Origin of the sequence: Mangrovibacter yixingensis (genome assembly GCF_020523985.1) — a bacterium.
Lineage (GTDB): Bacteria > Pseudomonadota > Gammaproteobacteria > Enterobacterales > Enterobacteriaceae > Mangrovibacter > Mangrovibacter yixingensis.
In genome coordinates, this window is sequence record NZ_JAIVKM010000002.1 from 342,560 (window position 1) to 573,245 (window position 230,686).

Here is a 230,686-nt window from a genome sequence, read left to right on the forward strand (position 1 = left end):
GCAGGGTTGCAGTACAGAATCTCTCCACGGGCATCCACAGGCACCCAGGCACTGTGTGGTATTTCTGCCGGGATCCACCCTATAGCCCCGGGTGTTACCGCCCACTGCATGTGTTCAGACTCAATCATGATAATACCCCTTGTAACCCAGTACAGTTGCCCGGTTGAATGCCGGTGGCTGGGGGTATGGTGTTTCGCTGTATGGTTCAGGGGCTCTGTGCTTTCTATCATGTTGGCCGATTTGCGTTATTGATTGTCACCTTGGGGTTACCCTGGCTGAACAGGCCTGGCATACCCTTCGGTAACAGTAAAACACATGAGGTAGCGCATATGACAAATCATATCCCATTAATAACTCAGGCACTTGAAGCGGTAATTTGCAGCCCTGAGCATAACGCAAAGACAATTGAGTCTTTTTTTGCCCCAAACTACCAACAGAAAGTGAACGGAATTGAGCTTGATTACCCTTTGTTTGTTGCACATATGGCTCAGCTAAAGCAACTCGGCAAAACCATGGAACTCCACATTCTGGCCATTGCACAACAAGGGAATAAGGTGCTGACTCACCATATTGTCGGGGTTTCAAAAAAAAGTGGTGGGCATGCCATAACAGAAGTATTTGCCTGTTTCACGGTGGATAACGGGCGAATTAGTGGTTGCCAGGAACTCACCCGGCTTATTGAAGGGCAGGAAGAAGATAAGCATTTGGGAAGTGTACACTGAGCAACTCTGGTACCTGAATGTGTATAGGTTTTTGAGCGTTAAGCACAACCACACCAGCAGCGAGTCAATCAGAGCGGGGTGTAGCAACCAGACAATAACAACCGCGACGGGCCAAAACAGATGCCAATACGAAGGGGGTTTATCTCCAAGGGACTCAAAGGCCGTTAAAGCAATACCGGGCAGGCAAGCCGCCAATACTGGCTGTAGGTAATGTACCCAGGCAAAGCCTTCGCTCCATCTCAACCCAATCAGCCCCGCCTGGACCGCGCATGCTCCAACAAAGAGCAAAAACCACAAGCCTCCCTGATTTCTCAGGAGATGAACAAACAGAAGGGCAAGAACACCTGCAATAATGAATGGGAGTGGGACAGATAGCATCATCAGAGAAACCTTTTACCGGTCTATTCCATGCAATTGAGCCAATCGGGAGTATTTTTCTTTTTAATAGGATAGCGGCAACAATGGCATATTCCTGGCGAATTTAAAATGATAGGTAAACAGAGGTTAGCGTCATCTGCTTTTATTCTCAGGCCCTTTATTTTGTAAGTTGGCGCTTCCCCCCATCGATTTTTGCTTTCCAGTTGTAGCTCAACATTCTTTATCGTGCGCCAGTGTTTGGCAGGAACAACCCGAGCGCTGTTTGAAAAACGAATGGCGATGCAGTGGATGTGATGCAGTGGATGTATTGTTGCAGAGGCGCAATCACGAGGTAAAAGCTGGATGAGTAATAGTTGCGAAGTTTAACTGGCAGTAGAAATTCTTGGAGCGGGCGAAGGGAATCGAACCCTCGTATAGAGCTTGGGAAGCTCTCGTTCTACCATTGAACTACGCCCGCATCTGAAGTGCGTAACGCATTATAGACATTTGAAATTGATTAACAAGAGCCGCACGAACTGAGTGCTGGCATTTTAAGCAACCGCCCTGCTTAGCAGGACGGTGATTTCCCTTGAGGGGGCAAGTAACGCAGTGGATCCAGTGCTGTCGCTTTGTAGCGTATCTGGAAATGCAGTTTTACTGAGTTGGTACCTGTGCTGCCCATAGTGGCTATCTTCTGCCCGGCCTTCACCTGCTGGCCATTGGTAACCAGCATGCTCTGATTATGACCATAAGCAGTAATGTAGTTTTCATCATGCTTAATCAGAATCAGGTTGCCGTAACCCCGCAACTGGTCGCCGGCATAGACCACACGCCCAGCCGCCGCCGCATAGATTGGTTGCCCACGAGTACCTGCGATATCAATGCCTTTATTGCCGCCATCTTTACTGGACCAGCCATCAACCACTTTACCCTGTGTAGGCCAGCGCCAGCATTTATTACCGGGGGAAGGCCAGTTGGCAGGGGCCAGTCTTTCCGGTTGCGACGCGCTGCTGTTACGTGCAGTTGTGGTGGCTTTGGTTGATGCCTTCGGCGTCACCGTTTTACTGGATGATGAGCCGCTCAGGCGCAAACGTTGCCCAACCTGGATGGTATAAGGCGATGAAATGCCATTAAGACGGGCAAGCGTACCCACTGAATTGCCTGAACGCAGTGCGATGCGATACAGCGTATCACCACGCTGGACGGTGTAAGTTGAACCAGAAATTGGCGTATTGTTGCGGGATGCACTCCCGGAACAGGCAGCCAGAGACAGGGCTAAAAACAGACAGATAATTGGCCGGAGCCAATGTGAAAAAGTTATTCCCGAACTCACGCACTCTCCTCTGGATCTATTCAGATAGCTTCCGATGCTGATGGCAAGACGGTAAACCAGGCCGAACGATAGCGAGAAAACGCTCCCCAAATGGGGAGCGTTAGCGGATTATTTCACCGGGCGCATAGCCGGGAACAGGATAACGTCACGAATGGTATGGCTGTTGGTGAACAGCATAACCATACGGTCAATCCCGATACCCAAACCTGCAGTTGGTGGCAGACCATGTTCCAGCGCAGTGACATAGTCTTCATCGTAGAACATGGCTTCGTCATCACCGGCGTCTTTCGCAGCAACCTGCTGAGCAAAACGATCAGCCTGATCTTCAGCATCATTTAACTCGGAGAAGCCATTACCAATTTCGCGACCGCCAATAAAGAATTCAAAACGATCGGTAATTTCCGGGTTTTGATCGTTACGACGCGCCAGTGGCGAAACTTCTGCCGGGTATTCGGTAATAAACGTTGGCTGGATCAAATGGCTTTCTGCCACTTCTTCGAAGATCTCGGTCACTACGCGGCCCAGACCCCAGCTTTTCTCAACTTTAACACCGACAGACTCAGCAATTGCCACCGCTTTCGCCATATCGTCCAGATCCGCCATATCAGTTTCCGGGCGATATTTTTTGATAGCTTCACGCATGGTGAGTTTTTCAAAAGGTTTGCCGAAATCAAAGGTTTCATCACCATAAGGCACCTGAGTCTGGCCCAGAACTTCTTGCGCCATGGTGCGGAACAGGGATTCGGTCAGTTCAATCAGGTCTTTATAGTCCGCATACGCCATATAGAGTTCCATCATGGTGAACTCAGGGTTATGGCGCACAGAGATACCTTCGTTACGGAAGTTACGGTTGATTTCGAACACCCGTTCAAAACCACCCACAACCAAACGTTTCAGGTACAGTTCAGGCGCAATACGCAGATACATGTCGATATCCAGCGCATTGTGGTGAGTCACGAACGGGCGCGCAGAAGCCCCACCCGGAATCACCTGCATCATCGGCGTTTCGACTTCCATAAACCCGCGGCCTACCATGAATTTACGGATACCAGCCAGAATACGTGAACGCACCTGGAAAGTATGGCGGGATTCTTCGTTGGCGATCAGGTCAAGATAACGCTGGCGATAACGCATTTCCTGGTCAGAAAGACCGTGGAATTTATCTGGCAATGGGCGCAGCGCTTTGGTCAGCAGGCGCATTTCGGTGCAATGAATGGTCAATTCACCGGTTTTGGTTTTGAACAGTTTACCGCGAGCGCCGAGGATATCGCCCAGGTCCCACTTTTTGAACTGTTCGTTATAAATGCCTTCCGCTAAGTCGTCACGGGAAACGTACAGCTGAATACGGCCGCCCATATCCTGTAACGTAACAAAAGAGGCTTTACCCATGATACGGCGGGTCATCATGCGCCCAGCTACGCTGACTTCAATGCCCAGCGCTTCCAGTTCTTCATTTTCTTTGCCATCAAATTCAGCGTGCAGTTTGTCAGCAGTGTTATCACGTCGGAAGTCGTTCGGGAAAGCCACGCCCTGCTTACGCAGCGCGGAAAGCTTTTCACGGCGGTTTTTCATTTCATTATTAAGATCGACTTCAGTGCCCTGTGATTGTTGTTCAGACATGTTGGTTCCTCATAACCCTGCTTTCAAACTTGCTTCGATGAATTTATCCAGACTGCCGTCCAGTACCGCTTGCGTGTTACGTGTTTCCACGCCAGTACGCAAATCTTTGATACGGGAATCATCCAGTACATAAGAACGAATCTGGCTACCCCAACCAATATCAGACTTGGTTTCTTCCACTGCCTGTTTCTCAGCATTTTTCTTCTGCATTTCAAGCTCGTACAGCTTCGCCTTCAACTGCTTCATTGCCTGATCTTTGTTCTTATGCTGAGAACGGTCATTCTGGCACTGAGTAACCAGCCCGGTAGGAACGTGCGTAATACGAACCGCCGATTCTGTCCGGTTTACGTGCTGGCCACCCGCCCCGGATGCACGATATACGTCAATACGTAAATCAGCCGGGTTAATTTCAATATCAATGTCGTCATCTACTTCCGGGTACACAAACGCGGAACTGAATGACGTATGGCGACGGCCACCTGAGTCAAATGGGCTCTTACGCACCAGGCGGTGAACGCCGGTTTCAGTGCGCAGCCAGCCATAGGCATAATCACCCATCACTTTCACTGTGGCGGATTTCAGGCCAGCGACTTCACCTTCAGACTCTTCAATAATTTCGGTTTTAAAACCTTTGTCTTCCGCCCAACGCAGATACATACGCAGCAACATGCTCGCCCAGTCCTGCGCTTCAGTACCACCGGAACCGGCCTGAATATCGATATAACAATCTGCGCTGTCGTATTCGCCAGAGAACATACGGCGGAACTCAAGCTGACCCAGTTTCGCGTCCAGTTGATCCAGCTCGACGATCGTTTCGTTGAACGTTTCTTCGTCGTCAGCTTCCACCGCCAGCTCTAACAGGCCATTGACATCGTCCAGGCCTTGCTGCATTTGGTCCAGCGTGCCAACAATGGCTTCCAGTGAAGAACGTTCTTTACCCAGCGCCTGCGCGCGTTCAGGTTCGTTCCACACATCGGGCTGTTCCAGCTCGGCGTTTACTTCTTCAAGACGCTCTTTCTTCGCATCATAGTCAAAGATACCCCCTAAGAACGTCAGTGCGCTCGGTGAGGTCCTGGATGCGGTTTTTTACCGGGTTAATTTCAAACATGGTTGCGAATCTTACGTTGAATTAAGAGAAGACATATGCGGTTACAGACCGGGAAGTCTACCGGATTTACTGAACATTTTATACCTTAAAAATTTACGCCCCTGGCGGTTATTTCACCTGGGGCGTTATACGGGATAACGGGTGGGAAATTTTGGGGTAATTATACAGGCCAGAGGTTTTCGATAATTAACTGCAAATTGCGGTTACCTCGAAACTCATTAATATCAAGCCGGTAAGCCAGTTCGACTTCTTTGACGCCCATATCGGGCCAGCATTGTGTGTCCACATTAAAAGCGATGCCATCCAGCAACGGGCCGCCACCAACAGGCTCCAGCATCACTTTCAAATGGCGTTCGCCCACCAGCCGTTGCTGCAACAAGCGAAAACGCCCGTCAAACTGTGGTTCCGGGAACATCTGCCCCCAGGGGCCTGCATCACGCAGCATTTCGGCGACGTTCAGCGTCATGTCCTGGGGTTCCAGCAAGCCATCCGACCAAATTTCACCTTGCAGCATGGCAGGATCCAGCCATTCATCCACCAGCGCGGCAAAACGCTCACGGAATGTTTCAAACTGTGCTTCTTCTAAAGACAGCCCGGCAGCCATAGCGTGCCCGCCAAACTTCAGCATTAGCCCGGGGAAACGCGTATCCAGGCGCTCCAGGGCATCACGCATATGGAAGCCCTGAACAGAACGCCCGGAACCTTTCAGGCTGCCATCGCCAGCAGGCGCGAAAGCAATTACCGGGCGATGGAAACGCTCTTTCATGCGCGAGGCCAGTATACCAACCACGCCCTGATGCCACTCCGGGTGGTACATTGCCAGCCCGGAAGGCAATGTTTCACTGCTGCGCTCCAGTTTGTCGCACAATACCAGCGCTTCCTGCTGCATGCCCTGTTCTATCTCCTTGCGGGTCTGGTTCAAGGCATCCAGTTCACTGGCTAACATGCGCGCTTCGCCTGGGTTATTGCACATAAGCAACGCCACGCCGACAGACATATCATCCAGCCGCCCGGCGGCATTCAGGCGTGGGCCAATGGCAAACCCTAAATCAGTTGCTACCAGGCGTGATGCATCACGGTTAGCCACTTCTAACAGTGCGCGAATTCCGGGCCGACAACGCCCGGCGCGAATACGGCTTAACCCCTGCCAGACCAGGATCCGGTTATTGGTATCCAGCGCCACCACATCAGCCACTGTGCCCAGTGCCACCAGATCCAGAAACTCCGCAAGGTTAGGTTCTGCCCTGCCCGTTTCAGTGAACCAGCCAACAGCGCGCAAATGGCTGCGCAGCGCCATCATTAAATAGAACGCTACGCCCACACCAGCCAGTGATTTGGAAGGAAAATCGCAACCATGTAAGTTGGGGTTCACCATGGCATCTGCCGCAGGTAATGTCTCGCCTGGCAGATGATGATCGGTAACCAGCACCGGGATCCCCAGCGCATGAGCCCTGTCCACCCCCGCATGGGACGAGACACCGTTATCAACCGTCATGATAACCTGGGCACCACGCTGGTGTGCCTGCTCCACGACTTCCGGGCTCAGGCCATAGCCATCTTCAAAACGGTTAGGCACCAGGTAATCCACGTTGGCACCGAACTGCTTCAGTGCCAGCACACTGAGTGCGGTGCTGGTTGCACCATCGGCATCAAAATCCCCGACGACCACAATCCGCTGTTGCTTAACCAGAGCCTGGTGTAAAAAGGCCACTGCGCCATCCATACCGCTCAGTTGCTGCCAGGGCAGCAACCCTTTGACGCTGCGTGCTAAATCCTCTTCCCCCTGAACCCCACGGCTGGCATAAATACGCCGCAATAACGGCGGGAGAGACTCTGGAAGTACCGCCTTGTCATCAACGACCCGACGGCGGAGTTGTAACTGTTTTTTCACCCGAAACTGACCACGCTTTGCTGAACTTTAACTGTCATGTTGATCCAGGAAGTTTTTCATTTCTTCAGGCCCCTGGTAACCTGGGATCACGCTGCCATTTTGCAGCACCACGGCCGGTGTGCCCTGAATACCAAACTGCAGCCCAAGGTTGTAGTGTTTTGCGATATCAACCTTGCAATTCGCCGCAGGCGCTTGCGTGCCAGCCATGGCGGTATCGAAAGCCTTTTTAGGGTCTTTGGCACACCAGATATTTTTCATGGCAACCGCCGTTTCACTTTGCATGCCCTGGCGAGGGAATGCCAGGTAACGCACGGTGATACCCAGGCTGTTGTAGTCTTTCATTTGCTCATGGAGTTTGTGGCAATAACCGCAGGTGATATCCGTAAACACAGTAATCACGTGTTTTTCCTGAGCGGCTTTGTATTCAATCATTTCACCTTTCAGCGCCTCCATCGAACTGACGAGCAGCGCGTTAGTCACGTTAACCGGGCGCGCGCCACTGACATCATACAACGGCCCCTGAATGACATGTTTGCCATCTTCGGTGACATACAACACACCGGCAGGTGTTAGCACTGTTTTCATGCCCGGCACTGGTGAAGGTTTGATGGTCATCTGGCTGACACCCAGCTTACCCAGCGACGTTTTGATGGCGTTATCATCTGCATGCACAAGGCCTGGCAACATCCCCGCCATTAAAGAGAGCAATACAAACCCTTTTTTCATAAAACATCCTTTTGCTTCGGCACTCACGCGCGAGGGTGGTGCTGTTGATGAAGTTGGCGCAGTCGTTCCGTGGCCACATGTGTATAAATTTGCGTTGTAGAGAGCGAGCTATGCCCCAGCAGCATTTGCACCACACGCAAGTCAGCGCCATGGTTTAACAAATGCGTGGCAAATGCGTGTCGCAAAACGTGAGGTGAAAGCTTCTCACTGTCGATGCCCGCCAGCGTAGCGTAATGTTTAATACGATGCCAGAAAGTCTGGCGAGTCATCTGCCTTGCCCGCTGGCTGGGGAAAAGCACATCAGATGCCACACCATTGAGTAACCATGGGCGACTGTGAGTCAGGTACTGTTCGAGCCAGTAAACAGCCTCTTCACCTAGTGGTACCAGGCGCTCTTTATCACCTTTACCAATCACGCGAACCACTCCCTGGCGCAGGCTGACATCGCTCATACTCAAACCCACCAGTTCAGACACACGCAACCCGGTCGCATAGAGGACTTCGAGCATGGCTTTATCGCGCAATTCAAGAGGGATATCTACAACGGGAGCCTGCAACAGGTGCTCAACCTGAATTTCGCTCAAGTCTTTGGGTAAACGCTGGGGGAGTTTGGGCGATGCAAGCCTGGCGCAAGGGTCATCGGTGCGCATTTTCTCATTGTACAAATACTGGAAAAAACGCCGCAGGGCACTCAACAAACGTGCGGAACTGGTCGCCTTATATCCACCTTCAACCCGTTCTGCCAGCAGTGCCTGTAAATCGTCACCGGTTGCGGATAACACCGTTTTTTGCCGGTGGTGGAGCCATTCCACTACCATGTGTAAATCACGCCGGTACGCACTGAGCGTATTTTCCGCCAGGTTACGCTCCAGCCACAACGTATCGAGGAATTGCTCAATCAGTGCAAGATTGTCGTCCATTTTCACCTCGTATTTGTCCAGATATGCGCATTATGCCTTAACCCGTGAGGGATCTGGTACACTATGCCGGTTGGTATAAGAAATGAATGGTTAACATAATGAAAATCGGCCTTTTTTATGGCTCCAGCACCTGCTACACCGAAATGGCTGCGGAAAAAATTCGCGACATCATTGGGCCGGACCTGGTGGAGCTGCACAACCTGAAAGATGACTCCCCCGCATTAATGGAAAGCTATGATGTGCTAATCATGGGGATACCGACCTGGGATTTTGGTGAACTCCAGGAAGACTGGGAAGCCATATGGGACAAACTGGGTGACCTTAACCTTAAAGGGAAAATTGTCGCATTGTACGGCATGGGTGACCAGGAAGGGTACAGTGAGTGGTTCCTTGATGCGCTGGGTATGCTGCACGACAAATTACAACCACTGGGTGTTCACTTTATTGGTTACTGGCCAACTGAAGGCTACACCTTTACCAGCCAGAAACCCGTAACAGCAGATGGGAAACTGTTTGTTGGCCTGGCTCTGGATGAAACCAGCCAGTATGACCTGAGTGACGAACGCCTGGAAAATTGGTGCGAACAAATTCTTGGTGAAATGGCGCAGGCATTTGGCTGACCAGCCCGGCAATACTCATGTCCCGGCGTGTTGGCTCAGTAAGCGGTGCAAATCGCGCCAGGCCTTTTTATCCATGCTGTCTGCCGCCAGCCATAAATGGTGTTTGCGCCCACCTGAAGTGCGGCGCAAACTCAGCAAAACCCCATATTTCAGCATCCAGGGCTGGCCTGCCAGGAACCACTCAGCATCTTGCCATTTAACCCGGTTTTCGGTTAACAGCTGCAATTCACCATGGCGGGAGTTGATACGCCGCTGGCTTCTTACACAGTCGAAAACCACCAGCGAAACCAGCAATAACCATACCGGTGTCCATGCCAGTGGCCAGGGCAAAAACAACACTGCCGCAGCGACTAAACCGTGCAGCAGCAGTGAAAGCCATTGCGTTTGCCAGGAAACCCGCAGGTCAGAGTGCCACAGGACCACGAGCCATATTCCGTGACTGAATAAGTGCAACCATTCGGGCCAAATCAGGGTCCTCTGGCGAACCATGGTTCATAAGCCAGTTAAAGAGATCAGGGTCATCACAGGTAAGCAACCGAACAAACGCTTGTTTGTCTGCGTCACTCAATGTGTCATATTCATGCTCAAAAAAAGGCATGATGGAAATGTCTAACTCGCGCATACCGCGGCGGCATGCCCAATGAATACGAGCTTTATTATTGATATCCATACATTCTTTCCTGTAATACACAAGCGGGTACCGGGCTAGTTTACCTTGTTTTATCGCCACTCTTCATCGGAATATGCGATTTTCCTTTATCCTTCTAACTTTACTCTTAATGTTGCAGGCCATTACATTAGCGTGCAGCCTTGTGCGCAAAGGCACAAAAGGTATGGTGAAAGCCCTTGCAATGGCTTGCGTCTCTTTTACCATAGTTGGCATATCGCACTCATTTAAACGGGACTAAAACTATGTCTTTCAATCCGTTTGCGCCTCGCCAGGCGGTTAACGCAGCCCGCCTTCCCTTGACATTAATGACACTGGATGACTGGGCCGTAGCCTCTATCAGCGGTCCTGACAGTAAAACATATCTTCAGGGGCAACTTACTGCAGATATTGCTCAGTTGACGGAACATGACCATGTTCTGACCGCGCATTGCGACGCCAAAGGGAAAATGTGGAGTGACCTGCGGTTATTTTCCACTGAGCAGGGTTTCAGTTGGTTGCTGCGCCGCAGTGTGTGTGAAGGACAGTTGAGTGAACTGAAAAAGTACGCTGTTTTTTCCAAAGTCACCATCGCGCCAGATGACGGCGCTGTACTGCTCGGTCTGGCTGGTTTTCAGGCTCGTGCTGCACTGGCTTCGGTTTTTTCCACTCTGCCAGATTCCAGCCAGCCAGTTGTCCGGAAGGGCAACACCACACTGCTCTGGCTGCCTTTGCCTGCTGAGCGTTTTTTACTGGTCACTGACGCAGATCAGGCTCAGTTAGTTGCCGATAAACTCAAAGGTGAAGCTCAACGCAATAACAGCCAACAATGGCTGGCGTTGGATATTGAAGCAGGCTACCCCGTTATTGATTTAGCCAACACCAATGAGTTCATCCCACAGGCGGCAAATTTGCAGGCACTGGGGGGGATCAGCTTTAAAAAAGGCTGTTATACCGGGCAAGAGATGGTGGCGAGGGCTAAATTCAGGGGTGCCAATAAGCGCGCAATGTGGTTGTTATCTGGTAAAGCCGGGCATATCCCCGCCCCGGCAGATGCACTGGAAATGAAAATGGGTGACAACTGGCGGCGTACCGGGCGTGTTCTGGCTTCAGTATCGCTGGAAGATGGCAGAATACTGGTTCAGGCTGTAATGAATAACGACATCGAACCAGGCACCGTATTCCGTGTTTTGGGCGACGAAAGCAGCGAACTCGGTATTGAGCCACTGCCCTATTCACTTGAAGAAGAAGCCTGATCCCCATAGTTCTTCAGCGCCAGGCCAGGATAAACATGTTCTGCCTGGCGCAGTTAGGTAAATGAGTGCGTTAACCTGCCCGTTTTTTCTGCCTGCTTTACCCTACATAAAAGTAAATCGCCAGGAAGTGGCACACGCTCCCACCCAGCACAAAACCGTGCCAAATAGCGTGGTTAAAAGGGATACGGCGGCAGACATAAAAAATAACCCCCAGAGAATACACTACCCCGCCAGCAGCCAGTAAAGTAACCCCACCTGGAGCGATACGCATTGCCAGTTGGTACACCACCAGTAATGAAAGCCAGCCCATAGCAAGGTAGGTTACCAGTGAGAGCACTTTAAACCGGTGGGCAATGGTGAGCTTAAACAGGATCCCCGCCAGTGCCAGGCTCCAGATAATAACCATTAAAGTATGCGCCAGTGGCGAACCCAACCCCACCAGCAAAAATGGAGTATAAGTACCAGCAATCAGCAGGTAGATAGCACAGTGGTCAAATTTCTTCAGCAGCGGTTTAACACGCTCATGGGGAATGGCGTGGTACAACGTGGACGCAAGGAACAGCAATATCATGCTGCCGCCATACAGGCTGTAACTGGTTATGGCTGTCGCACCCGCCCGTGTATCCACGGCCTGAATCAATAATAACACCAGCCCAACGATGCCAAACACCAGGCCTATCCCATGGCTGATACTGTTGGCTATCTCCTCTGCCAGCGAATATCCCTGTGCAAAACGTTTTGTTCGAGCCATAAGGTCAACTCCTGGGAATAAATAAGGTCACTGCATGTATAGCCTAACTGAGAATGATTTCAGTGAACACATGTTCACTGAAATTTAATATGTGTACAGGTATTTCCTGGCTGATCGCAGGTACACAGAATTTGTTTTACAATTTGCGCGGGCACATAACCACAGGGTAGTAACGATGACTTGTAGCACACCCACTTTTGGTAAATTCGCCGATATCATTAATTTTCTTATGGAAATTGATAAGCTCAAGCGAGTTGAGCGCCGAACCCGGTTGTTAGGTGGAGGGCGCCCCGAGAACAGTGCTGAGCACAGCTGGCATTTTGCCGTAGCCGCAATGAGCATGGCACCTTTTGCAGGCAGCAAGGTGGATATTGACCGGGTAATAAAAATGGCGCTGCTGCATGATATTGTCGAAATAGACACCGGTGATGTACTGGTGTACGACCTGGAAGCCCGCGCTGCCATAGCCAACCAGGAAGCCCAGGCGGCTGAGCGCCTGTTTGGCCTGTTGCCCACCCCACAAAACAGCCAGTTTTTGGCACTCTGGCAGGAATATGAAGAGGGCATCACCCCAGACGCCCAATTTGCTGGCGCGCTGGACAGAGTGTTACCGGTGCTGCAAAACCTGCATAATGAAGGGCAGAGCTGGCAGGAGAACCAGGTCAGACTTGAGCAAGTTCTCAGCCGTAATACCTGTGTTGGCGAGGTTTGGCCTGACTTATGGGAATATGTCAAAACACAGTTATATGCCGCTCAGGAAAAAGGCTGGTTACGCTAACGACTATAGGCTTGATGACTCAGGATACCCGCAGTGACCTTATTTAACCATGCGGCAATCGCCGGACTGAACAACCTGGAATTACTGGTCTACAACTACGCCATCAAGAACCACGATGCTGTAATGTATATGACCATTCGGGAACTGGCAGAAGCTGCCGGGGTTTCCACAACCACGGTATTACGCTTCTGCCGCAAGCTGGGTTGTGATGGTTATTCTGAGTTTCGTGTGCGTTTCAAGCTCTATTTATCTCAGGCTGAACCACTGCCCGCCAATTTTGGTACCGGTGAAATCATCAGTTTCTTTAACAGTGTGAATAACCCGGAGTTTGATGCGCTACTGAACCAGGCGGTTGATATTATCTGCCATTCAGAGCGTATTATTTTTGTTGGCGCCAGCACATCAGGCTCTATGGCGAAATACGGCGCACGTTTTTTTTCCAACATGGGAAAATTCAGTAACCACATTGATGACCCTTATTTTCCGGTCAATAACGACATGGCGAAAAATGCGCTGGCGATTGTGCTTTCCGTTTCCGGGGAGACGCCAGAAATTTTGCGGTTTGCCAGCCAGTTCAGCCTGCATCACTGCAAAGTGATGTCAATCACCAGCAACGACAACTCGTCACTTGCACGCATGGCGGATTTTAATATCTCCTGGCATATTCCCCAGATGCGTATTTCCGGCAATCACGATATTACCAGCCAGTTACCTGTCGTCTATATTCTGGAAACATTAGGCCGGAAACTCGCCCGAAAACTGGCCTAAAAAACGCCCTGTTTTTTTCATGTAACTAGTCACAACTTACTGATTTTGTTATATCGTGACATTTTCGCCTGCTTTTGCCAGACTCTGAAGTATGACATTTAACTGCTGAATATCCGTTCTGTTTTGCGCCCAATTTCCGGGCGGTAAAACCAGGATATCGCGTGCACACTCAGAGGACGTTATGAAAAAACTCACACTGCCAAAGGATTTTTTGTGGGGTGGTGCTGTTGCAGCGCACCAGGTTGAAGGCGGCTGGGATAAAGGCGGAAAAGGCTCCAGCATTTGTGATGTGCTGACCGGTGGCGCTCACGGTGTGCCACGCGTGATTACCCAGCAACCAGAAGCAGGTAAATACTACCCTAACCATGAAGCTGTCGACTTCTATGGTCACTACAAAGAAGACATTAAGCTGTTTGCTGAAATGGGCTTCAAATGCTTCCGTACATCCATTGCCTGGACCCGTATCTTCCCCAAAGGGGACGAGACCCAGCCAAATGAAGAAGGCCTGAAATTTTACGACGAGATGTTTGATGAAATGCTCAAATACAATATTGAGCCGGTCATTACCCTGTCGCATTTTGAAATGCCTTTACACCTGGTGCAGGAATACGGCGGCTGGGCTAACCGTAAAGTTGTCGATTTCTTCGTTCGCTTCGCCGAAGTGGTGTTTGAGCGTTATAAATCCAAGGTGAAATACTGGATGACGTTCAACGAAATCAATAACCAGCGTAACTGGCGCGCGCCGTTATTTGGTTATTGCTGCTCGGGTGTGGTGTATACCGACCATGAGAACCCTGAAGAAACCATGTACCAGGTGCTGCATCACCAGTTTGTTGCCAGCGCAATGGCGGTTAAAGCAGGCCACCAAATTAACCCGGAAATGAAAATTGGCTGCATGCTTGCCATGGTGCCTTTGTATCCGTTTACCTGTAACCCGGATGATGTGATGTATGCGCAGGAATCCATGCGTGAACGTTATGTCTTTACCGATGTGCAATTGCGCGGCTACTACCCGGCTTATGTACTCAACGAATGGGAACGCCGCGGGTTTACCATCCACATGGAAGAAGGTGACGAGCAAATTCTGCGTGAAGGGTGCTGTGATTACCTGGGCTTCAGCTATTACATGACCAATGCGGTAAAAGCTGAAGGTGGTAGTGGCGATGCCATTTCCGGTTTTGAAGGCAGCGTACCGAACCCACATGTTAAAGCGTCTGACTGGGGCTGGCAGATTGACCCAGTGGGCCTGCGTTATGCGCTGTGTGAATTGTATGAACGCTATCAGAAACCGCTGTTTATTGTTGAAAATGGCTTTGGCGCTTACGACAAAGTTGAAGACGATGGCAGTATCAATGATGACTACCGCATTGAGTACCTGCGCGCACATGTCGAACAAATGGTGAAAGCGGTCACTTATGATGGTGTGGATCTGATGGGCTATACACCATGGGGCTGCATTGACTGCGTCTCTTTCACTACCGGGCAATACAGCAAGCGCTACGGGTTTATTTATGTGAATAAACACGATGATGGCACAGGCGATATGTCCCGCTCACGGAAGAAAAGCTTCTGGTGGTATCAGGGTGTAATTGCCAGCAATGGTGAAGAACTCTGATAACCAAACCAGCCGGTTTCTCAGGCCCCGCGTAACTGCGGGGTTTTTTCTTTTACCGGCTTCACCAGTCACCAGTGCTATTTTCATCCTTTGCTTTACTCCAAAATAAAAAGGGTGCTGAAGCACCCTTAACATCAAATTAACTAAAAGCAAAATCTGACTAGTCGTATTCGCTCATCGGAACGCAGGAGCAGAACAGGTTGCGGTCACCATACACATCATCCAGGCGTTTAACAGTCGGCCAGTATTTATTACCGTAGCCTGCCGGGAACGCGGCAAGTTCACGGGTGTAGCTGTGCGGCCAGTCAGCCTGAGCCAGTTCTTGCTGTGTATGAGGTGCATTCACCAGTGGATTATCGCCAAGAGCCCATTCACCTGCACCAACTTTGGCAATTTCACCACGAATAGCCAGCATGGCATCAATAAAGCGATCCAGTTCCACTTTGCTTTCCGATTCCGTTGGTTCAACCATCAGAGTACCTGCAACCGGGAAAGACATGGTTGGAGCATGGAACCCGTAATCAATCAGGCGTTTTGCGATATCAAGTTCGCTGATACCGGTTTGCTCTTTAAGCGGGCGAATATCCAGAATACATTCGTGAGCCACGCGGCCATCCCGGCCGGTATACAACACCGGATAGGCATCTTTAAGGCGTGTGGCAATATAGTTGGCATTCAGAATTGCCGTCTGGCTTGCCTGTTTCAGGCCTTGTGAACCCATCATGCGGATATACATCCAGCTAATAGGCAGAATGGAAGCACTGCCAAATGGTGCGGCAGACACAGCGCCCTGCTGGGTCAGCATTTCTTCAATTTGCACCACGCTGTGGCCAGGAACAAACGGAGCCAGATGTGCTTTCACACCAATCGGCCCCATGCCCGGGCCGCCACCGCCGTGAGGAATACAGAAGGTTTTGTGCAGGTTAAGATGCGACACATCCGAACCAATAAACCCTGGCGAAGTAATACCAACCTGGGCATTCATGTTCGCGCCATCCAGGTAAACCTGGCCACCCGCCTGATGGACAATGTCACACACGGAGCGAATAGTTTCTTCATACACACCATGGGTTGACGGGTATGTCACCATGATGCAGGAGAGCTTGTCACCTGCTGCTTCTGCTTTGGCACGCAAGTCATTGAGGTCGATATTGCCTTGCTTATCACAGGCAACCACGACTACCTGCATGCCCGCCATTTGCGCAGACGCCGGGTTGGTACCGTGTGCTGAACTTGGGATAAGGCAGATATCGCGCTGCCCCTGGTTGCAGCTTTCGTGGTAACGGCGAATCGCCAGCAGACCAGCATATTCCCCTTGGGCACCGGAGTTAGGCTGCATACACAATGCATCATAGCCGGTCAGTTTCACCAGCCACTCAGACAATTGGTTAATCATGTAGTGATAACCTTCAGCCTGATCAACCGGGCAGAACGGGTGCAGTTCAGCAAATTCGGGCCAGGTGATGGGGATCATTTCTGCCGCAGCATTGAGCTTCATTGTGCAAGACCCCAGTGGGATCATAGCCTGGTTCAGTGCCAGGTCTTTACGCTCCAGGCTGTGCATATAACGCATCATCTCAGTTTCACTGTGATAACGGTTGAAAACCGGATGCGTCAGAATGGCGTCATCACGCAGCATTTCAGCCTGAATGGAGCGGCTGTCCAGTGCAGTTTCTTGATCCAGCTGGGCGATATCCAGACCATGGTCGTCCCCCACCAGCACACTAAACAGGTTGAGAACATCTTCACGAGTCGTGGTTTCATCCAGGGTAATACCCACTGCATTATGAATATCGCTACGCAGGTTGATACCTTGTGCCTGAGCACGCGCCAGAACACTGGCTTTGTCGCTGACTTCCACACAAAGCGTATCAAACCAGTGCTGGTGACGCAGTGAAAACCCTTTTTGCTTCAGGCCGCAAGCCAGAATATCGGTAAAGCGATGGATACGCCCAGCAATACGTTTCAGGCCAACCGGGCCGTGCCATACAGCATACAGGCTGGCAATATTGGCCAGTAACACCTGGGAAGTACAAATATTGGAGTTCGCCTTTTCACGGCGGATATGTTGTTCGCGGGTTTGCATTGCCATACGCAATGCTATGTTACCGGCTGCATCGCGGGATACACCAATCAGCCGCCCTGGCATCGCACGTTTATGTGCGTCGCGTGCAGCAAAGAAAGCGGCGTGCGGGCCGCCATAGCCCATCGGCACCCCAAAACGTTGTGCGGAACCGAAGACAATATCAGCCCCTTGTTTACCTGGTGCCGTCAGCATGACCAGCGCCATAATATCCGCAGCAACACTCACCACGATATTACGCTGTTTCAGTTGCGCGATTAAATCGCCGTAATTATGTACTTCACCGGTTGTCCCTACCTGCTGTAACAACACGCCAAAGATATCCGGTAATTCCAGCACTTTTTCGGCGTCATCGACCACAACCTCAAAACCAAAGGTTTCGGCGCGAGTACGAACAACATCCAGAGTCTGTGGATGAACGTCATTTGCTACAAAAAAGCGGTTCGCATTTTTGAGCTTACTAACACGTTTGGCCATCGCCATGGCTTCTGCAGCCGCTGTCGCTTCATCCAGCAGAGAAGCAGACGCCATGTCCATCCCGGTGAGGTCCAGAGTCACTTGCTGGAAATTCAGCAATGCTTCCAGGCGCCCCTGAGAAACTTCTGGCTGATACGGAGTGTATGCCGTATACCAGCCTGGGTTTTCCAGCATGTTACGTAAAATAACAGGTGGCGTGTGAACCGCCGTATACCCCATACCGATAAACGAACGGAAACGCTTGTTGCGGCTTGCAATCGCTTTTAATTCAGCCAGCGCCTGCGCTTCGGTAGCCGCTTCACCAATATAAGGTGGTTGTGCCAGTTGAATATCTTTGGGCACAATCTGCCCGGTCAGCGCATCCAGTGAATCGGCACCAACTGCAGCGAGCATGGCCTGCTGTTGATCAGGCGACGGGCCAATATGGCGACCGATAAACGCTTCATTGTTTTCCAGTTGGCTTAAAGTCTGGGTCATGGGCGGTATTTCCTGAAACGAAACTTACGATAAGTAGATAGCTACAGGGCTGGCAGGTTACCAGCCCACAGGGTTTTATTCGTCTTCTAGCAGCGCTTCATAGGCTTCTGCATCCAGCAACGCATCAATCTCGGAGGCATCGCTGGCTTTGATTTTGAAAATCCAGCCATTGCCATAAGGCTCGCTGTTAACCTGTTCCGGGCTGTCATTCAGTTCTTCATTAACAGCAACAATCTCACCGCTTACCGGTGCGTAGATATCTGAAGCAGCTTTAACAGATTCCGCAACAGCGCAATCATCACCGGCACCAACAGTGGCACCGACTTCCGGCAGGTCAACAAACACCATATCGCCCAGCAGTTCTTGCGCGTGTTCGGTAATACCTACAGTGTAAGTACCATCGTCTTCTTTACGCAGCCACTCATGCTCTTTGGTGTATTTCAGCTCGTTAGGCACATTGCTCATGGTTCTCTCCTGATAAAAATTTACTGCGCCACCGGTTTGCCGGCGCGAACAAAAATCGGTTTAGTAACATGCACTGGCATTTCCCGGTTACGAATCTGAACAACCGCTGTACTGCCAATACCTGCTGGCACACGCGCCAGTGCAATACTGTAGCCCAGGGTTGGAGAAAAAGATCCGCTGGTGATAACACCCTCGCGAGCTGTGCCTTCGGTGTCGGTGAAACGAACAGGCAGACCACCGCGGAGTACACCTTTCTCGGTCATCACCAGGCCAACCAATTGTTCGGTTCCGTGCAGGCGTTGTGCTTCAAGAGCATCGCGCCCAATAAAGTCACGCTCTTCCGGTTGCCAGGCAATAGTCCAGCCCATATTTGCAGCCAGGGGAGACACACTTTCGTCCATCTCCTGACCGTATAAATTCATTCCGGCTTCAAGGCGCAGAGTATCCCTGGCTCCCAGACCGCAAGGTTTCACCCCAGCCTTAACCAGTTGAGCCCAAAAATCTGCTGCCTGCCCGGCTGGCAGTGCGATTTCGTAACCGGCTTCTCCGGTATACCCGGTCGTAGCAATGAAAAAATCCCCGGACTGAACGCCAAAGAAAGGTTTCATACCCTCAACAGCCTGTTGCTGCTGCGCAGTAAACAAGGTTGCCGCTTTTTGCTGTGCATTAGGGCCTTGTACTGCAATCAGTGACAAGTCATCACGCACACTGATATCAATGTGGTAGGCGCTGGCTTGTTGATTGATCCAGGCAAGATCTTTTTCACGGGTTGCAGAATTGACGACCAGGCGGAACCAGGTGTCGGAGAGAAAGTAAACTATCAGATCGTCGATAACACCAGCCGAAGCATTAAGCATACCGGTGTAGAGTGCTTTACCCGGCAGAGTTAACTTCGCAACATCATTTGCCAGCAAATAGCGCAGGAATTCGCGAGTACGTTCGCCATGAAGATCAACAATCGTCATATGCGACACATCAAACATACCGGCGTCCGTGCGTACGGCGTGGTGTTCATCAATTTGCGAGCCATAATGCAACGGCATCATCCAGCCATGGAAATCTACCATGCGCGCGCCGCACTGCTTATGCTGCTCAAACAACGGAGTTTGCTGAGTCATGCTTTCCTCTTCAGTAATAGCCCGCAATTTGCGGAACGTTCCAGTCTGGCGACGGAAAAAAACATTCCGGCTTACCACGACGCAAACGTTATCTTTTGCCTGAACTTACCACCGAAAAGCCTGCTTAACCATAAGGTAAAATGAGTCATCACTTTATCTTATGGCTGTTTTTAGCAACAACATCACTAGTTAATTAAACTGGATTAACCACAAAAACATAAAATTTTCTCCAGCTTTTGCATCCCCGTTTCCGATTTAAATGATATTAATCTCCAAATACTCAGGGAAACTCGAAAACCAGAAAAAAATTCGGATAAATAAAACTAATCTGAAAAAAGTAGTGAAATTAGAATATTTCAAATGAACGGTGCGCCGGTTTACAAACCGTAAACACGACGCAGGAGATCAGTCACGCAGCCATTGGGGTAAATTATCAAGCCCCATGGCCTGGCGAATAATGCGGGGTTTAACGCCGGGTAATGTGTCGGCGAGTTTCAGGCCAACATCACGCACCAGCTTCAGTGCCGGGTTAGTGCCTGCGAATAATTCCCTGAAGGATTGCATGCCAGCCAGCATCAGTGCGGCATTATGCTTACGCCGGCGCTCATAGCGGCGCAGATACAGGTACTGACCAATATCTTTGCACTGCTGGTGCAAGCGCCGTAATTCGCCCACCAGCTCAGCCGCATCCATAAAGCCCAGGTTCACGCCCTGCCCTGCAAGTGGGTGAATGGTGTGCGCAGCATCGCCCACCAAAGCCAGCCGTTGAGCGGCAAACTGCCGCGCATAACGCCCTGTCAGAGGAAAACACTGGCGCTCACTGACTAGCTCACAGCGGCCCAGACGTAAATCAAATGCAATACTCAGTTCCCTGTTAAACACTTCAGGGGCCACATCCTGCATTTCACGGGCTTTATCGGGCGGTAATGACCAAACAATAGAACACAAGTGAGGATCGTTAAGCGGTAGAAAAGCCAGGATACCATCACCATGAAACACCTGACGGGCAACAGCCTGGTGAGGATTTTGGGTTCGAATAGTGGCGACCAGGGCATGATGCTGGTAGTCCCAGAAAGTCAGCGGGATATTCGCCTGGTTACGCAACCAGGAGTGTGCGCCATCAGCACCAACAACCAGACGTGCAGTGAGCATCTCGCCATCTTTGAGCGTGATGAATGCTTCATTTTCACCCCAGGCAACGGAATTCACTTCCGCTGGCGCATAGAGCGACACATCTGCTGATTGCTCAGCTTGTTGCCACAAGGCCTGGTTTATCACGTTATTTTCAATGATATAACCCAGTGCATTTTCACCCGCCGTTCGGTCATCAAAGGCAATACGACCAAAGCTGTCTTTTTCCCATACTTCCATGCCATGCCATTCACTGGTGCGCTGCGGTGCCATTCGCTCCCAGGCCCCCAAACGGCGCAGTAATTTTTCACTGGCCGCATTGATTGCCGAAACGCGCAGCGCAGGAGGCGCAGACGTATCAACTGGCTGGCATGGCTGGTTTTCCACTACAGCAACCCGTAACCCGCTGCCCTGAAGGCCACAAGCCACAGCCAGCCCCACCATTCCGCCGCCAATAATGGCGACATCCACACTCTGAACCATAATATTCCTTACCGAATCACCCAGCCCAGGGTGCGTTTTGCCAGTGCCTCACGCACTGGCGCCAGGATATCCATCGCCATTAAACCTATGTTGCGCCCAACAACCAGCGGCCCCCATTGGTTGGCAAACAAGTGAACCAATCCGTCAGTGACACCAATTGTCGCTGCCCGGTCAGGAGAACGGCGCGCATTATAGCGTGCCAGTACCGCATATGAGCCAGGATCCTGCTGCTGATTAAACGCACTGGCGAATTCTTCGGCCAGTGACATCACATCGCGTATGCCAAGATTAAAACCCTGCCCGGCAATGGGATGCATAGTTTGCGCTGCGTTGCCCACTGCTACGACTCGGTGTGAAGTCGCGGTAACTGCGGTTGTTAACCGAAGTGGGTATGCGCTGCGTGCGCCCACATGGCAAATACGCCCCAGCCGCCAGCCAAATGCTTGCTGAAGTTGTGCGCAAAACTTTTCATCATTCCAGTTCATAACATCCGCATGTTGTGATAACGGATGGCACCAAACCAGCGAGCTACGCCCACCAGACATCGGCAGCATCGCCAGTGGCCCATTGTCAGTGAAGCGCTCAAACGCCCGGCCATCTGGTGAACAAGCGGTTGTTACGTTGGCGATAACTGCCACCTGTTGGTAGTCAGCTTGTTGCCAGGCAAGGCCACAAGCCTGGCCAACGGCTGACAATGTGCCATCTGCTGCAACCAGTGCTTTGCCCACAACAGTTGTTTGGTTATCCAGTACCACTGTCACGTTGTCAGTGCTGCGGGTGACAGACTCAACTCGTGCCGGGCAATGCAACGTAACGCCCGGTGCATTGCGTAACAGCCCAAACAGGCGAACCCCGGCATCATGCAGTTCAACAACATGGCCCAGGGCATTAATGCCATAATCTTCTGCCTGTAGTGTTACAAACCCTGCATGACCACGGTCACTAACCTGAACTTGTGTTAGTGGCGTTGCGCAGTCTTGCAGTGCCTGCCACACCCCAAGTTTTTCTAACTGAGTAGACGTCCCTTTTGCCAGGGCGATAGCCCTGGCATCAAACCCCGGGTGGTGAGTGGCATCCGGGGAGCGGGCCTCTATCAGATGAACCGGCAACTTGCCCTTAGTCAGAGTGGAGATAGCCAGCGCGAGTGTAGCACCGGTCATTCCCCCCCCTGCGATCACAATGCTCATGAGTGTGATGCCGCCATCAACGCTTCAATATCATCAGCAGATTTCACCACGCTGGCAGTCAGGTTCTCGTTCCCGTTGGCAGTAATCACAATGTCATCTTCGATACGAATACCAATGCCGCGGTAGATTTCCGGTACATCTGCATCCGGGGCGATATATAAGCCAGGCTCTACTGTCAGCACCATGCCGGGTTCAAGCGGGCGTGAGCGATCCGGCCCATATTCCCCAACATCATGGACATCAAGCCCCAACCAGTGGCTCAGACCATGCATGAAAAATTGCCGGTGAGCATTCTGAGTTATCAGGGTGTCAATATCGCCTTGCAGAATATCCAGACGCACAAGGCCAGTGACCATCACACGGACAATGGCTTCGGTCACTTCCTGCATAGTTTTGCCTGGGCCGTACAGCGAAAGCGCTGTTTCCAACGATTCCAGTACGATGTCATAAATCGCCCGCTGGGCCGGAGTAAAGCGCCCATTGACGGGGAAAGTACGGGTAATATCCCCTGCATATCCTTCTAACTCGCACCCGGCATCAATTAATACCAGGTCGCCGTCACGCAGCAGGCTCTCATTTTCGGTGTAATGAAGAATACAGCCATTTTCGCCCCCACCAACAATCGTGTTGTAAGAGGGGTAACGTGCACCATGGTGGTTAAATTCGTGGAGGATTTCGCCTTCCAGTTGGTATTCATACATCCCAGGACGACACTGCATCATTGCCCGTGTGTGACCCAATGCTGTTATCTCCCCAGCACGGCGCAACACTGCAATTTCCTCTGGTGATTTAAACAGGCGCATATCATGCACCCAGGGCCGCCAGTCAGTCAGTGTGGAAGGCGCTTTCAGGTTTTGGCGACTGCCTTTGCGTAATTTATCCAGCGCGCCAAAAACAATGCTGTCTGCATAGCCATAGAGGCCTTGTGCGTGGTAAACGCAGTCGAGCCCATTGAGCAGTTGAGCGAGGTTGTCATTCACCTCGTCAAAAGCCAGAGCCCTGTCCACCCCTAACTTTTCCGGTGCGGCTTCCTGGCCCAGGCGGCGTCCAAACCAAATCTCTGCCGTTTTATCCCGCACTCGGTTAAACAACACACTGTGATTGTGCTTGTCATCGCTCTTGATTAATACCAGCAATGCTTCCGGCTCGTTAAAACCCGTGAAGTACCAGAAATCACTATTTTGCCGATAGGGATACTCACTGTCTGCACTACGCGGCGCTTCGGGGGCCGCAAAAAACAGTGCCGCACTGGCTGGTGCCATTTTTGCCAGCATTGCCTGGCGGCGGCGAAGAAATTCCTGTTGAATCATCACCCCTCCTTCCGTTACTGAACCCAGTTTGCTTAATGCAGTGTGGGTTTTTGTTGTACTTCTGGCGCTGTTGGTTGCTGCCGGTTGAATGTTTCGTAGCACAGCAATGCAGCAACACGCACATACTCAACAATTTCTTCCAAAGACATTTCCAGCTCTTCGATGTCTTCGTCTTCGTCGTAACCCAGTTGGGCGATATTGCGTAAATCAGCAATTGCTTCACCAAGGTCACCTTTCACTTTATCCAGACGAGGCTGTGTCACCCCCAAGCCCAGCAGGAAGTGATTCACCCAGCCAGAAAGAGCATCTGCGCGGTCAAAAACCGACACATCTTCACCTTCTGGCATGAAAAGCTGGAACTGAAAGCCTTCATCCTCCAGTGCATCACTGGTGGCACTGTGCATTTGGCGCAGGCTATCAGCAAGGTTCTGGCTGAACGCCAGGCCTTCGTTAGTCAAATCGTGGACAAGCGGTTGCCAGGAACTGTCATTGTTCCCGCCACATAAGATTCCGCTAATCAATCCGTGCATTTCCGACGGCGTTAAACCAACATTTTGTTGGTTTAGTAACTGGTTTATGCTGGCATAGCCAGGCATCTCATTTTGTATAGACATACGCATTCTTCGTCGTTGGGAAGCTAAGTTCGTGTTATGCTACCACTTCGGCCCCAGGAGATACCAGAAAAGGGCTTGTATCTTCATATAAGGGTAGCTATAGTAGCGCCCCTTCGCCGCCCCAGGGCTGCGATAAGGCAGGCGAGTAAACAGCAGGAAGGTGTCATGTCTGCAGAACCAGTCGACATTCAAATTTTTGGTCGTTCACTGCGCGTGAATTGTCCGCCTGAACAACGTGATGCGCTGAATCTGGCCGCTGATGAGTTAAATCAACGGTTGCAAGATCTTAAAGTTCGCACTAGAGTCACCAATACAGAGCAACTGGTTTTCATTGCGGCGCTCAATATCTGTTACGAGCTGTCACAAGAAAAATCGAAAACCCGTGACTATGCTGCCAGTATGGAGCAACGAATCCGGATGTTACAGCAGACCATCGAACAAGCATTACTTGAGCAAGGTCGCATAACTGAAAAGCCGGAAACGAAGTTTGAATAACAATTCAGGGTTGGCTGTGATACAGTAACCATGAATTAAAAATTTCTCTGAGATGTTCGCAAGCGGGCCAGTCCCCTGAGCCGATATTTCAAACAAACAGAATGTGACGCTCCACGACCGGTGAGCATGCCCGGTCAGTCCGGGAAGCCTTAAGGTCGTGACGACACATTCACCTTGAACCACGGGTTCAAGGGTTACAGCCTGCGGCGGCATCTCGGAGATTCCCTCTTTCTTTTCATCAGCCATTGTCTATGTCGCACTCTCCGGATGTATCAGCTTCCCGGCAACATATTCGTCAGCACATTCGCCAGGTTCGGCGGGCTCTAACTCCTCACCAACAGCAAATCTCTGCCAATGAAGCGGCTGAACGCTTTCTGGCCTGGGAACCTGCAGCTAACGCACAGCATATTGGGTTATTTCTCTCGGTAGATGGCGAGCTTGACACACGTCCACTGATTGAACGATTGTGGGCGATGAACCGAGCGGTTTACCTTCCCGTACTACACCCGTTCAGCACGGGCGGGCTAATTATGGTGCGCTATTCGCCAGATACAGAACTGGTAGTCAACCGTCTGAGAATTCCCGAGCCTCGCCTGGATGTACGCCATATTCTGCCCTTGCAGCACCTGGATATTCTGGTAACACCTTTGGTGGCTTTTGATAGCACCGGGCAACGCCTGGGAATGGGTGGTGGGTTTTATGACCGGACCCTACAAAACTGGCGCGAACATGGCTTTATACCCGTAGGTTATGCTCATGACTGCCAGCAAGTGGAGAGACTCCCTGCCGAGCGCTGGGATATTCCATTACCCGCTATTGTCACACCATCAAAACGTTGGGTCTGGAACACTCCGGGCTAACAGCTACTCTGCCTGGCGCATAAAAAAGCCTTCCCAAGGGAAGGCTTTTTACGGGCAAAACATCTTTGCCCGGGTGTATTACCACCAATCAGTAAAGCAGACGTGCACGAACTGTCCCAGGAATGGCTTTCATGCTTTGTAGTGCTGCATCAGCCACATCTTCCGCCGCATTGATATCAATAACCACATAGCCCATATGCGGAGAAGTTTGCAGGTACTGAGCTGCAATGTTGATCCCCTGGTCTGCAAAAATATGGTTAATTGCAGTCAGGATGCCTGGGCGGTTTTCATGGATATGCAACAAACGGCTGGTGCTGCTGGTGTGCTGAGGCAGCGACACTTCAGGGAAATTCACCGCAGAGAGTGTTGAACCGTTATCAGAATATTTCACCAACTTCCCGGCAACTTCAATACCAATATTTTCCTGCGCTTCTTGCGTGGAGCCACCAATATGAGGTGTCAGTAGCACGTTATCAAACTCACACAGAGGCGAAGTGAAAGGATCGCTATTGGTGGCAGGTTCTGTTGGGTAGACGTCGATGGCTGCGCCAGCCAGATGTTGGCTTGCCAGTGCATCACACAACGCTTCAATATCAACAACAGTACCGCGGGAAGCGTTAATAAGCAGGGAGCCAGGCTTCATCATGGCAATCTGCTCTGCACCCATCATATCTTTGGTAGATGCATTTTCAGGAACATGCAGGCTGACAACATCACTCATATTCAGTAAGTCTGATAAATGCTGAACCTGTGTAGCGTTACCCAACGGCAATTTGCTTTCAATATCATAGAAATAAACGTGCATCCCCAGAGATTCCGCCAGAATCCCCAACTGAGTACCGATATGGCCGTAACCAATGATCCCCAGTTTTTTACCACGCGCTTCAAAACTACCCACGGCCTGTTTGTGCCAGATACCACGGTGCGCTTTCGCATTCGATGCCGGAACGCCACGCAACAATAACAACAGTTCGCCAATAACCAGTTCTGCAACAGAACGGGTATTTGAGAACGGCGCGTTAAATACCGGAATGCCACGTTTACCTGCTGCATCGAGGTCAACCTGGTTTGTGCCAATACAGAAACACCCTACCGCAACCAATTTTTCAGCCGCAGCAAAAACGTCTTCGGTCAGATGGGTACGGGATCGTAAACCGATAAAATGAGCATCACGGATGGACTCTTTAAGAGATTCAGTGTCCAGTGCGCCTTTATGATATTCAATATTGTTGTAGCCTGCTGCGCGAAGGTTATCGATTGCTTTTTGATGCACCCCTTCCACCAGCAGGAATTTAATCTTGTCTTTCTCCAGTGATACTTTTGCCATTTCCCGACCCTGTGTTATCTGAAAGAATACGCTGCGTGAAATAAGCCAGCCTTCTGTCAACATATCAAAAATTACGCCTCCGGCAATAACGATGTTTTGTCACTTATGCTGAGCAAAACGCAAGTCAGGAGGGATGCTGGGCGTTCCATCCAGAAAACCAAGAAATGGCAGCAATAAAAACCACAATAGAAATTAAATGTGAACATTATCACTGAATTTAAAATTTCTTAAAATTTTTCAGTAAAACGACTTCAGGAGGGCAGTTCAGCCCTCCAGCCAGATCATTTCACAATAGTTTTGACGCCGTCAGCCGTACCAATAAGCGCGATATCCGCACCACGGTTGGCAAACAACCCAACCGTAACCACACCTGGAATGGCGTTGATAGCATTTTCTGTGGCAACGGGGTCGATGATGGATAAACCATAAACATCCAAAATCACGTTACCGTTATCAGTCAATACGCCCTGGCGATATTCCGGGCGTCCGCCTAATTTAACCAGGCTACGCGCAACGCAACTGCGGGCCATAGGGATAACTTCAACAGGCAAAGGGAAGTTACCCAAAATATCAACCTGTTTGGAGGCATCGGCAATACAGATAAATTTTTCCGCTACAGAGGCAATGATTTTTTCACGGGTTAAAGCAGCACCACCACCTTTGATCATTTGCATCTGCCCGTTGATTTCATCTGCACCATCAACGTAGATGCCCAGAGAGTCAACATTGTTAAGGTCAAACACGGGGATGCCCAACGCTTTGAGCTTGGCGGTCGATGCATCGGAACTGGATACCGCACCTTCGATTTGATGCTTAACGGTGCCCAGGGCATCAATAAAATGTGCAGCAGTGGACCCAGTGCCCACACCAACGATAGTTCCGGGTTGCACATACTGTAAAGCGGCCCATCCCACTGCTTTCTTCAGTTCATCCTGCGTCATGGTGTTTTTTGCCTGTGATAGAAAAGATGAAAAAACCGGGGACGCATTATAGAACAGCACGACTAAAAATACCGTGTCTGAGGCAAAAATACGCTGAATGAAAAGGCAAATTACGTGCCATATGTAAGGATTTTCGCTGGATCATGTCTGGTTTTATGTCATAGTGCCAAAAGCCAAAAAAACAGGAGCACATCGAAATAATGAAACGCCCGGACTACAAAACACTACAGGCGCTGGACTCAGTTATCCGCGAACGCGGGTTTGAACGAGCAGCACAAAAGCTTTGTATCACCCAGTCTGCGGTGTCTCAACGAATCAAACAGTTGGAAAATTTATTCGGCCAGCCATTGTTGGTAAGAACCGTACCACCCCGCCCTACAGAGCAAGGGCAAAAACTTCTCGCCCTACTCCGCCAGGTAGAATTGCTTGAAGAAGAGTGGTTGGGCGATGAGCAAACCGGGTCAACACCGCTGTTATTATCGTTAGCTGTCAACGCCGACAGCCTGGCAACCTGGTTGCTTCCTGCACTCGCTCCAGTACTGGCTGATTCGCCAATTCGTCTCAACCTGCAAGTGGAAGACGAAACCCGTACCCAGGAACGTTTGCGCCGTGGTGAAGTGGTTGGGGCCGTCAGTATACAGGCTCAGGCACTGCCCAGTTGCCTGGTTAATAAGCTCGGTGCACTGGACTACTTGTTTGTCGGTTCCAAAGCGTTTGCCGATCGCTATTTCCCTAATGGCGTAAACCGCACTTCATTGCTTAAAGCCCCTGCAGTTGCGTTTGACCACCTTGATGATATGCATCAGGCATTCTTACAGCAGAACTTCGATCTTTCTCCTGGCAGCGTGCCTTGCCATATCGTGAACTCGTCTGAGGCTTTTGTTCAACTTGCACGCCAGGGAACAACCTGCTGTATGATTCCACACCTGCAAATTGAAAAAGAGTTAGACAGCGGTGAGCTTATTGATTTGACGCCAGGGCTGTTCCAGCGCCGTATGCTTTATTGGCACAGATTTGCGCCAGAAAGCCGCATGATGCGTAAAGTGACGGATGCACTTCTGGCTTATGGTCATAAAGTATTACGCCAGGAATAACGGTCTTTTTTGCCTGTTTATCGCGCGAACCCAAGCGAGTGTTCTCTGTAAGATTTAATAACAAATAGATAAAACTGGTTATTATCCGTCGGCATCAGAATGTTAGACAATGCGTCGGTTAATTCGCACAGGCGGGTGTTACAGACTGGCATGAAAACGTTATTTATCACGATTTTTTCTCTCGGGCTGTTTGGCTTATTAGGTTACAGCCTCTATCTTCCGGCCGCGGTGATGTACTTTCACGGACAGACACTATTTATTTCCAGCGTCGCGGCAACAGCTGAATGCCAGATGTGGCACACCCTGGTATTCGCGATTTCCGGTACACTCGGCACCATCATTCTGCAGCGTATATTCGCAATGGCATCTTTACTGAAAGCGCTGGCTTGCACATTAGGGCTGGCAACCAGTAACCTGCTGGTGCTCATGGCATTACTGCAAGTGAAGAGTACATTTTTCGAACCACTCAATGCCAACCGATTAAGCCATGTACCACTAAGTGATTTTTCTGTTTATGGCTATGTTGTAGCTGCGGCGATTATTGCGCTGATTATCACTGGTGCGGTAAATTTATTCCCTCGTCGGCAGCCCATTTGGTACTGACCCAATCACGCATTTATGAAAAAGGCTTCCATCAGGAAGCCTTTTTTGCTTGTGTTAACCGCAACAGCTATCACTGAGCGGAAGCAGCCTGTGGGCTCATTTCGAATACCACATCTACCTGGTCACTAAACTGAATCGTTTGCTGGTCGTAGGTATCTTCAGCGGAAACCGGAGCCGCATCGGCTTTCATCATTCGCACCATAGGTGAAGGCTGATAATTAGCAACGTGGTAACGCACACTGTATACCGGGCCCAGTTTGGCGTGGAAACCTTGCGCAAGCGATTTTGCCTGTGCAATGGCGTCATTGATTGCCGCTTCACGAGCCTGTTCTTTATACGCGTTCGGGCTGGAGACCCCCAGTGACACTGAGCGAATCTCATTTAACCCGGCCTTAAGCGCGCCATCAAGCAACCCGCTAAGTGCATCGAGTTTGCGCACGGTAACAGCAACGTTGCGCACCGCACGGTAGCCTTTGAGTTCGCGCTTCCCTTCTTTCAGGTATTCATATTCAGGCTGGGTGCGCAAATTCGCCGCATCAATATCCTTTTTATCGACACCTTTTTCCTGCAGGAAAGAGAAGTAACGCGCAACACGCTCATCAGCCTGTTTTTTGGCGCTGGCTGCATCCTTCGCAGTAACACTCACCTCGATGGATAGCGTCGCAATATCCGGCACTGCGTCTACACTGGCACTTCCTGATGTGACAATATGAGGACCATTTGGCAACTCATTAGCAACACCAGAAAAAGAGACCAATCCTAAAACACCAGCCAATAACAACACGTTAAACTTCATTTATTATCCTCCATGCAATTTTAAACCTAACAGGAAGTACTTCTCGTTACATCCTGCCAGCAAGAGTAACGATTAATCACCAGATGTCTATAGGATAATTACGCCCACCTGTTAATCAAAACAACACTTGAAGATGATGAACGCCTTCCTGTGCCAGCCTTAGTGCAATAACCCACATCACGCTGCCAACTATAAAATTGATCACTCGTTGCGCACGTTGAGTGCGCAGACGCGGGGCAAACCAGGCGGCGAGCAGTGCCAGGCCAAAAAACCACATGAACGAGGCGCTTACCGTACCCAACGCAAACCAGCGTTTGGGTTCTGTTGCCAGTTGCCCTCCCAGGCTGCCCAATACCACAAAGGTATCCAGATACACATGAGGATTGAGCCAGGTCACAGCCAGCATTGTTGTAATAATACGCCAACGCCCCTGTCCTGATATCTGCGCTTCATCCAGTTCTATGTTGCTGCTGAACGCTGTTTTGAGCGCCCCCCATCCATACCACAATAAAAATGCCACACCGCCCCAGGTAACAAGACCCAGAAGCCAGGGGGAGCGCATTAACAATGCACTACCACCAAAGATCCCACCACAAATCAGCACTAAATCACTGAAGGAACACAGTGCTGCAATCATCAGGTGATACTGGCGACGAACCCCCTGGTTCATCACAAACGCATTCTGTGGCCCAAGGGGTAAGATCATCGCTGCGCCCAACATCAACCCTTGTAGATACCAGCTAAACATAGTTCATCCTTTTCTTTTGGGAATGGCGCGCAGTCTACGTAGTTTGTGTTATTAGTGGAAATTGATATTTTTAATTATTAATAAGAATATCTAATGATGGTGGATAAAATAATGGCCAGTCTGTGCTGGCCATTAAAACCGATGACAACTATCGCCACTGGCTCATTTCACGCATTCAGGAAATACTCATTTACCCTCAGCAATACAACAACCTCGAAACAACAAGGTTATTTCTCTTGCTCGCGAATCATATGAACATCCATTTGCGGGTAAGGAATACCGATACCATTGGCATCCAGTGTCTTCTTAATTTTCTCCAGTGTATCCCAGTACACTTCAAAGAGATCCGCGCTGTTGCTCCAGGCTCGTACTACAAAGTTTAGCGATGAGTCTCCCAGAGCATTCAGCCTTACGGTGATCCCTTTATCTTTAATGACACGATCATCTGCCATCAGAATATCCGTAATGAGCTGCTTAACCAGATCGATATCCGCATCGTAGGAGACACCAATAATGAACTCGTTACGACGCATAGGTTCACGTGAATAGTTAATAATATCGCCTGAGATAATTTTGCCGTTCGGGACTACGATAATTTTGCCGTCCACACTGCGCAAGGTGGTAGAGAAGATCTGTACATTCAGAACAGTACCCGCGGCACCACCCAGATCAACATATTCACCACTACGGAATGGGCGGAATGTCACCAGTAATACGCCTGCCGCAAGGTTAGACAACGACCCTTGCAACGCAAGACCAACAGCTAAACCAGCTGCACCCAATACGGCAATAACAGAGGCTGTTTGCACTCCAACCCTGCCTAACGCAGCAATCAGAGTGAACGCGATAATGCCATAGCGAACCAGCGCAGAAAGAAAATCTGCTACGGTGGCATCAATTTTTCGGGCCTGCATAACACGGTTGAGCGCATTCGAAATTAATCGGGCAACCACAAAGCCGATAATAATAATGACTACGGCCGAGACAATATTAACGGCGTAATCAACCAGCAAAGCCTGATTGCGCATCAACCAGGTGCCTGCATCATTTATGCTGTCCACAACATGTATGTCTTCCATCTGGGTTCCTTGTCTCCGTTAGTAAAAAGCAAATTTACACCGCAAAGATGTTTCTAAAGGGTAAACAAAAAGTTTGCCTTATGCCAGACAGCTCACATTTTTATGCTTTAAACCAAGAAAAAGGCGTAAAAAAACCCGCCTCAGAGGCGGGTTTTTAGTGGAAACAGAAACGAACTACTTACAGAACGTTAATTGCGTTCAGTTCAGTGAACGCCTGCTCCAGACGAGCTACCATTGACTGCTGACCAGCACGCAGCCATACACGCGGGTCATAGTATTTTTTGTTCGGCTGGTCGTCGCCTTTCGGGTTACCCAACTGGCCTTGCAGGTAAGCTTCGTTTTCTTTGTAGTAGTTCAGGATACCTTCCCAGGTTGCCCACTGGGTATCGGTATCGATGTTCATTTTAATCACACCGTAGCTTACGGAGTCTTTGATTTCCTGGGCAGTTGAACCAGAACCACCGTGGAATACGAAGTTCAGGCTGTTGTGCGGCAGGTTGTGTTTTTTGCACACATATTCTTGAGAATCGCGCAGAATAGTCGGGGTCAGTTTAACGTTACCTGGTTTGTAAACACCATGTACGTTACCGAAAGAAGCTGCGATGGTGAAACGCGGGCTGATTGCGTTCAGTTTGGTGTATGCATAATCAACGTCTTCTGGCTGAGTGTACAGAGCAGAAGCGTCCATGTGGCTGTTATCCACACCATCTTCTTCACCACCAGTACAACCCAGCTCGATTTCCAGGGTCATATCCATTTTGGACATACGAGCCAGGTATTTAGAGCAAAGCTCGATGTTTTCTTCCAGAGACTCTTCAGACAGGTCGATCATGTGGGAAGAGAACAGCGGTTTACCAGTGGCAGCAAAGTGTTTTTCACCAGCGTCCAGCAGGCCATCAATCCACGGCAGCAGTTTTTTAGCGCAGTGGTCAGTATGCAGAATAACCGGAACACCATAATGTTCAGCCATATGATGAACGTGAAGCGCACCAGAGATAGCACCCAGAATTGCTGCCTGTTGGCCTTCGCCTTTGTAGCCTTTACCAGCGATAAATGCAGCACCACCGTTAGAGAACTGAACGATTACTGGCGCTTTAACTTTGGCAGCAGTTTCCAGAACAGCGTTAATAGAATCAGTACCGACGCAGTTAACTGCCGGTAAAGCAAAGTTATTTTCTTTTGCTACCTGGAAAACTTTCTGAACATCATCACCAGTGATAACGCCAGGTTTCACGAAATCAAAAATTTTAGACATATTACGTTGTCCTGTATCTTCGGCCTTGGAAAAGGGGATGTGGCCTGGTTAACCAGGCACACAGAAAACGATGGGCAGGAATCCCTGCCCGAATGTATTACTTCTTAGCACGCTCTTCGAGCATAGCAACAGCTGGCAGAACTTTACCTTCTACGAATTCAAGGAAAGCGCCACCACCGGTGGAGATGTAAGAGATTTTGTCTGAGATACCGAACAGATCGATTGCCGCCAGAGTATCACCACCGCCTGCGATAGAGAACGCATCGCTTTCAGCAATAGCTTTAGCAACAATTTCGGTGCCTTTACGGAAGTTCGGGAACTCAAACACACCAACCGGGCCATTCCACAGAATAGTTTTAGCGTTTTTCAGGATTTCAGCCAGTTTCTCAGCAGAAACATCGCCCATATCCAGGATTTGCTCTTCGTCTTTCACTTCAGTTACAGACTTCAGTGTAGCCGGTGCAGTTTCAGAGAACTCAGTCGCTACGCGAACATCAGTCGGTACCGGGATGTCGCAAATAGTCAGCAGACGTTTTGCTTCTTCAACCAAGTCTGGTTCATACAGAGATTTGCCCACTTTGTTGCCTTGTGCAGCAACGAAGGTGTTAGCAATACCGCCACCAACGATCAGCTGGTCAGCGATTTTAGACAGGGAGTCAAGAACTGTCAGTTTAGTGGAAACTTTAGAACCACCAACGATAGCAACCATCGGGCGAGCAGGTTCTTTCAGTGCTTTACCCAGAGCGTCCAGTTCAGCTGCCAGCAGCGGGCCTGCGCAAGCGATTTCAGCAAATTTTCCAACACCGTGAGTTGATGCCTGAGCACGGTGAGCAGTACCGAAAGCGTCCATAACGAAAACATCACACAGTGCTGCGTATTTTTTGGACAGTGCTTCGTCGTCTTTCTTCTCGCCTTTGTTAAAGCGAACGTTTTCCAGAACAACCAGTTCACCAGCCGCCACTTCAACGCCATCCAGGTAGTCTTTTGCTAAACGAACTGGCGCAGAGAGTTTGTCTTTCAGGTAATTCACAACTGGCAGCAGAGAGAATTCTTCGTTGTACTCGCCTTCAGTCGGACGACCCAGATGGGAAGTCACCATCACTTTCGCACCTTGTTTCAGGGCAATTTCAATGGTCGGCAGAGATGCACGGATACGCGCATCAGAAGTCACTTTCCCTTCTTTAACCGGTACGTTCAGATCCGCACGGATAAGAACGCGTTTACCAGCCAGATCCAGATCGGACATCTTAATTACAGACATGGTGAATCCTCTCGTTGATTCTAAAAGTTTTGCAGGCGCAAATTACGCCTTACCTGATATCTGTGTTGCAGACATCGCCAACGTGGTATCCAGCATTCGGTTGGCGAAGCCCCACTCATTATCACACCAGACCAACGTTTTGATCAGGTGCCCACCACTTACCCGGGTTTGGGTGCCATCCACAATAGCGCTATGCGGATCGTGGTTGAAATCTGTCGAGACTAACGGTAATTCCGTATAGTCAACTATACCATGAAATGCCCCCTGTGCCGCTTTTTGCAGCAACAGGTTAACCTCTTGCGCTGTTACCTTGTGTGACACAGTGACGCTCAAATCAATGGCAGTCACATTAATTACTGGTACACGTACAGCGATAGCTTCAAAGCGGTCACAAAATTTCGGAAAAATACGGGTGATGCCTGCAGCCAGCCGGGTATCAACCGGGATAATAGACTGGCTGGCTGCCCGGGTGCGGCGCAGGTCCGGGTGGTAAGCATCGATCACTTGCTGGTCATGCATCGCAGAGTGAATAGTTGTGACCGTTCCTGATTCAATTTCCCATGCTTCATCAAGCAGCTTAATCACGGGAATAATACAGTTCGTGGTGCAGGATGCGTTGGAAACAATGCGGTCTGTGGGGCGAAGTTGTTCATGATTGACACCGTAAACAACGGTGGCATCCAGCGTGTTGCCACCAGGATGTGAAAACAGCACTTTTTTGGCCCCAGCCTCAATGTGAGCAAGGCCATCCTCACGGCTACCATAGACCCCAGTACAATCCAGCACGATATCTACATCCAGTGCCTGCCACGGCAATGAGGCAATATCCCGTTGATGCAAAATGCGGACAGTGTCATCGCCAATAAAGAGCTGTTCGCGGTCATGGCGAACTTCCCAGGCAAAACGGCCATGGCTGGTATCGTATTTAAGCAAATGCGCCATACCAGCGGCATCAGCCAGTTCGTTGATTGCCACAACGGTGATTTCCGCACGGCGACCGGATTCGTAAAGTGCCCGAACCACGTTCCGCCCGATGCGACCAAAGCCATTTATCGCGATGCGTACGGTCATATCTCTCCTGCCAGGATTCTGTGCAATGTTGTGGCAAACAGGGTAATGCAGCCACCGCCTCAGGGGAATCCTCGCCAGCCATAAATCACGACTGTTTGATTAAATGTCGAACATTTAAAACTACTGAAACGCTTCAGCCAGCATATTAGAAATAAGGAATAAAGGGAATATTCCCTCCACGTTATCACTCATTCTTCTGACATGCGTCACACTTTTTTGCCATTTCAGACGCCAGACAATAATCCAGATAAGAATAACCACCAGGAATAATGGAATAATTTATTGCCTGAGGTGAAACCACGTGCGTAAAAAAGCCGGGCATGTGCCCGGCTGATATAAATGAACGCTAATAATACGATTACAGCAAAGATTTCGCCTGTTTCACTACGTTTTCTACAGTGAAACCGAACTCTTTAAACAGCAGTTCTGCTGGTGCAGATTCACCGAAAGAAGTCATGCCTACAATGGCACCATTCAGGCCGGTGTATTTGTACCAGTAGTCAGCAATGCCAGCTTCGATTGCCACACGGGCAGCAACTGCTTTAGGCAATACCGCTTCACGGTAAGCGGCGTCCTGTTTCTCAAACACATCAGTTGACGGCATAGAAACTACACGCGCTTTGACGCCTTCGCCAGACAGTTGTTCCCAGGCAGCAACAGCCAGTTCCACTTCAGAACCGGTAGCAATGAAGATCACTTGTGGCTGGCCTTCACAGTCTTTCAGCACATAACCACCGCGAGCGGCATCGGCCAATTGCTGTGCACTACGCTCCTGCTGTGCCAAGTTCTGACGAGACAAAATTAACGCGGTAGGGCCATCATGACGTTCAACTGCTGCTTTCCAGGCAATCGCACTTTCTACCTGGTCACAAGGGCGCCAGGTGCTCATGTTTGGCGTCACACGCAGAGAAGCCAACTGCTCTACAGGCTGGTGAGTCGGGCCATCTTCGCCCAGACCGATGGAGTCATGGGTATACACCATCACCTGGCGCTGTTTCATCAGTGCAGCCATACGCACCGCGTTACGAGCATATTCCACAAACATCAGGAAAGTGGAGGTATATGGCAGAAAACCGCCGTGCAGCGCGATACCGTTGGCAATCGCTGTCATCCCGAATTCACGCACACCGTAATGAATGTAGTTACCAGCGGTGTCTTCGTTAATGGATTTGGAGCCAGACCAGATAGTCAGGTTACTTGGTGCCAGGTCAGCAGAGCCGCCAAGGAATTCCGGTAACCACGGCCCGAAGGCTTCAATGGCATTCTGAGATGCTTTACGGCTGGCGATTTTCGCCGGGTTGGCCTGCAATTTTTCAATAAAGGCCTGTGAGTTTGCTGCAAAATCAGCGGGCATTTCACCGTTCATACGACGGGTGAATTCAGCCGCTTCCTGCGGGAAGGCTTTGCTATAGGCCGCAAATTTTTCATCCCAGGCAGATTCTTTTGCTTTGCCCGCTTCAGAGGCATCCCACTGACCATAAATATCCTGTGGAATAACAAAAGGTTCGTATTTCCAGCCCAACTGCTCACGGGTAGCTGCGACTTCGGCATCACCCAACGGTGCACCATGGGAGTCGTGGGTACCGGCTTTGTTCGGCGAACCGAAACCAATGATGGTTTTGCACATCAGCAGCGACGGTTTGTCTGTTACGCTGCGCGCTTCGTCGATGGCGCGTTTGATAGAATCCGCATCATGGCCGTCAACAGCACGCACCACATGCCAGCCATAGGCTTCAAAGCGTTTGGCGGTGTCATCAGTGAACCAGCCATCTACGTGACCATCGATGGAAATACCGTTGTCGTCATAAAACGCAACCAGTTTACCCAGTTTCAGGGTACCCGCCAGCGAGCAGACTTCATGAGAAATCCCTTCCATCATGCAGCCATCGCCCATAAAGGCATAGGTGTGGTGGTCAACGATTTCATGGCCCGGACGGTTAAACTGCGCAGCCATTGTTTTCTCAGCAATCGCCATACCTACGGCGTTAGCAATCCCTTGCCCCAGCGGGCCAGTGGTGGTTTCAACACCTGCGGTGTACCCCACTTCCGGGTGACCAGGAGTTTTGGAGTGCAGTTGGCGGAAGTTTTTCAGTTCTTCAATCGGCAGGTCGTAGCCGGAAAGGTGCAACAGGCTGTAAAGCAGCATGGAGCCATGGCCGTTAGACAGAACAAAGCGGTCACGGTCAGCCCAGTGCGGGTTCTTCGGGTTATGATTCAGGTAATCACGCCACAGGACCTCAGCAATGTCAGCCATCCCCATAGGGGCTCCGGGGTGACCGGATTTGGCTTTTTGTACTGCGTCCATGCTGAGCGCACGAATGGCGTTGGCAAGCTCTTTACGAGAAGACATTTTGACTCCAGATCGGATAGTTGAAGACCAGGCCTTAATAACGGTTTCAAGTTAGTGCCCTTATGGCGTATAACCCAAAGAAAAACATCCCACTACAGTAAACTGTATTCAGGTAGTGTTATTTTCAGGCTATTGATTCACCAAAATAAGTGGGCACATATCTCTGGCCGTTAGGGCTCCAAAAAGTTGTCCATCAATTTAACCTAAGCGGCCTGTCATGTACATGGAACATCCTTTTGTCCACAGATAAATATGCGCAACAGCCCTTAGGTTCCAGGCTTGAGTATCGCACAGGCTGGGCGTGACAATTTATACTTATGCGCCCTGGAAACGGATTTTAAGACTTTTTGCTTACAGGTTTGTAGTAAATGAGCAATAAAAAAAACGGCACGCTGACAACCAGCGCACCGTTTTCCAGGCTACGAACGATAAGTTATTCGTCTTCGAGATAAGTATAACCGTAAAGGCCCGCTTCGAACTCTTCCATAAATTGCTGCTGCAATACAGGGTCCAGGCCAGTTTGCTTAACCTGGTCGCGGAAATGTGTCAGCAATGTGTTGGGGTCCAACTGAACATACTGCAGCATATCAGCAACGGTATCGCCCTCATCGGAGAGTTCTACTTCCACCGTTCCGTCCGGGAAGACAAACACATCCACAGCTTCAGTATCACCAAACAGGTTATGCATGTTGCCCAAAATTTCCTGGTATGCACCCACCATAAAGAAACCGAGTAACGGTGGGTTTTCAGGATCATATTCCGGCATTGGCATTGTGGTCGCGATACCGTCGCCATCTACATAATGGTCAATAGCACCATCTGAGTCACAGGTGATATCCAGCAATACAGCACGGCGTTCCGGCGCATGATTCAGCCCTTCAAGTGGCAGAACCGGGAACAACTGATCTATCCCCCAGGCATCAGGCATGGATTGGAACAGCGAGAAGTTGACGTACAGTTTATCGGCCATACGTTCTTGCAGTTCATCAATAATTGGCCGGTGAGCACGGTTTTGCGGATCAAGTTGCTTTTGCACCTCATGGCACATACTCAAATAGAGTTGCTCCGCCCAGGCGCGTTCCTGAAGATTGAACGTACCGGATGAATAACCGACATGAATATCATGCAAATCCATCTGGCTGTCGTGCAACCATTCACGCAAAGACCGGCGGTTACCAGGCTCATGCATTTCTTCCCATGTCTCCCACATGCTCTGCAATGCGCGGGAGGCACCTTCTGCCGGGGGCGTTGGGTTGGAGAATTCGTTGCGCTCTACCCCAATAATATTGGAAACCAGAACCGTGTGGTGCGCGGTTACTGCGCGGCCAGATTCAGTGATAACCGTCGGGTGCGGCAACCCATGTTCCTCACAAGCATCACCAATGGCCCAGATTATGTTGTTGGCATATTCGTTCAGGCCGTAGTTCACCGAGCAGTCAGACTGAGAGCGTGTTCCTTCATAATCCACACCAAGACCGCCGCCTACATCGAAGCACTGAATATTCACACCCAGTTTATGCAGTTCGACATAGAAACGTGCCGACTCACGAACACCGGTTGCGATATCGCGGATATTCGCCATCTGCGAACCCAGGTGGAAGTGCAGCAGTTGCAGGCTTTCCAGGCGGTTAGCCTCACGCAACATTTCAACCAGTTGCAATACCTGAGTTGCGGCAAGGCCAAATTTTGATTTTTCACCACCGGAAGACTGCCATTTGCCTGAGCCTTGTGAAGCCAGGCGAGCGCGAACGCCCAAACGTGGCACAACATTCAGGCGCGCAGCCTCTTCCAGGACGATATTAATTTCCGTCATTTTTTCGATGACCAGATAGACTTTGTGGCCCATCTTTTCACCAATCATCGCCAGGCGAATGTATTCACGGTCTTTGTAGCCATTACACACAATCACGGAACGGGTCATGCCAGCATGAGCCAGTACCGCCATCAACTCGGCCTTAGAACCAGCTTCAAGCCCCAGCGGCTCACCGGAGTGAATCAGTGACTCAATCACGCGGCGATGCTGGTTTACCTTGATAGGGTAAACCAGGAAATAGTCACCGTTATAGCCGTAAGATTCACGGGCGCGCTTGAATGCACCATTAATAGAGCGCAGGCGGTGCTGGAGAATTTGTGGGAAACAAAACAGCGCAGGAAGGCGTTGACCTTGAGCTTCACGCTCCTTTACCAGTTTTGCCAGATCAACCCGGGCTTGCGGTACGTCCGGATCCGGGCAAACACTGATGTGCCCCAGTTCATTGACGTCATAATAGTTATTGCCCCACCAGGCAATATTGTATGTACGCAGCATCTTGCTGGCTTCCTGGGAGTTCATTGCAACCTCCTGCATGGAACGGAGTACACCCTGTTCGCCTGCTGACGAACCCGGAACAAAAGAAATGTCGTCAGACATTGCGAACCTCAATTTTTGTCGAAAGAGTAAAACAGTTGACTACTATCGCAGGGCATACCTGAGATAACAACCCATAAGCAACACACGGAGTTAGCAGAACATACGGGGTTGCTAACCGCGTGACCGGTTTCATTTTCATAACATTGTAAGACACGATTCCGAACGCCACATGACAGTTCGGCGAAACCTGGAAAAATCCTTCTGGAAACCAGAAGAGCCCTTGCTCAGTTCAGGTGGCGAAAACCCGCTCGAGAATCCTGAGACGTGCCGAAATGGGTATGACATCGGCTGGAAAACAGAAGTGAAAAACAGGTGGAGAGGCGCGTAGATACACCTGAGAAATGGCGTAACAACGGAATTAGTTGAAAATGGCGATTCATTGTCATTGCTTGCTATCACCTCCACACATACACATGTATGCGATAAGTAAAGCCCGCGGCCAGGTCACAGGGACGAAAACCACGCTACTGAGAATTTGCTCAACCCGGCTGGAAGTGAGTAACACAGTGCAAAACCGGTTACCTGACGATATAAGCCGCGCGCGCCGTTTTATACCCACATCACCACCAAAAAGCAAAACAAAAATGTGCTATTTAGCCTGTCCTTTCTTCAAGTGTTTTGTAACAAAACGACAGCATCGTGAACCCGATCAAAAAACCACTGGAAATCTGCTTAAGGTATAACCTAGAATAGCCATCCAGAAGTTAATCCATCTATACTGATTAACACTAAGACTGCTGGTGTTGATTACCGCCCAAATGACGTTTGTCAGCATAATCCTTGATAAAGGATGTGGGTTATCAGCAGTCCCTGATAATCGATTTACTCCAGGGTGAAGATAATATGGCAAAACACCTTTTTACGTCCGAGTCAGTATCCGAAGGGCATCCCGATAAAATCGCAGACCAGATTTCAGACGCCGTTCTTGACGCAATTCTGGAACAAGACCCTAAAGCACGTGTTGCCTGTGAGACTTACGTAAAAACGGGCATGGTTCTGGTTGGTGGTGAAATCACGACCAGCGCTTGGGTTGATATTGAAGAAATTACTCGCAATACCGTACGCGATATTGGTTACATTCATTCCGATATGGGCTTTGACGCAAACTCTTGCGCCGTTCTCAGCGCTATCGGCAAACAGTCTCCGGATATCAACCAGGGTGTTGACCGCGCAGATCCACTGGAACAAGGTGCTGGCGACCAGGGTTTAATGTTTGGTTATGCAACCAATGAAACCGATGTACTGATGCCTGCGCCAATCACTTATGCTCATCGTCTGGTTCAGCGCCAGTCTGAAGTGCGTAAAAATGGCACACTGCCATGGTTGCGCCCGGATGCGAAAAGCCAGGTAACCTTCCAGTATGATGACGGTAAAATTGTCGGCATCGATGCGGTAGTGCTGTCTACTCAGCATTCAGAATCAGTCGCGCAAAAAGATCTGCAAGAAGGCGTAATGGAAGAAATCATCAAGCCTGTTCTGCCTGCAGAATGGCTGAGTGCTTCCACCAAGTTCTTTATTAACCCAACAGGCCGTTTTGTTATTGGTGGCCCAATGGGCGATTGCGGCCTGACCGGGCGTAAAATTATCGTGGATACCTACGGCGGTATGGCTCGCCATGGCGGTGGGGCATTCTCTGGTAAAGATCCTTCTAAAGTTGACCGCTCTGCAGCTTATGCCGCCCGCTATGTGGCGAAAAACATCGTTGCTGCAGGCCTGGCAGACCGCTGTGAAATCCAGGTGTCCTATGCCATTGGTGTGGCTGAACCCACCTCCATCATGGTAGAAACCTTTGGTACAGAAAAGGTTGCTCCTGAATTGCTGACTGCACTGGTTCGCGAACATTTTGACCTTCGCCCTTATGGCCTTATCAAAATGCTGGATCTGTTACATCCGATCTACCGCGAAACAGCGGCTTATGGCCACTTCGGCCGTGACCACTTCCCGTGGGAAAAAACGGACAAAGCTGCCGACCTGCGCGCAGCTGCCGGCCTGTAATAAACTGTCTCAGGGCCAGTATTTGCTGGCCCTCAGATTGGTGAAAAAGAAGGAAAAATCGTGGTTTTTCCTTCTTTTTAGTTAGTAGCCGAAAATCAATAAATTGATTTTGCTGTTTTTTTATTGGATGACATCCTCTCGTTCTCTGCGAACATGAGGTTAGTCATCGGACTCAGGGCCAGTATTTGCTGGCCCTCTTTATAGACTTTCCCTGTGGTTTACTGGCTAACTTTTTCTCTCTGCGAGACCACGCCACTCCCCAGGCACCTGCAACCAACACGTTTTTGTACAACGCTCAATCATTCTGTGCCGCCCCCCGAATAGCCGCTTTCTGTCCATTTCTTGCAACCTTTGGAAAGGGTGGAAACGATTACACTTCACTATGCAACATACTTTTTCAGAATCCACTTTAAAAAACACAAATTTGATATTTTTGTTACATAAACTATCAGATTCATCTAATAACCCAACATAAAATAAGATGAGATAGTTAGTAACTTAATGATTTAAATAGTTAAATTTTATAATTGCAAATCAGAAGCATTGTAACCGATTACATTAGCGTGATAAGGGTCACACTTAACAACCTAAACACAACCTATTATTAACATTTGCATAATTAATAACCCAAATGGAGGGCATCATGCCTGACACTAAAAAAACGGGGCTTTCCAATAAAGCAATGACATTCTTTGTCTGCTTTCTGGCTGCACTGGCAGGATTACTGTTTGGCCTTGATATCGGCGTAATTGCTGGAGCACTACCCTTTATTGCTCATGAGTTCCAAATTACGCCACACCAACAAGAGTGGGTGGTAAGCTCCATGATGTTCGGTGCCGCAGTTGGGGCTGTAGGTAGTGGCTGGCTCTCTTTCCGGCTGGGGCGAAAATACAGCCTGATGATTGGTGCGATACTTTTCGTTGCCGGGTCACTGTGCTCAGCCCTGGCGCCCAATGCCGAAATTCTGATTATTTCCCGCGTATTGTTAGGGTTGGCGGTGGGGGTAGCCTCCTACACTGCACCATTGTACCTTTCAGAAATCGCGCCGGAAAAAATTCGCGGCAGTATGATCTCCATGTATCAGTTGATGATAACTATCGGTATTCTCGGTGCCTACTTATCAGATACAGCCTTCAGTTACAGTGGTGAATGGCGCTGGATGCTGGGTGTTATCACCATCCCGGCCGCCCTGCTGCTAATTGGTGTATTCTTTCTACCAGACAGCCCACGCTGGTTTGCTGCCAAACGCCGCTTCCATGACGCTGAACGTGTGCTGATGTACCTGCGTGACTCCAGTGAAGAAGCTAAACGTGAACTGGAAGAAATCCGTGACAGCCTGAAGGTGAAACAGAGTGGCTGGTCACTGTTCCGTGAAAACAGCAATTTCCGTCGGGCCGTATTCCTGGGTGTACTGCTACAAGTAATGCAGCAATTCACCGGGATGAACGTCATCATGTATTACGCACCAAAAATTTTCGAAATAGCCGGTTTTACCAATACCACGGAACAAATGTGGGGAACGGTTATCGTCGGTCTCACCAACGTGCTGGCAACGTTTATTGCAATTGGTCTGGTTGACCGTTGGGGACGTAAACCAACGCTGATCCTTGGCTTCCTCGTTATGGCAGCAGGTATGGGAGTTTTGGGCACGATGCTGCATGTGGGCATTCACTCTAGCAACGCACAATACTTTGCTGTTGCGATGTTACTGATGTTTATTGTTGGTTTTGCAATGAGTGCCGGCCCGTTGATCTGGGTGCTGTGCTCTGAAATTCAGCCGCTTAAAGGGCGTGATTTTGGCATAACCTGCTCAACAGCTACCAACTGGATTGCCAACATGATTGTTGGCGCAACATTCCTGACCATGCTCAACAGTTTGGGGAATGCGAATACCTTCTGGGTTTATGCCGGGCTGAATGTGTTCTTTATTATCCTGACGTTAGTTCTGATACCGGAAACCAAGCACGTCTCCCTTGAGCACATTGAACGCAATCTTATGAAAGGCCGACCCTTGCGTGAGATTGGTGCTCAGTAATTTGCCCACACCTTTCGGGGGGCAGTTATAGCTCCCCGACACATACTTGCAGTAAACAATTTCTGGCTCTATGCTGCCAGCTTATGAATACACGCCGCATCCCCATTGCAATACAACAAGCTATTATGCGCAGCCTGCGCACTAACCTGGTTCGGGCTAATCAGTACCTGAATACGCAGTACGCTGAGCCTAAAGTCACCTGGCAACAGCGCGGTACATCGGCAGGGACCGCCTGGTTAGAATCCTATGAAATCCGGCTTAACCCATTATTATTGATGGAAAACCAGCAAGCATTTACCGAGCAAGTCGTGCCACACGAACTGGCTCATCTATTGGTCTGGAAGCATTTTGGCCGGGTTGCCCCCCATGGCAAAGAATGGAAATGGATGATGGAAACTGTGTTGGGTGTTCCGGCTAAGCGCACTCATCAATTCGAACTCAGCACCGTGCGTTCCAATACCTTCCCTTATTACTGCCGTTGCCAGCAACATCAGCTAACGGTGCGCCGCCATAACAGGGTATTACGTAAACAGGCGGAGTATCGCTGTATTCATTGTGGCGAAATACTGAAACCCGGCACTTCTCCCCTGTAATCACAACAAGTTAACTGGAAACTTTAGAATCCAACTGATTGAAACTGGATAAATGATCAGTTAGTGTGCGGGCATACTTTGTCAGAGAACTTCGATATGTCCCGCAAATTATCTTCTGCAGCTATTGCCCTGGCTGCCCTTGTTATAAGTGCTGGTGTACAAGCCGCCGGTATTAACAGTTTTTCTCAAGCCAAAACGGCTGGTGTAAAAGTGAATGCCGATGCGCCCGGCAGTTTTTATTGTGGTTGTAAAATCACATGGGAAGGGAAAAAGGGTATTCCAGACTTAAACTCATGCGGTTACCACGTCAGAAAAAATACAGTCCGCGCTAATCGAATCGAATGGGAACATGTTATGCCTGCCTGGCAATTCGGCCACTTGCGCCAGTGCTGGCAAGACGGTGGACGTAAAAACTGCGCAAAAGATCCGGTGTACCGCAAAATTGAAAGCGATATGCACAACCTGGAACCCGCGGTGGGGGAAGTCAACGCCGACCGAGGCAACTTTATGTACAGCCAGTGGAATGGTGGAGAAAGCAAATATGGGCAGTGTTCGATGAAAGTCGATTTTGCCAATAAGCGTGCTGAGCCACCAGCCCGCGCCCGTGGTGCGATTGCCCGCACATATTTTTATATGCGCGACCAGTATCAACTGCCTCTTTCTCGCCAGCAAACCCAGCTATTTGAAGCCTGGGATAAAACGTATCCGGTTACTCAATGGGAATGTACTCGTGATGAACGTATAGCCAAAATACAGGGAAATCATAACCCTTATGTACAGCGGGCTTGCATGGCGCAAAAAGGCTAACCTACACTACCCAACAACAATTAACACTGTGATGTGCCGGTGCCCCATTTACGGGGCACACTAATGACGGCAACTTCTGCACTCTGCTCTTAGCGAAGAATTTGTTATAACCACCATCACACCTTTTTATGGATGATATAAACGATGCGTATTCCTCGCATTTATCACCCCTCGCCACTTACTGCTGGCCAGACTATTGCGCTAAGTGATGACGCCGCAGGGCATGTTGGCCGCGTATTGCGCATGTCTGCCGGGCAAGCGCTGGAGTTATTCGATGGCTCCAACCAGGTTTTTTCTGCAGAAATCGTTCAGGCAGATAAAAAACAGGTTCAGGTCAGGTTGCTGGGTTGTCAAACAGATAACCGCGAGTCACCACTGTTCTTACACCTGGGCCAGGTAATGTCCCGTGGTGAAAAAATGGAATTTACGATACAGAAATCCATAGAACTGGGCGTCAATGTTATTACACCTTTGTTCTCGGAACGTTGTGGCGTAAAACTAGACGCTGAACGCCTGAATAAAAAACTGCTTCAATGGCAAAAAATTGCCATTGGAGCCTGTGAACAGTGTGGCCGCAACCAGGTTCCTGAAATACGCCCCGCAATGAACCTCGAAGCCTGGTGTCAGGAACAAGATGATGCACTTAGGCTCAACCTGCACCCGCGCGCCAGTGCCAGTATCAATACGCTTCCCTTACCTGTTGAACGGGTGCGGTTGCTTATTGGCCCTGAAGGCGGATTATCGGCAGAAGAGATTGCCATGACTGCGCGTTATCAGTTTACTGATATTCTGTTAGGACCCCGTGTGCTGCGTACAGAAACCACCGCCCTCACTGCTATAACAGCGCTTCAAGTGCGATTTGGTGATTTGGGCTAAAGGAGACAAGAATGATCAAGCTCGGCATCGTGATGGACCCCATCGCGTCAATTAATCTTAAAAAAGACACCAGCTTTGCAATGTTACTGGAAGCACAGAAACGTGGTTACCAGATACATTATATGGAAATGGCGGATTTGTACCTGATAAATGGTGAAGCACGTGCGCGCACGCGTACCGTCAGTGTCGAGTATAACTATGAAAAATGGTACACCTTTGGCAGTGAACAGGATATTCCGCTGTCGGAACTTGATGTCATTTTAATGCGCAAAGACCCGCCGTTTGATACAGAATTTATCTATGCCACCTATATTCTGGAACGGGCTGAAGAACAAGGCACATTAATTGTTAACAAACCCCAAAGCCTGCGTGATTGTAACGAAAAACTCTTCACTGCCTGGTTCGCCGATTTAACGCCAGATACGCTGGTAACGCGTAACAAAGCCCAGTTGAAAGCGTTTTGGGAAAAACATGGTGACATCATCATGAAACCGCTGGACGGGATGGGCGGCACCTCAATCTTCCGCGTAAAAGCAGGTGATCCAAACTTATCTGTAATTACAGAAACACTCACGGAATTGGGCAACCGCTACTGCATGGCACAAAACTATCTGCCTGAAATTAAAGATGGTGATAAACGTGTACTGGTGGTAGACGGTGAACCAGTGCCTTATTGCCTTGCGCGTATTCCTCCGAATGGTGAAACTCGCGGTAACCTGGCTGCGGGTGGACGGGGTGAACCTCGCCCATTAACTGAAAGTGACTGGGCTATTGCCCGCCGTATTGCACCGACATTAAAAGAAAAAGGCCTGATCTTTGTTGGGCTGGATATTATTGGTGATAAGCTCACTGAAATTAATGTCACCAGTCCAACTTGTGTGCGTGAAATTGAAGCACAGTTCCCGATATCAATTACGGGAATGTTAATGGACGCCATTGAGAAGCGTCTGGCAAAATAACGACCATGGCGGGAAGGATCCCGCCAGCCTCTCGGGAATGCCGGTAGAATACATTCCTTATCAGGCAGGTTATAACAACTGCCAAAGACTCAACCGGGAACAGACCTCTGACAATGAATTTACAGCATCACTTTCTTATTGCCATGCCAGGGTTACAGGATCCGCTGTTCAGGCGTTCTGTCGTGTATATCTGCGAGCACAACGACGAAGGCGCAATGGGGATTATTATTAATAAACCTCTTGATAACCTGAAAGTTGCCGAAGTGCTTGAGAAGCTCAAGATTACCCCAGAACCACGTGATCCGGCGATTCGCCTGGATAAGCCGGTGTTTGTCGGCGGGCCACTCGCGGAAGACAGGGGTTTTATTTTGCATACTCCCCCAGAGATGTTCAGCTCCAGTATTCGTATTGCTGACAACACAATTATTACTACTTCCAAAGATGTACTGGAAACATTAGGTACGCCAAACCAACCACCGGATGTGCTGGTTGCTCTGGGTTATTCCTCTTGGGATAAAGGCCAACTGGAACAAGAGATCCTGGACAATGCATGGCTTACAGCACCAGCCAATAATCAGATTCTGTTCCACACTTTAATTAGTGAACGCTGGCGCGAAGCTGCAAGATTAATTGGCATTGATATTCACAATCTGCCTAGTGAAGCAGGGCATGCATGATGGCAACAGGAACAATACTGTCTTTTGACTTTGGTACTCGCAGCATTGGTGTCGCCATTGGGCAAAAAATTACCGGAACAGCCCGCCCTTTAGCTGCGCTGAAAGCAAAAGATGGCGTTCCTGATTGGGAACAAATCGGCCGTCTTCTCAAAGAGTGGCAACCCGATTTTTTAGTTGTTGGTTTGCCGCTGAATATGGACGGCACGGAGCAACCCCTGACCACCAGAGCGAAAAAATTCGCTAACCGCCTGCATGGCAGGTTTGGCATTACTGTAGAACTCCATGATGAGCGGCTGAGTACAGTTGAAGCCCGTGCGGGTTTATTTGAACAAGGTGGTTTCAAAGCACTGGATAAAGGCAGCGTAGATTCAGCTTCCGCTGTTGTTATTCTGGAAAGCTGGTTTGAGCAACACTTCTGATTCCAACTCTGGCTGTGCTACACAGCCAGCCATCCTTCTTTCTGAGCCTGCCAATTTCCAGTTCCCTTGTTATGCAACATCTTTTGCTAGCACCATTTGCCTGCATAAAAACACACTTCACCTGAACTACTGGCGGAACAAAATTTAGCTTTTCGTGCCAAAAATAATCAACCAGCCAGTGATTAACACCTGATACTAGCCAACAAATAACATATTAGAATTTCAATAAGTTAACTAAAAACCGGCTTTCCTGAATGCCATTTCTCCAGACATCCTCACCGAATAACGTGATCCAGATCGCACTTTTTGTTACCTAGGATATAATTTCATGCGTTACTATAACTCACATCAAAGGCATACACCTTTAAATATAACGAATTGAATTAATTAAGGAAAAGACCATGAAAAACGTAAAAACTCTGTTCGCTGCTGCTGCTCTCTCTCTGGTTTCTTTTGCAAGCTTCGCTCAAACTGTAACCGCTACCGCCAGCACTCTGGATGGTGCAGAAGCACAGATAGCAACTCAGGCTAAACAAGCAGGTGCTGCTTCATACCAAATCACTGAAGCATACTCTGGCAACCAGGTTCACATGACTGCTGAACTGAATAAATAAGAGTAAATGTTCTGGAACCGGAGTGCTTTTATCCCCCAGTTTCCGGTACTGAACAATCATATTGAGCCCAGTCACTGTACTGGGCTCAATCATATCTACAATGCTGTAAACAATATCACTTCTGCGATAGCACTCTTCTGAATCACTACTAACGATAATCCAGCGCAAGAAATAAGGTAAAACTTCATAATAATTATTTAGATAATAAATTTCCTTCCCACTTATTGATTACCTACAAACATCCGGAAATTAGCCCCAGTAGAAGCACGTTCAGTGCCAGCAATTCATGTATATTTTTGTATGGTGCCTCTTATGCTGCTCCACACAAAATGGCAGCCGAAACCACTTATGCAAGCACCCCCGCAGCAACGCGCTCAGCCCGGCTTTGCTCAAAAGTTTGCATGCCAAACTGTTTCCCCGTTTGTAACACCCCTGGTAACTGGTGTGTTTTCCCTTCCCTAATCAGGCTAGAAACTGCTGGCGTGGCTACCAACAGTTCAAACAGAGCCACCCGCCCACTCTCTTTACATGTAACCAATTGTTGGGCTAAAACACCTTTCAGGCTGCCTGCCAGTTGGGTCCGAACCATACTTTTCTCTTCCGCCGGGAAGACATCCACCAGCCGCTCTACAGCCTGAGCAGCCCCACGGGTATGCAGTGTTGCCAGTACCAGGTGCCCTGTTTCAGCTGCGGTAAGGGCAAGGCGAATAGTTTCGCTGTCCCGCAACTCACCCAGCAGGATAACATCCGGGTCCTGGCGTAAAGCGCCCTTCAGCCCGGCAGCAAAAGAATCACAATGCAGCCCAACTTCACGCTGCTGGATAACCCCCTGAGGAGGTTTGTGAACAAACTCAACCGGGTCTTCAAGGGTAATAATATGTGCCTGGGTTTGCCGGTTCAGCTCCCCAACCATAGCCGCCAGAGTAGTGGACTTGCCGCTGCCCGTAGCACCACACACTAATACCAACCCAGACTGTTCCTGCAACAATGTCATTAAGGCATCAGGAACCTGTAATGCGGTTAACGCTGGGCACACCTGCGGTAAAATACGTAACGCCACAGACACCCCTTCTACCTGAAGAAATGCATTGGCTCTTAAACGCTGGCCACTTGCCAGCTCTACCGCAAAATCCAGTTGGCCATGGTGTTTAAACTGGCCGTGCTGCTCTGGTGTTAGCCACAAATCCAACAATGCAGATATATCGGGTGAAGCACATGGGGCCGGTTCCAGCACGCCATCTTTACGCCAGTAAAAATGCCCACTGCTACACAGGTGTAGATCAGAGACATTATGCTTTACACTAAGGGCCACGATTTCTTCCATTTTGGCTTATCCTGAAACTCATGAACGACATTGCCCACAACTTAGCGCAGGTTCAGCAGAGAATCTCAGCAGCTGCAGAACGTTGCGGCCGTGCTCCAGAAGAAGTTTCCCTTCTTGCCGTAAGTAAAACCAAACCTGCGAGTGATATCGCACAAGCCATTGCCGCCGGGCAACGGGAGTTTGGTGAGAACTATGTTCAGGAAGGCGCCGATAAAATAGCCCTGTTCCGTGAGCAAGGTGTTACCGGCCTGACATGGCACTTTATTGGCCCGTTACAGTCCAATAAAAGCCGTCTGGTTGCCGAAAATTTTGACTGGTGCCATACCATTGACCGGCAGAAAATCGCCACGCGTCTCAGTGAGCAACGCCCTGGCGAATTAGCGCCGCTGAATGTGCTGATTCAAGTTAATATCAGCGATGAGACCAGCAAATCTGGTATCGCTTTATCTGAGGTGGACACACTGGCAGACCTGATAAGCAGCCTGCCAGGGTTACGCTTACGCGGGCTGATGGCAATTCCTGCGCCAGAACAGGATTACGACAAGCAATTTGCTGTCTGCCAACAAATGGCTGTAGCATTTAGCGCGCTACAACGCCGCTATTCTGGTATTGATACACTTTCGCTGGGCATGACGGATGATATGGAAGCAGCCATTGCCGCAGGTTCCACCATGGTTCGAATTGGTACAGCAATTTTTGGCGCACGGGATTACTCTGCGCGCCAGGGACAATAACTACAGAGGAACGCCATGCTGACGTTGACTTTCCTGGCCAAAACCATCATTGAATTGTATGTGATGGTGTTACTGCTCCGTATCTGGATGCAGTGGTCACGTTGTGATTTTTATAACCCGCTCTCACAATTTATTGTGAAGATTACCCAGCCCATCATTGGCCCACTGCGCCGGATCATTCCGTCAATTGGCCCGGTGGATACCGCTTCTTTGCTGGTCGCGTTTATTCTTACCACGCTGAAATTCCCACTGCTGCTACTCATTCAGGCAGGTGTGCTGGCAATTGGCCCGGTTAACCTGTTGGTTGGCCTGTTGTCGTTACTTAAAAGTGCTGGCTCACTGGTATTTTGGGTCATCATTGTGCGTTCTATTATGAGCTGGGTAAGCCAGGGGCGTAGCCCGATGGAGTTTGTACTGATGCAGCTCACTGAACCCTTGATGGCACCAATTCGCCGTTTTATCCCTGCTATGGGCGGCATTGATTTTTCTGCCATGGGTGTAATTATTATTCTGTACCTGCTCAATTACCTGGGTATGGACCTGTTCCCGGGGCTGTGGTACCAGCTTTGAGTGCAGTAACCCTGACTGAATCCGGGCTGGCGCTGAACCTGTTTATTCAGCCCAAAGCCAGCCGGGATGCCATTGTTGGCCTGCATGGCGATGAGCTAAAAATCGCCATCACCGCGCCGCCGGTTGACGGCCAGGCCAACGCTCACCTGGTTAAATTTCTGGCAAAACAATTTCGGGTTGCCAAAAGCCAGGTGTCACTCACCAAAGGTGAACTTGGCCGCCATAAATCAGTGCTAATCAGTTCACCGAAAACTATTCCGCCGGTTGTTGCGGCCTGTCTTAATTAATCTGTGGTATTCGTTATGCAAAAAGTCGTACTGGCGACCGGTAATGCGGGGAAAGTTCGCGAACTGGCTGACTTGCTGGAAAATTTTGGTCTGGATATTGTTGCGCAAACCGAGCTGGGCGTTGATTCAGCGGAAGAAACAGGCAGTACCTTTATCGAGAATGCGATTCTTAAAGCTCGCCATGCTTCACAGATAACCGGCCTGCCTGCCATTGCCGATGATTCAGGGCTGGCTGTCGATGCGCTGGGCGGTGCGCCAGGTATTTATTCCGCACGCTATGCGGGCGAAGAGGCAACAGACCAACAGAACCTGGAAAAGTTATTGCACTCCATGGAAGATGTGCCAGATAACCTGCGTAAAGCACGTTTCCATTGCGTACTGGTGTATTTGCGCCATGCTGAAGACCCAACACCACTGGTGTGCCATGGCTCATGGGAAGGGGAAATCACTCGCGCTCCCGCAGGCCAGGGCGGTTTTGGTTATGATCCCATTTTCTATGTTGCTTCTGAAGGTAAAACTGCAGCGGAGTTAACCAAAGAAGAGAAACGCGCTATTTCACACCGCGGCCAGGCACTGGCATTACTACTGGAAGCAATGCGCAATGGCTGATTTGCCGCCACTGAGTCTGTACATCCATATTCCGTGGTGTGTGCAGAAATGCCCATACTGCGACTTTAACTCTCATGCACTGAAAGGCGATGTGCCTCATGATGAATATGTCAGCCACCTGCTGAGAGATTTAGACAACGAAGTACCTGCCGCTCAGGGCCGGGCCGTCAGCACAATATTTATCGGTGGTGGGACACCAAGCCTGCTTTCTGGCGAAGCGATGCAAAAGCTACTCGATGGTGTACGCACACGTTTACCGCTGGCAGCCGGTGCAGAAATCACCATGGAAGCGAACCCGGGTACCGTTGAAGCTGGCCGTTTTGCCGCTTACCAGGCAGCCGGTGTTAACCGGATTTCCATTGGTGTCCAAAGTTTTAGCCAGAAAAAGCTACAACGTCTGGGGCGTATTCATGGCCCGGATGAAGCAAAACGCGCCGCGCAACTGGCGTCTTCACTTGGCTTGCGGAGTTTTAACCTGGACCTGATGCACGGATTGCCTGACCAATCGCTGGAAGAAGCACTGGGCGATTTGCGCCAGGCGATAGCACTGAATCCACCGCATTTATCCTGGTACCAGCTCACTATCGAACCCAATACGCTATTTGGCTCGCGCCCACCAGTACTGCCCGATGACGATACCTTATGGGATATTTTCGAACAGGGCGACAAACTGCTAAGCGCTGCCGGTTACCAGCAATACGAAACATCCGCTTATGCCAAGCCGGGCTACCAGTGCCAGCATAATCTCAATTACTGGCGCTTTGGGGACTACCTGGGGATTGGTTGCGGTGCGCACGGCAAAATCACCTGGCCGGATAACCGGATTGTTCGCCGGGCAAAAACTCGCCACCCGCGCGGTTACATGGCAGGAAAGTACCTGGACCGAGAGCATGAAGTGGCTGTGGCAGACAAGCCATTTGAATTTTTCATGAACCGCTTCCGGCTGTTAGAACCCGTTCCCCGGAACGACTTTCTGCAATTAACCGGTCTTAGCGAAACTGTGGTGCGCCCGCAACTGGATGAAGCCATTGCCCAAGGCTACCTCACCGAAACAGCATCGGAGTGGCAAATCACGCAACACGGGAAACTGTTTCTGAACTCGCTACTGGGGCTGTTTCTGGTGGATGATTGAATAAAGCTCCCTTGTAGCAAAAAGGGGAGCCTCAGATTGATGAAAAAGAAGGAAAAAGCGTGGTTTTTCCTTCTTTTTAGTTAGCAGACGAAAATCAATGGATTGATTTTCCTGGTTTTTTCTTGGGTGACATCCTCTCGTTCTGTGCAGACATGAGGTTTGTCATCAGACTCGAGCCTGTTATTCTTTTGCGTAACTGACTTACTTCAGGCCTTTTACCAGTGCCTTGCGCTGGTCTTCCAGGGAAATAACACGGGAACAAACATCTTTGCCAAACTGTTTGAAATCAGCCTGTTGGTTATTCCACTCTTGCTGAATGGCATTTTGCATCCCACCAAGGTTACCCAGAATCCCTTGTAAACCGCCTTTGCTGTTTCCGCCAGTGAGCGCTTTAGCCCCCATCTCATTGATGCTGTCTTGCAGAATGCCGCCCATGGCCTGGTTAACCAGTTGCTGGCCATCTGCCCGCACCTGATCAATGGCTTTGTAGTGAAAAGCCAGGCCATCACTACGGTGTTCTATAATGCGGTTCATCTGTGCTTTCAACTGTGCATCAAGCTTTTCCAACCGCCCGTGCATGCTGCTGCTTTCTCCCACTTGCTCGGTGATGATTTTGTCCAGTGCCGCGCGGCCTTTTTCAACCCGTGCCCTGGCGCCGTTATCAATCCACGGCAGGTCGTTACGCAGTGCCTGTTGGTAATTTACAGCCTGTTGTTGCTGGCTGGCAGAAAGCGATTGCGCTTTACCATTAAACTGAACTGCGCCCTGAGGTGAAATAACCAGGTCGCCATGTTGCCCAACTACCTGCACTTGTTGAGGGTTGATAACCACATCATCTTTGGGGCTGACACTGCACTGGTAATCAGCTTTCGCCGCCGTGCTGACAGCCAGTAACGCAGCCAGCGCAAGGGATAACTTCTGCATTTGCTACTCCATAAAGAAAAAACGGGCCGGTAAAAACCGACCCGTTGAACATCCTGCGCTTAATCCCACCAAACGTCGAACAAGTCGCTGGTGCGAATTTCAGACAACTGGCGTGCTTCCAGCCAGTTTTTTACCAGCGCCTGATGTTCTTCGGTACATTTGCCAATCTGCTGCATGCAAATCAGCCCTTCCCAGGCAAGGTAACCACTACCATCAAAGGCCAGGCCATTTGGCTCAATCACTTCATTAATTAAGTCATCAACGGTTTTATCAATCTGTTCTTCCGGGGTACCTTCCGGGAAACGCCATGCCACCGAAAAACCTACTTCCTGAAACTCCTCGATATGCATTTTTTTGCGTAAACGACGGCTGCGGTTTGTTGCCATTACTTGTTCCTCTCGAACATTAAGTCCCATACACCGTGGCCAAGACGCTGGCCGCGTTGTTCAAATTTGGTGACCGGACGGGATTGCGGGCGTGGTACGTAATCGCCGTTCTCCGACAAGTTTTGATAACCGTCCACCGATGACATTACTTCGAGCATATGTTCTGCATAAGGTTCCCAGTCTGTCGCCATATGGAAAACACCGCCCAATTTTAGTTTGCCTTTTACCTTTTCAGCAAACGGCACCTGAACAATTCGGCGCTTATTATGGCGCGCTTTATGCCAGGGATCCGGGAAGAAAAGTTGCACCATGGTCAGGCTATTTTCCGGGATCATCATATCCAGCACTTCAATGGCATCATGGCACATTACGCGCAGATTAGTCAGGCCAGCTTCATGAGCTGAACTCAGACACGCCCCAACGCCCGGAGCATGCACCTCAATTCCCAGAAAATTCTGGTGTGGATTAGCTGCGGCCATCGCGACCAGTGATGCCCCCATCCCAAAACCAATTTCCAGAGTAACAGGCGCTTCCCGCCCAAACAGCGCAGCAAAATCGATGGGCTGACCATCAAATTCAACGCCCATCACCGGCCAGTAGTGGTCCAGCGCATGTTGTTGCCCTTTTGTCAGGCGGCCCTGGCGGCGGACAAAACTACGAATGCGGCGTAGTGCGCGACCATTCTCATCAAATTCCGGTGAAATCACGTCGTTAATCATGGGTAGAAACTCTGCTTGAGTTATTAATGTTCAGGAAACGGGCATTATCCAAAGTTACTCCGCCGATGCAAGCACCGGATACCAGCTGTTTACAGCGGGCCTGTGCTGTGCTGGAATCTGACACCTAATTTGACAGAGTCGGATACTGTGCGTAAATGATACAAGCGCTTCAATTCTCTCGCCAGGTGCTCGACTGGTATGAAAAGTATGGCCGAAAAACCTTACCCTGGCAGCAAGCAAAAACGCCGTATAAAGTGTGGCTGTCTGAGGTGATGTTACAACAAACCCAGGTGGCAACGGTTATCCCTTATTTCCAGCGTTTTATGGAAAAGTACCCGGACATCCGTGACCTGGCGGCTGCACCACTGGATGAAGTGCTGCACTTATGGACTGGCCTTGGCTATTACGCCCGCGCCCGTAACTTACATAAAGCCGCACAAACCGTTGTGCAGCAGCATGGCGGTAAATTCCCTGAACGTTTCGATGATGTTGCCGCTCTACCTGGTGTGGGGCGCTCTACCGCTGGTGCAGTGCTGTCTCTTGCCTGTGGCCAGCACTACCCTATTCTGGATGGCAATGTAAAACGGGTGCTGGCGCGGTGTTATGCCGTTGACGGCTGGCCGGGCAAAAAAGAGGTCGAAAAACGCTTATGGAGCCTGAGCGAACAAGTCACGCCAGAAAATGGTGTCAGCCAGTTCAACCAGGCCATGATGGATTTGGGAGCCATGGTTTGTACTCGTTCACGGCCCAAATGTGAGATTTGCCCCCTCAGCAAGGGTTGCCTTGCGAAACAGTCTGGCAACTGGTCCAGCTTTCCGGGGAAAAAACCGAAGCAAACACTCCCTGAACGCACAAGCTGGTTTGCGCTGATACAACATGGTGACGACGTTTACCTCAGCCAGCGCCCGCCAGTTGGTTTGTGGGGTGGGCTTTATTGTTTCCCACAATTTGAAACGCAAAACGCCTTGCATCAGTGGCTGGAAGAAAAACAAATTCCAGCAGATAATTGCCAACAACTTACGGCTTTTCGCCATACATTCAGCCATTTCCATCTGGATATTGTGCCAGTATTAGTCCGGGCAGAAACATGGCCTCTTCGCATGGAGGAAGATACCGGTCTCTGGTATAACTTACCGCAGCCACCTGCTGTCGGTTTAGCGGCGCCGGTAGAGCGCCTGTTGCAGCAATTGCGTGCAGGGTCGGTTGTTTAAGGCCCGCCAAATAATGAGGATGAGACATGAGCAGAACGATTTTTTGTACTTACCTGCAGCGTGATGCTGAAGGCCAGGATTTCCAGCTGTACCCCGGTGAGCTGGGTAAACGTATCTATAATGAAATTTCTAAAGAAGCCTGGGCGCTGTGGCAAGCCAAACAGACCATGTTGATCAATGAAAAGAAACTCAACATGATGAACCAGGAACACCGTAAATTACTGGAACAGGAAATGGTGAACTTCCTGTTTGAAGGTAAAGATGTACACATTGAAGGTTTTACACCCGAAGAAAAACAATAAGGGCTTGTGCCCTTCGATGGATAAAACTGCACACATCAATGAAGAAGAGACTTATTGCGCTGGCCCTTGTTGCACCACTTTTGGTGTCCTGCTCCAGTAAAAAGGATTCGGCGTATCACGAAGAGTGGGTAAAAGACACCAACGGTTTCGATATTTTAATGGGGCAGTTTGCCAATAATATTGAGAACCTGTGGGGTTATAACGAGGTATTGATTGCCGGGCCGAAAGACTATGTTAAGTATACGGACCAATATCAGACCCGTAGCCACATCAACTTTGATGACGGGACAATTACCGTAGAAACCATCTCCGGTACAGACCCGGCGGCTCACTTGCGCCGGGCGATTGTCACAACCCTGTTGATGGGTGACAACCCAGGCTCGATTGATCTCTACTCTGACAGCGATGATATTGCACTGTCCAAACAACCTTTCTTATATGGGCAGGTAGTCGATAACCGTGGACAGCCCATCCGCTGGAAATGGCGTGCGGAAGAGTTTGCTGACTACCTGCTGCAAACCCGCCTGCAAAGCCGTAGCAATGGGCTGCACATCATCTACAGTGTGACCATTAACCTGGTGGCAAACCACCTTGATAAGCGTGCGCATAAATATCTTGGCATGGTGCGCAGCGCATCGCATAAATACGGGGTGGATGAATCGCTGATTCTGGCAATCATGCAAACAGAATCCAGTTTTAACCCTTATGCGGTGAGTAATGCCGATGCACTGGGGTTAATGCAGGTGGTGCAGCACAGTGCGGGGAAAGATGTGTTCCGTTCCCAAGGGCGCAGTGGCATTCCCAGCAGAAACTATCTCTTCGACCCAAGAAACAATATTGATACCGGCACAGCCTACCTGGCGATGCTGAACAATGTTTACCTTGCTGGCATTGATAACCCAACATCGCGGCGTTATGCCGTTATTACCGCGTATAACGGCGGTGCAGGCAGTGTGCTGCGTGTTTTCTCCAGTGACAAAGACCAGGCGGTTTCGATTATCAACAGCCTGTCGCCTGATGATGTTTATGAAACACTAACCACCCGGCACCCGTCTTCAGAATCTCGCCGCTATTTATATAAAGTAAATACGGCGCAAAGAGGCTACCGGCGGGTACATTAAGTTTTAAACCCGCACCAAACAAGCGATACAAAAAAGGGAAAAGCACGCTTTTCCCTTTTTTTAGTTAGCAACCGAAAGTCAATAAATTGATTTTACTGGTTTTTTATTGAGTTGCATCCTCTTGCTCTGTGCGCAGATGAGGTTTGTCATCAGGCCGGATGAGTATTAATCACATAGCCATACAGGCGTTTAATGCCATCCGGGTCTGTCTCGCTGTAAACCCCCTGGAGTTCCGGCGAAAACCCCGGTAACAGGTTGACACCTTCTTCCAGCGCCAGGAAGTAACGCAATGCAGCACCACCCCAGATTTCACCAGGTACAACACACAGCACACCTGGTGGGTACGGTAATGCACCTTCAGCAGCAATACGCCCCTGAGCTTCACTCAGGCGCACCAGTTCCACGTCACCACGAATAAATGCACTGTTGGCATCCTGTGGGTTCATTACCACTTCAGGGAAGCAGTCTCTACGGAACATCGCTTTTTGCAGGTCTTTCACATCAAAGCTGACATAAAGATCGTGCATTTCCTGGCAGAGTTGGCGCAGTGTATAGCCTTTGTAGCGCACCGGGTATTTCTGGTAGATGGTAGGTAACACATCTGCCAGCGGTGTATTGTCTTCAATATGGTGTTCAAACTGAGCAAGCATAGCCACCAGTTGAGCCAGCTTCTCCGGGCTTTCGGCCGGTGTGAGCAGGAACAGAATCGAATTGAGATCTGATTTTTCCGGCACAATGCCATTTTCGCGCAAATAGTGCGCCAGGATCGCAGCAGGGACACCGAACTCACTGTATTTCCCTGTTGCTGCATTAATTCCTGGCGTGGTCAGCAATAATTTGCACGGGTCCACCAGGTATTCATCTTTGGCGTACCCTTCAAAACCGTGCCAGTTTGCTCCTGGCTCAAAGCTGAAGAAGCGCCGGTCATGGGCAATGGTGTCTGTGGGGTAATCCTGCCACTGGCGTCCATCGATTTCTGGTGGAATAAACGGGCGGATCATTTTGCACTGCGCAAGGATCTGTTTGCGCGCTTCAATCCCCATATCCACACACTCAGCCCATAAGCGGCGGCCACTTTCCCCTTCATGAATTTTGGCATTCACATCCAGTGCCGCAAACAGCGGGTAAAACGGGCTGGTTGATGCATGCAACATAAATGCATTGTTCAGGCGTTTATGCGGGCAGAAACGCGACTGGCCACGGATATGATCGTCTTTTTTATGGATTTGCGAGGTTTGAGAAAACCCGGCCTGTTGTTTGTGGACAGACTGCGTGACAAAAATACCCGGGTCTTCCGGTTTGAGTTCCAGCCGCAATGGCGAGCAATCTGCCATCATCGGCAGGAACTGCTCATAGCCAACCCAGGCTGAGTCAAACAGAATGTAATCACACAGGTGGCCGATAGTGTCTACTACATGGCGGGCGTTATATACCGTGCCATCGTAAGTACCTAACTGGATAATCGCCAGGCGGAATGGGCGCGGCGAGTCTGCGCGTTCTGGGGCCACTTCACGAATAGATTCACGCAGGTACGCTTCGTTAAAGCAGTGAGCATCCACCCCGCCAATAAACCCAAACGGGTTACGTGCCGCCTCCAGGTAAACCGGGGTCGCCCCTGCCTGAATTAACGCACCATGGTGGTTGGATTTATGGTTATTGCGGTCAAACAGCACCAGGTCTCCCCTGGTCAGCAGCGCATTTGTTACCACTTTATTTGCCGCAGAAGTTCCATTCAGGACAAAGTAGGTTTTATCTGCGTGGAACACTTTAGCGGCGAATTTCTGCGCATCTTTCGCCGAGCCTTCATGGATAAGCAAGTCACCCAATTTGACATCGGCATTGCACATATCCGCACGAAAAACGTTTTCGCCGAAGAAATCATAAAACTGGCGCCCAGCCGGATGCTTACGGAAAAACGCACCATGCTGATGCCCCGGACAAGCAAACGTGCTGTTGCCCATTTCAACGTACTGGCTCAGCGTGTCGAAAAACGGGGGTAACAGATTTTCTTCATAGCGGCATGCAGCCGCTTCAAGCTCAAGAAAATCTTGTGCTTTTCCCGTAATCACACCTTCAGTACCCGGAAGCGGTGCAACCAGTTCAGGGCTGAAAAGGAACACCGGTAAATTAAACCCGGTACGTTTAAGCAAAGTCAGAATACCGCTACGGCTGTCGGCAACCGAAACCACCACAACGGCCACATCAGTAAAATCAGTGTTATCCAGTGTCACAACTTCACGGTGCGTGGACAAACAGGCGACAACATCATGGCTTGCGGCAATTTTCAACGCTTTCATAAGCACAAATCCCCAGGGGTCAAGGATGAGTGAGTGCCAGAGGCACAACAAAAGGGAGTGTTCTCCCGGCGAAAATGATAAGGGGCCTGAACTGATAACCAGCTGCGACCACCAGACATCAGTAAAACCAGGGCCTGCCTGAGTTTACTGATGCTCCGGTGCGAGCCTGCACTGCCCTCACCGCATGGTGAAAGTTTGAATGTCTTGAATAGATAAATAGCGGACATAACGAGAACACGCCATTAAGCAATGGCTGTGATGTGCCAGAAATGTCGATGAGAATCCGAACATTGCAGCGACCTCGTTAAGGTAGTCGTGGAAAAAATCCGCGCAATTCTGGCACCTTTCTGGCAGGGGTGCAAGCGGTTGCCTGTAACAGAATGCACACAAATCAGGCAAACACACCATAGGGCATAACAAACTATTTGACGACAGCAGGCCTTTACGGTTTAATGCGCCCCGTTGCCCGGATAGCTCAGTCGGTAGAGCAGGGGATTGAAAATCCCCGTGTCCTTGGTTCGATTCCGAGTCCGGGCACCACTTATTCAGAGAACCCAGCCTATGGCTGGGTTTTTGCTTTTCTGAGACAGGACTCTCCATCGAACTCCGTTCGATTATTCGCCGTAAACGGCTCACCCCTTCGGGGCCAGCGCGACAAGCGCACTGTTCAACGCCTAAAGGCGTTAGTCCGAGTCCGGGCACCACTTATTCAGAGAACCCAGCCTATGGCTGGTTTTTTGCTTTTCTGAAGCCGGACTCTCCATCGAACTCCGTTTGTGACAAAAACGTAGTATCTGCGTAATCCTTTTTTAAATAACAACTTCTTTGATTACCAATAGTTATTGGCTGGTGCTAAGCCAATAAATCATATTCACCAACACCACCAGCCACAATAAAACCAGTGAGACGATTGCCCGGTAAAATAGCCTTGTGGCACCCTGCCAACGTTGGGCTATATTCCGCGTTACACCAGTACGTTTTCCCCATATGCACGCCATCCCAGCGTCAAATGACACAAGATTTTCATCACGTTCAATTAACTGAAATAGCCGCTCATCAAGCCACAACCGCCAACAGTAATAGTGGGTGGTAATAAACAGCACCAACGAAACCAAGCTTCCCCATGAAGCCGAATGCAGAAATCCCACCACTAGTGGCGGCAACGTCAATGCGGCAAAATAACGCCATGAAGACAAATGAATGCGCATAATTCGGTGAGTTAGCATGATGTCCGGCATGGTGTTTCCCTGAGTTGAGTTTCCCTGAATTGCTCCAGTAACGCGGTATGTGCCGGGGTAAAAACCACTTGTGGGCGCTGGCACTTAATCAAATTAATAGCCTGCTCCACTGAAGACACATGAGCTTTTGTGAGCAACCAGGCAGCAACAACTGTTGCGCTGCGCGATAACCCTAATGCACAGCACACCAGCACATTGCCATGTGCCTGGCGCAACTGTTCAAGGCAGATCACTGCATGGTGCAGAGCGGGTTCTTCTGGTGCGACCAAGTCCATCAAAGGATAAGACAGCCAGTGTTGTGGCTGCCTGCAGCACTTGTGAAATTCAGCAGTAAGGTCTAACACAGCGGTCTGCGAAACCTCCCTGCCCCTGGCAGGGAAACCACCCAATACCACCCCATCGCAAACCACATTACTGTGAGCAAGATGGCGGGAAAACCAGGCCTTAGAAAGTGCGGCTCCCATTAAGTAAGGCCACAACACGAGGCGAGCAGGCAACGACAGCGCTCCTGAACTGCTCTTCTGGAATATCGCCGTACCCAGCCCGGCATACCCCAGCGCGACCACCAACAACGCCAGTGCCGGCCATAACAAAAAATACCCGTAAGGGATAACGGCTCCCGCCAGAGCAAACAATATGCTGGCAGCACAATATTTCGCTGCCAGGCGCAACGCCTGCTTACTCGGGCGCTGCCAGCACCAACGGCCTGAAACCGGCACCAGGTAGCTAACCACCACACCCACTATCAGCCCACTAATAACATCAATAAAATGATGCTGCCAGGTTGTAAGAACGGATACGCCAATTAACAGAAACCACCCGGCGCATACAAAGCGCATTGAACCGTGCAGGTGTTCCCGGAACCGTAGCCACAACAGCCAGGCAAGGATGATATGCAGCGAAGGCGCCTGGTTATAAGGCAAATCGAACTGCTCCAGTTGGTGAAACAACCAACCAAAAGCCCCCTCAACATCCGGGCGAATAAAAGTAAATTTCAGCGGGAATAGCAGGAAACCAGTGCAAGCAACCAAAGAAGCGGCAACCAGGCGCCAGGCGTGACGTGTCTGTTCTTGCCGCGCTGTGCAGATAAACAGAGAAAGGCCGTATAACAGATCTATGCTCCAGTAAGGCACAATAGTCCAGGGCAAGAAAGGGATAGAGCGCTCCCAGCTAAACACCATGCTCCCCACACTAGCACGGCTCGCGGTGAACTGATTCACCTGCCCGTAAGTCAGGAAAAAGAGTGGAGCCAGTAACAACAACCAGCAGACCCCACGCCGGTACAGCATAGCGCGGTTCACCGCCAGGGCAGGCTCATTCATGGTGTTTTCTCACCGCCATCGATACTGTGAAAATACCAAATTCATCAATCAGTTGATGGCACTTTTCAAAACCTGCTTGTGCAACCAGTGAGTCCATTTCACCCTGGCTGCGCACACGCATCATCCATGGAATACCATTGCGGTGGCTGGTTAAGGTATACGCGATAGTTTTTAGTTGTGGGTGCCAGGGCTGGCCGGTATAAATCAATATTCCGCCGGGAGGAATGGCGGCTGCCAGGCCAGCTAAAGATGTGCTGACAGCGCTGTTGTCCTGGAATAATTCATAAAGCCCGGAAACAATCCCCAGGGTTGGAGAAGGAGCAAGCGCCGCCAGTGAACCGTAGTCAAATGCATCGCCGGTTGTGAACTGTGCCAGTTGGCCCAAACCACGCGCTTCTATCATGGCACGGCCTTTCTCCACATTCAGCTCACTGTAATCGCGCAGTAAAATGCTTTCGATACCCGACTGTTTTTCCAGTGCATCCAGCACATAGCGGCCATGCCCGGCGGCAATATCAACCACCCGAACCGGCTGCCCAATGCCGTGCAACCTGGCAACGGCCAGAGCAATCATCTGTTGCAGATGCTCCTTGCGCACACGAATGCCCTGCCAGCCAATACTGTTAAGATACTGGCGGTCGATGATACGACCCAGAATGCCATTACCTTCAGGCTCATTGCGGTAGACATAATCCAGAGTGCTACCGGAATCAAAACCCGTTTCATAGCCAAGACGCATCCCCTTGGACTGGCGGCCAAGTGTTTTCATGCCCAGGCTCAATGCCGCATACCCGGCACCTTCCAGTGAAAAGCGTTTAGGTGGTGCCTGCAATGCCCGATATGCATCTGCGCTGGGGCTCCAGCAATCTTCACGGCTGTAATCAAACTGGCTGGGTTGCTGAGAATACAGTTCACCAATGAAACGACGCATATGCCCGAACGCCCGCGCACGCTCTTTTTCCCCCAACGTATCGTGATAAAAACCAGGCATGATGTGCTGCTCTTTTACCGCACTACGCAGTCCAGCATAAAACTGCAGTTGCGGTTTTTGATGCACCACATAGTCATTCCCTGAGATCAGTAATTGGGTGGGAACAGTAATGGCAGCGGAATCAGCAACAATACGTTCCGCTGTTTGGTAGAGATCCAGAAGAATGTTAACGGCAATCTGGCGGGTTATAAGCTTATCCTGCTCAAAACTGGCAATACGCTCTTCATCGTGGCTCAGGAACTTCCCTTTGACATACGAGTTCACATAGAACAAGCCACGGATACGCTGTAACAGCCCCAGGCCAGCCCGGGCAAAAGGCACATACAATTTAACTTTAAACGCGGGTGAAGCCAGCACCATACCGCGAATTTTGGGGGCATAGTCATGAACCCAACTGGCAACCAGAACGGCCCCAACACTCTGGGCAACCACCACAATTTGCTCAATGCCTACCTGTGCATCTTGTGCCACAAAGCGCACGAACTCATCTACATCCCGCACTGAACGTGCAAGGCTTGGGCTATACCCACGCTCTCCTGGCGATTTTCCGTGCCCGCGGGCATCCCAGGCATAAAAGTGGGTATCCGGCATCATTAGCTCATCAACAATATGTTGTAAGCGGCCGGAATGCTCATGCCCGCGATGAAACATCACTACCACTTTATGGCTGTTTGCCTCGGGTGCAGGCCAGTGGCGGAAGAACAATTCAGTACCATCGCTGGTTGAAAACTCACGCTCATTAAAGTGGCGGGTATCCTTACTCATGTAGTTTCCTTGTTGCGAGTTGTTGTAATGCAATAAAGCGGTTTAATAAATCCTGCTTGAAGCGATTTTTATCCGCGTCAGAGTGAAGTGGGTTATCTACGTAGATATCAATAAAAAAGGGGACCGGAATTTTTTGGCCTTTCCCCATGGAGCGATCAAGCCCGTGCAAATACACCGGTGTAATAAGTACATCCGGGCACTGCTGGCTTAAATGCCAAATTCCCGACTTAATGGATGAAAATTTACCCGGTTCACCGCGTGTGCCTTCCGGGAAAATAATCACAATTTTGTTGTTTGCCAGCGCATCCGCACAGGCCTGCAAAGGGTTCGCCTGGTGAGCCCCCCGGTGTACCGGAATAATGCCAATCACCTTTAAGGCGAACCAACTTATCAGCTTATTTTTGAGAAAATAATCTGCGGCGGCAACCGGTTGAACATTAACCAGTGTTGAAAGAGGAAACAGGGTAAATAAAGTTAAAATATCCAGGTGGCTATTATGGTTGGCGACAATAATAGCCGGGCCGTTAACCGGGAGTTTCTTACGGCCTGCAACAGACACTCCCAGCCATACCCAGACAACCGGGTAAGCAATACACAATGTAAAAATCCAGCGTAACAGGCGATTCATACGCGCCCTCTACACATAGAAATAGTAATAGAAATGGAAAAACAGCGGCGCGGTATAAATCAGCGAATCAAGCCGGTCGAGAATTCCGCCGTGTCCGGGTAATAATTTCCCTGAGTCTTTAACACCGAAATCCCGTTTAATGGCCGACATCACCACATCACCACAAAAACCACTTAGCCCAATAATAAGCCCGGCAGCAAGGGAGTACCCCACGTTCATTGGCGTCAAAACTGGCCCCAAAATAACCGCCAGCAACATGGTTGTAAAAACCCCGCCCAACAACCCGGCAAGCGTTTTATTTGGGCTGACCTTCGGGGTGACTTTTATTTTACCCAGCGATTTACCCCATAAGTATTGGGCAATATCATTCAGTTCGGTCAGGGCGACGAGAAAAATCACTAACAACGCTCCCGCCTTTGTTTCTGAACCAGGCAGAGTTAGTAAATAAGCAATATGGCTTAACGCAAATACAGTGGTCATCATGCCCCAGTGCATTACACTGGCTGAATGCAGAAAACCTTTAGTATCTCCGACAACAACCATTCTGGCAGGCAAAAATAAAAAAACATAAACCGGAATAAAGATAATAAACATGCCGTACCATGACATCCCTGTCCAGAGGTACTGAACTGGAATAGCGGCATACATCCACAACAATGGAATACTGTCGGAGCGCCGTGTAGGAGAAAGTGTCAGGTACTCTTTAAGAGCCAGAAAACTAATAAAACCGAAGAAAGTCAGTGCCAGCCATTTTGGTGACAGCATCGCCAGAGAGAATAAAACGATAATCACCCACCAACTGGTCACTCTCTGTTGTAACTCCAGCCAGTTCTTCTGTGGGCGTAAGAGTTTTAGCCCAAGGGTAATCAGCGTTGCCAAAATTAAAATGCCGAATATGCTCCCAAGGCAAAGATAAAGAAGGTGAGTTGAATCAGGCATGCGGCACCTCCATCGCACTACGGCTGCGGTTAATACAAGTCCAAACCAGAAGCACTGCCGCCAGAATAAGTGCGTAATTCACCCACTGAATATATTCAGGCCAGATAGCCACCCCCAACCCAATAGCACCGAAGAAAAATGCACGGTCACTTTTCCCCAATGGCCCACGATAATTACGCACGCCTGTTAAAACCTGTGCCAGTACCCCGCAAAACTCCGTCAACCATGACAGCAACACCACCAGCACAACGACAACTGGCGATACACCGGCAAGAAAAGCAAATGCCAGATACAGCCCGGCATCTGACACAATATCGCCCACTTCATTCAATACCGCCCCCATAACCGATTGCTGGTTAAATTCTCGGGCCAACATGCCGTCGATGGCATTAAGAGCCATACGGAAGAATAAAAAGACAGGAAGTAAGGCAAATAAAGATGTGTACGGCAAACAAATCAGAAGCCCCCCAAGCAACAGTGACGACACCATAGCCAAAAGTGTAACCTGGTTGGCAGTAACACCCCGGGAATAAAGCCTGGCAACAAATGGCCTTAACAATTTTTGGAACTGCGGTTTTATGTCATACAACGTCACGTTGTGGCTCCTGCCATTTATTCAAAATAATGTATTCACTTGCGAACAAAACCTGCAAATATGTGCCCGGTACCCGCTGATAAAATGAGGGGAAAAACAAAAAATAAACTAGCCAGATAACAGATTTCTCTGGCCGAATACACTTATCGTACAAGCAATGAGCACCAATAATAAACATATTTGATGTAATTACATACTGTTATTGCCTGAACTAACGCCAAATATGGAAATAGAACAGCAAATTTATTGGCACAGATTACACTTAGCAGGGGCAATACTGCCGGGAGTTATCCGTGACAACACCACACCCACATGGCCAACACCAGCATCCACCAGCGGTAAGCAAGCACGACAGAATCAATCATGCTTTGGCTCGTGCTTTGCCTTTTCTCGCCTGTGTTCACGCAATTTTTTCATTAATGGTGTTATTGCGTTCCAGCTTAATGGCTTATAACGACAATGATATCCTGACGAATCGCGAACTGATCCCCATTATTGACCAGTTGATGTGGGTCATTCTGGCGGGTGCAGTCGTGTTACTGCTGCTTTCACGCCGTTATATGCTGCATGCTCAGCATTTTAGATTGTGCTGCCAGGTCGTATTACTGCTACTCAGCGCTGTCTGGTCGTTCAGTATTTTTGTGTTTATTGCTTTATGGCGGCTGCCCTTCGCTTTCCCTGTCAGTGTCACCTTGCTGCTGAGTAATGTGATTGCACTCTATTTTCAGCTCAGCTTCCTGTTGTGTTTTGTTGTGCCGTTATGGTTGGTGTCCTTTAGTGCCAGCTTGTATCTAAACCACGGGGTAAACGCGCGTATAGCGCTGATTTGGGGTGGTTGTACTCTAATTTTTATCTACAGCCGCTGGTTGTTGGTGCGCTGGTTCAATGAAGCCTGGCTGCGCTATGACGAAAATTTGTTATTAATTTCCCGGCTGGACACACTGGCACACCAGGATGGGTTAACTCAGACAGCAAACAGACGGGCTCTGGAAGTCCACCTGCAACACGCTGTTGCACAACAAATTCCATTCAGCATCATCATTCTTGATGTCGATTACTTCAAACGTTACAACGATAATTATGGCCACCAGGCGGGCGATAAATGCCTGGCAAATGTTGCAGATGCTTTAAAAAGTGCAGTGCGCACGTCAGAGGACCTGGTTGCCCGTTATGGTGGCGAAGAGTTTGTCATTATGCTGCCCCATGCCAGCAAACAGGACACTGAACGTGTTGCGCAACGTATCCAACAATGCCTGGCAGAAAAAGCATTGCCCCACGAAAAATCAGAAGTGAGTGTCTGGGTAACAGTGAGTATGGGGCTGGCAAATTCAGAGAACGGGAAGAGTGCCCATGAGATTATTGCTACGGCTGATGCCGCACTTTACCGTGCAAAACAGTCTGGGCGTAACCGCTGGGAGTATTGAATCCAGGGAGAAATCTGGGTGGCTGCATATTTTTGCCGCCACCCAAACGGGGTTACATAATAGAGAACGGATACTCAACAAACACGCGGATTTCATTACCACCAATGTTGTAATCCGCCGCATCGGAAGAGACGCGCAGTACGGAATAGCGCAGTTTCAGTTTCAAGTCTTTGGCGATGCCATTCGGCACTTTGTACTGCAGCTGGTTAAAGAACTCATGTTCATGGCCGTTGCTGCTGGCAGAGGTTTTAATGTTATCACCACGAACATAAGCCACATCGTAGCTCAGACCGGGTACACCCAACCCGCCAAGGTCAACGGAGTAAGCCACTTGCCAGGAGCGCTCGTCCTCGCCATTGAAATCAGACCAGTAAGAGTTAGCCAGCCAAATCGTATTACCGCCGTCGCCGATACCGCCATTTTTACCAGGCAAACTAACGGAAAGTATTATCAATTAATGTGATGGTTAGCAGGCTGTATGCCAAATGGTAAGAAAAGCAGTAGTTTTGTACAAAAAGCAGGCCAAAGTGACTATTTTTCATTTTTCACTGTGGATTGGACCAGGTGCAACAGCAGCGGCTTTGCCTGTTCCAGAGCGTGAATACCCCCTTTCAGCCAAATGCCTTTACCGTGCCAGGCAAGGCGTGCAGCATGGTCAAACTGGTCGTAATCAACCGGGTAAACCAGTGCCGGACGCTCTGCTTTCAGGCAGTGCCACATAATGCCTGCGCCGCCATGGTGAATCACGGCATCGTACTCAGCAATCCAGCGATCATAATCAACCCAGGGCAGGCAATACAGGTTGCTTTGGTGCGCCACACTGGCAGTATCCGGGTTACCCAGGGTTAAGTGGAAAACCCAGTCCGGCAGAGTTTGCGCCAGTTTTGCCACCGCCCGGGTCACCTCAGCTTTATGCCAGTCCAAGTGTGTGCCCAGTGTCACCAGAACATGGCGCTTACCAGTCTCGAATGGTGGCTGCGGTACTATTACTGGCGGTGTGTATAACGCCGGGCCGATAAAATGAACAGCGGCAGGCCAGGTACGAGGAAATTCAAAGTTCTCTTCACTTAAGGCCAGAATACAGTGAGCTGAATAAGCGCTTTCGGAACCATCTTCACGGTATAACCGATGAATACCGGTGGGGCGAATAGTTTCGCGAAATAACCAGAATATAAACCGTTTGAACCCCCGCACTTTTTTGCGATGAAGGAATTGCACCACCCGCGCAACCCCATTGCGCGGAGGCAGCAACCCACCACAATACCCCGGCACACCATCGGCGGTTTCGAGTGCACAAGGTGATGGCAGGCTGGTCCACCAGGGAACCGAAAACTGGCGGCAAACCTCACCCACCACAGGTAATGTGAAATCACTGATAACTAAATCAGGCGTACCTTCATCGCGCCAGTATTGCGCCAACGCATGGGAAAAGTTAACCAGTAACCCCACAACTTCCCGAAACTGGCGGTATAACCGAACCGGATGGGTTTTCACCGCATACTGTGGGTTTGCCACAGCGCATAACGCATCATCGTATTCACCTTCAATTGCAACGCCAGTCAGCCCGGCAGCATGAATACGTGGCAGCGCTTTTTGGGTGCTGAGAATACGCACCTGGTAGTGTTCAGCCAGAGCCCTGCCCATAGCCAGCACCGGGTGTAGGTGCCCGGCAAACGGCGGCGCCAGTAGATCGATGCGGGATGTCCCTGGGGGAATCAAGGCCAGTAAACGTTGCATGTACTACTCCTGGCAATCAGTGGAGCGATAAAATTACGGCATAATGGTACCAGTTCCGGGTGCGATAAATACCCCATATGCCCCGAGTGAATATAGGCATCAACATCACGCAACCACAGGCGGGAAATGAGATCCTGGCTTCCCTGAACCAGAAAATGGCGGCAGCCCGGCCGTTGGTGCGCAACAGGGCCCCAGGCAAAAACGCTCACTCGCTCAAGCAATGCCGGGGGCAACGCCAGTTGGTTGAATAACGCCAGCCCACAGCTGCCAGCCAACAATACCGTGTGTTCAGCAGATTCCAGCAGCGCCAGTGCAACGGGTTGATAACGACGGGTAAACTCTGGTTTTCTGGCATTTAAATACTCACGGGCATTATTCAGGCTGGCTCGCAGCAATCCGCAGGGCTGCCAACCTGCCCGGCTGTTTTCCCAGGGAAAATTGGCAGAAACAGGCAACGCCCCCGGTGGCGTGACTTGCTCCAGAAAGGCCTGTTGCTCCGGGCTGAGAGCCTGGTTGCCAGGCATACTGCGCCCGGTAATAAAAGCGACCTGTAATAAGGGAATGCTCATTGCGCAATAAACCGTTCATTGCTGTAGATGCGGTAACGCCGGGAGCGCCAGGTAATAGTGCGGTTAACCAGGGCATGCAGCAGATGTAGCGGCTGCAATAGTTCAGAAAGCAGCGAATACAATGGGCGCGAGGGAATAACCGGTAGCACGGCTCGTTGAATATTACGTAACACTAAATGGCGGGCAACCAGTACGGCAACAAAAATGCCCGCATTCACCATACTGCCAAATGCCAGCACCAGCATGGCCCAAAGCAAGAGTGGGTGTAAGCCCTGAAGCAAACCTATCGCCAGCCGTGTCACCCCATTTTTCTCACGCATAAGTAAAATAGCGAACACAAACCACCGGTGCATTTGCCGCCAGTAGTGATGTGCGTTGCTCAGGCTGGTCTGCACCTGGACTGTGGCAGTGGATTGTACCAGGGTAACTTGCTGTGCTGCCAGGTGGCTGGCCAGTGCCAGGTCATCCGTCAGTTGGTGTTGTATGGGTTGAAAGCCCCCCGCCCGCGCCAGTGTTGTACGTGCCAGCACATAACACATGCCATTGATGGATAAAGGCCGGGCAACGGGGAGAAGCGGTAAATAAGTCAGTGCGGAATTATCATTCACAAACTGCGCTAACAGGCGCGATGGTGTATCTGCACCTGCCTGGTACCAGGGCAGCGCAGTAACCAGTGTGTTATCCCCCATTTCGCCAAGCATTCTGGCAAGCGAAGGTGCACTGAGTATGGCATCGTCATCCAGCACCAACAGAGCTTCGGCCTGAACCATTTCATAACCCAGCGCCAGTTTATACGCTTTGGGGTTAACGCCTTCAGGTGCTGGTGGGCAGCAGTGAATATGAATGGCAGCATGGGGATAACGCTGTTGCAGGCGCCGGGCCACATACCCAGCTTCCTGGTCGTCGTTATCAATCAGCCACAGAAATTGTGCGCCGTTAAGTTGGCACAGGTTGGCAGCCAGCACACTTTCCAGAGCGGGGTCACCACTCAGCACCGGCTGCATAACCACCACATTACTGAACGAAGCGGGTAAATCACATGGCGTGTCATGCGCTGCCAGTACTACCCGGGCAGGAAGGTACTTCACCAGCAAAATAAACAGCCATAGCGTAGCCAGTATTAGCATGTAATATTCCCTTTCGCATGGTGTAAAAAACTGTCGAAACTGTGAGTAAAAGGTATGGACGGTTCGCCAAAATCAGCCCGCATTGCATCCACATTCAGGGTTGCACTGTAGCCAAACACGGCCACTCCAAAACGGGTGACAGGCGGAATTCCCGGCAGGCGCGCAATACGCCACATGCATTCAAGAGCACGGGCAAGCCACATTGCCCGGCGTAATGGGACCGTTGCATCTGGAACAGGAAGGTTTAGTTGCATCAACAAACGGTGCAGGGCATCACGCGTAAGAACCGGATGCCCGGCAGACAGGTTATAGCAAGGGCGAAGTTTTGGAGCCATTGCCGCCCGCAACAGGTAATCACACAGCACATCCACATGCATCAATTCCGCCTGTGCAGGTTCCCCTTCATCTGCCAGCCAGCACAACCGCTTTTTACGCGCCGCGGCCAACAGTGGCGGGAACAGGAGATTATCTCCCTCACCAAATACCGCACAAGGACGCAGTACCGTTTTCTCCCCCGGGTAACCGGCAACACACATTTCCGCCTGATATTTTGTGCGCCCGTACTCACTGGTAAATTCGGGGCCAACTGGCTGGCTTTCCAGTAAATTGTGCTGATGAGCAAAGCGGTAATATACCGCCGCAGTGGAGATAAAAATCAGGCGTGGTAAACCGCGCTGCAGGCAAAACGAAACCACCTGTTGTGTGGACTGGACATTATCGTGCCAGTACTCTTTTTGGGTACCCCATGGAGACGCTCTGCCAGCCGCATGAATAACCACATCAGGTGCAAAGTCCAGTTGGCTCAGCCTGTCCAGGGGGATAGCAGCATATTGTACACCTGTGGGTAAATCCTGCCGGGAACGGCGGCCAACGCCATACAACACACAGCCGCTGTTTGCGGCAAAGCGCTGCAAAAAACGCCCGCCAATAAACCCGGATGCGCCAGTAACAAGAATATTCACCCATTCACTCCCTGTATTACGGATTGCAACGCCCGCCACTGGCGCACAATGCGCCGCCGTTTTGTTCCCGCAGTAAGCACCGGTTCACCACAAACCAGAGACCAGACCAAATTCTGGCTTACAACCCCCTGGCGCTGAAAAAAGCAGTTAAGTGCGTCCTGACACAGCTGCAATTCAGCTAAAGCCCCCTCTGCGACCAGAGTCAGAGCGTTGTGGTCGGTCTGGCGTAACTGGTAATCTGCAGCCAGTGGCAAAGACTGAGCGATAACCCGGCTGCAGGCATCAGCAAACACTGTTACCGGACGTTCTCCCAAGCCCGGCAGCAGCAATTGATCATCATGGCGGCCTTCAATGCGGGCAATGGCTCGGGTTGCGCTGCCACAAGGGCAGGCTTCCTCCTGTGCCACCAGAACGTCATCCAGCCGGTATCGCACAATTGGCTGCGTCGAACGGGTAAAATCAGTAATTACTGGAACAAAACGGTGCGCATCCAGCCACTGTGGTTCCACATGCAAAAATTCTTCATTCAAGTGTAATGTGCCATGTGAGCAGGTGGCGGCCAGAAAACCTTCCGTTGCCTGGTAAATTTCCCCCACATCACCAAACACACGAACCAACAGCGCTTTATCATGTGCATCCAGCACTTCGGCTACTGAAATCACTTTTTTAACCTTTAATGACAATGCGCCACTCAGCACCCTTTCTGCCAGCGAGCACAATACCTGGGCTGGTGCCACAATGATGGTTGGCGAGAAATCAGTAAGGCTCGGTAACTGTTCCTGGAGCGGCATCAACAAATCAAAATATGCCAGTGTGAGCCAGCGGTTATTAACGCTCTGGTATAAGTGATTGTCTGCCCGCAGGAACAGTGCCACCCGTTCGCCAGCAAACAGGCCATCTGGCAACATTTTTGCCAGCACAGCTCCCGCCCAGGTGCTTTGTTCTTGCGGGCTGACCACGAACACGCCGCGCTGGCCAGATGTACCAGAAGACAACCCTACGCTAAAGCGCCCTACTTTTGGTGTGAAGTCACGGCTTTGTTCGCTTTGTAAAGCACAGGCCAGGAGTTCATCCCGGTTGAGCCCGGCCGTATTCATTTGGTCGAAATGGGCCATCATTTGTGCTTTATCCATTTGCGGCCACTTTTTGAAGGGCTGGTGAAGATATGGCCTGAACCATGGGCTGTGGCGCAAAGTATAGCGGCTAAAATGAGCCAGCCGCTTTGCCTGCCAGGTTTCCAGCGCTTCGCGGTGAGTAAAGCGTAGCCGCCTGGTACGCACGTAGTGCCACAGTAATGCCACCAGATTCATAAGTCTCCCTCATGGCACAGGCGAATAGTAACCTGCCCGCATTGCGACAACGTATGCAGCCTTTGTAGTGTCTGGTAGAACTGTTGTGGGTTGCCCATGACCAGATGCGCCAGCCGCGCAGGACCACGAAGCTCACGGTAACTGGTGGCAGACCAGGCGGCATCACTGGCTAACAACACCCAGCTATCGTCGGTCTTCACAAACGCCCCAATATGTCCGGGAGCATGACCAGGCAGTGGTACCAGAAAGATCTGCCCTTCACTGCCTGGCAATACGTACCCTTGGGTAAATGGACTCAGTTCACCGGGTAGTTCAACCAGTCGAAATGCTTCAATAAACTGCAGGGAAGATTCAAATTCAGGCGGGATCAGCGCCGGAATAAAAGCCTGGCGCAATGCCCGAAAACCACGTAACGCACGGACCTGCTGCCACCCTTCACCACTACAAATAGAGGTTACTCCCGGGAAATCACGCAGGCCGGCAACATGGTCTGCATGAAAATGCGACAAAATGATGCCGGTAAGATCCCTGGCATTCAGGCCACAAGCTTGTAGCTGGCTAACCAGCGCCTGGTGTGAAGAAAAATGCACCGGGGTCATATGGCGGTATATACGGAACACACCCTGGCGGGTGGCACTGCCAAACCAGTCTGAATAACCGGTATCCCATAACCAGCGTTTGTCTCCCACTTCCAGCAGCCAGGCGCGAGCCGGAAATTTGCACACTTTCACCCCTGCGCCTTTCAGCGCCATACAACCAATGTGGGTGCAATACCCTACTTCAAATTCCGTTATTGTTGCCATGAGCCAGCCACCACTCTCCTGTACGGGCAATACCTGCATCCATTGAGAACCGGGGTTGGTAACCCAGAATACGTTGTGCTTTTTCGTTACAGAGTGTCATATCAAAGCTGGCAGTGCCTGCACTGTAACGGGTCAGAGCCGGTTCTTGATTCCGCCATGTACCAGCTATCTCCATGCCACTGGCGACGAGAGATACCAACGGCCAGAGCACTGATTTGATGCGGTAATTTAAGCCCAGCTGCTGATTCAGCAAGGCATACAGCATGTCGGCAAGGGTTGAAGGTTGCTGGTTAGTGATATTAAAACATTCACCAGACTGGGCCAGAGAAGCACTGGTCGCCAGCCACATGGCATGAACCACGTTTTCAACATACGTGAGATCAAGCAAAGCACGACCACCGCGTGGCAAATGTAACACGCCCCTTCGCTGGTGCAACTGGCGTAACACCCTGGGCACAATGACATTATCGTGTGGGCCAAATAGCCCTCGCGGGCGCAGAATAACAAACGTTGTTGCCGGATTTTGAGGTACTGCCTGAGCTACCACCTGCTCAGCCAGGTATTTCGTTCGGGCGTAGTGGCAGGCAAAACGCTGGGCGAGGTATGTTTCTGGTAATGCATGATGGTGTTGAAAATCAAAATAAATTGCTGGTGTTGAGATATGAACAAACCGTGGAATACTCAGGTGGGTGGCGGTATTTACCAGCTTTTGCGTTACCGTAACGTTAGCCTGAAAGAAGTCTTCCACCTTACCCCACGGGGATGATTTTGCCGCACAATGCCAGACAGCATCGCAACCGGCCATTAAGGCTTTAATCGCAGATTCATCAGCCAGCGTAAGGTCCATAGCGACAAAACGCGCCCCGGTCTGTGCAAGTTGCTGGCCGGCAACCGGGTTACGGCCTGTCGCAACCACATCCATGCCTGCCGCCAGCAGAAAATCGACAGCATTGCGCCCCAGCCCACTGGTTGCGCCTGTGACCAGTACTCTCATGGCAGTAACACCATGCCTGCAAAGGTGAGACCGGCGGCGGTGCCCATCAACATCAGCGGTTGCCCAGGGATACAACGCCCGGAAGTCATCGCTTTATGCAACGCTGTGGGAATGGATGCCGACACCTGATTACCATAATCGCGGTAAATATCCACCAGCACAGTTTCCGGAACATTCAGGCGCTTACGCATATGTTCCAGCGCCAGATGGCTTGCCTGATGGGGCACCAGCGTAGCGATATCAGCCAGCGTCATTCCGCTTCTGGCAAGCAGACGGGCAAAATACCCTTCAATCAATGAGGCGGCCTGGCGAAACAGTGCCTTGCCTTGCATATGAAATAAGAAATCGGTGTCTTCCATGCCAGAGCGCGGGTTACGGCGGGTTCCCCCGGCCCGGATTTCACATAACGTACTGCCTGCCGGGTAGGTTTCAGACAGGCTGGCGATAATACCGCTGCGCCCGTCGCCTTTCTCAACAATGGCGCAAGCCGCACCATCGCCAAAAATCAACGAAGCTTCTTCGTGGGACCAGTCGATACCACGCGAGGCAAGGTCAGATGAAACAATAGCAATACACCGGTAAGCGCCGGTATTCAGTAAGCCTGCGGCGACATCGAGTGCAGCAATAAAGCTGACACAACTACTATTGACATCGAACCCGGCCACACCGGCAGGCAGGCGGGCGGCTTTCATAATATGGACGGCGGTACAAGGTAGTGCCTGAACAGCGATAGCTGAGGCACATATCACCAGGTCTACTGACTCAGCGGGCAGAGCAGCATGTGCCAGAGCATCATGCAGTGCCCTGGCACCCAATTCTGCCTGGCTTTCCTGTGCTCCAGCGTGATAACGCCGGGCGATGCCTGCACGCTTCTCCACATAGCCAGGCTTTTTCCCCAGGCGGTTATCCAGTTCGCGTGAAGTCACACAGTTTTCAGGTAATGCCACCCCGGTGGCAATAATTTTGAGCGCCGCTCTGGGTGCAGTAAAAGATACATTTTCCATTAAACCAACCATTATTCGCCAGCCAGTAGCTGGTGTCAGACAGTTACTGACAATAAACCTGGCAAACAGTGCCTTCGTTCGCCGTGCGATAACTGACAAAATCCACTTTGCCATGTGGTTACACTATAAATAATTCCGGCAAAGATATGCAAAGCAAGAACCAGGGGGATCTTTCCCCGGCACAGCACAAAAAAATGCCACAACAAGGCTGACTATTACTATTTATATTTACAATGAATTGTTAGCCATTCTCATAAGAATATTAAATAACTCAAGGAAAATTTCCTAAATACTCACAACTCATGGCAAATACCCCCTTAGTTAATTGACAAATAAATCATGCATATCTATTTTTGTCGCCGTTGAGAAAAGTAATTTCAACAATGGATGAATATTTATCAATCAATATGGATTTTTTAAAATGAAAAAAGCAGTAAAAGTATTTGCTTTATTAGCTGTTGTTTCTACCTTAACCGCATGCAGCGGCTCCATTCAGAACAAAGAGAAAGACTGCAGCTACGATTACTTGCTGCATCCTGCTATCTCCATCTCTAAAGTCATTGGTGGTTGTGGCGATACTGCAAAATAATATTCCCGTAGAATATTATTAATCCGGCCAACATAATTATGTGGCCGGATTTTATTATTACTGGTGAAAAAAGTTATTTTTCTTTCGGTGGTTAACCGACCGATGCCTTATTAATAACCTCTCGCTGAACCCGCAGGGCGGCGTACATCATTCGCTCCGTATAAATACCCTTCACGAACTTTCCCCGATACCGCACCATCATTCCCTGAACTGGCGGTACTGACACCCGCGGCACCAGGTAGCCCAACCATAATCAACTCGGCCGCCCCCCAAGGGGTTTGCTCCACCATTTTGTATCCCATCCCGGACAAAATTTTTAACGTATCGGCTGAGACACCACGTTGCTCGTAATAGACTTCATCTGGCAACCATTGGTGATGAATACGCGGCGCATTAACCGCTTCCTGGGGTGCCATACCAAAATCAATAATATTGAGTGCGGTTTCCAGGGTAATGGTGATGATGCGTGAACCACCGGGCGAGCCCAGCACCAGGAAGATTTTCCCGTCTTTTGTTACCAGACTTGGGCTCATGGAAGAGAGCGGCCTTTTCCCCGGCGCAATACTGTTTGCCGTTCCCTGAACCAGCCCATACATGTTTTTTGCCCCCACTTTAGTGGTGAAGTCATCCATTTCATCATTCATAAAAAAGCCGGTACCCGGTGCCATCACCACTGCTCCAAAGCGCCCATTGATGGTATAGGTTGTGGAGACAGCATTGCCCGCGCTATCCACAATGGAATAGTGGGTAGTTTCCGGTTTCTCATGGGGGGCAACTCCAGGCTTCAGGGATGATGAAGGGGTAGCTTTATCTGTTGGAATGGTTGCCCGGATTTTTGCTGCATAATCTTTACTAAGCAGCCTGTCTAAAGGGTTTTTAACAAACGCCGGGTCGCCAAGATAAGTATTACGATCAAGGTAGGCATGGCGCATCGCTTCTGTCAGGGTATGGATAGCCGCTGCAGAGTTAAACCCCATAGATTTCAAATCATAACCTTCGAGTATATTCAGTGTTTCGCACAGCGTGACGCCCCCAGAACTGGGCGGTGGCGCCGAAACAAAACGGTAACCCCGGTATGTGCAGGTCACGGGGGCAGTTTCCGTCACCCGGTAATTTGCAAAATCGGCGGCAGTGATAACTCCACCACCTTTTTTTGCAGCAGCAGCCACCGCTTGTGGGATGCGGCCTTTATAAAACGCATCCGTACCGTGCTTCGCTATTGCTTCCAACGTTTTTGCCAGGTCGCGCTGAACCAGACGATCACCGGGCTGTAATGGCGAGCCATCCGGGCGCAGGAAAATACTGGCGATATAGGGATCCTGTTTGAAACGCGCAACCGTCGTATCAAGGACATCGGTATCAGCCCGGGTGAGAATATACCCTTCACGAGCCAACTTAATGGCCGGCGCCATAACTTGCTCACGTGTCAACTTACCGTACTTTTTACGTGCTGTTTCCATACCCAGTACCGTACCTGGTACACCAGAAGCCAACCAACCATAAAGGCTGGCCCCTTTGACCAGGTTACCCTTTGCATCCTGATACATGTTGGCGCTGGCAGCAGCCGGAGCCATCTCGCGAAAATTAATGAAGGTATCTTTGCCATCGGCCAGGTGGATTGTCATAAATCCTCCCCCGCCAATATTTCCGCAGCAAGGGTTTACTACGGCTTCGGCATAACCTACCGCTACCGCCGCATCAATGGCATTCCCCCCTTGCTTTAAAATGGCCAACCCAACTTTGGTCGCCAGGTCCTGAGATGTTACGACCATCCCATGTTGTGCTTCTGTTGCTGGTGCCGAAGCCGCATAAATCTGGCTACTGACCAGTAACGCTGCGATGGAAAGCGCACCTTGCCATTTTCTTATTAGCATTTTTACTCCTTGCCTGTTATGTAAAAAAACCTGCAACCTTGCAGGAATTGTTTTCAATTCCGTGCAAGAGGCAGGCCAGTTTAACTATAGGCAGATTTAGGTGTAATGTTTATTTAATTATTTATAAAACAGAAGGATATATTCTCCACCGCAAATACCTTACCCACATATTCTTTATGCTTTTACATAAAGTAAAAAGACTCTGCACACCGTAGGTGCAAACTATTTCCCCAAACGGGATAACATTTCCGGGCGCATAAATTTATGGATGACCAGCATAAACAGCACCGAAGGCAATAACAGAATTAACGCGGTTATCGACGATACCTGGTAGTTACCTGACATGCTGGCGGTATAGAGCATAATCGGCAATGTCGAAATATCCGGTGCGCCAACGAAAAAAGTGCCGGTGAATTCATCCATTGACTCCAGAAACACAAAGATACTGGCCGCGATAATCCCAGGTGCCGCCTGGGGCAAAATAATGGTGAAAAAAGTGTATACCGGCCCTGCTCCCAGGTTGCGGGCTGCTCTGGCCTGTAGTGGATCAGTGGCAGAGAACGCAGCAACACTTATCCATACGGAATACATCAGCCCATGCACACTGTGCACCAACACCACTCCCAGCACCGTGCCATTAAGCCCCCACTGGTAAAATAAACGCGCAACATTCATATACACCGTGAGGTTTGGGAAAGCCTGTGGAATAAGAAATAACAACATGAATACCAGCCGCAATGGCATTGCACGTTGTGCTAAAGCGTAACCTGCCGGTACAGAAACAACCAGGCAAACCAGCACGCTGAGTAGCGCAATCCCAAGGCTGGTAAATAAAGAACCAGAAACATCACTATAAGGGCTGAATACCTGAAACCAGTATTTTAGCCCCCACTGGCTGGGCAGTGCGTGGGGGAAAAACCAGCTTTCTGCCACACTCCAGATCAGTAAATTAAGAACCGGCCCCAGCAGGACTAACACCAGAAAAATAACCAGTAGCGTTTGCCAAAACCGCCCGCCAGGAATCTGCAAAATACGCCGTGATAATTTGGCCGATGCCGTAACAGGTAACATTGCAGATGCCATTACTGGCCCCCTTTTTCTTTCAGGCTGTAGCGTAAATAAAACCAGGACAACACAACGCAGATTCCCCAGGAGACTATTCCCAACGCACTGGCAACCGGGTAATCGCCATAAGAGTTCACACGAAATGCCATATCAACTGTCAGCATGCCGGGTGAACCGGTGCCAATCATTAAAGGGACAGAAAGCACAGACAGCATCATCACCGTGGACAACACCAGTGCCACGCCCAGTGTGGGCATAACTTGCGGCAGGATAATAGTGAACAAAATACGTATTCTGGATGCCCCAAGATTACGTGCGGCCTGAATTTGTGCCGGTTCTACTGCCGCCATCGCCCCGGCAACCAATAAAGTCACAAAAGCAAATTGCTTCCAGACAAAGGTAATAATGATGCCTTTCCACCCTAAAAATGACACAGTTTCCAGTGGGTTAGCCAGGCCAGTTGCCACCAGGGCATTGTTCATTAACCCATTTTTCGCCAGGAAAGTGCGCATCATCTGTGCAGTGACAATAAAAGGAATAAACAACGGCAACCGATACAACAAGCCCAGTAACCGGGTTACTTTTTGCCAGGGAGACAACACGACTACCGAAGAAACTGTTACCGAAATCACCGCCAGCAGCACCAAAGAAATCAACACAATAACAACCGAAAAAACAATATCCTGCGAATAAAGTGAGAATACTTTACGCATAGGCTCAAGGCTGAATTGCGCATATTTACCGGTGAAGGCAGTAATCAGTGAAGACCCCATCGGCCAGATAAACAACAGGCTTATCATCAGTGCTGCAGGCGCGACTAACAGATATAAATGAACGTTTTTATTTCTCATACCAGTCTGTCCGGCTACAAGATTAGTGACCCAAAAAGTACCCAGGCGAGTGCCTGGGCTGAATAATTAATTTGATACCTGGCTTTCATAGCCTTCTTTGATGTCATCAAAGTAAGGTGCAATGGGGAAACTTTTGCCGTAGTCAGCCAGCGCCTGAGGCGTAATTTCAGCAAACAGTTTTGTCCAGGTCGCAGTATCTAGCTCCGGTTTTACATATTTTGCGTCAATCCCCGGGTACCAGTTAAATTGCTTCACGATTCCCTGAGCCTGAACAGACGGGCTGGTTGCCAGGCTAATAAAATCTCGCGCCAGTTCAGGGTGCGCAGCTTTGGCTGGCAAGACGTAATACATTGGTTGCCCAGGCATACCCGGAGACAACAGCGAAAGCTTAATTGAGGGCGGTAGTTTTCCCTGGTCTTTCCAGCTATAAAACATATCTACCCATACCGGGCCCATGGCAATTTCACCGCGGCTCAGCATATCCAGCGTGCCAGCATTACCTGGCGTAAATGTCACGTTCTGGTTAAAGTCTTTAAGCTTTTTGAACGCCGGACCCCAGCTTTGCTCAATGGATTTATCATACTTTCCGGCTGACAAACGATTGGCATCCGTTCCGCCCCATGCATAGATCCACCCCACCACAAAACTGACGCCGGACATCCCGTTTTTGATGCCGTTATACCCGAAGGCTTTTGGGTGTTTTTCTACCCACTGCACTAATTCGCTATAACTTTGTGGTGGTTTTTTTACCAGGTCACTATTCCAGGCGATGGCAGTCTGGCTTAAAAACATCGGCATAACATAACCATCAACATTCACGCCCAGCGCATTTTTCGCATTCTGGGCGCTGACCATTTTGCCTTCAGGAATAGAATCCCGGTAACGTGCCAGCAAGCCTTTTTCTACTAACTCACCACCCGCTTTCTGGTGTACTACCGCCACATCCATGTCCCACTGTTTTACGCCACTCGCCTGCTGTGCCGATAGCTTCTCCATAATTTTGTTCGAACCGGCATCCCCAGGCCCGGTTCCGATAACGTTCACTTTAACGCCAGGATGTGCCGCTTCGAATTTCGGCGCTAAAAACGTTTTCACGTAATCCACCATGTTCTGGTCACCGGCCGTTGCTACATTAAGTACCGTATCCCCCCAGGCTAAGGGTGTGAGCAGCCCGCAGGAAAGTGACGCCATTACTGCCAATTTTTTCATGGAAAACATAGTTATCCCCAAAATATTAACGAACAATAAGCCGTTACATTGCACGTGCAAAAATGTGCAAGGCTGGCGCTGGAATATGGAGTGTTACTGGGGTTTGCTGCGCCCAACAATTGGGGGCATCAGCAAACAGCATTTGATTGTTGACCCGCACACCGTGGCGGTAGTGGTGGCCGAGAAAAGCAGATTGCTCAACAACCCCGCGCAGAAACAGCCCTGGGGTGGTTTGCTCAGTGTGTTCACTGGTGATGGCAACATCCGTGCTGCGAAAATAAATTTCGCTTTCCCTGCTTTCCCGTTGCGGCCTGATACAGTCAGGCAACTGGGCAGATAACCAAACCAACCGGTTATCTGAACCCATAAAGTCGGCAACAAATGCTGTTGCCGGGTGTTGGTAAACATTTTCCGGGGTATCAAGTTGCTCGATGCTACCCTGGTTCATTACCGCAACACGGTCGGCCATGACCAGTGCTTCCTCCTGGTCGTGGGTAACAATTAACGAGGTGAAACCCAGTTTTTCCTGCAATGTTTTTATTTCATGGCGCACACTCAGGCGCACTTTGGCATCCAAATTTGACAGTGGTTCATCCAGCACTAATACATCGGGTTCAATAGCCAGCGCCCGAGCTAAAGCCACTCGTTGCCGCTGCCCGCCAGATAATGCCGCCACATTTTTATCAGCCATTCCTTCCAGGTTGACCATCGCCAGCAAATCATTTATTCGGCGCTGGCTTTCTACCTTGCCAACTTTGCGCACTTTCAACCCAAAACCAATATTTTGCGCCACCGTTAAATGGGGCCACAGCGCATAACTTTGAAAAACCATGGTGATATTACGTTGTTCAGCAGGCAGCAATGTAATATTGCGACCAGCAACAGAAACCTCACCAGATAACGTGGGAATAAACCCACACAAGGTATTCAGCAATGTGGTTTTTCCACAGCCAGAAGGCCCCAGCAATGCAAGCATTTCGCCTTTTTTCACCGACAAATCAATGTCCCGCAAAATAACCTGTTTTCCGTAGCCGGACGTTAACTGCCTGATTTGTAAATAGCTCATCGTCTTTTAACCTGATTACAGCTGCTTTTTTTCCACAGTGAACACGTGTTCATTTACCTGTAAAAAAAATGCAACCTTGAGTCGACATGATATGAGCCTACTTTGTCGTGCGTTTGTGACACTTTAATTAAGTCGGGAAGAAATTTAGCGAGGCAGAATGAAAATTGATGTTCTGGGTTGCGGCAGTGCATTTTCTTTAAATCACACCACATCAGCTATTCGTATTATTGATAACCAGCAGTCGCAGTGGCTAATTGATTGTGGCCCTACGGTTCCCCGTGCCTTATGGCAACGCAATCTGGATATTAATACGATTGACGTTATTTTTTTCACGCACATTCACCCGGATCACTGTGCGGGCCTTGCTGTATTACTGAACCAGTGGAAAAGTTTCGGGCGCGTAAAACCCCTGCAAATTTATTGCCAGGCAGAACAACAAGCCATGCTGGTTAACCAAATTGCACTGGCAAACTGGCCACACACAGAGTTGACCTTTCCCATTGAAATCCTTGCCAGCCAGCCTGCCTGGCAATGGCGCGGCTGGCAGATTCACACGGCCTTCGCGCAACATGAAATCCCAAGCCAGGCCATACGTATCGAAGCCGATAACCATGTGCTGTTTTACAGTGGCGATGGCAGGCCAACAGATGCAACCCAGGCCCTGATGGCTGGCTGTACTCTGGCTTTTCAGGAGTGTGCATCCTGGCCTCCTCTGGCTGCAGATGCTTCCCATGGCGATTATCCTGCCTGCCTGGCATTATGTGAAAAACTGGCATTAAACCTGATGGTGTTGTACCACAGCCAGGATGCTTTTCGGCCTGCCATTAGTAGCGATTGTGCTACTCATCCGCATGTCATGCTCAGTGAAGATGGGCTCACTTTTGACCTTGAAGCCCTGAGCCCGACGCTGGCGGTTCTGTGAAAATATCCAATAAACCGACAGTGACGGCGCAAGATGTTGCTCGCCTGGCGGGGGTTTCCCGTGCCGTGGTTTCCAGAGCACTCAGCAACAATGGCAGCGTTTCCCCGCAATCCCGCGCCAGAGTGGAAGCCGCAGCACGCCAATTGGGCTACCAGGTTAACTTTCTTGCCCAGGGGCTTAACCGGCAGCGTAGCCAGTTAATTGGCGTGGTGGTTGCCCGGTTAACTGACCCGTTTCGTAGTACCCTGGTCAATGCCTTGTTATCAGCCATTCAGGCCAGGGGGTACCAGGCGCTGGTCACTGAAATTACTGATGAGCAAGAAACTGGCCTGTCACTACGCCGTTTTGTCCAATTTCGGGTATCTGGGGTGATAGTAACGTCCGGGCAGCCCCCGGAATCCATTGTGCGGGAGTGTATTGAGCACCATATCCCCGTGGTAGGAATTAACCGGGCGCAAAGTGGTCCGTCCATGGATGTTGTCTGTTCAGATAACCAGGCTGGCGCTATGCTGGCAGCATCACAACTCCGTAAGGCCGGGTGCCAGTCGTTTATCTGGCTTAACTACCAGGGATCAACCTGGGCAGGCCGGGCGCGTGGAGAAGCGTTTCACCATGCACTTGCAGAAAAGGGTATCGCACTAAGGGAGTTGCAGGCGACACAGGACGGCTATGAAGGTGGGTTTCTGGCAGCACAACGCCATGATTTATTGCCCCGGCAGGCCACCACCGGTGTGTTTTGTGCCAATGCGCTGCTGGCTTGTGGTTTCCTGGATGGCATGCGCCAGCAAGGGAAAAACGCACCGACAGATTTTCATTTGATAGGGTTTGATAACACACCCCAGACTGCATGGGAAAGTTACCAACTCACCACGATTCACCAACAAGTGGATGTTCTGGCAGCAAAAGCGCTGGATTGCCTGCATGAACGGGCAAAGCACCCCGAACTTGCCGCCAGGGTCATCCCGGTGGCGGTGGAACTTGTCCATCGCCGTACTTCACCTTGTACAACAGAACAAACAGGCACGTTATGACAACTGAGCAAAAACAGGCGTTATTTACCCTGATTAAACAAGCCGGGCAGCATGCACAGACCTTGCGAAACCAGGGGCTGAAGGTTGACAGTAAAGGCCAACAAGACTTTGTTTCCGAAGCCGATGTTTGGGTGGAACAACAATTACGTTACTGGCTGGGGCAACACTTTCCCGAAGACGGTTTTTTAGGTGAAGAAAGCGGGTTACAAACCGGTAACGGGCGCACCTGGGTGATAGACCCGATAGATGGCACCACAAACTATATTTTGGGGATGGATTACTGGTGCATATCTGTAGCCTGTGTCGAAGGGGAACAGGTCGTTCTTGGTATTATTTATGCACCTGACCGCAATGAATTTTTTGTAGCTGAAGCAGGGAAAGGTGCCACATTAAACGGGCAAGCCCTGCGCCTGAGAGAACCCGACCCGGAACAAGTGGTTATTGGCCTTGGGCGTTCCGGGCGTACCCCTCTGGATGGCTACCTGAAAACATTACAGTTGTTAACGGACCAGGGCGTAGAATACCGCCGATTTGGTGCAGGCGCGCTGATGCTGGCGCATGTCGCCGCCGGGCAGGTGCACGGGTATTTTGAGGCCCACCTTAATAGCTGGGATGCACTGGCCGGTTTACTACTGATTTTGGAAGCCGGTGGCCAGGCAAACGCATTTTTGGCTCACAACGGCCTGACACAAGGTAATGTTATGTGGGCGGCGACACCGCAAGTTTGGCAGCGGTTATCGCCTTTGTTGCTCGATTAACCTCCCTGTGCCGCCGTGCTGGTAACGGCCTGGGGAGAATTGCCGGGGGCTGTGGGTGCTGGCGTATCCCTCTTCCCGGCGAACAGGTAATCCATAATATTACGCATAATGGGTGCCGCTGTTACGCCTTCGTCGCCACCATTTTCCAGGATAAGTGTTACGGCAACCTGCGGGTCGTTATAAGGTGCAAAAGCCGTATAGAACACGTGGTCTCGCAGGCGTAACGGAATGGCCTTCGCGTTATACACCTGGTTCTCTTTCAGGCTAAACACCTGTGATGTCCCACTCTTCGCCGCAATGCCGTAAGCTGCCGTATGGAAGTATTTATACCCGGTCCCATTTGGCGCATTCGCCATCCCAAACATAGCCCGGCGAACCACGCCCCAGAATGGTGACGCCGGGTCACCAACCTGTTGCTGCTCTTTGGGCGTTCGGTAGAAAGAGACGGCTTTGCCCAGCGCCATTTTCGCCATCAAATGGGGGATAATCACATGCCCGTTGTTTAACAGGGTTACCAGTGCTTTTTCCATCTGAATGGGAGTAGCAACCCAGTATCCCTGCCCGATTCCAACCGAGATAGTATCGCCGCGATACCACTGTTTTTTGTGGACTTTGCGTTTCCATTCACGGCTGGGTAACAACCCCTGGTACTCTTCATGTAAGTCGATACCGGTGTATTTACCATAGCCAAACTGGCTAAGCATTTTATGGATCAAATCGATCCCCATCATGTTCGCCACCTGGTAAAAAAACGTATCCGACGACTCTTCTATGGCCTGCGTAACCGTGATGTTGCCATGCCCCGATTTTTTCCAGTCGCGGTAACGGCGGCTGGTGCCCGGTAATGTCCAACTGGATCCACTAAACAAGTGGGTTTCAGGTGTGATGATATGATTAATCAGTGCCGACATCGCCATATAAGGTTTAACTGTTGATGCCGGAGGATAAAGCCCTTGTGTAACCCGGTTTATTAGCGGCAGGTTCTGGTTATGGAGTAGTGCGGCATAACCCTTTGCGCTAATACCTTCGACAAACGGGTTCGGATCATAAGAGGGTGTTGAGACCATCGCCAGCACTGAGCCATCATGGGGGTTTTCCACCAGCACCGCGGCGCGCTGACCCACCAGTTGTTTTTCGATAAATTGTTGCAAGGGAAGATCGAGTGTCAGCCAGATATTTTTCCCCGCAACGGGCGGTATCTGTTTCAAGACCCGGACAATACGCCCGTGGTTATCCACTTCGACTTCCTGGTAACCCGTTTTGCCATGCAATTGTGATTCGTAATAACTTTCAATACCCTGCTTACCAATATCGTGGTCAGCAGCATAATTCTCAGCTTCCCCTTCTTCACTCAGTCGCTTGAGGTCATTGTCATTAATTTTCGAGACATAGCCTATAACATGTGCCAGTGATGCCCCCCAAGGGTACTGGCGCTCCTGGTAAGTATCTATCCCTACGCCGGGGAAACGGTATTGTTCAACCGAAAACCGCGCCACATCCCTATCCGACAGTTCATCTTTCAGGATAACGGGTTTATAACGGCTACTATTGTGCAGCGTATGCCAGAAGTTATCGATATCGTCCGGGGTCAGCCCCACCACAGGCGTTAATTCAGCAATCGTGGTTTTTAAGTTTTTGATTTTGTATGGCGTAAGCTGAATATCATAGCGGGTAACATTTTTGACCAGCGGCGTGTTGTTACGGTCATAAATTATCCCGCGGGTAGGTGCTATTGGCAGCAATTTAATGTCGTTCTGGCTGGATCGCTCGCTGTAGTAGCTATGATCCAAAATCTGCAGGCGGTATAAATTAAAAATCAGAATACAAAAACAGACGATCACCAGTGCGAACGCAATGGAAACCCTGTAGACAAAGAGTTTTCTCTCTGCGTCAAAATCACGAATGGGTGTTTTTTGCATATCAATTTACAGTACAGAAATGCTCATATGCTCAAGATAATTCGAGTTGCAGCCAGGCGGCAACGCAGTGGATACCGGGGCTTACACGGGTAAGTGACCGGAGTAAGCGAGGACAGCTAACATACCTGCAATTGAAAAATGAATATCCAGGCAGGTTAAAACCTGCTCTCTGCAAGCAAGGAAGTTGCTTTCGTGGGGAAACTAGCACACAGGGTCTGGCACGCCTACCCTGAAGCTGTATCTTCTGTTCCTGATTTTGTTTCTATTTTTTTAAATGTGTCGCCTGATTATGAGCGCGCCTGAACAACATAAAAAATAAAATAGAATAAATACATTAAGATAATGGCACTTTTTACTAAAAATACGTCAGTGAGACTTTCCTACGGGTTTTGAACAATCGAAACATTTTCCTATCATTTTCGCTTCTGGAACGGTTTGCCCCAATTGCCATAGCTGAGGTGTATCAACACCATTGAGCACCAGCGTGCTACCACAGTCTGTTATCTTTTCGGCTACAACAGGCAGCATTGGGGACATGACGTACTGGTGAAAAAATGCAGGAGCGAGCACCGTTACAGCAAACATTCCACTACACACAACAGAAAATGGAATGATACCAGCACCTGCATCGCTCAGCCCCAGATTCACATCAGCCATTAACGCACTCAATAGCGGGTTATGCTGAGCATCAGCCAGATTCGGGAAAGACTCATTCACCATTAAAGTCACAAACGGCGCTAACGCGAGCTGGCGCAGGTGTTCTGGCGAAGACGCCAGGTACGCAGCCTGTTCAAAATCCATATGTAGCAGATAACACAACCCTCTGTGCTGAAACACGTGGGCAGCCCGGCTAATAAAGCTCAGTTGATTCTCAAACCAGTTTATATTGGCATTCTCTTTTGGAGAAAAGACCGCAGGCAAATAATGCTCCGGAGGTTCACCTGACATGATCCCCCATAATTTCCCGGTTTCACCAATAATGGCGGCAGAACCACCAGGCACAGAAACCTGCCCCAGCAGGGCAAGTGCTGCATTGTATTGTTCCATAACTGACATCCTTGTTTAACATCACCTAAATAATCGAAAAAACCAATTAATACATCATTTTTGATCGATAAAATACGTGTTAATGCCTATCAATTCATGCAATTTGATCGATATAAACAGGTAAAAATCCTATTGTTTTTTTATAGTTAATCATGTAATGGTTAATTTTTACCCATAAGGCAAATTTTCATCATACTGTACTGAGTTGTCAACGGCTGACATCCTGATTCAGGCCGTTCGTGTACACTTCCTCCCGGCAATTATGCTATTCAAAAGTAGCATTTAAAAATAAAGAAAAATACTTTCACTTTTTATTCTAAAAACTAAATAAATAAAAATTCTAATAATAAAGTACCAGAAAAATATGCCGTTCTTTCTGACCTGTTCTCAAATACCAAAACAGATAAATAGCCAATTAATTAATATATATTAAAATCATAACCTTACTCTGCCAGCTCCGTTTCGCTGGATAAAGTTTTAACGCCTTTTACCGATAAATTTATCATCCCCGGCTCATTTTTCTCACATTGGATGATGAACATGATAAAGAACCTGAAAGTCATAACAGGTATCATCGCAGTACTGGTGATATTTTCGGTACTACAATTGGTTACCAGCGGTTTTTTCTACTCCGCCGTTAATAATGATCGCCGTAACTTTCAAAACTCTGATGTACTGAACTACCAACAGTCACAACTTACTGACAGCTTTCTTACTCTTATTAAAACCCGTGTCACCATTAACCGGGTCGCCATTCGTTTTCTGAAAAACCAAAAAGACCAGGCCGCTATCGACGGAATGAAGCGGTTGCTGGACAGCGCCGGGAAATCACTGGTCCAGGCAGAGGGTTATTTTGCCAAATACAAAGATGCGCAAGATATCAGTGGGCAGGACACAGCTCTTGCCAGCCAGTTGGATCAAAAGTACCAGGCCATGCATGACGTGATGAAGATGTCCATTCAGTATCTGGGTGAAGGTAACTACCCGGCATATGGAAATCTGGATGCTCAGCAGGCGCAGGATGACCTGGAAGGGATGTACAACCAGTGGCGTAAACAGAACGCCAGCCTGCTACAAAATGCCGGGCAGGAAAACCTGAACAGCTATAACAGTATGAAATGGACGCTGGGCGTAATTCTGTTATTGGTTGTAGTCACTATTGTCATTTTGTGGCGTGGACTCCAGGTAATCCTGTTGCACCCATTACGTAAAGTGATGGAGCATATCCGTGCCATCGCGGATGGTGACCTGACACATAATATTGACGCAACAGGCAATAATGAAATGGGACAACTCTCTGCCGGGGTTAAGGCCATGCAGGGGTCGTTGGTTCGCACTGTCAGTGCTGTGCGTGAAACGTCAAATTCCATTTTCACTGGTGCCAGTGAAATCTCTTCCGGTAGCCACGATTTGTCTTCCCGTACTGAAGAACAAGCCGCCTCTCTGGTGGAAACTGCAGCCAGTATGGAAGAACTTACAGCAACAGTTAAACAGAATACCGACAACGCACGCCAGGCTGCGCAATTAGCGAAAACAGCTTCGGAGACAGCACTCAAAGGTGGCGAAGTGGTGAATACTGTGGTGCATACGATGAGCGCCATTGCCGACAGTTCGCAGCAAATAGCCCATATAACCAGCGTTATTGACAGTATTGCTTTCCAGACCAATATTCTGGCGCTCAATGCTGCCGTTGAAGCGGCCAGAGCAGGAGAACAGGGTCGCGGTTTTGCAGTCGTCGCCGGAGAAGTGCGCACCCTGGCGCAACGCAGTGCGCAGGCAGCAAAAGAGATTAAGGAACTTATCGACAACGCAGTCTCTCGCGTGAATACTGGTTCCGGCCAGGTGCAGACTGCAGGCTCCACCATGCAGGATATTGTGCAGGCAGTCACCCGAGTAACGGATATTATGGGTGAAATAGCCTCTGCATCAGACGAGCAAAGCCGTGGCATTGAGCAAGTTGGCCTGGCAGTCACACAAATGGATGGTGTCACCCAGCAAAACGCCTCCCTGGTTGAAGAATCTGCTACCGCCGCTGCGGCACTGGAAGCGCTGGCGGGCAAACTCCACCAGGTGGTTGATGTGTTCCGGATTAACGGTATGCAGACGCCAACGACCTCTTCCCGCAGCTCTCCCCCCACTGCACGGGCAGCCACTCATGCCTTGCCACCTGCTGGCAGCGACAATAACTGGGAAACGTTCTGATTCCCGAACCCACCTCAGGGATGAGGCTGTTTCCCCACCCAACGCAGCGAATCGCCGGGAGCTTACATTAGTAAGTGACCGGTGTGAGCGAGGCAGCCAACACACCTGTTAGTGCAAAAGACATCCCGCCAGGCGCTAAATTATTCGTGCTACAGGAAGGCGGCAACGCAGAGAATCGCCGGGAGCTTACATTAGTAAGTGACCGGTGTGAGCGGGGCAGCCAACACACCTGTTAGTGCAAAAGACATCCCGCCAGGCGCTAAATTATTCGTGCTACAGGAAGGCGGCAACGCAGCGAATCGCCGGGAGCTTACATTAGTAAGTGACCGGTGTGAGCGAGGCAGCCAACACACCTGTAGTGCGAAGAATGACGCGCCTGAACACATTTGTTTACCCTTAGCCTTAGCCTGAAACCCGAACTTTGCACTCTGCTGACTGTGGAGGGCTTACAGAATGCCGTATTATGTGGAGGCGATAATGTAGTGTGAGCCTTGTGTTATGTGTTTTCATCCTAAATATTTAGTCGCTTTGGCGGTTGTGGTGTCGGCTGGTGTACAGGCGGATATTACTGAGGCCAGAATCACTGCTGACTGTGCAAAAATCAGCCATTATGCTGCTGATGGCGAGGCGGCCTGGTCTGAGAATAAGTTTGCGGCGGCGCGTGCTGCATTTGAAGAGCAGGTGAGCTGGAGCGAGCAGTGTGACTTGCCTGATAACCAGATTGCTGCGGCTTATAATGCTGTAGCTCGTACTTATATACAGCAGAAAGATTACCACCGGGCCTGGGCATGGCTGATGCTTGCTCCTGGCTACGCTGAATCTGTGCAAAACCTGGCATTAATTAAAGACAAACTGGCTGCTGAACCTTTTTCTGATTCACCGGACGGTGTGTGGTGGAAATATGCCGGGCGGGGGATTTGGCAAAGCATTCAGGTTTCGGATGCTGGGGATAGCAAGATAAAAGTGGATTTTGAAGGCTATGCCTTTGGGCTGATGGGGCTGTATAACGGGCCGAATATGGGGCATTTTATTCGCACAGTCGCCCTTTCAGGCCACAATGCAACGGTGAAATTACGCGATAACGATGACGTCACCGATGATGATACGGATAGTGATGACAGCATTCACTGTAATATTCACCTGAAGTTCACACCAGACCAATTAACGGTGACGACTGATAAGCCGCAACAATGTGGTTTTGGTCACAATGTTACGGCCAACGGAACTTGGATTCGGGTACAATAACTGGCGAATCAGGCGAGGTGCTTTTTCAGAAATTCCCCTGCGTTTTCTGCACCTTGTTGCGTTATTGTGTGGCCCGCAGTGGCATCCCAGCTAACTTGTACCGGAATACCCAACGCCTGTAGTTTCTCCTGCGCCTGCTGGCTTTCTTGCCAGGGAATAACCGGGTCGCGCTGCCCATGAACGAGTAATGTGGGTACCGCTTTGCCTGGTTTACCCTGAAGCGTTGCCAGCCTCCCGGAAAACGCAACGACTGCGGCCAGTGGCCAACGGCCAGATACCAATGCATCCAGCGCCATAATTGAGCCCTGAGAGAACCCCACAAACACCAGTTTATCCTGTGAAGGATCTACGCCTTGTTGCTGGCAAATGGCCTGAATTGTCTGGTCAAATTCGGCGCGAGCCTCAATAATCCGCTGTGGCCGGTTCGCTTCAGTAATGCCATTCAGGCTGAACCATTGCCAGCCACCTCCTTGCCCAAAAGCCTGCGGGGCATTTGGTGCGCTGAAGTGGGTGTCGGGTAAGCGTTCTTGCCATAACTGCCCAAGTACGGCTAAATCCGCACCACTGCTGCCCACACCGTGCAGAAAAATCACCAGTTTTTTCGTCATATTTTGCTCCTTATAGCCCGTAAGCACTCATATCTGGCCCTACAGGAACAATTCCCGGTGGATTCAGAGCCTTAATTGAATAATACCCATGTTTAATATGGGCGATATTCACCGTATTGCGCACACCTGGGATATCAAGCACTCGCTGCATATACGGGTTAAGAAATGGATATTCGCGTACTGGCTTCAGATTGCATTTAAACAGCCCGTAGTAAGCCACATCAAAACGAATTAATGTCACGAACAGGCGAATATCCGCTTCTGTTAGGTGTGAACCACATAAGAACTGGCGGCCATCGCTCAGACGTAATTCCAGTTGCTCCAGCATAGTAAAGACATCATTAAATGCCTCTTCATAGCTTTCTTGTGTCGTCGCAAATCCGGCGCGATAAACGCCATTATTAAGCCGTGGATAGATAACTGCGTTCAGCTTATCAATCTCTTCACGTAATGGTTCTGGATATAAATCCCATTCGTGACTGGCTAAGTCACCAAAGCCGCTATTTAGCATGCGCAGAATATCGGCGGATTCATTGTTAACGATGGTGCCGGTATGTTTGTCCCACAGAACAGGAACCGTTGCCCGCCCAGTAAAATGTGGATCAGCCCGGGTATAGAGTTCATGTAACCACTCTGCCCCATTCAGTTCATCAATGTTCGCGCCAGGGAAATGCCCAAAGTGCCAACCCTGGTCAAATAATTGTGGTTCCACCACACTCACTGAAATAGCAGACTCCAGCCCTTTCAGTTTACGCGCCATCAGCACCCTGGACGCCCAGGGGCAAATATACGCAACGTATAAGTGGTAGCGCCCCGCTTCGGCCTTAAATCCCCCGCCTCCGGTTACGCCGGGAGTACCATCCGGCGTAACCCAGTGGCGGAAGCTGGAGGTTTGCCGGACAAAGCCGCCTTTCTCATCGGTTGCCTGAACCGGATGCCATTCGGTGGTCCATTTGCCATCTACCAGCATAGTTACCTCCTGATTACAGTAATACGTTTATTTACGGCCAAAGGGGGTTGGTTTTAGTGCCAGTGCGCCATCACCAGTCAGAGCCAGCACAACCAGGCCGATTATCCAGAACCCTGGGAATTCCCAGCCACCGTTAGGGTTGGTAAAGAAGAACCCGGCCGGGCCATGCACGGTAAAAATCGCACCCAGTAGAATCGGAATTAGTGCAACAGCCGCAACACGTGGCCAAACACCCAGAATCAGCGCAATGGCACCCACTAATTCCCAGGCCATGGTGATATAAGCCAGCCCACCGGGAAGCCCAAGGGAAATAAAGAACTTTGCAGTCCCGGCAGGAGTAAATACAAAAGCTTTTAAACCAAAGTGTGCCAAAAACAGAATACCCAGCGCGATGCGCATTACCAAAGCAGCCCAGGGTGCAGTGCGGTTATCAATCATGGTCTTTTCCTCATCAGGTCATATATTGTCGATAAGGCAAGACTACGTTATTTCTGATTGAATGATTATCCGTCCAAAGTGAGATTATTTATTTCCATTTCTGCACTAATCAAGCCATGCCTGCCCTGTGAAGGCTTCGACCAGAAAATCAATAAACGTCCGGGATTTATGGGCAAGATGGCGAGATGGTGGATAAATGGCGTACAAACCAAGTGGTGGTGTGTCCCACTGCGTGAGTAGCTTCACGACTTCTCCGCGGCGAATAGCATCACTGGCAACAAAAGTGGGTAACCTGGCGATACCTAAACCCGCCACTACTGCACTCAGGCAGGCTTCTGCGTTTGAAAAACGTAATCGCCCTTTTACTGGAAAGGGAATCAGACGGCCATCTTCATGAAAATGCCAGTGATTTGGGTCGCGAAAGTTAGTATCCACAATGCAGTCAAACTCAGAGAGTGACTTCCAGTGTTCCGGTGTACCGGCATCAGTGAGATAGGCGGGTGATGATACAGTGATGACATGTATATCACACAGTTTGCGGGCAATCAGGCTACTGTCTTCCAGGTTGCCAATGCGTAACGCCAGGTCAAACCCTTCTTCAACAATATTCACCCTCCGGTCCGAAAAGCTGACATCCAGTTCAATATTGGGGTATTCGCGGGCAAAATTTACCATCACTGGCGTCAGTTGGCGTGTACCAAAGGTCACTGGCGCGGAAACCCGCAACTTACCAGAAGGATCACGTGCCGTATGGCGCACATCGGCGTCCAGAGCGTCAAAAGCATCAATGAGCACTTTAACGCGTTCGTAATAAGCCAACCCAACATCTGTTGGAACCAGAGAGCGTGTGGAGCGCTTAAATAACTGGATACCCAGATCTTTTTCCAGCCGTGAAATCAACCGGGATGCCTGGCCATGGCTGGTATTCAGCCGTTGTGCTGCTCGTGCAAAACTGCCCAGTTCCAGCACCATTACAAACATACGATCACAGTCCAGACGATCCATCTCATTCTCTCATCACTGTTTTTTTACTTACCCGCCCTGAAACCTTAAGGATCAACATAAATTATGTTATCTATCTAGTCCGAATGGTTGATATCTTATTAAGATACCTTTCGAGTAAATTACCTTCTGTTTGAGATTTATCTCAAGACACAGAATTAAAACTGCGCACCTGAGATAGCTGACTTATGTCGGAAGAAACATTAAAGCAACAAATACAAAATCTCAAAAAACATAATGCCAGATTAAAGCGTATTGCCCACGATGCCAGAGATAAATTAAGTGCGGCACTGGATGGCACAGGGTTATGTTTATGGCAACTGGATATTCCCTCCGGAAAACTGGTTATTTTTAACCGCCGTTGGGGGGCCATGCTGGGGTTTCAGCCAAAAGAGTTAAATGCTCATTTTGATGTCTGGCGCGATCATCTGCACCCTGATGACCGCGATTTTGTGCTGGCTGCCTTTTATAACCACATTGAAGGCAAAACCCCGTTCTATGAAGCATTACACCGTATGGAAGCGAAAAATGGTTCTGTCACCTGGGTGCTGGACAGGGGCAGAGTCACGCAGTGGGATGATGAAGGCCGTCCACTGAAAGTGACAGGTACGCATATTGATATGACGAAAGAAAAAAATTATGAACAGCAACTTGCAAGCCTTGCAAACCACGACCCGCTTACTGGTCTGGCGAACCGCCACGCGCTGATCAACTATTATAAAAAGCGACAAAAACAATCAGCGTTTTCCATCGCTTTTATCGACCTGGATAATTTCAAAACCGTCAATGATACACTGGGGCACCGCAGCGGTGATAACTTGTTAGTTCAACTGGCTCAACGATTTAATGAAGTTTGCCCAGCGGACGCAATCACAGGCCGACTGGGTGGAGATGAGTTTTTGCTGATTTTCCCCTGGACGGTGGACCAGCCAGAAACCATGAGCCTTGCCCGGCAACTACTTGATATTGTTATGGTGCCATTTGAACTGGATAACGGTGAGGCTGTAATTGGTGCATCGATTGGTTTAGTTGATGTTGGTGGGCGAGAATCATTTGCCGATGCAATTTTACGTGCAGACGAAGCCATGTACTCTATTAAGCACAATGGTAAATCGGGTATTGCTGTTGGCAGCCCTCCGCCGTCACCGGCACCCAACCGCCGCCGGTAAGTTCGCAAAAATTTCATCGCCACCCGGGCCAAACCCGGCGGCAATCAGAATTTTTTGAGCCAGGGGCGAGCCCAGGAATACAGCCAAACGTTCCGCCTGCATATCTAACAGCGCTAAGGTATATTGCGCCTGTACTCCCATATCTTCAGGAATATCCAGAACTGTTAGCCCAGTAATACGGCGCAGTCTGGCCGCGTAGCTGGCATAGCCGATAAACATATCAACGCGCCCCTGGTTTATCAGCCACCCCGCGGCGGTTTCTCCTGGGGGAACGGCTAGCGTTTCACTCCCGCCAACCAGGCATTGCGCACGCTGTTGAATCGCCATTCCCTGCCCCGGATAACGCCATTCGATTTGGCGGAATAACTGCCAGGTATAGTCACCAGAGGGGTCGCTGACCGGTGTTGATGTCCCCAGGCGTAATTCCGGCCTTGAGAGCACAGACAGCCAGGTATCGCCGGGAGCCAGACACTCGGTTTTCACGGTCAGGCATAAGCGGTTTGTGGCAAAGGGCATCACCTGGCTCGCTCTGCCAGCCATAAACAAGGAGAGCGGATGGTCAAGGTTTGCTGAAGCGAACAAATCACAAGTTTCACCTTGTTCAATGCGCGCACGCAGAAGACCTGCCGGGCCAAATTCGGTTTCTACACGCTCACCACTTAGTTCATAAAAAGCAGCCATTAGCGGCTGCCAGACAGCCCTCAAACTCCCAGCGACAAGTGCTTTCATGTTAGTCTTCACCCTGGTAATTAGTGCCATAAAACCTTTGATACCAACGGTTAACTTCTTTATTGATATCAATATCGCTAAAGCGTTGTGGATAGAGTTTTTTCGCCATCCATAACTCACCCAGGCCTACCGCTTCTGGCATTGGGTAACCCCACGCTTTGGCATATTCAGGCATTAAATAGACGCGGTGATGCTTCACTGCGTCAATCACCTGCCACTGTGGAGAGCCATTAATTTCGGACACCACTTTTGGGTAGCGGGCCTGAACAAAAATGACCTGTGGATCCCAATTGATAATCTGCTCCATGGAAACCTGCTTATAGCCTTTTACCGAGCTGGCCGCGACGTTAACCGCCCCGGCGCGGGACATCATCAGCCCGGTATATTTCCCCCGACCATAGGTGGTTAAATCCGGGTTAGCCATATACGCCCGGACCTTCTCGCTCGCCGGAATATCTTTCAACCGGGTAGCCACTTCTTTGCGGTAGGCAAACGCTGCCTCATTCAGTGCCCGAGCATCCGCCTGGTGGTTAACAATTTCCCCAATAAGAGTGATACCTTCACGTAGCCCCTGATCATACGCCTGTTCATCATTGGCTAACGTGGGATTTAACCTGGCAGCATCGCCTGGTGTCGCATCATGGCGCAGCGAAATAGCAACAACAGGGATTCCCAGTTGGGTAATGCTGTCTATCATTGCTGCTGGGGCGTAATTCGTCACAAACACGACTTGTGGATGAAGTGCCACCAGCTTTTCAGTATCAACATGCGTCAGGTCACCAAGCCCTGGGGTGTTTGCCAAAAAGGGGGCCAGGCGCAAATAATTATCCCCCAGTTGTTGTTTCCAGTTTGCCAACACGCCAACAATTTTGTTACCGGCATGCATTTGCACCAATAAGTTAAGTGTTTGGTGTTGAAGCACCACAACCCGGTCCACCTGGTCAGGAATTGTCACCTGCCTGCCCAACTGATCAGTTACTGTGCGCGAAGCCTGTACAGTAAATGCCAGGCAGCAGAAAAATAAGGCTGCCAGCCAGCCTGTAATAGTGACGTGTTTCATCATTACCCCTTATTCGTTATATAAAAAATTATATAACGAATAGATTGCCGATGAACAGACAAACTGTACTGCTTTTAACATTCCGCTCCAGAGGTAGCCTGTTTGAACAATGTGGTTAATGTCTGTACCACTTGATCCGGTGAGGTAAGATCTTTTTTAACGATCAAATGCAACGGGGTAGCGCGTTTTACACCATGAGGTAATGGCAATATTTTCAGGATCCCGGCAGCCAGGTGCCCGGCGATCCGCTCTTGCGGCAACCAGCCATAACCGACCTGGTACAGCACAGCTTCTATAGCGGCTTCGAAAGTGGAAAATGTCCAGAATTCAGTTGCTGAAATTTGGTGCGTATCCAGGGCTCCGTCGAGTTCTGCGATTCGCACCTGCGGGTAGCGCGACAACGCATCTTCCCCAGGAAAAGGGATTATTTGGTGTAACGGATGGTCGCGGTGAGCCACGGCAACGAAATCGATATTCATCAACCATTCACCGCGGCCAGTTATATCCTGGCGGCGAGAAAGGATCATCACGTCGGCATCTGTGTTGATATCAACATGGTTTTCCAGCACTTCGGTGAGGTTAACCTGGGTATAAGGGTGGCGTTGCTGGAACTGGCGTAATACTGAAAACAACAATGCCCGGGGAAAAATGCTGTCTACCACCAAATCTAAACGGCTTCTGACACCACCACGCATCGACTGAGCACGCGTTTCAACATAATCAAAGGCACTAAGTAGCGGGCGTACCTGGGTCAGCAACACTTGCCCGGAAGGGGTAAGCTCTGCCCGTCTTCCCACTTGTCGCAGTAACTCAACCCCCAGACGGCTTTGCAACAAGCCAAGGTTATAACTGACAGAAGACTGGCTACGGTTGGTTGCCTCTGCTGCTTTAGCAAAACTACCAAGCCGTACCACTTGGTCCAGCAAACCCCACTGTTCAAGCGTCGTTTTATGCATAATCAATCCAATTTTTAAATCAATTTAATGCAAAATTAGCGCTATTCATTCAAAAAATGAAGATCTAAGCTGTGTTCATTCCACAGAGGAGAGACAAAATGAGCACCTTTGATAAACACGATTTGCAAGGCCTGGTAGGTAAACACCTGGTTTATACTTATGATAATGGCTGGAATTACGAAATTTACGTTAAAAATGATCGCACCATGGATTACCGCATTCACAGCGGGATCGTTGCTAACCGCTGGGTTAAAGATCAACGTGTATTTATTGCCCGTGTAGGGGAAAGTATTTATAAGATCTCCTGGACCGAACCGACCGGCACCGATGTCAGCCTGATCGTTAACCTGGCTGATCGCCTGTTCCATGGCACCATCTTCTTCCCACGCTGGATAATCAATAACCCGGAAAAAACTATCTGTTTCCAGAATGATCATATTCCGGAAATGGAAGCTTACCGCGCGGCAGGCCCGGCTTACCCTACCGAAGTGATTGATGAATTCGCGACAATTACCTTTATCCGTGACTGTGGTGAAAACAATGAAAGTGTTATCGCCTGTGCAGCCAGCGAACTGCCAAAAGATTTCCCCAATAACCTGAAATAAGGTTAATGGCCCGGCATTTCGTCATTTTGCAGGCGCCAGAATTAACGATGACCCGGAAAAAGCACTGAAAGCAAGCCCTATGGGGTATTTAACTGGGAAGAAACCCCCGTTCCTGATTATGCATGGCAGCGCCGACACACTGGTATCACCACAACAAAGTGCGCAACTTTATACCGCACTCAAAAAAGCAGGCGCCCCGGTAGAATATCTTCTGGTTGATGGTGAAGAACACGGTGATATTCACTGGTTCCAGCCAGAAATTATCAATAAAGTCGTCACGTGGTTCAGCCAGAAACTGGGTAAACCCACGCCCAAAGAGCCGCGTGGCAAAGCCTCCGCTAACGACCAGTTATAACAACCTGTTACAGGGCTGCCCACCCAAAAGCACTCGCGCTCAACGGTGGGCAAAATCGGCCGATAACGCTATTAACCTTTAACCGCCAGCACTACGCTGGAGGCTTTTACCAGGGCAATAACTCGGCTCCCCGCCGCCAGCCCCATGTCATCGGCCCCTTCATTGGTGATAACCGAAATCAGAGAAAAACCCGCATCAGTTTTAACATGCACCGTGGTATTCACCGCACCTGTTTGTAGAGTATCCACTACTCCGGCAAACTGGTTACGTGCGGAGAAAATTAACCCGCTATCTTCTGAGGCCAAAATAACCCAGGGAGCTTTAACCAGAGCAACGGCATTTTTCCCTGCGGCCAATCCCATTGCTGTTTTACTGGCATGCGTGACAACTGCGACAAGTTTTGCACCGCTTTCAAGGGTCAATTCAACTTCGTCGTTTACCGCGCCATCGGCAACCAAAGAGACAACACCAGCTAGCTGGTTACGTGCTGAAACAGCCATATCTCACTCCTGTATGTGATGAACCGCACAAAAAAAGAATACCCTCACAGAATGACAGGAAATAATCACAACAGACAATAGATAAAACTGATAATCACAATAACAAGGGGAAAATGTGGCCGGAAGGCCGTGGCAGTAGTGTGGAGATGCGAAAGAGCCAATACGGAGAACCCCCCGCTTAAGAAGAAATTTTAGTGTTCTGTCCTGCCTTATGAGAAATCCATCGCCTCAAAAGATAAATTGCTTTGCTACGCTTTACGGGCAGTCCCCAATAATTTTTTAAAACAGGAACTGACTATGCCACGTAAATTCAGCCAACATATTGTTCATGTTGATAAAGCAATTGACTTCATGGCATCCACCCAGGCTTTTCTGGAATACCTGAATAAACAAGGTAATCCCAATGCGCTGGCTCATGATATTCCCCCTGAATATGCCGATTTTTTTGCCCAGCGCCTGGCATGGTACCGCAAGCTTTACCGCCCTGATCCAGTAAACGAAAAACAGTCCGTTTCAGAAAAAGAAAATGGTGCAGGCTAAGCCGCACCATTCAACAAGAGTATGGCTCCAACATTTTGGAGCCAGAAGTAAATCTGTGCATAAATCAGCGCGCAGAGGTTGAGGTTGCTGTACTGGCCTTCACTGTTTCCGGCCCGTCATGTGGCATTAACAGGTTCAATACCATTGCGGCAATCCCACCACTGGTAACAGCATGGCCGAAGATATTGCCAATAATTTTCGGAAACTGGCCAAGAATTTCAGGTACAGCTTCAATCCCCAGACCAATTCCAAACGAAATAGCAATGATCAGCATTTCTCTGCGCCCCAAAGGGTTTTGCGTCATAATCCGGATGCCTGCTGCAACCACACTACCAAACATCACCAGTGTGGCACCGCCTAACACGGGTGCCGGAATTTGTTGCAGCAATCCGCCTACAACTGGGAATAGCCCTAACAGTAATAAAATCACACCGATATACATACCCACATAACGGCTGGCGACACCGGTCATTTGGATAACACCGTTATTCTGTGCAAAAGTCGTATTGGGAAATGACGAGAACATGGCGGCCACCATACAACTAACGCCATCAGCCATGATCCCGCCTTTCAGGCGTTTACGGAATGACTCCCCTTCAATCGGTTGTTGCGAAATCATGCAATTCGCAGTCAGGTCCCCTACAGCTTCAAGGATGGAAATAAATGAAACCAGTGCAATGGGAATAAAAATGGACCAACTGAAGTTGAAACCAAAACGGAATGGCTGCGGTAAAGCGAACCACTGAGCTGGCAAAGGCTGGATTGCAAGGTGCCCGGTCAACGCCGCTGCGACACAGCCAACCCCAATACCAATCACAATGGCAGACAAACGCAATGCCCGGTTACGGGAACGGTTTAGTGCAATAATAACCAGCAAAGTCAACGCGCCCAGGCCAAGGTTAGCGGGTGAACCAAAGTTCGCTACACCGTGGCCGCCGCCCCAGTCAGTGATACTAACTTTGATCAGGCTGATGCCAATCAACGCAATAACAGTACCGGTAACCAAAGGCGTCAGTACCCGACGTAGGGAATCAAAAAAGCGGCTGACCAGTAGCGGAATAAAGGCTGCAACAAAGTTCACGCCAAAGATCATCGCCAATACATCTTCAGGGCTGCCACCCTGGCTTTTGACTAAAAAGCCGCCAGACAGTATTACGCCAAGGAAAGCAAAGCTGGTGCCTTGCAGGCTAATCATGCCAGCCCCAACGCCCAACACACGTTTAGCCTGCAAAAAAGTACCAATGCCGGAAGCAAGCAATGACATGCTGATTAAATACGGCAAATAAGCATTCAGCCCCAGCACTGAACCAATAATCAGAGGCGGTGTGATTATCCCCACCACACTGGCCAGCACATGCTGAACCGCCGCCAATAGTGCAGCCCCTGGAGAAATGCGTTCCTCGAGCCCATAGATCAATTCTTTTTGGTTAGTGTCTGACATGGTAAGCATCCTGGTCCGTTGAGTACCAAAGTAAAATGCATAAAGCAGGCCAAGTGTGGCAGAGCCAGATTTTTCACAACCAAAGCAGGCTAAACGTAAGTTTGTCGGTTTTATTTTCATTCACATGGTGAAACCATAAAATCACTCATGCACCATATTGTTACTTTCGTTTCACCAAAAACACCACAAACCACTCTTTTGCACAACATTGATGCAACAAACAGAAATGCGCTTTAGCGCACAGCGACGACCAGAAAGTGGTGGCTATAGTTACCATCAGAGGGAAAGCACAGGGGGGCTGTATGAAACACTATCAACATATTCTGGTGCTGGTTAATGATGAACAGGATGGACGCCTGCTGTTACACCGGGCAAATCAAATGATTCAGCAGGATGCCAGAATAACCCTGGCGCATATCCTGATTGATTACCGGGCGATGAATTATATTTCCGACAGCATGATGAACGATGCGGGTTCCAGCCAGGTAATTGAAATCAAAGCGCTGCTTAACCACCTGGCAGCCAGCAGCCCTTACCCAGTAACGACCCGGGTCATTATTTCGTTAGATAAAGTCCGGGCTCTGGCCACGTTTATCCGCAAACAAGAAGTCGACCTGGTGATTATTGGCCACCACAACCGGTTGTTCGGTGTACTAACCTCACGCTCAATGGCCTTTATTAATCACCTTGATGTGGACTGCTTTATTTGCCATATACCGCCGGATTAAGCTGCGGCAGCACGGTCTTGATTATCCTGAGGGATAATCACCCGGCAAGGTACGGCAAGGCTGACATTGATTTCATCGAGCCGCTCAATCAGGCGAATATTAATCTCTTGCTGAATGTCCATATACTTGTTGTAGTCGGCCGTACCAACAATATGGACCACTTCAAAGGTCAGCCTGTCCTGGTCAAACGACAGAAAATGCCCACGGTCAAATGTCGTCCCATCGACCTGCTCAATAACCTCTTTAAGTAACGGGCCAATTTTGCGTAATTGCGCTGCTGTGGTGGAGTAAGAGACACCAAAAGTAAAAACAATGCGCCGGGTGTTCATACGCTTGTAGTTGTGAATTATCTGCTGCAACAAAATTGCATTGGCGCAAACAATTTGCTCACCACTGAGGCTACGTATTCGCGTAGTTTTCAAACCAATATGCTCAATACTGCCCGCAACATTGTTGAACACAATAAAATCACCAATCTCAAAGGGTTTATCAAACCCAATCGCCAGTGAAGCAAACACATCACTCAATACAGTTTGTACCGCCAGAGCAATAGCAATACCCCCAACCCCCAAGCTGGCAACCAGTGCGGTAATATCAACCCCGGCGTTGGCGAGAATAGAGAGCAACATGATGGACCAGACCAGCGCCCGTAATATCAACCCCAAAATGACCAGTGTGACAGGGTTACGGTTGGTGCCCGGCATGAAGAGTAATTTTTTTAGCCAGGACTGAACCCCCTGGTCAAACCAAATTGCAATCTGCAATGCCAGGACCAGAAACCAGGCATGGGAGATTGTACTGTGCAGCATATCCGGTAAAGCCACGAATTGCAGGCTGAAGAGAAAGGAGGCAAACAGGATCAGTAATTTTTTGGTTTGTTGTAACACTTCAAAAAAAATGAAGTGAAATTGCGTTTTGTGAGTGGTGTTTTGCGACCAGACATCAACCCGGCGGTGAATAAACTTAATCAGGCGGTTAACCAGAAAATAGGTCACCAGGGTTATAACAATCACTAATGCTACATCAGCCCAAAAAGGCAACGACATCAGCAACTGCAGGTAGTTTGTTCGTTGAAGTATCTCCATGCAGACTCCATAGCTGAAATGTGAAGTTAGCGCATAAGTATAGTTGCCAGATCCAGCCCGCCAGGTTTTAAGGCTCTAAAAGCAGTTTTTTCCGAACCCATCAGTAATGAAAAAGGCCAGTCTTTGGTGACTGGCCTTGAAATTTAACAAATTGATTATTTTATGAAATTTGTTTTTCCAATTGTGCTTCAGGTTGCTGAGCTTCACCGCTACGTTTAAGTAAGTACCCCACCAACAATACGGCTAATGCACAACCGAGGAATAACATCCTGCCCCACATTGGGTTTGGCAGTAACACCATCAATAGTAAACCGCCACCCATCATCAGAGTAATACGGCCCAGTTTGCTACGCTGCATGCGGTCAAATTCGTCCTGACCTTCTGAAGCAACAACTGGCGTATCCACATTTTTGAAGAAAGTATCGACGTTTTCTTTTTCTTCTTCTGTCAATGAAGACTCTTTATAGAACAGTGTCGTCAGGACAAAGAAGCCGCCAGTCAATACCAGGTGTGCCGCAACCGTCAATGTGGTGGTCAGTTCGGAACGCTCACGAGCAGTCAGTGTGATACCAAACAAGTCAGCACACCACTGGGCAGTAAAGACATTCATTACCAGCCAGGAAACCACCATACCGAAGCAAACCGTTGACCATGCAGCCCAACGCGGCGTTTTACGAATAAACATACCGAAGAACAGCGGAACCAGAATCGGTGATTGCAGCAGTGTTGCCACACGCATCATCAGTTCGAACAGGCTCAGGCCTTTAAGCTGGGCAAACAGCTGGGCAATCAGGATGACCAGGATACCGTTAACAACAGTGACAACCTGGCTGGTGCGCAGCAATTGTTTCTCAGACAACACTTTATTACGGCATACAATCGGCGACCAGAAGCTACGCACAAAGATACCGGAGTTACGGCACAAGGCAGAATCCATAGAAGACATAGTGGCAGCGAACAGACCAGCGACCAGTAATCCGACAGTCCCTGCAGGCATCAGTTTCTCTGCAAACACCAGGTACACAGCATCAGACGCTTTATTGCCCAACTCTGAGTGAGACGCGGCAGCATCGGGTAACAGAACAGCACTCGCCCATGGCGGGATAAACCAAATTATCGTACCAACCACCATCAGCCCCATCGCCAACAAAGCGGCTTTACGGGCGTTGCCAGAATCTTTCGCATTCAGGAAGCGATAAGAATCCTGCATATTGTTGATACTTTGCAGCTGCTTAACCAGGAAGAAAATGAACGAACCCACCAGCAACAGGCCGTAGTTCATATCTGGACCCATCATAAAGTCGCTTGGGAACTGTTCAATCATGTTAGTCGGGCCGCCTACGGCCACCAGCGCGACAATTGCACATGCCACAGAAATCACAGCGACGACCAGTGTCTGCACAAAGTCACTGGCAACCACGCCCCAGGCGCCGCTAAGCATGGAAATCAACAGCACAGAAATCCCGGTAACCCAAATGGTGGTTGCCATGTCGTAGCCAAATACCGCGCCAACAAAAATAGCCAGGCCATTAAGCCATACACCACCACTTAATACACTCAGGGGGATAATCGCCCAAGTGAAGAACTGCTCATTGCCTTTGCCAAAGCGAGCACGGACACCTTCTGTAGGCGTATCAACACGCATTTGACGAAAACGCTGGCTGAACCACCACCAGGAAGCCATGTAACCCAAAATATTACCGAAGAATACGAAGGTAACAGCAAAGCCATCGGTAAATGCTTTACCTGCAGCACCAGTAAATGTCCATGCTGAGAACTGTGTCATAAAGGCTGTCGCCCCGACCATCCACCACAACATGCGGCCACCGCCACGGAAATAATCACTGGCCGACTGACTGGCCATTTTTTTGAAAGCGAGGCTGATTACGACCATCAGGACGAAATAGCCTGCAATTACCAGGATATCTATACTCATTTAATTACCTCTGAGCTACCTGCATTTGCTCTGGCAAACGCATTCTCACTGAAAACATCACCCAATCCATGAAATCTTCCATAATTATAAAACAGTGTTTTAAAAATAATGTGACGCAGTTTTTGTTTGTGGAATTATTATGAAACGCTACGGAAGTATTTATGATCTTAATCACATTTAATGCCTGCTGAATGGTTTCAGTTATGATGAAAAATCATTATTGAAATGAAAATAATTACAAATCCTTGTATTCCATACAGATACACTTCATTAAAAGAAACGGTTAGCGGGAAAATGATTAGTGAGATGGTTATTTTTAGGATTTTTCATTCGCTATTTTTCGTTATTTCCGAGTTAAAAATAGGATGGGCGTATAAATGCACATCAGTGCAGACAGGGAATAAAACGGTAAATAAAATGCGTCCAGGAATAACAAGGCGGTATGCAGAATTGCTGTTACCGCCCGTATTTAGAAGTGTTAATCACTAAACAGAGGTATGCCCTTCTTCCATGGGAGTGTAATAATCCGGCGTTCCCCCTCCATATCAATATGAAGTATTGCGCTATCTGGTTGCCAATCAACGTTAGCAAGTGAAACCGCGTCTCTCGTACTTAAATCATACAGAGTGACCAGGTGAAAACACGCCTGGTTGCTACGCACCACCAGGTAACTGATATCCCGGGTAGCCGGGTTTGCAGGCGCAAGGGCCGTAAATAAACAGGCTTCCTGCCCGGTAGCAATCCATAAAGGTAGCTTTTTGTTTTCATGATGAAAACTTAGCGGCATCACTCCATTTAATTGGCGACAAGTCACCGAATGAAAATATGCATCCACTCCATGATTTGGCCATTCACTTGCCTTACCTGGGAGGCATTCAGCCAGATTACCGTCCACATGTAAGGTGAAATCCAGTGCTTGCTGGTGAGGGTTCTCCACTTCCACCACATCCACAGCCATATCTGGCAACCACAGTATGCTGCGGCGAAAAACCACATCCTGCCAAATTTCGGTATTCTCTGCCGGTGGGTAGTGGCTGTCCAACTGCGGCAACGCCCCAGACCAATCCACTTTGGTTTGTAGCCAACAATAACCAGGATTTTGTTCCCAATAGATTACTTCAGGAACGGCAGGAGGCTGGTTAGTACGCCCAATGCTTAACGTATTGTGCGTGGCGCTGTTTTTATAATACTGATAGTGCGCAGGCGCACCATAACCGGTTGTTCCCAAGTCTGGCAGCCAGTGATGCCCCTGGTTAAATAGCATGATGCCCAGCCGGTCATGGTGATCATGCTCGCCGCCAAACGGAGAGTGTTTCAACAATATGGTCTGGTCACCATCTGGCTTGCGAAAAACTGTCAGCCCCGCACCTGGTGCATGAAGAGTCTCACAAGGCACAAGAGCCCTGGAGTCACCAGGTAATTTGTTTGCCCCATATAACAAGGCATCCAAACTCGTGCGGGGCTGACTGAGGTAAATCGTGTTAAGCACATCGCCATAACGCGTAGTGCCGTATTCCCCATAGAAGAATTCGTAAATATGGGAATGAGTTAACGCTTGCTGGCCGGTAATACAATCATTAATGGGCGGGAAAGTGCCATCTGGCAGCAGTAAATCAAGCGGGAAATCGAGCATTTTGTGGTAGCCAGGTAATGGCAATAGGCTCCAGCGGGTGCCGCGAGCCAGTTTTTCAAACGCACAGAAACCCTGCAGTGCATAAAAATGATAATGGACTGAACCCTCAAACCACAGCCCTTCATCCAGCAGACCATGTTCGAGCTGATAACGCAGGCCATACTCGCTATTAACCGCGAACTCCAGGTAGTCTGTATCTTCCAGAATCAAACCAATAACCCCGACTGTGGCACTGATTTTTACTTCGTGGTTATGTAACTGCCGGGCTCTGTGCGCTATCAGAAAATCAGCACCTTCTCGCAACAAGCGCTGCTCAATATAGTGGCGCTCTTCGGCGCTCAGTGCATCACGAATCAAGTCATAGCCCAGGGCAAAATCCAGGTGACAATTCGCTTCGCACAATGTTTGTGCATTGGCTTTTCCCGGCCCATTACAAGGAATTCCACCGTGCACTTCATAGCCCGGGTAAAATTTGGCATAACCGAGCAAAATCTGGCGTACTTTGTCGTAGTATTCTTTTTCTCCAGTAAGTTGCCAAAGCAGCCCCAACTGATAGCAGGCTTTTGCGTTAAGGCCATTCAACCCCCGCCACCATGCGCCATCCCAGGGCTCTCCACGCCACATTTTGCCATCTACCGGGCAACAATGTGCATCTGGTGACTGCCGGTTCCAGTTAAGCCGAACGCTGTGTTCCGGGCAGAAATAGTAAAGGTTCCATGTTGCTATTCCGGTTTCAGGCACCAGGACCGGCGAGGCCAGAATATCGTGATTATCTTCACGAATAGCCTTAATAAAATCGGGGTGCTCATCAATGCGAGCCTTGCATATAGAAAAAGCGGGGTCACTGAACTGAATCATCTCTACATCCCTGTCGGAGTTTTTTTTATTAAAGCAATTCCATTTATAAAAATAAACCAACGTTTCATTTTTATGCAAAGAGTGAGAGAGCCGTCAACACGCCAACTTCTCGTAATAAACAGACCAATACGCGAAGTTGTTATACCTATTTCAACTAACACTATTAAGTAACGAATTAAAACACGCATTCATATGAGTGACGCAGGGAAATATTGCGTGCTGATAAGTATCCACGGCAACTATTTTTCTGAGCCTTATGTTAAAAACTGAATAACCTGATGAAGTTAATTCAGGTGATCTCATTCACAGAAATGATGATTCACGGCTTTCATCCGGAAAAATGTGAACCACACTAAGAAATGCTATCCGACAAGTAAGATAAGATGTCATACATCAAAACCAATAATTACATTTTATTACACCAACGTTACGCCTTAATTATCCTTCGGAGAATGTGTTATGAAACTGACCTCTTTTTCCCGTAGCCTGCTGGGCGCAGCAATTTTGGCCCTCTGTGCCGGCAATGCCAGCGCTGCAGAAAAAGTTACCCTCAAACTGGCTCATAACCTTGAGCGCAGCCATGTGGTTCATAAGGCCTTTGAACAGATGGCAAAAGAAGTGAAAGAACTTTCCCACGGTAATATGCAGATTCGTATTTATCCCAGCAGCCAAATGGGCAGTGCCAGGGAAACCATGGAGTTATTACAAAATGGTGCGCTGGATATGACAAAAGGTTCTGCCAGCGATCTGGAATCATTCGACAACGTATACGCTATCTACAACCTGCCTTATCTATTTAAAAACCAGCAGCACTTTAACAATGTTGTTTACGGTGAAGTGGGCAAAGAGATAATGAACTCCACCAAGGATAAAGGCTTCTTCACCATGGCAGCCTATGTGGCAGGAACCCGCAGTTTCTACGCGAAAAAACCCATTACTAAACCTGAAGACCTGAAAGGCCTGAAAATTCGTGTTCAGGCAAGCCCAACCACATTGAAGATGATTGAGTTGATGGGCGGTTCACCTACACCTATCTCCTTCGGGGAAGTGTACACAGCCATGCAACAGGGTGTGGTGGATGGAGCAGAAAACAACGTGCCGTCCTGGGTACAGACTCGCCATATAGAAATTGCCAAAGTATTCTCTGAAGATGAACACACCTCTATCCCTGACTTTCTGGTGATGTCGACCAAAACCTGGAACAAACTGACACCAGAACAGCAGCAGATCCTGGCTAAAGCCGCCACTGATTCTGAAGTTTATGAGCAGAAACTGTGGGATGAAGTAGACAAAGAGTCTCGTGAAAAAGCCATTTCGATGGGTGCAACTTTTGTAAAAGTAGACAAAGCACCGTTCCGAGCAGCAGTAAAACCGCTGTATGACGATTTCGCTAAAGATCCAAAACAAGCAGCCCTGCTTGCCAAGTTTGAAGCCGCCGCGCCACAGTGACGGACCTCTGGCGGGCTTGAAGCCCGCCTTTTTTAATCAGGAAAACAAAAATGATCTTCGACCGTATTAAATGGGTGGTTGACCGGATTATTGCGACCTTTTCTATCCTGGTAATGGTAGCCCTGGTTGTCTGTGTAGTCTGGCAGGTATTCAGCCGTTATGTGTTGGGCCAACCCAGCACAATGACGGATGAACTTGCTCGCTTTCTGATGATATGGGTGGGTTTACTGGGTGCAGCCTATACCGTTGGTGCGCAACGCCATTTATCAATTGATATTCTGGCACTCAGCCTGAGTGAGAGGAAAAAACAGTTTCTCAATATCTTCATCAACCTGTTTATTTTTCTGTTTGCGGGTGGCGTGATTATTTCCGGCGGCCTGAAATTAATTGAAAAAACCCTTGCCACTGCGCAAGTGTCTGCAGCCATGCAAATTCCTATGGGTTATGTCTATTTTGTTCTGCCGTTAAGTGGCGCCGTCATGATGTTCTATTCCTTATGGTTTATTGCACATGATGTTCGCCGTTTACGTCATCCGGATGAGGTTGCCCCGTAATGGAAAGTTATATTGCTCTCGCACTGTTTGGTAGTTTCTTTATTCTGGTTTTTATTGGCGTACCTATCTCATTTTCTATTGGGATTGCCACTGTCGCATCAATGGCACTGATGTTCCCATGGGATATCGCCATCATTACCGTAACCCAGCGCCTGGCTAATGGGTTAGATAACTTCGCATTACTCGCCATTCCTTTTTTTATTTTTGCGGGCATTTTGATGAACAGTGGTGGGATAGCCATCAGGTTGATTAATCTGGCGCAAGTAATGGTTGGCCGGGTGCCGGGTTCATTAGGCCATGTCAATGTGCTGGCAAACATGATGTTTGGTTCCATTTCAGGCTCAGCTGTTGCCGCGGCTGCCGCGGTAGGCGGCACACTGGATCCCATACAGAAAAAAGAAGGGTACGCCCCCGAATTCTCAACAGCGATTAACGTTTCATCTTGTATCACCGGGTTATTGATTCCGCCTTCGAACGTGCTGATTGTCTTTTCACTGACTGCTGGCGGTGTTTCTGTAGCATCGCTGTTTATGGCCGGTTACCTGCCGGGTATTCTGATGGGTTTCTCCATCATGCTGGTTTGTTGGTTTTTGGCGCGTAAACGCAACTATCCATTGTCCCCACGCCCTACAGCCAGCCAGGCATTGAAAGCGCTTTGGGATGCCCTTCCCAGCCTGTTATTAGTGTTTATCGTTATGGGGGGGATTTTAGGTGGAGTATTTACTGCCACCGAAGCTTCAGCCATCGCGGTGGTGTACACCTTTATCTTGTCGGTGCTGGTTTACCGGGAAGTGAAATGGCGTGATTTACCCAAGCTTATCCTTGAGTCTGTCGTCACTACATCCATCGTGTTGTTGTTGATAGGCGTTTCTGTAGGTATGTCATGGGCAATGACCAACGCCGATATTCCCTACATGATTAGCGATGCCATGATGGGCATATCTGATAATCCGTTAATTATTTTGCTAATGATTAACGTTGTGCTGCTGGTTGTGGGAATCTTTATGGATATGACACCCGCAGTACTTATTTTCACCCCCATTTTCCTGCCAATTGCACAGACACTTGGCATGGACCCGGTGCATTTCGGGATAATGATGGTTGCTAACCTGTGTATTGGTTTGCTGACACCGCCAGTGGGGAGTGCGCTGTTTGTCGGGTGCTCTATTTCAGGCGTGAAACTGCAGAACCTGATAAAACCGTTACTACCGTTCTATGCCGCCCTGTTTATTTCACTGATGATGATAACCTATATCCCTGAAATTTCGCTGTTCATACCGAAACTGTTGGGGCTGATGTAATACTTGCCCATGCCAGGCATTTTTCCTTCGCCTGGCATGGTTCCTTTCTTCTATAAGCGTCATACATCCCCGAGAGAAACCATGGGCCGCTGGTATGCAGGCCATACAATGGCAACCAAATCAGGGTAAGCACTCAGGCTGAATTCGTAGAAACACTGGCGCAGGTTCAGCACTTCGATATCTGAGTAACTAATGACTTCCCCGTTCATGCAGCGTTTTTTCAGGTTGTCATAGTATTTGTACACTGCGGAGTTGAGGTCACTGCAACGCCGTTGGGCATCAAACAACCCTGGTGTAGAGGTGATTTTATCAATCCCCATTTGCTTGACTGTTATGCGTACAAAATCAATGTATTCGTTATTCACCCGCCAGTACCAGGGAGGTGTAATGTGGTTGATCAGGCGTGCGAATTGATCTTCCCCTTGCTCAGCTGTTAATGCGGGTTGCGAATATAAAGGCTGTTGCTGTACCTGATTTGCGCTCTTTTTATTATCGCGCATTAAAACAAGTACACCACCCAGTAGTATTAATAATATAAAGACGAGATAAATAGTGAGGCTCACATTTACACTCCTTTTTTTTGATTTTAATTTTACAACATGTTATTGTCAACGCTACACACGCCCTGAATAATTTTATCTTTTTGATATTAAAGGCTTATTAGTTATGCTGCCAGATAACCTGGTGCCCGGGCGGTATCACTATATAGTTCCGGAATCACCGCAAGACAGTTCAGACACCCCATCTGATTTCACTTTAGTCACTGAAAAGCTTCAGGAACTTGAAGTTGAAATTCTCAGCAGCGTCTCGCAACCGGGGCGTATTGGCTTACCCAAAAACGCACTTCTGGAAGAGCACGACCGCTATTTTAAAGAGAGATTATTTAGCGTCGCAAAAATAGAAACCTTTGCCCGGGTGCTAAAAGAATTAGTCGCAGAAAATGAAATTACTCAAGAAGCCCTCTCTGAGTTAATCACACAAAAAACTGTAGAAATAAATGAACAGGGTGAAAAAATTTGGCTTAATTTAATTACCAGTGAAATTAAATCACCTTTGTTTTACCGGCTTGAGGATTAGACTATGTCTGAACAAGCTCAACCAATTAATAAAAATTTCGCTTTAAATAATGAAAATAAACATCAATTTATCTTAAGTAGAAATTTACAGTCACTGCGGCTTTATAAGAACGAAGTGGTTGACCGTTATACACGTAAAATTTCCAGTATTCCGGCGGCACTGGTGGAGCTGAAGTGGCAAAACCGCAAATCGCTGTACGCGTTCCAGGTAAAAGAAGAAGTCTATGGCAGTGTGTTGTGTCAATTACTGGCTAATAACCCAGAGTTAAAAGAAAAGGTTATGGCACGCATTGAAGCACACTACCAACAGTTTCGTACCCATGAAGCCCAAACCCTGGAAGTGTCCCGCAAGTTGGTTGATGGGCAGTTTAAGACCTCGTCGGCGATAACTAACTAACCCCACACTTCCCTCTGTTTTCGAGACATTCTTTCGCGCATAAAAAAAGCGTGGCCATCGCCACGCTTTTCCATAATCTATCTGCCGAAAACCAATACCCTGGTCTTCCACATTTTTAGCCCGATATCTGGCACTAAACTATAGCGCTAACAGTGCTGTAATCAGACTGGCTTAGCCCACTGCACTGGTGTTACTTCGATGTCTCTGCGGGTTGAGTTGGTTGCGCCCCTGGTTGTACAGGTGCGCCAGCAGCACCAGGGTTACTTTCCTGCGCGACCAGGCCAATCTTGAGATAACCAGCCTTTTGCAGCATATCCATCACATGCATCAGGGTTTCGTAATCAACCGACTTATCTGCCCGGAAAAAGATAGTGGTATCTTTTTTCCCTTCAGTCATTGTGTTCAGGACATCAACCATGTTCTGCTCTGTCACAGGTTCATTACCAATGAACAATGTCTTGTCTGCTTTGACTGACAGATATAACGGTTTTTCAGGGCGTGGTTGTGGTTCACTGGATGAACCCGGTAAGTTCACCTTTACATCCACTGTTGCCAGTGGTGCCGCAACCATAAAGATAATCAGCAACACCAACATCACATCAATAAAGGGAGTGACATTGATATCGTGCATCTCGGCGCTGTCACCAGCATTCTCGTTAAAATGCATAGCCATAAGGCATCAACCTACACGCAGTTTCTGAGCGGGCTGGATATTACGTGCGTCACGGCTCGCGGCCAAATCCAAATCACGGCTTTGCAGTAACAACACTTGCGCCGCAACATCCCCCAGAGAGGCTTTATAATTGCCGATCAGGCGGGCGAAAACGTTGTAAATCACTACAGCAGGAATCGCAGCAACAAGACCGATTGCGGTAGCCAGCAGCGCTTCTGCAATACCAGGAGCGACAACGGCCAGGTTTGTCGTTTGTGAATGAGCAATACCGATAAAACTGTTCATGATGCCCCAGACAGTACCAAACAACCCGACAAACGGTGAAATTGCACCAATAGTTGCCAAAAAGCCATTACCGCGCCCCAGATAACGCCCGGTTGCCGCAACACGCCGTTCCAGACGGAAACTGGTACGAGACTTGATACCTTCGTTATCGTCACTGCCTTCGGAAAGAACTAATTCGTCCTGCGCTTCATTAATCAGTTGAGCACTGAGACTGCGGGTGTGGAAACCGGATGCGGTTTCACTGGCTTCATTTAAAGAACGGGCACTTGAGAGCGCTGCATGCTCAACGTTGAGGCGGCGTTTCCAGGCAAGCAGTTCTGTAAATTTGCGAAAGAACAGCGCCCAAGTGACCACGGAGGCGAGCAACAGGCCAATCATGACCAGTTTCACCACAATATCGGCATGATGATACATACCCCAGACGGATAAATCCGCCTGCATCAAATTTTCTGCCACAGTGAATCTCCAGGACCAACATGAAAAAAGACGAATATTGGCGGTATCATATCAAAACCCCACCGAATTGATAGTCGTTCTCATTACTATTTACATAATGACCTGGATCACACTCTGATTCTTTGCGCCAGAACAGAAAACCACCACTTTTTACCTCGTTTTTTCTTATGAAGGTGATTTCCCGGTGCCTGTTCTGACAGAAGCGTGGTAACTTATTTAGACATCCAGACGTATAAAGGGACAGGCAATGTCAGAGAAACATCTTGAAACCGCACTGATTACTGCTGGCCGTAACAAGCGCTATACCCAGGGTTCAGTGAACAGTGTTATTCAGCGTGCATCCTCGCTGGTATTTGAGTCCGTCAGTGCCAAAAAACAGGCAACTGCTGGCCGTGCAACAGGTGAGTTATTTTACGGTCGCCGCGGCACGCTTACCCATTTTTCCTTACAGGAAGCCATGTGTGAACTGGAAGGTGGTGCAGGTTGCGCGCTGTTCCCTTGTGGCGCTGCCGCTGTCGCTAATACTATTCTGGCCTTCGTTGAACAGGGCGACCATATTCTGGTAACCCGCACTGCTTATGAACCGACTCAAGATTTGTGCACCAAAATTCTCTCTCGGTTAGGCGTTACCACATCCTGGTTTGACCCACTAATTGGCGCAGATATCGCCAAGCTGGTCAGGCCGGAAACGCGTATTGTTTTTTTGGAATCACCTGGCTCCATCACAATGGAAGTTCAGGATGTCCCGGCCATCGTGAAAGCCGTGCGTGAAAAAGCACCTAATGCAATCATCATGATAGATAATACCTGGTCTGCGGGTGTGCTGTTTAAGGCACTGGAGTTTGGTGTTGATATCTCGATTCAGGCTGGCACAAAATACTTGATTGGGCATTCAGATGCCATGGTAGGTACTGCTGTTGCTAATACCCGTTGCTGGGAACAATTGCGTGAAAATGCCTACCTGATGGGACAAATGGTAGATGCCGATACTGCATACATGACCAGCCGCGGATTACGGACCCTGGGTGTACGCCTGAAACAGCACCAGGAAAGTAGCATTGCTATTGCCACCTGGTTGCAACAACATCCCGCAGTGGAGCGCGTTAACCACCCGGCACTGCCAGGCAGTAAAGGGCATGAATACTGGAAACGTGATTTTAGCGGTTGTAGTGGGCTCTTTTCCTTTATTTTGAAAAAGCGTCTTAGTGATACTGAATATGCCCATTTTCTGGACAATTTTAGCCATTTCAGCATGGCCTACTCCTGGGGCGGGTTTGAGTCGTTGATTTTAGCGAATCAACCTGAAGAAATTGCCGCCATCAGGCCAGAGAGTGAGGTAGACTTTACAGGCACTCTGGTACGCGTTCATATTGGTCTTGAAAATGTGTCAGACCTGATTGACGACCTTGCTGCCGGGCTGGAGCGTATTGGTTAACTCAGTTTGGTTTAAGTCTGAAAAAGTTGTCATACATGCGCATGGGATGCGCCATGTTGAGCGCCGGATCAAGGTGTTAAACTGTATCCGTCAGGTACAATTACTATAATTTATGCTGTTCCACGGGATGTTTCATGGTTGTTATCGAAAATATCATCGCTGCTCTTTGGCATCATGATTTTGTGGCACTGACTAATCCACATGTTATCGGTATCGTATATTGCATTATGTTTGCAACGTTGTTCCTTGAGAACGGCCTGCTGCCTGCTGCTTTTCTTCCCGGGGACAGTCTGCTGTTACTCGCTGGCGCAATGATTGGCCGGGGAGTAATGGATTTCACGTCTACCTTATTGTTGCTCACCGCCGCTGCCAGCCTTGGTTGCTGGCTGAGTTACCTGCAGGGCCGCTGGTTAGGTAATACACGCATGGTGAAAGGGTGGTTACATCACCTGCCTTCGCAATACCACCAGCGTGCAACCTGCCTGTTTGACCGCCATGGCTTGTTGGCACTTCTGGTGGGCCGTTTTCTGGCATTTGTGCGTACCATTCTGCCCATCATTGCCGGGTTATCCGGGTTGTCTAACCGCCGGTTTCAGTTTTTTAACTGGCTAAGTGCCGTATTGTGGGTGGGCACCGTTACCGGTCTGGGCTATGCACTGAGTATGATTCCGTTTGTAAAACGCCATGAAGACCAGGTAATGACCGGGTTGATGATTTTACCGATTATTCTTCTGGTTGCCGGGTTACTTGGTGCCATTATTGTGGCAGTTAAAAAAAAGCCTATGGGCGGCGTTGTGACAAACAATAACCGCCCTGTTAACTAGCCTGCCGCCAGGAAAATTACTGGCGAGCGGTAGTGTTCAACAGATTGTGGGTGCTCGTTTGTGTCGCCCGCATTCTCAAAATATCTTCCCCTGGCGTCAACCCGAAATAACGTTTGAATTCCCGGCTAAATTGAGAAGGGCTTTCGTAGCCTACATGAATAGCCGCCGCCCCCGCCTTCATCCCATCATGTAACATCAATAACCGCGCTTTGTGTAACCGGTATGTTTTCAAATACTGTAAAGGTGAGGTGCTGGTGACAGATTTAAAATTATGATGAAACGCCGACACGCTCATATTGGCCTCCATAGCCAACTGGTCGACTGTCAGATTATCGCGGTACTGAGTTTCAATGCGCCGCAATGCCCGGCTAATCAGGCTGAAATGGGTATGCCGGCTAACCAGTGCCAGCAATGCTCCGCCCACCGGCCCGGTGAGCAAAAAATAGAGAATTTCCCGAATAATTCCCTTTCCCAAAATGCGTGCATCCAGCGGGTTATCTAACACATCAAGCAGGCGCTCAACAGCGCACAAAATGGGTTCCGACAGAGGTGCAGAATGAATACCGCTGGAAACCGGACGCGGCTGGAACACGGGGTCTTCGCCAATATCCATTAGCAGCGCCTGTAACTGCATAATATTGATATTGATACGTAGCCCGGCAAGTGGCTCTTCTGGTGTCGCCCTGGTTTCACATTCAAAGGGCAGAGGAACTGTCAGCAACAAATATTCGTTCACATCATAACGAAAAACCCGATCATTGAGATAACCCGTTTTATTGCCGGAAAAGAGAAAAACAACACCTGGCTCATACATCACCGGAGTACGGGGATAAGGAGATTCCCCATAAAGCAGACTAATTTCACCGCCGAAGAAATTCGATGTATTTTTTATATTTATCAGATTGTTAATCTTATCTTTTAGCGCTAAACAAATTTCATTACGGCTCATAATCACTTACCAGGCTGAGGATATTTTGACAATAAACAGTGTACCTGAAATGGGTTCTTTCTCCATTACTTTGGAGAAATAGGCAAATCAATTGCAGAAATGAGCATTGAGCAATGGCGCGTAGAGTCGGACAATAACCATCAACGCCCCACAGGGCATAATTAATTATCTAAGGGTACATCCCATGAACAATTTCGATTTACATACCCCTACTCGCATTTTATTTGGTAAAGGCGCGCTGTCTTCATTGCGCGAAAATATCCCGGCTGATGCCCGCATTCTTATCACCTACGGTGGCGGCAGTGTGAAAAAAACAGGTGTGCTCGACCAGGTGCTCACCGCGCTGGATGGTTTAAATGTACAAACTTTTGGTGGCATTGAACCGAACCCAGCGTATGAAACCCTGATGAAAGCCGTAGAGGTGGTTAAGCAAGAAAATATTACTTTCTTACTGGCTGTGGGTGGTGGTTCCGTACTGGATGGCACGAAGTTTATTGCTGCGGCAGCAAAATACCAGGATGGCGTGGATCCCTGGGAAATTCTGGAGACCTGGGGTAGCAATATTAAAGACGCTCTGCCACTGGGCTCCGTACTGACACTGCCTGCGACTGGTTCTGAATCCAACAATGGTGCTGTGGTTTCCCGCCGTACAACAGGTGACAAACGCGCATTTATGTCGCCACATGTTCAGCCACTGTTTGCTGTTCTTGACCCGGTTTATACCTACACGTTACCAGCCCGTCAGGTAGCAAACGGTGTGGTTGATGCATTTATTCACACCGTTGAGCAATACATCACTTACCCGGTCAATGCGAAAGTCCAGGACCGCTTTGCTGAAGGGCTGTTACTGACCCTGAAAGAAGAAGGCCCCATCGCACTGAAAGAGCCTGAAAACTACGATGTCCGTGCGAATATCATGTGGGCGGCAACCATGGCGCTAAATGGCCTGATTGGCGCTGGTGTACCACAAGACTGGGCAACACACATGCTTGGTCACGAACTGACTGCGATGCATGGACTGGATCACGGGCAAACCCTGGCTATTGTTCTGCCGGCGTTGCTGAATGAAAAGCGCGAACAAAAACGCGAAAAATTGCTGCAATATGCTGAACGCGTGTGGAACATCACTGAAGGCAGTGAAGATGTGCGCATTGATGCGGCCATTAATGCCACTCGCCAGTTCTTTGAAAGCATGGGAATTCCAACACATTTATCCGATTATGGTCTGGATGGCAGCACTATTCCGGCCTTATTGTCTAAACTGGAAGAACACGGCATGACCAACCTGGGTGAGCATCAGGATATTACCCTGGAAGTAAGCCGCCGTATTTATGAGGCGGCCCGCTAACCAGTTAGCATCAATCCTGATTTCTACCCTTCGCTGCCACCTGTAACAAGGTGGCAGCTCAATAAAGGAGGAGAGAATGGCGAATGCAAGTGTGATAAAGCTGCATGATGGTAACCTGATGCCACAACTTGGTCTGGGCGTCTGGCAGGCCAGTAATGAAGAAGTGCAAACCGCTATAAGTAGCGCACTGAATGTGGGTTACCGGGCAATAGATACAGCAGCCGCCTACCACAACGAAGAAGGCGTTGGCCAGGCATTAAAAAATAGTCATGTCCCCCGCGAAGACTTATTTATCACCACCAAACTCTGGAACAGTGACCACCTGCAACCAGCGCAGGCACTCCAGGCAAGTCTCGAAAAACTGCAGCTTGATTATATCGACCTGTGGCTGATGCACTGGCCCGTCCCGGCGAAAGGCCACTACGTTGAAGCCTGGAAAAGTATGATTGATCTTCAACAGCAAGGGCTGGTGAAGAGTATCGGTGTCTGCAACTTCAATATTGATCACCTGCAGCACATTATTGATGAAACGGGCGTGCATCCGGTTATCAACCAGATTGAACTGCACCCGTTGTTCCAGCAACGTGCGTTGCATGCATGGAATGCCACCCACCAAATTCAAACGGAGTCCTGGAGCCCACTGGCTCGGGCCGGTGAAGGTATTTTTGAGCAGAAGATAATTCACCACCTGGCCGACAAATATGGAAAATCGCCCGCACAAATTATTATCCGCTGGCATTTGGATAACGGACTGGTCGTGATACCAAAATCGGTAACCCCAGCGCGTATTGCCGAAAACTTCAATGTCTGGGATTTCCGCCTGGATAAAGAAGAACTGGCAGAGATGGCAAAACTGGATTGCGGAAAGCGTATTGGGCCCGACCCGGATAAATTTGGGGCATAAGACTGCCATGGCGTCTTACCAATGCAAGGCGGTATAAGCGCATCGCAAAAACAAACGCCCTTCATTACGAAGGGCGTCAGATTGATGAAAAAGAAGGGAAAAGTGTGGTTTCCCCTGCTTTTTAGTTAGCAGCCGAAAATCAATGAATTGATTTTCCTGGTTTTTTATTAGGTGGCATCCTCTCGTTCTGTGCGGACATGAGGTTTGTCACCAAACTCGCGTTTTCTTTACTTGTTAAGTTAACCTGCTTTTAGCCTTGTTTGGCCTGAGGTTTACGGCGTTTTTGCCCCGCTTGAGGTGACCGCCCCGGTACAGCCTGGGGTGCCCGGCCTGTCGTTGCAGCCTGAGGAGCCCGGCCAGCCGCTGGCTGAGGAGACCTGCGCTGATGAGCCATTGGTGTATGGCGTGTCAGTGCTGTCTGGCTCTTACGGTTCTGGCGGCGCGCTTCACGCATCTCTTCCATCGTTGGTGACGGCACCAGGCACTCGCGCCGCGGGCCTATCAGGTGCTTTTTCCCCATCGCTTCCAGTGCAGAGCGAATCAACGGCCAGTTGGCAGGATCATGGTAACGCAGCAAGGCTTTATGCAGGCGGCGTTGCTTGTCACCACGCGGCACCACAATATCCTCACTCTTGTAATTCACTTTGGATAACGGGTTTTTACCGGTGTAATACATCGTAGTGGCATTTGCCAGCGGCGACGGGTAGAAGTTTTGCACCTGGTCCAGGCGGAAACGGTGTTGCTTCAGCCACAATGCAAGGTTGACCATATCTTCATCCCGCGTACCTGGGTGCGCGGAAATAAAGTAAGGGATCAGGTACTGCTCTTTACCGGCCTGTTTGGAATAGCTGTCAAACAGCTCTTTGAAGCGATGATAGCTTCCCATACCCGGCTTCATCATCTTCGACAATGGGCCTTCTTCAGTATGTTCCGGCGCAATCTTCAAATAACCGCCCACGTGGTGGGTTGCCAACTCTTTGATGTAACGTGGATCCTCTACCGCCAGATCGTAACGCACACCAGAAGCTATCAGGATCTTTTTAATCCCGCTCAGGTCACGAGCCCGGCGATACAAGTCAATTGTCGGCTGGTGATCGGTATCCATATGCGGGCAAATATCCGGGTAGACGCAGGATAAACGGCGGCAGGTTTGCTCAGCACGCGGGGATTTACAGCGCAACATATACATATTGGCTGTTGGCCCGCCCAGGTCGGAAATCACACCTGTAAAGCCAGGTACAGTATCGCGGATCGCTTCAATTTCATTGATGATCGAATCTTCTGAGCGGCTTTGAATAATACGCCCTTCATGTTCGGTAATAGAACAGAACGTACAGCCACCGAAACAGCCACGCATAATATTTACTGAGAAGCGGATCATTTCATACGCGGGGATACGGCTGTCGCCATATGATGGATGCGGAACGCGTTTGTAAGGCAGTGCGAACACGCTGTCCATTTCTTCAGTGGATAACGGAATTGCTGGTGGGTTGATCCAGATATAACGATCACCCTGCTTTTGCATTAATGCACGCGCACAACCAGGGTTGGTTTCATGATGCAGAATACGCGAAGCATGAGCATACAACACCTTGTCGCCTTTTACTTTTTCATAAGAGGGCAACAAAATGTATGTCTTTTCCCAGGGCTTTTGCTTCAGTTTTGGCGGCTGTACCACGATGGCTTCTGCTTTTGCCCCCGCGCCTACTTCAACAGCTTTGTTATTATCCGCACAGGGTAAATCCTCGCCATAGGGATGCGGGATCGGGTCAATTTTTCCGGGCGTGTCCAGGCGAGTGGAGTCAACGCCTTCCCAGCCGGGAAGTGCTTCACGAACGATGATTGCAGTATTGCGCACATCTTTAATTTCGCTAATGGGTTCACCCTGGGATAAACGGTGTGCCACTTCCACCAGCGGGCGCTCGCCATTGCCAAACATGAGCATATCTGCTTTGGCATCAATCAATACGGAACGGCGAACGGTATCAGACCAGTAATCATAATGCGCAGTACGGCGCAGGCTCGCTTCAATACCGCCAAGGATGACAGGCACATCGCTCCAGGCTTCTTTGCAACGCTGGGTGTAGACCAGGGTGGCCCGGTCCGGGCGTTTACCCGCGACGTTATCGGGTGTGTAAGCATCATCGTGGCGCAACTTCCGGTCTGCGGTATAGCGGTTAATCATGGAGTCCATGTTCCCGGCAGTCACACCGAAGAACAGGTTGGGTTTACCCAACGCCATAAACGCGTCTTTGCTGGTCCAGTCTGGCTGAGAAATAATTCCAACCCGAAACCCCTGCGCTTCAAGCATACGGCCACAAATCGCCATCCCAAAACTCGGGTGGTCGACATAGGCATCACCAGTAACCAGAATAATGTCGCAGCTGTCCCAGCCTAATTGATCCATCTCCTCACGGGACATGGGCAGAAAAGGGGCAGGGCCAAAGCAGGCAGCCCAGTATTGGGGCCATGAAAAGAGGTCGCGCTCGGGCTGAATCAGGCTGGTACGGCTCATATTGCTTCCGAAAAAAGGTAAAAAGATATCAAAGGGTCGCGATTATACGCCCGGTTGGTGCAGGAAAAGAAGAGGGCTGAACAAATTATGTTCACTTAGCTACCACCTGATACCCTTGAACACTCAGTAATATCAGGTGGATAAGTATCAGGATGCAGGTTGAACTAATAACTGCCCAATTGAACCCCGGTCGGCCAATTCCAGTGTCTGGCTGGCATACAGGAAAGGGAAATGTGGCCATGAAGGCTGGCCGAAATACACTAACAACTCTACCTGCCCGTCAATCCATACGGTATCTTTCCAGCCTCTGTCTTCCGGGAAAGGCGCGGCACCATTCACATTACGCACCTGGAACATGACGCCTTCGATATGGAAAGACTGGGGTGTGTCGGCATGCACTGTCCAGCGCTCCCAGGTTCCTTGCAGCGTTTCAATATCAATACGGTTCACGTCCCACAACTGGCCATTAATCCCCGGGTCATCACCCAAGGAAATGTCACGGCTGCGCGTTGAGGCACCGGCAACAATATCTTCGGGTAACAGACGAGCAGGAAGTGGGCTGGTAACCAGGGGCAATAACCCTGTTGGACGTAACGTTAATACCAAGGTTGAAATCAGGATGCTCGAAGGCTCAAAAAAGCCGCGAATACGTTCCATTATGCCGGCTGACTCCCCGCAAGTAATGGACACTGCATCGCCATTGCTCATATCCACTAATACTTCACGGCGTTCACCCGGAGCAAGAGAAAGCTGAGATACAGATACCGGAGCCGGTAAAAAGCCCTGATCACTGGAAATAACATGCAGAGGCCGGCCATCCGACATACGCAACAGGTAACGCCGGGCATTCGACGCATTAAGTAAACGCAACCGCACCCAGCCACGAGAGACTTCGACATAAGGGCCCTGCACACCATTTACCAGCAGAGTATCCCCAATAAACCCGCCATCGGAAGGTTCGCTGTAGGTTGGCGCGCCAAAGTTATCCAGCCGTTTATCTTGCAAAATAACCGGAAAATCATCCACTCCGTAGTGGTTAGGCACTGGCAACGATTTACTCACGTCGTCTTCTACCAGCCACATCCCCGCCAACCCTTTGTAGACCTGTTCTGCCGAACGGTTTGGCGTATTTGCGCGGTACCACAGTGTGGCTGCCTGCTGGCGAATGGGTAGCACTGGTGCCCAGTCTGCGTTAGGTGTCATCATTCGCGCCGCGCCACCCATCAATGGCCCCGGTACCTGCAACCCGGAAATCGTCATCGCGACATTTTCCGTTAACCGGTTGCTATAAATCATTTTGACATCATCACCACTCCACACACGAATGGTCGGGCCCATATAACGCCCGTTAAACCCCCAAACCTGGGCTCGCGTTCCGGCCGCGAAAGACCAGTGAGCACTTTGCATAGTAAGAAACAAAGGTTGCCCACGGCGGGATTCCAGCAAGGGTGGAACAGGAAGAGGTAACTGGGTGGCCGCATTCGCTTTTAGCGGCAACGCCCCAGCGCCCAGTGCAATGCCAGATGCCTGAATAAATTGCCGCCGGCTGAGTGACATAATTGCTCCATGTAAACTGAATAAAGTTGGCGGGAAACCTTTCCCGCCTAAAAATGGCCGGAAAGAGGCTTAACGTTGTACGTTTTTTTCTGACGTAACTTTTCCCGCTTCACGCAAGGCAACTTCTTCATCCAGTGCGCGAATTTTTTCTTCCATCAACTGGCGGCAATGTGCAGACAGCTCACGGACCTGATCTTTACCAAAACTGCTGGTATCAACGGGAGGTAACATTTCAACGATCACCAGCCCATTACGCCAACGATTGAGTTTAATTTTATTGTTGGTATTTGAAACACAAATGGGAATGACAGGCACCCCAGCAGCCAGCGCAGCATGAAACGCCCCGGCTTTAAAAGGCAACAAGCCACGACCACGGCTGCGCGTTCCTTCCGGAAACATCCAAATAGAGATATTACGCTCGCGAATCTGCTGAACAACCTGAGCAATCGTACCATGTGCTTTTGCGCGGTTATTGCGATCTATCAGTAGATTGCCTGTCAGCCAGTAAAGCTGACCAAAAAAAGGAATCCACGCCAGGCTTTTCTTACCCACTGTTACGGTGGATGGCTGAACAATATAAGACGCCGTTACCATATCGTAGTTGTTCTGGTGGTTGGCAATATAAATAGCATTACCAAAATTTTCTGCACCAGACGGTTTGCGGATTTCCACCTTTAACCCAAATACGGACGACAGGCGAGCAAAAAGGTGGCCGAACGTGGCAACATGGCGCGGGTTTCTGGGGCTGAAGAGGCAATAAATTGAACCGAAGACACACACCAAAATACTGTAGAGTACGACAATAATAAAACGAATAATCAAAAGCATAGCAACCTCTGAAGACACAGGCGATGTTCACCAGAGCCCTGGTATAATTTCAGTTTCAGGCAGGTTTCAACGCCTTTTATCCTGTCCCCTGAATAACATAAACAACCACCGTTTGCAGACCAGTTATCAATCATAACCGGAGAAAGCATTGTCAGGCGCTTCTCCATAACAAACAATGGCGAAGTGAAAAAAATCTTACGAATTCAGGGGAGTGAGGCACCACTCCCCTGTTCTGCTTACGCTTCGCTCTCATCGTCAGAGCGGGCTGGCGAGTCTATCTCGATATTATCAATCCGTTGCAGGCCGCGCATAACTGTTCCCCGACGCCCGCGTTCTGCATGGACTTTTTGCAACTCTTCAGGACGCAGTTTCAGTTTCCGCTTGCCAACATGAATTGTTACCGTACTTTGTGGCGGCAGAACACGCAACCAGGCCAGTTTATCTTTCCCGCTCGCCGCATCAGCTGCAGAGATGGAGATAATTTTATTCCCTTTACCTTTGGAGAGTTGCGGTAAATCACTGACCGGGAACATCAGCATACGCCCGGCGGCAGTAATCGCCAGTAACATATCGTCATCATGATTTACCCATAACGGTGGCAATGCTCTGGCATTTTCCGGCAGGCTAATCATAGCCTTACCCGCACGGTTACGCGCAACAAGGTCGTTAAAGGTACACACGAAACCGTAACCCGCATCTGAAGCCATCAGCAGTTTCTGCTCATCTGGTGCCATCAAAACCTGTTCGACAACCGCACCCGGTGGCAATGTCAGTTTACCGGTTAATGGCTCCCCTTGCCCACGGGCAGATGGCAGGTTCACTGGATCCAGTGCATAACTGCGCCCGGTGGAATCAATAAACACGACGGGCTGGTTAGATTTGCCTTTAGCCTCCGCCATAAAGCTGTCGCCCGCTTTATAATTTAACCCGGCGGCATCAATATCATGGCCTTTGGCACTGCGCACCCAACCCATTTGCGACAACACAATCGTAACCGGTTCAGACGGCATCATCTCATGGTCGCTCATTGCCTTCGCTTCACTCCGTTCGTGGAGCGGAGAACGGCGATCATCGCCATAAGCCTGCGCATCTGCCTGTAACTCTTTTTTCAGCAGGTTATTCATTTTCCGCTCTGATGCGAGAATTCCCTGCAATGTATCGCGCTCTTTTTCCAGATCACTTTGCTCACCACGGATTTTCACTTCTTCCAGGCGGGCAAGGTGGCGTAATTTCAATTCAAGAATTGCTTCCGCCTGGGTATCTGAAATCCCAAAGCGCGACATCAGCGCTGGCTTGGGTTCATCTTCAGTACGGATGATTTCAATAACTTCATCGATGTTGAGGAACGCAACCAACAAGCCTTCGAGGATATGCAGGCGTTTCAACACTTTCTCAAGCCGGAAACTCAACCGGCGGCGCACCGTGTCACGGCGGAAAACTAACCACTCGCTGATAATTTCATGCAGGTTTTTAACCGCCGGGCGGCCATCTAAACCAATCATGTTCAGGTTAACGCGGTAGCTTTTCTCAAGGTCGGTAGTGGCAAACAGGTGGTTCATCACCTGTTCCATATCTACGCGGTTAGAACGCGGCACAATCACCAGGCGAGTTGGGTTTTCGTGGTCGGATTCATCGCGCAGGTCATCAACCATCGGCAGTTTTTTCGCCCGCATTTGGCTGGCGATTTGCTCAAGAACCCGCGCACCAGAAACCTGGTAAGGCAGCGCAGTAATAACCACAGCACCGTCTTCTTTATTCCAGACAGCACGCATACGCACTGAGCCACGCCCGTTCTGGTAAATCTTACGGATATCTTCACGGGAAGTAATGATTTCAGCTTCCGTGGGGTAATCCGGCCCTTGAATAATATCCAGCAAGGCATCCAGCGTGGTTTTTGGGTTTTCAATCAGGGTGACTGCTGCCTGAGCCACTTCACGCAGGTTATGGGGCGGAATATCTGTCGCCATCCCCACAGCGATGCCTGTGGTGCCGTTTAACAGAATATTCGGCAAACGGGCTGGCAGCATCTTCGGTTCGCTGAGCGTGCCGTCAAAATTAGGGACATAATCAACAGTTCCCTGGCCCAACTCACTGAGCAGCACTTCGGCATAACGCGACAGGCGAGATTCGGTATAACGCATCGCTGCAAAAGACTTCGGATCATCCGGTGCCCCCCAGTTCCCCTGGCCATCTACCAATGGATAGCGGTAGGAGAAAGGTTGCGCCATAAGCACCATTGCTTCGTAGCAGGCGCTGTCGCCGTGTGGGTGGTATTTACCCAGGACATCACCGACGGTACGTGCCGACTTTTTGAATTTCGCCGCTGCATTGAGCCCCAGTTCAGACATGGAGTACACAATGCGCCGCTGAACGGGTTTCAGCCCATCGCCAATAAATGGTAATGCGCGATCCATGATGACGTACATGGAATAATTGAGATACGCACTTTCCGTAAATTCATGTAGAGCACGGCGCTCTACGCCGTCATGAGTAATCTCACTCATTAATTCTTAACCCTCAAACTGACTGGCCGAAGCAAAGTTGAATGGCACTATTGTGGCCGATAGTACCCTATCTGGCGTAGAGAGTCACAAGAAGCGCATTATTGCCCCCAGAGCAAAAGTCTTTGCCTGTCTTTCCACTACAGGCGTGACTCACATAACGATAAAATCCTCTGCATCTTAACTTATCGGAAAGAGACCATGAGTAACATACTGATTGTTAATGGTGCCAAGTCATTTGGGCATTCCGCCGGCCAACTGAATAATACACTGACCGAAGAAGCTGTAGCGCAATTACGTGAGCTGGGCCACGAGGTGACGGTTAGCGTTGCCGACAGCGATTACAATGTTGACGATGAAGTTGCCCGCTTCCTGGCAGCTGATGCCATTATCTGGCAAATGCCCGGTTGGTGGATGGGCGCGCCCTGGACCGTGAAAAAATACATCGATGACGTGTTCACCGCAGGACACGGCAGCCTGTATGCCAGTGACGGACGTACCCGCTCAGACGCCAGCAAAAAATATGGCTCCGGGGGCCTGCTGCAAGGCAAGAAATATATGCTGTCACTGACCTGGAACGCCCCGCTGGAAGCATTTACGGACAAAGAACAGTTCTTCCACGGCGTAGGGGTTGATGGCGTCTACCTGGCGTTTCACAAAGCAAATCAGTTTATTGGCCTCGAAAGCCTGCCAACTTATATTGCTAATGACGTCATTAAACAACCGGATGTGCCACATTATATTGCACAATATCGCGAGCATCTGCGGTCAATTTTTGCTTAACTGTTAGCACATTTAAAAAGGAGTGAATTTATGCTGACAGTGATCGCTGAAATTCGTACTCGCCCTGGTGCTCATCATCGCCAGGCCGTGTTAGATGAATTTAAAACATTGGCACCTGTAGTCCTTCAGGAAGAGGGTTGCCATGGTTACACCCCAATGGTCGATGAAAGCACCAGTCTGGATTTTCAGGCGACAGCACCCGATTCCATTGTGATGATTGAAATGTGGGAAAGTGCCGCACATCTCAAAGCTCACCTGGAAACGCCGCATATGAAAGCGTTTGGTGAAAAAACAAAGAATGATGTGCTGGATATGCGTATCCGCATTCTGAAACCCGGCATTGCCTGAGTTTACTCCAGTGGCCTGGCACAACATCACTGTGCTGGCGTTTCTAAGCTGGTGTTTCTAAAAAGAAGGAAAACCCGGTTTTCCTTCTTTTTTGTTTCTGTTTTATTCTGCTTTTTTAAGCAACTTTCATCCGTTTCACCGCACAGCCACTTCCCCTGTTTGAACTTCCTCCCGGCTAAGTATATTGAGTAACGCAGCAGTATCCGGGTAACCATCCAGATGCAGGCAAATCTGCTCCAGTTCGTGGCAAAGCGCCTCCGGTAACACCCGGCTGGCAATCTGGTGGAATTTTGCCAGCAATGCCTCATCACTCAGGGGGTTTCCCGGAGAACCGGAAGGCACTGGTACCTGTACCTGCGCCACACTGCCACTGGTGGTATGTAAAATAACAACGGGCTCTTCGTCACCTTGTTGAGACGCATCAACTTCCAGAATAATACGCGCCATCATATCGCTCACTTGTGGCGAAAGCCGTTTCTCTTCACTGTAACTTTCAAGCCCTGCACTGCCATAACACAGACATGCCGCCAGCGCATAAGGCAGGCTCATTTGTGCGGCTGCAAGGCTATCAATTGACCGGCCACCGCACATCTCCATTAAAAACGGGTTAAGCCTGACGTGTACACGTTGCACCTGAGCCAAAGGCTGTACCGATAACAATTGTTTCAGTGCATCAACAGCAGAGTGGGTTCCCCGGCATGAGGCATAAGGTTTGATTGAGCAACGCGCCAGTTTCCAGACTTGCCCGAGCGATGTCACCAGTGCCTCAGGTAGCTGGCTGTGAGGTGCAATGGTTTGCAGAAAGCCCCCCCATTTTTCAGCGAAAATAGCACCCGGCCCCTGAATACCTTTCTGCGCCAGTTGCGCGGCAAACAACCCACTTTCTGCAGCACGGCCAGCATGCAGTTTTTTAGTTTGTGAGCCATCATGAATAAAGGCCCACAAGCCACTACTGAAACTGCCTGCAATACCGAGTGCTGCACTGCACTGTGCAGGAGAGAGCCTGAGCAAGTTGCATACTGCGGCAGTTGCACCAAATACCCCACAAGTTGCCGTCGAGTGCCAGCCTGCTTCGTTATGGGCGTTGTAACCGCCACACGCTTCCAGAACCCGACGGCCGATGTCGTAACCGACAATAAACGCGCTCAGCAAGCGCTGCCCGTCAACGACTTCCCCCACCAGCGGTAATGCCGCGAGAATGGCAGGCAAAACAACCGCACCCGAGTGATCACAGCCACCGGTGTCATCCAGTTCATACATATGTGCAGCAACACCATTTAACCAGGCCGACTGGCGCGGGGTTACCCGCCATGATTGCCCAACAAGAGGAGACAGCGCATGCCCACCTTCTTCTCTGGTTAAGGCCGCGCACTGGCGCCAAATGTCACTGTCTGTTCCTGCAAGCATAGCCCCCAGGGTGTCCAAAAAATGGCGTTTGGCTTTTTCGACAATATGTGGCGGGAAATCGCTATAACGCGTCGTAGAGATGAACTCACCCAAAGTGTGCACATATGCATAATCAGCTAAAGCATCAGCCATGGTTTTGCTCCCATAACCGATGGAACACTTCTGCCGGATGGTCTGGCGTATTTGCTGGCTGTGAACGCCAGTGTTCAGCCACAGATTCCGCGCTAGTTAACCAGACAGGTTGCCGTTGCAATGTATCAATCAACGCTTCCAGTAATGAAATGCGGCCTGCCGTACCGATAATTTCTGGATGCAGGCGGAGTAAGTAACATAAACCAAACCGGTGATAACCGTAAAAATCCTGGGTCATGTTCGCCAGTGTTTCCTGGTAAGACGCAATACGTGACTGGCCTGGTGGTACTGCCGGGCTAAGGTTAAACGCGAAATAGGGTTCATCTTCCAGTTCATAATGCAGCGGTAACTCAACCAGAGATGTGCCCGGATGGAAATACGGCAGGTCATCGCCCCGCCAGCATGAAGACCACTGAAACCCCATGCTGCTCAGTGCCTGAGCAAACCCTGGTTTCCACTGCCCGGCGGGAGTACGAAAACCCCGTGGTGCGCGGCCACATAACGCAGTCAGTTTCTCTGTAGCGCGGCGCGCGCAGGCAACCTGCTCTTCCAGGCTCATCGCGGAAAAATCTTCGTGCTGGTCACCGCCACAGGCAACTTCATGCCCTTCTGCCAAAATCCGCTCCAGCAGCAATGGTTGTTCTTGTGCCACAATGGCAGGCAGGCACCATGTGGCTTTAACCTGTTTTTTCGCCAGCAGATTGAGTAAGCGTTCAACACCGCGCAGCGTACCATAGCGCCAGACCGACAAAGTTTTATCCCGGCCTTCTACCGCTGGTGCCTGAGTCAAAATGCCGTAGATGTCATTAAAATCAATGGTGATAACAGCAGCTGAACGGTATCCCTCTGGCCAGTGTGCGGCAATCCCCGCAGATGTGGTGTTTTTATCTGGCATGTTGATACTCCTGCATATACCACTCAGCGACAGCATCGCAACGGGCAAACCACACGTCGTCACGGGAAGTCATATGGGCAAAGAATTTTTCCAGCAGCAAAATGCGCCCAGGTTGCCCGGAGATTTTGGGATGAAACAAGGTTGTCAGGCATAAGCCTTCATCCATGGCGCCATCAAACTCCCGTTGCCAGTTATCCAGCGTCAGCGCGTAACTGGCAGTGCGGTCTCCCCCTTTGGGAAAATCCGGGTTTCGGGTATAAGCCAGTGAGGCGTAGTCATCCATTTCCCACTTACCAGGAATTTCCACCAGTGGAGGGAACCCCGCGACCTCAATGCAATAAGGGCGATCATCGCCTCGCATACTGCTCGAATAGAGAACACCTGCGGCTTTGAGCACTTCAGGGGTACTGGCATGCCAGTCTCCTGACGGAGTACGAAACCCCCGTGCGGTAATACCTAAATAGCGTTGAAAAATTTCAGTGGATTTCTCCATCACTGCATGCTGTTCATCAGGGCTCAGGGCAAAAAACGATTCGTGCCGATAACCATGAAACGCAACTTCATGCCCCCGTTCCACGATGGCACGGCATTGTTCCGGCCACTGTTCAACAACCCAGGCCGGAACAAAAAACGTGGCAGGTAACTGAAAGTCGTGCAGTAAATCGAGCAAACGACCGAGTGCCCGAAATGGCCCATACGAGCCAAAGGTAAAGTACTCCGGCGAAGACCAGATACTGCCATTAAGCATGGCATCGCCTGTTGGCCCATCTAAATCAAACGCCAGTGCCATACAACCGCGTTTTCCCTCAGGCCAACGCAATTCACCCGGTGATTGCATCATCTGCTCCTGCTTTAGCCCTGGTTGACGGTGGCTTTAGCAACACCGTTATCTGACAAGCCCCATTTCGTGAGGATTTTTTGATAGGTACCATCGGCAATCATGTCATTCAACGCCCCCTGAATGGCATCACGTAATGCGGTGTTGTCCTTGCCAATCGCCATCCCGGTGTACTGGAAGGCAAAGGCTTTATCCAGTGGCTTAAAGGTTCCTTTTTCAAGGCCCATGATATAAGGCAGCGTTTCACTCCCCTGCACAGCAGCATCCAGGCGGCGCTGGCGTAACTGTGTGCGAGCGTCTGCGCTACCTTCGGTTCCCACAACCACAACGGCTGGTTTGCCCGCGGCTTCGCAATGAGCTTTACTCCAGTTAGCAATTTCCTGCGGGAATGTGGTGCGGCGGCTGGTACCGACATGTTTGCCACACAAATCAATATCATGTTGGAGATCCTGACGGGCGGTCAGCGTGTAAAACTGTGGGCCGGTTTTGAAGTAGTCAATAAAATCGACCACTTTCTGGCGCTCTTTGGTATCGGTCATACCTGACATCACCATATCGACTCGCTTGGTTACCACAGCATTGACCATCTGCTCAAAAGCGATTTCCTGCCAGTTCACTTTGATACCCAGCTCTTTGCCAATGGCAACGCCCAGGTCGTAATCCACGCCAGTTAACTGGTTGCTGCCCGGGTCTTTAAAATCCATTGGCGGGTAGTTCGGCATAATTGCCACAGTAATTTCGCCTTTTGCCTTAATGGATGCAGGCAATTCAGTTGCCGCCCAGCTGGTAGATGCCTGGGCGACGAGTGCAGTTGCTATCACGCTCAGAAACAGATTCTTCATGGTTTACCCCGGTTAATTTAAAGGAGAATGGCATTAATGAAATTTTTCATCCGCGGGTTACGCGGGTTGAGCAGAATCTCTTCTGGTGCGCCCTGCTCAATAATTTGGCCTTCATCCATAAACACCACCTGGTTGGCGACTTCGCGGGCAAAACCCATTTCATGGGTCACCACCAGCATTGTTGTGCCCTCCTGCGCCAGTTGACGCATGACAGCCAACACTTCCCCCACCATTTCGGGATCCAGTGCCGAAGTGGGTTCATCAAACAGCATCAGTTTCGGTTTCATCGCCAGTGCACGGGCAATAGCAACACGCTGTTGTTGCCCGCCGGAAAGCGACTGAGGGTAAGCGTGTGCTTTATTCGCTAAGCCAACCCGCTCCAGCAATGCCATCGCCTCTTCCGTTGCTTCACGCTTTGGGCGCAATAACACATTGCATGGGCCTTCAGTGATATTCTCTAGCGCAGTTTTATGGGGAAATAAGTTAAAACGCTGGAAAACCATGCCGGTATGCAGGCGCTGACGGGCAATTTGTTTGTCACTGAGTGGGTACAGCTTATCGCCCGCAATGCGATAACCAGCCAGTTCGTTGTCTATCCAGATCCCACCCCGGTCCACTTTTTCAAGTTGGTTAATACAGCGCAAAAAAGTACTTTTCCCTGAACCAGATGGTCCGAGGATGCACATCACTTCGCCGTAATTCACCTCCAGGCTGACATCTTTTAGCGCATGGAACTGGTCAAAATATTTGTTCACCTTCATGGCACGAACAATGTTTCTCATGAGGCTCTCCAGTTACTGGCGGCGGCGGTGACCGCGGGAGAAATAACGCTCCAGTTGGCTTTGGCCAAAAGAGAGCACCGTGACAATCATCAGGTACCAAATACCGGCCACAAACAGCAGCTCCATCACACGTGCGTTAGCGAAGTAGATGTTCTGGGTGTTGTAGAGCAATTCGGAATACTGAATCATGCTCGCCAGGCTGGTTGTTTTGATCATGCTGATAAATTCATTACCAATGGGCGGCAGAATGACCCGCATCGCCTGGGGCAAAATAATGCGGCGTAAAGCCTGCAGGCGAGGCATACCAATGGATTTGGCCGCTTCATACTGGCCAATATCAACAGACAGCAACCCGGCACGCACCACTTCAGAGGTGTATGCACCCTGGTTGATACTCAGCCCCAGCAGAGCCGCTAAAAAAGGTGTCATCACATGCACAGTCTGCACACTGAACAAGCCAGGAATAGAAATCACCGGAAATACCAGCGCGAGGTTGAACCACAGTAGTAATTGCAGAATCAGTGGGGTGCCGCGGAAAATCCAGGCGTAAACAACAGCAATGTAATGCAACACCGGGTTGGGCGACATATACATAATTGCCGCCACCACACCAAAAACCACGCCCAGCATCATGGCTAAAATCGACATAATCAGGGTGTTCATTACCCCCTGAAGAATGGCCTGAGCAGTAAAAAACTGCCCGACATAACGCCATTCAATATTGCCGTGCGCAAAAGCATTCACCAGCATTGCCACCAGCAGCAAAATCACAACCGAGGCTGTAATTCGCCCGTAATAACGGCGTGGGACGACCTGGTATTTATCCAGGTCATACTGCATGCGGTTATTGTTCGCCGGTGATGATGTTGAAAGCGGGGTTAATTGTTCCATCCTGCCTCCTTCAGGCCCGTGGCCCTGTGTAATCACGGGTCCAGCGCAACTGGGATTCGGTTAGTGTTTGCAGGCGGGTTAATTGCTGTTCAACACAATGCGGTGCAGTGCCCCCAAAACCGTGACGGGCCGCTAATGCCGATTCCAGAGTCAGGGCGTCTCGCACATCAGGTGTCAGGCGTGTATCTACCGATTGCAGTTGGGCATCGCTGAGTGCATCCAGCCCGCATTGCTGCTGTTCGCACAACTGAACCAGTTGGCCGGTAATTTCATGGGCATGCTTAAATGGCACCCCGCGCATCGCCAGCCAGTCAGCCACTTCTGTCGCCAGTGTGAAACCTTCAGGCGCCTGCTGAGCCATTCTTTGTGTATCGAATTTCAGGGTAGCGATCATGCCGGACATAGCAGGCAATACCAGCAACAGGGTTTCCACCGCATCAATGACATTACGCTTGTCATCACTCAAATCTCGGTTATACGACAAGGGCATTGCTTTCATGGTGGTCAGCAATGCCATCAGGTTGCCGACCAGGCGGCCACTGCGCCCACGAGTCAGCTCGGCAATGTCCGGGTTTTTCTTTTGCGGCATAATTGAACTGCCTGTTGCATAGCTGTCGTCCAGCTCTACCCAGCGAAACTGGCGAGAAGACCAGAGGCACACTTCTTCGCACAAACGCGACAGGTTGACGGCTATCATGGCAGTCACAAACAAGAATTCAGCGGCAAAATCACGGCTGGCAACGGCATCAATTGAGTTTTCACAGGCCGCGATATACCCCAGTTCCTGCGCTGCAAGTTCTGGCTGGCGGGCAATAGCTGAACCAGCCATTGCTGCTGCCCCCAGTGGGCAAAAAGCACTGCGCTGGTCCCAGTCCTGCATACGTGAAATATCCCGAGCAAAAGCCTGAGCATGAGCCAGTAACTGGTGCCCCAGCACAATAGGTTGTGCTTGTTGAAGGTGGGTAAAACCAGGAGCAACACTGTGAATATGCTGAGCAGCCTGCCCCATAAGCGCCTGCTGCAATTCCAGCAATGCACTGGCAACACGCCGCCCGTTGTCACGCAAGTAAAGGCGTAAATCATTCACAGTCTGGTCATTACGAGAACGGCCTGCGCGCAGCTTTCCACCTAATTCCCCCAGGCGTTCAACCAATACACGCTCAATAAACGTATGAACGTCTTCATCATCAATAATCGGTGACACCAGACCAGCGCGAAAATCCTGGTCCAGCTTATCAATCGCCGCCAGCATGGCTGATAATTCTGAGGATGTAAGCAGCCCGGCTCTTTCTAGTTCTCGGGCATGGGCGCGGCACCCGGCAAGATCGTAAGGAGCCAGTGAGAAATAGTGCTCAGGACTACGTGATAAAGCACTCAGGCTAGCGGCTGGGGCGGATTTAAAACGCGCTCCCCAAAGGCGCTCTGCATTTTCAGACATGCTGTTTCCCTTTCAATACGACGATAAATGATTTCTTTTCCAGTAATAATAAAAACTTATTTCTACAACCACTGGAAAACTTAATTCATTTCATGTTCACTGTACTTTTACCGCAATATTTACGGAGTTAAATAGTAAAGATGGAAAGTAAAGTTTCTCATTATGGAAACATGGCAAATCATGGCAATGGAAATAGTGCAATGAATCGTAATGACGGAACCACACTTTCGTTAAATAACATTGACCTTAAATTACTGCGCGTTTTTAAATGTGTCGTTGAAGCAGGAGGGATGACGGCAGCCAGCCATGAGCTTAATATTGGCCTTGCCGCGATTAGCAAACAGGTTTCCGACCTGGAAATTCGCCTTGGGATGACATTATGCAGCCGTGGACGTGAAGGTTTTGAACTAACCGAATATGGGGTAAATGTTTACCAGGCAACACTCGAACTCTTTGTTTCACTTGATACTTTCCGCGAGAGAGTTCACAGCAGCCGCAACGAAATTCTCGGCGACATCGCAATTAGTGTGGTTGATAATACTATTTCAGATACTCAATCACCCGTCACCAAAGCGGTGCAGCAATTGCACCAGAATGCACCAAAAGTAAATATCCGCCTGCAGACATCACAATTAGAAGATATTGAAAGAGGTATTAGCGAAGGGCGTTTTCATTGTGGAATTGGCCCCGTATATGAAAAAAAAGAAGCCTTTGAGTATTTTCTTTTATATCACGAAATATCGAAAATCTATTGTTCCTCCAAACACCCTTTATTTAATGGGAAAACACATAGTGACGTTACTATTGATACAGTAAAACAACAAAAAATGGTTAATCACATGTATGTTTCACACCGCGATACCAGTGGTCTCCTGCCTGTTCATAACACTAAAATACAGGCTGTTCAGGTGGAGTCTGTCGCGATGCTAATATTAACCGGGCACTTTATTGGTTACCTCCCTGAACACTACGCTCAGAGTTATATTAACCAAGGGTTATTGCAAGCACTAAGTAATGAGCAACTTGTGACAAAAACGCCATTTTACCTGATGCTAAAGAAGGGGAAAAAAATTAACCCAGTGATTAATTTATTTATGCAGGCGTTATCCATCAATGAATCTGCTGTTGCATCATTATGAGGCAATCCATTTATAAAGATGGGCAAAAGCCATGGCAAGGGCATAAAAAAACCCTGTGATTCGGGCTATACGCCTCCACCATCAGGGTTGTTAAACGGCAGTAAATCAGACTTCGATATCCACCATATCGCCTTTTTCCTGCAACCAGTTGCGGCGGTCTTCAGAACGTTTTTTCGCCAATAGCATATCCATCATCGACTGGGTGCGTTCTTCATCGTCATCGCTAATGGTTAACTGCACCAGGCGGCGGGTATTGGGATCCAGTGTCGTTTCACGTAACTGTAGCGGGTTCATTTCCCCCAGCCCTTTAAAGCGCTGAACGTTTGGTTTACCGCGTTTACGCTTAAGCTGCTCCATGACACCATCTTTTTCTTCGTCAGTCAGGGCGTAATAAACCTCTTTACCCAAGTCGATACGATAAAGCGGTGGCATAGCCACATACACATGGCCTGCTTTCACCAGCGGGCGGAAATGGCGCACAAACAGCGCGCACAGCAATGTAGCAATGTGCAGCCCATCGGAGTCTGCATCCGCCAGGATACAAATCTTACCGTAGCGCAGTTGGGTTAAATCATCGCTATCAGGGTCAATACCAATGGCGACGGAAATATCATGCACTTCCTGGGAGCCCAGCACTTCGTCCGAGGAAACCTCCCAGGTATTCAGGATCTTGCCCTTCAATGGCATGATGGCCTGGTACTCACGGTCGCGGGCCTGTTTGGCTGAACCGCCTGCGGAATCCCCTTCCACCAGGAAAAGCTCGGTACGATGCAAATCCTGGGCGGTACAGTCTGCCAGTTTGCCAGGCAGTGCCGGGCCACTGGTCAGTTTCTTACGCACAACTTTCTTGGCAGCTCTAAGGCGTCGCTGGGCACTGGCAATCGCCAATTCGGCCAATTGCTCTGCGGCTTGCACGTTCTGGTTCAGCCACAGGCTGAAAGCATCTTTGACCACACCAGAAACAAATGCCGCACACTGGCGAGATGACAGGCGTTCTTTGGTCTGCCCGGCAAACTGTGGATCCTGCATTTTGACAGACAATACGTAAGCGCAGCGTTCCCAAATATCGTCAGCAGATAATTTCACACCACGCGGAAGAATATTGCGGAATTCACAAAACTCGCGGATACCATCCAGTAGCCCCTGACGCAGACCGTTAACATGAGTCCCACCCAGCATGGTCGGGATCAGGTTGACATAGCTTTCAGTGAGCAACTCACCACCTTCCGGCAACCACAGCAGTGCCCAGTCGACAGCTTCGGCTTCACCGGAAAAGTTACCTACAAATGGTTTTTCCGGAAGTGTCACCAGGCCATTCACGGCTTCACACAGGTAGTCTGTCAGGCCATCCTGGTAGCACCAGCGCTGTTCAGTGTTGTTCACTTCATCGCGGAAAGTGATTTCAACTCCCGGGCACAGTACTGCTTTCGCTTTCAGCAAATGCGACAGGCGAGAAACAGAGAAACGCGGACTGTCAAAAAATTGTTCATCTGGCCAGAAATGCACACTGGTACCAGTATTGCGTTTACCGCAGGTCCCTGTCACATGCAGATCTTCAACTTTATCGCCATTTTCAAACGCAATGCCATACACCTGGCCATCGCGTTTAACTGTGACTTCAACCCGTTTGGATAATGCGTTGACAACCGAGATACCCACACCATGTAACCCACCAGAGAACTGGTAGTTTTTATTGGAGAATTTTCCCCCGGCGTGTAAACGGCACAGGATAAGCTCAACGGCCGGAACACCTTCTTCCGGGTGGATATCGACAGGCATACCACGCCCGTCATCAATCACTTCCAGTGACTGATCTGCATGGAGAATAACGTCAACTTTTTTGGCATGGCCTGCCAGCGCTTCATCCACGCTGTTATCAATAACCTCCTGACCAAGGTGGTTAGGGCGCGTGGTGTCAGTGTACATTCCCGGGCGACGGCGAACCGGCTCAAGCCCGGTAAGTACCTCAATGGCATCAGCGTTATAGGATTGCGTCATGGTTTTTCGCTGCTCAACTAAGGAAGAAGATACCTGGTACTAGCTCAGCCCCAGGAAATCAATAATCTGTGTGAAATGATGCTCAAAGCCAGTGAAAGCATGATTACCACCTTCTTCAATATGCTGGCGGCAAGGTGCGTAATAAGCCACTGCCTGGCGGTAATCCAGCACTTCATCACCCGTTTGCTGCAACAACCAAAGTAAATCTGGTGCTTCCAGCGGGTCGACTTGCATGACTTTGAGATCGTAAATATGGCGAGACTCTAGCACATATTGCTGCCCGGTGTATGGGTTCTCATTGTTTCCGAGAAAATCTGCCAGTAATTCAAAAGGGCGTACAGCCGGATTCACAACCACAGCGGGTAGCATGAAACATTGCGACAACCAGGTCGCGTAGTATCCACCTAATGATGAACCCACTATCCCCATATGTTCCCCTCCTCTGGCCATGACAATAGATTCAAGCATTTCTGCTGCATCAGCCGGGTAAGGAGGTAACTGAGGGATGACCATAGTGATATCAGGATGGTGCTCAGCCAACCAGTTTTTCATGCTGGTGGCTTTAGCAGAACGCGGTGAACTGTTAAAACCATGGAGATATAGAAGAGTGGCCATTAATAACCTTCGGAATCAGTATCGGGGCTAAATGCGGTGCCCGACAAACGACAGACTTCAGTTGTCAACGAACCATCAGGGTGCAATGTTATCCAGCGCCAGCCAGGTGCAATGGTGTCCAAAGTAAAGTTGGCACAATGCGGTTTGAACTGAACGCAGGTGGAAGGCGTGGCCATCATCCTGCGCCCATTCCAGTCCACATCCATTTCCTGGTGGATATGCCCACACAGCAAGTGCTTCACTCCAGTATAACGTTGCAACACATCATCCAACGCCTGAGCATTACGCAAGCTGTGTTGATCCAGCCAACTGCACCCTGCGGGCAGTGGATGGTGGTGCAACAGCAACAGGGTTTGCCGGTCAGGGTTTTCAGCCAGTTTTTTTTCCAACCATTCAAGCTGGTACTCGCTCAATTCACCATGAGGCACACCAAAAACCTGGCTATCGAGCAACAAAATCTGCCAGCTTTTCCCTGCAACAACTTGCTTTGAAGACGAAATACCCGATTCTTTCAGTGAACTGAACATAGCGGGTTGAAAATCATGATTACCGGGCAGCCAGACGCAAGGCGCCGCCAACGAAGAAACGCCTTCAGCGAAGTGCTGATAAGCTTCGTTGCTTTGGTCCTGTGCTAAATCACCTGTAGCAACTATCAGGTCACACGGGCGGTTCTCTTTGTGAATAGCCGCCAGCACTGCCCGGTAGCTTGACCAGGTGTTAACGCCCAACAGCGTTTCATCTTTCCCGGCAAATAAATGGGTGTCAGTAATTTGTAGTATCCTGATACTGGCTTCATCAGCAGCAGGTATTGTCAACAGGCTTTCCAAATGGTGTCCTTAGGTTTCACGACGCTAACAAACCGGAATCGCCATCGCTCCATGCGCTAAACAGTAACGTAGCCAATCGGCAAGGAACTGGTTAATTTGATGTTTTTCATCGCGTTGATGCAACTTTTTATTAGGATAATCATAACGTGCTTTAAAACGGAAGATCTGCTGACTCGAACACACTTCAGCAACCATGGCGTCATGATAGAGCCTGACGGACATGGAAGGAAGACTCCAGTATGTTACAGAGGGCAGCGTTTGTTCAATCTCAACAAGCGTAGTGTAGCGAGTTGATTCAAGAATCGTTAACCGATACTGAGCACTATTGACCTGGTAGCTGATTTTTTCACCGATAGCGTCAACAGGCGGCAGCAACCGGCGCAACTGGGCAAAATTCGTTTCGCACAAGCGCATCATTTCAGGGAAATCAGGTGTATAGCGCTTCATTGTCATGCGTTCCACTCTTGTCGTAATAGTTGATAATGCAGCTGCAGCCATTGCAAGGCGATGACAGATGCGGCGTTGTCGATTTTCCCTTCTTCTACTAATTGATATGCTGTTTCACGGCTAACCACATGAACCCGGATATCTTCATTTTCTTCCGCCAGGCCGTGAATTCCGCTAGCAGTCGTTGCATCTACTTCCCCGACCAGAATAGACAAACGTTCACTGGTTCCGCCAGGGCTTGCCAGGTAACTTAATACTGGGCGGGTACGTTTCACATGCAACCCGGCCTCTTCTTCTGCTTCACGGCGCACAACATCTTCCGGCGACTCGCCAGGTTCAATCATGCCAGCAACCATCTCCAGCAACCATGGAGTTTCACTGGTATCAAAAGCAGCGATTCGAATTTGCTCGATAATCACCACTTCATCGCGCACGGGATCATAGGGCAACAGTACCGCAGCGTGGCCGCGTTCGAAAATTTCCCGACGAACTTCTTCGCTCATTCCTCCGTTGAACATACGATGACGAAAACGCCAGACATCGAGCGAAAAAAAACCACGCCAAACTGTTTCCCGTGCAATAATTTCTACATCGCTTTTTGTAAACGTTGTGATGTTTTTGTTTTCTGTAGACATCCGTAAACCTGCTCGAACAGTGATTGATTTATTGATTTCAATCCATCAGGAATGTTGTTTCAACCACTCTATGGTAGATTGATGAATTTTCAGGGCAGATGGCACTTAACGCCAAGACGTTGTCAAAGCTGAACCTGCTAAAATCGGCGATCCTTTTTGGCATCAGTCAGCGCTCTTACACACAATTTCTGCTTCACAACAAGGAATGCAAATGAAGAAACTGCTCCCCACACTTATCGGTCTGAGCCTTGTCGCGTTCAGCACCATGAGCCAGGCAGAAAACCTGTTGCAGGTTTATCAGCAGGCACGTATCAGTAATCCTGACCTGCGTAAATCCGCAGCTGATCGCGACGCTGCATTTGAGAAAATCAATGAATCTCGCAGCCCATTATTGCCTCAATTGGGCCTGGGGGCCGACTATACCTACAATAACGGTTACCGCGACAGCAATGGTATTAACTCCAATGTCACCAGCGCGTCCTTACAGCTTACGCAAGTTATTTTCGATATGTCAAAATGGCGTGCACTGACTCTTCAGGAAAAAACGGCAGGAATACAGGATGTCTCCTACCAGTCTGACGAACAAACACTGATTCTGAATACTGCCACAGCTTATTTTAATGTACTGAGCGCTATTGACTCGCTGTCTTACGTTGAGGCGGAGAAACAATCAATTTACCGCCAGCTTGACCAGACCACTCAGCGTTTTAACGTGGGCCTGGTAGCAATTACTGACGTCCAAAATGCCCGGGCTCAATATGACAGCGTTTTGGCAAATGAAGTTACCGCCCGTAACAATTTGGATAATGCGCTGGAATCATTGCGCCAAATTACCGGTAATTTCTACCCTGAGCTGGCATCAGTCAACGTTGCTGATATGAAAGTAACAAAGCCTCAGGCAGTTCAAAACCTGCTAAAAGAAGCGGAAAACCGCAACCTGTCATTACTGCAGGCACGTTTGAACCAGGATCTGGCTCGCGAGCAAATCCGTTACTACCAAACGGGCCATATGCCAACACTGAATTTGACAGCTTCCAGCAGTGTTTCCAACACCTCTTATGACGGCCACAATGCAGTAGGCTCAAGTTATTCAGATAAAGATATCGGGCAAAACTCTGTTGGCCTGAGTTTCTCTTTGCCGCTCTACAGCGGCGGGTCTGTTACTTCGCAGGTAAAACAGGCGCAATATAACTTTGTGGGGGCCAGCGAATCACTGGAAAGCGCTCACCGCAGTGTTGTGCAAACGACCCGTTCAGCCTGGAACAACATCAATGCATCCATTAGCAGTATCAACGCCTACAAACAGGCTGTAGTGTCTGCGCAAAGCTCACTGGATGCCATGGAAGCTGGTTACTCTGTCGGTACCCGTACGATTGTTGATGTTCTGGATGCAACATCAACTCTGTATAGCGCCAAGCAGGAACTCTCCAGCGCACGTTATAACTACCTGATTAATACCCTGACACTGAAATCTGCCCTGGGTACGCTGAACGAACAGGATTTAGTCGCACTGAACAGTGAACTGAGCAAACCCGTTCCAACTTCACCCGAAAGCATTGCGCCAGATAACATGCAACAGGACGCTCGAGCCGATGGCTACAACGATGCTTCCGTGCAGAAAACGGCCAGCAGAACCACCAGCAGCAAAAAAATGCTGAGCCACTGATTTCTGTTTTGTTGTGGAGCTGCCAGCAGCTGAAAACCAATAAATTAGTTTTCTACTGGCAGTTTCATTAACGACCTGGTGAAATCCATCTTTTTCATCAATCTGCAGAGAGCCTTTTGGCTCTCTTTTTTTGCTAAACGTAAGGCTTCGTAAAGAAGCCTCCACAGTTCTGCACATTGCTTCAAATATAATCAGTGTTCCTCTATTCTTGGCACTCCAAGTAATGCATACCACTGGGCCAGGAAAAGAATGATGAAAAGGACCAAAACAATACAACTCGCAGCCTTTCGCAAAAGCTGGGATGCCCGCCATTTGACACCCGTTGCTCTGGCTGTCACGGCGGCATTTTTACTTGCGGGATGTGAAAAAAGCGATGAAACCGTAAAGCTTTATCAGAATGCAGATGACTGTAGCGCAGCTAACCCTGGCGAAAGCCAGCAATGTACTACGGCCTACAACAACGCTCTGAAAGAAGCTGAGCGTACAGCACCTAAATATGCCACTCGTGAAGACTGTGTTGCTGAGTTTGGTGAAGGGCAATGCCAACCTGCGCCTTCCCAAGCCAGTATCGCCGGGGATAATCAGGCACAGACTCAGTCAAGTGGAAGTTTCTGGATGCCATTAATGGCCGGTTACATGATGGGCCGTATGATGGGTGGCTCTTATGCTCAACAGCCACTGTTCAGTTCGAAAAACCCCTCCAGCCCGGCTTATGGCCGTTATACCGATGCCAGCGGTAAAAACTATGGTGCCGCAACCCCTGGGCGTACCATGACGGTTCCTAAGACTGCAATGGCACCTAAACCAGCAACGACCAGCACAATTACCCGTGGTGGTTTTGGTGAAAGTGTGGCTAAACAAACATCCATGCAACGCTCCAGTACCAGTGGCACAACGCGCCGTACAATGGGTGGTTAAGTCATGAAACGTCTGCCTATTACTGAACGCCCTGGTTGGCAAGATAAAGCGCGCGAATTTGGTTTCAACTTTCACACCATGTATGGCGAGCCTTACTGGTGTGAGGACGCGTATTACCAGTTCTCACTGGCGGAAATTGAAAAGCTGGAAGATGTTACCGCTGAATTGCATCAGTTATGCCTGAAAGCCGTAGAACGCGTGGTCGCCAGTGATGCGCTGATGGATAAATTTTGTATCCCACGCCATACCCGTGATTTCGTGCGACAAAGTTGGGAAACCCGCCAGCCGTCTCTCTATTCCCGTCTGGATCTGGCCTGGGGTGGAACCGGGGAACCCAAACTGCTGGAAAACAATGCCGATACGCCCACCTCATTATACGAAGCCGCGTTCTTTCAATGGATCTGGCTGGAAGAGCAAATCAATGCCGGTAACCTGCCAGCGGGAAGTGATCAGTTCAACAGCCTGCAGGAACAGTTAATCGAGCGTTTTAGTGTATTGCGCGAGCAGCATGGTTTTAATTTGCTGCATATGGCCTGCTGCCAGGACAGTATTGAAGACCGCGGTACAGTGCAGTATTTGCAGGACTGTGCCGCAGAAGCAGGGCTCGCAACTGAGTTTCTGTTTATGGATCAAATTGGTCTTGGTGAAAAAGGCCAGTTTACCGATATGCAGGATCAGGTTATCAGCAACTTGTTTAAGCTCTATCCTTGGGAGTTCATGCTGCGGGAGATGTTTTCGACGAAGCTTGAAGATGCCGGAGTGCGCTGGCTGGAACCAGCCTGGAAGAGTATTTTATCGAACAAAGCACTGCTGCCGTTGCTGTGGGAAATGTTTCCGGACCATCCGAATCTTTTACCCGCCTGGTTTGCCGGGGACGATCATCCCGTCATGGAGAGCTACGTAGTAAAACCCATTTTCTCCCGTGAAGGTGCCAATATTCAGATTATCGAACAAGGGAAAGAAATAGCCCGGGCTGATGGGCCCTATGGTGAAGAGGGTATGATTGTTCAGCAATATCATCCATTACCCAAATTTGGTGACAGCTATACACTCATTGGATCGTGGCTTATTAATGATCAACCTGCAGGGATCGGTATTCGGGAAGACAGAGCTCTGATCACACAAGATCTTTCCCGTTTTTACCCACACAGCTTCACCCCTGAATAATGCCTTCCGCGCCTGTTTAAACAGGCGCAGTTCTTTTACGGCATTCATCTGGCTCTGACACGGCAACTTGCAGCAACGGCTTTATGCACCAACCTGCACTGACAGCATACTAAGAGAGCCCATTTCGATACCTTCAGTGACAATACTCACTGGCTCTTCACCATCCCATGCGCCCAGAACATACAACAGTGGCAAATAATGATCTGGGGTAGGACATGAAAGTTGCGCACCAGAGTGCTCCATAAAGTTAACCAATGGGTGGTTCTGCGCATCACCTTTCCAGGTCAGGTTATCGCGAACATACTGGTCGAAAGCGGTTGCCCAAGGGTAAGCTTCACTCCCGCCCTGCCAACGCACGGTGCGCAGGTTATGCACAACGTTGCCACTGCCAATCAGTAAAATACCCTCGTCCCGCAATGCTGCCAGCTTACGCCCCATTTCATAATGCCAGGCTGGTGTCTGGGTGGCATCAATACTTAGCTGTACCATAGGAATGTCTGCGTCAGGGTACATTTTGATAACCACACCCCATGAACCATGGTCGAACCCCCAGGCACTGTCATCTTTAATCACTGCGGCAGGCGCCAGTAAATCAACTAAGTGCTGTGCCAAATCTGGTGCACCAGGAGCTGGGTACTGTGTATCGAACAGTGCCTGCGGGAATCCACCAAAATCGTGAATGGTTTTGGGATGGGGCATCGCCGTCACGCCAGTGCCCCGTGTATACCAGTGAGCTGAAACCACTACTATTGCTTTCGGGCGAGTCAGTGTCTTGCCCAACTGCTGCCAGGACTGGGTGTACACGTTATCTTCAAGCACATTCATTGGGCTGCCATGGCCAATAAAAAGTGCAGGCATACGTGAGGTTTTCATCATAATATCCTTAATTAGCGTGTCAGATTACTGATAGCCAGATTACGGCTTTTACCGTGCAAATAAACGCAGATAACCATGATGATGATCATCAGAAATTTTGAATGTATTGTTATGTAAAACGCAGAGGTAATCCTCGACACCATGTTGAGCTGAAGATATAAATGATAATCATTATCAAAGGAGGGAATTATGTCCGTACCGCTGCTCCTAACCCTGTTAGCTGGTAGTTCGACATTTATTGGCGCATTTTTAGGGATAATAGGCCAAAAACCTTCTAACCGACTTCTGGCATTTGCTTTGGGATTTGCAGCAGGCATTATGCTGTTAATCTCTTTGATGGAAATGCTGCCTGCGGCACTTGATACTCCCGATATGTCCCCATTATTGGGTTACGGTATGTTCATCGCTGGCCTGATTGGGTACTTTGCTCTGGACCGCGCCCTGCCTCATGCCCATCCACAGGACCTGATGGATGGCAGTATCAATACCAGTAAACTAAGGCGTACTGCATTATTACTTACTCTGGGGATTAGTCTGCATAACTTCCCGGAAGGGATAGCGACCTTTGTTACCGCGAGCAGTAACATTGAATTGGGGCTGGGTATTGCGCTCGCTGTTGCACTACACAATATTCCGGAAGGGTTGGCGGTTTCTGCACCGGTTTATGCAGCAACGGGTTCAAAGCGTAAAGCATTACTCTGGGCTGGCTTATCTGGTATGGCAGAAATACTGGGGGGGATTCTTGCCTGGTTGTTGCTCGGCAGTATGGTTTCCCCAATTGTGATGGCAGCAGTAATGGCTGCGGTTGCCGGGATTATGGTAGCACTGTCTGTTGATGAACTGATGCCGTTAGCAAAAGAAATCGACCCACAAAACAACCCCAGTTATGGCGTACTGTGCGGAATGGCGGTTATGGGGTTAAGCCTGAGTGCATTACAAGGTATGGGGTTGGGTTAATACCAGGCATTGACTCTGCACGCGATGGGCCTGGTATTCGCGGGTAATGAATATCTGGCAATCGCACAAAAAGCAGAACTTAAAACAGGAGCTTTAATACATATCTGACTTTATTTTTCCACAATCATTTATTGAAATATTTAACCCCATCACATAAAATTAAACACTTAGTATTATATAACGTGTTATATGCGGTTACATAACGTAGTGTTTTTTTCTATTCATACTTCCCCTTCATCCTATCCATGGATAACAATCAAACAAAAAACGCTAAAAAAACTAATTAAACTTTAATGCAATTAAAGTAATTAAAATTCTGTAAAAATGAGGTTTACAATCGGGACTAAATTAAACCGTTACACCTCTACATCATACGCCAGACGTATATTTACATGGTGATGCTTATTTTCTCATGCGCCGTGGCAGTATGATCGTCCATGGAGCATTAAGATGTTAAAAAAAAATTCTGTTTATACCCCATACACTGGGGCTATGCTGCTGGAAAATCCTTTACTGAATAAAGGACTGGCATTTTCTCATGAAGAGCGTATTGCTCTAAATTTAATTGGCCTGTTACCTGAACAAGTCGAAACTATCACAGAACAAACCGACCGTGCATGGTCCCAGTTTAATCACTTTAAACGCGACCTCTCCCGCCATATTTATTTACGAAATATCCAGGACACTAACGAAACATTATTCTATAACTTGTTGCGTGCGCACATGGAAGAGATGATGCCCATCATCTATACCCCAACGGTAGGTGAGGCTTGCGAACACTTTTCTGATATCTACCGCCGGGCCCGAGGGTTATTTATTTCCTGGCCCGATCGCCATCGTATTGATGACATGCTGCAAAACTTTTCCCGTAATGACATCAAAGTCATTGTTGTTACAGATGGGGAACGTATTCTTGGCCTGGGTGACCAGGGGATTGGTGGTATGGGGATCCCTATTGGTAAATTATCACTCTACACAGCTTGCGGCGGTATCAACCCGGCATCCACTTTACCCATTATGCTGGATGTGGGCACTAATAATGCGCAACGCCTGGATGACCCTCTGTATATGGGCTGGCGCCACCCTCGTATCACGGATGGTGAATACCGTGAATTTATGGATATGTTTATCAATGCAGTTAAAGAACGCTGGCCGAATGTCCTGCTGCAATTTGAAGATTTTGCACAGAATAATGCAACGCAACTACTGAACCGTTACCGTGATGAACTGTGCTGCTTCAACGATGATATTCAGGGAACCGCCGCTGTTGCATTGGGCACACTGATTGCGGGTTCACAAGCTAAAGGGTCAAAACTTCGCGACCAGCGGATTGCATTCCTGGGTGCAGGCTCTGCCGGGTGCGGTATTGCTGAAACTATTATCGCGAGAATGGTGGCAGATGGCGCCAGTGAAGAGGAAGCACGCTCACGAGTCTTCATGGTGGATCGTTTTGGCCTGTTAACCGATGACATGCCAAACCTGCGAGACTTCCAACACCGCCTGGTCACCAGCCGGGAAAAAGTGCAGGACTGGGGTAACGAAGCCGGAACGATTTCCTTAATGGATGTGGTACGCCATGCAAAACCCACAGTGTTAATCGGCGTATCCGGGCAACCTGGGTTATTCAGTGAAGAAATTATCAAAGAGATGCATCGTCACTGCCCTCATCCGATTATTATGCCATTGTCCAACCCCACATCCCGTGCAGAAGCCAAGCCACAAGACTTGATTGCCTGGACTGAAGGTGCAGCACTGGTTGCTACGGGAAGCCCGTTCCCACCAGTATGCTATCAGGATAATATTTACGACATTGCTCAATGTAACAATGCCTATATTTTCCCAGGCCTGGGGCTGGGGATCCTGGCTGCAAAAGCACGCCGTGTGACGGATGGTATGTTACTGGCTGCCAGCCAAACACTGGCTGACCACTCACCACTGGTGCAGACAGAGCGCGGTAAGTTACTGCCACCAATTGAAGAGATCGAACAGGTTTCCCAGGCAATCGCACTTTCTGTAGCAAAAGCCGCACAACAGGATGGTGTTGCCCCACAAATGGATGACGATGCGATTCTTGCCGCTATCGAAAAAACCTTCTGGAAAGCCGAATACCAACCTTATAAACACGCTGCATTTTAAGTTATTTCCCCGCTTATAAAAGATGCGCCAGTTACTGGCGCATCTTTTATTTTTCACACCTATTTCCCTGCCGAGATATAACCAGAAATATATTCTTCTTAGCACAGGATTACACAATAATTGCTTTATTAAATTTAAACAGCCTTTAGTAATTAATGTTAGCCCCTTGCTGTGACTAACATCACTCACAAAGCACACTAACAACTATATATTCAACGCACCATAAAAATTATTTAATATTACAAAATCAGAGTAATAGACCTTTTATTCATAGAGTTAATCAGGAAACCTCAGTATGAGACAGCATCACTAAAAAGATAAAAAGGCTATTTATTCGCTCAATACTATTACAAGGTAATATTATGCCGACGCTACTCCTATCTTCATTATTTCCACTTGTATTTATTATGGTTCTTGGCTGGCTAAGTGGTAAATTGGGTTATACTCGTCGTGAAGATGCTTCTGTATTAGCAACTGTCGTTATCCGTTTCGCTCTGCCTTTACATTTATTTATGGGGGCACTCAAAACAGACCCTGATAAAATTCAAAACCTACCATTCATGGCTGTACTGGTATTTGGTTTGATGGGGTCGTGGTTACTGGCATTACTTATTTCACGTTTTATTTTTCGCCATGATATTAAAACCAGCGCTATTCAGTCACTGGTTTGTGCCTTCCCGGATATGGCTTACTTTGGTGCACCGGTACTGGCGGTATTGATTGGCCCGGAGGGTTTTCTGGGTGTTCTGATAGGTAACCTGAAAGGTAGCGAATCGGAAGCTGTTAGCCTGGGCAGCATGATAGCCACAAATCTTTTTAAAGCTGTTCGTAACCCTATTGTCTGGATCCCGATTCTGGGGGTGCTGCTGAGCCTGAGTGGCCTTAAAATCCCGGCACTACTGGAATCACCTATTGAGATGATGGGGAAAACTGCGGGAGGGATTTCGTTGTTTGCTCTGGGGTTATTGTTCTATGGCGAACGCCCATCTTTTAATGTACATACGCTCACCAATATCAGTATTAAGAACCTGATCCAACCAGCATTAATGGTTGCAGCCGGGCTTGCTGTTGGCTTGAGCCACACATTTATGCAGCAGGTGGTAATTATCGGTGCAACGCCTTCAGCCATTGCTGCAGGTATGTTTGCCATACGTAGCGATACTTATGTGGAATCGGCCTCATCATCCATTTTATTGGGGACCGCACTGGGAATTGTGACCGAGGGCATCATGATTTATTTGGTATCCTGAAGATGCCAAAAGCAATGTGGCAGCCATTTGGCTGCCACAGAAAATAAAGAGGTAATGGCCAGTTAGTTGTTAGCTGGCTTTGCGCTCAGTAGCCTGGCGGTAAGCTACGATGTCTTCGATGGTGACAACAGCTAAGTTGTGTTTACCTGCAAATTCGATACAACCCGGAGCACGTGCCATAGTGCCATCATCGTTGGTCAGTTCACACAGCACACCCATCGGTTTGAAACCGGCCAGTGTAACCAAATCTACAGTTGCTTCAGTGTGGCCACCGCGGGTAAGCACACCACCAGCCTGAGCACGCAACGGGAAAACATGCCCCGGACGGTTTAAATCACTGGGTTTTGCGCCGTCAGCAATTGCGGCACGCACCGTAGTCAGCCTGTCAGCCGCAGAAACACCAGTAGTTACACCGTGAGCCGCTTCAATGGTAACAGTAAAACCGGTACCGAACGCACTGGTGTTATTTTCTACCATCATCGGCAGGTCAAGTTGCTTACGGCGTTCATCTGTAATGCACAAACAAACAATCCCGCTCCCATGACGAATGGTGAGTGCCATTTGTTCAACCGTCATGTTTTCGGCGGCGAAAATCATGTCACCTTCGTTTTCACGATCTTCGTCATCAAGGACCATTACACCACGGCCCTCGCGTAGTGCAGCGAGCGCTTGTTCAACGCGTTCAGTAGGCGTGCCAAAAGAAGAAAGCAGCGTCTGATTCATGGTAAGAAACCTCATTAAACTTATGGATTACCAGAACCAGGGCAGTCTTAGGAGTGCCAAAAGGCAAATAAAATAACGCGAGCGGGTTTTCACCCGACTGGATCGCTATCCTCTCCCATCCGGACTCTAACCGTCGGCCCCGGAATTACACCGAGTCTGCTGACCTCCGTCATGACAACGGAGCGCTCGCGGGCTTTCAGCAAGGTGCTGATTTACCGCCGGTGGGGAATTTCGCCCCGCCCTGAGAATAAACGCTGTTACTATAACGCCAATCCGCTAACCCGGCAACGGGCTTAAAAATATTTCTGGTTTATCCCCCCGGATTCAGCGATTACAATAGAAGAATCACCTCACTTTATTGCCGGAAAAGACAATGATTGATCCAAAAAAAATTGAGCAGATAGCCCGTCAGATTCACGAATCAATGCCCAAAGGCATGCGTGATTTTGGTGAAGATGTTGAGAAAAAAATCCGCCAGACCCTGCAATCACAACTGACGCGCCTGGACATGGTGAGCCGTGAAGAGTTTGATGTTCAGACACAAGTTTTACTGCGGACTCGCGAAAAACTTGCTGTGCTGGAACAACGCCTTGCCGCACTTGAAAGTGCGCAGAAACAAGAAGGTGACGAACAGGCATAACCCTGAAAAACCAACGGCTGGTAACATTAACTGACTGCCAACCGTTGGTGGCTCACAGGGTTCAGTTCAGGATCACTGATTCTGAATTTTACGAATAATATTGGTGGTTGAGCAGCCATCTTCGAAATTGAGCACCAGCACATCTCCGCCATTTGCCCAAACTTCTTTACTCCCGGCGATATCTTCCGGTTTGTAATCGCCGCCTTTTACCAGTAAATCAGGCAAAATATCAGCGATTAAACGCTGTGGGGTATCTTCTTCAAACCCGACCACCCAGTCGACTGATTCCAGTGCTGCCAGCACGATCATACGTTGTTCAAGCGCATTGACCGGACGGGTTTCCCCTTTCAAACGCCGCGTAGAGGCATCGCTGTTTACCGCCACAATCAGCCTGTCGCCCAGCTTACGGGCATTTGCCAGATAGGAAACATGCCCGGCATGCAGTATGTCGAACACACCGTTCGTCATGACCACTTTTTCGCCCCGCTTACGGGCATCACTGACAGCCTGTTTCAGCGCTGCTTCGCTCATCACGCCGAACCCAGTTTCAGCCCGGCCACGCACCGCATTTTCCAGTTCAATCGGCGAAACTGTGGATGTACCCAGTTTTCCGACAACAACCCCAGCTGCAGCATTAGCAAAATAACAGGCCTCTTCCATTGAGTTACCTGCCGCCAGGGTCGCAGCCAGCACGCCAATAACTGTGTCCCCGGCCCCTGTTACATCGTAAACTTCTTGTGCCTGGGTTGGCATGTGAAGAGGAGCCTTACCCGGCTGCAATAAGCTCATACCTTGTTCTGAACGCGTTACCAGCAAAGCACTCAAATCGTAATCCGCAATGAGTTTCAAACCGCGCTCAACAATTTGTTCTTCTGTAGCGCATTTACCCACTACAGCTTCAAATTCAGATAAGTTTGGCGTCAGCAAAGTCGCCCCACGGTAACGTTCAAAATCGGTACCTTTCGGGTCGATTAATACCGGTACTCCCGCCTCGCGGGCCAGTGTAATCATTTGCTGAACAGAAGCCAGTGCTCCCTTGGCATAATCAGACAGCACAATCGCGCCCATCTCAGGCAACGCCTGCTGGATACGTTCATGCAATGGAGCCGGGTCAACACCTTCGAAACCTTCTTCAAAATCGAGGCGAATCAGCTGCTGGTTACGTGACAATACACGTAATTTGGTGATTGTCGGGTGAGTTGGTACGGAAACGAAATCACATTTAACATGCACATCCGCCAGAGACTGGCTCAGCGCCCGTGCAGCATCATCAATCCCTGTGAGGCCCACCAAACGTGAACTGGCCCCCAGAGAAGCAATGTTCATCGCAACGTTAGCTGCGCCACCCGGGCGCTCTTCAATGGTATCCACTTTCACCACAGGAACAGGCGCTTCAGGGGAAATTCGGCTGGTAGGGCCATACCAATAGCGGTCCAGCATGACATCGCCTACCACCAGGACGCCAGCACGGTTGTATTCGGGCAGCGTTACTTTCATTCCTTATTCTCCAGCAGAGATAGCAAATTTGCGCGCGATAATACCACAACTGAGATTAATCGCACTGTTCAGGCCTGCTCCAGCCAGGTATTCCAGCTGGTTATCACTTGTTGGCGCTCAACTTCAAAGGCATCCGGCTCCACGTGCCCAGGCTGAGCCTGCAAAGCCAGGTGATGCAAGGCATCACGCAACGTCACATAAGCTGACGTGAGTGCGTGAGCTTCTTCTTCAGGCATAATTCCATGCTGGGCCAGCAACGCCAGAATGCGCACGTTATCAGACCAGCGGGTCAGACCGGGGACTTTGGCTGCATCGCGCAACACCAGGTATTGCGTGATAAATTCAATGTCAGTAATTCCCCCCTGATCCGCTTTGATGTCAAACCGGCCACGGTGTTTATTACCAAGATGCGTGCGCATTTTTTCACGCATTTCACGCACTTCAGTACGCAGCTGGTCTTCATTACGTTCAGTACACAAAATCTTTTGGCGAATAGCATTAAACCGGGTGAGAATTTGACCATCGCCATAGACTATTCTGGCACGCACCAACGCCTGGTGCTCCCATGTCCAGGCCTCATTGCGTTGGTAGTCTTCAAAAGCACTATCAGTGGTGACCAGCATCCCGGCTTCACCCGATGGGCGCAAGCGCGCATCCACTTCATACAGAATCCCCGAAGAGGTGCGTGTACTGAACAAATGCATAATGCGCTGAGCAAGGCGCAAGTAAAACTGGCGTCCATCAATTTCCTTTTCACCATCCGTAACCGCATCAGCCGGGCAGTCATGCAGGAACACCAGATCCAGGTCTGAGCTGTAACCCAGCTCCCATCCACCTAACTTACCGTAACCGACCACAGCAAACCCGTACCCTTCGCGGCCAGCTAAATGCCCCGGCATACCAAAACGAGCCACCATTTGCGCCCATGCCCGTTGCACGACCGCATCAATGATTGCTTCTGCCAGCCAGGTTAAGTGATCACTCACTTTCATTACAGGCAACGTACCAGCGATGTCGGCTGCAGCAATACGTAATAATTGCGTTTGCTTAAACTGGCGTAGTGCTTCCAGTTGCTGCTCTTCGTCATCTTCGGGTACACGCAACAAATACTGGCGTAATTCATCACGGTAGGCGTCTGGTGCAGTAGGTTGGTAGAGCGTGGAAGGGTCGAGCAGTTCATCAAGCAACAAAGGGTATTGTGCCAATTGCTCCGCCACCATTGGCGAAGCAGCACATAAACGCACCAGGTGCTGTAACGCACCGGGGAACTCGCTAAGCAGTTCCAAATAAGTTGTGCGGGTGAGGATACCTGTAAGCAGGGGCACCATACGCGAGAACGGGACTGGCGCATCATCCCGGCTACAAACAGCCTGCAACAAATGCGGCATTAGCTGATCAAGCACCTGCCGGCCACGCGGGCCAATAGTTCGGCGGTTAGTATCGTTACGAAAATCAGTAATCAGGCGCAATATTTGCTGGCGGTCAGCATCAGTAAGGTGAGCCAGCACTTCCGGGGTATCCTGGACATCCAGCGTGTCGTGCCATAATTCGCTCCAGCCATCATCCACCGCATGCTGCGCTTCCGCGCTCTCTTCATCACCAATAAGCGCATTAAAAATAGTACGCACCGCTTGCATATGGTGCTGCAATGTTGCTTCCAGCGCACTCCAGTCGGATGAGTTCATCGCCCAGGCAAGGCGTGCGCGATTCAGTTCATCGCCAGGCAGTGTTTGGGTTTGTTCATCATGAATACTTTGCAGCAAATTCTCCAAACGCCGCAACCACAAGTAAGCCTCACGCAACGCAACGACATCGCTGTCAGGCAGTAAATTCAGTTCATTGATAACATTCAAAGTTTGTAGCAATGAGCGCGCTTGCAAAGCGGGTTCACGCCCGCCACGAATAAGCTGAAAAACCTGAACAATAAACTCCGCTTCTCGTATACCGCCAGCCCCAAGCTTGATGTTATCTTTCAGCCCCCGCCGTCGCACTTCACGGGCAATCATACTTTTCATGGTACGCAGCGACTGAATCACGCTGAAATCAATGTAGCGGCGAAAAACAAATGGCCTTAGCATCTCGTGTAATTCTTTGCTCCACGAATTGTCTTGCGGGCCAAGTATTTTCGCTTTAACCATGGCGTAACGTTCCCAGTCACGCCCTTGTTCCTGGTAATAATCTTCAAGGGCGGCAAAACTCATTACCAACGGGCCGCTTTCACCAAACGGGCGTAAGCGCATATCCACCCGGTAGACAAAACCATCCTGTGTTGGCTGGTCCAGTACCTTAATTAAACGCTGGCCCATACGCGTAAAGAACTGTGCATTATCCAGCTCCCTGCGCCCACCTTGTGTTACGCCGCTTTCTGGCCAGGCGAAAATAAGGTCGATATCCGAAGAAAAATTAAGCTCTCCGCCGCCCAATTTTCCCATCCCGAGGATAAATAACGACTGAGGAACCCCCTCTTTATTAGAAGGCGTTCCCCATTCCCGGCAGCATGCCTGGTACACCCAGTCGCGGGCAGCAACAATTAAAGCCTCAGCTAATTCACTTAATTGCACCAACGTTTGTTCAGTGCTGCTGCTTCCGGCCACCTGCCCCCAGGCAATGCGTACCATTTCCCGGCGTCGGAAAATGCGCAGCGCACGCATCAGCTCTGCTTCGCTCTCAATGCTGCCCAGTAACACCTTCAGCGATGATGCATAGCTTCGCCATTCGTCTGGATGGGGATCTTCAGCTTGTAACTCCTCCAACCATTGTGGGTATGCCTGCATGCTGTCACACACAAAATCACTGAAAGCCAACACACTTTGTGCTTGCTGAGAAAAAGCCTGATCTACAAAAGATTCTGGCAAGCAAGCCAGGCGCGTCTGCCAGTGTTGCTGTAAAACAGGAGAGAGAGGAATCATCGCCATTGTTCCTTAATTAGTGTTTCCCTGATTGCCCGCTGTTTAACCAGAAGGGAGCCTGAGCCAGTGCTTCATGGCGGAAGTGCTCAGCTTCGTGGCGGCTACCCTTGCTAATAGCCAGGCAGAGCTCCTGCCAATTATCCAGCCAGTGGCTGGCCAGAGTTTGATCATAGTAGCCAGATAACAGACGTAAAATATGGACTTCACGGCTCAGCCGCGTTAGCTGGTCCTGCAGGTTGTCGCCAGTTACATGAGCAAATGTACGCTTCAGTTCTGCGTTGTGGCGCGACAAATTGATATCAGCAAAGCGCTTAAACCCTTCGTTAAGGCTACGTTGTGCTTTTTCATCCAGAAATGAACGCCACCCCTGAGTAACCAGCCATTGTGTTAATGCCAGTTTCGTTTGTGTAAAACGCGTTTCCCACACCACACTTTCTGCTGATACATCCAGCGCCAGGTCACTTTCGGCATTGGTCAGCATATCACGTAAGTGTGTACTCGCTTTTCTGGGGATAATGCCACCGAACAGCACCAGCGTTGCTCGAATAAGCCCAATACTTTCAAGAATTTCGTTTTTCGCTTTCTGGTCGCCACGCACCCACAACTCTTCATGGTATAGCCAATGGTTAAGCGCAATATCCAGTGCAGTTTCCAGCCCTTTCTCAATACTGGACTTCAGCGGGAGCTGCATAATTGGCAATGCCTGATGGGTACGTTCAGGGTTTCCCTTCGCAAGGTGATAACCCCGAGCGGCTTTACTAAGCAACCCCTGGCGAATACCCGGACGAGAAGCCAGCACACCCGCCAGACTCAGTACATCTTCCGTATTACCTTTAATCAGCTCCAGTTCCAGCTCATGAATAACTTCGCTGTACTCACCCGCTTTCACTTCCCCCTGGTCAAAGGCTATCTCAACCTCGCTTTCACCGTGAGTAACCACCCACTTTTCGCGCAAAAAATCGGTACTGAACAGCGGGTGCAACGCTTTTTCCAACTCGGCAACATCACAACCTTGCGGCCAAATATCTGCCGGGAACTTACCCAGCGCTAACGAAGGAGCATCTAACTCAACGTTGTATTCAGGGCGCTGATGTAACCCGCCCACAACATGCCCGGCCATTTTTATCGTCATTTCATACCGGCCATTCACGCCGCGGATACGTAAACCGGCATCATGGCGCCGCAGGTAGTTATCCTGCGTTTCATAATAGATATTGCTCAGTTTTCGTGGCTCACAGTGCTGGCCCGGAAGCGTATTGAGGAAAGCGCATAGCGCATCACGGCTTTGCGGTTGAACAATGAACTTTAATTCGATTTCTTGTGCCATAGTCTCTACTTACTGTCGCCCCACCAATTGGGAAATGAACTTCAAAACCATTTAACTGTCAGTATACTCTAAATAATTCGGGTTTCAGGGTAGCAACATTCCCCCATAGCCAGAAAGACAGATAACACTGTAACGGCTTAGGAAACCTGAAGAAGGGTGAGTAACACTCAATTACGCTGTTAAGGGTAGCTGGCTTCGGCGCAACCTGACTTTTTGCCGGTGAAAATCACACCAGGACGATTCCCATTCAGGTTTAGTTTTTGCGTCGTCAGACTGTTGCCATTACTATCTTTCTACCATTTATGACCATAATGACTTACTAATGCAGAAATTACGCCTGATTTGTCTCTCTTTATTCGCTTTAAGCGTTTCCGCTACGGCTGTTGCGGATGAAACACGTTATGTTTCCGATGACCTCACCACCTGGCTGCGTAGTGGGCCTGGCGACAACTACCGTCTGGTCGGCACCCTTTCTGCGGGTGAAGCCGTCACGTTGCTACAAACCAATGAAAACACACATTATGGTGAGATTCGTGACAAAGACGGGCGAACTGCCTGGATACCGCTAAAAGAGCTGAATACAGACCCCAGCATGCGTACTCGCGTGCCTGCTCTGGAAACACAGGTAAAAACCCTGACCGATAAGCTCAATAATATTGATGCTACCTGGAACCAGCGCACTGCAGATATGCAGAAAAAAGTAGCCGAAAGTGATGGCATCATTAATGGCCTGAAAAGCGAAAACCAGAAGCTGAAAAATGAACTGATTGTTGCCCAGAAAAAGGTCAACATGGCTAACCTGCAACTGGATGATAAGCAGCGTACCATCATCATGCAATGGTTCATGTATGGCGGCGGTGTCGCGGGTATTGGCTTGTTGCTGGGCCTGATTCTGCCCCATATTATTCCGGGCCGCCGCCGTAAAGACCGCTGGATGAACTAATCCTTATTATGAAAATGCCCATGTTCTGCCACCCCGGTAAACAGGGCGTTCTCTTCTCGTTGTTGCTCCATTATGGTTACACTTAACGTATGATGTTGGGCAAAGTGACCATAAATGAGGTAGCGGGTGAAGATTTTTCTGGTGGGTGGTGCAGTACGGGATGCCTTGTTAGGTTTGCCGATAAAAGATCGGGACTGGGTTGTTGTTGGCGCCACACAAGCAGAAATGCTGAGTGAAGGCTTCCAGCAGGTTGGTCGTGACTTTCCTGTATTTTTGCACCCGGATACCCACGAAGAATATGCACTGGCCCGCACGGAAAGAAAAAATGGCCACGGCTATACTGGTTTTATTTGCCATGCTGAGCCAGACGTCACACTTGATCAGGACCTGCTGCGACGTGATTTAACCATCAATGCCATTGCCCAAAGTGAAGAGGGTGAATTTATTGACCCATGGAACGGGCAACAAGATATTGAACAACGTATATTGCGCCACATCTCCCCTGCTTTTTGTGAAGACCCGTTACGCGTGTTACGCGTGGCTCGCTTCGCTGCCCGTTATGCCCATCTTGGCTTTCGTATTGCGCCGGAAACACAAGCGCTCATGCAACAAATGGCTCAGGCAGGTGAGTTGTCGCACCTGACGCCAGAGCGGGTCTGGAAAGAAACTGAATCGGCACTGTTAACACGCAATCCACAGGTGTTTTTCCAGGTATTGCGCGACTGTGATGCACTGAGCGTTTTGTTCCCGGAAGTGGATGCCCTGTTTGGTGTTCCCGCCCCTGCAAAATGGCACCCTGAAATAGATACCGGCATTCACACATTAATGACGCTAACTATCGCGGCTCAACTCAGCCCGGCACTGGATGTTCGCTTTGCCACACTGTGCCACGACCTGGGGAAAGGGCTGACACCACCTGAACTATGGCCCCGCCATCATGGGCATGGGCCCGCTGGGGTAAAACTGGTAGTCCGGTTATGTGAGCGCTATAAAGTGCCGGTTGCTATCCGCGACCTGGCAAAACTGGTAGCTGAGTTCCACGACTTGATTCACACCATTCAAATACTGCAACCAAAAACGTTGGTGAAATTGTTCGATAACCTGGACGCCTGGCGTAAACCGGAACGTGTTGAACAACTGGCTTTAACCAGTGAAGCCGATGCACGCGGGCGAACCGGGTTTGAATCCAGCGATTATCCACAAGGAAGGTTATTACGCGCAGCCTGGCAGGTTGCCCGCGCGGTTGACAGTAAATCGGTGGTGGCGGCCGGTTTTCAGGGAGCAGAGATTAGGGAAGAATTGACCCGTCGCCGAATACAAGCGGTAGCAGACTGGAAACAAGAGCACTGCCCTCAACCCGAGAGTTAAGGGCACTAAGGGAAGGGATTAATGCACAAAGACCAGGTAAACGGCTGCTGCGACAATAAACCGGTAAATAGCGAACGGAATAAACGAAATGCGTTTGATTAATTCCAGAAAGGTTTTAATCGCAATCAACGCAACGACAAACGCCATCACGAAGCCTGTCGCGAACATCGGTGCATCAGCCAGGGTCAGAAAGCCAATACTTTTATAAAGATCCAGTATCGTTGCACCGATCATCATCGGCACGGCCAGAAGAAACGAAAACTCAGAGGCTGCATAACGGCTTACGCCCATTAACATCCCGCCAGAAATCGTTGAACCTGAGCGGGAAAAACCCGGCCATAACGCAAGGCACTGAAAACAACCAATCACAAAGGCCTGGCGGATTGTCATATCATCCACCCCTTCAGCACGTGGCTTTTTGGGCTTCAGGCACTCAGCGGCAATCAATAAGAAGCCACCCACAATGAGCGCATACATGACTGTCACCGGGTTAAACAATGTCTTGATGAAATCATGAAACACCAGCCCCAGGACAACCGCAGGCACCATGCCAGCAATAATGTGCAGCAGTGTCAGTTTCCCAGTACCCGTGCCTTCATGTGGCACAGAGCCAAAATGAATACCAATCAGGCCAAATAAACGCCGCCAGAACATCACGACCACAGCAAGAATAGACCCCAACTGAATCACAACTTCAAAGGTATCGGCTTTTTCACCTTCAAAACCCAGTAAATGGCCGACAATTATCAGATGGCCGGTGCTGGATACCGGGAGGAACTCAGTCAACCCCTCGACCACCCCCAGAATGCCCGCAACACCAAGCGAATGCAGATCGCTCATGACAACGTTACCCCTAAAAAAGACATAAAAAAACGGCAGACACTTCGCACTGCCGCAAATGATTATCTGTATGACCAGCTTAACCGGAAATAATTTAGTTTAGATGAAGTTATTCGCTTTTCAGACTTTGCCTACGCTCAATTATCACACCGACATTGGTTGCTTCGGCCACTGCACCTGGCTTACTGACCTTCAGACGCAACCAGGGAATGGGAAAACGAGCCAACAATAAAGTGGCCACTTCTTCTGCCACGCGCTCTACCAACGCAAAACGCCCGCCAGAAACATGGGCTAATATTGCTTCGCTAACATCGGCATAACTCAGACAATCATTAACATCATCGCTTTGCGCTGCTTTTTGGTTGTCCCAGCCCATTTCGATATCGAACACCAACTTTTGTTTAATAGTCTGTTCCCAGTCGTAAACACCGATTGTGGTGATTACCGAAAGTTGCTCTATAAATACAATATCCATCACGTCCCGCCGCTTTTTAGCCCAGCCGGATACCACTTCCGGCGAAATATGCGTATTATCCACGGATGCAGAGAATAAAACGACATTTTCAAAACGGAACAGCGTTATGAGTGCAATCGCGCCCGGAATAGTGCTCCTCGCGTACCTTTGTGGCTCGATATCCAGCGCCATTCTTGTCTGTCGGCTTATCGGCCTTCCTGACCCTCGCGGGCAAGGCTCCGGCAACCCCGGAGCAACCAATGTGTTGCGTATCGGGGGGAAAGGTGCTGCCGCGGCGGTGCTGGTTTTTGACGTTCTGAAAGGTATGTTACCCGTCTGGGGCGCATGGGCATTGGGTGTCAGCCCGATGTGGCTTGGTTTTATCGCCATTGCCGCCTGTATTGGGCATATCTGGCCTGTTTTTTTTGGGTTTCGTGGTGGTAAAGGCGTGGCAACAGCGTTTGGCGCTATAGCCCCCATAGGCTGGGATCTGACTGGCGTAATGGCTGGGACCTGGCTTCTTTCCGTGCTGCTAAGCGGTTATTCTTCGTTGGGTGCTATTATCAGTGCCCTGATTGCGCCTTTCTATGTTTGGTGGTTTAAACCCCAGTTCACCTTCCCCGTCGCCATGCTTTCATGCCTGATTCTGTTGCGCCATCACGATAATATTCAGAGGTTGTGGCGTGGGCAGGAGACAAAGATTTGGGAAAAGCTGCGGCGTAAAAAGAAGACAGACGAATGCAAAAAATAATGCCGTGACACAGCACGGCATAGCATTAGCAGACAAACAAGGGCAACTATTGCGCTGGCGGTAATTCAGCCAGTGGCCAGCGTGGCCGAACCCGCACGCCCAAATCAGATACACCACCCGCTTTAAAACGCACCATACCTGCGTAGGCAATCATCGCGCCATTATCCGTACAAAATTCCGGGCGCGCATAAAAAACCTCACCGCCGCGTTTTTCCATCATCTGCGCCAGTTTCGCACGTAATGCCCGGTTAGCACTGACGCCACCTGCCATCACCAGACGGCGGAACCCGGTTTGTTCCAGCGCACGCTTACATTTTATTGCCAGCGTATCAACAACCGCATCTTCGAAGGCACGGGCAATATCGGCACGAGTCTGGTCATCATCGCTATTACTACGAATGGTGTTTGCCGCAAATGTTTTCAAACCTGAGAAGCTGAAATCCAGGCCGGGTCTGTCTGTCATTGGGCGGGGGAACACAAAGCGCCCCTCCTGCCCTTGCTGCGCCATACGCGAAAGCAACGGGCCGCCAGGGTAATCCAGGCCAAGCAGTTTCGCCGTTTTATCAAATGCTTCACCGGCCGCGTCATCAATAGATTCACCCAACAAGGCATATTCGCCAATGCCTGTCACACTAATCAGTTGGGTATGACCACCGGACACCAGTAGCGCAACAAAAGGAAAATCAGGTGGGTTATCTTCCAGCATCGGAGCTAACAAATGCCCTTCCATATGATGAACAGGCACAGCAGGAACATTCCAGGCGAATGCCAGCGAGCGGCCAACGGTTGCACCAACTAATAATGCACCTACCAGACCAGGCCCTGCGGTATACGCAACGGCGTCGATATCCTTCGCAGATAACCCGGAAGATGCCAGCGCCGCCTGAATAAGAGGCACCGTTTTACGGACATGATCCCGTGATGCCAGTTCAGGCACCACTCCACCGTAGTCGGCATGTAATTTAACCTGGCTGTATAACTCGTTGGCTAACAACCCTTTTTCATCATCATAGATGGCTATTCCTGTTTCATCACAGGATGTTTCGATACCCAGTACACGCATACTTCACCCTCTTTTGTCAGCGCGAAGTGTATGCCCAGACGCGCAGCTTGTAAAACTTTGCTCATTCTGGCGCATCGTAGTGTATAATGCCGGACTTTTGGAAAGGCCTGACAGAAAAGCCCTCTTCAGCTTGCAGTAGGTGCTTTACAAAGCAGCAATAGTTGAAGTAAAATTCCGCACCATTTTGAAATATGCTGGCGTTGATGCCAGTGGCAAACCGAATTTAGTAAAGGTGAGAGGCACATGCCGGTAATTAAAGTACGTGAAAACGAGCCGTTCGACGTAGCTCTGCGTCGCTTCAAACGTTCCTGTGAAAAAGCGGGTGTTCTGGCGGAAGTTCGTCGTCGTGAATTCTATGAAAAACCGACCACTGAACGTAAACGCGCTAAAGCTTCTGCGGTAAAACGTCACGCGAAGAAACTGGCTCGCGAAAACGCACGCCGTACTCGTCTGTACTAATTGTTGGTTGCGGGTTATCCGCAATATAACAGTCACACAGACTGAGTTTTAGTTGTAAAGGCCGTGCTTCCGAAAGGAATGCGCGGCTTATTCTCGTTTAAGAGCTGAAAAACCGGGGCCTATGGCTGGACGTATCCCACGCGTTTTTATCAATGACTTGCTTGCTCGCACCGACATCGTCGACCTGATCGATGCGCGTGTAAAGCTGAAAAAGCAAGGCAAGAATTACCACGCGTGTTGCCCATTCCATAATGAAAAAACCCCTTCTTTTACGGTGAATGGCGAGAAGCAGTTTTATCACTGTTTTGGGTGTGGCGCCCATGGTAATGCCATCGACTTTTTAATGAATTACGACAAGCTTGAATTTGTCGAAACCGTTGAAGAGCTCGCCGCCATGCACAATCTGGAAGTTCCCTACGAAGCCGGTAACGGTCCGGGGCAAATTGAACGTCATCAGCGGCAAAATCTGTACCAGTTGCTTGATGGGCTGAATACATTTTACCAACAATCTCTGACTCAACCTGTTGCTGAAAACGCACGCCAGTATCTGGAAAAACGTGGTCTCAGCCAGGAAGTTATTGCGCATTTCGCTATCGGTTATGCGCCGCAGGGTTGGGATAATGTGCTTAAACGTTTTGGTCAGCATGCCGAAAACAAGCAGGCACTGATTGATGCCGGGATGCTGGTAACAAATGATAACGGTCGCAGTTATGACCGTTTCAGGGAACGCGTTATGTTCCCCATCCGGGATAAGCGCGGCAGAGTGATTGGCTTTGGCGGACGCGTGTTGGGTGATGGGCTTCCCAAATACCTCAACTCACCGGAAACCGATATTTTCCATAAAGGCCGCCAGTTATATGGCCTTTATGAAGCACAGCAAAACCAGCCTTCTCCTGCACGGTTACTGGTGGTTGAAGGTTATATGGATGTTGTCGCGCTGGCGCAGTATGGCATTAACTATGCCGTTGCCTCGCTGGGTACGTCGACAACAGCAGACCATATTCAATTGCTGTTTCGGGCAACAAACACTGTTGTTTGTTGTTATGACGGCGACCGGGCCGGTCGTGATGCAGCATGGCGCGCACTGGAAACAGCGCTGCCTTTCATGACTGACGGTCGTCAGCTACGCTTTATGTTTCTGCCTGATGGCGAAGACCCGGATACACTGGTTCGCAAAGAAGGCAAAGCAGCATTTGAAACCCGGATTGAGCAGGCTCAGCCACTCTCCGCGTTTCTGTTTAATAGTTTGCTGCCTCAGGTAGACCTGAGTTCGCCAGATGGGCGAGCACAGCTAAGCACACTGGCTTTACCATTAATCAGCCAGGTGCCGGGCGAAACTTTACGCATTTTTTTGCGCCAGGAATTGGGTAACAAACTCGGTATTCTGGATGAAACACAACTGGAACGGTTGATGCCGCGCCAGGCGGAAACACCTGTAAATCCGCAGCCAGCCGGGCTAAAACGGACAACCATGCGTATACTGATAGGGTTGTTAATACAAAATCCGCAGCTTGCGCCGCTGGTTCCTTCATTGGCTGGGCTTGAGCAGGCAAAATTGCCGGGTCTTGGGTTGTTCTCTGAGTTGGTTGCCGCATGTTTGGCGCAGCCAGGATTGAACACCGGGCAGCTACTTGAGCTTTATCGTGGCAGAAAAGAAGCCCCAACCCTTGAAAAATTGGCAACATGGGACGATATAGCAGATAAGGACATTGCAGAACAAACCTTCACCGATGCGCTCAGCCATATGTTTGATACGGTGCTGGATCTACGGCTCTCTGAGCTTATCGCTCGGTCAAGAACAGAAGGTTTAAACGCTGCGGAGCGTGAAGAAGTTCGCGTGATTACCGAAGCGTTAAAACGCGCAAAGAAATAGGCGTGTGGCACTACAGAATTAACATGCTTTGTGTTGTGAGGGAAGTGAAAATGCACCTGCAACCCGGAGCAGCGAATTTGCTCTAAATAATTCGTGCTGCAGGAAGGCGGCAACGCAGTGAACGGCCTCGAGCTTACATCAGTAAGTGACCGGTGCGAGCGAGGCAGCCAACACACCTGCGGCGCGAAGTATGACGAGATTGCTCTAAATAATTCGTGTTGCAGGAAGGCGGCAACGCAGTGAGACGCCGGGAGCTTACATCAGTAAGTGACTGGTGCGAGCGAGGCAGCCAACGCACCTGCGGCGCGAAGTATGACGAGAAAGAATTTAAGCGGCTTAACTGCCGAATATACCTCGGGAAGACCCCGAATGCCGCGAAGACGGGCAGCGGCCAGAAAATAAACCAGCCCGCCGTACCTGAGATTTTTCAGGGTGCAGCATGACAGTAATGGCGTGGCCCGGGCGGAAAGAAACCGCCGGGTAAACACAGACCAGGTCATATAACGCCGCAGTTTGAAAGAACCGGGTATACGTTATTGTTGGCAGTTTCGCCGACCAACACCAACTCTCATGACTTAAGTGTGGATACCGTCTTATGGAGCAAAACCCGCAGTCACAGCTCAAGCTTCTTGTCACTCGTGGTAAGGAGCAAGGCTACCTGACCTATGCCGAGGTCAATGACCATCTGCCGGAGGATATCGTCGACTCCGACCAGATCGAAGACATCATCCAAATGATCAACGACATGGGCATCCAGGTGATGGAACATGCGCCGGATGCCGATGACCTGTTGCTGGCTGAAAACACGAATGATACTGACGAAGATGCAGCAGAAGCCGCTGCACAAGTGCTTTCGAGTGTTGAATCCGAAATCGGCCGCACTACCGATCCCGTACGTATGTACATGCGTGAAATGGGCACCGTTGAACTGCTGACCCGCGAAGGCGAAATCGACATCGCCAAACGTATTGAAGATGGGATCAACCAGGTTCAGTGCTCCGTTGCCGAATACCCGGAAGCTATCACCTATCTGTTAGAACAATATGACCGCGTCGAAGCAGAAGAAGCACGTCTGTCCGACCTGATTACCGGTTTTGTTGACCCGAACGCAGAAGAAGACCTTGCCCCAACCGCCACTCACGTTGGTTCTGAATTGTCCCAGGAAGATATGGACGATGACGATGACGACGATGATGACGATGACGACGACAGCGACGACGATAACAGTATCGACCCGGAACTGGCGCGCGAGAAATTCGCAGAACTGCGTGATCAATACATTGTTACTCGTGACACCATCAAACTGAAAGGCCGTAGCCACGCGACTGCACAGGAAGAAATCCTGAAACTGTCTGAAGTATTCAAACAGTTCCGCCTGGTGCCAAAACAGTTTGATTACCTGGTAAACAACATGCGCACCATGATGGACCGCGTACGTACCCAGGAACGTCTTATCATGAAACTGTGTGTTGAACAGTGCAAAATGCCGAAGAAAAACTTCATCACACTGTTTACTGGCAATGAAACCAGCGAAACCTGGTTCAACGCGGCTATCGCGATGAACAAGCCATGGTCTGAAAAGCTGAACGATGTTACTGAGGATGTTCAGCGTTGCCTGCAAAAACTGCGTCAGATTGAAGAAGAAACCGGCCTGACCATCGAGCAGGTTAAAGACATCAACCGTCGTATGTCGATTGGTGAAGCGAAAGCTCGCCGCGCCAAAAAAGAAATGGTTGAAGCAAACCTGCGTCTGGTTATTTCTATTGCCAAGAAATACACCAACCGTGGTCTGCAGTTCCTCGACCTGATTCAGGAAGGTAACATCGGCCTGATGAAAGCCGTAGATAAGTTCGAATACCGCCGTGGCTACAAGTTCTCAACTTACGCCACCTGGTGGATTCGTCAGGCTATCACGCGTTCTATCGCTGACCAGGCGCGTACCATCCGTATTCCGGTACATATGATTGAGACAATCAACAAACTCAACCGTATTTCACGCCAGATGCTGCAAGAAATGGGCCGTGAACCAACACCGGAAGAACTGGCTGAGCGCATGCTGATGCCAGAAGATAAAATCCGTAAGGTGCTGAAAATCGCCAAAGAGCCAATCTCCATGGAAACACCAATCGGTGATGATGAAGATTCGCATCTGGGTGATTTTATCGAGGATACCACCCTCGAGCTGCCGCTGGATTCCGCAACAACGGAAAGCCTGCGTGCCGCAACCCACGATGTGCTTGCTGGCCTGACAGCCCGTGAAGCAAAAGTCCTGCGTATGCGTTTTGGTATTGATATGAATACTGACCATACCCTGGAAGAAGTGGGCAAACAGTTTGACGTAACCCGTGAACGTATTCGTCAGATTGAAGCGAAAGCACTGCGTAAACTGCGCCATCCGAGCCGTTCGGAAGTGTTGCGCAGCTTCCTGGACGATTAATATTTTAATCCTCCAACGTGAAAAGGCCCTTTATGGGCCTTTTTTATTTTGTACGGTAATCGCCCGCAGCACGGAAAACATACACGAAAACCTGCCTTACTCCTTCAACACCTCGTCTTTTGTACCATTCGCCAAATAAACCCGCATAACCAGAGCCCGCCATACACTTTTCGTGTGGGAAAACGATTGCGCACACACAGTGCAATGCACCATAATCACGCCTCATTCTGGTTCAGAATAGTCTTAGCCGGTAACGCAACGAAGAAGGTAAACGATTGCGTCCAGGCATGGCATAGCAATTGCTATGTGAATTCAGGGAAAGGAGTTGGTATACAAGGCGCTGGCGTAAAACCGCCAAATTGATAGCCGAGCATGCAGCTATCAGCCTTTTCCCGAAACAATAACGCGCATGCAACCCATTATTGGCAAGAGAACGCACGTCAGTGACGTCTCCCCATCACGAGAGATGATGATGTTAGAAAAACTATTCAAGCTAAAAGCGCACAATACAACGGTTCGCACCGAAGTTATCGCGGGTATCACTACCTTCCTGGCAATGGCCTATATCCTGTTTGTTAACCCCAGCATCCTCGGTGCCACCGGCATGGATAAAGGTGCGGTGTTTGTCGCCACCTGTCTGGCTGCGGCAATCGGCTGTATGCTAATGGGCCTTATCGCCAACTACCCAATCGCTCTGGCTCCGGGTATGGGGCTGAATGCCTTCTTTACTTACACCGTGGTATTGCACATGGGCTACACCTGGCAAATCGCGTTGGGTGCTGTATTTCTGTCAGCCTGTATCTTCTTCGCGCTGTCGATATTCAAAATCCGTGAGTGGATTATCAACAGTATTCCGTTACCGCTACGTTCCGGGATTGCCGCAGGCATTGGCTTGTTCCTTGCGCTTATCGCACTGGAAGGCGCCGGGATTGTTGTTGATAACCCAGCAACGCTGGTTGGCCTGGGCGACCTGACTAAACCTGGCCCGCTGCTGGCACTGTTAGGCTTTATCATCATTGTGGTACTGGAAGCCCGCCGCGTAACGGGTGCTGTACTGATCGGTATTCTGATTGTTACCTTCCTGTCTATGGGTATTGGCCTGACACCGTTCGGTGGTGTTTTCTCTGCTCCGCCGTCACTCGCGCCGACTTTCCTGCAACTGGATATTGCCGGTGCGTTTAATGTGGGCCTGGTAAGCGTTATTTTTGCCTTCCTGTTTGTCGATGTATTTGATAACACCGGCACACTGCTGGGTGTAACCAAACGCGCCGGTCTTGCTGATGAAGACGGTAACCTGCCGAAGATGGGCCGCGCACTGATTGCCGACAGCGCCGCAGCACTGTTTGGTTCACTCCTGGGTACTTCCACCACCACCAGTTATGTGGAATCTGCCGCAGGCGTAAGCGCCGGTGGCCGCACTGGCCTGACAGCCATTGTCGTTGCAATTCTGTTCCTGCTGAGCCTGTTCTTCTCACCACTGGCTGGCAGCGTACCGGTTTATGCTACTGCACCGGCACTGCTGTTCGTTGCTGTGTTGATGACCTCGGGTCTTGCTGAAATTGACTGGAAAGATGTCACCACTGCAGCACCGGTTACCGTAACCGCGCTGACCATGCCGCTGACTTATTCCATCGCTAACGGTATCGCTTTCGGGTTTATTACCTGGACTGTGGTGAAACTGCTGAGTGGCCGTACTAAAGAAGTGAACGCTGCACTGATTATCATGTCCATCCTGTTTGTTATCAAACTGGGTTGGCTGAGTGCCTGATTGGTGTTCTGATTAGCGTTTATGGGCTACTACCTTTGGGTAGTGGCCCTTTCGCTTTTATACTGGCGTGCATACCGTAACAAGGGACCTTAACAGCCAGCCCCAAACCTGCCCCCTGTCCTTTTCTCCTGCAATAGCTATGCAGCCCATACAGATACTCTTAATGCGTTTATTCCTCCAGAGCATCCGCCACCGGGCGACTAACAAGCGAGCATTTCTAATTCTTGTTGATTTTCTAACGGGTTAACACTGCTTATAAAATCAGCATACGCATTATAATGGCTGGATTGAGCCAGTCAGTTCCATTATAATCGTCCGCCACGGCCCCTTAGCTCAGTGGTTAGAGCAGGCGACTCATAATCGCTTGGTCCCCCGTTCAAGCCGGGGAGGGGCCACCAAATAAAACAAGGGCTTATGTAAAAACATAAGCCCTTCGTCTTTTTCAGGGATACTCAGGGGATACCTCGAAAGGTATGAATGAGTAAATCATTACACCTCGCCCAATCGCATGTTGTTGCAAGTTGTGCTGCATTTACCGTGTCCTGCCAAAATAGAGAACGGTTATCTACCTTCCATTTTGTAGTGCTCGACAAAAACATCCACATTCATGCTCGTTCGCCCTTCCATAGTCCTTTACCAGCGAGACCTGATAGACAGCGATTGCAAATTGACAGATGACATAAAGTGTCATATTGATTTTGAATACTCACAAACGCTGTCACAGAAGGGAATCCAATGAAAATTTTTGAGAAAAAAACTAAACATCACTATGTATGGGCTCATTATCTTAGAGATTGGACAATTGATGGGACCAACATTTGGTACATTACAAAGAAGTCTGGTACTGCCTGTGACAGTGTCAGGGGGTTAGGTTTCGAAAAAAACTTCTACAAAATGGGCAAACTCAAAGAAAGCGATAAAGAACTAATTACTCTCTTAATAAAAAACACCAATGATACATTAAAAAAAATTCATTGGGATTTTGTAAATATGATATTTGAAGCACAAAATACCATCTCACAATTTTCATCTAGAATTAATGCTAAAATTGGTTTTAGCCTAGAGGAAATAATGCAAAGCAATCTTTTTGAGAACTACCTATCCCAACAAGAATCAAGAACCATAGAAATATTAGATGAATTAAGGAAAGGTAATTTACTACATTTAGAGGACAAAAAAACTTACTACGATTTTTGCTATTTTTTAGGCCATCAGTTTTCCAGGACATTAAAAATAAAAAAATCACTATTTCTTTCATTGGATAAAACCCCTGCAGAAAACCATGTACGAGAGCGATTTAAAGATTTCTATGAAAGAAACTGGTGGTTTATGTGTTCATTTTTCGCAACAAATCTCTCTTATGATATGTCGTTAAATAGCAATAAAAAACTAATTCTCCTTGAGAATAGATCAACTATTGATTTCATAACATCTGACCATCCATTAATAAACTTAAATCCTGAAGGTAGCGAAGGCGAATTTGTTGATTATTACTACCCAATTTCTAGCCGTAAAGCAGTTTTAATACTCACAAGTAGTGAAAGTTATTTTTCGAGTCATCAATTAAATGATAATGATGTACATATGCTTAACACAAAGATAGCTAACGCCTCATGCAAAACCATATTTGGGAATAGCAGAGAAGTTATTTTAATGTATAAAAAGGAATTTCATCAGCGTAAATACTTAGCTTTTTCCGGAAACGCAACAGACTGAAGCAACTGTAACTTAGGGCACACTCAGCCCAAAATCTGCCACTGGCTGCCCTGAAGGATGTCAACTGACAACCTGATTCCCCCTGCTACGTTCACCAAAACTCAGTACATGGCCTTTACAGGCAGTCTGTAACTGTTGTTCAGTGGCGTCAGGATTCGTTAGACGAAGTTGACACTTTTCCCGTTTTTACCCGAAAAAGTGTCAAGCTGGTGTGTTGATGGCGGGTTTAGTTTAAACGGAGGTTTACAGTTTTTCGCCTTTCAGCAGACATAATGTCCGCAGGCACGGTTCATTCCAGTCGTCCGGTGTATCCGGATGAATTGTGGCAACGTAAGCCAGCTCAGAACGGAGGAAACGTAAAGCGCCTGCCACACGGTCTTTGCCATAAAAGCTGTGGGTTTCTTCATCCAGTCGAAACAAAATGAGTAATTGTTCATCAGGTTCGTGTTGAATATCAAAACCCAGCTCAGTGGCTGCAGCCTCAACCCTCTGGCCACCTTCCACACCATCAGAAAGTTCGCCACCATCATGCCCCCATACCCATACAGCCGCCTGTGTAAACATCACCGCAAAATGAACCATTCACTTTTATAGAGCTTTCAACATAATAATTATCTCCTTCTGAGGAGAAAATCATGCGTAAAGCCCTATTTCCCGAACACCACGTCATTGCCGTTCTGAAGTCTGTCGAAGCCGGACGAACTGTTAAGGATGTCTGCCGTGAAGCCGGTATTTCTGAAGCCAGCCATTACAACTGGAAGCGTCTGATATCAAAAAGATGAAAACCGGAGACAGAAACAGATGTTTGCTGATCTCAGCGTCGAGTAACGGGCACTGAAAGACGTTATGCCGGACAACTCCAGGAATTAACTGATTGAAAACACACAGTTAAGGGGGATCATGTTGCCACTATCTTTTTTACAGGGATTATTTATGTGGGAATATGATATTAACAGCCACACCATAAAACATAACGGCAAGCCCATCACTTCACACGCCTATGCCGGTGCGCCGGGCTTCAAGAATGACGCATCAAAAATCAGTGTTTCGAATAAAGGGCCGTTGCCTGTTGGTACCTATACCATCGGTGCGCCTTATCATAACCGGCACACCGGGCTGTATACACTCAACCTCACCCCGGCCGCGGGTAACGTCATGTACGGGCGCAATCTGTTCCGCATACACGGTGATTCAGTGAGTCACCCAGGTGAGGCATCGGACGGTTGTATTATCACTGACCTGTCCGTTCGCCAGCAAATCTGGAACAGCCAGGATCATGTTATTAAGGTCGTACAATGAAAAAGTTTCTGAATATGTTGCTGGCGGGTGCTGTTGCTTTATTTTCAGTGAGCGCACTGGCGGGTAATCCCACGCTGATGGATAAAGTACAGGCCGTCTCTGAAGGTAAAGCCCCGATAATGTCCTTATCCCAGAGTGATTATGATGCCTATCTGGATCACGTTGAGAAAGGTGAAACCACGTGGATTAAGACCACTCCGGCACTGGCAAAATACACGGACGCAGGATATTCCGAAGATATGAGCATCAGCCTTGCCACCGCATTACCCCTGAACCCTGTCGCTGTATTATCCGTTATCGACGAAGATAATTATCCACTTTCGGCAAAACGTGTGTGCAGTGCGCCGTTTATCGACATAGACCGTCAGGAGTTGGATGTGTACATGCGTAAAACAAAAGCGGTACTCAACAAGGTGACAACACCGGCGCTGAAAGAAAAACGGGATGCCTGCTTAAAGATACTTAACATCCCTGTGGGCCAGCCTGTTCAGTGACATCAGCACAGCCACTAACTGCCAGTCAGATTGGTAGCCCGTAACGATCAATAGCATTATATTGATCGCTAATAACCATTATTATTACATGGTTATCGTCGTTATGGTTTTGCCCTCAATGAGGGTGAAAAACATGATGTTATTACTCTGGATTCTGGGTGGTCTTGTGGTGTCTGGTCGGTTATGTGTGGTGCCACCTGTTTGTTGACGACGATGAAGACGACGAACATCAGGAATGCCCTTACGAATAAAGCCCGCGCTGCGGGCTTTCAGATTGATGAAAAAGAAGGAAAAAGCGTGGTTTTTCCTTCTTTTTAGTTAGCAGCCGAAAATCAATAAATTGATTTTCCTGGTTTTTTATTGGGTGACATCCTCTCGTTCTGTGCGGATATGAGGTTTGTCATCAGACTCAAAGCCCGCGCTGCGGGCTTTATTGTTTCAGTTGAAGGGGCAACCAGACGCCTGAACGAAGTTTCGCGCCCCCCCCCCCCACTGCTGCAGGTACTGAGCAGGGTATTGAGCCAGACCGCGTGCAACGGCACGACGCCAGCGCAGGTAATCTGCTGTCCTGGCCCTGCCAGTTACAGTGGCTGTATTATGGCTCATGGCTACCAGGATAATGAAAGCGGCCTGCACTATAATCTGTTCCGTTGCTATACGCCAAAAACCGAAATATTCATCACAGAACCCGAGCTAAAAGACATGAACATATAGCGTATACAATTACATTTAAACAACGGGAATAATTACATATCACAACCAGTATTACTGTGTTGTAAAATATATATTACAGAATAAGATTTACACCGTAAAAATAGATACAACCATGACATCAACTTCATAATGATGCTTCTATCAAAGTAACCTCATATATAGACACAGCATGAATACAGATACCTGATATCACTATAAAAAAGGAGAATATATGCCAGGGAACAGGCTCAGGATGCGTGAACTGTTAGAACGCAGGTATGGTGAATTAAGGCGGCAGTCAATTTATATGGCAAATCAGGCACTAAGAACGCCTGACATCCGAATATCGACTGTCGACAGTACTGCTTATGCAGCTTTTGAACAATGGCGGCATCACCCCGCCAGGGTTGTGGACTGGGATTGGCCGGGTGCATAGCCTGCATGGAAAAAGAACTATCCAAAACGATTTGAATGCGCAACCTGGAATGGTAATCGTCTTATCGGATTTTCGATGGGGCGTCCCACTTACCAGTCTTCTGGGCTCAGGCTTGATTACATAGAAAAATCGCCAGAAGCAAGCGAGCCACATTTAGACCTGACGTATCTTGCTCTCTATGCTTATGCTACGCTATTAGGTGCCACCCATGTAAAAATAATGAATCCAATAAACAGTGACGTTCGGGATTATTACGAAAGAAAAGGCTTTTGTTATGATGAGAAATCCAATAGCTGTATTCGGAGAATTGTCTGATGAATAATAAGGCAAAGAAACCAGCGTCAGTGCACCATGAAGAGTCTAATACCCGAGAGCAAGAGGAGAAAATAAAAGCTGGTTTGGAAAATCTCATCAAGGAAATGGGCGAATACAAATCAACTGAGCCTAAAGAACTGGCTTCAGGGGAAAGTGGTATCAATGGCGAACTGCTCATTAACTTAGGAAAAGATGAGGATGAGGGTGAAAAACCATAAATCATTAAGTGACACAGAAAAGCAATTCACTATTTTAGCTAATGAAGCCCCCCCTAATGATGCGTTTATAAAAGCATTCATTGCGGTTCAGGATGCGTTATCCCAGATGAAGAGTGTTCAACATTCACAGGGTAAAAAACACACCAGTCGCAACAAAATTAAAGGTTATTGATCCCATAAAAACCATTGTGAGCACAATTTTTTATCACCCGGCACTTCTCAATATTTCCGAGGATGTAACCAGCAAAATCAATAATCACAGAAACACACAACGGCAAAGCGTTTCCGTTGTGTGTCTAAGATAAAGCTTACTTCCCTGGTGCTACACCCTCTTTCGGTGGCTTGCATCCATCTGGTGGGGGTAACGGCTTACCATCTTTGCCCATGGGTGGTTTTTTACCCTCTGGCGGAGGAAGTGGTTTACCGTCACTACCTTTTGGTGGCTCAGGTGGCTTTTTGCAATCCACCTGGTGAGTGCTGGATGCCGTTTCAGCAGCCTGAACACTGGCAAAAGTAAACATGGCACTGGCCGCAGCCAGTAACACTATCGCAAATTTACGCATAATCTTGTCCCAGAAGTTTTTTGCTTATTCTGGCCCCATACCCACCAAAAATTGTGAGTAATTTGCGGCACAAATCAGGATAAATGTGTCAAATCATGTCAAAAAAACCACAAACATTTTAAAGTCTTCTCATCATCGATTCACGCCTTGAGCTCTTCCCACCATTGGCGCAGTATAAAACCCGGACAGATAAAAAAACCAATAACCCCATCGATTACACGTTGCCGTACCCCAGGCTACGCCTTTTCATCCGCATCCAACGGACAGTGGAGCCTTGTGCGTGAAACGTGAGCGACAAGGGGCACGCAAGAGGATGAACACAACGTGAAAACAGGAATACGCATACAAGCTCAACACCTTCATCAGTTTATTGAAGCGCTCTTTCGCCACGCGGGAAGTGAAGCGGAAGAAGCCAGCCGGGTAGCTGACCACCTGGTCGCGGCAAACTTATCCGGGCACGACTCCCACGGTGTCGGCATGATTCCAAGCTATATCAACTCCCTGAAATTGGGTTATTTACAACTGAACCAGCACGCAAAAGTTGTGCGTGATGCCGGTGCCATCGTCACGGTTGATGGCAATGCCGCCTTTGGCCAGGTTGCGGCACTGGAAGCCATCAATATGGGGATCGAAAAGGCACGCCAGTTTGGTATTGCCGCCGTGGCATTACATAACGCACACCATATTGGCCGTATTGGTTACTGGGCTGAACATTGCGCCGCTGCCGGGTTTATCTCCATCCATTTTGTGAATGTCCCCGGCGACCCAATGGTCGCCCCTTTCCGTGGCACCGACAGCCGTTTTGGCACCAACCCTTTCTGCGTGGTATTCCCACGCAAAGATCAGGATCCGCTCTTGCTGGATTTCGCCACCAGCGCCATTGCGTTTGGTAAAACTCGTGTTGCCTGGCATAAAGGCCAGCAGGTGCCGGAAGGCTGCCTGATCGATTCACAAGGCGTACCCACCACCGACCCGGCAGTCATGCAGACCCCGCCTTTAGGCGCGCTGCTCACCTTCGCACAGCATAAAGGGTATGCGCTGGCAACCATGTGTGAAATTATGGGCGGTGCGTTATCTGGCGGGAAAACGACCCATAAAGAAACACTGCACGACAGCGTTGACGCGATTTTTAATGGTATGACCACCATTATTCTTAACCCGGAAATGTTCGGTGCCCCTGACATGGAAGCAGAAGCGGATGCCTTTATCAATTGGGTGAAAGCCTCACCACGAGCAACAGACGAGCCCATTCTGGTTCCTGGTGAATGGGAAGCAACTAACCGTGCAATACGCAGAGCAGAAGGGATCCCGCTGGATAACGGAAGCTGGCAGGCTATTTGTGAAGCCGCACTGGAAGCAGGTATGCCGCAGCAAGAGCTGGATCAATTTCGCCAGCTTGTTCATTAATTAGTAACAATGGCCAGGGAAAGTTATGCCCTGGCCATTACCCGGAGCCTCACAGCAGAAACGTAGCACCAATCGACAAAAAAATTCAATCAACCAATTGATAAATAAACACTTTATCAATAAATCTTATTCAATTTTTTTGAAGTATCGTTGCAATTTTTTAGATTTCTCTCCAGAAAATAGGCGGTTATGCTGCGCAGGTAGCAATTACTCTTAGTACATATTCAGGGATATATTATGTTAACCAGCCTTTATTCTCGTTTTTCCAGCGCGGTAGATCACCCGGACTTCGCCCGCCTGTTGCTGCGCCTTGTTTTTGGCATTCTGATGTTATTTCACGGAACAGCCAAAATGCATAACGGTGTTGAGTGGATAAAACCCATGCTCGCAGCCCATGGCGTACCAGGTTTTGTCGCCTATGGCGCTTATATTGGTGAGGTCATTGCACCGGTGCTGATTATCGTCGGTCTGTTCACCCGCGTTGCTGGCCTGGTTTATGCCTTTAACCTGGTTGTTGCTGTGTTGCTGGTTGGGATGGGCAACTTCTTTGTGCGCACTCAAGTTGGCGCATGGGCACTGGAAACAGAAGCGCTGTATTTCTTCGGTGGTATTTTTATTATGTTGCTGGGCGCAGGTAAATACTCACTGTTTAAAGGCAAACTCAGCTAAGTATTTTTTCAGTCCGGCAGAGCCAAATCTGCCGGATATTTCCCGCTCATGCAGCACCAGCGCAAAAAATGGCAATACTGTATTAACCTTTATGGTGTCCTTTCCTTACAGGTTAACCAGGAGACAGCCAATGCCTCGCCTCAGCGCCAAAGATTTTCCTCAGGAATTACTGGATTACTACGATTACTATGCCCATGGGCGTATCACCAAACGAGAATTTCTCGCTAAAGCAGCACGATTCGCAGTAGGCGGGGCAACAGCACTCAGCCTGCTTAATGCACTAAGCCCCAACTATGCGCTGGCAACTCAAGTTGAATTTACTGACCCGGATATTCTGCCCGAATACATACACTACCCATCCCCACAGGGCCATGGAGAAGTTCGCGCCTATTTCGTTCGCCCGGCAAAAATAGATAGCAAACGCCCGGCTGTTGTTGTCGTGCATGAAAACCGCGGGTTAAACCCGTATATAGAAGATGTCGCGCGGCGGGTGGCGAAAGCTGGTTACCTGGCGCTGGCACCTGATGGCTTGAGTTCTGTGGGTGGCTACCCTGGCAATGATGATAAAGGGCGTGAATTACAGGCGCAGGTTGATCCAACAAAGCTGATGAACGATTTTTTTGCTGCCGTGAATTTTATGCTGTCACACCCACAGGGCACAGGGAAAGTGGGCATAACGGGGTTTTGTTATGGCGGGGGGGTTGCCAATGCTGCTGCTGTGGCCTTCCCCGAACTGGCAGCAGCAGTGCCTTTTTATGGCAAGCAGCCACCCGCAGAGAGCGTCCCAAACATCCGGGCACCGCTGTTGTTACATTACGCCGGGCGGGATACTCGCATTAACGAAGGGTGGCCCGCTTATGAAGCGGCGCTAAAAGCCAACAACAAAATCTATGAAGCCTGGGTGTATCCGGATGTAAACCATGGTTTTCACAATGATTCCACACCTCGCTATGACCAGGCAGCCGCAGACCTTGCCTGGCAGCGCACATTAGCCTGGTTTGAACGCTACCTGAGTTAACGCCACATACGGGCGGGGGTTTTATGCTTTATCGTGCCAGTAAGCCACTGTACGAACTAATTGCCCATCCCGCCCTTCACTTAATTGATCACCGAGTTGCTTCGCAACCTTACCTTCACCAGTAACCCAAATGAAATAATCCTCTTCAGGAATAGTCAGGGCCAGTGCATGGCGCGCCACGGTTTCAGGGCTTTCGTCAACAAACCATTCGATATTCACACCCGGTTCAGTGGTTAAATATTCACAAGCTTGCTGGCTGTGTACAGAAACCAGTGCTGTCACCTGCCCCTGAAACTGGCGGGCTTTCAGTTCGGCCAGGCGGCGGCGTAATGCAGGCATGCCTGATTCATCACAAACATAAAGTTGCCAGTGATACTCTGTGGGAACAATCAATGAACCCCGAGGCCCGCCTATATACAGCGTATCGCCAGGTTTGGCCTGCACAGCCCAGTTACTTGCCACGCCGCCATTATGGATATAAAAATCCACTGTCAGCTCTTGCGTGGAAGGGTCATAAATTGGCGTGTAATCACGAGCTGGTGGGCGAACATCATTCTGCCAGACAATGCCATCTTCACCTGCAATGGGCGGCACAAAACCACTATCAGGCTCAGGGAAAAAGAGTTTGATATGGTCGTCAAAACCTTTTGATTCAAAACCTTCCAGTTCAGCACCACCGGCAACGATACGCTGAAAGTGGCCAGCGACCTGTTCAGTGCGCAGCACAGTCAGTTTTCGAAAGCGTAATGCGTTACGGGCACGACGAGGGTAATTTGTTGTTGCGGAGCGGGGTTGTGTCATAGGGATTCCAGTGTCGTCTAGTTTTAGATATATCTAATCATTCACTAATGATAATGATTGTTATCTGTAATTTATGCAAGTAAAAATTTGATATATCAGCCATCGCTATCAACACCAGCTACAAATAAATTTTAAATTATTAAAAATCAACAAATTAAAATAAAAAAAACAAAAAATCAGATCTGAGATTTGCTAAAAAATAAAATTAGATATAGTTTAGATATATCTATACAGTACCTACTGTTAAGAAACTGAATGCAACAGCAGGTGCGCAAATTAAACACAACAATGAGGTTATACCCTATGAGAGATTTTTTCCGTTTACAGATGCGCAATGATGACGGGCGCGGAGAAGAAGGCGAAGGACGCCGCCATGGCAGGGGCCGCCACAGCCGTATGGAAGGTAAAGAACAACGCCGCGAAATGCGTGGCCGCGCAGAACGTGGGCACGGGGAACGCAGCCGTGGCGAACACGGGCGTGGTGAGCACAGCCGTGGCGTGCGTGAGTGCGACATGAATGAACGTGGTGGGCATCGCCGTAAACGTTTCTTTGGCCATGGCGAACTGCGTATCGTCGTGCTCGATATTCTGTCGCAGGATTCCAGCCACGGTTATGAACTTATCAAGTCTATCGAAAACATGACGGAAGGCCATTATGTGCCGAGCGCGGGTGTTATTTACCCTACGCTGGATTTTCTTGAGTCCAACAAACTGATTCACCTGGAAGACGAAGAAAACGGGCGTAAAAAAATCACCATTACTGAATTGGGCCGTCAATGGTTAACGGCACACAATGAAGAACTCGCCCAGATTAAAGAACGCATTGCAGCTAAAGCAGTAGGCAGGAAACTGCGCACTAATCCAGAGATGAAACGAGCACTGGACAACATCAAAGCAGTACTGGATTTAAAAGTGAATCAGCAAGGCGCAGAGGCTGACACACTCAAACAAATTATCGGCATTATTGATAAAGCTGCACTGGATATTTCACAACTGGATTAAAAAGCAAGCAACCAGCCCGCAGGCTGGCCGCTTACCTGGGGAGTGGTTAACGGACCAGGCCGCTGAACTGGCCCAGAACCTGGTCAATGATTGCCAGGCCTTGTTTCACTTCTTCTGCGGTAACTGTGCATGGGGGAACCACATGAATGCGGTTTTCCACCACAAAGCTCAGTAACCCGGCTTCGGTCAATGCCAGTTTGATAGCGGCCATATCGGCTGCGGCGACTGGCGTTTTGGTTTCAGGGTTGGTCACCAGTTCCAGAGCCTGGAATACCCCGACCCCGCGCACTTCACCTATCAACGCATATTTTTCTGCAAGCGCATTCAGGCCAGCGCGCAATACGCCATCACCAACCTGTGCCGCATTTTCCACAACGTTTTCTTCTTTCATTGCGTCCAGCGTGGCGACAATCGCTGCCATCGCCAGCGGATGGCCAGAATAAGTCAGGCCGCCAGCAAAGAAATGGTCATCAAAGTAGTGAGAAATGGCTTCAGAAATCAGTACACCACCTGCCGGTACATAGCCTGCATTCACCCCTTTTGCGAAGGTGATAAGATCAGGCACCACATCATCATGTTCAAAAGCAAACCAGCGGCCAGTTCGGCCAAACCCGGCCATGACTTCGTCCAGAATCATCACAATGCCAAATTCATCTGCCAGAGCACGCACACCTTTCATGTACCCTGCTGGCGGTACCAGAATGCCTGCTGTACCTGGAATACTTTCCAGCAAAATAGCGGCAATAGAAGCAGGGCCTTCGCACTCAATAATACGGCGCAAATGCTGTAACGCACGCGCGCACTCTTCTTGTTCATTGGTGGCATTGAACTCAGAGCGATACAAATACGGGTTGAAGAAATGCACATGGCCGCGAGAATATTCGTTTGGTACACGGCGCCAGTCACCGGTCGCAGCAATAGAGCTACCGGTATTACCGTGATAAGAGCGGTAGGCTGACAGTACTTTATCGCGCCCGGTGTATAAACGCGCCATACGAATCGCGTTTTCGTTGGCATCGGCTCCAGCGTTAGTAAAGAAGACTTTATGGAAACCCGCGGGTGCCAGTTCTACAATGCGTTTTGCAGCTTCACCACGCGCCAGGTTAGCTGTTGCCGGGGCAATCGTCACCAGTTCTTCAAGCTGCGCTTTCATGGCAGCCAACACTTTCGGGTGCTGATAACCAATATTTACGTTAACTAACTGGCTGCTGAAATCGAGGTAATTTTTACCATCGTAATCCCATAACTGGCAGCCTTTTGCGCCAGCAATAACTAATGGGTTCAGGTTGCCCTGTGCAGACCATGAGTGAAATACATAAGAACGGTCCAGCTGACGCACATCGTTATTTGTTAGAAAATTCTCGCCCTGTAATGCCAGTTTCATACCTGCCCTCCTGAATCTTACGCTCAACATTTCGGTCAAAACCCTTGAATTCATCCTGACCCCGTAGCAACCAGACCAGGTAGAGCCAGAAGCAGATTTTTACTGTGACAAGAGGTGTCACAAGCCAGTCAGCCATCTGGCTCTGTCTCATGCCTTCACCGCTTCTTATAGTGCGGACTGACCCTTGCGTTATTTAGTCTTCTTTAAGGAGTGGAAAATGTCCGAAAAGCAGGTTGCCTTTATTACTGGAGCAACATCAGGTTTTGGTGAAGCAGCTGCCCATTATTTTGCAGAACATGGCTGGTCACTGGTGCTCAGCGGACGCCGCTTATCCCGGCTCGAAGCATTAAAAGATGCCCTGGCGGGAAAAGTACCTGTACATATTATTGAGCTTGATGTGCGAGATTCAGATGCAGTGAAAAGCGCAGTAGCCAGCCTGCCTGAAGAATTTGCCGATGTGAAAGCACTCATTAATAACGCCGGGCTGGCGCTTTCACCCATGCCGTCTCAGAAAGTTGATCTGGAAGACTGGCAAACCATGATTGATACCAATGTGAAAGGTCTGGTGAGCGTTACCCATGCATTGCTGCCAACACTGATTAAACACGGTGCCGGTGCCAGTATTATTAATATTGGCTCTATTGCTGGCCAGTGGCCCTACCCAGGCAGCCATGTATATGGCGCAACCAAAGCATTTGTGAAGCAGTTCAGTTATAACCTGCGTTGTGATTTGCTGGGAACCGGTGTGCGTGTAACCGACCTCGCACCAGGAATTGCGGAAACAGAATTTACGCTGGTGCGTACTAAAGGGGACCAGGCGGCATCAGATAACCTTTATCGTGGTACAACCCCGCTGAGTGCGCAGGATATTGCCGAACAGATGTATTACATCGCTACATTGCCGGACCACATGAATATCAACCGTATCGAAGTGATGCCAGTGCGCCAGGCATGGAACCCGTTTGCTATTGACCGTGATTAATAAAATAACGCCCGCTGAAACAGTGGGCGTTATGAGTAGCTACATGGCAATGTCACTCATCTTAGCGCGTGGTCGCCAAAAAGCGCTGCACACGTTCAGAATCCGGATTGGTGAAGAACTTCTCAGGTGCGGCTTTCTCAATCAGCACACCTTTTTCCAAAAACACCACCTGGTCTGATACCTGGCGGGCAAAATCCATCTCGTGGGTAACCACCACCATGGTGTACCCTTCCGCAGCCAGGGATTTCATAACCGCCAGAACTTCCCCAACCAGTTCCGGGTCCAGTGCGGATGTCGGTTCATCAAACAAAATCACTTCTGGTGACATCGCTAATGAGCGGGCAATAGCCACACGCTGCTTCTGCCCACCAGACAACGTGATGGGGTAGCTGTCTGCTTTATGGTTCATGCCCACTTTTTCCAGTTGTTTATGGGCAATCTCATTTGCTTCAGTACGTTTAAGGCCTTTGACGTGCAGTAATGCCTCTGTCACGTTTTGCAGCACGGTCAGATGCGGCCACAAATTAAAGCTCTGGAACACCATACCTACACGTTCACGCACTTTTGACAGCTCACGGTGAGACATGTGTTTGCCACTGTCATCCACCCCGATACGGCTACCAGAAATACGAATTTCACCGCGATCCGGCTGTTCCAGCCAATTCATGCAACGCAACAGCGTCGATTTACCAGAACCCGATGAGCCCAGAATGCTAACGACTTCCCCTTTTTGCACATCCAGATTGATATCACGTAACACTTCCACGTTATCGAATTGCTTCGAGAGATTTTTAACACTGACTGCCGCATTCTCAGGCATGGGTAATTCCTCGTTTCGCGCCATAGGTATTCAGGCGTTTAATCAATAACTCAAGCAGCACACTGACACCCCAATACAGGCCAATGGCAACAATAAATGCATTAAATGGAATAAAATAAGTCGCCTGGACACTGTTTGCTGCAGCCGTAATTTCCTGAACAGTAATAATGCACAGGAAAGCCGTATCTTTCAGGCAGATAATCAACTGGTTACCCATCAAAGGCAGTGCCCCGGAAAAAATATTCGGTGTAATAATCCGGGTAAACGTTTTATAACGAGAAAAACCTTGCGCAGTCGCCGCTTCTATGTACCCAGTAGAAAAAATCCTTCGCTGGCTACGTAAAATCTCATAAAAGTATGCACTGTGATAAATAATCAGTGAAACTAACCCGGCAGTCCAGGCATCCATACTAATGCCAATTTCAGGTAATCCGTAATAAAGTAAATAAGCCAGAATCAGGAAAGGTACTGCCCGCATCAGGCTTACAAAGTAGTGAATAATATTATTCAGCACTTTTGATTGCAGCTCGGTTAAGTACAACACTGTTGTACCGATGATAATTCCTGCAACCGCAGTAATAACGAACAACTCAAGGGTTGAAATAAACCCCTGGAGAAACAACTCTCGTGCTGACCAGACAATCGCCCATTGGTTCATAGCGTCTCCAAATACTCTGCTTTACCGCGCCAGGCGTTTCGCTTTACGTTCCGCCAAATTTTGTAATTTAAGCAGCACGCCAATAATGACCACGTACAGTAAACCCGCCGCTAAAATAGGTGACAACGGCTCATAGGTTACTGCGGAAATACGGTTCGTTACCCGGGTTAAATCCACCACGCCGATAACGGCAACTGCTGGGCTACCTTTAATTAAAAAGGACATTTCATTCACCAGCGCAGGCAGGCTTTCAATCCACATTTGGGGCAACATGATATAGCGAAAGTAAGTCCAGCGTTGCATCCCCACCGCTTCCGCCGCTTCTTTTTGCTCTTTAGGAAAATGGGTAAAGGCGTTACGCCAGATTTCTGCATTGAACGCAGATGTATTCAGTGTCAGCGCCACAATAGCGGCAATGCTTTTATCCAGATTAATACCGACCACTGGCAATGAGAGAAACAAAAACAAGACTAACGTCACCAACGGTGTGGCACGCGCCAGGCTGATATACAGCACCAGAATAGTGTCCACGACAGGGATCTTCATCATTCGGATAAACGCGATGACCAGACCAATCGACACCCCGAACAGGATAGCGATGCCGGAAATCCACAATGTCGCCCAGGCGCCTTCAAATAATAACTGCCACGATATCGCGTCCATTTAACGCTCCTTGATACTAAACAAGGCGCAACCCTGCAGGCTGCGCCCCAAGTATTACAGACCTGCTAACTTATGGAACTGCTCAGCACTGGTGATTGGTACAGTTGGCAGATCCGGGTAGGTTTCACCAAACCATTTTTTCTGCAACTCAGCCAGACGGCCGGTCTCACGCATATGATCCATAAATTTGGTCATATATTTCATCAGCTCGGGTGAATCTTTCGGGATTGGCCAGGCCATATAACCGGGGCCGGAAACAGCCAGGCCTTTAGCAAAAACTTTCGGTTTAGTTTTCACCAGGTCATTAACCGCAATAACCACGTCAATCACATAATCCAGACGTTTGTTAGCCAAATCTGCGAAGGCTTCTGGGTAAGACTGATATTGAACAACTGGCCCCAGTTCGCCCCCCTGTTTTTCCAACATGGCTTTCAATTCAGGCAAACGAGCTAATAATGCACTGCCAGCCTGAACACCAACTTTTTTACCAGACAAATCTTTAATGGTATTCAGTGAAGTATCCCCTGCACGCTTCACAAAATAATGCTGGGCAGAAGCCCATGGTGGCGTGAAATTAAAGACATTCAGGCGTTCATCGGTAACAACTGCGCCTGTCAGAGCCATGTCATACTGCCCGGTAGAAACAGATGCCAATAAACCTGTCCAGGGTAAAATACTTTGGTCTACATGGAATTTTGCGTATTTACGTAATTCATCCAACATGTCCTTGTTAAAGCCTTCGGCTTTACCATCTTTGATAAAGTTAAACGGCGCGTAATCGTCTTCCGTAACAACTTTCAATGTACCTGCTTTTTCAATTTCCGGTAAATCACGAGCTACAGCCTGCCAGCTAAAAGCCATTGCCAGCACTGCGGATAAAGTCAAAATGCCCAACTTACTCTTCATAGCGCCACCTTTTATATTTTCTGAAGCTTGATGGATTACGGGAAAGCGTCACCCGAATACGAAGCAAAATATGTGCCGGAAAAGAAATATCCTTACAAGAATATTTACGACCGGGTTACGTTTTACTCTAGGAAGGTTGTTTATCACCTGAACAGTGACAGTTTGGCTGTGCCGATGTGTCAGATAAACAGAACATGGTACGAAGATTGCTTAATTCATTACCTATTAAGCCGCCTGAGGACAAACACGATGAATCGTCATTATCTTCACATAGAATTTGACCGGTCACGTGGGTTGCAAGAACAAGTCAGAGAAACCCTGGTTAATGCCATTTTGAGTGGTATTTTCCCGGCCGACCAACCTCTGCCTTCCTGCCGCCAGCTAGCCTGCCAACTCAAGGTGTCACGAAATACAACAGCCCTGGTTTTTGAAGGGTTGGTGAACGATGGTTACCTGATTAGCCGGCCACGTAGCGGCTATTTCCTGCACCCGGATTACCAGGCATGCCAGTACAAAACCACAGCGACAGCACTTCCCACAGATAACACCGCACCACTTTGGAGCAACCGATTTAAAGTCGCCCCCAGCCAGCAAGAATCCATCATGAAACCCTCGGGCTGGATGCATTATCGCTACCCGTTTATCTATGGCCAGCCTAACACTGCTCAGTTTCCGTTAAGCCAGTGGCGGGCGGCTTCACGCTGGCTCAACAGTGGCGTGGCAGACCAGCGTTGGATAATTGATCATATCGATCAGGATGTCCCCATGCTGATTGAGCAAATTCGCACTCGTGTACTGCCAAAACGCGGAATACTGGCGGCGCCGGATGAAATTCTGATAACCATTGGCTCGCAGAACGCACTCTATTTGCTGACCCGTTTGTTGATGTCGTCGTCAACCCGCGTAGCAGTGGAAAACCCGGGCTACCGCGAAGCCATCAACACCTTTTTGCTGGGTGATGCGCAAATAATTCCCCATGATGTAGATGAAGAAGGTATTACCCTGAGCCAGCCCCCCTGCGATTACTACTACGTGACGCCAGGCCACCAGGTACCGACAGGCGTTACATTGAGTAGCCAGCGCCGCAAGGCATTGCTTGAGCATGTGACCCGCCATGACGCGGTAATTATCGAAGATGATTACGACTCAGAAAGTAACTTCACACTCAACCCACCGCCCGCACTGAAAGCCAGTGATAAACATGGCCGTGTGGTTTATGTCAGCAGCCTGTCCAAAGCACTGTCACCGGGGTTACGCCTGGGATTTATGGTAGCCGACCCTGAATTAATTGATGAAGCACGGGCATTACGCCGCCTGGTGGTTCGCCATGCGCCAACCAATATTCAGTACCAAATGGCGCATTTCCTGGCGCAAGGGTATTACGAAACACATTTACGCCGTTACCATGAAGATTCTGCACGCCGTTGGGAATTGCTGAACCGGTCGCTGGAAACCTGGCTGCCAGAGTGCCGCCCTATTCCCGGAAGTGAACACGCGAACGCCTTCTGGTTAAAAACGCCCGGCGGAATTAATACACAGCAGCTTACCTGGCGCGCTGCCCACGCGGGGGTATTAATTGAACCTGGTGCCCGGCATTTTCTGGATGCCAACCCACCAGAAACTTTCTTTCGGATGGGTTTTCACGCCATTTCACCGGAGAAAATTGCCCCCGGAGTGGAAGTGTTGCACGAGCAACTCGCGCAACTATAAGTGACAGAGAAAATATAACCGCTATTTACTTACCCGCCTTGATTAACGACTCAATTTCCCCGGCGAGCCGGATAAGTTGCCTGTCACTGCCACATGGCCCCATTAATGAAAGCCCCAATGGTGCCCCCTGCAAAGTTGCCAGAGGTAAAGTCACCTGAGGCCGACGAGTCAGCACGGCAATACTGAGTAAATCATGAGAGATACGGCGAATATGCTCGATTTCACTGTCACTGGTTGTCAGCAAAGGGGCAATATCCGGGACTGTCGGCATAATCAATACCCGGTTTCCCAGTTGTTCATTCCACCATTGAGTCACCTGTTCACGCACCATAACAGCTTCACTCACCTGGTTATCAGTAACCTGTTTTCCCCAGGTAAACCGGGCGGCAACATCGGGGCCCAAAACCAGCCCTTCACGCTCAATGGTTTCCCCCTGCGCCAGCCAGGATTCCCGCCCCTGAATAACCCGGAAAGCCAGATAGGCACTGTCAATATCAGGTAATTCCGCACTAATTTGGTGCATTCCACCCAAAGTCGAGCGAATTGCATCAATTAAGGGCAACAAACATTGCTGGCTGGCGGGAGGCAGGCGAGAGAATAAAGCAGGATGGATAGCCAGTGACGGTGAACTTAAATCAACCGTATCTTCTGGCAACAGCACATCACCTACCGCCGCAAATACAGCGGCTTCACGGGCAAACCACCCACAGGTATCCATTGATTCCGCCAACGGTTGGCAACCAGCCAGAGAAATACGCCCATGTGTCGGGCGAATACCAAACAAGCCGCAGTAACTTGCCGGTGTACGCACTGATCCACCCGTATCTGTCCCTAAAGCAAAGTCGCAGCACTGGTTAGAAACAGCAGAAGCCGAACCGGAAGATGACCCACCGGGAATACGCTCTGGTGCCGCGCCATTTACCGGCGTGCCATAGTGGTAATTATGGCCACTCATCGAGAACGCCATTTCGTTGGTATGAGTTTTACCAATAAATTGAGCACCGTTATCCAGCAACTGTTGTACGGCTGGCGCAGTTTGTTTACGAATACCGGACATAGCCAGAATATGGGGATTGCCCCCACCGGTGGGGTAGCCCTCAACATCAAACAAGTCTTTCACCGCAAAAGTTAACCCTGCCAGTGGCCCACTGGATGCTGATTTCACTGCAACAAACGGGTAAGGCATAAAAGCCCGTATGCTTTTTTCCAACATGGTTTATCACCTCTTTTTTAGGTTTATGCCAACTGAGTTGCCGTTTCTATTTCCGATTCCTGCACCAGTGAGCGCCAACGGTGGCAACTTACCCGATGGCGCTGCGCGGCATATTCAGTTTCAGGCACCGTTTGTGAACAGGTAGCATTGGCATGGGGGCAACGGCTGGCGAATGCGCAACCTTCAGGTAAATGAGCTAAATCAGGTGGAGCGCCCGGGATGCAATACAGCGCATCGCCTTTTTTCAAACCTGCTCTTGGGCGGCTGCCAAGCAACACCTGGGTGTATGGGTGGCGGGGATGTGCGAGGATGTCCTCCAGAGAAGCCTCTTCAACAATGCGCCCGGCATACATCACAGCAACCCGGTCGGCGATTTCGACTGCCGCGCCCATATCATGGGTGACAAAAATAATGGACAGCCCTTTCGCCTTTTGCAGTTCACGCAACAAAATCAGGATCTGAATTTGCACGGTAGCATCCAGTGCCGTTGTGGGCTCATCAGCCAGTAACAGGTTTGGGTTGCAGGACAAAGCCAGTGCAATCATGGCGCGCTGGCGCATCCCACCAGACATTTCATGGGGCCAGGCATCAAGGCGGCTTTCAGGGCTTGGGATCTTCACTTGTTGCAATGCAGACAGCGCCCTTTCCCGCGCCTGCGAACGTGACAAACCTTCGTGGCGGCGTAACCCTTCAATAATTTGTTGCCCCACGGTATACACCGGGTCGAAAGCCAGCAGAGGCTCCTGGAAAATCATCGCGGTTTTTGCACCACGGTACTGGCGCAATGCCGCTGAAGACATGTTCAGCACATCTTCGCCCCCGACATGAATCTTGCCGTTTATGCGTGTGCTATCTGGTGGGTGCAGGCGCATCAGCGCGCGTAATGTAACGCTCTTGCCCGAGCCAGATTCCCCAATCAGCGCCATCACCTCGCCTTTTTGAACATCAAAAGAGACGCCGTTTACCGCCTGGATGGTTTGCCCGCCACGTGTAAAAGTCACATGTAAATCATTCACTTCAACAAAGGCTTCATGCGGCACTGTGCACCTCCCGAACTGAAATTTCGCCATACCAGGGTGAGCCAGGCTGAGCCATCAGGCAGGCGGCCTGGTGGCCTTCACTCACCGCAGTCAACCGGGGTTTTACTTGTTGGCAAACGGGTTTTGCCTGTGGGCAACGGGTATGAAACCGGCAACCTGCCGGAGGTGAAATGGGGCTGGGAGGATCACCGGATAAAGGCGAAGCCAGGGTTCTTTGGTTAGGATCCATTGATGGCATGGAACTCAGCAGCGCCTGGGTATAAGGGTGAGCCGCGCCGGTAAACAATGCCTCAGCAGGCCCCACTTCCACCACTTCCCCAAGGTACATCACCAAAATCCGGTCGGATAACCAGCGGACAACATGCAAATCATGGCTGATAAACACATAGGTCAAATCCAGGGTGCGTTTTAAATCCTGCAATAGTGTCAGCACCTGTGCTTCCACGGATTTATCCAGCGCCGAGACAGCTTCATCAAGAATCACCATGCGCGGCTTCATTGCGAGAGCACGGGCGATGTTCACACGCTGTCGCTGGCCACCAGATAACTCATGGGGATAGCGCCCGGCGAAGCGCGCAGGCTCCAGCCCAACATGGGCCAATAAATAATGGGCATATTCACGGGCTTCACGCGCAGAAACACCATGTACCCGCTGCCCAAATGCAATGCTCTCTTCCATGGTCATACGGGGGTTAAGCGAAGCGTAACTGTCCTGAAAAACCATTTGTACCTGCCGGCGGTATGCTTTCATGGACAGTGCCGCAGAACCAACACTCTGCCCGTCAAACACCAGTTCGCCTTTATCCTGGGTGAGCAACTGCATTAATAGCCGGGCAGTAGTAGATTTACCACAACCAGACTCCCCCACCACACCCAGTGTTTCCCCTTTTTTGACTTCAAAATTAACGTCATCAACAGCCTGAACCTGCACACGACCTTTTGCGCTGCGAACCGGGAAATACTTCACCAACCCGGAAACACGTAACAGGGGCTGTGCTGGCCCGCCGATGTCCTGATTATGAAAAGGTTGCATCCGTTACTCCTTAATGGCCATGGCTGAACGCAGGCGATCAGCAAGAATATTGAAGGAGATAGACGTGATGAAAATCATCATGCCTGGTAAAGCCGCTACCCAGGGCTGGGTATAAATTGCCGTGCGCAATGTATTGAGCATCAGCCCCCATTCGGGTTCTGGTGGCCGTACTCCCAGGCCGAGAAAAGAGAGGCCAGATGCCAGAATCATGCACACTGAAATTAACCCGGTAGAGAACACAAATACCGGCCCGAGGACATTGCCCAGCACCTGAACGCGAATAATGGTAAAGGCGCTCGCCCCAGTAGCCCTTGCCGCATCGATATAATCCATATTGCGCACTTGCGCGGTAACACTTTCAGCAATACGGGCAACCTGGGGCACAAACACCAGGGTCAGGGATAACAACGCATTCCCAATCCCGGCCCCCAACGCGCCAGATAACGCAATGGCCAGCAAAACGGAGGGAAAAGCATAAAAGACATCCACAGTGCGCATAATGGCACTGTTGACCCAGCCTCCGGCATACCCGGCCACGATGCCTATCGTACCGCCGATAAAAAATGCCAGGATTACCGGCATAATCCCCATAAACAGCGATAACCGCGTACCCAGAATCAACCGTGACAGCATGTCTCGCCCCAGTTCATCAGAACCCAGGGGGAAACCATCAGTCCCAATGGGTTTAAGGCGCAAAAACATGGATGTTTGGTAAGGGTCTTTGGTTATCAGCCAGGGGCCAGCCAGGGCTAAAAAGAGCAAGGCCACAATGATGGCAGCGACAAACATACCGCCGGGGTCTTTTGCCAGCCTTAGGGCAACACCAGACCAGTAACCATCTGAAGCTGGCACAACAGGCAATGAATCAGGTGCTTTTGGTGTCACAGAATCAACCATCCTCAGCTCCTTTTAATTCGCGGATCAAGTGCAGACTGGAGCATGTCCACCAGCAAGTTCAGCAACACAAAAAACAGCGCCAGAACCCAGATAGTTCCCTGTAACAGCGGTAAATCACGCTGGAAAATTGCCGTGTTGAGCAACATCCCCGTGCCGGGCCATGAGAATACCGTCTCAACCAGGATTGAACCGCCCATCAGGTAACCGACTTGCAACCCCATCACAGCCAGGGCGGTTGGCGCAGCATTTTTCACTACGTGGCAAAAAATACTCGCTTCGCTCAACCCTCTTGCCCGTAACCCAGTAATAAACTCCTGGCTCAGCAAGTCTGCGACCTGGGAACGCACAGTGCGGGCAATAATTCCTGTGGGGATAACAGATAACGTAATGGCCGGTAGCAACATAAATTGCAGATGTTCCCAGTCCCACGCCCAGCCCACTTCACCAATTGGCCCACCGCCAGTGGCTGGTAACATCGACAGTTTTACGCTGAAAATAATCACCAGCAGCATGCCCAACCAATAGTGCGGAACGCTGACCCCAAACACCGATAACACCGAGGCAAACCGGTCGACCAGGCTGTTACGGTAATAACCGGCGACAAACCCAAACAGGCTTCCCAGCAAAAAACCAACCAGCGTTGCCAGCACAGCCAGGCGCAGCGAGTACGTTACCGCCGTCATTACCTCGCTGAATACTGGCCGCCCGGTGGCAACGGACATACCTAAATCGCCATGTAATGCCCGCCACAGCCAGTGGACAAACTGAACCGGTAGTGGTTTATCAAACCCATAAGCCTGCATCAGACTACGACGTAGTGCTTCTGAAGCGTCTGGCGGCATAACGGAAACCAGCGGGTCGCCGGGGGCAATCTGTACCAACAGGAAACAGATAATCGCCACCCCCAGCATGGTGGGAACCGCCAGCAATACTCGGTAAAAGACAGACCGAAACATGCTTCCCTCCTGAATTTTCAGTTACTCTTTTTTGCTCACCAGCGCGAGGTCGATAAACCAGCTTTGCGGCTGTACAACCCCGGTCACAGCAGGTGAAATTGCCCGCGGGCCAACATCATGGGCAACAAACAGGAACGGAACCTGATCCACCAGCTCGGTGTGTAGCGCAGCAGCGGCTTTATTCATTTCATCCGCACTGAAGGCATTTTTCACCGCCGTTGCCAGTTTTTCAGTTTCAGGTGTGGCGAAATAACCCCAGTTAGTGGCAACAGGTGGGAAGGCTTTCGCCGTTGAGAAACGGATCATGCCAAAGTAAGGATCGAGTGCAGCGGCGCTGACGTTGATCGCATCAATACCTTTGGCTGCCGGATCTTTTGCCCCCAACCGCCAGTTGGTAAACAAGGTATTCCACTCCTGAACTTTGATATCCACGTTGAAATAGCAACTTTTCAGGCTTTGCTGGATGTATTCGTTCATGGGGAGCGGTTGCATCTGCCCAGAACCCGATGCAGAAGTCGCGACAGTCACATGCAGTGGTTTACTGGCGCTGTAGCCAGCTTCTTCCATCAACTTACGTGCAGTATCGGGGTCATATTTGATTTTGAAGGTGGGGTTGCCATGCCAGGGGTTGCCGGGTTCGTAAACGCCAGTCGCCGCTTCCATGTAGCCACCGAGATAATTTTTTAGCTCCGCACGGTTGATACACAGGTTAGCCGCCTTGCGCACCCGAATATCCAGCCAGGGGGAGCCTTTCAGGAATGAGAACTGCCAGGGCCAGACATGGGGCTGAATATTGGCGTAAATTTTGTAGCCCTGAGCTTTTATTTGGTCGAGCGCATCTGGTGCTGGCGCTTCTATCCAGTCTACCTGTTTTGACAGCAGTGCTGCGGTACGCGCATTGGCTTCCGGCAGCGGGATCAGCACAACTTTATCCACTTTTGGAATACGTGCTTTGTTCCAGTAGTTGGGGTTCTTTTTCAGGATCAACTGCTGGCGGGGAACCAGTTTTTCCAGTTCAAACGGGCCGCTACCGACAGCATGTGCGGCAAACTCAGTCCAGGCCGTTTTGCTACGTGTGGCAACATCGCCATCAGAAGCCGGGATAGCCGCATAGATTTTCTGCCAGGCAGTGGGCGAAACAATAAACAGATTCGTGAGGTTGTAAGGCAGGAGCGCATCCGGTTCTGATGTGGTGAGGGCGACGGTGTAATCATCAATTTTAGTGGCCCCACGCAGCGTTGGCATACGCGATAAAGTATTGCCAATCTGGCCTGGTGCGTATTGCACCGCGGTTTTATCCAGCACCTTGTTAACGTTCCAGACAATAGCATCTGCATTAACTGGTGTACCATCATGGAAGGAAGCATCGTGGCGCAGAGTAAAGATCCACCGCGTGTGATCATCCGGGTCAACATGCCATTCGGTTGCAAGCCCTGGCACCAAACCACTGGGTTTTTCGCCTTGCGACAGATCCCACTCAACCAGTGAATCGTATAAAGGGATCCCGGTAAAACGGTTACCTTCATAGCCCTGATCTGGCTGGCCCAGAGTCAGGGGAATATCCGCTGCGGTCATAGCAATCCGCAGCGTTGACGCATTTACCAGTGAACTACTCAAAAGCGCCAGAGAGCCCAGCGCCAGTGCGAACTTACTTTTACGGCCCGGAAAAGATAATTTCAGCATGTTGATGTCCCTGTTAAATAAATGACAGGAAACATCGAGCAAAATATGTACCAAATGGTGAAAAATCGAGAAATAACTCATAAAACAATGAAATAAGATCATTGTCTTATGTTTACAAATAATTAACGGCTGCAACAGATAACGGCAACTTATGGCAGGGTTGTGCAAGCGCACTATCGCAGTGAACTCGTTGCACCAATAGCCAGTATTAAAAAAGTAAATATATGTTATTTATAGAAAACATATAATAATAAAATCATTCATAATATTGCCCGTCACCCGACCGCCTGGCAGTGAATTGGCCGGGGGAAGTCGATAAACTGGCGACTCGGGTATTTCCGGTACATGAATACTCAGCACTCTGGGGATAGCACCCCGACAGCATCCTGCAACCGTTCTGCCCGGTATTTCACCATGTCAGCAATTTGCGCGTTACTTTCCACCAGTTGTGCATTGCTGGCGGTAATGCCATCCAGTGCCGTCACCACTTCGGTCAGCCCGGATAACCCTGAAGCTTGTTCGCGAGTTGCCTGGCTGATGCGGGTAATCAATTGGGTAACGTTTTGTACCCGGTCCACAATATCCTGAATGGTTTTCCCTGCCTGGTGAACCTGTACGGCACCGGATTCAACTTTACTGGAACTTTCTTCAATCAATTGGCGAATTTCATTGGCTGCAGACGCGCTACGTTGCGCCAAATGGCGTACTTCCTGTGCCACAACTGCAAACCCTTTACCCTGCTCACCTGCCCGAGCGGCTTCAACAGCCGCATTCAGTGCCAGAATATTTGTCTGAAACGCGATGTCGTTAATTAATGAAGTGATGGTACCGATTTGCTGAGTGCTGTCGGCAATATCATCCATGGTAGTGATCACGGTTTTCATTGCCTGCCCACCGCTTTGTGCAACCTGGCTTGCATCTGAAGAGAGTTGGTTTGCCTGCTCTGCGGTGTGTGAGTTTGACTGCACTGTCTCTGCCATCTGGTTCATTGTCGTGACTGTAGTCTGAACATTGTCTATCGATTGCTGTGTACGCTGGTTCAGGTCTTCATTGCTCTTTGCAAGATCTTCACTGCCCTGACGCACGGTGTTGATTTGCTGGGTAACATCATTCATTAACCAACGGCACATTAGCCCAAGTTGGCCAATAGCACGCAAAGTACGGCCTATTTCATCTGCACGGTGCATATGGCGTATTGATTGCCGATCCCCGGTGGCGACCTCCAGTGCCTGGTTAGCCACATCTTCTACTGGCCGGGCCACCTGCCAGACCATCATTCCCATTCCCGCCAGCATAACCAGTGCCGCAGTCACTAATTCAGCCAGCAACATCATACCCCGCTCACCTTGCAAGACGGTCAGCAGTGCAAATAAGGCCCACAATGAAGCGAATACCCCGCTTATGCGCTGGCGTATTGAAAGGCGTGGCAATATTCCCGACAAACCTTTTCCCAGCACCAGGCCTTTGAAAATCCGCTTTTTACTATTGCCCTGATTGAGTGAGCGATACAAAGATTCAGCCCCGGCGATTTCATCACGGCCAGCAGCGACTCGTATCGACATATATCCGGTTACCTTACCGCCTCTTTTCATTGGGCAGACATTGGCGCGAACCCAGTAATGGTCGCCATCTTTACAGCGGTTTTTCACTATTCCGGTCCAGGGTTCACCTTTACGTAGTGTCGCCCACATATCGGCGAATGCCGCTTTGGGCATATCAGGATGGCGCAAAATATTGTGTGGGCTGCCCGTAAGCTCATCCAACTGGTAACCACTGATATTCACAAAATCATCATTAGCATGAGTAATGTAGCTATTGAGGTCTGTGGTCGACATCAGTGTGGCTGAGCTTTCCAGATTTTTTTCTGTCTGGGTTACTGGGGGGCGAGAAGTCATGTTCAGCTCCGAAAAAACAGTTGCCTGTTTGTTAAAAACATTCCAATGAATTGTTATTTCGGCGCTGAAAAATTTATCTTTAGGTTTATTGTGTGACAACCATCTCATTTATCTACTAATAAGATCGGGTTACTCCCATAGACATGGCTGTAACCGGCATATCCACCAGTTATTTAAAGAATAGAATAATTTCATTAAGTTACTATGTAGCTGTAGTAATAATTAACTATATGGATATTACTTATTTTCATAGATTACTTGTTCATTATGACTTTATCTCAAGAGCTAAAAGCCCTAACGTTATGTGAACAATAATGTCAAAACGTTAATTGGGATGATTATGCGCAAGAAATACCTTCCTGCTGTATTGCTGGCAGCACTCTCTGCCAGTATTTTTTCTGTTCAGGCTGCCACACCCCCCAATACCCTGGTTGTTGCCCAGGGGCTTGATGACCTTGTCAGTCTTGACCCTGCTGAAGCCAACGAATTGTCGAGTATTCAAACCATTCCATCTTTATACCAACGCCTGGTACAGGCTGACCGGGATAACCCAGAAAAAGTCATTCCAGTGCTGGCTGAAAGTTGGAAAGCTGATGCGGCCAGCAAAACACTGACGATAGCGCTGCGTGATGGTGCGGTATTTGCCTCCGGCAACCCGGTTCGCCCTGAAGATGTTATTTGGTCATATACCCGGGCTATTACTCTGAATAAATCCCCGGCTTTTATTCTGAATGTTCTGGGCTGGTCGCCGGAGAATATTGCCAAACAATTTAAGAAAGTCGACGACCACACGCTGCAGATTCACTGGACTGCAGATGTCAGCCCGGCCGTTGCCTTAAATATTCTGTCCACGCCGATTGCTTCTATTGTGGATGAGAAACAAGTGGCCTCTCACGCCAAAAATAGTGATTTCGGTAATGCATGGCTGAAAATGCATTCAGCAGGGAGTGGCCCGTACAGCATGAGGGTTTACCAGCCTCATCAGGCGATCGTTCTGGATGCCAATGCTTCCTCGCCTGGCGATAAAGCTAAAATGGCGCACATTATTATCAAGAATGTTCCAGACCCAGCCGCTCGCCGTCTGTTAATCCAGCAAGGTGATGCCGACATTGCCCGTGACCTGGGCGCAGACCAGACCAGCGCGCTGCAAGGTAAACCGGGCGTGAAAGTGCTGAGCATTCCTTCTGCAGAACAGAACTACCTGGTCTTTAATACCGGTAACAGCGCCAATCCACTACTGAAGAACCCGGCATTCTGGGAGGCGGCTCGTTGGCTGGTTGACTATAAAGGCATTACTCAAGACTTGCTGAAAGGCCAGTATTTTATTCACCAGAGCTTCCTGCCAGTTGGTTTACCTGGCGCCATCGAAACTAACCCCTTCCATTTTGATCCGGAAAAAGCCAAAGCTATTTTGAGCAAAGCAGGGATTAAAGACGCCCACTTTACGTTGGATGTAGAAAACAAACCGCCATTTATTACTATTGCCCAATCTATGCAGGCCAGTTTTGCTCAGGGTGGGGTAAAAGTAGATTTACTGCCTGCCGCGGGTAGCCAGGTGTATGCGCGAGTGCGGGCCAAACAACACCAGGCCGCCATTCGTTTGTGGATCCCGGATTACTTTGATGCACACTCCAATGCCAGTGCATTTGCCTACAATGATGGCAAATCCAGCACTGTCGCCGGTTTGAATGGCTGGATGAACCCTGAACTGAATAAGCAGACACTGGCTGCTGTCGCTGAAGCTGACCCTGCCAAACGGCTGTCTATGTACCAACAGATGCAGGAAAAGTTACAGCACAATTCACCTTATGTATTTGTTGACCAGGGGAAAACCCAGGTGGTGGTACGCGATAACGTGAAAGGCTACCAGCAAGGGCTTAACGCCGATATGGTGTATTACGACCGCGTAACTAAATAATTCTGGTCTCTTTACCCGCACAGAGCGGCACTCCACTCTGTGCGGGTTTATCTTTGGTTCTGGCTTACCCGAATAGAGTTTTTTCATGTCAGCGACACCATTTTCTCCAGGCGCGAGACGACTGCGCCAGATGTTGTTAACCCTCGCGCAAAGTGGATTCACATTGGTCTTGACGTTACTGGGCCTGCTGGTTATTACCTTTTCACTTTCTGCTCTTTCCCCCGTTGACCCGGTGTTACAGATAGTGGGTGACCACGCCAGTGTTTCGACTTATCAGCAAGTACGCCATCAGTTAGGGCTGGACCAGCCGCTGGTCATGCAATTCTGGCACTACTTTGTCAATTTACTGCATGGTGACCTGGGCACAGCCAGTGCAACCGGGCAGCCTGTGCTGCAGGATCTATTATCGGCATTTCCGGCGACGCTGGAACTGGCTACGCTGTCACTAATTGTTGGTGCGGTGGCTGGGATTATATGCGGAGTCTTGTGCGCCCGTTATGCCGGTTCGTTTTTTGATACCGTGATTCGTACCCTCACGTTACTGGGTAACTCCGTTCCCATTTTTTGGCTGGGGTTGCTGATGCTGTCACTGTTTTACGCGCGCCTGCAATGGAGCGCAGGTCCTGGCCGGTTGGATGATATTTACCAGTACAGTGTTGAACCCCGCACAGGGTTCGCTCTGATTGATACCTGGCTTTCCGGTGACCCTGAAGCCTTTCGCAATGCGCTCAGCCACCTGGTGCTACCTGTCAGTCTGTTAGGGTATTACGCACTGGCCAGCATTACCCGCCTGACCCGTGCCGCCTGTTTAAGTGAGCTGGGGAAAGAATACATCACGCTTGCCAGAGCAAAAGGCGCCAGCGAGATGACGATTCTGTGGCGACATGTACTCCCCAATATTCGCGGTACATTACTGACAGTGCTCGCCCTGGTATGGACCAGCCAGTTAGAAGGCGCAGTCCTGACCGAAACGGTCTTTTCCTGGCCCGGTATTGGCCGCTACCTGACAACAGCTCTGTTTGCCGGAGACACCAAAGCGATTATGGGTGGCACGCTGGTTATCGGCGTTTGTTTTGTCCTTATCAATAATCTGACTGACGTGCTGGTTCGCGTCACCGACCCGAGGACACACTAATGCCTGCTTCACTATTTTGGCGCCGTTTATTGCGCTCCCCTTCTGCGATTGCCGGGCTGGTGGTTGTGGTGCTACTGGTGGCTATTGCTCTCTTTGCCCCCTGGCTGGCACCGACAGACCCAAATTGGCAAAATGCCGCCGACCGCCTGGCCGCACCTGGCTTACACCACTGGCTGGGCACTGACAGCTATGGCCGAGATATGCTTTCCCGCCTGTTGTATGGCGCACGTCCGGCGCTTGGCCTGGTGTTACTGGTCAGCATTATCACTTTGCCGCTTGGTCTGATAGTCGGCATTGTTTCTGGCTACTATGGTGGCTGGTTGGAACGTGTGTTGATGCGGATTACCGATATCGTTATGTCCATGCCACGCCTTATTCTGGCTTTTGCTTTTGTTGCTATGCTCGGGCCTGGCCTGGTCAATGGTGCACTGGCACTGGCGCTCACTACCTGGCCTGCTTATGCCCGCCAGGCTCGCAGTGAAATACAGCGTTTACGTAACAGTGATTACCTTGCCGCCGCAGAGATGATGGGCGTGCGGGGAAGACGCCTGCTGGCTGGCCATATTTTACCTCTGTGCCTGCCTTCCGCTATTGTACGCCTGGCGTTGGATCTGGCCGGGATCATTCTGGCCGCCGCAGGGTTAGGGTTTCTTGGGCTGGGTGCCCGCCCTCCTATGGCTGAATGGGGCGCAATGATAGCCGATGGTATGCAGGTTATTTTCGATCAATGGTGGATAGCCGCAGCCCCTGGCGCGATCATTCTTATCGCCAGCCTGGCATTCAACTTACTGGGCGATGGCTTACGTGACGTTCTGGAGCCACAACATGACTGAACAGTTTATTCATGTCGACAAGCTTAATGTTGATTATCCGGGTGCCCGGGTTGTCAGTTCTCTGTCATTTTCTCTCGGCCAGGAGCGGCTTGCTTTAGTGGGAGAATCAGGCTCGGGAAAATCCATGACAGCAAGAGCACTAATGGGGCTGGTACGTAAACCAGGCCAGGTCAGTGCCCAGTCTTTACAGGTACTCAACCAGGACGCGCTGTCTCTCTCACCAAAACAATGGCAACAACTGCGTGGCAACCAGGTTTCTATGGTGCTGCAAGACCCGCGTTATGCGCTCAACCCGGTACAAACGGTATTACAGCAAACCCAGGAAGCCCTGACATTGCACCAAAAACTTCCTCGCAAAGCCCGCCTGGAGCATATCAAAGCACTGATTGATGCTGTTGGCCTTCCTCAGACGGTTTTGTCACGCTACCCAGGGGAATTATCTGGCGGGATGGGGCAACGCGTCATGATTGCCATCGCACTGATGAACTCTCCCCGCGTGCTTATTGCAGATGAACCAACTTCCGCCCTGGATGCCCGCCTGCGCGATCAAATTCTCACGCTGCTGGTTGAACAATGTGAGCAACGTAAAATGGGAATGTTACTGATAAGTCACGATTTGCCATTAGTGGCAGCGCACTGCCATCGGGTGATGGTGATGTTCCAGGGCCACCTGATAGACACCATGCCTGCTGCCGAACTCCCGAAGGCGACTCATCCTTACACTCGTACGCTCTGGACTTGCCGCCCAAGTGCAGAAAGCTGGGGCCATTCACTTCCCACTCTGGACCGCAGCCAAATCTGGCAAGGAATTCCTCATGGCAATGATTAATGTTGACCAGCTTAAGGTTGTGTTTCCGATAAAAGGCGGCGTTAAAACTGCCGTCTCCGGTGCAACATTTGCAATTGAAGAAGGTGAAACATTTTCTTTGATTGGCGCTTCAGGTTGCGGGAAATCCACCATTTTGCGTGTTCTGGCAGGTTTGCAGCGTGAATGGCAGGGGGCTGTGTCGTTGATGGGGAATTCACTTACGCCAGGACAGGTATTTCGTGGTGATTTGCGGCGTAATGTCCAAATGGTATTTCAGGACCCGTACGCCTCACTTCACCCAAACCATACGCTGTGGCGCACGTTGTCTGAGCCATTAACTATTCATGGCGAGCCGGTAAACCGTAAGCAAGTGTTAGGTATGCTGGAAGAAGTCGGGCTGCCAGCCAGTGCTATAGACCGTTACCCACACCAGCTATCTGGCGGGCAACGGCAACGCGTTGCTATTGCCAGGGCTTTGCTGTTGCGCCCACGGATTTTGTTACTTGATGAGCCTACTTCGGCACTGGATATGTCTGTTCAGGCAGAGATTCTTAATTTGTTAAACCGCCTGAAAGCAGAACACGGCATGACTTATGTGCTGGTCAGCCATGATGCCGACGTTATTGCTCATATGTCAGACCGTGCCGCATTTATTAGTGAGGGGAAAATTCAGCGTTTGTACTCACGCCAGGACCTAAGCCAGGGCATTCACCAGCAGGTTGGTGCGTGATATTAATCAATTGCCCCATCTCTGACATATAAATACAACGGTTACGCCCTGTGTTTTTCCCGTGGTACATTGCTTTATCTGCACGGCCAATTGCGTCGTGCAGTGATTCCCCTTCTTTCAGCCCCACTATTCCGCCCGTCGCGGTGACACTCAGAGGCTCCTCTCCCAGGATAACTGGCTGGCTTTCCAAATAGCGGCACAGCCTTGCTGCACACTGGCAGGCTTCTTTGCCCGATGACGCTTCAATCAGCATAATGAACTCTTCACCGCCAAAACGGTAAACAGACTCATGACTCCGTGCACCACTGCGTAAAATATCCGCTACACGGCGTAATACTTCATCGCCGGCATTATGGCCCCAGTTATCATTAATCGATTTAAATCTGTCTATATCCATTAATAAAATGAATATTGTTTTCCCACCATGCTGATTTCTTTTCTGCATTAATGCAAAGTCGCTATAAAGTAAATGCCGCAAAGGAAGACCGGTAAGCGTATCCAAATGATTACGGCTTTCGAACAAATATTCTTTATATTTATCGATGCTATTAATAAACAATTGCTGTGCATGATGATAATTACTCAATATTACCGGGCTAACGGTTTTATTAAGTATTGCCTGAAGCAAGTCACGGGCTCTGTCATGCATAATCACATGGGCATAATAGATACGTGATACCAGTTCAGCAGCTGGCTGGTTTTCCTGGAGATTGCTGTTGATCCAGCCGCTGAAGTGACAATGCTGGTGAGCTGAGGGGTGCAGAATGGCTTCATCCGCTTGCCCCCCTAACAGCGCTAACTCAAGCAGTTTACCTGCCCATTCATAATGGCTTTTTATCGCCTGATTCAACGCAATTAAATCATTATCTATTTTAAAAATCATCTGCATACGGATTCCCTTAACTTTACCTATGCCTATCCAGGGCAACAAAAGCAGAATAAAGATACTACAGTTATTTCCACACTCGATAAATTTTCTAAAAAATAGCATTCATGACAAACGGCAATATTAACTGAAGTTAAATGGCCTCCCGTTCCTGGCGGCTTTAACACAATTCTCTGCCAGTCATCAAATTACATGCCCAAGTATCGGTTGCACCAAAATGGTTCAAATTGCTCTGAAACAGGGAAAAAAACATGTATTAAAGATTTTTTACCATTTTTTATTTTACAGATACCGTACGTAACACAGTATTAACACCAGGCAATACTCTACAACTAGAGATTTAAAACCGCCCTCTCTCTGTTTATCAGTGCAAAATCGTGATTTTTATTGTGCGCGACGATATGGCGTAAACCCTGCAATACTTAATCCAGTATCGTGTGATACGCCGCACCAAAGGAGCACATTTTGAACAGGTTACCTTCCAGCGCGTCGGCACTCGCTTGCTCAGCGCACGCATTGAACATCATTGAAAAGACCACCCTCGATCACGAGGAAATGAAAGCACTTAATCGAGAGGTAAGAGAATACTTTAAAGAGCATGTAAACCCCGGTTTTCTGGAGTATCGCAAATCAGTTACAGCCGGCGGGGATTACGGGGCCGTAGAATGGCAGGCGGGAAGTTTGAATACGCTTGTCGACACCCAGGGACAGGAATTTATCGACTGTCTTGGTGGGTTCGGAATCTTTAATGTAGGGCACCGTAATCCAGTCGTTGTTTCCGCCGTTGAGCAACAGCTCGCAAAACAGCCACTGCATAGCCAGGAATTACTTGATCCCCTGCGTGCATTACTGGCAAAAACTCTTGCTGCACTGACCCCTGGAAAACTCAAATACAGCTTTTTCTCCAACAGTGGAACGGAATCTGTTGAAGCCGCACTGAAGCTGGCAAAAGCGTATCAGGGTAAACGTGGTAAATACACGTTTGTGGCAACCAGTGGCGCTTTCCATGGCAAATCTTTGGGTGCGCTCTCCGCCACAGCGAAATCCACTTTCCGTAAGCCATTTATGCCATTAGTGCCAGGTTTCCGTCATGTGCCGTTTGGTGACATTGACGCCATGCGTACCTTACTGAGCGAATGCCAGAAAACCGGTGACGATGTTGCTGCCGTGATTCTGGAGCCTGTTCAGGGTGAAGGCGGTGTTATTCTGCCACCTGAGGGCTATCTGAGCGCAGTGCGTAAGCTGTGTGATGAATTCGGGGCACTGATGATTCTGGACGAAGTGCAAACCGGTATGGGCCGGACTGGCAAAATGTTCGCCTGCGAACATGAAAATGTGCAACCTGACATTTTATGCCTGGCTAAAGCGCTTGGCGGTGGTGTTATGCCTATTGGGGCAACCGTTGCCACGGAAGAAGTGTTCTCTGTACTGTTTGAAAACCCCTTCCTGCATACCACAACATTTGGTGGTAACCCGCTGGCCTGTGCTGCGGCGTTAGCAACCATTAATGTTTTGCTGGAAGAAAACCTGCCTCGTCAGTCTGCTGAAAAAGGTGCGTTATTACTGGAAGGCTTCCAGGCGCTGGCAGCGGACTACCCGGAACTCATTACCGAGGTCCGCGGTAAAGGGATGTTGATGGCCATTGAGTTTACCCATAACGATATTGGCTATAACTTCGCCAGTGAAATGTTCCGCCAACACATTCTGGTCGCCGGTACGCTTAATAATGCGAAAACTATTCGTGTTGAGCCACCACTGACACTGGAACTGTCGCAGTGTGAACAAGTTCTTAAAGCCGCGAAAGTGGCGCTGGAGCACCTGTCGGTGTTACAAGAGCCAGAAGACGACGCAGCATAATATGCCTCCGGGCACACGCATGATGTGCCCGGACATTTCTTTTTCCCCACCAGTTATTTGAATCCCATCACAATCGTTTTACCTGACACTGTGCATCAGGCATTTGCCAGCTAAATTAATAACTCATCCGACCACATAACAAAAACGGAAAAAATGATGAGCTATCCATCGCTGCTGTCCCCCCTTAATTTGGGTTTCACTACACTAAAAAACCGGGTGCTTATGGGGTCAATGCATACGGGGTTGGAAGAACACCCTGATGGCCCTGCAAGGCTGGCTGCTTTTTATGCCGAGCGGGCAAAGCACGGCGTGGCACTGATTGTGACTGGTGGTGTCGCGCCCTGCCCTTCCGGGGTCGCTATGGCGCAAGGTGCCACGCTTGATACTGAACACCACCTCAAGGATCACCAGGCCATTACCGATGCCGTCCACCAGCAGGGTGGGAAAATTGCTTTACAGATTCTGCATACTGGGCGTTATAGCTACCAACCACACCCGGTGGCTCCGTCGGCCATTCAGGCACCCATTAACCGCTTTAAACCCCATGCGTTAACCCATGAAGAGATATTGGCGCTGATTAATGATTTTGCACACTGTGCTGAACTGGCACAAAAAGCGGGCTATGACGGCGTGGAAATAATGGGTTCTGAAGGGTATTTAATTAATGAATTTCTTGCAGCCCGCACCAATCAACGTGACGATGAATGGGGTGGTGACTGGCCCCGCCGTATGCGCTTTGCAACAGAGGTTGTCTCTGCTGTGCGCAAGGCTGCCGGGGATAAGTTTATTATTATTTACCGGCTTTCGATGCTCGACCTGGTGGAAGGTGGCAGCACCTTTGATGAAACATGTGCGCTTGCCCGCGCCATTGAACAGGCGGGCGCAACGCTGCTTAACACCGGTATTGGCTGGCATGAAGCGCGTATTCCCACTATCGCAACATCGGTTCCTCGTGCCGCCTTTACCTGGGTGACGCGTAAACTCAAAGGTAAAGTTGCCATTCCACTGATAACCACCAACCGTATTAATGACCCGGATGTTGCAGAGGCCGTTATACGCGATGGCGACGCAGATATGGTTTCGATGGCACGCCCATTCCTTGCAGATGCTGAATTTATTTCAAAAGCAGCAAGTGGGCGCAGTGATGAAATTAATACTTGTATTGCCTGTAATCAGGCCTGCCTTGACCAAATCTTCATGGGGAAAATCACCTCTTGCCTGGTCAACCCTCGCGCCTGCCACGAAACGGAGTTGCCTCTGCGTCCGGCAGCCGGGAAACGCAGGCTTGCTGTTGTTGGTGCGGGCCCCGCAGGAATGGCCTTCGCGGTAAATGCCGCGATGCGCGGGCACCATGTCACGTTATTTGACCAGGCTCACGCCATTGGTGGGCAATTCAATATAGCTAAAGAAATCCCCGGTAAAGAGGAGTTCCGGGAAACATTACGTTACTACCAACGTATGCTGGCACTGCATCATGTTGATGTACGCCTGGGGGAACGGGTTACGCCAGAGCTGTTAACCGAATGGCAAGAGGTTGTACTGGCGACAGGAGTGGCACCACGCACACCAGATATTGATGGCATTAACCACCCTTGCGTGTTGAGTTACCTTGAGGTACTGAGAGACAAGAAACCTGTTGGGCGGCGTGTCGCTATTATTGGTAGCGGAGGTATTGGCTTTGATACCGCTATGTACTTAAGCCAAAACGGGGCAGCCACCAGCCTTGATGTGGCGCGTTTTTGCCAGGAATGGGGAATAGATACATCACTCCAGCATGCAGGCGGAGTGATTCCAGATGCAGCTTACCAACCAGAGAACCCACGTGAAATCATTATGCTGCAACGCAAAAACAGCAAGCCTGGCGAGGGGTTGGGAAAGACAACCGGCTGGATCCACAGAACGACTTTGCAGCAGCGCGGCGTCAAAATGCTGGCTGGTGTGCAATATCTGCGGATTAACGATGCGGGTTTACATATCCGTTGCGGAGAAGAAGAACAAATACTGGCAGTGGATAATGTGATTATCTGCGCGGGGCAGGAGCCACTGCGGGCATTATCCGAACCATTAAAAGAGCAGGGAAAACAAGTACACCTGATTGGCGGATGTGATGTGGCAACCGAGCTTGATGCCCGGCGGGCCATAGCGCAAGGCACCCGCCTCGCGCTGAGCTTGTGATCAGTATTGTTTGCGGGTTTTCACAGCCCGCAATACAACAAATTTTTTGTTGGTAGCCAGCGTGGTGCAATTACCGAACACACGCTTCAGTTTGACGTAATAATCCAGGTGGCGGTTGCCTACAATGCGCAATTCGCCGCCATATTTCAGGCAACGGCGGGCATCATTAAACATCTGCCAGGCAATATTATCTGTAATCGCATTTTGTTGGTGAAACGGCGGGTTGCACAGCACTGCATCAAACTGATTAGCTTCCAGCCCCGCCAGCGAGTTATTCACCAGGTAAACAGAGCGCTCCATATCACCGGGCAGGTTTTCTTGCACATTTATACGGCTGGAAGCCACCGCCATTGAGGACTCGTCAATGAATGTCACTTGCGCCTGCGGGTTTTTGTGCAGCAAAGACAGGCCAATCACGCCATTTCCGCAACCTAAATCGACCAGGCTGCCTTCCAGGTTTTCAGGCAAGTGCTGCATAAAGAAACGCGCGCCAATATCCAGGGAACTACGGGAAAAAACATTGGCGTGGTTATGAATAGTCCAGCCAGTTTCCGGCACTGCCCACTGCTCAGTCTGGCTGGCTGGTTGGTATGCAGGAGCAGTAAAAGTGCAGTGAATCAGGCGGGCTTTTTTCCAGGCCAGAGACGTGGTTGTTGGCCCAAGAATACGTTCGAAGAGCGCAAGGGTGGAGTTGTGGATCTCTTTCGTTTTACCCGCGGCAATAATACGCGTTTGCGGTGTGGCGACCTGGCGGATTTGCTCCAGTTGATGAGCCAACAACGCTAATTGTTTGGGTACTTTAATAACGACCAACGCAGGCTTTTCTGGCAGAGCGGTAAGGCTGCCCTGAAAGGTTATGGCGCTGCCATCAATCCCGTTATTTTGCAGGTTACGCTCCGTGGCGATTTGCGCGAGCAAAGAGTCACTGGCAAAAACGGGATTATGCTCAGCCAAAGCGCAGGTCAATGCGCCAAAGTTGTCGTTGAGAATGACCAGCGGCCCGTCGATATCCCCATTAACCTGTTGCAGTAAATATTCATCGGCAGCGTCCCACGCCTGGAGCGGGTTGACGTCGTCAGTAACAGGGAAACGTTCCAGCGCGAATACGCGCCCGGCTAACTCTACCTGGCTCATTGGTTCTCCACAGTGCTAAAATCTGCGCGTTTTATCCCTTAATTTGACCTCAGAGTAAACCTTTTTCCTGACCCGCGGAGAGAATATGACTACACGCCCGTTTTTGCAGGGTTATCCGGCATCGTTACTGGAGCAGGTTGAGACGTTAATTGCCCAAGGCCAGCTCGGGAAACTCATTGAAAAACGCTACCCGGACAGCCATGAGATTGTTACGGATAAAGCGCTGTGGTCTTACGTTCAGGAGATGAAAAGCCAGTATTTGCGTAGCGCACCACCTATTAATAAGGTGCTATGGGATAACAAAATTCATGTGGTTAAGCATGCACTTGGCCTGCACACAGCTATTTCCCGGGTACAGGGCAATAAACTCAAGGCAAAAGCAGAAATTCGCGTGGCAACGCTATTTCGTGAAGCACCTGAAGCTTTCTTACGCATGATTGTGGTCCACGAACTGGCGCATCTGAAAGAGAAAGAGCACAACAAAGCGTTTTACCAACTTTGCTGCCATATGGCGCCAGATTACCACCAGTTGGAATTCGATACCCGGTTGTGGCTTACGCACCTTTCGCTACAAAAAACGGCCTCCTGATGCATTTTACCCGCCAAAAAACGTGCTAACCTGAGATGACATCCCCTACTGGAGACAGTACCTGTCTATGATACGCTTCGCTGTAGTTGGAACTAACTGGATAACCCGCCAGTTTGTTGATGCGGCCCATGAAAGCGGTAAATATCAACTCGTTGCCGTTTATTCACGTACACTTGAGCAGGCGGAAGCCTTTGCCCGTGACTACCCGGTATCCCATTTGTTTACTTCCCTTGAACAAATGGCCTGCCACGATGAAATCGACGCCGTATATATCGCCAGCCCAAACGCCTTGCATTTTTCCCAGACACAGTTGTTTCTCAGCCATAAAAAGCATGTGATCTGTGAGAAGCCGCTGGCATCTAACTTTGATGAAGCGCAAGCGGCAATTGCCTGTGCCAAAGAAAACCGGGTGGTGCTCTTTGAAGCATTCAAAACCCCTTCACTGCCTAATTTTCAGGTATTACAAAACGCCCTGCCTAAAGTGGGCAAGTTGCGTAAAGTTCTGCTGAATTACTGCCAATATTCTTCGCGCTATCAGCGCTACCTGGATGGTGAGAATCCCAACACGTTTAACCCGGCGTTCTCTAATGGTTCCATTATGGATATTGGGTTCTATTGCCTGGGGGCCGCAATCGCATTGTTTGGTGAGCCTTGTGAGGTAAAAGCACAAGCCAGCTTGCTGGACAGTGGTGTGGACGCACATGGCACTGTTGTCATGGATTATGGCGATTTCGATGTAACACTGCGGCACTCAAAGGTGAGTGACTCATCGCTACCCAGTGAAATCCAGGGCGAATCAGGGGCGCTGCAAATAGAAAAGTTGTCTGAATGCCTGGCAGTTACATTTTTGCCGCGTGATGGTTCAGCACAAACCCTTACGGTTCCCCAGCATATTAATACTATGCTGTATGAGGCTCTGGTGTTTGCCGACTATGTGGAACAGAACCTGGTCGAGCACCCTCACCTGGCCTGCAGCCTGGGCATTGCTCGCTGGCAAACCGAGATTCGCCAGCAAACAGGCGTTATATTCCCGGCAGACGCAACAACGGAGTCGCTCATTGCGTAAACTTTCGTAAATCATCGGCCTCGGGAGCTTGTATATATCAGGCCGCTGACATATTTTGTTACGCGCAAAGGGGAGTAACTTCATTGCCGGCTGGTCGTCATTACGAAGCACAAGCTTCCGGTCACCGGGCAATGTGGATGGGGTTCCATAACACTGGGTTCCATAACGCATTGTAAGTGAGACCTTGCCGGAAGGCGAGGTGCTTGCAATGTAGCGATGCGGCTGGCGTCTTCCGACACTGGCCGTTTTTGTTTTAAGGAATCTCTCCATGAATAGTGTTGGCACTCCGTTGCTGTGGGGCAGTTTTGCCGTTGTCGTCGCCATTATGCTGGCAATTGATCTGCTGTTGCAGGGCCGTCGTGGCGTCCATGCCATGTCAATGAAGCAAGCCGCCATCTGGTCGGTTATCTGGGTCTCACTTTCTCTGCTTTTTAACCTCGCTTTTTGGTGGTATCTCACCGAAACACAAGGCCGTTCGGTCGCTGACACGCAGGCACTGGCTTTCCTGACCGGTTACCTGATTGAAAAAGCGCTGGCGGTTGATAACGTTTTTGTCTGGTTGATGCTGTTCAGCTATTTTGCTGTACCCGCGGCATTACAGCGCAGAGTGCTTATTTATGGAGTCCTGGGGGCGATTGTCCTGAGAACTATCATGATTTTCACCGGTAGTTGGCTTATTGCGCAGTTTTCCTGGTTGCTGTACCTGTTTGGCGCGTTCCTGCTCTTCACCGGGATTAAAATGGCAGTGGCAAAAGAAGATGACGGTAGTCTGGAAAATAAGCCGTTGGTTCGCTGGCTGAAAGGCCATTTGCGCATGACTGATACCATTGAAAATGAACACTTTGTGGTGCGTAAAAATGGTTTGTTGTTTGCCACTCCGCTGTTGTTGGTGCTGATCCTGGTGGAGCTGAGTGATGTCATTTTTGCTGTAGATAGTATTCCGGCTATTTTTGCCGTCACCACTGACCCCTTTATTGTCCTTACGTCAAACTTATTTGCCATTCTGGGTTTACGCGCCATGTATTTCCTGCTGGCGGGTGTTGCTGAGCGCTTCTCCATGTTGAAGTACGGGCTGGCAGTCATTCTGATATTTATTGGTGTGAAAATGCTTATCGTGGACTTTTTCCATATCCCGGTTGGTATTTCGTTGGGGGTTGTTGGTGCAATCCTGGCACTAACATTACTGATTAATAGCTGGGTTAACTGGCGAAATGACAAACAAAACAAGGTGAAATAATCATCTGAGCAAAGGGGCATTTGCCCCTTTATTATTTGGTAAAGCAGCAGGCTGCACATTTGCTGCAATTATCACAAAATTGTTATGTCTTAGTTATTAATTCTGGATGAACAGAAAAGAATTAGAGCATATCACTTCCACCGCGACAGAATATCCTTATACTCACTCATGCAAACACATTGTTACATCCCGCTATAAATGTCACAAATAATACGGCAGCCGGGATGTTTCGCATCATCTCAGACAGGAAATATCAATGGCTACACACTCTTCTCCTGGCCTGTTCCAGCGTATTGCGCAGGGCAGTCTGGTTAAACAAATCCTTGTAGGTTTAGTTCTGGGCATTCTGCTGGCGTGGGCATCGAAACCTGCCGCTTTGGCAGTTGGCCTGCTCGGCACATTATTCGTCAGCGCACTGAAAGCTGTTGCCCCAGTGCTGGTGCTGATGCTGGTTATGTCGTCTATTGCCAGCCATACAAAAGGGCGTAAGACAAATATCCGCCCTATTCTGGTGCTCTATTTATTGGGAACCTTCAGCGCAGCACTGTGTGCGGTAGTGGTAAGTTTTGTGTTCCCTTCCACCCTGCACCTGACCGCTGCCGCCACCGACGTCACACCGCCTTCTGGTATTGTTGAAGTATTAAAAGGCCTGCTGATGAGCATGGTCTCCAACCCTGTCGATGCCCTGCTGAAAGGCAACTATATTGGTATTCTCGTGTGGGCCGTTGGTTTAGGTTTTGCTCTGCGTCATGCCAGTGAAGGAACCAAAAACCTGGTATCAGACTTCTCTCATGCCGTTACGTTCATGGTTCGTGTCGTTATCCGTTTCGCTCCTCTGGGTATTTTTGGCCTTGTCTCTTCCACGTTGGCGGAAACAGGGTTCAGCACTTTGTTGGGTTATGGCCAGTTACTGATAGCGTTAGTTGGTTGTATGTTCCTGGTTGCTCTGGTGGTTAACCCCCTGCTGGTATTTCTGAAAATTCGCCGCAACCCTTATCCTCTTGTATTTACCTGCCTGCGTGAAAGTGGTGTTACGGCGTTCTTCACCCGCAGTTCCGCGGCAAATATCCCAGTGAATATGGCGCTGTGTGAGAAGCTGAACCTGGATAAAGACACTTACTCGGTGTCCATCCCTTTGGGGGCTACCATTAATATGGCAGGGGCTGCTATCACCGTTACTGTGCTGACACTGGCAGCAGTACACACTCTGGGTATCGCAGTTGATTTACCCACTGCTTTGCTGCTGAGCATTGTGGCATCGCTGTGTGCCTGTGGTGCCTCTGGCGTGGCGGGTGGCTCTCTGCTGCTGATTCCGCTGGCTTGTGGGATGTTTGGTATTCAGAATGATGTTGCCATGCAGGTTGTGGCTGTTGGCTTTATCATTGGCGTACTGCAGGATTCTTGTGAAACAGCGCTGAACTCATCGACCGATGCTCTGTTCACTGCCGCTGCATGCCAGGCAGAAGATGCACGGCTGGCCGACCGTGACCCATTACGCGGCTAATATTACCCAGTCAATCCCTCCGGCATACCGGGGGGATTAGCGTGTTTTTTCTACCAGAAATGGGTCAATCCCGCGTTTCTGCATCTTCCAGAAGCGAATAATTGTTACGCCATTAACGATTAAAAAACTCCCTTCTATCAGTGTCCCGCCTATCGAACCCAGTAACACGTTGTGTGTCAACCAACATGCTGTTGAGCACCACATGACACAACGGGTGGTAAGGCCCTTGCAGCGAAATAACGCCCAGGTACTGGCAACCGTCCCTATCACTGGCAGAATTTCAAACCAGTATTCAACATGGATTGACCCTGATAACAACGTCAAAACGATAAAAATAACCATCACCCACAAACTGCGGGTTCGCAACGTGATTAAGGTGCGAATGGCATTCAGTTCGGCACTGGCACCCGCCGGGAATGCACCCATCAGAAAGAATTGGATACCAATAACAGCGCTGTATATTGATAGCTGTACTTTAAAACGCCGTTCATCGCGATTAAGAAAAGTCGTTATACCAATCAGAAATGCGATGACCCCGATGCCCTGAGCAAGCCAATATACTGACATGGGAAACCCTTAACAGTGGAAAGGAATAAAGCCAAAAAGAAACGGCGCACCACTAAGTGGAACGCCGTTTTATTTTACGCTGGTGACAGCATTTTACAATGTGACACCGCTCTTGAAGATAGCCAGTTCACGGAAATCATTCTTCTCATTGCAGGTTTGTTTGCCGTCAGCAATATCAACAATAAGATCGATGAATTTTTCCAGTAATTGCGGCATTAACGTTCCATGCAGCAATTGACCAGCATCGAAATCTATCCAGTGTGGTTTTTTCGCCGCCAGTTCACTGTTCGTGGCAATCTTAACAGTAGGAACAAACCCGCCGTAAGGTGTGCCACGCCCGGTGCTGAACAGCACCATATGGCAACCCGCACCTGCCAGCGCACTGGTTGCAACAGCATCGTTGCCAGGCGCACTTAACAAGTTAACACCATGGTTTTTAAGGCGCTCACCATAACGAAGCACATCAACAACCTGGCTGGAACCCGCTTTTTGAGTGCATCCCAAAGACTTCTCTTCCAGCGTAGTAATCCCACCCGCTTTGTTACCAGGTGATGGATTTTCGTAGATAGGCTGGTTATGGGCAATGAAATACTGTTTGAAGTCATTCACCATAGTGACGGTTTTTTCAAACGTACTTTCGTCACGGCAGTGGCTCATAAGGATACGTTCCGCACCAAACATTTCAGGTACTTCAGTCAGTACGGTTGTACCACCATTGGCAACCATAAAGTCTGAGAAACGCCCAAGCATTGGGTTAGCGGTAATCCCGGACAACCCGTCAGAACCACCACACTCCAGGCCAAATTTAAGTTCACTCAGCTTGCCTGGTTGGCGTTTGTCATTACGCATCACTTCATATAACGCCTGAAGGTGTTCAATCCCTGCTTCCACTTCATCTTCTTGCTGCTGGCAAATCATGAAGTGAACGCGTTCTTCATCGAACTCACCCAGGGTTTCACGAAATGCGCTGATCTGGTTGTTTTCACACCCCAGGCCAATAACCAGCACGGCACCGGCATTCGGGTGGCGAACCATGTTTTGCAGCATAGTACGCGTATTGATGTGATCATCGCCCAACTGAGAACAACCGTAGTTATGGCTGAACAGGTAAACACCGTCAATATCAGACGCATCATCGTTTTCTTTCAAAAAACGCTGTTGAATTTGGCGGGCTATCCCGTTAACACATCCAACTGTGGGCAGGATCCACAACTCATTACGCACACCCACTTCACCATTAGCGCGGCGGTAGATCTGAACATCGCGATCCCCCGCCTGCGCCATGGATCCCAGCGTTTCAGGTTGATAGCTGTACTCGTCCAGATCGCTCAGATTGGTGCGCATATTATGCGAGTGAAGGTGCTCACCAGGCTGGATATCAACCAGTGCATGGCCAATAGGCAGACCATACTTAACAACGTTCTCATCCTTCGCAATAGCCCGGATGGCGAACTTGTGCCCACGCGCAACAGGTTGATGCAGGGTTATTTCCTGCCCATCGACATTGACGATGGCCCCTTCGGCCTGGTCCACTAGCGCAACAGCGACATTATCTTGCGAATGGATCTTAATGTATTGCATATCAACCTCAGTTGAGACTTAGTTCAGTTCAATACCAAAATAATCACGCGCATTGTTAAAGCAGATGTTTTTCACCATCTGGCCTAACAACTCGATATCTGCCGGAGCTTCGCCCGCTTCAACCCAGTGACCAATCATCTGGCACAGGATACGGCGGAAATATTCATGGCGGGTGTATGACAGGAAGCTACGGCTGTCGGTCAGCATCCCAACAAAACGGCTTAACAGACCCAATTGCGCCAGTTGTGTCATCTGACGTTCCATACCGTCTTTCTGGTCATTAAACCACCAGCCTGAACCGAACTGCATTTTCCCGGCAATACCTTCGCCCTGATAGTTACCAATCATGGTACCCAGGACTTCGTTATCACGCGGGTTCAGGCAGTAAAGGATAGTTTTCGGCAGTTGATTATTTTCGTTCTGTTTGTCCAACAGACGTGCCAGTTCTTCTGCCAGCGGGCGGTCGTTGATGGAGTCGAAGCCCACATCTGGCCCCAGCAGTTTAAACTGGCGAGTGTTGTTGTTGCGCAGCGCACCAATGTGGTACTGCTGAACCCAACCGCGACGAGCATACTCTGCACCCAACCAAACCAGCACTGCTGTTTTGAATTGAGCAACTTCCAGCGAGGACGGAGTCGCGCCAGTCAGGCGGCGAGCAAGGATGCCATCCAGCGTTGCTTCGTCTGCATCGGCATACATCACAACATCCAACGCATGGTCAGACACCTTGCAGCCATGAGCTTCAAAGTGATCCAGACGTTTTTTCAGTGCAGTTTGCAGATCGCTGAAACGGCGAATATCGGTGTCGGACACTTCAGCCAGCTTGCCCATGTAATCAACAAATGTCGCCAGCTCAATGTTAAATGCTTTATCCGGACGCCAGCTCGGCAATACTTTAATGTCAAAGCTGGTATCGGCTGCAATCGCACTGTGGTGGTTCAGCGCATCGATCGGGTCATCAGTCGTCCCAACCATTTTCACATTCATCTGCTTCATGATACCGCGAGCAGAGAAGGCATCTTCGGCAAGCAGTGAATTGCACTGTTCCCAAATTTCATCTGCAGTTTTTGGTGACAGCAGCTTACCTGTAATACCAAATGGGCGACGCAGTTCCAGATGCGTCCAGTGGTAAAGCGGGTTACCAATGGTGTGGGGCACGGTTTCTGCCCAGGCATTGAATTTTTCGTGGTCAGTAGCATCGCCAGTACACAGACGCTCAGCAACACCGTTGGAGCGCATCGCACGCCACTTGTAGTGATCACCTTTCAGCCAGATGTCATACAAGTTTTTAAAACGATAGTTTTCTGCGACTTGCTGCGGGGGAAGATGGCAATGGAAGTCGAAAATCGGCTCATCCGCTGCGTAGTCGTGGTACAAGCGACGGGCAAATTCAGTATCAAGCAGAAAGTCTTCAGTCATAAACCGAGTCATTATCGTTGTTCCTCTGGACACGTTATCGGATACCTAATCAGTATGGCTATAAAGTTATCACACCAATTCATTGCGACCGAGTAGAATTTTGTGTTCTGGATCACATAAACCATACAAATTATGTTTATTTAAAGTTAAAAAATATACCTCAAGCCGCGCCAGACGTGGCGTAGCTTATCTTCGTTTAATAACCCTGTCTTTAATGCACTTTTGTGATGGCTCTCAACTTTTAAAGCTGTATGACAAGTTATCTTTTGCCTCGTCAAGAACAGTAAATATTACGGAATATTTTGCGATGCACTTTTATCGCTTCAGTGGGTATGGATGCCGGATGCTTTACACATTCTAACTAGCAAGGCATGGGCCATACCTTAGTTGCACTGGTAGAACCCTCCTGAATAAAACTCATATGCAGGATACATCCTGCAATGCAACCGTGTGGCGCGGTTGAAAACAAATACTGAGGTTTGAAATGCGAAAGATCAAAGGCTTACGCTGGTATATGATTGCACTGGTCACGCTGGGGACCGTGTTGGGGTATTTAACCCGTAACACTGTCGCTGTGGCTGCGCCGACTCTGCAAGAACAGCTTCATATCACTACTCAGCAATACTCTTATATTATTGCCGCTTATTCTGCATGCTACACAGTGATGCAGCCTGTTGCTGGCTATATCCTTGATATTCTTGGTACAAAAGTTGGCTACGCCGTATTTGCTATCTTCTGGGCTGTTTTCTGTGGCGCAACCGCGCTGGCAGGCAGCTGGGGTGGTCTGGCTATTGCCCGTGGTGCAGTTGGTGCTGCAGAAGCAGCAATGATCCCTGCAGGCCTGAAAGCCAGTAGTGAATGGTTCCCGGCAAAAGAACGTTCTATTGCTGTTGGTTACTTCAACGTGGGTTCCTCTATTGGCGCCATGATTGCACCGCCTCTGGTTGTGTGGGCAATTATGATCCACAGCTGGGAAATGGCGTTTGTTATCACCGGGGTACTGAGTTTTGCCTGGGCGATGATGTGGTTGTTCTTCTATAAACACCCGAAAGACCAGAAAAAACTGTCTGATGAAGAACGTGAATACATCATCAGTGGTCAGGAAGCCCAACACCAGACTAATAACAGCAAAAAATTATCTGCCTGGCAGATACTGCGTAACCGCCAGTTCTGGGGTATTGCGTTACCGCGTTTCCTCGCAGAACCAGCCTGGGGTACATTTAACGCCTGGATCCCACTGTTCATGTTCAAAGCTTATGGCTTTAACCTGAAAGAAATTGCTATGTTTGCCTGGATGCCAATGCTGTTTGCTGACCTGGGTTGTGTCATTGGTGGGTATTTACCTCCGCTGTTCCAACGCTGGTTCGGTGTTAACCTGATTGTTTCTCGTAAACTGGTTGTAACCATGGGCGCATTCCTGATGATTGGCCCTGGTACTATTGGTTTGTTCACCAGCCCATATGTTGCTATCGCCCTGCTGTGTGTAGGTGGCTTCGCTCACCAGGCTCTGTCCGGTGCACTGATTACGTTGTCTTCCGATGTGTTTGGCCGTAATGAAGTGGCGACCGCTAACGGGATGACCGGTATGGCAGCCTGGACCGCCAGTACACTGTTCGCCCTGGTTGTCGGTGCGTTGGCTGATAAAATTGGTTTCAGCCCACTGTTTGCTGTGCTGGCCGTTTTCGACTTGCTCGGTGCGCTGGTTATCTGGACGGTACTGAAAAATAAATCCGCTGAAGATGTTGTGGATGATGAAAGCGTCGGTCACACTGCGGCGCAAAGTTAAACCTGGTTCTCAAAAAGCCGCCTCCAGGCGGCTTTTTGTTAGCATCAAGTAGAGCCAGGGAGATATAAGTGGTATAACAAATTAGTTTCATTATGTATCAGACCCCATCCTGGAGCCGCTTATGGAGATATCGGATTCTCGTCGCTTATATCAGCAACTTGCCGCTGAGCTAAAACACCGAATAGAAAGCGGCGTTTATCTTGTCGGAGACAAATTACCCGCGGAACGTTTTATCGCTGATGAAAAAAATGTAAGCCGTACTGTGGTGCGTGAAGCAATCATCATGCTCGAAGTGGAAGGTTACGTTGAAGTTCGTAAAGGCTCGGGCATTCACGTTATTGCAAACCAGGCCCGCTACAGTGCACAGCCCGATGAGCGGTTTGAATTTGCTAATTATGGCCCTTTCGAACTACTCCAGGCACGACAGCTAATTGAAAGCAATATTGCCGAATTCGCGGCCACGCAGGTTACCAAACAAGACATCATGAAGTTGATGGAAATCCAGGAACAAGCGCGGCATGAAAAGTGTTTTCGGGATTCAGAATGGGATTTACAGTTTCATGTGCAGGTTGCACTGGCAACCCAAAACAGCGCTTTAGCCGCCATCGTAGAAAGGATGTGGACACAACGTGTTCATAACCCTTACTGGAAAAAATTACACGATCATATCGATCTCAGAACAGTCGATCACTGGTGTGATGATCATGACCAGATTATGCGCGCGCTGGTCCGAAAAGATCCCCATGCGGCAAAGCTGGCGATGTGGCAGCATTTGGAAAACACCAAGCAGATGTTGTTCAATGAAACCAGTGATGACTTTGAGTTCAATGCAGATCGCTACTTGTTTGCTGAAAACCCGGTTGTTCACCTTGAAGCCCCCGGTATCCCACACAAATAATCCGGCAATGAGCGAGAGATATTCAGGGCGTTAGTGTCAGCCTTTGTAAATACTCTCGCATGCCTGCATTTTACCGCGCAAAATCAGCCCGACTTATTGCTAAATATTGTGACGCATAACATCTACATTTGTTACAATTGGACGCATTTTTCGTGGCCAGCCTTCCTTTTTGCTGCCTTTTGCCACGTATGTGACACGTCAGAAAAGGCTGTTTTTTGTACGGTAGCATAGTGTTGTACGCTGGTATGGTTTTGTACGGTGATATACAAGCGGAAAACAAATCCCTCCGTTAGCCCCTTCTCTCGTGATTGGCTTTGACTGATGTGCCAGGACCTCTGAATGGAACTTTTTACACAACTCCTTAATGCTCTTTGGAGTCAGGATTTTGAAACCCTTGCCAATCCTTCCATGATTGGCATGCTGTATTTTGTTTTATTTATGATTTTGTTCCTGGAAAATGGCTTACTTCCGGCAGCATTTCTTCCCGGAGACAGTTTGCTGATTTTAATCGGCGTGCTGATTGCCAAAGGCGCACTCGCCGCCATCCCTACATTAATTTTGCTCACTGCCGCAGCAAGCCTCGGCTCTTGGGTTGGCTTTATTCAGGGCCGCTGGCTTGGCAATGCCCGCCTGGTACAGAAATGGTTATCTCACCTGCCAACTCATTATCATCAACGTGCCCATCACTTGTTCCATAAACACGGTCTTTCTGCGCTATTGGTGGGCAGGTTTATCGCTTTTGTTCGTACTCTGTTACCAACGATTGCAGGGCTTTCGGGCCTTAGCAGTTCACGCTTCCAGTTTTTCAACTGGATGAGTGGGTTGCTATGGGTTCTGATTCTAACAGCGCTGGGTTATTTGCTGGGCAAAACCCCCGTGTTTGCCAAATATGAAGATGCGTTGATGTCCTGCCTGATGCTTATCCCGGTGGTGCTGCTGGTCTTCGGCCTGCTGGGTTCCCTGGTGATGTTGTGGAAAAAACGCAACGGGAGCAAAGGATGAAACTGTTTCATCGTTTAACCAACCGACGAGCCCATCTTGGCTTAGTGGCCCTGTTACTGATTTGTGCCAGCACCGTATTCTGGGCAGCAACCCGCCAACCCGATACGACACTAGAGATTCGTCCTGCACGTGCAGGCGCAACGATTCCCGATGGTTTCTTTGTGTGGCACCACCTGGATGCCAATGGCATTCGGGTAAAAAGCATTACGCCGGATGACAACAAGCTCGTGATTAAATTTGATTCAAATGTGCAAAGCGAAGCGGCTGCCCGAGTGCTTTCAGCAACACTCCCGCACGGGTACGTAATTACCCCCCGTCAGGAACCGACCCCATTTGACCATTGGCTGGCACGCCTTGGTGTTTCACCTTCCAGAATCGGGTAAGTCGCATTACCGAATATTCTGAATATTTTCACTTACTTTGCCGTTTAGCTTCATCCTGACTATGCTTACCAGGCGATTTAAAAATACAAAATCGCTACACTGATAGCATCTTCAACGGACTGGTGCCCCCTTGTTGCTGCTACCAGAAACGAACGGACGTGTTAATGATGAATTATCGCACCTTGCTGGTATGTACGTTTACCTTGCTGCTTCTCTCCCCTCAGATACAGGCTTCCACCGCCTGTCAGGATAAGCAACAAGGTATATTGCGTGAGATAAACTACGCGAAAAAGCACCACAATCAGCGCCGTATTGATGGCCTGAATAAGGCACTGACTGAGGTAAGGTCCCGGTGCAGGGAGGAATCCCACCGCAATAGTTTATCGGGTGAAAAACATAAAACCACCTACACGAGATAAGGGTTAATCCCTGGCGGAAAACCAGAGTTACAGCAGGCACCACCCTGACCGGGTAGCGGAGCCTGATTCATGGAACTGTGAATAAACTGGAGAAGCCTGTATGTCCAAAGATACTGAACAATTGCGTGACGAACTGAAATCCCTGGCCGATACCCTTGAAGAAGTGCTGAACTCTTCTGGAGAGAAGTCTAAAGAGGAAGTTGAGAAAGTACGCGCTAAAGCTGAACGTATGCTCAAACAGAGCCGGGTCCGTGTAAGTGAAACCAGCGAAGCAGTACTGCGCCAAACTAAGGAAGCAGCCTGCAAAGCAGATAACTATGTTCATGAAAATCCCTGGGCCGGCATCGGAATTGGTGCGGCTGCAGGCCTGGTATTGGGTATGCTGCTGGCGCGTCGTTAATGATGGATAATTCTCCGACACAAGGGCCGGGAGGGCGTATTCTTGGTTCGGGAAAGCGTATTCTGTCGCTGCTGGTCTCCATGGTGGAGACCCGGCTTCAGTTAGCTGTAGTCGAACTGGAAGAGGAAAAAGCACGCCTGTTTCAGTTACTTCTCCTGCTGTCACTGACACTGCTTTTCGCTCTGTTTGGCCTTGCCAGCTTGCTCGTGTTAATTGTTTGGGTTATTGACCCGCAATACCGGCTCTATACGTTAGCAGCGACAACCGTGGTATTGCTTCTGCTGGCACTCTTCTGTGGCCTTGTGGCATTGCATAAATCACGTGCATCTACCCTGCTGCGCCAAACCCGTAAAGAGTTATCAAGAGACCGGCAGGCGCTGGAGGATACCCACAATGAGTGAATCACTTGCAGAACGAAAGGCGCGGCTGACATTGCGTATTCAGCAGCAACGTCTTGACTTGCTCAGTGCAGAACGTGAGTGGCTATCTGCAATGGCACCAGTAGATGCTGGCTGGCGGCATCTGGCACGCTACAAATGGGCGGCCATAGCTGCAAGCGGTGTGCTGGCAACCTGGCAATTACGCCGCCCTGGTCGGCTGGTGCGGCTACTGCGCCGTGGGCCAGTTGTCTGGAGTACTTTGCGTTTAGTTCGTAGCATGCTGCGTTAACCGATAAAATCCCACGGTTCATTCGTGGGATCCCCCATTTGCGACACTATCAATTTTTTTGAATTTTTCTGACAATTTTACTTGCTAACAATCTCCCCTCAGTCTCTTTACTATTCAGCCATGGACAGCAAGGCACGCTAATTACCTGCTGTCACTCAATAAAAATAATCTGGTTTTCTGGAGAGAGTAAGATGAAAAAATTCGAAAATATTGGTTTTCTGGTTGCACGCATCCTGATGCCAATTCTGTTTATTTATGCCGGTTGGGGAAAAATCAACGCCTACGGAGCAACGCAGCAATACATGCAGGCGATGGGGGTTCCAGGAGCGTTACTGCCACTGACCATCTTACTGGAGTTCGGCGGTGGTCTGGCTATCCTGTTTGGCTTCCTGACCCGAACAACAGCTATCATTACTGCAATCTTCACGTTAATTACTGCATTTATCTTCCACAGTAATTTCGCAGAAGGCGTGAACTCACTGATGTTCATGAAAAACCTGACGATTGCTGGCGGTTATCTGCTGCTTTTCATCACCGGCCCTGGTGCTATCAGCCTGGACCGTATCCTGAAAAAGAGTTGGTAATGGTTCAAAGCAAAAAGCGGAGAATATCTCCGCTATTGCTTTATCACGGCAACTGACAATCAGCCCTTTCACTTGTTTCTCGCTATAACAGTCGTCTGTTGGGAAGCCGGGCTAAAGAAACAGAACAGAGGAAACAGACATGGGACAACTTATTGACGGGGTCTGGCACGATACCTGGTATGATACGAAAGCAACGGGTGGGCGATTCAAGCGCTCTGTCTCCGCTTTTCGCAACTGGATAACACCAGATGGCACACCAGGCCCAACCGGAAAGGGTGGGTTTGAAGCATCAAAATCCCGCTACCATTTGTATGTCTCTCTTGCCTGCCCCTGGGCCCACCGCACACTGATTATGCGGCAGCTGAAAGGACTTTCCGATTTCATTTCCGTTTCGGTAGTTCACCCTTTGATGTTTGAACACGGCTGGACACTGGCTCAGGATTTCCCGGGCGCAACGGGCGATGGCCTTTATCAGCATGAGTATTTGTACCAGCTCTATTTACATGCCGATGAACAATACTCTGGCCGTGTTACTGTTCCCGTGCTTTGGGATAAACAAAACCAGACGATTGTCAGCAACGAATCTGCTGAAATTATCCGTATGTTCAACAGTGCATTTGATGCACTGGGCGCAACAACGGGAGATTACTATCCAGAATCGTTACGTGAACAAATAGATGAGACTAACGCCTGGGTCTATGATTCTGTGAATAACGGCGTGTATAAAGCAGGGTTTGCGACATCTCAGGAAGCGTATGATGAAGCGGTAGCCGGTGTGTTTACTGCGCTGGATAAACTGGAAGACTTGCTGGGGCAACAACGCTGGCTGGTTGGTAACCAATTGACAGAAGCAGATATCCGCCTGTGGACCACGCTAATCCGTTTCGATCCGGTGTATGTCACCCATTTTAAATGTGACCGCAAGCGCATCAGTGATTATTCGAACTTGTTTGCCTACTTACGCGATATTTACCAAATACCGGGAATTGCGAATACCGTCAACTTTGACCATATTCGCCACCACTATTTTTGCAGCCATAAAACGATTAACCCGACAGGTATCATTTCCACTGGTCCTGTGCAGGATTTAATGCAACCTCATGGGCGCGAACTGCAGTTTCCAGGTTAAATAACGAGATGCAAACCAGGCCAGCGCCCGGTTTGCACCACTTCCACAAGCTCCCCCGCCATTCATACTCAAAGCGATGAGAACTCAGCCATTCTCTGTGCCTGCCATTTGCCAGTTTTATTTTCAGTCCTATGCTTTATCTGGTGATTAAAAAGATTTTCTGACTGGAAAGGAGAGTGCAAATGGACTGGTATTTAAGCGCACTGCGCAATTACTTTGATTTTCAGGGACGGGCTCGTCGCAAAGAATTTTGGATGTTTACCCTGGTTAATATCATTTTTGCAGCAGTTCTGTCGGTGCTGGATAACATGTTACACCTGCGTATTCATGAGCAGGGTGTATTATCATCTTTGTATAGCCTGTTTGTGTTAATTCCCTCACTGGCGCTGCAATTTCGCCGCCTGCACGATACCGACCGTTCCGCCTGGTGGCTGCTACTCATGCTCATTCCACTGATTGGCGCACTGGTCTTGCTGGTATTCTATTGCCAGGAAGGTAACCGTGGTGCCAACCGTTTTGGCAACGACCCTAAAATAGCGATTAACTGACAGCACTGAACCCGGTAAAGCCCCGGGTTCAGATGTGAAACAAGCAGGGTTATTTCATATGTGCGAACAGCTTCGGTATTTCACGCAGGCACCATGACTTGGCTTCTCCCATGCTGTCACGCCGCCAGGCCATGATAATATCAACCTCACTGGTCGATTCAGGGCTCACTACGCGTAAACGCCCTTCCTCAATATCTTGTTTCACCAACGGCCAGGGCATCGTTGCCACACCCATGCCATCCAGCAGTGCCTGACGTTTATCATGAATGGTGCTTACTGTAAGCCGTGGCTGTTTATCCAAAAGCTGAACGGTTAAAACCGGGCGTTCGCGCGCGGTATCTGCTACCGCAATCCCCCGGTATTTCACACGCGTCACCTCAGAAAGTGGTTCTGGTTCATTGTGAATGGGATGGTCAGACGCAGCGACATACACGTTCTTCATGGAATACAGCTTGCGGGAGTTAATCTCCGTTGAAGAGCGAAAATGCATGTCAGGAGCAACAACGATATCTGCCCGCCCTTGCTCCAGACGTTCCCAGGCACCGGCCAGTACCTCGGTAAGCAGTGAAAGCTGTGTATTGGCTTTTTCCGCCAGGCGTTCTACCAACGGGAACAACGCGAAAGTAGGCACCAGCGCCTCGGTCACAATCGTCAGGTGTGTTTCCCACCCGCGAGCCAGGGCTTCAGCATCTGTCGTGAGTTTGTCTGCGGCCTCCAGCAATACCCTGCCTCGCTCCAGCAGCATTCTACCTACATTGGTGAACTTTGTTCGATGACCTGAGCGATCAAACAACACCACATCCAACTCTTCTTCAAGTTTTTGCATGGTGTAACTCAGTGCAGAAGGTACTCTGCCCAGTTCGTCTGCCGCTGCAGCAAAGCTTCCACGCCGGTCAATAGCATCCATAACCCTTAATGACTCCAGCGTGAGTGCGCGTTCTTTTGCCATCCTCTTCTCTTTCAGGAAATTTGAATATACCAAGCAGATTAACTGGCTAACAATGCAGCGTCCAGTTACTTAACATGGAGAGAGCAAAAAGAGGTTAAAACATGATTACGACAAGAACAGCAAAACAGTGCGGCCAGGCAGATTTTGGCTGGTTACAGGCTCGCTATACTTTCTCATTTGGGCATTACTTTGACCCAGACTTACTCGGTTATGCGTCGTTACGTGTGCTGAATCAGGAAGTTCTGTCTCCGGGATCGGCATTTCAGCCACGCACTTATCCTAAAGTGGATATTCTGAATTTAATTCTGGATGGTGAAGCAGAATACCGTGACAGCGAGGGTAACCATATTCGGGTTAAAGCGGGTGAGGCATTGCTGTTATCTACACAGCAGGGTTGTAGTTACAGCGAGCTTAATACCAGCAAAGACAAATCACTTACCCGGATGCAACTGTGGCTGGATGCCTGCCCGGAATGCGAAAATCCATTAATCCAGAAAATAACCCTGGCAGGCGATAAACGGCAGTTAATCGCCTCACCAGATGGCAGCCAAAACAGCCTGATTCTGCGCCAACAAGTCTGGCTCCACTATGTGAACCTGAAAGCAGGCGAACAGGCGGAGTTTCAGCTTCATGGGCCTCGGGCATATTTGCAATCTATTCATGGCACTTTTCATGCACAGACAGGCGCCCAGGAAAAAGCCCATATGACTTGCGGTGATGGTGCGTTTATTAAGGATGAGGCACACCTAACCCTTGTGGCGGATACCGACCTGGAAGGGTTGCTGGTAGACTTGCCAGTATAACCCCCGCTCTATGAGAGAGACTGTTATGCAACACGAAGACATGCCCGCAGACAGCGCTACAACATGGGTAACGCAACCTGCTTCACTTGATGATGTTTTTACTCATATGCTGGATGAGCTAGAAGCCATTGTCGTGGAAGCTCAAGTGCGCCTGGCTGAAGAAATCTATGCCTGACACACGACTTCGTCTGCATGGCCTGTTGCATCAGGCCTTCAGACTATAGACAAAAGCACTCATTTTTTGCCCCTGTTGTGTAGTCACGTCCACGGTTACCCGCAGGTAGTCAGCGCCTTCGAAATCATCCAGCATTGCCCAGTGCTCATCCAATTTTTGGGATGTAAAAAGGTAGCCGTCAACAATCCCGCCTTGCGAATCCAACACTAATGCCGGGTAACCTCCCAATGTACGCCACCCTGAATTGACCACATGGCCTTTTACCTGTGCGGGTTCCCACTTTCCCTCCATTCCCATCAACAACCCAGCGTTTTCCTCCCCTGGGCAGAGAGATCCATAGACAAACAGATGTGCCATTTTTGCTCCTGGTGCCAGTCACAATAAAACGTAAAGTGGAAAAATAACTTAGTGTATGAAATCGGCGAGACAGTCCTGCAATAGCGCTACTATTGCCTCCCGGTCTTCTTCCCGCTGCGCCTGAACAATAGCGCCATCCACTAATAAAGCACATTTTTGCGCTGCCTGGATGCGCTGCGGGGTATCTGGCAGGCATTGCGCGATAGTCTCGGCCATATCCTGCTTATGCTCCCGAATCACTGGCAGCGCCTCTGGTAATACGCCAGTAATTTCACTGGTGGCATTAATGAAAGCACAGCCGTGGAATTCGGGTGACAGAAACCACCGGGATAGCACCTGTGGCAGAGCCAGGTGAAGCTTGCCACTCTGTGCCATTTCCTCTTTCAACGCCATGGCAAACCACGTTATCCATAAGCCGTGCCGGTAATGAAGAAAGGCAAGAATAAGATCATTTTTAGCCGGGAAATGGCGATAAAAAGTTACTTTTGTCACACCCGCTTCTTTGATTATCCGGTCTACGCCGGTAGCCCTGATTCCATCTTTATAAAACAATTCATGAGCGGTGTGAATAATGCGCTCTTTGGCACTATTTTTTTCAGTTGCAGTCACTTCACTCTCCCTGATTTTCGCCAATAAGTAGACAGAGCTGTCTACATCAGATAGGTTATGTAGACAAGTCTGTCTACAGACTACAGGAGCTATCATGGAAACGCGACCACCAGTACCCCCTTTTACTTATGAAAGCGCCACATTAAAAGTACGAATGGCAGAAGATGCCTGGAATAGCCGTGACCCTGAAACAGTCTCGCGGGTGTATGCGCCGGAGACTGTGTGGCGCAACCGGGCCGAATTTGTTACCGGGCGTGAAGCTGTAGTGAAATTTTTACAACGCAAATGGCAAAAAGAACTGGATTACCGGTTAATCAAAGAATTATGGGCGGTAAATGAGAACAGAATTGCTGTTCGATTTGCCTATGAATGGCACGATGATTCAGGGAACTGGTTTCGCAGTTATGGTAACGAAAACTGGGAATTTAATGAGCAAGGCCTGATGATAAGGCGATTTGCCTGTATTAACGATCTCCCCATTTCACACACTGAACGCCTGTTCTTTTGGCCTTTGGGCAGGCGCCCGGATAGCCACCCCAGCCTGAGCGAGTGTGGTTGTTGAGTCCCAGAAATCTCACAAAAGAAAAGCCCCGCCATTGCTGGCGGGGCCTGAAAGGTGTGAGGCTGACCGGTAAGCCGCGTTCTTTGTTATATAGCGTCTTGGACAGTCATTCATCTCGGGTGAATATCGGGTGAAAAAAGAAAAGCCCCGCCATTGCTGGCGGGGCCTGAAAAGTGTGAGGCTGACCGGTAAGCCGCGTTCTTTGTTATATAGCGTCTTGGACAGTCATTCATCTCGGGTGAATATCGGGTGAAAAAAGAAAAGCCCCGCCATTACTGGCGGGGCCTGAAAAGTGTGAAGTTGACCGGTAAGCCGCGCTCTTTGTTATATAGCGTCTTGGACAGTCATTCATCTCGGGTGAATATCGGGTGAAAAAAGAAAAGCCCCGCCATTGCTGGCGGGGCCTGAAAAGTGTGAAGTTGACCGGTAAGCCGCGTTCTTTGTTATATAGCGTCTTGGACAGTCATTCATCTCGGGTGAATATCGGGTAAATATCGGGTGAAAAAAGAAAAGCCCCGCCATTGCTGGCGGGACCTGAAAAGTGTGAAGCTGACCGGTAAGCCGGGTTCTGTCTTGGACAGTCATTCATCTAGGCCAGCAATCGCTCACTGGCTCAAGCAGCCTACCCGGGTTCAGTACGGGCCGTACCTTATGAACCCCTATTTGGCCTTGCTCCGGGTGGAGTTTACCGTGCCACGAACTGTTGCCAGCCGCGCGGTGCGCTCTTACCGCACCCTTTCACCCTTACCTGATCCTGCTTGCGCAGGCCATCGGCGGTTTACTCTCTGTTGCACTGGTCGTGGGTTTGCACCCCCCAGGCGTTACCTGGCACCCTGCCCTATGGAGCCCGGACTTTCCTCTCCTCCGCCCGTCTCCTTCGAAAAGGACGACGACGAAGCAGCGACTGTCTGGTCAGCTTCGGCGCGCAGTATAGAGGGTTTCGCGCCGTCTGTCACCTTGCGGTGCACATACCTACCATTAACGTGGCCGCAATATTACGCGATTCACGGTAGATATTATCAAACGCGCCCCGAAACGCTTCTTCCAGCGAGCTGATACTGCTTAATACACTGAATACGGCATCGATACCATATTGATGCACAACAGAAACATCTTTCGTCAAAGAACCCGCGATACCAATGACGGGCTTATGGTATTTTTTCGCAACACTGGCAACACCAACGGGCACTTTGCCATGAATGCTTTGGCTATCCAGCCGACCTTCACCAGTCACCACCAAAGTACAATCGTGAATATGTTCTTCCAGATTCAGGGCTTCAGTAACAATTTCAATACCACTGCGCAGCTCAGCGCCCAGAAACGACATTAATGCCGCTCCCATACCACCAGCAGCACCGGCTCCCGGGACATTCTTCACATCCACATTCAGTGTGTCTTTAATGACATCTGCAAAGTGGCCAAGGTTACAATCCAGTGTGCGAATCATGCTTTCCGTCGCCCCTTTCTGAGGACCAAAAATTCGGGACGCACCATATTCACCCAATAATGGATTTGTTACATCACAAGCAACATTAATAACGCAATGTGCGAGGCGGGAATCCATATTGCTGATATCAATATTACGCAGTTGTAACAGGCTGCCACCACCAAAACCAATTTCATCACCGAATTCATCAGTAAGGCGGGCACCCAGTGCCTGGACCATGCCAGCACCACCATCATTGGTTGCACTGCCACCAATGCCAATAATGATGTTTTGTGCACCTTTTTCCAGTGCATGGAGAATCAATTCACCCGTACCGCGCGATGTGGTCAGTAGTGGGTTACGCTGTTCTGGTGGAACCAGAGCAAGTCCACTGGCCTGGGCCATTTCGATAAATGCGGTTTTCCCGTCACCAGAAATGCCCCATTCCGCCATAACCTGCTGCCCTAAAGGCCCGGTGACTGGGGAATTCATTCTGATTCCCTGTGTCGCCGTTATCATGGCATCAACAGTTCCTTCGCCACCATCAGCAACGGGTACTGAGACATATTCAGCATCAGGGAAAATTTCACGAAATCCTTTTTCGATTGCCTGTGCTACCTGAGTGGCAGAAAGGCTCTCTTTGTATGAGTCGGGTGCAATTACGATTTTCATAAGGTTGTTGCCTGGTCATGCCACTCAGGGCGAAAACATCAGGGCGCAGCCTCGCGCCCTTTTCCTTATCGGCTGACTTCAGTCTTAGCCAGTTTTTCGTAGTAGCATGCCAGCGCACTGTGGTCGGCAGAGCCAAGACCATCAGCACGTAATGCCTGCATCATTTCCATTACCGCTG

At 49.5% G+C, this 230,686-nt stretch carries 220 protein-coding genes, 3 tRNA genes, 2 other RNA genes, 3 pseudogenes and 1 riboswitch (2 of these 229 cut by a window edge); of the genes and pseudogenes, 105 read left to right on the forward strand and 123 right to left on the reverse strand.

The window, feature by feature from the left end; genetic code table 11:
- Positions 1–230, reverse strand: the 5' portion of a protein-coding gene (locus tag LC084_RS12235) for a helix-turn-helix domain-containing protein (protein ID WP_226571495.1). It extends 508 nt beyond the left edge of the window; 230 of the gene's 738 nt are visible here — the first part of the coding sequence; its start codon is at positions 228–230; the stop codon falls past the left edge of the window.
- Between the two features lie 99 nt (positions 231–329).
- On the opposite strand from LC084_RS12235, the gene LC084_RS12240 reads away from it, so the two are divergent.
- Positions 330–722 carry a nuclear transport factor 2 family protein gene (locus LC084_RS12240; protein WP_226571496.1) on the forward strand — a complete coding sequence of 131 codons (393 nt, stop codon included), beginning with the start codon at positions 330–332 and terminating at the stop codon, positions 720–722.
- Between the two features lie 761 nt (positions 723–1,483).
- On the opposite strand, the gene LC084_RS12245 is transcribed toward LC084_RS12240, so the two are convergent.
- The 7 genes from LC084_RS12245 to xerD all read right to left on the reverse strand — a co-directional run bounded on the left by LC084_RS12245 (position 1,484) and on the right by xerD (position 8,677).
- Positions 1,484–1,557: transfer RNA gene (locus LC084_RS12245), tRNA-Gly, on the reverse strand.
- 90 nt (positions 1,558–1,647) lie between these two features.
- Positions 1,648–2,412 carry an amidase activator ActS gene (actS, locus tag LC084_RS12250; protein WP_319004408.1) on the reverse strand — a complete coding sequence of 255 codons (765 nt, stop codon included), beginning with the start codon at positions 2,410–2,412 and terminating at the stop codon, positions 1,648–1,650.
- 108 nt (positions 2,413–2,520) lie between these two features.
- On the reverse strand, positions 2,521–4,032 hold the full coding sequence (gene lysS, locus LC084_RS12255) for a lysine--tRNA ligase (RefSeq protein ID WP_036102781.1): 1,512 nt from the start codon (positions 4,030–4,032) through the stop codon (positions 2,521–2,523).
- 9 nt (positions 4,033–4,041) lie between these two features.
- Positions 4,042–5,140, reverse strand: a protein-coding gene (prfB, locus tag LC084_RS12260; RefSeq protein ID WP_110024631.1) for a peptide chain release factor 2 whose coding sequence is annotated in 2 segments (ribosomal slippage) — positions 4,042–5,064 and positions 5,066–5,140 — 1,098 coding nt in all. Because the reading frame shifts where the segments join, the coding sequence is not laid out codon by codon here.
- 160 nt (positions 5,141–5,300) lie between these two features.
- Positions 5,301–7,031: a single-stranded-DNA-specific exonuclease RecJ gene (gene recJ, locus LC084_RS12265; RefSeq protein ID WP_226571497.1), complete on the reverse strand. Its 1,731-nt coding sequence runs from the start codon at positions 7,029–7,031 to the stop codon at positions 5,301–5,303.
- A 27-nt stretch (positions 7,032–7,058) separates the two neighbouring features.
- Positions 7,059–7,757 (reverse strand): bifunctional protein-disulfide isomerase/oxidoreductase DsbC, encoded by a 699-nt coding sequence (dsbC, locus tag LC084_RS12270; protein WP_226571498.1) that lies wholly within the window; start codon positions 7,755–7,757, stop codon positions 7,059–7,061.
- Between the two features lie 23 nt (positions 7,758–7,780).
- Complete coding sequence (gene xerD, locus LC084_RS12275; RefSeq protein WP_226571499.1) at positions 7,781–8,677, reverse strand: site-specific tyrosine recombinase XerD; 897 nt, start codon at positions 8,675–8,677, stop codon at positions 7,781–7,783.
- 98 nt (positions 8,678–8,775) lie between these two features.
- Here xerD and fldB point away from each other — a divergent pair, with 98 nt between their 5' ends.
- A complete protein-coding gene (gene fldB, locus LC084_RS12280; protein ID WP_226571500.1) occupies positions 8,776–9,297 on the forward strand; it encodes a flavodoxin FldB in 522 nt (173 codons plus the stop codon).
- A gap of 15 nt (positions 9,298–9,312) precedes the next feature.
- Here the strand turns inward: fldB and LC084_RS12285 are convergent, their stop codons facing one another.
- Both LC084_RS12285 and sdhE read right to left on the reverse strand, forming a co-directional pair.
- A complete protein-coding gene (locus LC084_RS12285) occupies positions 9,313–9,720 on the reverse strand; it encodes a protein YgfX (protein ID WP_226571501.1) in 408 nt (135 codons plus the stop codon).
- A complete protein-coding gene (sdhE, locus tag LC084_RS12290; RefSeq protein WP_226571502.1) occupies positions 9,701–9,967 on the reverse strand; it encodes an FAD assembly factor SdhE in 267 nt (88 codons plus the stop codon). Before sdhE ends, LC084_RS12285 begins: the two co-directional genes overlap by 20 nt.
- Before the next feature lie 242 nt (positions 9,968–10,209).
- Here sdhE and ygfZ point away from each other — a divergent pair, with 242 nt between their 5' ends.
- Positions 10,210–11,199: a tRNA-modifying protein YgfZ gene (ygfZ, locus tag LC084_RS12295; RefSeq protein ID WP_226571503.1), complete on the forward strand. Its 990-nt coding sequence runs from the start codon at positions 10,210–10,212 to the stop codon at positions 11,197–11,199.
- A 97-nt stretch (positions 11,200–11,296) separates the two neighbouring features.
- Here ygfZ and trhA read toward each other — a convergent pair whose 3' ends face one another.
- Positions 11,297–11,950 (reverse strand): PAQR family membrane homeostasis protein TrhA, encoded by a 654-nt coding sequence (gene trhA / locus LC084_RS12300; protein ID WP_226571504.1) that lies wholly within the window; start codon positions 11,948–11,950, stop codon positions 11,297–11,299.
- A gap of 175 nt (positions 11,951–12,125) precedes the next feature.
- On the opposite strand from trhA, the gene LC084_RS12305 reads away from it, so the two are divergent.
- The 3 genes from LC084_RS12305 to LC084_RS12315 all read left to right on the forward strand — a co-directional run bounded on the left by LC084_RS12305 (position 12,126) and on the right by LC084_RS12315 (position 15,111).
- A complete protein-coding gene (locus tag LC084_RS12305; RefSeq protein ID WP_226571505.1) occupies positions 12,126–12,728 on the forward strand; it encodes an HD domain-containing protein in 603 nt (200 codons plus the stop codon).
- Between the two features lie 33 nt (positions 12,729–12,761).
- On the forward strand, positions 12,762–13,496 hold the full coding sequence (locus LC084_RS12310; protein ID WP_064601196.1) for a MurR/RpiR family transcriptional regulator: 735 nt from the start codon (positions 12,762–12,764) through the stop codon (positions 13,494–13,496).
- A 181-nt stretch (positions 13,497–13,677) separates the two neighbouring features.
- A complete protein-coding gene (locus LC084_RS12315) occupies positions 13,678–15,111 on the forward strand; it encodes a 6-phospho-beta-glucosidase (RefSeq protein ID WP_226571506.1) in 1,434 nt (477 codons plus the stop codon).
- Positions 15,112–15,271: 160 nt separating this feature from the next.
- On the opposite strand, the gene gcvP is transcribed toward LC084_RS12315, so the two are convergent.
- From gcvP to LC084_RS12350, 7 genes are all read right to left on the reverse strand, one after another.
- Positions 15,272–18,148: an aminomethyl-transferring glycine dehydrogenase gene (gene gcvP / locus LC084_RS12320; RefSeq protein WP_226571507.1), complete on the reverse strand. Its 2,877-nt coding sequence runs from the start codon at positions 18,146–18,148 to the stop codon at positions 15,272–15,274.
- A gap of 75 nt (positions 18,149–18,223) precedes the next feature.
- Positions 18,224–18,613, reverse strand: coding sequence for a glycine cleavage system protein GcvH (gene gcvH / locus LC084_RS12325; RefSeq protein ID WP_226571508.1), 390 nt, complete (start codon positions 18,611–18,613; stop codon positions 18,224–18,226).
- Between the two features lie 20 nt (positions 18,614–18,633).
- Positions 18,634–19,731 (reverse strand): glycine cleavage system aminomethyltransferase GcvT, encoded by a 1,098-nt coding sequence (gene gcvT / locus LC084_RS12330; protein WP_226571509.1) that lies wholly within the window; start codon positions 19,729–19,731, stop codon positions 18,634–18,636.
- A 405-nt stretch (positions 19,732–20,136) separates the two neighbouring features.
- A complete protein-coding gene (gene ubiI / locus LC084_RS12335; RefSeq protein ID WP_226571510.1) occupies positions 20,137–21,345 on the reverse strand; it encodes an FAD-dependent 2-octaprenylphenol hydroxylase in 1,209 nt (402 codons plus the stop codon).
- A gap of 8 nt (positions 21,346–21,353) precedes the next feature.
- Positions 21,354–22,532: a 2-octaprenyl-6-methoxyphenyl hydroxylase gene (gene ubiH, locus LC084_RS12340; RefSeq protein ID WP_226571511.1), complete on the reverse strand. Its 1,179-nt coding sequence runs from the start codon at positions 22,530–22,532 to the stop codon at positions 21,354–21,356.
- Positions 22,529–23,842: a Xaa-Pro aminopeptidase gene (gene pepP, locus LC084_RS12345; RefSeq protein WP_226571512.1), complete on the reverse strand. Its 1,314-nt coding sequence runs from the start codon at positions 23,840–23,842 to the stop codon at positions 22,529–22,531. Before pepP ends, ubiH begins: the two co-directional genes overlap by 4 nt.
- Positions 23,843–23,874: 32 nt before the next feature.
- Positions 23,875–24,456 carry a YecA/YgfB family protein gene (locus LC084_RS12350; RefSeq protein ID WP_146211485.1) on the reverse strand — a complete coding sequence of 194 codons (582 nt, stop codon included), beginning with the start codon at positions 24,454–24,456 and terminating at the stop codon, positions 23,875–23,877.
- A 165-nt stretch (positions 24,457–24,621) separates the two neighbouring features.
- Between LC084_RS12350 and zapA the strand changes: the two genes are divergently transcribed.
- The 3 genes from zapA to LC084_RS12365 all read left to right on the forward strand — a co-directional run bounded on the left by zapA (position 24,622) and on the right by LC084_RS12365 (position 25,811).
- On the forward strand, positions 24,622–24,951 hold the full coding sequence (gene zapA / locus LC084_RS12355; protein WP_226571513.1) for a cell division protein ZapA: 330 nt from the start codon (positions 24,622–24,624) through the stop codon (positions 24,949–24,951).
- A gap of 41 nt (positions 24,952–24,992) precedes the next feature.
- Positions 24,993–25,176, forward strand: a non-coding RNA gene (gene ssrS, locus LC084_RS12360) — 6S RNA.
- Between the two features lie 26 nt (positions 25,177–25,202).
- A complete protein-coding gene (locus tag LC084_RS12365) occupies positions 25,203–25,811 on the forward strand; it encodes a 5-formyltetrahydrofolate cyclo-ligase (protein ID WP_226571514.1) in 609 nt (202 codons plus the stop codon).
- An 88-nt stretch (positions 25,812–25,899) separates the two neighbouring features.
- Here the strand turns inward: LC084_RS12365 and serA are convergent, their stop codons facing one another.
- On the reverse strand, positions 25,900–27,138 hold the full coding sequence (serA, locus tag LC084_RS12370; RefSeq protein ID WP_226571515.1) for a phosphoglycerate dehydrogenase: 1,239 nt from the start codon (positions 27,136–27,138) through the stop codon (positions 25,900–25,902).
- A 281-nt stretch (positions 27,139–27,419) separates the two neighbouring features.
- Positions 27,420–28,079, reverse strand: coding sequence for a ribose-5-phosphate isomerase RpiA (gene rpiA, locus LC084_RS12375; RefSeq protein ID WP_226571516.1), 660 nt, complete (start codon positions 28,077–28,079; stop codon positions 27,420–27,422).
- Between the two features lie 200 nt (positions 28,080–28,279).
- On the opposite strand from rpiA, the gene argP reads away from it, so the two are divergent.
- Complete coding sequence (argP, locus tag LC084_RS12380; RefSeq protein ID WP_226571517.1) at positions 28,280–29,173, forward strand: DNA-binding transcriptional regulator ArgP; 894 nt, start codon at positions 28,280–28,282, stop codon at positions 29,171–29,173.
- Positions 29,174–29,323: 150 nt separating this feature from the next.
- Positions 29,324–29,776 (forward strand): hypothetical protein, encoded by a 453-nt coding sequence (locus LC084_RS12385; RefSeq protein WP_226571518.1) that lies wholly within the window; start codon positions 29,324–29,326, stop codon positions 29,774–29,776.
- 70 nt (positions 29,777–29,846) lie between these two features.
- Here the strand turns inward: LC084_RS12385 and LC084_RS12390 are convergent, their stop codons facing one another.
- From LC084_RS12390 to LC084_RS23420, 10 genes are all read right to left on the reverse strand, one after another.
- On the reverse strand, positions 29,847–30,572 hold the full coding sequence (locus tag LC084_RS12390) for an oxidative stress defense protein (RefSeq protein ID WP_226571519.1): 726 nt from the start codon (positions 30,570–30,572) through the stop codon (positions 29,847–29,849).
- A 115-nt stretch (positions 30,573–30,687) separates the two neighbouring features.
- On the reverse strand, positions 30,688–31,320 hold the full coding sequence (argO, locus tag LC084_RS12395) for an arginine exporter ArgO (protein ID WP_226571520.1): 633 nt from the start codon (positions 31,318–31,320) through the stop codon (positions 30,688–30,690).
- 227 nt (positions 31,321–31,547) lie between these two features.
- Positions 31,548–32,399 (reverse strand): small-conductance mechanosensitive channel MscS, encoded by an 852-nt coding sequence (gene mscS / locus LC084_RS12400; protein ID WP_226571521.1) that lies wholly within the window; start codon positions 32,397–32,399, stop codon positions 31,548–31,550.
- A gap of 178 nt (positions 32,400–32,577) precedes the next feature.
- Positions 32,578–33,654, reverse strand: a complete 1,077-nt coding sequence (gene fbaA, locus LC084_RS12405; RefSeq protein WP_226571522.1) for a class II fructose-bisphosphate aldolase — start codon at positions 33,652–33,654, stop codon at positions 32,578–32,580.
- A 97-nt stretch (positions 33,655–33,751) separates the two neighbouring features.
- Positions 33,752–34,915 (reverse strand): phosphoglycerate kinase, encoded by a 1,164-nt coding sequence (gene pgk / locus LC084_RS12410; RefSeq protein ID WP_036102837.1) that lies wholly within the window; start codon positions 34,913–34,915, stop codon positions 33,752–33,754.
- 42 nt (positions 34,916–34,957) lie between these two features.
- Positions 34,958–35,986, reverse strand: coding sequence for an erythrose-4-phosphate dehydrogenase (epd, locus tag LC084_RS12415; RefSeq protein ID WP_226571523.1), 1,029 nt, complete (start codon positions 35,984–35,986; stop codon positions 34,958–34,960).
- 358 nt (positions 35,987–36,344) lie between these two features.
- Positions 36,345–38,336, reverse strand: coding sequence for a transketolase (gene tkt / locus LC084_RS12420; protein ID WP_226571524.1), 1,992 nt, complete (start codon positions 38,334–38,336; stop codon positions 36,345–36,347).
- Between the two features lie 433 nt (positions 38,337–38,769).
- Positions 38,770–40,746: a biosynthetic arginine decarboxylase gene (gene speA / locus LC084_RS12425; RefSeq protein ID WP_226571525.1), complete on the reverse strand. Its 1,977-nt coding sequence runs from the start codon at positions 40,744–40,746 to the stop codon at positions 38,770–38,772.
- Entirely contained in the window at positions 40,739–40,885 is a 147-nt protein-coding gene (yqgB, locus tag LC084_RS12430; RefSeq protein WP_226571792.1) for an acid stress response protein YqgB, read from the reverse strand. The genes speA and yqgB overlap by 8 nt, the downstream gene beginning before the upstream one ends.
- A gap of 85 nt (positions 40,886–40,970) precedes the next feature.
- Positions 40,971–41,132, reverse strand: a complete 162-nt coding sequence (locus tag LC084_RS23420) for a hypothetical protein (protein ID WP_449826308.1) — start codon at positions 41,130–41,132, stop codon at positions 40,971–40,973.
- Between the two features lie 457 nt (positions 41,133–41,589).
- On the opposite strand from LC084_RS23420, the gene metK reads away from it, so the two are divergent.
- The 9 genes from metK to LC084_RS12475 all read left to right on the forward strand — a co-directional run bounded on the left by metK (position 41,590) and on the right by LC084_RS12475 (position 49,721).
- Positions 41,590–42,741, forward strand: coding sequence for a methionine adenosyltransferase (gene metK, locus LC084_RS12435; RefSeq protein WP_226571526.1), 1,152 nt, complete (start codon positions 41,590–41,592; stop codon positions 42,739–42,741).
- A 643-nt stretch (positions 42,742–43,384) separates the two neighbouring features.
- Positions 43,385–44,776: a sugar porter family MFS transporter gene (locus LC084_RS12440; protein WP_226571527.1), complete on the forward strand. Its 1,392-nt coding sequence runs from the start codon at positions 43,385–43,387 to the stop codon at positions 44,774–44,776.
- Positions 44,777–44,859: 83 nt separating this feature from the next.
- Entirely contained in the window at positions 44,860–45,369 is a 510-nt protein-coding gene (locus LC084_RS12445) for a SprT family zinc-dependent metalloprotease (RefSeq protein ID WP_226571528.1), read from the forward strand.
- 96 nt (positions 45,370–45,465) lie between these two features.
- A complete protein-coding gene (gene endA, locus LC084_RS12450; RefSeq protein WP_226571529.1) occupies positions 45,466–46,176 on the forward strand; it encodes a deoxyribonuclease I in 711 nt (236 codons plus the stop codon).
- A 144-nt stretch (positions 46,177–46,320) separates the two neighbouring features.
- Positions 46,321–47,052, forward strand: coding sequence for a 16S rRNA (uracil(1498)-N(3))-methyltransferase (gene rsmE, locus LC084_RS12455; protein ID WP_226571530.1), 732 nt, complete (start codon positions 46,321–46,323; stop codon positions 47,050–47,052).
- Between the two features lie 11 nt (positions 47,053–47,063).
- Positions 47,064–48,011 (forward strand): glutathione synthase, encoded by a 948-nt coding sequence (gene gshB / locus LC084_RS12460; protein WP_226571531.1) that lies wholly within the window; start codon positions 47,064–47,066, stop codon positions 48,009–48,011.
- Between the two features lie 113 nt (positions 48,012–48,124).
- Positions 48,125–48,688 carry a YqgE/AlgH family protein gene (locus LC084_RS12465; protein ID WP_226571532.1) on the forward strand — a complete coding sequence of 188 codons (564 nt, stop codon included), beginning with the start codon at positions 48,125–48,127 and terminating at the stop codon, positions 48,686–48,688.
- Complete coding sequence (ruvX, locus tag LC084_RS12470) at positions 48,688–49,107, forward strand: Holliday junction resolvase RuvX (RefSeq protein WP_226571793.1); 420 nt, start codon at positions 48,688–48,690, stop codon at positions 49,105–49,107. Before LC084_RS12465 ends, ruvX begins: the two co-directional genes overlap by 1 nt.
- A 401-nt stretch (positions 49,108–49,508) precedes the next feature.
- Positions 49,509–49,721, forward strand: coding sequence for a YdgH/BhsA/McbA family protein (locus LC084_RS12475; protein ID WP_226571533.1), 213 nt, complete (start codon positions 49,509–49,511; stop codon positions 49,719–49,721).
- A 346-nt stretch (positions 49,722–50,067) separates the two neighbouring features.
- On the opposite strand, the gene LC084_RS12480 is transcribed toward LC084_RS12475, so the two are convergent.
- Positions 50,068–51,045, reverse strand: coding sequence for a type IV pilus twitching motility protein PilT (locus LC084_RS12480; RefSeq protein WP_226571534.1), 978 nt, complete (start codon positions 51,043–51,045; stop codon positions 50,068–50,070).
- Between the two features lie 20 nt (positions 51,046–51,065).
- On the opposite strand from LC084_RS12480, the gene LC084_RS12485 reads away from it, so the two are divergent.
- Genes LC084_RS12485 through hemW form a run of 5 tightly spaced genes read left to right on the forward strand, consistent with a single transcriptional unit; the run spans position 51,066 to position 54,377 of the window.
- A complete protein-coding gene (locus tag LC084_RS12485) occupies positions 51,066–51,779 on the forward strand; it encodes a YggS family pyridoxal phosphate-dependent enzyme (RefSeq protein ID WP_226571535.1) in 714 nt (237 codons plus the stop codon).
- 15 nt (positions 51,780–51,794) lie between these two features.
- The gene (locus LC084_RS12490; protein WP_036102866.1) at positions 51,795–52,349 is read left to right on the forward strand and encodes a YggT family protein; all 555 of its coding nucleotides are present in this window, start codon (positions 51,795–51,797) and stop codon (positions 52,347–52,349) included.
- Positions 52,346–52,636 carry a DUF167 family protein YggU gene (gene yggU / locus LC084_RS12495; protein WP_226571536.1) on the forward strand — a complete coding sequence of 97 codons (291 nt, stop codon included), beginning with the start codon at positions 52,346–52,348 and terminating at the stop codon, positions 52,634–52,636. The genes LC084_RS12490 and yggU overlap by 4 nt, the downstream gene beginning before the upstream one ends.
- 15 nt (positions 52,637–52,651) lie before the next feature.
- On the forward strand, positions 52,652–53,245 hold the full coding sequence (locus tag LC084_RS12500) for an XTP/dITP diphosphatase (RefSeq protein ID WP_226571537.1): 594 nt from the start codon (positions 52,652–52,654) through the stop codon (positions 53,243–53,245).
- On the forward strand, positions 53,238–54,377 hold the full coding sequence (gene hemW, locus LC084_RS12505) for a radical SAM family heme chaperone HemW (RefSeq protein ID WP_226571538.1): 1,140 nt from the start codon (positions 53,238–53,240) through the stop codon (positions 54,375–54,377). The genes LC084_RS12500 and hemW overlap by 8 nt, the downstream gene beginning before the upstream one ends.
- A 201-nt stretch (positions 54,378–54,578) precedes the next feature.
- Here hemW and LC084_RS12510 read toward each other — a convergent pair whose 3' ends face one another.
- From LC084_RS12510 to trmB, 3 genes are read right to left on the reverse strand one after another with little or no spacing between them, the layout of a single operon-like run.
- Positions 54,579–55,301: a DUF2884 family protein gene (locus tag LC084_RS12510; RefSeq protein WP_226571539.1), complete on the reverse strand. Its 723-nt coding sequence runs from the start codon at positions 55,299–55,301 to the stop codon at positions 54,579–54,581.
- A 59-nt stretch (positions 55,302–55,360) separates the two neighbouring features.
- The gene (locus LC084_RS12515; protein WP_226571540.1) at positions 55,361–55,687 is read right to left on the reverse strand and encodes a YggL family protein; all 327 of its coding nucleotides are present in this window, start codon (positions 55,685–55,687) and stop codon (positions 55,361–55,363) included.
- Complete coding sequence (gene trmB / locus LC084_RS12520; protein ID WP_226571541.1) at positions 55,687–56,406, reverse strand: tRNA (guanosine(46)-N7)-methyltransferase TrmB; 720 nt, start codon at positions 56,404–56,406, stop codon at positions 55,687–55,689. Before trmB ends, LC084_RS12515 begins: the two co-directional genes overlap by 1 nt.
- A gap of 158 nt (positions 56,407–56,564) precedes the next feature.
- Here trmB and mutY point away from each other — a divergent pair, with 158 nt between their 5' ends.
- The 3 genes from mutY to mltC are packed head-to-tail and all read left to right on the forward strand — an operon-like array spanning position 56,565 to position 59,040.
- A complete protein-coding gene (mutY, locus tag LC084_RS12525) occupies positions 56,565–57,617 on the forward strand; it encodes an A/G-specific adenine glycosylase (protein WP_226571794.1) in 1,053 nt (350 codons plus the stop codon).
- Positions 57,618–57,643: 26 nt separating this feature from the next.
- On the forward strand, positions 57,644–57,919 hold the full coding sequence (locus LC084_RS12530) for an oxidative damage protection protein (protein ID WP_226571542.1): 276 nt from the start codon (positions 57,644–57,646) through the stop codon (positions 57,917–57,919).
- A 38-nt stretch (positions 57,920–57,957) separates the two neighbouring features.
- Positions 57,958–59,040 carry a membrane-bound lytic murein transglycosylase MltC gene (gene mltC / locus LC084_RS12535; protein ID WP_226571543.1) on the forward strand — a complete coding sequence of 361 codons (1,083 nt, stop codon included), beginning with the start codon at positions 57,958–57,960 and terminating at the stop codon, positions 59,038–59,040.
- A gap of 149 nt (positions 59,041–59,189) precedes the next feature.
- Here mltC and LC084_RS12540 read toward each other — a convergent pair whose 3' ends face one another.
- The gene (locus tag LC084_RS12540; RefSeq protein ID WP_226571544.1) at positions 59,190–61,337 is read right to left on the reverse strand and encodes an ornithine decarboxylase; all 2,148 of its coding nucleotides are present in this window, start codon (positions 61,335–61,337) and stop codon (positions 59,190–59,192) included.
- Between the two features lie 464 nt (positions 61,338–61,801).
- On the opposite strand from LC084_RS12540, the gene LC084_RS12545 reads away from it, so the two are divergent.
- Positions 61,802–61,877: transfer RNA gene (locus LC084_RS12545), tRNA-Phe, on the forward strand.
- 299 nt (positions 61,878–62,176) lie between these two features.
- Here LC084_RS12545 and LC084_RS12550 read toward each other — a convergent pair.
- The 6 genes from LC084_RS12550 to LC084_RS12575 are packed head-to-tail and all read right to left on the reverse strand — an operon-like array spanning position 62,177 to position 67,815.
- Complete coding sequence (locus tag LC084_RS12550) at positions 62,177–62,575, reverse strand: hypothetical protein (protein WP_226571545.1); 399 nt, start codon at positions 62,573–62,575, stop codon at positions 62,177–62,179.
- A complete protein-coding gene (locus LC084_RS12555) occupies positions 62,557–63,897 on the reverse strand; it encodes a phosphatase PAP2/dual specificity phosphatase family protein (RefSeq protein WP_226571546.1) in 1,341 nt (446 codons plus the stop codon). The genes LC084_RS12550 and LC084_RS12555 overlap by 19 nt, the downstream gene beginning before the upstream one ends.
- On the reverse strand, positions 63,890–65,653 hold the full coding sequence (locus LC084_RS12560; RefSeq protein ID WP_226571547.1) for a bifunctional alpha/beta hydrolase/class I SAM-dependent methyltransferase: 1,764 nt from the start codon (positions 65,651–65,653) through the stop codon (positions 63,890–63,892). The genes LC084_RS12555 and LC084_RS12560 overlap by 8 nt, the downstream gene beginning before the upstream one ends.
- Entirely contained in the window at positions 65,646–66,281 is a 636-nt protein-coding gene (locus tag LC084_RS12565) for a lysophospholipid acyltransferase family protein (RefSeq protein ID WP_226571548.1), read from the reverse strand. Before LC084_RS12565 ends, LC084_RS12560 begins: the two co-directional genes overlap by 8 nt.
- Positions 66,282–66,290: 9 nt before the next feature.
- The gene (locus LC084_RS12570) at positions 66,291–67,220 is read right to left on the reverse strand and encodes a phosphatidate cytidylyltransferase (protein WP_226571549.1); all 930 of its coding nucleotides are present in this window, start codon (positions 67,218–67,220) and stop codon (positions 66,291–66,293) included.
- Entirely contained in the window at positions 67,213–67,815 is a 603-nt protein-coding gene (locus tag LC084_RS12575) for a CDP-alcohol phosphatidyltransferase family protein (RefSeq protein ID WP_226571550.1), read from the reverse strand. The genes LC084_RS12570 and LC084_RS12575 overlap by 8 nt, the downstream gene beginning before the upstream one ends.
- Before the next feature lie 293 nt (positions 67,816–68,108).
- Here LC084_RS12575 and LC084_RS12580 point away from each other — a divergent pair, with 293 nt between their 5' ends.
- Entirely contained in the window at positions 68,109–69,239 is a 1,131-nt protein-coding gene (locus tag LC084_RS12580; protein ID WP_226571551.1) for a GGDEF domain-containing protein, read from the forward strand.
- A gap of 52 nt (positions 69,240–69,291) precedes the next feature.
- Here LC084_RS12580 and LC084_RS12585 read toward each other — a convergent pair.
- From LC084_RS12585 to LC084_RS12625, 9 genes and pseudogenes are all read right to left on the reverse strand, one after another.
- Positions 69,292–69,657 (reverse strand): annotated as a pseudogene (locus LC084_RS12585) (OprD family outer membrane porin); the annotation flags it as partial.
- A 113-nt stretch (positions 69,658–69,770) separates the two neighbouring features.
- Entirely contained in the window at positions 69,771–70,976 is a 1,206-nt protein-coding gene (locus LC084_RS12590) for a glycosyltransferase (RefSeq protein WP_226571552.1), read from the reverse strand.
- Positions 70,955–71,545, reverse strand: a complete 591-nt coding sequence (locus LC084_RS12595) for a hypothetical protein (protein WP_226571553.1) — start codon at positions 71,543–71,545, stop codon at positions 70,955–70,957. Before LC084_RS12595 ends, LC084_RS12590 begins: the two co-directional genes overlap by 22 nt.
- Positions 71,542–72,672: a glycosyltransferase family 2 protein gene (locus tag LC084_RS12600; protein WP_226571554.1), complete on the reverse strand. Its 1,131-nt coding sequence runs from the start codon at positions 72,670–72,672 to the stop codon at positions 71,542–71,544. The genes LC084_RS12595 and LC084_RS12600 overlap by 4 nt, the downstream gene beginning before the upstream one ends.
- Positions 72,666–73,634, reverse strand: coding sequence for an NAD-dependent epimerase/dehydratase family protein (locus LC084_RS12605; RefSeq protein WP_226571555.1), 969 nt, complete (start codon positions 73,632–73,634; stop codon positions 72,666–72,668). Before LC084_RS12605 ends, LC084_RS12600 begins: the two co-directional genes overlap by 7 nt.
- On the reverse strand, positions 73,631–74,944 hold the full coding sequence (locus tag LC084_RS12610; protein WP_226571556.1) for a F390 synthetase-related protein: 1,314 nt from the start codon (positions 74,942–74,944) through the stop codon (positions 73,631–73,633). Before LC084_RS12610 ends, LC084_RS12605 begins: the two co-directional genes overlap by 4 nt.
- Positions 74,941–75,747, reverse strand: coding sequence for an MBL fold metallo-hydrolase (locus LC084_RS12615; RefSeq protein ID WP_226571557.1), 807 nt, complete (start codon positions 75,745–75,747; stop codon positions 74,941–74,943). Before LC084_RS12615 ends, LC084_RS12610 begins: the two co-directional genes overlap by 4 nt.
- Positions 75,725–76,741, reverse strand: a complete 1,017-nt coding sequence (locus LC084_RS12620; protein ID WP_226571558.1) for an NAD-dependent epimerase/dehydratase family protein — start codon at positions 76,739–76,741, stop codon at positions 75,725–75,727. The genes LC084_RS12615 and LC084_RS12620 overlap by 23 nt, the downstream gene beginning before the upstream one ends.
- Positions 76,738–77,745 (reverse strand): 3-oxoacyl-[acyl-carrier-protein] synthase III C-terminal domain-containing protein, encoded by a 1,008-nt coding sequence (locus LC084_RS12625; RefSeq protein WP_226571795.1) that lies wholly within the window; start codon positions 77,743–77,745, stop codon positions 76,738–76,740. The genes LC084_RS12620 and LC084_RS12625 overlap by 4 nt, the downstream gene beginning before the upstream one ends.
- 421 nt (positions 77,746–78,166) lie before the next feature.
- Here LC084_RS12625 and LC084_RS12630 point away from each other — a divergent pair, with 421 nt between their 5' ends.
- Positions 78,167–78,334 (forward strand): DUF4223 family protein, encoded by a 168-nt coding sequence (locus tag LC084_RS12630; RefSeq protein ID WP_226571559.1) that lies wholly within the window; start codon positions 78,167–78,169, stop codon positions 78,332–78,334.
- 110 nt (positions 78,335–78,444) lie between these two features.
- Here LC084_RS12630 and ggt read toward each other — a convergent pair whose 3' ends face one another.
- The 5 genes from ggt to LC084_RS12655 form a co-directional block, all read right to left on the reverse strand.
- Entirely contained in the window at positions 78,445–80,208 is a 1,764-nt protein-coding gene (ggt, locus tag LC084_RS12635; protein ID WP_226571560.1) for a gamma-glutamyltransferase, read from the reverse strand.
- 222 nt (positions 80,209–80,430) lie between these two features.
- Positions 80,431–81,279: an ABC transporter permease gene (locus LC084_RS12640; protein WP_404808572.1), complete on the reverse strand. Its 849-nt coding sequence runs from the start codon at positions 81,277–81,279 to the stop codon at positions 80,431–80,433.
- Positions 81,280–81,290: 11 nt separating this feature from the next.
- Complete coding sequence (locus tag LC084_RS12645) at positions 81,291–82,124, reverse strand: ABC transporter permease (RefSeq protein WP_226571562.1); 834 nt, start codon at positions 82,122–82,124, stop codon at positions 81,291–81,293.
- Positions 82,125–82,190: 66 nt separating this feature from the next.
- A complete protein-coding gene (locus LC084_RS12650; RefSeq protein ID WP_404808440.1) occupies positions 82,191–83,333 on the reverse strand; it encodes an ABC transporter substrate-binding protein in 1,143 nt (380 codons plus the stop codon).
- Positions 83,334–83,376: 43 nt separating this feature from the next.
- Positions 83,377–84,399 carry an ABC transporter ATP-binding protein gene (locus LC084_RS12655; RefSeq protein WP_226571564.1) on the reverse strand — a complete coding sequence of 341 codons (1,023 nt, stop codon included), beginning with the start codon at positions 84,397–84,399 and terminating at the stop codon, positions 83,377–83,379.
- Positions 84,400–84,556: 157 nt separating this feature from the next.
- On the opposite strand from LC084_RS12655, the gene LC084_RS12660 reads away from it, so the two are divergent.
- The 3 genes from LC084_RS12660 to LC084_RS12670 are packed head-to-tail and all read left to right on the forward strand — an operon-like array spanning position 84,557 to position 87,110.
- On the forward strand, positions 84,557–85,321 hold the full coding sequence (locus LC084_RS12660; protein WP_226571565.1) for an MBL fold metallo-hydrolase: 765 nt from the start codon (positions 84,557–84,559) through the stop codon (positions 85,319–85,321).
- Between the two features lie 2 nt (positions 85,322–85,323).
- On the forward strand, positions 85,324–86,352 hold the full coding sequence (locus tag LC084_RS12665) for a LacI family DNA-binding transcriptional regulator (RefSeq protein WP_226571796.1): 1,029 nt from the start codon (positions 85,324–85,326) through the stop codon (positions 86,350–86,352).
- Positions 86,349–87,110: an inositol monophosphatase family protein gene (locus LC084_RS12670; RefSeq protein ID WP_226571566.1), complete on the forward strand. Its 762-nt coding sequence runs from the start codon at positions 86,349–86,351 to the stop codon at positions 87,108–87,110. The genes LC084_RS12665 and LC084_RS12670 overlap by 4 nt, the downstream gene beginning before the upstream one ends.
- On the opposite strand, the gene mrdA is transcribed toward LC084_RS12670, so the two are convergent.
- Together mrdA and LC084_RS12680 are read right to left on the reverse strand one after the other, a co-directional pair.
- Entirely contained in the window at positions 87,107–89,029 is a 1,923-nt protein-coding gene (mrdA, locus tag LC084_RS12675) for a penicillin-binding protein 2 (protein WP_226571567.1), read from the reverse strand. The genes LC084_RS12670 and mrdA overlap by 4 nt on opposite strands.
- 366 nt (positions 89,030–89,395) lie before the next feature.
- Positions 89,396–90,076, reverse strand: coding sequence for a hypothetical protein (locus tag LC084_RS12680; protein WP_226571568.1), 681 nt, complete (start codon positions 90,074–90,076; stop codon positions 89,396–89,398).
- A 540-nt stretch (positions 90,077–90,616) separates the two neighbouring features.
- Here LC084_RS12680 and tcp point away from each other — a divergent pair.
- Complete coding sequence (gene tcp, locus LC084_RS12685; RefSeq protein ID WP_264193504.1) at positions 90,617–92,278, forward strand: methyl-accepting chemotaxis citrate transducer; 1,662 nt, start codon at positions 90,617–90,619, stop codon at positions 92,276–92,278.
- Positions 92,279–92,776: 498 nt separating this feature from the next.
- Positions 92,777–93,523 (forward strand): tetratricopeptide repeat protein, encoded by a 747-nt coding sequence (locus LC084_RS12690; RefSeq protein WP_226571569.1) that lies wholly within the window; start codon positions 92,777–92,779, stop codon positions 93,521–93,523.
- 8 nt (positions 93,524–93,531) lie between these two features.
- On the opposite strand, the gene LC084_RS12695 is transcribed toward LC084_RS12690, so the two are convergent.
- The 4 genes from LC084_RS12695 to LC084_RS12710 all read right to left on the reverse strand — a co-directional run bounded on the left by LC084_RS12695 (position 93,532) and on the right by LC084_RS12710 (position 96,544).
- The gene (locus tag LC084_RS12695) at positions 93,532–94,131 is read right to left on the reverse strand and encodes an alpha/beta hydrolase (protein ID WP_226571570.1); all 600 of its coding nucleotides are present in this window, start codon (positions 94,129–94,131) and stop codon (positions 93,532–93,534) included.
- Positions 94,132–94,141: 10 nt separating this feature from the next.
- Positions 94,142–95,101 carry a glutathione S-transferase family protein gene (locus tag LC084_RS12700; protein WP_226571571.1) on the reverse strand — a complete coding sequence of 320 codons (960 nt, stop codon included), beginning with the start codon at positions 95,099–95,101 and terminating at the stop codon, positions 94,142–94,144.
- A gap of 27 nt (positions 95,102–95,128) precedes the next feature.
- A complete protein-coding gene (locus LC084_RS12705) occupies positions 95,129–95,539 on the reverse strand; it encodes a DoxX family protein (RefSeq protein ID WP_226571572.1) in 411 nt (136 codons plus the stop codon).
- A gap of 105 nt (positions 95,540–95,644) precedes the next feature.
- Entirely contained in the window at positions 95,645–96,544 is a 900-nt protein-coding gene (locus LC084_RS12710) for a LysR family transcriptional regulator (protein ID WP_226571573.1), read from the reverse strand.
- 185 nt (positions 96,545–96,729) lie between these two features.
- Here LC084_RS12710 and LC084_RS12715 point away from each other — a divergent pair, with 185 nt between their 5' ends.
- Entirely contained in the window at positions 96,730–97,710 is a 981-nt protein-coding gene (locus tag LC084_RS12715) for a GGDEF domain-containing protein (RefSeq protein ID WP_226571574.1), read from the forward strand.
- On the opposite strand, the gene LC084_RS12720 is transcribed toward LC084_RS12715, so the two are convergent.
- The 3 genes from LC084_RS12720 to LC084_RS12730 form a co-directional block, all read right to left on the reverse strand.
- Entirely contained in the window at positions 97,684–98,439 is a 756-nt protein-coding gene (locus LC084_RS12720) for a substrate-binding domain-containing protein (protein ID WP_226571575.1), read from the reverse strand. The two genes, LC084_RS12715 and LC084_RS12720, sit on opposite strands and share 27 nt — an antisense overlap.
- Before the next feature lies 1 nt (position 98,440).
- Entirely contained in the window at positions 98,441–99,499 is a 1,059-nt protein-coding gene (locus LC084_RS12725) for an ABC transporter substrate-binding protein (RefSeq protein WP_404808574.1), read from the reverse strand.
- 74 nt (positions 99,500–99,573) lie between these two features.
- Complete coding sequence (locus LC084_RS12730) at positions 99,574–100,455, reverse strand: LysR family transcriptional regulator (protein ID WP_226571577.1); 882 nt, start codon at positions 100,453–100,455, stop codon at positions 99,574–99,576.
- Positions 100,456–100,553: 98 nt separating this feature from the next.
- Between LC084_RS12730 and LC084_RS12735 the strand changes: the two genes are divergently transcribed.
- Both LC084_RS12735 and LC084_RS12740 read left to right on the forward strand, forming a co-directional pair.
- Positions 100,554–101,060, forward strand: a complete 507-nt coding sequence (locus LC084_RS12735; protein WP_226571578.1) for a phenolic acid decarboxylase — start codon at positions 100,554–100,556, stop codon at positions 101,058–101,060.
- Between the two features lies 1 nt (position 101,061).
- Positions 101,062–101,415, forward strand: a pseudogene (locus LC084_RS12740) (alpha/beta hydrolase family protein); the annotation flags it as partial.
- Positions 101,416–101,486: 71 nt separating this feature from the next.
- Here the strand turns inward: LC084_RS12740 and LC084_RS12745 are convergent.
- A complete protein-coding gene (locus tag LC084_RS12745; protein WP_226571579.1) occupies positions 101,487–101,915 on the reverse strand; it encodes a TOBE domain-containing protein in 429 nt (142 codons plus the stop codon).
- A 297-nt stretch (positions 101,916–102,212) separates the two neighbouring features.
- Here LC084_RS12745 and LC084_RS12750 point away from each other — a divergent pair, with 297 nt between their 5' ends.
- Positions 102,213–102,455: a hypothetical protein gene (locus LC084_RS12750; protein WP_226571580.1), complete on the forward strand. Its 243-nt coding sequence runs from the start codon at positions 102,213–102,215 to the stop codon at positions 102,453–102,455.
- Positions 102,456–102,519: 64 nt separating this feature from the next.
- Here LC084_RS12750 and LC084_RS12755 read toward each other — a convergent pair whose 3' ends face one another.
- Positions 102,520–103,896, reverse strand: a complete 1,377-nt coding sequence (locus LC084_RS12755) for a uracil-xanthine permease family protein (RefSeq protein WP_226571581.1) — start codon at positions 103,894–103,896, stop codon at positions 102,520–102,522.
- 302 nt (positions 103,897–104,198) lie between these two features.
- Here LC084_RS12755 and LC084_RS12760 point away from each other — a divergent pair, with 302 nt between their 5' ends.
- A complete protein-coding gene (locus LC084_RS12760) occupies positions 104,199–104,624 on the forward strand; it encodes a universal stress protein (protein ID WP_226571582.1) in 426 nt (141 codons plus the stop codon).
- Here LC084_RS12760 and LC084_RS12765 read toward each other — a convergent pair.
- From LC084_RS12765 to LC084_RS12775, 3 genes are all read right to left on the reverse strand, one after another.
- Positions 104,621–105,709, reverse strand: coding sequence for a mechanosensitive ion channel family protein (locus LC084_RS12765; protein ID WP_226571583.1), 1,089 nt, complete (start codon positions 105,707–105,709; stop codon positions 104,621–104,623). The two genes, LC084_RS12760 and LC084_RS12765, sit on opposite strands and share 4 nt — an antisense overlap.
- Positions 105,710–105,869: 160 nt before the next feature.
- Positions 105,870–107,645 (reverse strand): sodium:solute symporter family protein, encoded by a 1,776-nt coding sequence (locus LC084_RS12770; protein ID WP_226571584.1) that lies wholly within the window; start codon positions 107,643–107,645, stop codon positions 105,870–105,872.
- A gap of 478 nt (positions 107,646–108,123) precedes the next feature.
- The gene (locus LC084_RS12775) at positions 108,124–110,136 is read right to left on the reverse strand and encodes a heparinase II/III domain-containing protein (RefSeq protein ID WP_226571585.1); all 2,013 of its coding nucleotides are present in this window, start codon (positions 110,134–110,136) and stop codon (positions 108,124–108,126) included.
- 459 nt (positions 110,137–110,595) lie between these two features.
- Here LC084_RS12775 and LC084_RS12780 point away from each other — a divergent pair, with 459 nt between their 5' ends.
- From LC084_RS12780 to LC084_RS12790, 3 genes are read left to right on the forward strand one after another with little or no spacing between them, the layout of a single operon-like run.
- Entirely contained in the window at positions 110,596–111,585 is a 990-nt protein-coding gene (locus LC084_RS12780) for a TRAP transporter substrate-binding protein (RefSeq protein ID WP_226571586.1), read from the forward strand.
- A gap of 50 nt (positions 111,586–111,635) precedes the next feature.
- Positions 111,636–112,139 carry a TRAP transporter small permease gene (locus LC084_RS12785; RefSeq protein WP_226571587.1) on the forward strand — a complete coding sequence of 168 codons (504 nt, stop codon included), beginning with the start codon at positions 111,636–111,638 and terminating at the stop codon, positions 112,137–112,139.
- Positions 112,139–113,440, forward strand: coding sequence for a TRAP transporter large permease (locus LC084_RS12790; RefSeq protein ID WP_226571588.1), 1,302 nt, complete (start codon positions 112,139–112,141; stop codon positions 113,438–113,440). Before LC084_RS12785 ends, LC084_RS12790 begins: the two co-directional genes overlap by 1 nt.
- A gap of 59 nt (positions 113,441–113,499) precedes the next feature.
- Here LC084_RS12790 and LC084_RS12795 read toward each other — a convergent pair whose 3' ends face one another.
- A complete protein-coding gene (locus LC084_RS12795) occupies positions 113,500–114,003 on the reverse strand; it encodes an ESA_00282 family adhesion-associated protein (RefSeq protein WP_404808446.1) in 504 nt (167 codons plus the stop codon).
- A gap of 103 nt (positions 114,004–114,106) precedes the next feature.
- Between LC084_RS12795 and LC084_RS12800 the strand changes: the two genes are divergently transcribed.
- Together LC084_RS12800 and LC084_RS12805 are read left to right on the forward strand one after the other, a co-directional pair.
- Complete coding sequence (locus LC084_RS12800) at positions 114,107–114,517, forward strand: hypothetical protein (RefSeq protein ID WP_226571590.1); 411 nt, start codon at positions 114,107–114,109, stop codon at positions 114,515–114,517.
- 3 nt (positions 114,518–114,520) lie between these two features.
- Positions 114,521–114,913: a cytoplasmic protein gene (locus tag LC084_RS12805; RefSeq protein ID WP_226571591.1), complete on the forward strand. Its 393-nt coding sequence runs from the start codon at positions 114,521–114,523 to the stop codon at positions 114,911–114,913.
- A gap of 190 nt (positions 114,914–115,103) precedes the next feature.
- Here LC084_RS12805 and exbD read toward each other — a convergent pair whose 3' ends face one another.
- Both exbD and exbB read right to left on the reverse strand, forming a co-directional pair.
- Positions 115,104–115,586 carry a TonB system transport protein ExbD gene (gene exbD / locus LC084_RS12810; RefSeq protein ID WP_226571592.1) on the reverse strand — a complete coding sequence of 161 codons (483 nt, stop codon included), beginning with the start codon at positions 115,584–115,586 and terminating at the stop codon, positions 115,104–115,106.
- A 6-nt stretch (positions 115,587–115,592) separates the two neighbouring features.
- The gene (exbB, locus tag LC084_RS12815) at positions 115,593–116,327 is read right to left on the reverse strand and encodes a tol-pal system-associated acyl-CoA thioesterase (protein ID WP_226571593.1); all 735 of its coding nucleotides are present in this window, start codon (positions 116,325–116,327) and stop codon (positions 115,593–115,595) included.
- 247 nt (positions 116,328–116,574) lie between these two features.
- Here exbB and metC point away from each other — a divergent pair, with 247 nt between their 5' ends.
- Both metC and LC084_RS12825 read left to right on the forward strand, forming a co-directional pair.
- Complete coding sequence (gene metC / locus LC084_RS12820; RefSeq protein ID WP_226571594.1) at positions 116,575–117,762, forward strand: cystathionine beta-lyase; 1,188 nt, start codon at positions 116,575–116,577, stop codon at positions 117,760–117,762.
- Between the two features lie 134 nt (positions 117,763–117,896).
- Complete coding sequence (locus tag LC084_RS12825) at positions 117,897–118,586, forward strand: DedA family protein (protein ID WP_226571595.1); 690 nt, start codon at positions 117,897–117,899, stop codon at positions 118,584–118,586.
- 16 nt (positions 118,587–118,602) lie between these two features.
- On the opposite strand, the gene LC084_RS12830 is transcribed toward LC084_RS12825, so the two are convergent.
- A complete protein-coding gene (locus tag LC084_RS12830) occupies positions 118,603–119,535 on the reverse strand; it encodes an AraC family transcriptional regulator (RefSeq protein ID WP_226571596.1) in 933 nt (310 codons plus the stop codon).
- Positions 119,536–119,719: 184 nt separating this feature from the next.
- Between LC084_RS12830 and yqhD the strand changes: the two genes are divergently transcribed.
- Positions 119,720–120,883: an alcohol dehydrogenase gene (gene yqhD, locus LC084_RS12835; protein ID WP_226571597.1), complete on the forward strand. Its 1,164-nt coding sequence runs from the start codon at positions 119,720–119,722 to the stop codon at positions 120,881–120,883.
- Positions 120,884–120,959: 76 nt separating this feature from the next.
- Positions 120,960–121,787 (forward strand): 2,5-didehydrogluconate reductase DkgA, encoded by an 828-nt coding sequence (dkgA, locus tag LC084_RS12840; RefSeq protein ID WP_226571598.1) that lies wholly within the window; start codon positions 120,960–120,962, stop codon positions 121,785–121,787.
- 250 nt (positions 121,788–122,037) lie between these two features.
- Here the strand turns inward: dkgA and LC084_RS12845 are convergent, their stop codons facing one another.
- From LC084_RS12845 to parC, 4 genes are all read right to left on the reverse strand, one after another.
- Positions 122,038–124,302, reverse strand: coding sequence for a YgiQ family radical SAM protein (locus LC084_RS12845; protein WP_226571599.1), 2,265 nt, complete (start codon positions 124,300–124,302; stop codon positions 122,038–122,040).
- A 147-nt stretch (positions 124,303–124,449) separates the two neighbouring features.
- The gene (gene ftsP / locus LC084_RS12850; RefSeq protein WP_226571600.1) at positions 124,450–125,859 is read right to left on the reverse strand and encodes a cell division protein FtsP; all 1,410 of its coding nucleotides are present in this window, start codon (positions 125,857–125,859) and stop codon (positions 124,450–124,452) included.
- 69 nt (positions 125,860–125,928) lie between these two features.
- On the reverse strand, positions 125,929–126,687 hold the full coding sequence (locus LC084_RS12855; RefSeq protein WP_226571601.1) for a 1-acylglycerol-3-phosphate O-acyltransferase: 759 nt from the start codon (positions 126,685–126,687) through the stop codon (positions 125,929–125,931).
- A gap of 236 nt (positions 126,688–126,923) precedes the next feature.
- Positions 126,924–129,191 (reverse strand): DNA topoisomerase IV subunit A, encoded by a 2,268-nt coding sequence (gene parC / locus LC084_RS12860; protein ID WP_226571602.1) that lies wholly within the window; start codon positions 129,189–129,191, stop codon positions 126,924–126,926.
- Between the two features lie 198 nt (positions 129,192–129,389).
- Here parC and LC084_RS12865 point away from each other — a divergent pair, with 198 nt between their 5' ends.
- Both LC084_RS12865 and LC084_RS12870 read left to right on the forward strand, forming a co-directional pair.
- Complete coding sequence (locus tag LC084_RS12865; RefSeq protein ID WP_226571603.1) at positions 129,390–129,971, forward strand: NAD(P)H-dependent oxidoreductase; 582 nt, start codon at positions 129,390–129,392, stop codon at positions 129,969–129,971.
- A gap of 30 nt (positions 129,972–130,001) precedes the next feature.
- Positions 130,002–130,319 carry a putative quinol monooxygenase gene (locus tag LC084_RS12870; protein ID WP_226571604.1) on the forward strand — a complete coding sequence of 106 codons (318 nt, stop codon included), beginning with the start codon at positions 130,002–130,004 and terminating at the stop codon, positions 130,317–130,319.
- A 135-nt stretch (positions 130,320–130,454) separates the two neighbouring features.
- Here the strand turns inward: LC084_RS12870 and LC084_RS12875 are convergent, their stop codons facing one another.
- Genes LC084_RS12875 through argH form a run of 7 tightly spaced genes read right to left on the reverse strand, consistent with a single transcriptional unit; the run spans position 130,455 to position 137,544 of the window.
- Positions 130,455–131,858: an MmgE/PrpD family protein gene (locus LC084_RS12875; RefSeq protein WP_226571605.1), complete on the reverse strand. Its 1,404-nt coding sequence runs from the start codon at positions 131,856–131,858 to the stop codon at positions 130,455–130,457.
- Positions 131,851–132,753: a polysaccharide deacetylase family protein gene (locus LC084_RS12880; protein WP_226571606.1), complete on the reverse strand. Its 903-nt coding sequence runs from the start codon at positions 132,751–132,753 to the stop codon at positions 131,851–131,853. Before LC084_RS12880 ends, LC084_RS12875 begins: the two co-directional genes overlap by 8 nt.
- The gene (locus tag LC084_RS12885) at positions 132,743–133,591 is read right to left on the reverse strand and encodes a polysaccharide deacetylase family protein (RefSeq protein WP_226571798.1); all 849 of its coding nucleotides are present in this window, start codon (positions 133,589–133,591) and stop codon (positions 132,743–132,745) included. Before LC084_RS12885 ends, LC084_RS12880 begins: the two co-directional genes overlap by 11 nt.
- A gap of 14 nt (positions 133,592–133,605) precedes the next feature.
- Positions 133,606–134,433, reverse strand: coding sequence for an ABC transporter substrate-binding protein (locus tag LC084_RS12890; protein WP_226571607.1), 828 nt, complete (start codon positions 134,431–134,433; stop codon positions 133,606–133,608).
- Between the two features lie 17 nt (positions 134,434–134,450).
- The gene (locus tag LC084_RS12895; RefSeq protein WP_036105682.1) at positions 134,451–135,215 is read right to left on the reverse strand and encodes an amino acid ABC transporter ATP-binding protein; all 765 of its coding nucleotides are present in this window, start codon (positions 135,213–135,215) and stop codon (positions 134,451–134,453) included.
- 12 nt (positions 135,216–135,227) lie between these two features.
- Positions 135,228–136,106 carry an amino acid ABC transporter permease gene (locus LC084_RS12900; RefSeq protein WP_226571608.1) on the reverse strand — a complete coding sequence of 293 codons (879 nt, stop codon included), beginning with the start codon at positions 136,104–136,106 and terminating at the stop codon, positions 135,228–135,230.
- A gap of 10 nt (positions 136,107–136,116) precedes the next feature.
- Positions 136,117–137,544 (reverse strand): argininosuccinate lyase, encoded by a 1,428-nt coding sequence (gene argH, locus LC084_RS12905; protein ID WP_226571609.1) that lies wholly within the window; start codon positions 137,542–137,544, stop codon positions 136,117–136,119.
- 140 nt (positions 137,545–137,684) lie between these two features.
- Between argH and LC084_RS12910 the strand changes: the two genes are divergently transcribed.
- Entirely contained in the window at positions 137,685–138,683 is a 999-nt protein-coding gene (locus LC084_RS12910; protein WP_226571610.1) for a LysR family transcriptional regulator, read from the forward strand.
- A gap of 105 nt (positions 138,684–138,788) precedes the next feature.
- Here the strand turns inward: LC084_RS12910 and parE are convergent, their stop codons facing one another.
- The 5 genes from parE to nudF are packed head-to-tail and all read right to left on the reverse strand — an operon-like array spanning position 138,789 to position 143,205.
- Positions 138,789–140,681, reverse strand: a complete 1,893-nt coding sequence (parE, locus tag LC084_RS12915) for a DNA topoisomerase IV subunit B (RefSeq protein WP_226571611.1) — start codon at positions 140,679–140,681, stop codon at positions 138,789–138,791.
- Between the two features lie 39 nt (positions 140,682–140,720).
- On the reverse strand, positions 140,721–141,296 hold the full coding sequence (gene yqiA / locus LC084_RS12920) for an esterase YqiA (protein WP_036105667.1): 576 nt from the start codon (positions 141,294–141,296) through the stop codon (positions 140,721–140,723).
- Complete coding sequence (cpdA, locus tag LC084_RS12925; protein WP_226571612.1) at positions 141,296–142,123, reverse strand: 3',5'-cyclic-AMP phosphodiesterase; 828 nt, start codon at positions 142,121–142,123, stop codon at positions 141,296–141,298. The genes yqiA and cpdA overlap by 1 nt, the downstream gene beginning before the upstream one ends.
- Before the next feature lie 24 nt (positions 142,124–142,147).
- Positions 142,148–142,570 carry a DUF1249 family protein gene (locus tag LC084_RS12930; protein ID WP_036105661.1) on the reverse strand — a complete coding sequence of 141 codons (423 nt, stop codon included), beginning with the start codon at positions 142,568–142,570 and terminating at the stop codon, positions 142,148–142,150.
- A 2-nt stretch (positions 142,571–142,572) separates the two neighbouring features.
- Positions 142,573–143,205, reverse strand: coding sequence for an ADP-ribose diphosphatase (nudF, locus tag LC084_RS12935; RefSeq protein ID WP_226571613.1), 633 nt, complete (start codon positions 143,203–143,205; stop codon positions 142,573–142,575).
- Positions 143,206–143,416: 211 nt separating this feature from the next.
- On the opposite strand from nudF, the gene tolC reads away from it, so the two are divergent.
- From tolC to LC084_RS12950, 3 genes are all read left to right on the forward strand, one after another.
- Positions 143,417–144,871 (forward strand): outer membrane channel protein TolC, encoded by a 1,455-nt coding sequence (gene tolC / locus LC084_RS12940; protein ID WP_226571614.1) that lies wholly within the window; start codon positions 143,417–143,419, stop codon positions 144,869–144,871.
- Positions 144,872–145,123: 252 nt separating this feature from the next.
- Positions 145,124–145,789 (forward strand): DUF1190 family protein, encoded by a 666-nt coding sequence (locus LC084_RS12945; protein WP_226571799.1) that lies wholly within the window; start codon positions 145,124–145,126, stop codon positions 145,787–145,789.
- Between the two features lie 3 nt (positions 145,790–145,792).
- Positions 145,793–146,956 (forward strand): glutathionylspermidine synthase family protein, encoded by a 1,164-nt coding sequence (locus tag LC084_RS12950; RefSeq protein WP_226571615.1) that lies wholly within the window; start codon positions 145,793–145,795, stop codon positions 146,954–146,956.
- A gap of 81 nt (positions 146,957–147,037) precedes the next feature.
- On the opposite strand, the gene ygiD is transcribed toward LC084_RS12950, so the two are convergent.
- On the reverse strand, positions 147,038–147,829 hold the full coding sequence (ygiD, locus tag LC084_RS12955) for a 4,5-DOPA-extradiol-dioxygenase (protein WP_226571800.1): 792 nt from the start codon (positions 147,827–147,829) through the stop codon (positions 147,038–147,040).
- A gap of 192 nt (positions 147,830–148,021) precedes the next feature.
- Between ygiD and zupT the strand changes: the two genes are divergently transcribed.
- The 3 genes from zupT to LC084_RS12970 all read left to right on the forward strand — a co-directional run bounded on the left by zupT (position 148,022) and on the right by LC084_RS12970 (position 152,175).
- Positions 148,022–148,789, forward strand: coding sequence for a zinc transporter ZupT (zupT, locus tag LC084_RS12960; RefSeq protein ID WP_226571616.1), 768 nt, complete (start codon positions 148,022–148,024; stop codon positions 148,787–148,789).
- Positions 148,790–149,239: 450 nt separating this feature from the next.
- Positions 149,240–150,925: an NAD-dependent malic enzyme gene (locus LC084_RS12965; RefSeq protein ID WP_226571617.1), complete on the forward strand. Its 1,686-nt coding sequence runs from the start codon at positions 149,240–149,242 to the stop codon at positions 150,923–150,925.
- Between the two features lie 362 nt (positions 150,926–151,287).
- Positions 151,288–152,175, forward strand: a complete 888-nt coding sequence (locus LC084_RS12970) for an AEC family transporter (RefSeq protein WP_226571618.1) — start codon at positions 151,288–151,290, stop codon at positions 152,173–152,175.
- A 69-nt stretch (positions 152,176–152,244) separates the two neighbouring features.
- Here the strand turns inward: LC084_RS12970 and ribB are convergent, their stop codons facing one another.
- The gene (gene ribB / locus LC084_RS12975; RefSeq protein WP_226571619.1) at positions 152,245–152,898 is read right to left on the reverse strand and encodes a 3,4-dihydroxy-2-butanone-4-phosphate synthase; all 654 of its coding nucleotides are present in this window, start codon (positions 152,896–152,898) and stop codon (positions 152,245–152,247) included.
- Positions 152,899–153,001: 103 nt separating this feature from the next.
- Positions 153,002–153,151, reverse strand: a riboswitch (FMN riboswitch).
- 120 nt (positions 153,152–153,271) lie between these two features.
- Here ribB and ubiK point away from each other — a divergent pair.
- Positions 153,272–153,538, forward strand: coding sequence for a ubiquinone biosynthesis accessory factor UbiK (gene ubiK, locus LC084_RS12980; RefSeq protein ID WP_226571620.1), 267 nt, complete (start codon positions 153,272–153,274; stop codon positions 153,536–153,538).
- Positions 153,539–153,610: 72 nt separating this feature from the next.
- Here ubiK and hldE read toward each other — a convergent pair whose 3' ends face one another.
- From hldE to LC084_RS12995, 3 genes are all read right to left on the reverse strand, one after another.
- Positions 153,611–155,035, reverse strand: coding sequence for a bifunctional D-glycero-beta-D-manno-heptose-7-phosphate kinase/D-glycero-beta-D-manno-heptose 1-phosphate adenylyltransferase HldE (hldE, locus tag LC084_RS12985; protein ID WP_226571621.1), 1,425 nt, complete (start codon positions 155,033–155,035; stop codon positions 153,611–153,613).
- 68 nt (positions 155,036–155,103) lie between these two features.
- A complete protein-coding gene (gene glnE / locus LC084_RS12990; RefSeq protein WP_226571801.1) occupies positions 155,104–157,944 on the reverse strand; it encodes a bifunctional [glutamate--ammonia ligase]-adenylyl-L-tyrosine phosphorylase/[glutamate--ammonia-ligase] adenylyltransferase in 2,841 nt (946 codons plus the stop codon).
- A 16-nt stretch (positions 157,945–157,960) separates the two neighbouring features.
- Positions 157,961–159,271, reverse strand: a complete 1,311-nt coding sequence (locus tag LC084_RS12995) for a CYTH domain-containing protein (protein ID WP_226571622.1) — start codon at positions 159,269–159,271, stop codon at positions 157,961–157,963.
- 322 nt (positions 159,272–159,593) lie between these two features.
- On the opposite strand from LC084_RS12995, the gene LC084_RS13000 reads away from it, so the two are divergent.
- The gene (locus LC084_RS13000) at positions 159,594–160,214 is read left to right on the forward strand and encodes a TIGR04211 family SH3 domain-containing protein (RefSeq protein ID WP_226571623.1); all 621 of its coding nucleotides are present in this window, start codon (positions 159,594–159,596) and stop codon (positions 160,212–160,214) included.
- A 126-nt stretch (positions 160,215–160,340) separates the two neighbouring features.
- A complete protein-coding gene (locus LC084_RS13005; RefSeq protein ID WP_226571624.1) occupies positions 160,341–161,582 on the forward strand; it encodes a multifunctional CCA addition/repair protein in 1,242 nt (413 codons plus the stop codon).
- A gap of 18 nt (positions 161,583–161,600) precedes the next feature.
- On the opposite strand, the gene bacA is transcribed toward LC084_RS13005, so the two are convergent.
- Together bacA and folB are read right to left on the reverse strand one after the other, a co-directional pair.
- Positions 161,601–162,422 carry an undecaprenyl-diphosphate phosphatase gene (gene bacA, locus LC084_RS13010; RefSeq protein WP_226571625.1) on the reverse strand — a complete coding sequence of 274 codons (822 nt, stop codon included), beginning with the start codon at positions 162,420–162,422 and terminating at the stop codon, positions 161,601–161,603.
- A gap of 109 nt (positions 162,423–162,531) precedes the next feature.
- Positions 162,532–162,897, reverse strand: a complete 366-nt coding sequence (gene folB / locus LC084_RS13015; protein WP_226571626.1) for a bifunctional dihydroneopterin aldolase/7,8-dihydroneopterin epimerase — start codon at positions 162,895–162,897, stop codon at positions 162,532–162,534.
- 106 nt (positions 162,898–163,003) lie between these two features.
- Here folB and plsY point away from each other — a divergent pair, with 106 nt between their 5' ends.
- Positions 163,004–163,627: a glycerol-3-phosphate 1-O-acyltransferase PlsY gene (gene plsY, locus LC084_RS13020; protein ID WP_226571627.1), complete on the forward strand. Its 624-nt coding sequence runs from the start codon at positions 163,004–163,006 to the stop codon at positions 163,625–163,627.
- A 46-nt stretch (positions 163,628–163,673) separates the two neighbouring features.
- Here plsY and tsaD read toward each other — a convergent pair whose 3' ends face one another.
- Complete coding sequence (gene tsaD / locus LC084_RS13025) at positions 163,674–164,690, reverse strand: tRNA (adenosine(37)-N6)-threonylcarbamoyltransferase complex transferase subunit TsaD (RefSeq protein WP_226571628.1); 1,017 nt, start codon at positions 164,688–164,690, stop codon at positions 163,674–163,676.
- Positions 164,691–164,933: 243 nt separating this feature from the next.
- Here tsaD and rpsU point away from each other — a divergent pair, with 243 nt between their 5' ends.
- From rpsU to LC084_RS13055, 6 genes are all read left to right on the forward strand, one after another.
- Positions 164,934–165,149 (forward strand): 30S ribosomal protein S21, encoded by a 216-nt coding sequence (rpsU, locus tag LC084_RS13030; RefSeq protein WP_001144069.1) that lies wholly within the window; start codon positions 164,934–164,936, stop codon positions 165,147–165,149.
- 121 nt (positions 165,150–165,270) lie between these two features.
- Positions 165,271–167,022, forward strand: coding sequence for a DNA primase (gene dnaG / locus LC084_RS13035; RefSeq protein WP_226571629.1), 1,752 nt, complete (start codon positions 165,271–165,273; stop codon positions 167,020–167,022).
- Between the two features lie 595 nt (positions 167,023–167,617).
- Entirely contained in the window at positions 167,618–169,459 is a 1,842-nt protein-coding gene (gene rpoD, locus LC084_RS13040; RefSeq protein ID WP_226571630.1) for an RNA polymerase sigma factor RpoD, read from the forward strand.
- A 469-nt stretch (positions 169,460–169,928) separates the two neighbouring features.
- On the forward strand, positions 169,929–171,227 hold the full coding sequence (locus LC084_RS13045) for an NCS2 family permease (protein ID WP_226571802.1): 1,299 nt from the start codon (positions 169,929–169,931) through the stop codon (positions 171,225–171,227).
- 322 nt (positions 171,228–171,549) lie between these two features.
- Positions 171,550–171,625: transfer RNA gene (locus LC084_RS13050), tRNA-Ile, on the forward strand.
- 337 nt (positions 171,626–171,962) lie between these two features.
- The gene (locus LC084_RS13055) at positions 171,963–172,943 is read left to right on the forward strand and encodes a DUF4238 domain-containing protein (RefSeq protein ID WP_226571631.1); all 981 of its coding nucleotides are present in this window, start codon (positions 171,963–171,965) and stop codon (positions 172,941–172,943) included.
- A 243-nt stretch (positions 172,944–173,186) separates the two neighbouring features.
- Here the strand turns inward: LC084_RS13055 and LC084_RS13060 are convergent, their stop codons facing one another.
- Entirely contained in the window at positions 173,187–173,507 is a 321-nt protein-coding gene (locus LC084_RS13060) for a hypothetical protein (RefSeq protein ID WP_226571803.1), read from the reverse strand.
- Positions 173,508–173,578: 71 nt separating this feature from the next.
- Here LC084_RS13060 and LC084_RS13065 point away from each other — a divergent pair.
- The 5 genes and pseudogenes from LC084_RS13065 to LC084_RS13085 form a co-directional block, all read left to right on the forward strand.
- A pseudogene (locus LC084_RS13065) lies at positions 173,579–173,768 on the forward strand (transposase); the annotation flags it as partial.
- Between the two features lie 108 nt (positions 173,769–173,876).
- On the forward strand, positions 173,877–174,242 hold the full coding sequence (locus LC084_RS13070; RefSeq protein ID WP_226571632.1) for a tlde1 domain-containing protein: 366 nt from the start codon (positions 173,877–173,879) through the stop codon (positions 174,240–174,242).
- Positions 174,239–174,736, forward strand: coding sequence for a hypothetical protein (locus LC084_RS13075; protein WP_226571633.1), 498 nt, complete (start codon positions 174,239–174,241; stop codon positions 174,734–174,736). The genes LC084_RS13070 and LC084_RS13075 overlap by 4 nt, the downstream gene beginning before the upstream one ends.
- Before the next feature lie 1,443 nt (positions 174,737–176,179).
- Positions 176,180–176,398 carry a hypothetical protein gene (locus tag LC084_RS13080; protein WP_226571634.1) on the forward strand — a complete coding sequence of 73 codons (219 nt, stop codon included), beginning with the start codon at positions 176,180–176,182 and terminating at the stop codon, positions 176,396–176,398.
- Positions 176,385–176,570 carry a hypothetical protein gene (locus tag LC084_RS13085; protein WP_226571635.1) on the forward strand — a complete coding sequence of 62 codons (186 nt, stop codon included), beginning with the start codon at positions 176,385–176,387 and terminating at the stop codon, positions 176,568–176,570. Before LC084_RS13080 ends, LC084_RS13085 begins: the two co-directional genes overlap by 14 nt.
- 136 nt (positions 176,571–176,706) lie before the next feature.
- On the opposite strand, the gene LC084_RS13090 is transcribed toward LC084_RS13085, so the two are convergent.
- The gene (locus LC084_RS13090) at positions 176,707–176,961 is read right to left on the reverse strand and encodes a hypothetical protein (protein WP_226571636.1); all 255 of its coding nucleotides are present in this window, start codon (positions 176,959–176,961) and stop codon (positions 176,707–176,709) included.
- Positions 176,962–177,285: 324 nt separating this feature from the next.
- Between LC084_RS13090 and LC084_RS13095 the strand changes: the two genes are divergently transcribed.
- From LC084_RS13095 to yghX, 3 genes are all read left to right on the forward strand, one after another.
- Positions 177,286–178,368, forward strand: a complete 1,083-nt coding sequence (locus tag LC084_RS13095) for a malate/lactate/ureidoglycolate dehydrogenase (RefSeq protein WP_226571637.1) — start codon at positions 177,286–177,288, stop codon at positions 178,366–178,368.
- Between the two features lie 237 nt (positions 178,369–178,605).
- A complete protein-coding gene (locus LC084_RS13100; RefSeq protein WP_226571638.1) occupies positions 178,606–179,037 on the forward strand; it encodes a DoxX family protein in 432 nt (143 codons plus the stop codon).
- 130 nt (positions 179,038–179,167) lie between these two features.
- Complete coding sequence (gene yghX, locus LC084_RS13105; protein ID WP_226571639.1) at positions 179,168–180,055, forward strand: YghX family hydrolase; 888 nt, start codon at positions 179,168–179,170, stop codon at positions 180,053–180,055.
- Between the two features lie 21 nt (positions 180,056–180,076).
- Here yghX and LC084_RS13110 read toward each other — a convergent pair whose 3' ends face one another.
- The gene (locus tag LC084_RS13110; RefSeq protein ID WP_226571640.1) at positions 180,077–180,856 is read right to left on the reverse strand and encodes a siderophore-interacting protein; all 780 of its coding nucleotides are present in this window, start codon (positions 180,854–180,856) and stop codon (positions 180,077–180,079) included.
- Between the two features lie 303 nt (positions 180,857–181,159).
- On the opposite strand from LC084_RS13110, the gene LC084_RS13115 reads away from it, so the two are divergent.
- On the forward strand, positions 181,160–181,858 hold the full coding sequence (locus tag LC084_RS13115) for a PadR family transcriptional regulator (RefSeq protein ID WP_226571641.1): 699 nt from the start codon (positions 181,160–181,162) through the stop codon (positions 181,856–181,858).
- A 46-nt stretch (positions 181,859–181,904) separates the two neighbouring features.
- Here LC084_RS13115 and LC084_RS13120 read toward each other — a convergent pair whose 3' ends face one another.
- Positions 181,905–183,242, reverse strand: a complete 1,338-nt coding sequence (locus LC084_RS13120; protein ID WP_226571642.1) for an aspartate aminotransferase family protein — start codon at positions 183,240–183,242, stop codon at positions 181,905–181,907.
- Positions 183,243–183,459: 217 nt separating this feature from the next.
- Between LC084_RS13120 and LC084_RS13125 the strand changes: the two genes are divergently transcribed.
- Positions 183,460–184,224 (forward strand): SDR family NAD(P)-dependent oxidoreductase, encoded by a 765-nt coding sequence (locus LC084_RS13125; protein WP_226571643.1) that lies wholly within the window; start codon positions 183,460–183,462, stop codon positions 184,222–184,224.
- Positions 184,225–184,285: 61 nt separating this feature from the next.
- On the opposite strand, the gene LC084_RS13130 is transcribed toward LC084_RS13125, so the two are convergent.
- Genes LC084_RS13130 through LC084_RS13145 form a run of 4 tightly spaced genes read right to left on the reverse strand, consistent with a single transcriptional unit; the run spans position 184,286 to position 187,271 of the window.
- A complete protein-coding gene (locus LC084_RS13130) occupies positions 184,286–185,044 on the reverse strand; it encodes an amino acid ABC transporter ATP-binding protein (RefSeq protein ID WP_226571644.1) in 759 nt (252 codons plus the stop codon).
- Positions 185,037–185,702: an amino acid ABC transporter permease gene (locus tag LC084_RS13135; RefSeq protein ID WP_226571645.1), complete on the reverse strand. Its 666-nt coding sequence runs from the start codon at positions 185,700–185,702 to the stop codon at positions 185,037–185,039. The genes LC084_RS13130 and LC084_RS13135 overlap by 8 nt, the downstream gene beginning before the upstream one ends.
- A 21-nt stretch (positions 185,703–185,723) precedes the next feature.
- On the reverse strand, positions 185,724–186,365 hold the full coding sequence (locus LC084_RS13140; RefSeq protein ID WP_226571646.1) for an amino acid ABC transporter permease: 642 nt from the start codon (positions 186,363–186,365) through the stop codon (positions 185,724–185,726).
- A gap of 54 nt (positions 186,366–186,419) precedes the next feature.
- Positions 186,420–187,271 carry a transporter substrate-binding domain-containing protein gene (locus LC084_RS13145; RefSeq protein WP_226571647.1) on the reverse strand — a complete coding sequence of 284 codons (852 nt, stop codon included), beginning with the start codon at positions 187,269–187,271 and terminating at the stop codon, positions 186,420–186,422.
- A gap of 249 nt (positions 187,272–187,520) precedes the next feature.
- Here LC084_RS13145 and pdxR point away from each other — a divergent pair, with 249 nt between their 5' ends.
- Positions 187,521–188,981 carry a MocR-like pyridoxine biosynthesis transcription factor PdxR gene (gene pdxR, locus LC084_RS13150; protein WP_226571648.1) on the forward strand — a complete coding sequence of 487 codons (1,461 nt, stop codon included), beginning with the start codon at positions 187,521–187,523 and terminating at the stop codon, positions 188,979–188,981.
- 25 nt (positions 188,982–189,006) lie between these two features.
- Here pdxR and LC084_RS13155 read toward each other — a convergent pair whose 3' ends face one another.
- The 7 genes from LC084_RS13155 to LC084_RS13185 form a co-directional block, all read right to left on the reverse strand.
- Positions 189,007–190,194, reverse strand: coding sequence for an amidase (locus LC084_RS13155; protein ID WP_226571649.1), 1,188 nt, complete (start codon positions 190,192–190,194; stop codon positions 189,007–189,009).
- A gap of 23 nt (positions 190,195–190,217) precedes the next feature.
- Positions 190,218–191,234 carry an ABC transporter ATP-binding protein gene (locus tag LC084_RS13160; protein ID WP_226571650.1) on the reverse strand — a complete coding sequence of 339 codons (1,017 nt, stop codon included), beginning with the start codon at positions 191,232–191,234 and terminating at the stop codon, positions 190,218–190,220.
- Positions 191,224–192,267, reverse strand: coding sequence for an ABC transporter ATP-binding protein (locus tag LC084_RS13165; RefSeq protein WP_226571651.1), 1,044 nt, complete (start codon positions 192,265–192,267; stop codon positions 191,224–191,226). Before LC084_RS13165 ends, LC084_RS13160 begins: the two co-directional genes overlap by 11 nt.
- A 3-nt stretch (positions 192,268–192,270) precedes the next feature.
- Positions 192,271–193,164, reverse strand: coding sequence for an ABC transporter permease (locus LC084_RS13170; RefSeq protein WP_226571652.1), 894 nt, complete (start codon positions 193,162–193,164; stop codon positions 192,271–192,273).
- A 2-nt stretch (positions 193,165–193,166) separates the two neighbouring features.
- Entirely contained in the window at positions 193,167–194,120 is a 954-nt protein-coding gene (locus LC084_RS13175) for an ABC transporter permease (RefSeq protein ID WP_226571653.1), read from the reverse strand.
- A 21-nt stretch (positions 194,121–194,141) separates the two neighbouring features.
- Positions 194,142–195,803 (reverse strand): ABC transporter substrate-binding protein, encoded by a 1,662-nt coding sequence (locus tag LC084_RS13180; protein ID WP_226571654.1) that lies wholly within the window; start codon positions 195,801–195,803, stop codon positions 194,142–194,144.
- Positions 195,804–196,156: 353 nt separating this feature from the next.
- Entirely contained in the window at positions 196,157–197,698 is a 1,542-nt protein-coding gene (locus LC084_RS13185) for a methyl-accepting chemotaxis protein (protein WP_226571655.1), read from the reverse strand.
- 340 nt (positions 197,699–198,038) lie between these two features.
- Between LC084_RS13185 and LC084_RS13190 the strand changes: the two genes are divergently transcribed.
- From LC084_RS13190 to LC084_RS13210, 5 genes are all read left to right on the forward strand, one after another.
- Positions 198,039–199,616, forward strand: a complete 1,578-nt coding sequence (locus LC084_RS13190) for an ABC transporter substrate-binding protein (RefSeq protein ID WP_226571656.1) — start codon at positions 198,039–198,041, stop codon at positions 199,614–199,616.
- Between the two features lie 130 nt (positions 199,617–199,746).
- The gene (locus LC084_RS13195; RefSeq protein ID WP_226571804.1) at positions 199,747–200,751 is read left to right on the forward strand and encodes an ABC transporter permease; all 1,005 of its coding nucleotides are present in this window, start codon (positions 199,747–199,749) and stop codon (positions 200,749–200,751) included.
- Positions 200,751–201,584: an ABC transporter permease gene (locus LC084_RS13200; protein ID WP_226571657.1), complete on the forward strand. Its 834-nt coding sequence runs from the start codon at positions 200,751–200,753 to the stop codon at positions 201,582–201,584. Before LC084_RS13195 ends, LC084_RS13200 begins: the two co-directional genes overlap by 1 nt.
- Positions 201,577–202,413 carry an ABC transporter ATP-binding protein gene (locus LC084_RS13205; protein ID WP_226571658.1) on the forward strand — a complete coding sequence of 279 codons (837 nt, stop codon included), beginning with the start codon at positions 201,577–201,579 and terminating at the stop codon, positions 202,411–202,413. The genes LC084_RS13200 and LC084_RS13205 overlap by 8 nt, the downstream gene beginning before the upstream one ends.
- Positions 202,400–203,122 carry an ABC transporter ATP-binding protein gene (locus LC084_RS13210; protein WP_226571659.1) on the forward strand — a complete coding sequence of 241 codons (723 nt, stop codon included), beginning with the start codon at positions 202,400–202,402 and terminating at the stop codon, positions 203,120–203,122. Before LC084_RS13205 ends, LC084_RS13210 begins: the two co-directional genes overlap by 14 nt.
- Here LC084_RS13210 and LC084_RS13215 read toward each other — a convergent pair.
- Complete coding sequence (locus LC084_RS13215; protein ID WP_226571660.1) at positions 203,046–204,011, reverse strand: diguanylate cyclase; 966 nt, start codon at positions 204,009–204,011, stop codon at positions 203,046–203,048. The genes LC084_RS13210 and LC084_RS13215 overlap by 77 nt on opposite strands.
- 462 nt (positions 204,012–204,473) lie before the next feature.
- Here LC084_RS13215 and ygjG point away from each other — a divergent pair, with 462 nt between their 5' ends.
- Both ygjG and LC084_RS13225 read left to right on the forward strand, forming a co-directional pair.
- Positions 204,474–205,865 carry a putrescine aminotransferase gene (gene ygjG, locus LC084_RS13220; protein WP_226571661.1) on the forward strand — a complete coding sequence of 464 codons (1,392 nt, stop codon included), beginning with the start codon at positions 204,474–204,476 and terminating at the stop codon, positions 205,863–205,865.
- A gap of 153 nt (positions 205,866–206,018) precedes the next feature.
- On the forward strand, positions 206,019–208,040 hold the full coding sequence (locus LC084_RS13225; protein ID WP_319004409.1) for an NADPH-dependent 2,4-dienoyl-CoA reductase: 2,022 nt from the start codon (positions 206,019–206,021) through the stop codon (positions 208,038–208,040).
- Here the strand turns inward: LC084_RS13225 and rlmG are convergent, their stop codons facing one another.
- The gene (gene rlmG / locus LC084_RS13230; RefSeq protein ID WP_226571662.1) at positions 208,041–209,174 is read right to left on the reverse strand and encodes a 23S rRNA (guanine(1835)-N(2))-methyltransferase RlmG; all 1,134 of its coding nucleotides are present in this window, start codon (positions 209,172–209,174) and stop codon (positions 208,041–208,043) included.
- 85 nt (positions 209,175–209,259) lie between these two features.
- Here rlmG and LC084_RS13235 point away from each other — a divergent pair, with 85 nt between their 5' ends.
- From LC084_RS13235 to sstT, 4 genes are all read left to right on the forward strand, one after another.
- A complete protein-coding gene (locus LC084_RS13235; RefSeq protein ID WP_226571663.1) occupies positions 209,260–209,763 on the forward strand; it encodes a M48 metallopeptidase family protein in 504 nt (167 codons plus the stop codon).
- 67 nt (positions 209,764–209,830) lie between these two features.
- Complete coding sequence (locus tag LC084_RS13240) at positions 209,831–210,829, forward strand: Gfo/Idh/MocA family protein (RefSeq protein WP_226571664.1); 999 nt, start codon at positions 209,831–209,833, stop codon at positions 210,827–210,829.
- 268 nt (positions 210,830–211,097) lie between these two features.
- Positions 211,098–212,066 carry a TerC family protein gene (locus tag LC084_RS13245; RefSeq protein WP_226571665.1) on the forward strand — a complete coding sequence of 323 codons (969 nt, stop codon included), beginning with the start codon at positions 211,098–211,100 and terminating at the stop codon, positions 212,064–212,066.
- Positions 212,067–212,322: 256 nt separating this feature from the next.
- Entirely contained in the window at positions 212,323–213,570 is a 1,248-nt protein-coding gene (gene sstT, locus LC084_RS13250) for a serine/threonine transporter SstT (RefSeq protein ID WP_226571666.1), read from the forward strand.
- 36 nt (positions 213,571–213,606) lie between these two features.
- On the opposite strand, the gene LC084_RS13255 is transcribed toward sstT, so the two are convergent.
- The 3 genes from LC084_RS13255 to uxaC form a co-directional block, all read right to left on the reverse strand.
- A complete protein-coding gene (locus tag LC084_RS13255; RefSeq protein ID WP_226571667.1) occupies positions 213,607–214,137 on the reverse strand; it encodes a YgjV family protein in 531 nt (176 codons plus the stop codon).
- 93 nt (positions 214,138–214,230) lie between these two features.
- On the reverse strand, positions 214,231–215,718 hold the full coding sequence (locus LC084_RS13260; RefSeq protein ID WP_226571668.1) for a UxaA family hydrolase: 1,488 nt from the start codon (positions 215,716–215,718) through the stop codon (positions 214,231–214,233).
- A gap of 18 nt (positions 215,719–215,736) precedes the next feature.
- Positions 215,737–217,149, reverse strand: coding sequence for a glucuronate isomerase (uxaC, locus tag LC084_RS13265; RefSeq protein WP_226571669.1), 1,413 nt, complete (start codon positions 217,147–217,149; stop codon positions 215,737–215,739).
- Between the two features lie 472 nt (positions 217,150–217,621).
- Here uxaC and LC084_RS13270 point away from each other — a divergent pair, with 472 nt between their 5' ends.
- From LC084_RS13270 to LC084_RS13320, 11 genes are all read left to right on the forward strand, one after another.
- Positions 217,622–218,923 carry an MFS transporter gene (locus LC084_RS13270; RefSeq protein WP_226571670.1) on the forward strand — a complete coding sequence of 434 codons (1,302 nt, stop codon included), beginning with the start codon at positions 217,622–217,624 and terminating at the stop codon, positions 218,921–218,923.
- A gap of 121 nt (positions 218,924–219,044) precedes the next feature.
- A complete protein-coding gene (exuR, locus tag LC084_RS13275; protein ID WP_226571671.1) occupies positions 219,045–219,821 on the forward strand; it encodes a transcriptional regulator ExuR in 777 nt (258 codons plus the stop codon).
- 339 nt (positions 219,822–220,160) lie between these two features.
- Positions 220,161–220,823: a DedA family protein gene (locus LC084_RS13280; RefSeq protein WP_226571672.1), complete on the forward strand. Its 663-nt coding sequence runs from the start codon at positions 220,161–220,163 to the stop codon at positions 220,821–220,823.
- Entirely contained in the window at positions 220,820–221,206 is a 387-nt protein-coding gene (gene mzrA, locus LC084_RS13285; RefSeq protein WP_226571673.1) for an EnvZ/OmpR regulon moderator MzrA, read from the forward strand. Before LC084_RS13280 ends, mzrA begins: the two co-directional genes overlap by 4 nt.
- 167 nt (positions 221,207–221,373) lie before the next feature.
- Positions 221,374–221,625, forward strand: coding sequence for a DUF1090 domain-containing protein (locus LC084_RS13290; protein ID WP_264193524.1), 252 nt, complete (start codon positions 221,374–221,376; stop codon positions 221,623–221,625).
- 100 nt (positions 221,626–221,725) lie between these two features.
- Positions 221,726–222,025, forward strand: coding sequence for a DUF883 family protein (locus LC084_RS13295; RefSeq protein WP_064600529.1), 300 nt, complete (start codon positions 221,726–221,728; stop codon positions 222,023–222,025).
- The gene (locus LC084_RS13300; RefSeq protein WP_226571674.1) at positions 222,025–222,426 is read left to right on the forward strand and encodes a phage holin family protein; all 402 of its coding nucleotides are present in this window, start codon (positions 222,025–222,027) and stop codon (positions 222,424–222,426) included. Before LC084_RS13295 ends, LC084_RS13300 begins: the two co-directional genes overlap by 1 nt.
- Complete coding sequence (locus tag LC084_RS13305) at positions 222,419–222,694, forward strand: YqjK-like family protein (RefSeq protein WP_226571675.1); 276 nt, start codon at positions 222,419–222,421, stop codon at positions 222,692–222,694. The genes LC084_RS13300 and LC084_RS13305 overlap by 8 nt, the downstream gene beginning before the upstream one ends.
- Positions 222,695–222,885: 191 nt before the next feature.
- On the forward strand, positions 222,886–223,278 hold the full coding sequence (locus tag LC084_RS13310; RefSeq protein ID WP_226571676.1) for a DoxX family protein: 393 nt from the start codon (positions 222,886–222,888) through the stop codon (positions 223,276–223,278).
- 139 nt (positions 223,279–223,417) lie between these two features.
- Positions 223,418–224,407 (forward strand): glutathione S-transferase family protein, encoded by a 990-nt coding sequence (locus tag LC084_RS13315; protein ID WP_226571677.1) that lies wholly within the window; start codon positions 223,418–223,420, stop codon positions 224,405–224,407.
- A gap of 182 nt (positions 224,408–224,589) precedes the next feature.
- Positions 224,590–224,955, forward strand: coding sequence for a DUF805 domain-containing protein (locus LC084_RS13320; protein WP_226571678.1), 366 nt, complete (start codon positions 224,590–224,592; stop codon positions 224,953–224,955).
- A 49-nt stretch (positions 224,956–225,004) separates the two neighbouring features.
- Here the strand turns inward: LC084_RS13320 and LC084_RS13325 are convergent, their stop codons facing one another.
- On the reverse strand, positions 225,005–225,904 hold the full coding sequence (locus LC084_RS13325) for a LysR family transcriptional regulator (protein WP_226571679.1): 900 nt from the start codon (positions 225,902–225,904) through the stop codon (positions 225,005–225,007).
- Between the two features lie 101 nt (positions 225,905–226,005).
- Between LC084_RS13325 and LC084_RS13330 the strand changes: the two genes are divergently transcribed.
- The gene (locus tag LC084_RS13330; protein ID WP_226571680.1) at positions 226,006–226,707 is read left to right on the forward strand and encodes a pirin family protein; all 702 of its coding nucleotides are present in this window, start codon (positions 226,006–226,008) and stop codon (positions 226,705–226,707) included.
- Positions 226,708–226,732: 25 nt separating this feature from the next.
- Positions 226,733–226,882: a hypothetical protein gene (locus LC084_RS13335; RefSeq protein WP_226571681.1), complete on the forward strand. Its 150-nt coding sequence runs from the start codon at positions 226,733–226,735 to the stop codon at positions 226,880–226,882.
- A gap of 30 nt (positions 226,883–226,912) precedes the next feature.
- Here the strand turns inward: LC084_RS13335 and LC084_RS13340 are convergent, their stop codons facing one another.
- Positions 226,913–227,239: a gamma-glutamylcyclotransferase family protein gene (locus LC084_RS13340; protein ID WP_226571682.1), complete on the reverse strand. Its 327-nt coding sequence runs from the start codon at positions 227,237–227,239 to the stop codon at positions 226,913–226,915.
- Between the two features lie 48 nt (positions 227,240–227,287).
- The gene (locus LC084_RS13345) at positions 227,288–227,848 is read right to left on the reverse strand and encodes a TetR/AcrR family transcriptional regulator (protein ID WP_226571683.1); all 561 of its coding nucleotides are present in this window, start codon (positions 227,846–227,848) and stop codon (positions 227,288–227,290) included.
- A 94-nt stretch (positions 227,849–227,942) separates the two neighbouring features.
- On the opposite strand from LC084_RS13345, the gene LC084_RS13350 reads away from it, so the two are divergent.
- Positions 227,943–228,410, forward strand: coding sequence for a nuclear transport factor 2 family protein (locus tag LC084_RS13350; protein ID WP_226571684.1), 468 nt, complete (start codon positions 227,943–227,945; stop codon positions 228,408–228,410).
- 541 nt (positions 228,411–228,951) lie between these two features.
- Here LC084_RS13350 and rnpB read toward each other — a convergent pair.
- The 3 genes from rnpB to garR form a co-directional block, all read right to left on the reverse strand.
- An RNA gene (gene rnpB / locus LC084_RS13355) (RNase P RNA component class A) lies at positions 228,952–229,330 on the reverse strand.
- 32 nt (positions 229,331–229,362) lie between these two features.
- Positions 229,363–230,508 carry a glycerate 2-kinase gene (garK, locus tag LC084_RS13360; protein ID WP_226571685.1) on the reverse strand — a complete coding sequence of 382 codons (1,146 nt, stop codon included), beginning with the start codon at positions 230,506–230,508 and terminating at the stop codon, positions 229,363–229,365.
- Between the two features lie 65 nt (positions 230,509–230,573).
- Positions 230,574–230,686, reverse strand: the 3' portion of a protein-coding gene (gene garR / locus LC084_RS13365) for a 2-hydroxy-3-oxopropionate reductase (protein ID WP_226571686.1). 778 nt of this gene lie beyond the right edge of the window; 113 of the gene's 891 nt are visible here — the last part of the coding sequence; its start codon lies beyond the right edge, outside the window; it ends in the stop codon at positions 230,574–230,576.

What these genes read in the sequence shown, in the direction of transcription:
- trmB (WP_226571541.1), bottom strand. Translation starts at nt 56,406, where the DNA reads ATGATTAACGACGTGATTTCACCGGAATTTGATGAGAATGGTCGCGCA.
- ubiK (WP_226571620.1), top strand. Translation starts at nt 153,272, where the DNA reads ATGATTGATCCAAAAAAAATTGAGCAGATAGCCCGTCAGATTCACGAA.
- LC084_RS12745 (WP_226571579.1), bottom strand. Translation starts at nt 101,915, where the DNA reads ATGGCTGTTTCAGCACGTAACCAGCTAGCTGGTGTTGTCTCTTTGGTT.
- gcvP (WP_226571507.1), bottom strand. Translation starts at nt 18,148, where the DNA reads ATGACCCAGACTTTAAGCCAACTGGAAAACAATGAAGCGTTTATCGGT.
- ubiH (WP_226571511.1), bottom strand. Translation starts at nt 22,532, where the DNA reads ATGAGCATTGTGATCGCAGGGGGGGGAATGACCGGTGCTACACTCGCG.
- LC084_RS12305 (WP_226571505.1), top strand. Translation starts at nt 12,126, where the DNA reads ATGACTTGTAGCACACCCACTTTTGGTAAATTCGCCGATATCATTAAT.
- LC084_RS12540 (WP_226571544.1), bottom strand. Translation starts at nt 61,337, where the DNA reads ATGAAAGCGTTGAAAATTGCCGCAAGCCATGATGTTGTCGCCTGTTTG.
- LC084_RS12490 (WP_036102866.1), top strand. Translation starts at nt 51,795, where the DNA reads ATGCTGACGTTGACTTTCCTGGCCAAAACCATCATTGAATTGTATGTG.
- LC084_RS12530 (WP_226571542.1), top strand. Translation starts at nt 57,644, where the DNA reads ATGAGCAGAACGATTTTTTGTACTTACCTGCAGCGTGATGCTGAAGGC.
- LC084_RS12900 (WP_226571608.1), bottom strand. Translation starts at nt 136,106, where the DNA reads ATGGAACAATTAACCCCGCTTTCAACATCATCACCGGCGAACAATAAC.
- LC084_RS13060 (WP_226571803.1), bottom strand. Translation starts at nt 173,507, where the DNA reads ATGTTTACACAGGCGGCTGTATGGGTATGGGGGCATGATGGTGGCGAA.
- LC084_RS13315 (WP_226571677.1), top strand. Translation starts at nt 223,418, where the DNA reads ATGGGACAACTTATTGACGGGGTCTGGCACGATACCTGGTATGATACG.
- LC084_RS12720 (WP_226571575.1), bottom strand. Translation starts at nt 98,439, where the DNA reads ATGAAAGCACTTGTCGCTGGGAGTTTGAGGGCTGTCTGGCAGCCGCTA.
- LC084_RS12780 (WP_226571586.1), top strand. Translation starts at nt 110,596, where the DNA reads ATGAAACTGACCTCTTTTTCCCGTAGCCTGCTGGGCGCAGCAATTTTG.
- argH (WP_226571609.1), bottom strand. Translation starts at nt 137,544, where the DNA reads ATGTCTGAAAATGCAGAGCGCCTTTGGGGAGCGCGTTTTAAATCCGCC.
- yqhD (WP_226571597.1), top strand. Translation starts at nt 119,720, where the DNA reads ATGAACAATTTCGATTTACATACCCCTACTCGCATTTTATTTGGTAAA.
- LC084_RS12700 (WP_226571571.1), bottom strand. Translation starts at nt 95,101, where the DNA reads ATGCTGGTAGATGGCAAATGGACCACCGAATGGCATCCGGTTCAGGCA.
- LC084_RS12750 (WP_226571580.1), top strand. Translation starts at nt 102,213, where the DNA reads ATGCCACGTAAATTCAGCCAACATATTGTTCATGTTGATAAAGCAATT.
- folB (WP_226571626.1), bottom strand. Translation starts at nt 162,897, where the DNA reads ATGGATATTGTATTTATAGAGCAACTTTCGGTAATCACCACAATCGGT.
- LC084_RS13295 (WP_064600529.1), top strand. Translation starts at nt 221,726, where the DNA reads ATGTCCAAAGATACTGAACAATTGCGTGACGAACTGAAATCCCTGGCC.
- gcvT (WP_226571509.1), bottom strand. Translation starts at nt 19,731, where the DNA reads ATGACTCAGCAAACTCCGTTGTTTGAGCAGCATAAGCAGTGCGGCGCG.
- LC084_RS13165 (WP_226571651.1), bottom strand. Translation starts at nt 192,267, where the DNA reads ATGCAACCTTTTCATAATCAGGACATCGGCGGGCCAGCACAGCCCCTG.
- pgk (WP_036102837.1), bottom strand. Translation starts at nt 34,915, where the DNA reads ATGTCTGTAATTAAGATGTCCGATCTGGATCTGGCTGGTAAACGCGTT.
- LC084_RS13280 (WP_226571672.1), top strand. Translation starts at nt 220,161, where the DNA reads ATGGAACTTTTTACACAACTCCTTAATGCTCTTTGGAGTCAGGATTTT.
- rpoD (WP_226571630.1), top strand. Translation starts at nt 167,618, where the DNA reads ATGGAGCAAAACCCGCAGTCACAGCTCAAGCTTCTTGTCACTCGTGGT.
- LC084_RS12315 (WP_226571506.1), top strand. Translation starts at nt 13,678, where the DNA reads ATGAAAAAACTCACACTGCCAAAGGATTTTTTGTGGGGTGGTGCTGTT.
- LC084_RS12600 (WP_226571554.1), bottom strand. Translation starts at nt 72,672, where the DNA reads ATGCTAATACTGGCTACGCTATGGCTGTTTATTTTGCTGGTGAAGTAC.
- gcvH (WP_226571508.1), bottom strand. Translation starts at nt 18,613, where the DNA reads ATGAGCAATGTGCCTAACGAGCTGAAATACACCAAAGAGCATGAGTGG.
- parC (WP_226571602.1), bottom strand. Translation starts at nt 129,191, where the DNA reads ATGAGTGAGATTACTCATGACGGCGTAGAGCGCCGTGCTCTACATGAA.
- LC084_RS13145 (WP_226571647.1), bottom strand. Translation starts at nt 187,271, where the DNA reads ATGAAGAGTAAGTTGGGCATTTTGACTTTATCCGCAGTGCTGGCAATG.
- mrdA (WP_226571567.1), bottom strand. Translation starts at nt 89,029, where the DNA reads ATGCAAAAAACACCCATTCGTGATTTTGACGCAGAGAGAAAACTCTTT.
- argO (WP_226571520.1), bottom strand. Translation starts at nt 31,320, where the DNA reads ATGTTTAGCTGGTATCTACAAGGGTTGATGTTGGGCGCAGCGATGATC.
- dkgA (WP_226571598.1), top strand. Translation starts at nt 120,960, where the DNA reads ATGGCGAATGCAAGTGTGATAAAGCTGCATGATGGTAACCTGATGCCA.
- sstT (WP_226571666.1), top strand. Translation starts at nt 212,323, where the DNA reads ATGGCTACACACTCTTCTCCTGGCCTGTTCCAGCGTATTGCGCAGGGC.
- plsY (WP_226571627.1), top strand. Translation starts at nt 163,004, where the DNA reads ATGAGTGCAATCGCGCCCGGAATAGTGCTCCTCGCGTACCTTTGTGGC.
- LC084_RS12945 (WP_226571799.1), top strand. Translation starts at nt 145,124, where the DNA reads ATGAAAAGGACCAAAACAATACAACTCGCAGCCTTTCGCAAAAGCTGG.
- LC084_RS12660 (WP_226571565.1), top strand. Translation starts at nt 84,557, where the DNA reads ATGAAAATTGATGTTCTGGGTTGCGGCAGTGCATTTTCTTTAAATCAC.
- LC084_RS12705 (WP_226571572.1), bottom strand. Translation starts at nt 95,539, where the DNA reads ATGATTGATAACCGCACTGCACCCTGGGCTGCTTTGGTAATGCGCATC.
- LC084_RS12765 (WP_226571583.1), bottom strand. Translation starts at nt 105,709, where the DNA reads ATGGAGATACTTCAACGAACAAACTACCTGCAGTTGCTGATGTCGTTG.
- LC084_RS12735 (WP_226571578.1), top strand. Translation starts at nt 100,554, where the DNA reads ATGAGCACCTTTGATAAACACGATTTGCAAGGCCTGGTAGGTAAACAC.
- zupT (WP_226571616.1), top strand. Translation starts at nt 148,022, where the DNA reads ATGTCCGTACCGCTGCTCCTAACCCTGTTAGCTGGTAGTTCGACATTT.
- LC084_RS13195 (WP_226571804.1), top strand. Translation starts at nt 199,747, where the DNA reads ATGTTGTTAACCCTCGCGCAAAGTGGATTCACATTGGTCTTGACGTTA.
- epd (WP_226571523.1), bottom strand. Translation starts at nt 35,986, where the DNA reads ATGACCGTACGCATCGCGATAAATGGCTTTGGTCGCATCGGGCGGAAC.
- LC084_RS12570 (WP_226571549.1), bottom strand. Translation starts at nt 67,220, where the DNA reads ATGCCTGATTCAACTCACCTTCTTTATCTTTGCCTTGGGAGCATATTC.
- LC084_RS13185 (WP_226571655.1), bottom strand. Translation starts at nt 197,698, where the DNA reads ATGACTTCTCGCCCCCCAGTAACCCAGACAGAAAAAAATCTGGAAAGC.
- LC084_RS13205 (WP_226571658.1), top strand. Translation starts at nt 201,577, where the DNA reads ATGACTGAACAGTTTATTCATGTCGACAAGCTTAATGTTGATTATCCG.
- dnaG (WP_226571629.1), top strand. Translation starts at nt 165,271, where the DNA reads ATGGCTGGACGTATCCCACGCGTTTTTATCAATGACTTGCTTGCTCGC.
- LC084_RS12445 (WP_226571528.1), top strand. Translation starts at nt 44,860, where the DNA reads ATGAATACACGCCGCATCCCCATTGCAATACAACAAGCTATTATGCGC.
- serA (WP_226571515.1), bottom strand. Translation starts at nt 27,138, where the DNA reads ATGGCAAAAGTATCACTGGAGAAAGACAAGATTAAATTCCTGCTGGTG.
- LC084_RS12350 (WP_146211485.1), bottom strand. Translation starts at nt 24,456, where the DNA reads ATGTCTATACAAAATGAGATGCCTGGCTATGCCAGCATAAACCAGTTA.
- LC084_RS13135 (WP_226571645.1), bottom strand. Translation starts at nt 185,702, where the DNA reads ATGAACCAATGGGCGATTGTCTGGTCAGCACGAGAGTTGTTTCTCCAG.
- LC084_RS12950 (WP_226571615.1), top strand. Translation starts at nt 145,793, where the DNA reads ATGAAACGTCTGCCTATTACTGAACGCCCTGGTTGGCAAGATAAAGCG.
- argP (WP_226571517.1), top strand. Translation starts at nt 28,280, where the DNA reads ATGAAACGCCCGGACTACAAAACACTACAGGCGCTGGACTCAGTTATC.
- LC084_RS12825 (WP_226571595.1), top strand. Translation starts at nt 117,897, where the DNA reads ATGGTTGTTATCGAAAATATCATCGCTGCTCTTTGGCATCATGATTTT.
- LC084_RS12590 (WP_226571552.1), bottom strand. Translation starts at nt 70,976, where the DNA reads ATGCAACGTTTACTGGCCTTGATTCCCCCAGGGACATCCCGCATCGAT.
- LC084_RS12910 (WP_226571610.1), top strand. Translation starts at nt 137,685, where the DNA reads ATGGAAAGTAAAGTTTCTCATTATGGAAACATGGCAAATCATGGCAAT.
- LC084_RS12560 (WP_226571547.1), bottom strand. Translation starts at nt 65,653, where the DNA reads ATGAGTAAGGATACCCGCCACTTTAATGAGCGTGAGTTTTCAACCAGC.
- rlmG (WP_226571662.1), bottom strand. Translation starts at nt 209,174, where the DNA reads ATGAGCCAGGTAGAGTTAGCCGGGCGCGTATTCGCGCTGGAACGTTTC.
- ubiI (WP_226571510.1), bottom strand. Translation starts at nt 21,345, where the DNA reads ATGGTTCAGAGTGTGGATGTCGCCATTATTGGCGGCGGAATGGTGGGG.
- LC084_RS13270 (WP_226571670.1), top strand. Translation starts at nt 217,622, where the DNA reads ATGCGAAAGATCAAAGGCTTACGCTGGTATATGATTGCACTGGTCACG.
- hldE (WP_226571621.1), bottom strand. Translation starts at nt 155,035, where the DNA reads ATGAAAGTAACGCTGCCCGAATACAACCGTGCTGGCGTCCTGGTGGTA.
- LC084_RS13290 (WP_264193524.1), top strand. Translation starts at nt 221,374, where the DNA reads ATGAATTATCGCACCTTGCTGGTATGTACGTTTACCTTGCTGCTTCTC.
- metK (WP_226571526.1), top strand. Translation starts at nt 41,590, where the DNA reads ATGGCAAAACACCTTTTTACGTCCGAGTCAGTATCCGAAGGGCATCCC.
- LC084_RS13310 (WP_226571676.1), top strand. Translation starts at nt 222,886, where the DNA reads ATGAAAAAATTCGAAAATATTGGTTTTCTGGTTGCACGCATCCTGATG.
- LC084_RS12785 (WP_226571587.1), top strand. Translation starts at nt 111,636, where the DNA reads ATGATCTTCGACCGTATTAAATGGGTGGTTGACCGGATTATTGCGACC.
- LC084_RS13075 (WP_226571633.1), top strand. Translation starts at nt 174,239, where the DNA reads ATGAAAAAGTTTCTGAATATGTTGCTGGCGGGTGCTGTTGCTTTATTT.
- ggt (WP_226571560.1), bottom strand. Translation starts at nt 80,208, where the DNA reads ATGCTAATAAGAAAATGGCAAGGTGCGCTTTCCATCGCAGCGTTACTG.
- LC084_RS12500 (WP_226571537.1), top strand. Translation starts at nt 52,652, where the DNA reads ATGCAAAAAGTCGTACTGGCGACCGGTAATGCGGGGAAAGTTCGCGAA.
- ruvX (WP_226571793.1), top strand. Translation starts at nt 48,688, where the DNA reads ATGGCAACAGGAACAATACTGTCTTTTGACTTTGGTACTCGCAGCATT.
- LC084_RS13320 (WP_226571678.1), top strand. Translation starts at nt 224,590, where the DNA reads ATGGACTGGTATTTAAGCGCACTGCGCAATTACTTTGATTTTCAGGGA.
- rsmE (WP_226571530.1), top strand. Translation starts at nt 46,321, where the DNA reads ATGCGTATTCCTCGCATTTATCACCCCTCGCCACTTACTGCTGGCCAG.
- LC084_RS12440 (WP_226571527.1), top strand. Translation starts at nt 43,385, where the DNA reads ATGCCTGACACTAAAAAAACGGGGCTTTCCAATAAAGCAATGACATTC.
- LC084_RS12385 (WP_226571518.1), top strand. Translation starts at nt 29,324, where the DNA reads ATGAAAACGTTATTTATCACGATTTTTTCTCTCGGGCTGTTTGGCTTA.
- LC084_RS12870 (WP_226571604.1), top strand. Translation starts at nt 130,002, where the DNA reads ATGCTGACAGTGATCGCTGAAATTCGTACTCGCCCTGGTGCTCATCAT.
- mzrA (WP_226571673.1), top strand. Translation starts at nt 220,820, where the DNA reads ATGAAACTGTTTCATCGTTTAACCAACCGACGAGCCCATCTTGGCTTA.
- ygiD (WP_226571800.1), bottom strand. Translation starts at nt 147,829, where the DNA reads ATGAAAACCTCACGTATGCCTGCACTTTTTATTGGCCATGGCAGCCCA.
- LC084_RS12715 (WP_226571574.1), top strand. Translation starts at nt 96,730, where the DNA reads ATGTCGGAAGAAACATTAAAGCAACAAATACAAAATCTCAAAAAACAT.
- yqiA (WP_036105667.1), bottom strand. Translation starts at nt 141,296, where the DNA reads ATGGCCACTCTTCTATATCTCCATGGTTTTAACAGTTCACCGCGTTCT.
- LC084_RS12510 (WP_226571539.1), bottom strand. Translation starts at nt 55,301, where the DNA reads ATGCAGAAGTTATCCCTTGCGCTGGCTGCGTTACTGGCTGTCAGCACG.
- ygfZ (WP_226571503.1), top strand. Translation starts at nt 10,210, where the DNA reads ATGTCTTTCAATCCGTTTGCGCCTCGCCAGGCGGTTAACGCAGCCCGC.
- LC084_RS12755 (WP_226571581.1), bottom strand. Translation starts at nt 103,896, where the DNA reads ATGTCAGACACTAACCAAAAAGAATTGATCTATGGGCTCGAGGAACGC.
- LC084_RS13000 (WP_226571623.1), top strand. Translation starts at nt 159,594, where the DNA reads ATGCAGAAATTACGCCTGATTTGTCTCTCTTTATTCGCTTTAAGCGTT.
- LC084_RS13210 (WP_226571659.1), top strand. Translation starts at nt 202,400, where the DNA reads ATGGCAATGATTAATGTTGACCAGCTTAAGGTTGTGTTTCCGATAAAA.
- LC084_RS12930 (WP_036105661.1), bottom strand. Translation starts at nt 142,570, where the DNA reads ATGAAGCGCTATACACCTGATTTCCCTGAAATGATGCGCTTGTGCGAA.
- LC084_RS12830 (WP_226571596.1), bottom strand. Translation starts at nt 119,535, where the DNA reads ATGAGCCGTAATGAAATTTGTTTAGCGCTAAAAGATAAGATTAACAAT.
- LC084_RS12995 (WP_226571622.1), bottom strand. Translation starts at nt 159,271, where the DNA reads ATGGCACAAGAAATCGAATTAAAGTTCATTGTTCAACCGCAAAGCCGT.
- LC084_RS12515 (WP_226571540.1), bottom strand. Translation starts at nt 55,687, where the DNA reads ATGGCAACAAACCGCAGCCGTCGTTTACGCAAAAAAATGCATATCGAG.
- garK (WP_226571685.1), bottom strand. Translation starts at nt 230,508, where the DNA reads ATGAAAATCGTAATTGCACCCGACTCATACAAAGAGAGCCTTTCTGCC.
- LC084_RS12655 (WP_226571564.1), bottom strand. Translation starts at nt 84,399, where the DNA reads ATGAGCTATTTACAAATCAGGCAGTTAACGTCCGGCTACGGAAAACAG.
- LC084_RS12555 (WP_226571546.1), bottom strand. Translation starts at nt 63,897, where the DNA reads ATGAATGAGCCTGCCCTGGCGGTGAACCGCGCTATGCTGTACCGGCGT.
- LC084_RS13215 (WP_226571660.1), bottom strand. Translation starts at nt 204,011, where the DNA reads ATGCAGATGATTTTTAAAATAGATAATGATTTAATTGCGTTGAATCAG.
- LC084_RS13190 (WP_226571656.1), top strand. Translation starts at nt 198,039, where the DNA reads ATGCGCAAGAAATACCTTCCTGCTGTATTGCTGGCAGCACTCTCTGCC.
- tsaD (WP_226571628.1), bottom strand. Translation starts at nt 164,690, where the DNA reads ATGCGTGTACTGGGTATCGAAACATCCTGTGATGAAACAGGAATAGCC.
- LC084_RS13235 (WP_226571663.1), top strand. Translation starts at nt 209,260, where the DNA reads ATGACTACACGCCCGTTTTTGCAGGGTTATCCGGCATCGTTACTGGAG.
- LC084_RS13110 (WP_226571640.1), bottom strand. Translation starts at nt 180,856, where the DNA reads ATGACACAACCCCGCTCCGCAACAACAAATTACCCTCGTCGTGCCCGT.
- LC084_RS12465 (WP_226571532.1), top strand. Translation starts at nt 48,125, where the DNA reads ATGAATTTACAGCATCACTTTCTTATTGCCATGCCAGGGTTACAGGAT.
- lysS (WP_036102781.1), bottom strand. Translation starts at nt 4,032, where the DNA reads ATGTCTGAACAACAATCACAGGGCACTGAAGTCGATCTTAATAATGAA.
- metC (WP_226571594.1), top strand. Translation starts at nt 116,575, where the DNA reads ATGTCAGAGAAACATCTTGAAACCGCACTGATTACTGCTGGCCGTAAC.
- LC084_RS13335 (WP_226571681.1), top strand. Translation starts at nt 226,733, where the DNA reads ATGCAACACGAAGACATGCCCGCAGACAGCGCTACAACATGGGTAACG.
- tolC (WP_226571614.1), top strand. Translation starts at nt 143,417, where the DNA reads ATGAAGAAACTGCTCCCCACACTTATCGGTCTGAGCCTTGTCGCGTTC.
- LC084_RS13240 (WP_226571664.1), top strand. Translation starts at nt 209,831, where the DNA reads ATGATACGCTTCGCTGTAGTTGGAACTAACTGGATAACCCGCCAGTTT.
- xerD (WP_226571499.1), bottom strand. Translation starts at nt 8,677, where the DNA reads ATGGACGACAATCTTGCACTGATTGAGCAATTCCTCGATACGTTGTGG.
- LC084_RS13325 (WP_226571679.1), bottom strand. Translation starts at nt 225,904, where the DNA reads ATGGCAAAAGAACGCGCACTCACGCTGGAGTCATTAAGGGTTATGGAT.
- LC084_RS12595 (WP_226571553.1), bottom strand. Translation starts at nt 71,545, where the DNA reads ATGAGCATTCCCTTATTACAGGTCGCTTTTATTACCGGGCGCAGTATG.
- LC084_RS13305 (WP_226571675.1), top strand. Translation starts at nt 222,419, where the DNA reads ATGAGTGAATCACTTGCAGAACGAAAGGCGCGGCTGACATTGCGTATT.
- LC084_RS13200 (WP_226571657.1), top strand. Translation starts at nt 200,751, where the DNA reads ATGCCTGCTTCACTATTTTGGCGCCGTTTATTGCGCTCCCCTTCTGCG.
- trhA (WP_226571504.1), bottom strand. Translation starts at nt 11,950, where the DNA reads ATGGCTCGAACAAAACGTTTTGCACAGGGATATTCGCTGGCAGAGGAG.
- LC084_RS12480 (WP_226571534.1), bottom strand. Translation starts at nt 51,045, where the DNA reads ATGGAAGAAATCGTGGCCCTTAGTGTAAAGCATAATGTCTCTGATCTA.
- zapA (WP_226571513.1), top strand. Translation starts at nt 24,622, where the DNA reads ATGTCTGCAGAACCAGTCGACATTCAAATTTTTGGTCGTTCACTGCGC.
- LC084_RS12390 (WP_226571519.1), bottom strand. Translation starts at nt 30,572, where the DNA reads ATGAAGTTTAACGTGTTGTTATTGGCTGGTGTTTTAGGATTGGTCTCT.
- fldB (WP_226571500.1), top strand. Translation starts at nt 8,776, where the DNA reads ATGAAAATCGGCCTTTTTTATGGCTCCAGCACCTGCTACACCGAAATG.
- LC084_RS13245 (WP_226571665.1), top strand. Translation starts at nt 211,098, where the DNA reads ATGAATAGTGTTGGCACTCCGTTGCTGTGGGGCAGTTTTGCCGTTGTC.
- LC084_RS13100 (WP_226571638.1), top strand. Translation starts at nt 178,606, where the DNA reads ATGTTAACCAGCCTTTATTCTCGTTTTTCCAGCGCGGTAGATCACCCG.
- fbaA (WP_226571522.1), bottom strand. Translation starts at nt 33,654, where the DNA reads ATGTCTAAAATTTTTGATTTCGTGAAACCTGGCGTTATCACTGGTGAT.
- pdxR (WP_226571648.1), top strand. Translation starts at nt 187,521, where the DNA reads ATGAATCGTCATTATCTTCACATAGAATTTGACCGGTCACGTGGGTTG.
- pepP (WP_226571512.1), bottom strand. Translation starts at nt 23,842, where the DNA reads ATGATTCAACAGGAATTTCTTCGCCGCCGCCAGGCAATGCTGGCAAAA.
- LC084_RS13090 (WP_226571636.1), bottom strand. Translation starts at nt 176,961, where the DNA reads ATGCGTAAATTTGCGATAGTGTTACTGGCTGCGGCCAGTGCCATGTTT.
- LC084_RS12565 (WP_226571548.1), bottom strand. Translation starts at nt 66,281, where the DNA reads ATGAATCGCCTGTTACGCTGGATTTTTACATTGTGTATTGCTTACCCG.
- mltC (WP_226571543.1), top strand. Translation starts at nt 57,958, where the DNA reads ATGAAGAAGAGACTTATTGCGCTGGCCCTTGTTGCACCACTTTTGGTG.
- mscS (WP_226571521.1), bottom strand. Translation starts at nt 32,399, where the DNA reads ATGGAAGACATACATGTTGTGGACAGCATAAATGATGCAGGCACCTGG.
- LC084_RS12710 (WP_226571573.1), bottom strand. Translation starts at nt 96,544, where the DNA reads ATGGATCGTCTGGACTGTGATCGTATGTTTGTAATGGTGCTGGAACTG.
- LC084_RS12770 (WP_226571584.1), bottom strand. Translation starts at nt 107,645, where the DNA reads ATGAGTATAGATATCCTGGTAATTGCAGGCTATTTCGTCCTGATGGTC.
- LC084_RS13045 (WP_226571802.1), top strand. Translation starts at nt 169,929, where the DNA reads ATGATGTTAGAAAAACTATTCAAGCTAAAAGCGCACAATACAACGGTT.
- LC084_RS13115 (WP_226571641.1), top strand. Translation starts at nt 181,160, where the DNA reads ATGAGAGATTTTTTCCGTTTACAGATGCGCAATGATGACGGGCGCGGA.
- LC084_RS12890 (WP_226571607.1), bottom strand. Translation starts at nt 134,433, where the DNA reads ATGAAGAATCTGTTTCTGAGCGTGATAGCAACTGCACTCGTCGCCCAG.
- LC084_RS12650 (WP_404808440.1), bottom strand. Translation starts at nt 83,333, where the DNA reads ATGAAAAAATTGGCAGTAATGGCGTCACTTTCCTGCGGGCTGCTCACA.
- LC084_RS13330 (WP_226571680.1), top strand. Translation starts at nt 226,006, where the DNA reads ATGATTACGACAAGAACAGCAAAACAGTGCGGCCAGGCAGATTTTGGC.
- LC084_RS12875 (WP_226571605.1), bottom strand. Translation starts at nt 131,858, where the DNA reads ATGGCTGATGCTTTAGCTGATTATGCATATGTGCACACTTTGGGTGAG.
- LC084_RS13255 (WP_226571667.1), bottom strand. Translation starts at nt 214,137, where the DNA reads ATGTCAGTATATTGGCTTGCTCAGGGCATCGGGGTCATCGCATTTCTG.
- LC084_RS13225 (WP_319004409.1), top strand. Translation starts at nt 206,019, where the DNA reads ATGATGAGCTATCCATCGCTGCTGTCCCCCCTTAATTTGGGTTTCACT.
- LC084_RS12550 (WP_226571545.1), bottom strand. Translation starts at nt 62,575, where the DNA reads ATGCCGGACATCATGCTAACTCACCGAATTATGCGCATTCATTTGTCT.
- yqgB (WP_226571792.1), bottom strand. Translation starts at nt 40,885, where the DNA reads ATGAAAATGAAACCGGTCACGCGGTTAGCAACCCCGTATGTTCTGCTA.
- LC084_RS13120 (WP_226571642.1), bottom strand. Translation starts at nt 183,242, where the DNA reads ATGAAACTGGCATTACAGGGCGAGAATTTTCTAACAAATAACGATGTG.
- nudF (WP_226571613.1), bottom strand. Translation starts at nt 143,205, where the DNA reads ATGTCTACAGAAAACAAAAACATCACAACGTTTACAAAAAGCGATGTA.
- LC084_RS13140 (WP_226571646.1), bottom strand. Translation starts at nt 186,365, where the DNA reads ATGGACGCGATATCGTGGCAGTTATTATTTGAAGGCGCCTGGGCGACA.
- LC084_RS12970 (WP_226571618.1), top strand. Translation starts at nt 151,288, where the DNA reads ATGCCGACGCTACTCCTATCTTCATTATTTCCACTTGTATTTATTATG.
- LC084_RS12620 (WP_226571558.1), bottom strand. Translation starts at nt 76,741, where the DNA reads ATGAGAGTACTGGTCACAGGCGCAACCAGTGGGCTGGGGCGCAATGCT.
- LC084_RS13155 (WP_226571649.1), bottom strand. Translation starts at nt 190,194, where the DNA reads ATGTTGGAAAAAAGCATACGGGCTTTTATGCCTTACCCGTTTGTTGCA.
- LC084_RS12760 (WP_226571582.1), top strand. Translation starts at nt 104,199, where the DNA reads ATGAAACACTATCAACATATTCTGGTGCTGGTTAATGATGAACAGGAT.
- rpiA (WP_226571516.1), bottom strand. Translation starts at nt 28,079, where the DNA reads ATGACGCAGGATGAACTGAAGAAAGCAGTGGGATGGGCCGCTTTACAG.
- LC084_RS12790 (WP_226571588.1), top strand. Translation starts at nt 112,139, where the DNA reads ATGGAAAGTTATATTGCTCTCGCACTGTTTGGTAGTTTCTTTATTCTG.
- LC084_RS12725 (WP_404808574.1), bottom strand. Translation starts at nt 99,499, where the DNA reads ATGAAACACGTCACTATTACAGGCTGGCTGGCAGCCTTATTTTTCTGC.
- exbD (WP_226571592.1), bottom strand. Translation starts at nt 115,586, where the DNA reads ATGGCTATGCATTTTAACGAGAATGCTGGTGACAGCGCCGAGATGCAC.
- LC084_RS12365 (WP_226571514.1), top strand. Translation starts at nt 25,203, where the DNA reads ATGTCGCACTCTCCGGATGTATCAGCTTCCCGGCAACATATTCGTCAG.
- LC084_RS12805 (WP_226571591.1), top strand. Translation starts at nt 114,521, where the DNA reads ATGTCTGAACAAGCTCAACCAATTAATAAAAATTTCGCTTTAAATAAT.
- ftsP (WP_226571600.1), bottom strand. Translation starts at nt 125,859, where the DNA reads ATGTCACTCAGCCGGCGGCAATTTATTCAGGCATCTGGCATTGCACTG.
- LC084_RS13260 (WP_226571668.1), bottom strand. Translation starts at nt 215,718, where the DNA reads ATGCAATACATTAAGATCCATTCGCAAGATAATGTCGCTGTTGCGCTA.
- LC084_RS13070 (WP_226571632.1), top strand. Translation starts at nt 173,877, where the DNA reads ATGTGGGAATATGATATTAACAGCCACACCATAAAACATAACGGCAAG.
- LC084_RS13170 (WP_226571652.1), bottom strand. Translation starts at nt 193,164, where the DNA reads ATGGTTGATTCTGTGACACCAAAAGCACCTGATTCATTGCCTGTTGTG.
- LC084_RS12630 (WP_226571559.1), top strand. Translation starts at nt 78,167, where the DNA reads ATGAAAAAAGCAGTAAAAGTATTTGCTTTATTAGCTGTTGTTTCTACC.
- LC084_RS12800 (WP_226571590.1), top strand. Translation starts at nt 114,107, where the DNA reads ATGCTGCCAGATAACCTGGTGCCCGGGCGGTATCACTATATAGTTCCG.
- LC084_RS12880 (WP_226571606.1), bottom strand. Translation starts at nt 132,753, where the DNA reads ATGCCAGATAAAAACACCACATCTGCGGGGATTGCCGCACACTGGCCA.
- LC084_RS12855 (WP_226571601.1), bottom strand. Translation starts at nt 126,687, where the DNA reads ATGCTTTTGATTATTCGTTTTATTATTGTCGTACTCTACAGTATTTTG.
- LC084_RS12865 (WP_226571603.1), top strand. Translation starts at nt 129,390, where the DNA reads ATGAGTAACATACTGATTGTTAATGGTGCCAAGTCATTTGGGCATTCC.
- LC084_RS12730 (WP_226571577.1), bottom strand. Translation starts at nt 100,455, where the DNA reads ATGCATAAAACGACGCTTGAACAGTGGGGTTTGCTGGACCAAGTGGTA.
- LC084_RS12240 (WP_226571496.1), top strand. Translation starts at nt 330, where the DNA reads ATGACAAATCATATCCCATTAATAACTCAGGCACTTGAAGCGGTAATT.
- LC084_RS23420 (WP_449826308.1), bottom strand. Translation starts at nt 41,132, where the DNA reads ATGACAATGAATCGCCATTTTCAACTAATTCCGTTGTTACGCCATTTC.
- yghX (WP_226571639.1), top strand. Translation starts at nt 179,168, where the DNA reads ATGCCTCGCCTCAGCGCCAAAGATTTTCCTCAGGAATTACTGGATTAC.
- LC084_RS13340 (WP_226571682.1), bottom strand. Translation starts at nt 227,239, where the DNA reads ATGGCACATCTGTTTGTCTATGGATCTCTCTGCCCAGGGGAGGAAAAC.
- LC084_RS13175 (WP_226571653.1), bottom strand. Translation starts at nt 194,120, where the DNA reads ATGTTTCGGTCTGTCTTTTACCGAGTATTGCTGGCGGTTCCCACCATG.
- LC084_RS12625 (WP_226571795.1), bottom strand. Translation starts at nt 77,745, where the DNA reads ATGGAAAATGTATCTTTTACTGCACCCAGAGCGGCGCTCAAAATTATT.
- LC084_RS13180 (WP_226571654.1), bottom strand. Translation starts at nt 195,803, where the DNA reads ATGCTGAAATTATCTTTTCCGGGCCGTAAAAGTAAGTTCGCACTGGCG.
- gshB (WP_226571531.1), top strand. Translation starts at nt 47,064, where the DNA reads ATGATCAAGCTCGGCATCGTGATGGACCCCATCGCGTCAATTAATCTT.
- LC084_RS13130 (WP_226571644.1), bottom strand. Translation starts at nt 185,044, where the DNA reads ATGCCTGAGAATGCGGCAGTCAGTGTTAAAAATCTCTCGAAGCAATTC.
- tcp (WP_264193504.1), top strand. Translation starts at nt 90,617, where the DNA reads ATGATAAAGAACCTGAAAGTCATAACAGGTATCATCGCAGTACTGGTG.
- LC084_RS12640 (WP_404808572.1), bottom strand. Translation starts at nt 81,279, where the DNA reads ATGTTACCTGTTACGGCATCGGCCAAATTATCACGGCGTATTTTGCAG.
- LC084_RS13300 (WP_226571674.1), top strand. Translation starts at nt 222,025, where the DNA reads ATGATGGATAATTCTCCGACACAAGGGCCGGGAGGGCGTATTCTTGGT.
- LC084_RS12610 (WP_226571556.1), bottom strand. Translation starts at nt 74,944, where the DNA reads ATGAATCTGGTGGCATTACTGTGGCACTACGTGCGTACCAGGCGGCTA.
- LC084_RS12775 (WP_226571585.1), bottom strand. Translation starts at nt 110,136, where the DNA reads ATGATTCAGTTCAGTGACCCCGCTTTTTCTATATGCAAGGCTCGCATT.
- dsbC (WP_226571498.1), bottom strand. Translation starts at nt 7,757, where the DNA reads ATGAAAAAAGGGTTTGTATTGCTCTCTTTAATGGCGGGGATGTTGCCA.
- bacA (WP_226571625.1), bottom strand. Translation starts at nt 162,422, where the DNA reads ATGAGCGATCTGCATTCGCTTGGTGTTGCGGGCATTCTGGGGGTGGTC.
- endA (WP_226571529.1), top strand. Translation starts at nt 45,466, where the DNA reads ATGTCCCGCAAATTATCTTCTGCAGCTATTGCCCTGGCTGCCCTTGTT.
- LC084_RS12645 (WP_226571562.1), bottom strand. Translation starts at nt 82,124, where the DNA reads ATGAGAAATAAAAACGTTCATTTATATCTGTTAGTCGCGCCTGCAGCA.
- LC084_RS12965 (WP_226571617.1), top strand. Translation starts at nt 149,240, where the DNA reads ATGTTAAAAAAAAATTCTGTTTATACCCCATACACTGGGGCTATGCTG.
- tkt (WP_226571524.1), bottom strand. Translation starts at nt 38,336, where the DNA reads ATGTCTTCTCGTAAAGAGCTTGCCAACGCCATTCGTGCGCTCAGCATG.
- LC084_RS12485 (WP_226571535.1), top strand. Translation starts at nt 51,066, where the DNA reads ATGAACGACATTGCCCACAACTTAGCGCAGGTTCAGCAGAGAATCTCA.
- speA (WP_226571525.1), bottom strand. Translation starts at nt 40,746, where the DNA reads ATGTCTGACGACATTTCTTTTGTTCCGGGTTCGTCAGCAGGCGAACAG.
- glnE (WP_226571801.1), bottom strand. Translation starts at nt 157,944, where the DNA reads ATGATTCCTCTCTCTCCTGTTTTACAGCAACACTGGCAGACGCGCCTG.
- LC084_RS12885 (WP_226571798.1), bottom strand. Translation starts at nt 133,591, where the DNA reads ATGCAATCACCGGGTGAATTGCGTTGGCCTGAGGGAAAACGCGGTTGT.
- parE (WP_226571611.1), bottom strand. Translation starts at nt 140,681, where the DNA reads ATGACGCAATCCTATAACGCTGATGCCATTGAGGTACTTACCGGGCTT.
- LC084_RS13350 (WP_226571684.1), top strand. Translation starts at nt 227,943, where the DNA reads ATGGAAACGCGACCACCAGTACCCCCTTTTACTTATGAAAGCGCCACA.
- LC084_RS12695 (WP_226571570.1), bottom strand. Translation starts at nt 94,131, where the DNA reads ATGACGAAAAAACTGGTGATTTTTCTGCACGGTGTGGGCAGCAGTGGT.
- LC084_RS12615 (WP_226571557.1), bottom strand. Translation starts at nt 75,747, where the DNA reads ATGGCAACAATAACGGAATTTGAAGTAGGGTATTGCACCCACATTGGT.
- LC084_RS13055 (WP_226571631.1), top strand. Translation starts at nt 171,963, where the DNA reads ATGAAAATTTTTGAGAAAAAAACTAAACATCACTATGTATGGGCTCAT.
- LC084_RS12690 (WP_226571569.1), top strand. Translation starts at nt 92,777, where the DNA reads ATGTGTTTTCATCCTAAATATTTAGTCGCTTTGGCGGTTGTGGTGTCG.
- LC084_RS12895 (WP_036105682.1), bottom strand. Translation starts at nt 135,215, where the DNA reads ATGAGAAACATTGTTCGTGCCATGAAGGTGAACAAATATTTTGACCAG.
- sdhE (WP_226571502.1), bottom strand. Translation starts at nt 9,967, where the DNA reads ATGGATATCAATAATAAAGCTCGTATTCATTGGGCATGCCGCCGCGGT.
- exuR (WP_226571671.1), top strand. Translation starts at nt 219,045, where the DNA reads ATGGAGATATCGGATTCTCGTCGCTTATATCAGCAACTTGCCGCTGAG.
- rpsU (WP_001144069.1), top strand. Translation starts at nt 164,934, where the DNA reads ATGCCGGTAATTAAAGTACGTGAAAACGAGCCGTTCGACGTAGCTCTG.
- LC084_RS12680 (WP_226571568.1), bottom strand. Translation starts at nt 90,076, where the DNA reads ATGGAACAATACAATGCAGCACTTGCCCTGCTGGGGCAGGTTTCTGTG.
- uxaC (WP_226571669.1), bottom strand. Translation starts at nt 217,149, where the DNA reads ATGACTCGGTTTATGACTGAAGACTTTCTGCTTGATACTGAATTTGCC.
- hemW (WP_226571538.1), top strand. Translation starts at nt 53,238, where the DNA reads ATGGCTGATTTGCCGCCACTGAGTCTGTACATCCATATTCCGTGGTGT.
- LC084_RS12475 (WP_226571533.1), top strand. Translation starts at nt 49,509, where the DNA reads ATGAAAAACGTAAAAACTCTGTTCGCTGCTGCTGCTCTCTCTCTGGTT.
- LC084_RS12845 (WP_226571599.1), bottom strand. Translation starts at nt 124,302, where the DNA reads ATGAGCCGTACCAGCCTGATTCAGCCCGAGCGCGACCTCTTTTCATGG.
- LC084_RS13125 (WP_226571643.1), top strand. Translation starts at nt 183,460, where the DNA reads ATGTCCGAAAAGCAGGTTGCCTTTATTACTGGAGCAACATCAGGTTTT.
- ribB (WP_226571619.1), bottom strand. Translation starts at nt 152,898, where the DNA reads ATGAATCAGACGCTGCTTTCTTCTTTTGGCACGCCTACTGAACGCGTT.
- LC084_RS13080 (WP_226571634.1), top strand. Translation starts at nt 176,180, where the DNA reads ATGAATAATAAGGCAAAGAAACCAGCGTCAGTGCACCATGAAGAGTCT.
- LC084_RS12670 (WP_226571566.1), top strand. Translation starts at nt 86,349, where the DNA reads ATGACAACTGAGCAAAAACAGGCGTTATTTACCCTGATTAAACAAGCC.